The sequence below is a fragment of the Pseudomonas sp. Irchel s3a12 genome (assembly GCF_900187485.1).
Lineage (GTDB): Bacteria > Pseudomonadota > Gammaproteobacteria > Pseudomonadales > Pseudomonadaceae > Aquipseudomonas > Aquipseudomonas neuropathica.
This window is the reverse complement of record NZ_FYDN01000007.1, coordinates 56076-283694: the sequence shown is the minus strand read 5'-3', so window position 1 is coordinate 283694 and position 227619 is coordinate 56076. Positions and strand designations below refer to the sequence as shown.

At 59.8% G+C, this 227619-nt stretch carries 210 protein-coding genes (2 of these 210 running past the window's edge); 112 read left to right on the top strand and 98 right to left on the bottom strand.

The genetic code is table 11. From position 1 onward, the window contains the following. Positions 1 to 97 carry the beginning of a YjfI family protein gene (locus CKW14_RS14375; RefSeq protein WP_095048832.1) on the bottom strand. It extends 572 nt beyond the left edge of the window, so 97 of the gene's 669 nt are visible here — the first part of the coding sequence; the start codon lies at positions 95 to 97; the stop codon falls past the left edge of the window. Positions 98 to 242: 145 nt separating this feature from the next. Continuing rightward, positions 243 to 797, bottom strand: a complete 555-nt coding sequence (locus tag CKW14_RS14370) for a cysteine hydrolase family protein (protein ID WP_095125527.1) — start codon at positions 795 to 797, stop codon at positions 243 to 245. A 101-nt stretch (positions 798 to 898) separates the two neighbouring features. Here CKW14_RS14370 and CKW14_RS14365 point away from each other — a divergent pair, with 101 nt between their 5' ends. The 3 genes from CKW14_RS14365 to CKW14_RS14355 all read left to right on the top strand — a co-directional run bounded on the left by CKW14_RS14365 (position 899) and on the right by CKW14_RS14355 (position 4038). Then, positions 899 to 1900 carry a GlxA family transcriptional regulator gene (locus CKW14_RS14365; protein ID WP_095048830.1) on the top strand — a complete coding sequence of 334 codons (1002 nt, stop codon included), beginning with the start codon at positions 899 to 901 and terminating at the stop codon, positions 1898 to 1900. Positions 1901 to 2180: 280 nt separating this feature from the next. After that, on the top strand, positions 2181 to 3290 hold the full coding sequence (locus tag CKW14_RS14360) for a DUF3182 family protein (RefSeq protein WP_095048829.1): 1110 nt from the start codon (positions 2181 to 2183) through the stop codon (positions 3288 to 3290). Further along, entirely contained in the window at positions 3280 to 4038 is a 759-nt protein-coding gene (locus CKW14_RS14355) for a S9 family peptidase (protein WP_093434434.1), read from the top strand. Before CKW14_RS14360 ends, CKW14_RS14355 begins: the two co-directional genes overlap by 11 nt. 115 nt (positions 4039 to 4153) lie before the next feature. On the opposite strand, the gene CKW14_RS14350 is transcribed toward CKW14_RS14355, so the two are convergent. The 4 genes from CKW14_RS14350 to CKW14_RS14335 are packed head-to-tail and all read right to left on the bottom strand — an operon-like array spanning position 4154 to position 8128. Continuing rightward, positions 4154 to 5140 (bottom strand): lysylphosphatidylglycerol synthase domain-containing protein, encoded by a 987-nt coding sequence (locus CKW14_RS14350; RefSeq protein WP_095125526.1) that lies wholly within the window; start codon positions 5138 to 5140, stop codon positions 4154 to 4156. Beyond that, positions 5137 to 6411 carry a cardiolipin synthase ClsB gene (clsB, locus tag CKW14_RS14345; RefSeq protein WP_095125525.1) on the bottom strand — a complete coding sequence of 425 codons (1275 nt, stop codon included), beginning with the start codon at positions 6409 to 6411 and terminating at the stop codon, positions 5137 to 5139. Before clsB ends, CKW14_RS14350 begins: the two co-directional genes overlap by 4 nt. Continuing rightward, positions 6408 to 7205, bottom strand: coding sequence for an endonuclease/exonuclease/phosphatase family protein (locus CKW14_RS14340; protein WP_095125524.1), 798 nt, complete (start codon positions 7203 to 7205; stop codon positions 6408 to 6410). Before CKW14_RS14340 ends, clsB begins: the two co-directional genes overlap by 4 nt. Continuing rightward, positions 7202 to 8128 (bottom strand): DUF72 domain-containing protein, encoded by a 927-nt coding sequence (locus tag CKW14_RS14335; protein ID WP_095125523.1) that lies wholly within the window; start codon positions 8126 to 8128, stop codon positions 7202 to 7204. The genes CKW14_RS14340 and CKW14_RS14335 overlap by 4 nt, the downstream gene beginning before the upstream one ends. 462 nt (positions 8129 to 8590) lie before the next feature. On the opposite strand from CKW14_RS14335, the gene CKW14_RS14330 reads away from it, so the two are divergent. Then, positions 8591 to 10684, top strand: coding sequence for a mechanosensitive ion channel family protein (locus CKW14_RS14330; RefSeq protein WP_095125522.1), 2094 nt, complete (start codon positions 8591 to 8593; stop codon positions 10682 to 10684). A gap of 115 nt (positions 10685 to 10799) precedes the next feature. Here the strand turns inward: CKW14_RS14330 and CKW14_RS14325 are convergent, their stop codons facing one another. After that, entirely contained in the window at positions 10800 to 15086 is a 4287-nt protein-coding gene (locus tag CKW14_RS14325) for a DEAD/DEAH box helicase (RefSeq protein WP_095125521.1), read from the bottom strand. Positions 15087 to 15364: 278 nt separating this feature from the next. On the opposite strand from CKW14_RS14325, the gene CKW14_RS14320 reads away from it, so the two are divergent. Both CKW14_RS14320 and CKW14_RS14315 read left to right on the top strand, forming a co-directional pair. Continuing rightward, positions 15365 to 16249, top strand: coding sequence for a sugar nucleotide-binding protein (locus tag CKW14_RS14320; protein WP_095048822.1), 885 nt, complete (start codon positions 15365 to 15367; stop codon positions 16247 to 16249). Next, entirely contained in the window at positions 16242 to 17174 is a 933-nt protein-coding gene (locus CKW14_RS14315; RefSeq protein ID WP_095125520.1) for an NAD-dependent epimerase/dehydratase family protein, read from the top strand. The genes CKW14_RS14320 and CKW14_RS14315 overlap by 8 nt, the downstream gene beginning before the upstream one ends. Before the next feature lie 363 nt (positions 17175 to 17537). On the opposite strand, the gene CKW14_RS14310 is transcribed toward CKW14_RS14315, so the two are convergent. The 5 genes from CKW14_RS14310 to CKW14_RS14290 all read right to left on the bottom strand — a co-directional run bounded on the left by CKW14_RS14310 (position 17538) and on the right by CKW14_RS14290 (position 21729). Further along, positions 17538 to 18236, bottom strand: coding sequence for an OmpW family protein (locus CKW14_RS14310; RefSeq protein ID WP_007910962.1), 699 nt, complete (start codon positions 18234 to 18236; stop codon positions 17538 to 17540). Between the two features lie 249 nt (positions 18237 to 18485). Then, positions 18486 to 19004 (bottom strand): DUF3299 domain-containing protein, encoded by a 519-nt coding sequence (locus CKW14_RS14305; protein ID WP_095125531.1) that lies wholly within the window; start codon positions 19002 to 19004, stop codon positions 18486 to 18488. 11 nt (positions 19005 to 19015) lie between these two features. Beyond that, positions 19016 to 20281: an ABC transporter permease gene (locus tag CKW14_RS14300; protein ID WP_095125519.1), complete on the bottom strand. Its 1266-nt coding sequence runs from the start codon at positions 20279 to 20281 to the stop codon at positions 19016 to 19018. A gap of 1 nt (position 20282) precedes the next feature. After that, complete coding sequence (locus CKW14_RS14295; protein WP_095125518.1) at positions 20283 to 20993, bottom strand: ABC transporter ATP-binding protein; 711 nt, start codon at positions 20991 to 20993, stop codon at positions 20283 to 20285. A 136-nt stretch (positions 20994 to 21129) separates the two neighbouring features. Continuing rightward, positions 21130 to 21729, bottom strand: coding sequence for a DUF2796 domain-containing protein (locus CKW14_RS14290; RefSeq protein WP_095125517.1), 600 nt, complete (start codon positions 21727 to 21729; stop codon positions 21130 to 21132). A 135-nt stretch (positions 21730 to 21864) separates the two neighbouring features. Here CKW14_RS14290 and CKW14_RS14285 point away from each other — a divergent pair, with 135 nt between their 5' ends. Then, the gene (locus CKW14_RS14285; protein WP_095048817.1) at positions 21865 to 22224 is read left to right on the top strand and encodes a hypothetical protein; all 360 of its coding nucleotides are present in this window, start codon (positions 21865 to 21867) and stop codon (positions 22222 to 22224) included. An 88-nt stretch (positions 22225 to 22312) separates the two neighbouring features. Here the strand turns inward: CKW14_RS14285 and trxA are convergent, their stop codons facing one another. From trxA to CKW14_RS14270, 3 genes are all read right to left on the bottom strand, one after another. Further along, positions 22313 to 23185: a thioredoxin gene (gene trxA / locus CKW14_RS14280; protein WP_095125516.1), complete on the bottom strand. Its 873-nt coding sequence runs from the start codon at positions 23183 to 23185 to the stop codon at positions 22313 to 22315. Positions 23186 to 23332: 147 nt separating this feature from the next. Further along, the gene (locus CKW14_RS14275) at positions 23333 to 23998 is read right to left on the bottom strand and encodes a methyltransferase (protein ID WP_095125515.1); all 666 of its coding nucleotides are present in this window, start codon (positions 23996 to 23998) and stop codon (positions 23333 to 23335) included. Further along, a complete protein-coding gene (locus CKW14_RS14270; RefSeq protein WP_095048847.1) occupies positions 23995 to 24459 on the bottom strand; it encodes a YbaY family lipoprotein in 465 nt (154 codons plus the stop codon). Before CKW14_RS14270 ends, CKW14_RS14275 begins: the two co-directional genes overlap by 4 nt. A gap of 128 nt (positions 24460 to 24587) precedes the next feature. Between CKW14_RS14270 and nrdR the strand changes: the two genes are divergently transcribed. The 12 genes from nrdR (at position 24588) to CKW14_RS14210 (ending at position 33395) form a co-directional block, all read left to right on the top strand. Further along, positions 24588 to 25052, top strand: coding sequence for a transcriptional regulator NrdR (nrdR, locus tag CKW14_RS14265; protein ID WP_007910946.1), 465 nt, complete (start codon positions 24588 to 24590; stop codon positions 25050 to 25052). Then, positions 25049 to 26182 carry a bifunctional diaminohydroxyphosphoribosylaminopyrimidine deaminase/5-amino-6-(5-phosphoribosylamino)uracil reductase RibD gene (ribD, locus tag CKW14_RS14260; protein WP_095125514.1) on the top strand — a complete coding sequence of 378 codons (1134 nt, stop codon included), beginning with the start codon at positions 25049 to 25051 and terminating at the stop codon, positions 26180 to 26182. The genes nrdR and ribD overlap by 4 nt, the downstream gene beginning before the upstream one ends. A 47-nt stretch (positions 26183 to 26229) precedes the next feature. Next, on the top strand, positions 26230 to 26892 hold the full coding sequence (locus tag CKW14_RS14255) for a riboflavin synthase (RefSeq protein WP_095125513.1): 663 nt from the start codon (positions 26230 to 26232) through the stop codon (positions 26890 to 26892). A 16-nt stretch (positions 26893 to 26908) separates the two neighbouring features. Further along, positions 26909 to 28000: a bifunctional 3,4-dihydroxy-2-butanone-4-phosphate synthase/GTP cyclohydrolase II gene (gene ribBA, locus CKW14_RS14250; RefSeq protein ID WP_039761895.1), complete on the top strand. Its 1092-nt coding sequence runs from the start codon at positions 26909 to 26911 to the stop codon at positions 27998 to 28000. Between the two features lie 91 nt (positions 28001 to 28091). Continuing rightward, a complete protein-coding gene (ribE, locus tag CKW14_RS14245) occupies positions 28092 to 28568 on the top strand; it encodes a 6,7-dimethyl-8-ribityllumazine synthase (RefSeq protein WP_003228649.1) in 477 nt (158 codons plus the stop codon). Then, complete coding sequence (gene nusB / locus CKW14_RS14240) at positions 28565 to 29065, top strand: transcription antitermination factor NusB (RefSeq protein ID WP_034153728.1); 501 nt, start codon at positions 28565 to 28567, stop codon at positions 29063 to 29065. Before ribE ends, nusB begins: the two co-directional genes overlap by 4 nt. 18 nt (positions 29066 to 29083) lie before the next feature. After that, positions 29084 to 30049, top strand: a complete 966-nt coding sequence (gene thiL / locus CKW14_RS14235; protein WP_095048813.1) for a thiamine-phosphate kinase — start codon at positions 29084 to 29086, stop codon at positions 30047 to 30049. Beyond that, complete coding sequence (locus CKW14_RS14230; protein ID WP_007910933.1) at positions 30046 to 30549, top strand: phosphatidylglycerophosphatase A; 504 nt, start codon at positions 30046 to 30048, stop codon at positions 30547 to 30549. The genes thiL and CKW14_RS14230 overlap by 4 nt, the downstream gene beginning before the upstream one ends. A 37-nt stretch (positions 30550 to 30586) precedes the next feature. Then, a complete protein-coding gene (locus CKW14_RS14225) occupies positions 30587 to 31339 on the top strand; it encodes an ABC transporter substrate-binding protein (protein ID WP_095125512.1) in 753 nt (250 codons plus the stop codon). A gap of 222 nt (positions 31340 to 31561) precedes the next feature. Beyond that, on the top strand, positions 31562 to 32179 hold the full coding sequence (gene ribA, locus CKW14_RS14220; RefSeq protein ID WP_016984117.1) for a GTP cyclohydrolase II: 618 nt from the start codon (positions 31562 to 31564) through the stop codon (positions 32177 to 32179). Then, entirely contained in the window at positions 32176 to 32595 is a 420-nt protein-coding gene (locus tag CKW14_RS14215) for an MFS transporter (protein WP_095048811.1), read from the top strand. Before ribA ends, CKW14_RS14215 begins: the two co-directional genes overlap by 4 nt. Beyond that, positions 32595 to 33395, top strand: a complete 801-nt coding sequence (locus CKW14_RS14210; RefSeq protein WP_095125511.1) for a cobalamin-binding protein — start codon at positions 32595 to 32597, stop codon at positions 33393 to 33395. Before CKW14_RS14215 ends, CKW14_RS14210 begins: the two co-directional genes overlap by 1 nt. 110 nt (positions 33396 to 33505) lie before the next feature. Here the strand turns inward: CKW14_RS14210 and CKW14_RS14205 are convergent, their stop codons facing one another. The 5 genes from CKW14_RS14205 to CKW14_RS14185 all read right to left on the bottom strand — a co-directional run bounded on the left by CKW14_RS14205 (position 33506) and on the right by CKW14_RS14185 (position 39903). Next, positions 33506 to 35389 (bottom strand): TonB-dependent receptor domain-containing protein, encoded by a 1884-nt coding sequence (locus tag CKW14_RS14205; protein WP_095125510.1) that lies wholly within the window; start codon positions 35387 to 35389, stop codon positions 33506 to 33508. Positions 35390 to 35528: 139 nt separating this feature from the next. Further along, positions 35529 to 37427 (bottom strand): 1-deoxy-D-xylulose-5-phosphate synthase, encoded by a 1899-nt coding sequence (dxs, locus tag CKW14_RS14200; RefSeq protein ID WP_095048808.1) that lies wholly within the window; start codon positions 37425 to 37427, stop codon positions 35529 to 35531. A 91-nt stretch (positions 37428 to 37518) separates the two neighbouring features. Beyond that, positions 37519 to 38406, bottom strand: a complete 888-nt coding sequence (gene ispA / locus CKW14_RS14195) for a (2E,6E)-farnesyl diphosphate synthase (RefSeq protein WP_095125509.1) — start codon at positions 38404 to 38406, stop codon at positions 37519 to 37521. Further along, on the bottom strand, positions 38403 to 38645 hold the full coding sequence (locus CKW14_RS14190; RefSeq protein WP_003228627.1) for an exodeoxyribonuclease VII small subunit: 243 nt from the start codon (positions 38643 to 38645) through the stop codon (positions 38403 to 38405). Before CKW14_RS14190 ends, ispA begins: the two co-directional genes overlap by 4 nt. A 112-nt stretch (positions 38646 to 38757) precedes the next feature. Continuing rightward, positions 38758 to 39903 (bottom strand): Fic family protein, encoded by a 1146-nt coding sequence (locus CKW14_RS14185; protein ID WP_095125508.1) that lies wholly within the window; start codon positions 39901 to 39903, stop codon positions 38758 to 38760. Positions 39904 to 40181: 278 nt separating this feature from the next. Here CKW14_RS14185 and CKW14_RS14180 point away from each other — a divergent pair, with 278 nt between their 5' ends. Genes CKW14_RS14180 through CKW14_RS14155 form a run of 6 tightly spaced genes read left to right on the top strand, consistent with a single transcriptional unit; the run spans position 40182 to position 50369 of the window. After that, positions 40182 to 40973 (top strand): YfaP family protein, encoded by a 792-nt coding sequence (locus CKW14_RS14180; protein WP_095125507.1) that lies wholly within the window; start codon positions 40182 to 40184, stop codon positions 40971 to 40973. A 40-nt stretch (positions 40974 to 41013) separates the two neighbouring features. Next, positions 41014 to 42726 carry a DUF2138 domain-containing protein gene (locus tag CKW14_RS14175; RefSeq protein ID WP_095048846.1) on the top strand — a complete coding sequence of 571 codons (1713 nt, stop codon included), beginning with the start codon at positions 41014 to 41016 and terminating at the stop codon, positions 42724 to 42726. Further along, entirely contained in the window at positions 42711 to 43361 is a 651-nt protein-coding gene (locus CKW14_RS14170) for a DUF1175 domain-containing protein (RefSeq protein WP_095048804.1), read from the top strand. The genes CKW14_RS14175 and CKW14_RS14170 overlap by 16 nt, the downstream gene beginning before the upstream one ends. After that, complete coding sequence (locus CKW14_RS14165) at positions 43358 to 47932, top strand: alpha-2-macroglobulin (protein WP_095125506.1); 4575 nt, start codon at positions 43358 to 43360, stop codon at positions 47930 to 47932. Before CKW14_RS14170 ends, CKW14_RS14165 begins: the two co-directional genes overlap by 4 nt. A gap of 1 nt (position 47933) precedes the next feature. Then, entirely contained in the window at positions 47934 to 49553 is a 1620-nt protein-coding gene (locus CKW14_RS14160; protein ID WP_095125505.1) for a DUF2300 domain-containing protein, read from the top strand. A gap of 3 nt (positions 49554 to 49556) precedes the next feature. Beyond that, positions 49557 to 50369: a YfaP family protein gene (locus tag CKW14_RS14155; protein ID WP_095125504.1), complete on the top strand. Its 813-nt coding sequence runs from the start codon at positions 49557 to 49559 to the stop codon at positions 50367 to 50369. 54 nt (positions 50370 to 50423) lie between these two features. Here CKW14_RS14155 and CKW14_RS14150 read toward each other — a convergent pair whose 3' ends face one another. The 11 genes from CKW14_RS14150 to CKW14_RS14100 all read right to left on the bottom strand — a co-directional run bounded on the left by CKW14_RS14150 (position 50424) and on the right by CKW14_RS14100 (position 60704). Further along, positions 50424 to 50720 carry a type II toxin-antitoxin system RelE/ParE family toxin gene (locus tag CKW14_RS14150; protein WP_095125503.1) on the bottom strand — a complete coding sequence of 99 codons (297 nt, stop codon included), beginning with the start codon at positions 50718 to 50720 and terminating at the stop codon, positions 50424 to 50426. After that, positions 50710 to 50949, bottom strand: coding sequence for a type II toxin-antitoxin system RelB/DinJ family antitoxin (locus tag CKW14_RS14145; protein ID WP_016984130.1), 240 nt, complete (start codon positions 50947 to 50949; stop codon positions 50710 to 50712). The genes CKW14_RS14150 and CKW14_RS14145 overlap by 11 nt, the downstream gene beginning before the upstream one ends. Before the next feature lie 442 nt (positions 50950 to 51391). Continuing rightward, complete coding sequence (locus tag CKW14_RS14140; protein WP_095048800.1) at positions 51392 to 52138, bottom strand: helix-turn-helix transcriptional regulator; 747 nt, start codon at positions 52136 to 52138, stop codon at positions 51392 to 51394. A gap of 223 nt (positions 52139 to 52361) precedes the next feature. Next, positions 52362 to 52889, bottom strand: a complete 528-nt coding sequence (gene ppa / locus CKW14_RS14135) for an inorganic diphosphatase (protein WP_008052339.1) — start codon at positions 52887 to 52889, stop codon at positions 52362 to 52364. A gap of 112 nt (positions 52890 to 53001) precedes the next feature. Further along, a complete protein-coding gene (locus CKW14_RS14130) occupies positions 53002 to 53814 on the bottom strand; it encodes a zinc-dependent peptidase (RefSeq protein ID WP_095125502.1) in 813 nt (270 codons plus the stop codon). A gap of 4 nt (positions 53815 to 53818) precedes the next feature. Continuing rightward, the gene (locus CKW14_RS14125; protein WP_034153744.1) at positions 53819 to 54469 is read right to left on the bottom strand and encodes a DedA family protein; all 651 of its coding nucleotides are present in this window, start codon (positions 54467 to 54469) and stop codon (positions 53819 to 53821) included. Between the two features lie 229 nt (positions 54470 to 54698). Beyond that, positions 54699 to 55160, bottom strand: a complete 462-nt coding sequence (locus CKW14_RS14120; RefSeq protein ID WP_095048797.1) for an N-acetyltransferase — start codon at positions 55158 to 55160, stop codon at positions 54699 to 54701. Between the two features lie 115 nt (positions 55161 to 55275). Beyond that, positions 55276 to 56109, bottom strand: a complete 834-nt coding sequence (gene eutC / locus CKW14_RS14115; protein WP_371857748.1) for an ethanolamine ammonia-lyase subunit EutC — start codon at positions 56107 to 56109, stop codon at positions 55276 to 55278. Next, positions 56106 to 57500: an ethanolamine ammonia-lyase subunit EutB gene (locus CKW14_RS14110; protein WP_038361972.1), complete on the bottom strand. Its 1395-nt coding sequence runs from the start codon at positions 57498 to 57500 to the stop codon at positions 56106 to 56108. Before CKW14_RS14110 ends, eutC begins: the two co-directional genes overlap by 4 nt. A 52-nt stretch (positions 57501 to 57552) precedes the next feature. Next, positions 57553 to 59004 (bottom strand): ethanolamine permease, encoded by a 1452-nt coding sequence (gene eat, locus CKW14_RS14105; protein WP_095125501.1) that lies wholly within the window; start codon positions 59002 to 59004, stop codon positions 57553 to 57555. Positions 59005 to 59183: 179 nt separating this feature from the next. After that, positions 59184 to 60704 carry an aldehyde dehydrogenase family protein gene (locus tag CKW14_RS14100; RefSeq protein WP_095048794.1) on the bottom strand — a complete coding sequence of 507 codons (1521 nt, stop codon included), beginning with the start codon at positions 60702 to 60704 and terminating at the stop codon, positions 59184 to 59186. A gap of 391 nt (positions 60705 to 61095) precedes the next feature. Here CKW14_RS14100 and CKW14_RS14095 point away from each other — a divergent pair, with 391 nt between their 5' ends. The 4 genes from CKW14_RS14095 (at position 61096) to CKW14_RS14080 (ending at position 65958) form a co-directional block, all read left to right on the top strand. Further along, positions 61096 to 63009 carry a sigma-54-dependent Fis family transcriptional regulator gene (locus CKW14_RS14095; RefSeq protein WP_095125500.1) on the top strand — a complete coding sequence of 638 codons (1914 nt, stop codon included), beginning with the start codon at positions 61096 to 61098 and terminating at the stop codon, positions 63007 to 63009. A 678-nt stretch (positions 63010 to 63687) separates the two neighbouring features. Beyond that, positions 63688 to 65037 (top strand): UDP-N-acetylmuramate:L-alanyl-gamma-D-glutamyl-meso-diaminopimelate ligase, encoded by a 1350-nt coding sequence (gene mpl, locus CKW14_RS14090; protein ID WP_095125499.1) that lies wholly within the window; start codon positions 63688 to 63690, stop codon positions 65035 to 65037. Continuing rightward, a complete protein-coding gene (gene ubiX / locus CKW14_RS14085) occupies positions 65034 to 65681 on the top strand; it encodes a flavin prenyltransferase UbiX (protein ID WP_007909567.1) in 648 nt (215 codons plus the stop codon). Before mpl ends, ubiX begins: the two co-directional genes overlap by 4 nt. Next, complete coding sequence (locus tag CKW14_RS14080) at positions 65674 to 65958, top strand: YceK/YidQ family lipoprotein (RefSeq protein ID WP_095048791.1); 285 nt, start codon at positions 65674 to 65676, stop codon at positions 65956 to 65958. Before ubiX ends, CKW14_RS14080 begins: the two co-directional genes overlap by 8 nt. Positions 65959 to 66009: 51 nt before the next feature. Here CKW14_RS14080 and CKW14_RS14075 read toward each other — a convergent pair whose 3' ends face one another. The 3 genes from CKW14_RS14075 to CKW14_RS14065 all read right to left on the bottom strand — a co-directional run bounded on the left by CKW14_RS14075 (position 66010) and on the right by CKW14_RS14065 (position 68974). Then, complete coding sequence (locus CKW14_RS14075) at positions 66010 to 66651, bottom strand: oxidoreductase (protein ID WP_095048790.1); 642 nt, start codon at positions 66649 to 66651, stop codon at positions 66010 to 66012. 27 nt (positions 66652 to 66678) lie between these two features. Continuing rightward, complete coding sequence (locus CKW14_RS14070; protein ID WP_095125498.1) at positions 66679 to 68406, bottom strand: C13 family peptidase; 1728 nt, start codon at positions 68404 to 68406, stop codon at positions 66679 to 66681. A 112-nt stretch (positions 68407 to 68518) separates the two neighbouring features. Further along, entirely contained in the window at positions 68519 to 68974 is a 456-nt protein-coding gene (locus CKW14_RS14065) for a MaoC family dehydratase (protein WP_007909575.1), read from the bottom strand. Between the two features lie 193 nt (positions 68975 to 69167). On the opposite strand from CKW14_RS14065, the gene CKW14_RS14060 reads away from it, so the two are divergent. The 5 genes from CKW14_RS14060 (at position 69168) to CKW14_RS14040 (ending at position 71824) form a co-directional block, all read left to right on the top strand. Then, positions 69168 to 69530 (top strand): CidA/LrgA family protein, encoded by a 363-nt coding sequence (locus CKW14_RS14060; protein WP_095048788.1) that lies wholly within the window; start codon positions 69168 to 69170, stop codon positions 69528 to 69530. Beyond that, positions 69530 to 70246 carry an LrgB family protein gene (locus tag CKW14_RS14055; protein WP_095048787.1) on the top strand — a complete coding sequence of 239 codons (717 nt, stop codon included), beginning with the start codon at positions 69530 to 69532 and terminating at the stop codon, positions 70244 to 70246. The genes CKW14_RS14060 and CKW14_RS14055 overlap by 1 nt, the downstream gene beginning before the upstream one ends. 10 nt (positions 70247 to 70256) lie before the next feature. Beyond that, positions 70257 to 70847: an LON peptidase substrate-binding domain-containing protein gene (locus tag CKW14_RS14050; RefSeq protein ID WP_095048786.1), complete on the top strand. Its 591-nt coding sequence runs from the start codon at positions 70257 to 70259 to the stop codon at positions 70845 to 70847. A 114-nt stretch (positions 70848 to 70961) separates the two neighbouring features. Continuing rightward, entirely contained in the window at positions 70962 to 71192 is a 231-nt protein-coding gene (locus CKW14_RS14045) for a hypothetical protein (RefSeq protein WP_095048785.1), read from the top strand. A gap of 71 nt (positions 71193 to 71263) precedes the next feature. Continuing rightward, a complete protein-coding gene (locus CKW14_RS14040) occupies positions 71264 to 71824 on the top strand; it encodes a hypothetical protein (RefSeq protein ID WP_095048784.1) in 561 nt (186 codons plus the stop codon). 59 nt (positions 71825 to 71883) lie between these two features. Here the strand turns inward: CKW14_RS14040 and CKW14_RS14035 are convergent, their stop codons facing one another. The 5 genes from CKW14_RS14035 to CKW14_RS14015 all read right to left on the bottom strand — a co-directional run bounded on the left by CKW14_RS14035 (position 71884) and on the right by CKW14_RS14015 (position 82008). After that, entirely contained in the window at positions 71884 to 73611 is a 1728-nt protein-coding gene (locus CKW14_RS14035) for a hypothetical protein (protein WP_256587223.1), read from the bottom strand. A 353-nt stretch (positions 73612 to 73964) separates the two neighbouring features. After that, on the bottom strand, positions 73965 to 77438 hold the full coding sequence (locus CKW14_RS14030) for a hypothetical protein (protein ID WP_095125496.1): 3474 nt from the start codon (positions 77436 to 77438) through the stop codon (positions 73965 to 73967). Positions 77439 to 77487: 49 nt separating this feature from the next. Then, entirely contained in the window at positions 77488 to 79518 is a 2031-nt protein-coding gene (locus tag CKW14_RS14025; protein ID WP_095125495.1) for a hypothetical protein, read from the bottom strand. Between the two features lie 351 nt (positions 79519 to 79869). After that, positions 79870 to 81186: a bifunctional DedA family/phosphatase PAP2 family protein gene (locus CKW14_RS14020; RefSeq protein WP_095048781.1), complete on the bottom strand. Its 1317-nt coding sequence runs from the start codon at positions 81184 to 81186 to the stop codon at positions 79870 to 79872. Positions 81187 to 81312: 126 nt separating this feature from the next. Continuing rightward, on the bottom strand, positions 81313 to 82008 hold the full coding sequence (locus tag CKW14_RS14015; RefSeq protein ID WP_095048780.1) for a DNA-3-methyladenine glycosylase: 696 nt from the start codon (positions 82006 to 82008) through the stop codon (positions 81313 to 81315). Positions 82009 to 82185: 177 nt separating this feature from the next. Between CKW14_RS14015 and CKW14_RS14010 the strand changes: the two genes are divergently transcribed. The 13 genes from CKW14_RS14010 (at position 82186) to CKW14_RS13950 (ending at position 94771) form a co-directional block, all read left to right on the top strand. After that, on the top strand, positions 82186 to 83457 hold the full coding sequence (locus tag CKW14_RS14010) for a glutamate-5-semialdehyde dehydrogenase (RefSeq protein WP_095048845.1): 1272 nt from the start codon (positions 82186 to 82188) through the stop codon (positions 83455 to 83457). Continuing rightward, positions 83426 to 84148 carry a nicotinate-nucleotide adenylyltransferase gene (gene nadD / locus CKW14_RS14005; protein WP_095048779.1) on the top strand — a complete coding sequence of 241 codons (723 nt, stop codon included), beginning with the start codon at positions 83426 to 83428 and terminating at the stop codon, positions 84146 to 84148. Before CKW14_RS14010 ends, nadD begins: the two co-directional genes overlap by 32 nt. 72 nt (positions 84149 to 84220) lie before the next feature. After that, positions 84221 to 84715: a ribosome silencing factor gene (gene rsfS / locus CKW14_RS14000; RefSeq protein ID WP_016986117.1), complete on the top strand. Its 495-nt coding sequence runs from the start codon at positions 84221 to 84223 to the stop codon at positions 84713 to 84715. 9 nt (positions 84716 to 84724) lie between these two features. Further along, entirely contained in the window at positions 84725 to 85192 is a 468-nt protein-coding gene (rlmH, locus tag CKW14_RS13995) for a 23S rRNA (pseudouridine(1915)-N(3))-methyltransferase RlmH (protein ID WP_003185785.1), read from the top strand. Positions 85193 to 85202: 10 nt separating this feature from the next. Next, positions 85203 to 87098 (top strand): penicillin-binding protein 2, encoded by a 1896-nt coding sequence (gene mrdA, locus CKW14_RS13990; protein WP_095048778.1) that lies wholly within the window; start codon positions 85203 to 85205, stop codon positions 87096 to 87098. Between the two features lie 31 nt (positions 87099 to 87129). Further along, a complete protein-coding gene (gene rodA / locus CKW14_RS13985; protein ID WP_095048844.1) occupies positions 87130 to 88233 on the top strand; it encodes a rod shape-determining protein RodA in 1104 nt (367 codons plus the stop codon). 17 nt (positions 88234 to 88250) lie between these two features. Beyond that, positions 88251 to 89261, top strand: coding sequence for a lytic murein transglycosylase B (gene mltB, locus CKW14_RS13980; RefSeq protein WP_007909597.1), 1011 nt, complete (start codon positions 88251 to 88253; stop codon positions 89259 to 89261). Next, on the top strand, positions 89261 to 90271 hold the full coding sequence (locus tag CKW14_RS13975) for a septal ring lytic transglycosylase RlpA family protein (RefSeq protein WP_095048776.1): 1011 nt from the start codon (positions 89261 to 89263) through the stop codon (positions 90269 to 90271). The genes mltB and CKW14_RS13975 overlap by 1 nt, the downstream gene beginning before the upstream one ends. 187 nt (positions 90272 to 90458) lie before the next feature. Further along, complete coding sequence (locus CKW14_RS13970; RefSeq protein ID WP_038361911.1) at positions 90459 to 91616, top strand: D-alanyl-D-alanine carboxypeptidase family protein; 1158 nt, start codon at positions 90459 to 90461, stop codon at positions 91614 to 91616. Between the two features lie 85 nt (positions 91617 to 91701). Then, the gene (locus CKW14_RS13965; RefSeq protein ID WP_039761816.1) at positions 91702 to 91977 is read left to right on the top strand and encodes a DUF493 domain-containing protein; all 276 of its coding nucleotides are present in this window, start codon (positions 91702 to 91704) and stop codon (positions 91975 to 91977) included. Further along, positions 91977 to 92624 (top strand): lipoyl(octanoyl) transferase LipB, encoded by a 648-nt coding sequence (gene lipB / locus CKW14_RS13960; protein WP_095125494.1) that lies wholly within the window; start codon positions 91977 to 91979, stop codon positions 92622 to 92624. Before CKW14_RS13965 ends, lipB begins: the two co-directional genes overlap by 1 nt. Positions 92625 to 92649: 25 nt before the next feature. After that, complete coding sequence (gene lipA / locus CKW14_RS13955) at positions 92650 to 93648, top strand: lipoyl synthase (protein WP_167394918.1); 999 nt, start codon at positions 92650 to 92652, stop codon at positions 93646 to 93648. A gap of 172 nt (positions 93649 to 93820) precedes the next feature. Further along, entirely contained in the window at positions 93821 to 94771 is a 951-nt protein-coding gene (locus CKW14_RS13950) for an LD-carboxypeptidase (RefSeq protein WP_095125493.1), read from the top strand. Between the two features lie 112 nt (positions 94772 to 94883). On the opposite strand, the gene CKW14_RS13945 is transcribed toward CKW14_RS13950, so the two are convergent. The 5 genes from CKW14_RS13945 to leuS form a co-directional block, all read right to left on the bottom strand. Continuing rightward, the gene (locus CKW14_RS13945) at positions 94884 to 96206 is read right to left on the bottom strand and encodes a lytic murein transglycosylase (protein ID WP_095048772.1); all 1323 of its coding nucleotides are present in this window, start codon (positions 96204 to 96206) and stop codon (positions 94884 to 94886) included. Between the two features lie 60 nt (positions 96207 to 96266). Further along, positions 96267 to 96431: an alternative ribosome rescue factor ArfA gene (arfA, locus tag CKW14_RS13940; protein ID WP_095048771.1), complete on the bottom strand. Its 165-nt coding sequence runs from the start codon at positions 96429 to 96431 to the stop codon at positions 96267 to 96269. A gap of 183 nt (positions 96432 to 96614) precedes the next feature. Then, positions 96615 to 97652 carry a DNA polymerase III subunit delta gene (holA, locus tag CKW14_RS13935; protein WP_095048770.1) on the bottom strand — a complete coding sequence of 346 codons (1038 nt, stop codon included), beginning with the start codon at positions 97650 to 97652 and terminating at the stop codon, positions 96615 to 96617. 39 nt (positions 97653 to 97691) lie between these two features. Then, positions 97692 to 98297 (bottom strand): LPS assembly lipoprotein LptE, encoded by a 606-nt coding sequence (lptE, locus tag CKW14_RS13930; protein WP_095048769.1) that lies wholly within the window; start codon positions 98295 to 98297, stop codon positions 97692 to 97694. 87 nt (positions 98298 to 98384) lie between these two features. Continuing rightward, the gene (leuS, locus tag CKW14_RS13925) at positions 98385 to 100991 is read right to left on the bottom strand and encodes a leucine--tRNA ligase (protein ID WP_095048768.1); all 2607 of its coding nucleotides are present in this window, start codon (positions 100989 to 100991) and stop codon (positions 98385 to 98387) included. A 255-nt stretch (positions 100992 to 101246) separates the two neighbouring features. Here leuS and CKW14_RS13920 point away from each other — a divergent pair, with 255 nt between their 5' ends. Continuing rightward, positions 101247 to 101570: a hypothetical protein gene (locus tag CKW14_RS13920; RefSeq protein WP_095048767.1), complete on the top strand. Its 324-nt coding sequence runs from the start codon at positions 101247 to 101249 to the stop codon at positions 101568 to 101570. A gap of 104 nt (positions 101571 to 101674) precedes the next feature. Further along, positions 101675 to 102436, top strand: coding sequence for a YdcF family protein (locus CKW14_RS13915; protein ID WP_095125492.1), 762 nt, complete (start codon positions 101675 to 101677; stop codon positions 102434 to 102436). Between the two features lie 85 nt (positions 102437 to 102521). Here CKW14_RS13915 and lnt read toward each other — a convergent pair whose 3' ends face one another. The 5 genes from lnt to miaB all read right to left on the bottom strand — a co-directional run bounded on the left by lnt (position 102522) and on the right by miaB (position 107896). Next, positions 102522 to 104045 carry an apolipoprotein N-acyltransferase gene (gene lnt / locus CKW14_RS13910; RefSeq protein ID WP_095125491.1) on the bottom strand — a complete coding sequence of 508 codons (1524 nt, stop codon included), beginning with the start codon at positions 104043 to 104045 and terminating at the stop codon, positions 102522 to 102524. 14 nt (positions 104046 to 104059) lie between these two features. Beyond that, positions 104060 to 104899 carry an HlyC/CorC family transporter gene (locus CKW14_RS13905; RefSeq protein ID WP_007909641.1) on the bottom strand — a complete coding sequence of 280 codons (840 nt, stop codon included), beginning with the start codon at positions 104897 to 104899 and terminating at the stop codon, positions 104060 to 104062. Between the two features lie 5 nt (positions 104900 to 104904). Further along, entirely contained in the window at positions 104905 to 105399 is a 495-nt protein-coding gene (gene ybeY, locus CKW14_RS13900; protein ID WP_064390733.1) for an rRNA maturation RNase YbeY, read from the bottom strand. Then, on the bottom strand, positions 105392 to 106390 hold the full coding sequence (locus tag CKW14_RS13895) for a PhoH family protein (RefSeq protein ID WP_095048764.1): 999 nt from the start codon (positions 106388 to 106390) through the stop codon (positions 105392 to 105394). The genes ybeY and CKW14_RS13895 overlap by 8 nt, the downstream gene beginning before the upstream one ends. A gap of 177 nt (positions 106391 to 106567) precedes the next feature. Further along, positions 106568 to 107896 carry a tRNA (N6-isopentenyl adenosine(37)-C2)-methylthiotransferase MiaB gene (gene miaB, locus CKW14_RS13890; protein ID WP_095048763.1) on the bottom strand — a complete coding sequence of 443 codons (1329 nt, stop codon included), beginning with the start codon at positions 107894 to 107896 and terminating at the stop codon, positions 106568 to 106570. A gap of 133 nt (positions 107897 to 108029) precedes the next feature. Between miaB and CKW14_RS13885 the strand changes: the two genes are divergently transcribed. Next, positions 108030 to 108359, top strand: coding sequence for a DUF1820 family protein (locus tag CKW14_RS13885; RefSeq protein ID WP_003185742.1), 330 nt, complete (start codon positions 108030 to 108032; stop codon positions 108357 to 108359). A 152-nt stretch (positions 108360 to 108511) separates the two neighbouring features. Here the strand turns inward: CKW14_RS13885 and CKW14_RS13880 are convergent, their stop codons facing one another. The 4 genes from CKW14_RS13880 to CKW14_RS13865 form a co-directional block, all read right to left on the bottom strand. Then, positions 108512 to 109066, bottom strand: a complete 555-nt coding sequence (locus tag CKW14_RS13880; protein WP_003228518.1) for a tetratricopeptide repeat protein — start codon at positions 109064 to 109066, stop codon at positions 108512 to 108514. A gap of 225 nt (positions 109067 to 109291) precedes the next feature. Then, positions 109292 to 110575, bottom strand: a complete 1284-nt coding sequence (gene hemL / locus CKW14_RS13875) for a glutamate-1-semialdehyde 2,1-aminomutase (RefSeq protein WP_093434628.1) — start codon at positions 110573 to 110575, stop codon at positions 109292 to 109294. 15 nt (positions 110576 to 110590) lie between these two features. Then, complete coding sequence (gene thiE, locus CKW14_RS13870; protein ID WP_095125490.1) at positions 110591 to 111214, bottom strand: thiamine phosphate synthase; 624 nt, start codon at positions 111212 to 111214, stop codon at positions 110591 to 110593. An 18-nt stretch (positions 111215 to 111232) separates the two neighbouring features. Then, on the bottom strand, positions 111233 to 112030 hold the full coding sequence (locus tag CKW14_RS13865) for a hydroxymethylpyrimidine/phosphomethylpyrimidine kinase (protein WP_007909650.1): 798 nt from the start codon (positions 112028 to 112030) through the stop codon (positions 111233 to 111235). A 304-nt stretch (positions 112031 to 112334) separates the two neighbouring features. On the opposite strand from CKW14_RS13865, the gene CKW14_RS13860 reads away from it, so the two are divergent. The 4 genes from CKW14_RS13860 (at position 112335) to CKW14_RS13845 (ending at position 118825) form a co-directional block, all read left to right on the top strand. Then, positions 112335 to 114689, top strand: coding sequence for a hybrid sensor histidine kinase/response regulator (locus CKW14_RS13860; protein ID WP_095125489.1), 2355 nt, complete (start codon positions 112335 to 112337; stop codon positions 114687 to 114689). A 96-nt stretch (positions 114690 to 114785) separates the two neighbouring features. Continuing rightward, positions 114786 to 116435, top strand: a complete 1650-nt coding sequence (locus CKW14_RS13855) for an acyl-CoA dehydrogenase family protein (protein WP_095125488.1) — start codon at positions 114786 to 114788, stop codon at positions 116433 to 116435. Between the two features lie 182 nt (positions 116436 to 116617). After that, positions 116618 to 118117, top strand: coding sequence for an AMP nucleosidase (gene amn, locus CKW14_RS13850; protein WP_016986142.1), 1500 nt, complete (start codon positions 116618 to 116620; stop codon positions 118115 to 118117). 72 nt (positions 118118 to 118189) lie between these two features. Beyond that, a complete protein-coding gene (locus CKW14_RS13845) occupies positions 118190 to 118825 on the top strand; it encodes a pseudouridine synthase (RefSeq protein ID WP_095125487.1) in 636 nt (211 codons plus the stop codon). On the opposite strand, the gene CKW14_RS13840 is transcribed toward CKW14_RS13845, so the two are convergent. Together CKW14_RS13840 and CKW14_RS13835 are read right to left on the bottom strand one after the other, a co-directional pair. Further along, positions 118820 to 119029 (bottom strand): DUF2788 domain-containing protein, encoded by a 210-nt coding sequence (locus CKW14_RS13840; RefSeq protein WP_007909655.1) that lies wholly within the window; start codon positions 119027 to 119029, stop codon positions 118820 to 118822. The genes CKW14_RS13845 and CKW14_RS13840 overlap by 6 nt on opposite strands. Positions 119030 to 119324: 295 nt before the next feature. Beyond that, the gene (locus CKW14_RS13835; protein WP_008081091.1) at positions 119325 to 119804 is read right to left on the bottom strand and encodes an Lrp/AsnC family transcriptional regulator; all 480 of its coding nucleotides are present in this window, start codon (positions 119802 to 119804) and stop codon (positions 119325 to 119327) included. Between the two features lie 450 nt (positions 119805 to 120254). Here CKW14_RS13835 and CKW14_RS13830 point away from each other — a divergent pair, with 450 nt between their 5' ends. After that, positions 120255 to 121307 carry a DUF6515 family protein gene (locus tag CKW14_RS13830; RefSeq protein WP_095048758.1) on the top strand — a complete coding sequence of 351 codons (1053 nt, stop codon included), beginning with the start codon at positions 120255 to 120257 and terminating at the stop codon, positions 121305 to 121307. Here the strand turns inward: CKW14_RS13830 and CKW14_RS13825 are convergent. Both CKW14_RS13825 and CKW14_RS13820 read right to left on the bottom strand, forming a co-directional pair. Then, positions 121301 to 122209, bottom strand: coding sequence for a cation diffusion facilitator family transporter (locus CKW14_RS13825; protein ID WP_095125486.1), 909 nt, complete (start codon positions 122207 to 122209; stop codon positions 121301 to 121303). The two genes, CKW14_RS13830 and CKW14_RS13825, sit on opposite strands and share 7 nt — an antisense overlap. Before the next feature lie 12 nt (positions 122210 to 122221). Further along, positions 122222 to 122641, bottom strand: coding sequence for a hypothetical protein (locus CKW14_RS13820; protein ID WP_007909665.1), 420 nt, complete (start codon positions 122639 to 122641; stop codon positions 122222 to 122224). A 110-nt stretch (positions 122642 to 122751) separates the two neighbouring features. Here CKW14_RS13820 and hrpB point away from each other — a divergent pair, with 110 nt between their 5' ends. Continuing rightward, complete coding sequence (hrpB, locus tag CKW14_RS13815) at positions 122752 to 125271, top strand: ATP-dependent helicase HrpB (RefSeq protein WP_095125485.1); 2520 nt, start codon at positions 122752 to 122754, stop codon at positions 125269 to 125271. A 67-nt stretch (positions 125272 to 125338) separates the two neighbouring features. On the opposite strand, the gene CKW14_RS13810 is transcribed toward hrpB, so the two are convergent. The 3 genes from CKW14_RS13810 to CKW14_RS13800 form a co-directional block, all read right to left on the bottom strand. Continuing rightward, positions 125339 to 126259, bottom strand: a complete 921-nt coding sequence (locus CKW14_RS13810) for a hypothetical protein (RefSeq protein ID WP_095125484.1) — start codon at positions 126257 to 126259, stop codon at positions 125339 to 125341. 51 nt (positions 126260 to 126310) lie between these two features. Next, a complete protein-coding gene (locus tag CKW14_RS13805) occupies positions 126311 to 127390 on the bottom strand; it encodes an endonuclease/exonuclease/phosphatase family protein (RefSeq protein ID WP_095125483.1) in 1080 nt (359 codons plus the stop codon). A gap of 75 nt (positions 127391 to 127465) precedes the next feature. Beyond that, on the bottom strand, positions 127466 to 128140 hold the full coding sequence (locus CKW14_RS13800; RefSeq protein WP_095048753.1) for a YciC family protein: 675 nt from the start codon (positions 128138 to 128140) through the stop codon (positions 127466 to 127468). A gap of 178 nt (positions 128141 to 128318) precedes the next feature. On the opposite strand from CKW14_RS13800, the gene CKW14_RS13795 reads away from it, so the two are divergent. The 3 genes from CKW14_RS13795 to CKW14_RS13785 all read left to right on the top strand — a co-directional run bounded on the left by CKW14_RS13795 (position 128319) and on the right by CKW14_RS13785 (position 130342). Continuing rightward, positions 128319 to 129077: a DUF2076 domain-containing protein gene (locus CKW14_RS13795; protein WP_095125530.1), complete on the top strand. Its 759-nt coding sequence runs from the start codon at positions 128319 to 128321 to the stop codon at positions 129075 to 129077. Positions 129078 to 129215: 138 nt separating this feature from the next. After that, on the top strand, positions 129216 to 129695 hold the full coding sequence (locus CKW14_RS13790; protein ID WP_007949802.1) for an NYN domain-containing protein: 480 nt from the start codon (positions 129216 to 129218) through the stop codon (positions 129693 to 129695). A 41-nt stretch (positions 129696 to 129736) separates the two neighbouring features. Beyond that, positions 129737 to 130342 carry a PolC-type DNA polymerase III gene (locus tag CKW14_RS13785; protein ID WP_095125482.1) on the top strand — a complete coding sequence of 202 codons (606 nt, stop codon included), beginning with the start codon at positions 129737 to 129739 and terminating at the stop codon, positions 130340 to 130342. Between the two features lie 139 nt (positions 130343 to 130481). On the opposite strand, the gene CKW14_RS13780 is transcribed toward CKW14_RS13785, so the two are convergent. Beyond that, positions 130482 to 130934, bottom strand: coding sequence for an Lrp/AsnC family transcriptional regulator (locus tag CKW14_RS13780; protein WP_038361832.1), 453 nt, complete (start codon positions 130932 to 130934; stop codon positions 130482 to 130484). Positions 130935 to 131097: 163 nt separating this feature from the next. Here CKW14_RS13780 and yedA point away from each other — a divergent pair, with 163 nt between their 5' ends. Together yedA and CKW14_RS13770 are read left to right on the top strand one after the other, a co-directional pair. Then, a complete protein-coding gene (gene yedA / locus CKW14_RS13775; RefSeq protein ID WP_095048751.1) occupies positions 131098 to 132033 on the top strand; it encodes a drug/metabolite exporter YedA in 936 nt (311 codons plus the stop codon). 52 nt (positions 132034 to 132085) lie between these two features. Then, the gene (locus tag CKW14_RS13770; RefSeq protein WP_095125481.1) at positions 132086 to 133423 is read left to right on the top strand and encodes a DEAD/DEAH box helicase; all 1338 of its coding nucleotides are present in this window, start codon (positions 132086 to 132088) and stop codon (positions 133421 to 133423) included. A 235-nt stretch (positions 133424 to 133658) separates the two neighbouring features. Here CKW14_RS13770 and CKW14_RS13765 read toward each other — a convergent pair whose 3' ends face one another. Together CKW14_RS13765 and CKW14_RS13760 are read right to left on the bottom strand one after the other, a co-directional pair. Continuing rightward, on the bottom strand, positions 133659 to 134906 hold the full coding sequence (locus tag CKW14_RS13765) for a TIGR03862 family flavoprotein (protein ID WP_095125480.1): 1248 nt from the start codon (positions 134904 to 134906) through the stop codon (positions 133659 to 133661). Positions 134907 to 135187: 281 nt separating this feature from the next. Beyond that, entirely contained in the window at positions 135188 to 136108 is a 921-nt protein-coding gene (locus CKW14_RS13760; protein WP_095125479.1) for a histone deacetylase, read from the bottom strand. An 82-nt stretch (positions 136109 to 136190) separates the two neighbouring features. Here CKW14_RS13760 and CKW14_RS13755 point away from each other — a divergent pair, with 82 nt between their 5' ends. From CKW14_RS13755 to CKW14_RS13745, 3 genes are all read left to right on the top strand, one after another. Then, positions 136191 to 136760, top strand: a complete 570-nt coding sequence (locus CKW14_RS13755; protein WP_095048748.1) for a GNAT family N-acetyltransferase — start codon at positions 136191 to 136193, stop codon at positions 136758 to 136760. Between the two features lie 111 nt (positions 136761 to 136871). Further along, on the top strand, positions 136872 to 137741 hold the full coding sequence (tesB, locus tag CKW14_RS13750) for an acyl-CoA thioesterase II (protein WP_095125478.1): 870 nt from the start codon (positions 136872 to 136874) through the stop codon (positions 137739 to 137741). Further along, positions 137738 to 138331 carry an HAD family hydrolase gene (locus CKW14_RS13745; protein ID WP_095125477.1) on the top strand — a complete coding sequence of 198 codons (594 nt, stop codon included), beginning with the start codon at positions 137738 to 137740 and terminating at the stop codon, positions 138329 to 138331. Before tesB ends, CKW14_RS13745 begins: the two co-directional genes overlap by 4 nt. Before the next feature lie 115 nt (positions 138332 to 138446). Here the strand turns inward: CKW14_RS13745 and CKW14_RS13740 are convergent, their stop codons facing one another. The 4 genes from CKW14_RS13740 to CKW14_RS13725 form a co-directional block, all read right to left on the bottom strand. Beyond that, positions 138447 to 139397 carry an alpha/beta fold hydrolase gene (locus CKW14_RS13740; RefSeq protein ID WP_095048745.1) on the bottom strand — a complete coding sequence of 317 codons (951 nt, stop codon included), beginning with the start codon at positions 139395 to 139397 and terminating at the stop codon, positions 138447 to 138449. After that, entirely contained in the window at positions 139398 to 140285 is an 888-nt protein-coding gene (locus tag CKW14_RS13735; protein ID WP_095125476.1) for a neutral zinc metallopeptidase, read from the bottom strand. It abuts the gene before it with no gap. A gap of 192 nt (positions 140286 to 140477) precedes the next feature. Beyond that, on the bottom strand, positions 140478 to 141311 hold the full coding sequence (locus tag CKW14_RS13730) for an aldo/keto reductase (protein ID WP_095125475.1): 834 nt from the start codon (positions 141309 to 141311) through the stop codon (positions 140478 to 140480). Continuing rightward, on the bottom strand, positions 141295 to 143034 hold the full coding sequence (locus CKW14_RS13725; protein WP_095125474.1) for an FAD-dependent oxidoreductase: 1740 nt from the start codon (positions 143032 to 143034) through the stop codon (positions 141295 to 141297). The genes CKW14_RS13730 and CKW14_RS13725 overlap by 17 nt, the downstream gene beginning before the upstream one ends. A 175-nt stretch (positions 143035 to 143209) precedes the next feature. Here CKW14_RS13725 and CKW14_RS13720 point away from each other — a divergent pair, with 175 nt between their 5' ends. The 4 genes from CKW14_RS13720 (at position 143210) to CKW14_RS13705 (ending at position 147101) form a co-directional block, all read left to right on the top strand. Beyond that, positions 143210 to 143986 (top strand): IclR family transcriptional regulator, encoded by a 777-nt coding sequence (locus CKW14_RS13720; RefSeq protein ID WP_095048741.1) that lies wholly within the window; start codon positions 143210 to 143212, stop codon positions 143984 to 143986. Between the two features lie 243 nt (positions 143987 to 144229). After that, positions 144230 to 145291 carry a Gfo/Idh/MocA family protein gene (locus CKW14_RS13715; RefSeq protein WP_095048740.1) on the top strand — a complete coding sequence of 354 codons (1062 nt, stop codon included), beginning with the start codon at positions 144230 to 144232 and terminating at the stop codon, positions 145289 to 145291. Positions 145292 to 145293: 2 nt separating this feature from the next. Then, positions 145294 to 146109, top strand: coding sequence for a sugar phosphate isomerase/epimerase (locus tag CKW14_RS13710; protein WP_095125473.1), 816 nt, complete (start codon positions 145294 to 145296; stop codon positions 146107 to 146109). Between the two features lie 113 nt (positions 146110 to 146222). After that, positions 146223 to 147101, top strand: coding sequence for a DMT family transporter (locus CKW14_RS13705; protein ID WP_034153813.1), 879 nt, complete (start codon positions 146223 to 146225; stop codon positions 147099 to 147101). Positions 147102 to 147227: 126 nt separating this feature from the next. On the opposite strand, the gene CKW14_RS13700 is transcribed toward CKW14_RS13705, so the two are convergent. After that, complete coding sequence (locus CKW14_RS13700; RefSeq protein ID WP_095125472.1) at positions 147228 to 148565, bottom strand: MFS transporter; 1338 nt, start codon at positions 148563 to 148565, stop codon at positions 147228 to 147230. A 358-nt stretch (positions 148566 to 148923) separates the two neighbouring features. Here CKW14_RS13700 and quiC point away from each other — a divergent pair, with 358 nt between their 5' ends. Continuing rightward, the gene (gene quiC, locus CKW14_RS13695; protein WP_095048737.1) at positions 148924 to 150825 is read left to right on the top strand and encodes a 3-dehydroshikimate dehydratase QuiC; all 1902 of its coding nucleotides are present in this window, start codon (positions 148924 to 148926) and stop codon (positions 150823 to 150825) included. 101 nt (positions 150826 to 150926) lie between these two features. Then, entirely contained in the window at positions 150927 to 151604 is a 678-nt protein-coding gene (locus CKW14_RS13690) for a TetR family transcriptional regulator (RefSeq protein ID WP_095048736.1), read from the top strand. A 112-nt stretch (positions 151605 to 151716) separates the two neighbouring features. Here the strand turns inward: CKW14_RS13690 and CKW14_RS13685 are convergent, their stop codons facing one another. After that, the gene (locus CKW14_RS13685; protein WP_095048735.1) at positions 151717 to 152571 is read right to left on the bottom strand and encodes a shikimate dehydrogenase; all 855 of its coding nucleotides are present in this window, start codon (positions 152569 to 152571) and stop codon (positions 151717 to 151719) included. 5 nt (positions 152572 to 152576) lie between these two features. Then, positions 152577 to 153017, bottom strand: a complete 441-nt coding sequence (gene aroQ / locus CKW14_RS13680) for a type II 3-dehydroquinate dehydratase (protein ID WP_008084592.1) — start codon at positions 153015 to 153017, stop codon at positions 152577 to 152579. A gap of 315 nt (positions 153018 to 153332) precedes the next feature. Between aroQ and CKW14_RS13675 the strand changes: the two genes are divergently transcribed. Together CKW14_RS13675 and CKW14_RS13670 are read left to right on the top strand one after the other, a co-directional pair. Further along, complete coding sequence (locus tag CKW14_RS13675; protein WP_095125471.1) at positions 153333 to 153761, top strand: DUF4160 domain-containing protein; 429 nt, start codon at positions 153333 to 153335, stop codon at positions 153759 to 153761. Then, positions 153758 to 154201 (top strand): DUF2442 domain-containing protein, encoded by a 444-nt coding sequence (locus CKW14_RS13670; protein ID WP_095125470.1) that lies wholly within the window; start codon positions 153758 to 153760, stop codon positions 154199 to 154201. Before CKW14_RS13675 ends, CKW14_RS13670 begins: the two co-directional genes overlap by 4 nt. A 59-nt stretch (positions 154202 to 154260) precedes the next feature. Here the strand turns inward: CKW14_RS13670 and trmA are convergent, their stop codons facing one another. Together trmA and CKW14_RS13660 are read right to left on the bottom strand one after the other, a co-directional pair. Continuing rightward, positions 154261 to 155340: a tRNA (uridine(54)-C5)-methyltransferase TrmA gene (gene trmA, locus CKW14_RS13665; RefSeq protein ID WP_095125469.1), complete on the bottom strand. Its 1080-nt coding sequence runs from the start codon at positions 155338 to 155340 to the stop codon at positions 154261 to 154263. Then, positions 155337 to 156632, bottom strand: coding sequence for an NCS2 family permease (locus CKW14_RS13660; protein ID WP_095048731.1), 1296 nt, complete (start codon positions 156630 to 156632; stop codon positions 155337 to 155339). Before CKW14_RS13660 ends, trmA begins: the two co-directional genes overlap by 4 nt. A 222-nt stretch (positions 156633 to 156854) precedes the next feature. Here CKW14_RS13660 and CKW14_RS13655 point away from each other — a divergent pair, with 222 nt between their 5' ends. Both CKW14_RS13655 and CKW14_RS13650 read left to right on the top strand, forming a co-directional pair. Beyond that, complete coding sequence (locus CKW14_RS13655; RefSeq protein ID WP_095048730.1) at positions 156855 to 157304, top strand: DUF4879 domain-containing protein; 450 nt, start codon at positions 156855 to 156857, stop codon at positions 157302 to 157304. A gap of 66 nt (positions 157305 to 157370) precedes the next feature. Beyond that, complete coding sequence (locus tag CKW14_RS13650; RefSeq protein WP_095048729.1) at positions 157371 to 157916, top strand: DJ-1 family glyoxalase III; 546 nt, start codon at positions 157371 to 157373, stop codon at positions 157914 to 157916. Positions 157917 to 157928: 12 nt separating this feature from the next. Here the strand turns inward: CKW14_RS13650 and CKW14_RS13645 are convergent, their stop codons facing one another. The 3 genes from CKW14_RS13645 to CKW14_RS13635 form a co-directional block, all read right to left on the bottom strand. Continuing rightward, positions 157929 to 158216, bottom strand: a complete 288-nt coding sequence (locus tag CKW14_RS13645) for a HigA family addiction module antitoxin (RefSeq protein WP_095125468.1) — start codon at positions 158214 to 158216, stop codon at positions 157929 to 157931. Continuing rightward, entirely contained in the window at positions 158174 to 158503 is a 330-nt protein-coding gene (locus tag CKW14_RS13640) for a type II toxin-antitoxin system RelE/ParE family toxin (protein WP_095125467.1), read from the bottom strand. The genes CKW14_RS13645 and CKW14_RS13640 overlap by 43 nt, the downstream gene beginning before the upstream one ends. Positions 158504 to 158587: 84 nt before the next feature. Continuing rightward, positions 158588 to 159826, bottom strand: a complete 1239-nt coding sequence (locus CKW14_RS13635) for an MFS transporter (protein WP_095125466.1) — start codon at positions 159824 to 159826, stop codon at positions 158588 to 158590. Positions 159827 to 160221: 395 nt separating this feature from the next. Here CKW14_RS13635 and CKW14_RS13630 point away from each other — a divergent pair, with 395 nt between their 5' ends. The 3 genes from CKW14_RS13630 to CKW14_RS13620 all read left to right on the top strand — a co-directional run bounded on the left by CKW14_RS13630 (position 160222) and on the right by CKW14_RS13620 (position 162922). Then, positions 160222 to 161664: a cytochrome ubiquinol oxidase subunit I gene (locus tag CKW14_RS13630; RefSeq protein ID WP_095048726.1), complete on the top strand. Its 1443-nt coding sequence runs from the start codon at positions 160222 to 160224 to the stop codon at positions 161662 to 161664. 3 nt (positions 161665 to 161667) lie between these two features. Further along, positions 161668 to 162675, top strand: coding sequence for a cytochrome d ubiquinol oxidase subunit II (gene cydB, locus CKW14_RS13625; RefSeq protein WP_007909749.1), 1008 nt, complete (start codon positions 161668 to 161670; stop codon positions 162673 to 162675). Between the two features lie 79 nt (positions 162676 to 162754). Further along, positions 162755 to 162922, top strand: a complete 168-nt coding sequence (locus CKW14_RS13620; RefSeq protein WP_095048725.1) for a DUF2474 domain-containing protein — start codon at positions 162755 to 162757, stop codon at positions 162920 to 162922. Positions 162923 to 162995: 73 nt separating this feature from the next. Here CKW14_RS13620 and CKW14_RS13615 read toward each other — a convergent pair whose 3' ends face one another. Then, a complete protein-coding gene (locus tag CKW14_RS13615) occupies positions 162996 to 164120 on the bottom strand; it encodes a class I SAM-dependent methyltransferase (RefSeq protein ID WP_095125465.1) in 1125 nt (374 codons plus the stop codon). A gap of 177 nt (positions 164121 to 164297) precedes the next feature. Then, positions 164298 to 165011, bottom strand: a complete 714-nt coding sequence (locus CKW14_RS13610) for an autoinducer binding domain-containing protein (protein ID WP_095048723.1) — start codon at positions 165009 to 165011, stop codon at positions 164298 to 164300. A 325-nt stretch (positions 165012 to 165336) separates the two neighbouring features. Here CKW14_RS13610 and CKW14_RS13605 point away from each other — a divergent pair, with 325 nt between their 5' ends. Then, the gene (locus tag CKW14_RS13605) at positions 165337 to 166113 is read left to right on the top strand and encodes a ferredoxin--NADP reductase (protein ID WP_095125464.1); all 777 of its coding nucleotides are present in this window, start codon (positions 165337 to 165339) and stop codon (positions 166111 to 166113) included. 46 nt (positions 166114 to 166159) lie between these two features. On the opposite strand, the gene mscL is transcribed toward CKW14_RS13605, so the two are convergent. Beyond that, complete coding sequence (mscL, locus tag CKW14_RS13600; protein WP_095048721.1) at positions 166160 to 166573, bottom strand: large-conductance mechanosensitive channel protein MscL; 414 nt, start codon at positions 166571 to 166573, stop codon at positions 166160 to 166162. 285 nt (positions 166574 to 166858) lie between these two features. On the opposite strand from mscL, the gene katB reads away from it, so the two are divergent. From katB to radA, 3 genes are read left to right on the top strand one after another with little or no spacing between them, the layout of a single operon-like run. Then, complete coding sequence (gene katB / locus CKW14_RS13595) at positions 166859 to 168400, top strand: catalase KatB (RefSeq protein WP_095048720.1); 1542 nt, start codon at positions 166859 to 166861, stop codon at positions 168398 to 168400. Between the two features lie 60 nt (positions 168401 to 168460). Next, on the top strand, positions 168461 to 169006 hold the full coding sequence (locus tag CKW14_RS13590; RefSeq protein WP_095125463.1) for an ankyrin repeat domain-containing protein: 546 nt from the start codon (positions 168461 to 168463) through the stop codon (positions 169004 to 169006). 45 nt (positions 169007 to 169051) lie between these two features. Further along, a complete protein-coding gene (radA, locus tag CKW14_RS13585; protein WP_007909773.1) occupies positions 169052 to 170419 on the top strand; it encodes a DNA repair protein RadA in 1368 nt (455 codons plus the stop codon). Between the two features lie 127 nt (positions 170420 to 170546). Here the strand turns inward: radA and CKW14_RS13580 are convergent, their stop codons facing one another. Beyond that, positions 170547 to 170915, bottom strand: a complete 369-nt coding sequence (locus CKW14_RS13580) for a PilZ domain-containing protein (RefSeq protein ID WP_095048718.1) — start codon at positions 170913 to 170915, stop codon at positions 170547 to 170549. Between the two features lie 159 nt (positions 170916 to 171074). Between CKW14_RS13580 and CKW14_RS13575 the strand changes: the two genes are divergently transcribed. The 3 genes from CKW14_RS13575 (at position 171075) to yjiA (ending at position 174485) form a co-directional block, all read left to right on the top strand. After that, positions 171075 to 173141, top strand: a complete 2067-nt coding sequence (locus CKW14_RS13575; protein ID WP_038361749.1) for a carbon starvation CstA family protein — start codon at positions 171075 to 171077, stop codon at positions 173139 to 173141. Between the two features lie 15 nt (positions 173142 to 173156). After that, positions 173157 to 173354 (top strand): YbdD/YjiX family protein, encoded by a 198-nt coding sequence (locus CKW14_RS13570; RefSeq protein ID WP_003228401.1) that lies wholly within the window; start codon positions 173157 to 173159, stop codon positions 173352 to 173354. Between the two features lie 159 nt (positions 173355 to 173513). Then, positions 173514 to 174485, top strand: coding sequence for a GTPase (yjiA, locus tag CKW14_RS13565; protein ID WP_095048717.1), 972 nt, complete (start codon positions 173514 to 173516; stop codon positions 174483 to 174485). 98 nt (positions 174486 to 174583) lie between these two features. Here yjiA and CKW14_RS13560 read toward each other — a convergent pair whose 3' ends face one another. The 5 genes from CKW14_RS13560 to morA all read right to left on the bottom strand — a co-directional run bounded on the left by CKW14_RS13560 (position 174584) and on the right by morA (position 183109). Then, on the bottom strand, positions 174584 to 175294 hold the full coding sequence (locus CKW14_RS13560; RefSeq protein WP_095048716.1) for a GntR family transcriptional regulator: 711 nt from the start codon (positions 175292 to 175294) through the stop codon (positions 174584 to 174586). Positions 175295 to 175313: 19 nt separating this feature from the next. Beyond that, positions 175314 to 176018 carry a FadR/GntR family transcriptional regulator gene (locus CKW14_RS13555; RefSeq protein ID WP_034153832.1) on the bottom strand — a complete coding sequence of 235 codons (705 nt, stop codon included), beginning with the start codon at positions 176016 to 176018 and terminating at the stop codon, positions 175314 to 175316. Between the two features lie 87 nt (positions 176019 to 176105). Next, positions 176106 to 177419 (bottom strand): C4-dicarboxylate transporter DctA, encoded by a 1314-nt coding sequence (locus CKW14_RS13550; protein WP_007909782.1) that lies wholly within the window; start codon positions 177417 to 177419, stop codon positions 176106 to 176108. 334 nt (positions 177420 to 177753) lie between these two features. Beyond that, a complete protein-coding gene (gene glyA, locus CKW14_RS13545; RefSeq protein ID WP_095125462.1) occupies positions 177754 to 179007 on the bottom strand; it encodes a serine hydroxymethyltransferase in 1254 nt (417 codons plus the stop codon). Positions 179008 to 179260: 253 nt separating this feature from the next. After that, entirely contained in the window at positions 179261 to 183109 is a 3849-nt protein-coding gene (gene morA, locus CKW14_RS13540; RefSeq protein ID WP_095048714.1) for a cyclic di-GMP receptor MorA, read from the bottom strand. A gap of 285 nt (positions 183110 to 183394) precedes the next feature. Here morA and ettA point away from each other — a divergent pair, with 285 nt between their 5' ends. After that, positions 183395 to 185059 carry an energy-dependent translational throttle protein EttA gene (gene ettA, locus CKW14_RS13535; RefSeq protein ID WP_093434780.1) on the top strand — a complete coding sequence of 555 codons (1665 nt, stop codon included), beginning with the start codon at positions 183395 to 183397 and terminating at the stop codon, positions 185057 to 185059. A gap of 350 nt (positions 185060 to 185409) precedes the next feature. Next, complete coding sequence (gene gdhA / locus CKW14_RS13530) at positions 185410 to 186747, top strand: NADP-specific glutamate dehydrogenase (protein ID WP_095048713.1); 1338 nt, start codon at positions 185410 to 185412, stop codon at positions 186745 to 186747. Here gdhA and CKW14_RS13525 read toward each other — a convergent pair. From CKW14_RS13525 to CKW14_RS13505, 4 genes are all read right to left on the bottom strand, one after another. Further along, positions 186744 to 187238 (bottom strand): GreA/GreB family elongation factor, encoded by a 495-nt coding sequence (locus tag CKW14_RS13525; protein WP_095125461.1) that lies wholly within the window; start codon positions 187236 to 187238, stop codon positions 186744 to 186746. The two genes, gdhA and CKW14_RS13525, sit on opposite strands and share 4 nt — an antisense overlap. Positions 187239 to 187308: 70 nt before the next feature. Next, positions 187309 to 187665: a hypothetical protein gene (locus tag CKW14_RS13520; protein WP_093434789.1), complete on the bottom strand. Its 357-nt coding sequence runs from the start codon at positions 187663 to 187665 to the stop codon at positions 187309 to 187311. 211 nt (positions 187666 to 187876) lie between these two features. Then, entirely contained in the window at positions 187877 to 189730 is a 1854-nt protein-coding gene (locus CKW14_RS13510; protein ID WP_095125460.1) for a DUF4105 domain-containing protein, read from the bottom strand. Positions 189731 to 189824: 94 nt separating this feature from the next. Continuing rightward, complete coding sequence (locus tag CKW14_RS13505) at positions 189825 to 190313, bottom strand: DUF3015 domain-containing protein (RefSeq protein ID WP_007909797.1); 489 nt, start codon at positions 190311 to 190313, stop codon at positions 189825 to 189827. 416 nt (positions 190314 to 190729) lie between these two features. On the opposite strand from CKW14_RS13505, the gene CKW14_RS13500 reads away from it, so the two are divergent. Both CKW14_RS13500 and CKW14_RS13495 read left to right on the top strand, forming a co-directional pair. Further along, positions 190730 to 193168 (top strand): Lon protease family protein, encoded by a 2439-nt coding sequence (locus CKW14_RS13500; protein WP_095125459.1) that lies wholly within the window; start codon positions 190730 to 190732, stop codon positions 193166 to 193168. Positions 193169 to 193479: 311 nt separating this feature from the next. Beyond that, a complete protein-coding gene (locus tag CKW14_RS13495; protein ID WP_007909799.1) occupies positions 193480 to 193794 on the top strand; it encodes a hypothetical protein in 315 nt (104 codons plus the stop codon). A gap of 36 nt (positions 193795 to 193830) precedes the next feature. Here the strand turns inward: CKW14_RS13495 and CKW14_RS13490 are convergent, their stop codons facing one another. Further along, positions 193831 to 195660, bottom strand: a complete 1830-nt coding sequence (locus CKW14_RS13490) for a hypothetical protein (RefSeq protein ID WP_095125458.1) — start codon at positions 195658 to 195660, stop codon at positions 193831 to 193833. 159 nt (positions 195661 to 195819) lie between these two features. Here CKW14_RS13490 and CKW14_RS13485 point away from each other — a divergent pair, with 159 nt between their 5' ends. The 3 genes from CKW14_RS13485 to CKW14_RS13475 all read left to right on the top strand — a co-directional run bounded on the left by CKW14_RS13485 (position 195820) and on the right by CKW14_RS13475 (position 197488). Then, on the top strand, positions 195820 to 196308 hold the full coding sequence (locus CKW14_RS13485; protein ID WP_007909801.1) for a TIGR00645 family protein: 489 nt from the start codon (positions 195820 to 195822) through the stop codon (positions 196306 to 196308). A 135-nt stretch (positions 196309 to 196443) separates the two neighbouring features. Next, positions 196444 to 196749, top strand: coding sequence for a DUF6482 family protein (locus CKW14_RS13480; protein WP_095125457.1), 306 nt, complete (start codon positions 196444 to 196446; stop codon positions 196747 to 196749). Positions 196750 to 196870: 121 nt separating this feature from the next. Beyond that, the gene (locus CKW14_RS13475) at positions 196871 to 197488 is read left to right on the top strand and encodes an FKBP-type peptidyl-prolyl cis-trans isomerase (protein WP_008078561.1); all 618 of its coding nucleotides are present in this window, start codon (positions 196871 to 196873) and stop codon (positions 197486 to 197488) included. A 146-nt stretch (positions 197489 to 197634) separates the two neighbouring features. Here the strand turns inward: CKW14_RS13475 and CKW14_RS13470 are convergent, their stop codons facing one another. The 3 genes from CKW14_RS13470 to CKW14_RS13460 form a co-directional block, all read right to left on the bottom strand. Further along, a complete protein-coding gene (locus CKW14_RS13470; RefSeq protein WP_034153845.1) occupies positions 197635 to 197892 on the bottom strand; it encodes a hypothetical protein in 258 nt (85 codons plus the stop codon). A 205-nt stretch (positions 197893 to 198097) separates the two neighbouring features. Then, a complete protein-coding gene (locus tag CKW14_RS13465; RefSeq protein WP_016986200.1) occupies positions 198098 to 198439 on the bottom strand; it encodes a zinc ribbon domain-containing protein YjdM in 342 nt (113 codons plus the stop codon). A gap of 146 nt (positions 198440 to 198585) precedes the next feature. Next, the gene (locus tag CKW14_RS13460; RefSeq protein WP_007950962.1) at positions 198586 to 199554 is read right to left on the bottom strand and encodes a polyprenyl synthetase family protein; all 969 of its coding nucleotides are present in this window, start codon (positions 199552 to 199554) and stop codon (positions 198586 to 198588) included. A 239-nt stretch (positions 199555 to 199793) separates the two neighbouring features. Here CKW14_RS13460 and rplU point away from each other — a divergent pair, with 239 nt between their 5' ends. The 5 genes from rplU (at position 199794) to CKW14_RS13435 (ending at position 203634) form a co-directional block, all read left to right on the top strand. Beyond that, a complete protein-coding gene (rplU, locus tag CKW14_RS13455; RefSeq protein ID WP_003176051.1) occupies positions 199794 to 200108 on the top strand; it encodes a 50S ribosomal protein L21 in 315 nt (104 codons plus the stop codon). Between the two features lie 34 nt (positions 200109 to 200142). Further along, complete coding sequence (rpmA, locus tag CKW14_RS13450; RefSeq protein ID WP_003176049.1) at positions 200143 to 200400, top strand: 50S ribosomal protein L27; 258 nt, start codon at positions 200143 to 200145, stop codon at positions 200398 to 200400. Between the two features lie 193 nt (positions 200401 to 200593). Then, complete coding sequence (gene cgtA / locus CKW14_RS13445; RefSeq protein WP_016986202.1) at positions 200594 to 201817, top strand: Obg family GTPase CgtA; 1224 nt, start codon at positions 200594 to 200596, stop codon at positions 201815 to 201817. 220 nt (positions 201818 to 202037) lie between these two features. Beyond that, the gene (proB, locus tag CKW14_RS13440) at positions 202038 to 203156 is read left to right on the top strand and encodes a glutamate 5-kinase (protein WP_042561149.1); all 1119 of its coding nucleotides are present in this window, start codon (positions 202038 to 202040) and stop codon (positions 203154 to 203156) included. A 10-nt stretch (positions 203157 to 203166) separates the two neighbouring features. Next, a complete protein-coding gene (locus tag CKW14_RS13435; protein WP_095048706.1) occupies positions 203167 to 203634 on the top strand; it encodes a CreA family protein in 468 nt (155 codons plus the stop codon). Between the two features lie 183 nt (positions 203635 to 203817). Here CKW14_RS13435 and rpsT read toward each other — a convergent pair whose 3' ends face one another. Further along, complete coding sequence (rpsT, locus tag CKW14_RS13430) at positions 203818 to 204090, bottom strand: 30S ribosomal protein S20 (protein ID WP_003228351.1); 273 nt, start codon at positions 204088 to 204090, stop codon at positions 203818 to 203820. A 252-nt stretch (positions 204091 to 204342) separates the two neighbouring features. Here rpsT and murJ point away from each other — a divergent pair, with 252 nt between their 5' ends. The 6 genes from murJ (at position 204343) to ispH (ending at position 211842) form a co-directional block, all read left to right on the top strand. Then, positions 204343 to 205881, top strand: a complete 1539-nt coding sequence (murJ, locus tag CKW14_RS13420) for a murein biosynthesis integral membrane protein MurJ (RefSeq protein WP_095048705.1) — start codon at positions 204343 to 204345, stop codon at positions 205879 to 205881. A gap of 129 nt (positions 205882 to 206010) precedes the next feature. Continuing rightward, positions 206011 to 206949 carry a bifunctional riboflavin kinase/FAD synthetase gene (ribF, locus tag CKW14_RS13415; protein WP_174244482.1) on the top strand — a complete coding sequence of 313 codons (939 nt, stop codon included), beginning with the start codon at positions 206011 to 206013 and terminating at the stop codon, positions 206947 to 206949. A gap of 13 nt (positions 206950 to 206962) precedes the next feature. Next, complete coding sequence (gene ileS / locus CKW14_RS13410) at positions 206963 to 209794, top strand: isoleucine--tRNA ligase (RefSeq protein WP_095048704.1); 2832 nt, start codon at positions 206963 to 206965, stop codon at positions 209792 to 209794. After that, on the top strand, positions 209787 to 210299 hold the full coding sequence (gene lspA / locus CKW14_RS13405; RefSeq protein ID WP_095048703.1) for a signal peptidase II: 513 nt from the start codon (positions 209787 to 209789) through the stop codon (positions 210297 to 210299). Before ileS ends, lspA begins: the two co-directional genes overlap by 8 nt. 7 nt (positions 210300 to 210306) lie before the next feature. Continuing rightward, on the top strand, positions 210307 to 210744 hold the full coding sequence (gene fkpB / locus CKW14_RS13400; protein ID WP_169843368.1) for an FKBP-type peptidyl-prolyl cis-trans isomerase: 438 nt from the start codon (positions 210307 to 210309) through the stop codon (positions 210742 to 210744). Positions 210745 to 210897: 153 nt separating this feature from the next. Further along, positions 210898 to 211842 carry a 4-hydroxy-3-methylbut-2-enyl diphosphate reductase gene (gene ispH / locus CKW14_RS13395; RefSeq protein ID WP_095048702.1) on the top strand — a complete coding sequence of 315 codons (945 nt, stop codon included), beginning with the start codon at positions 210898 to 210900 and terminating at the stop codon, positions 211840 to 211842. Here ispH and CKW14_RS13390 read toward each other — a convergent pair. Next, positions 211814 to 212365 carry a GspH/FimT family pseudopilin gene (locus CKW14_RS13390; protein ID WP_095125456.1) on the bottom strand — a complete coding sequence of 184 codons (552 nt, stop codon included), beginning with the start codon at positions 212363 to 212365 and terminating at the stop codon, positions 211814 to 211816. The genes ispH and CKW14_RS13390 overlap by 29 nt on opposite strands. A 130-nt stretch (positions 212366 to 212495) precedes the next feature. On the opposite strand from CKW14_RS13390, the gene CKW14_RS13385 reads away from it, so the two are divergent. The 7 genes from CKW14_RS13385 to thiO are packed head-to-tail and all read left to right on the top strand — an operon-like array spanning position 212496 to position 219266. Beyond that, entirely contained in the window at positions 212496 to 212969 is a 474-nt protein-coding gene (locus CKW14_RS13385) for a GspH/FimT family pseudopilin (RefSeq protein ID WP_095048700.1), read from the top strand. Continuing rightward, positions 212966 to 213415, top strand: a complete 450-nt coding sequence (gene pilV, locus CKW14_RS13380; RefSeq protein ID WP_095048699.1) for a type IV pilus modification protein PilV — start codon at positions 212966 to 212968, stop codon at positions 213413 to 213415. The genes CKW14_RS13385 and pilV overlap by 4 nt, the downstream gene beginning before the upstream one ends. Next, complete coding sequence (locus CKW14_RS13375) at positions 213412 to 214125, top strand: PilW family protein (RefSeq protein ID WP_095048698.1); 714 nt, start codon at positions 213412 to 213414, stop codon at positions 214123 to 214125. The genes pilV and CKW14_RS13375 overlap by 4 nt, the downstream gene beginning before the upstream one ends. A gap of 10 nt (positions 214126 to 214135) precedes the next feature. Continuing rightward, on the top strand, positions 214136 to 214615 hold the full coding sequence (locus CKW14_RS13370; RefSeq protein ID WP_095048697.1) for a PilX N-terminal domain-containing pilus assembly protein: 480 nt from the start codon (positions 214136 to 214138) through the stop codon (positions 214613 to 214615). Next, complete coding sequence (locus tag CKW14_RS13365) at positions 214602 to 217691, top strand: pilus assembly protein (protein ID WP_095125455.1); 3090 nt, start codon at positions 214602 to 214604, stop codon at positions 217689 to 217691. Before CKW14_RS13370 ends, CKW14_RS13365 begins: the two co-directional genes overlap by 14 nt. Positions 217692 to 217706: 15 nt before the next feature. Next, positions 217707 to 218108, top strand: coding sequence for a type IV pilin protein (locus CKW14_RS13360; protein WP_095048695.1), 402 nt, complete (start codon positions 217707 to 217709; stop codon positions 218106 to 218108). A 57-nt stretch (positions 218109 to 218165) separates the two neighbouring features. Continuing rightward, on the top strand, positions 218166 to 219266 hold the full coding sequence (gene thiO, locus CKW14_RS13355) for a glycine oxidase ThiO (RefSeq protein WP_095125454.1): 1101 nt from the start codon (positions 218166 to 218168) through the stop codon (positions 219264 to 219266). Between the two features lie 115 nt (positions 219267 to 219381). Here the strand turns inward: thiO and CKW14_RS13350 are convergent, their stop codons facing one another. The 4 genes from CKW14_RS13350 to CKW14_RS13335 form a co-directional block, all read right to left on the bottom strand. Beyond that, complete coding sequence (locus CKW14_RS13350) at positions 219382 to 220728, bottom strand: sigma-54 dependent transcriptional regulator (RefSeq protein ID WP_095048693.1); 1347 nt, start codon at positions 220726 to 220728, stop codon at positions 219382 to 219384. Continuing rightward, on the bottom strand, positions 220725 to 222314 hold the full coding sequence (locus CKW14_RS13345; RefSeq protein WP_095125453.1) for a PAS domain-containing sensor histidine kinase: 1590 nt from the start codon (positions 222312 to 222314) through the stop codon (positions 220725 to 220727). Before CKW14_RS13345 ends, CKW14_RS13350 begins: the two co-directional genes overlap by 4 nt. Continuing rightward, positions 222304 to 222546 carry a PP0621 family protein gene (locus tag CKW14_RS13340; RefSeq protein ID WP_093434843.1) on the bottom strand — a complete coding sequence of 81 codons (243 nt, stop codon included), beginning with the start codon at positions 222544 to 222546 and terminating at the stop codon, positions 222304 to 222306. Before CKW14_RS13340 ends, CKW14_RS13345 begins: the two co-directional genes overlap by 11 nt. Before the next feature lie 126 nt (positions 222547 to 222672). Beyond that, a complete protein-coding gene (locus tag CKW14_RS13335; protein ID WP_093434846.1) occupies positions 222673 to 223689 on the bottom strand; it encodes an outer membrane protein assembly factor BamD in 1017 nt (338 codons plus the stop codon). Positions 223690 to 223840: 151 nt separating this feature from the next. Between CKW14_RS13335 and rluD the strand changes: the two genes are divergently transcribed. The 3 genes from rluD to clpB all read left to right on the top strand — a co-directional run. Next, the gene (gene rluD / locus CKW14_RS13330) at positions 223841 to 224803 is read left to right on the top strand and encodes a 23S rRNA pseudouridine(1911/1915/1917) synthase RluD (protein ID WP_016986220.1); all 963 of its coding nucleotides are present in this window, start codon (positions 223841 to 223843) and stop codon (positions 224801 to 224803) included. Next, positions 224800 to 225522, top strand: a complete 723-nt coding sequence (gene pgeF, locus CKW14_RS13325; protein WP_095048691.1) for a peptidoglycan editing factor PgeF — start codon at positions 224800 to 224802, stop codon at positions 225520 to 225522. Before rluD ends, pgeF begins: the two co-directional genes overlap by 4 nt. Positions 225523 to 225651: 129 nt before the next feature. Continuing rightward, positions 225652 to 227619 carry the 5' portion of an ATP-dependent chaperone ClpB gene (gene clpB / locus CKW14_RS13320; protein ID WP_095048690.1) on the top strand. The gene runs 597 nt beyond the window's last position, so only the first 1968 of its 2565 coding nucleotides appear in the window; the start codon lies at positions 225652 to 225654; the stop codon falls past the right edge of the window.

The following is a 227619-nucleotide window of genomic DNA, read 5'->3' as shown; positions in this document are numbered from 1 at the left end:
TCTGCTTCATGTAGAAGCTCGACGGTTTTTTCGCCGACGGTTTCGCGCGCTCCCCCTTGGGGCTCTCTGACTTCGCTAAAGGGGTACGGCTTTTCATGGCAATGGCTCGGTTATGAAAATCTCACGCGTGAGCCACACTACAACCAATTCAAAGTGCCATCAATGGCTCACGCGTGAGATTTTTATGACGGGTGTGAAAAGGCCCGCTGCAAGGCGGGCCTGGTGTTTTTGCAGAATATTGCTTAGGACTGGGCGGTGAGGAATTGGTCAGTGGACACCACACTGGCGTAGGCGAAACCCAGTGCCGACATGAAAGCGGCGTGGACGTGGGCCGCCGGCACTGTCAGACCATTGAACTCAAGATCGCGGCTGGCGCAGGCATTGTGAATCACGGTCACGCCATAACCCAGATCTGCCGCCGCACGGGTAATGCCGTCAATACACATGTGGCTCATGCTGCCGACCACCACCAGTTCCTTGATACCTTGTTCGTCGAGGATCGCTTGCAGTTCGGTTTCGCGGAACGAGTTGACGAAGTGCTTGAGTACCACCGGTTCATCGGCGCGGTTGAGCACCTTCGGGTGTAGCTTGGCGCCGTCCGATCCCGGGGTGAAAAACGGCGCGTCCGCTGAGGTGAACTCGTGGCGGATGTGGATGACCGGATTACCGGCCTCGCGGAAGGCGGCGATCAGCCGAGCGGCGTTGTCGGCGGCGGCATCAGCACCGGCCAGCGGCCACTTGCCTTGGGGGAAGTAGTCGTTCTGGATATCGACTACGATGAGCGCTTGCTTGGCCATGGGTGTGTCCTCGATGGATTGGCTGGAAGTGGCTGCAGTATTGGCGCTGGCCAGCGATTCGAGGATTGGCCACACCGACAATAGACAGGGGAAAACTGACAATGGGCGCAGAAAGTGCCGCCATCGCTGAATTGGGTGTGCTGATCTATCCAGGCGCGCAAATGGCGGCGGTGCATGGTCTGACCGATCTGTTTGCGGTGGCCAACCGGATTGCCGCCGAACATCAGGCCGCGCAGTTGCCTGTGCTGCGGGTCAGTCACTGGCAGGTCGAAGGTGAGCAGCCGCCAACGCGCACTTACGCCAGTCATGCGGGTGACGACAGGGCTTTGCTGGCGGTGCTGATTCCGCCATCGATCGCCGGGTTCTCGGCGGCGCAAGCGCCGGCCAGCCTGATGCAATGGTTACGGGATCAACATGCCCACGGTGCGACGCTGGGCGGGGTTTGCGTAGGCTCGCTGATGTTGGCTGAAAGCGGTCTGCTCGACGGCCGCAGCGCCACCACCCATTGGACCTCGGCCAAGGCCTTCGCCGAGCGTTACCCAAAGATCAAGCTCAAGGCTGATACCCCGATTGTCGACGACGGCGACTTGATCACCACGGCCGGATTGATGGCTTGGTCGGAACTCGGATTACGCCTGGTCGACAGGTTGCTTGGGCCGAGCATTGCCACCGGCACCGCGCGATTTCTGGTGATAGAGCACAGTGACAGCGCCAGTGAGTGCGGCAGTAATTTCGCGCCGATACTCGGGCATGGCGATGCGGCGATTCTCAAGGTTCAGCATTGGCTGCAAAGCACCGGCGCGACGGATGTTTCCTTGGCGGCGATGGCGGAGCGGGCGGGGTTGGAAGAACGTACCTTTCTGCGCCGGTTCCGCGCGGCAACCGGTTTGAAACCGACCGAGTACTGCCAGCATCTGCGGGTGGGCAAGGCACGGGAAATGCTCGAATTCAGTAATGGCACGATTGATCACATTGCGTGGACGGTGGGTTATCAGGATCCGGGTGCGTTTCGTGCGATCTTCAAGAAGATTACCGGGCTGGCGCCGAGTGATTATCGGGCGCGGTTTGGTGTGTCCCCAAACCCGAAGCCGACGAATATCTAATGTGGGAGCGAGCCTGCTCGCGATTGCGATTCGTCAATTAAGAACAGGTCGACTGACCCACTGCTATCGCGAGCAGGCTCACTCCTACAGGCGACCGTGTAAGGTTCGGGATCGTGCAATTTGCCGGGGTTTTGCGCGCGGTCGTGCAGATTGAAACAGGCGCGGTGCCAGTACGATTCCGGCAAGTTTCTGATTAGGCTAGGATTTTTGTGGAGCAGCCGTTGGCCTGATCTCTGCACCTCTCACCGCCACAGTCATCGAACCGATGGAAGGGGGACGCATGACCCCGACACCCAGCAGGAAAATCGTGGTTGCCCATTCGGTGCGCCCTGACGCGCCGCAGCACGAAGTGCAAACCAATAAAGCTCTGGCGCGTTGGCTGGCGCAGATTCTCGGATGCAAATTTGGCGGCAGTTACGATCCGGACAAACATCGCGGTCGTGACCTGTATCTGCTACCGACGCAAACCATCGTCGGTAATGCCAGCGCTCAGCAACTCGGCATCAAAGGTCCGGACGATTTGTGGGGTGGCTTTGTCGAGCACGATTTCATCTGCACCAAAGCCATTAGCCACGGCCTGCGCAGTCATCTGGCTCAGGCGCCGCAAGGCTGGTCGCCATTATTTTCCGAGCGAACGCGCAATGTGGTGCTCGACGGGCTCAGCGTGTTCTCGCTGGAGGATGCGCGGCCCGCTGCCGAGCATTTGCTGTACAACGGCCCGATTCGTTTGAAGCCGGTTCACGCCTGCGCCGGTCGGGGGCAGGAAGTGATCAAAAACCTCGACGCCTTCGACGAAATTCTTGCCCGGCCTGACATTGAAAAGCAGTTCAGCGAAGGCGTGGTGCTTGAGCAGGACCTGAGCGATGTCGTCACCCACAGCGTCGGCCAGTCATTCATCGGCGACAAAGTGTTGAGCTACTGCGGTGATCAATACTTGACCAACGATGCCCACGGTGAAGACGTGTACGGCGGCTCGAACCTGTTGGTCGTGCAGGGTGGGTATGACGAACTGCTGAAGCTCGACCTGCCCGACGATGTGCGTCTGGCCATTGAGCAGGCGCAGGTTTTCGACGCTGCCGCCAATGAAGCCTATCCGCGCTTCTATGCTTCGCGGCGCAACTACGACATCGCCCAAGGTCTGGACAGCAAGGGCAAAAACCGCAGCGGTGTGCTCGAACAATCGTGGCGCATGGGCGGTGCCAGCAGTGCTGAAGTCGCCGCGTTGCAAAGCTTCGTCAACGATCCGGGGATGCGCGCGATCCGTGTGTCTTCGGTAGAAACCTACATCGATCAGCCGTTGCCGGCGGATGCCATCGAGGTCTATCGCGGCCCGGCTGAGAACAGCGAATTTCTCCTCAAATACGTTACGGTCAAATCCTATGACGGCTAGAAGCGAAAGCATTCAAATCGACATTGATGATGAACAGATGAGCGGGACCTTTCTCAGTCCCAAATCGAAAGTGCCTGGCGTGTTGTTTGTCCACGGTTGGGGCGGTAGTCAGGAGCGTGATCTGGAGCGGGCCAAAGGCATCGCGGGTCTCGGGTGTGTGTGCCTGACTTTCGACTTGCGCGGACATACCGGCGGTACCGGGATTCCGCTGACCCGCGTTACCCGCGAAGACAATCTGCGTGATCTGCTCGCGGCGTATGACCGCTTGCTCGCGCATCCGGCGCTCGACACTTCGGCCATCGCCGTGGTCGGCACCAGTTATGGTGGGTATCTGGCGGCCATCCTTACCTCATTGCGTCCTGTACGCTGGCTGGCACTGCGCGTACCGGCGCTGTATCGCGATGAGCAATGGCACACACCCAAGCGCGATCTGGACAAGGCTGATCTGCGTGATTACCGCAGCACGCTGGTGCGGGCTGACACCAATCGGGCGCTGCATGCCTGTTCACAATTCACCGGGGATGTTTTGCTGGTGGAGTCGGAAACCGATGATTACGTGCCCCATGCGGCGATCATGAGTTACCGCGCGGCGTGTCAGCAGACCCATTCACTGACGCACCGGATTATCGATGGCGCCGATCATGCGTTGAGCGAACCGGTGTCGCAGCAGGCCTACACCTCGATTCTGGTGGACTGGATTACCGAGATGGTTGTGGGCGAGCGGTTGAGCATTATTCAATCAGCATGATTTTTTAGTGTTCTTTCTAACGCTATCGCGAGCAGGCTCACTCCTACATTTTGGAATGCGTTCACTTGTAGGAGTGAGCCTGCTCGCGATAGCGATTTCGAATTCAAAAACTAACTCAAGAGGGGTTTTTCTCGATCCGAAGCGCCTTGGCCTTGGCCTCAACCACCAGATACATCACCACCGTAATTAACAACGGCAACAGAAAATAAATCGCCCGATACGCCAGCAATCCCGCCACCAGACTGCCGCGTGAAGCCTCGTGTTGCAGCAGCGCCACAAACACTGCCTCCAACACCCCAAGCCCCGCCGGAATATGCGTGGTGACCCCGGCAATCGCACTGATCAACAGCACGCCCAGCACCAACGGATAATCGAGCTTGCTCGGCAGCAAAGTGAAAATCACCGCTGCCATCAGCGACCAGTTCAACGCGCCCAGCAGCAGTTGCAGGACCGCCATGCGCAACGACGGCAGATTGATTTCCACGCCGCGAATCGACCACTCACGGCGCTTGGAAAACTGGCACGCGGCGAGATAACCGGCACTGATCAGTAGCAACAGCACGCCGATGCCTTGCAGCGCACTGCTGCTGATTTTCCAGCCCGGCGGCATTGTCACCAGCCCACTGCTGAACACCACGCCGGCAATGGTCATGTAGCCGAACCAATTGGTCGCCAGGCTCAAACCGAGGATCTTCGCGATGTTGCTTTTGCTCACCCCAAGACGCGAATACAGCCGATAACGCATGGCGATGCCGCCAACCCAGGCGCTCAGGTTCAGGTTGAACGCATAGCTGATGATCCCCACCGGCAGGATCTGTTTCCAGGTCAGGTCCTGACGAATGTAAGTACGGCCGATCACATCAAAACTGGCGTACACGAGAAAACTCAGCAGTGTCAGGCTGGCGGCGATGATCAGTGTGCGCAGCTTGAAGTCGGCAAGGGTTTGCAGCACTTCGGCCCACTCGATGCGCGTGGCGAACAGCGTCAGCAAGACGATCAGTGCGAGGAAAAACAGCAGGCTCAACGGGCGTTTCCAGCGACTCCATTTCGAGTGCGTCGCTGGTGCCGAATGGCTGCTCGAATGCGCTTCGGAATGGCTCATGGCGTGTTTCCTCGAAATGGCTTGAGCCGTGGTTTGTGCGCCGGCAGCCAACCGGCCATCGCCGGAAAATGCCGCAAAAAGTGGAACACCAGAAAACCCACGGTCATGTGCCAGATTCGACCACGCGGGGACTTGCTCGGGTCCATGGCTTTGCAGTGGTTCTGGCTGAGGTCTTCGAGGCGCTCGAACAGATGCTGATTGAACGCGCGGTCGCGGATCAGCACGTTGGCTTCCAGGTTCAGGGAGAGGCTCAGCGGGTCGAGATTGCTTGAGCCGACGGTGCTCCATTCCTCGTCGACCAGCGCCACTTTGCCGTGCAGCGGGCGCTGGCAATATTCGTGGATCTGCACGCCGGCCTTGAGCAAGTAGTCGTAGGTCATGCGCGCCGCCAGTTTGGCCACCAGCATGTCCGGTTGCCCCTGCAGAATCAGGCGCACCTCGACGCCGCGCCGCGCCGCGTTACGGATCTCGCGCAGCAAACGATAGCCGGGAAAGAAGTAGGCGTTGGCAATCACCACGCGGCGTTTGGCGCGGCGCAGTACCTGTAAGTACACATCCTCGATATCGGTGTTGTGTTGATCGTTGTCACGGAACACCAGACGCACTTGGCCATCGAGATCGTTGAAGGCCATTTCCGCACGCCGCTGGCGCCGGCGTTGCCACCAGAACCGTGCACGTCCGGGACGACCGCTTTGCAGCAAGGCGAAATGATGGATGTCGGTGACCGCCGGGCCCTGAACTTCCACCGCATAATCCTGCTTGGCTTCGGGGCCGAAGTCGGCCAGGTGATCACCGGAAAAATTGATTCCGCCAACGAACGCAACCAGTCCGTCGACCACGACGATCTTGCGATGCAAACGGCGGAACCAGTTGGTGCGAATACCCAGGTGCTTCGGTGCTGGATCGAAAATCTGCAGGTGCACCCCGGCCTCGCTCAACGCCGTCAGATAACCGGTGGTCAATTCGCCACAGCCGAAACCGTCAAAGCTGACCGTGGTGCGAACGCCACGCTGTGCTGCGTCGATCAGAATCTCCTGCAGTTCGGCGCCGACCTTGTCTTCGAAAACGATAAAGGTCTCGAGGAGGATTTCACTCTTTGCCGCGCGCATCGCGGCGAACACCCGCGGGAAATATTCTTCGCCGTTTTCCAGCAACTCGACACGGTTGTTGCCCTGCCAGTGGTACTCGACATCGACCTGGCCGGGCTCGCGGGTCGGCGGGGTGATGGCGACCGGTTCCACGGCGGATTTCTCCAGCGGCGCGCTGTTCATAATTCGATCTCCACCGATAACGGGACGTGGTCGGAAAGGTGCGACCAAGGACGATTCGACAAAACTTTCGGTCGGCTCGCTTTAAGGTTGCGCACGTAGATGCGGTCGAGCCGCAGTGCTGGCAGGCGCGCGGGAAAGCTGCGCGCCGGTTTGCCCTGGTGCTCGGCGAATACTTCGCGCAGGCCGCAGGGTTTGAGCTGCGCATCGGCGCGCTGGCGCCAATCGTTGAAATCGCCCGCGACGATCACCGGTGCGTCGTCGGGCAACTCCGCCAGGCGTTGCATGAGCAAATCCAGTTGGGCGTTGCGATGACTTTCGCGCAGGCCCAGATGCACGCAGATCGCATGCACTTCGGTGCCGTCACCGGGCAGGCGCAGGACGCAATGGAGCAGGCCACGGTTCTCATGGCCGCTGATCGATACGTCGAGGTTGTCGTGGCGAATGATCTGGAATTTCGACAGCAGCGCGTTGCCGTGATCGCCCTCCGGGTACACCGCGTTGCGCCCATAGGCGAACTGCGGCCAGAGGCTGTCGGCGAGGAATTCGTATTGCGGCATCGTCGGCCAATTGTTGTAGCGCTTGGGGTGCTGTTCGTGGGTGCCATGGACTTCCTGCAGAAACACCACGTCGGCGGCGACGCTGCGCACCGCTTCGCGCAACTCCGGCAGGATGAAACGCCGGTTGAGGGCGGTGAAACCCTTGTGGGTATTGACCGTCAGCACGGTGAACGTGCGTACCGATGGCGCGACTACCGAACCTTCGTCTGTAAAACCGACCGGTTCTGGAATACTCATGCCAACACTCCTTCGCCAGCGGGTTCGCCGGGGGTGGTGACGAGGTCTTTATCCAGTTCGAAACGGTGCAGCAGATCACGGGCGTCGTACGGCGCGCGGACTTTGATGTCGTTGTCGAAATAGCAGAACACTTCGCGAGACTTGCGTGCGCGTGGCTTCAAGCGTGGTGCGATCAGATGAGCATCCTTTGGTTGCTCGCCGTGATGCCAAGCGTCAATGCGCTCGGCCCAGCGTTTGAGTGCCGGTGCTGTGTAGCCACTGGCGTACAGCTCTTCGGCACCGTGCAGGCGCAAGTAGACAAAGTCGCTGGTGAGGTCTTCGCGGTATGGCCATTTATCGGCAGTGTCGGCGATCACCAGTGCGGTGTTGTAGCGCTTCAATAGGCGCACAAAATCGGGATCAAGGAAGCTGTCGTTGCGGATTTCCACAGCGTGGCGCAGCGGTTTTCTACGCCAGGCTTTCATGCTCGCGTGACCGTGCAGATGAGCGTCGTGTTGCCGGGCGAGGGTGGCGGCGGCTTCGGTATCGTGGGGCAGTAGCGCGAGGAAATGTTCAAAGCGCTCAGGCTCGAATTTGAAGTTCGGCGGGAACTGCCAAAGGATCGGCCCGAGCTTTTCCTTGAGCTCCAGCACCCCCGAGGCGAAGAAATTGGCCAGAGGCTTTTCGATCTCGCGCAAGCGGCGGATGTGGGTGATGAAGCGCGGCGCCTTAACGCTGAAAACGAAGTCGTCCGGTGTTTCGGCGTACCACTGCGAATAGCGTTCGGGCCGTTGCAGGGCGTAGAACGATCCATTGATTTCGATGCTGTTGACCGCCCGCGAAGCGAACTGCAATTCGCGTTTCTGCGCCAGTCCCTTGGGGTAGAAGTCCCCGCGCCACGGTGCGTAGCGCCAGCCGGAAATACCGATGTGGATCGTTGCCATGCCGCCCTCCGTCGAAAGTCCTCGTGTTGCCGATATCTTTTGATGACTGCGGGCGGCTGGGGAAAGTTTCGATGGTGTTACGGACGGTCACGTCTAAAGCGAAGATCAAAAGCGCTCCCCCCTCACCCCAACCCTCTCCCCCAGAGGGGGCGAGGGGAAGGGAGCAGATCTTCAGGGTTTTCAGGGTTTGAGTTCGACTCCGGACTTGCAAGTCGGTGTACTTCTCGCAGGCAACTCGGTCAGCTCCCTCTCACGCTGGGAGAGGGCGAGGGGGAGGGGAGCTGATCTTCAGGGTTTTCAGGATTTGAGTTCGACTCAGGACTTTCAGGTCGATGTACTTTTCGCAGGCAACTCGGTCGGCTCCCTCTCCCTCTGGGAGAGGGCTGGGGTGAGGGTGCTCTTGAACTTGCTGTGCAATTACCGATCAGTTCCTTACAGGTTCAGCCAAGGGAGATCGGAGTTTTGATCAAGTTCAGGATCGCCATGCTGCTGGGAGCGCTGCTGTTTCTCGGCGCCAGTGAAATCGACGCCGCCGCGTTGCCGGGCATCCCGGCCGCCGCCGAAGAGGCGGAAAAACCTGAACCGATTGTGCAGGGCGGTCTGCTCGGTGCAATCAGTTCGAGCATCGACGACGTCCAGGACAAGCTCGATCTCAACGAACACCTGGTCGACGCCTGGCGCCTGCGCGCCGATCGCGCCGCTGATGAAGTCGATAAACTGGTCAACCAATCCTCGAACCGCTCGGGCTGGAGCGTCGCCGGGGACTTCCTCACGCTGTCGGGCGTCTGGCTAGGCAGTTTCGCGTTGTTGACCGTGCTCGGCAGTTTGATGGCCAAGCGTCTGCGTGAGGGCCGCTGGTTGCGCACCCGCCAGCGCAGTCAGGATCTGATTGGTTACTTGCTGCCGTACACCGTGCCGGCGCTGATCTGCCTGCCGCTGACGCTGTACGTCAGCCATTTTCTGCAAGCTTCGGTCGGCCGCGCGCTGGCGCTGTGTCTGGCCTACGCCACCAGCAGCGGCATCTTTTCCACCTCGATGTTGTTGTGCGTGGTGGTGATGTTCAACGTCGGTCATAAACGTCCGGCGGCGCTGATCATCCGCAACTACTGTCCACGACCGCTGTTCCTGATCGGCTTCCTCGCGGCCCTCAGCGATGCGCTGACCAGCCCGCAGATCGCCCGACAACTGGGCGGTAACATCACCAGCAGTATCGCGGTGTTCACCGGGCTGATCGCCTCGATAATTTTTGGTTTGCTGGTGATTCGCCTGCGTCGTCCGGTGGCGCATCTGATCCGCAATCGTTCACTGAGTCAGCGGCTGAAACAACCCTCGTTGCAGGAGTCGCTGCGGATTTTCTCGGGGCTGTGGTATTGGCCAATCGTGTTGATGGTGCTGGTCTCGGCGGTCAATCTGATCGGCATCGGCGAGGACAATCAGAAGGCCCTGCGTTGCGCGTTGTTCACCACGGTTTTGTTAATCGGCACGGTATTCCTCAGCACGATTCTGCAGCACTTGTTCAAGTCACGAAAAGCCGAAGCGATCCAGCGCAGCAGCGCCTACAAGGAACGTTTTCTCAGCCTGTTGCACGCCTTGCTGCGGATCGTCATCGCTATCGCATTCATCGATATCCTCGGGCGGATCTGGGGCGTGTCGCTGCTCGATTTTGCCCAGAGCAGCACGGTCGGCCGGGCCATCAGCAACGCGCTGAGCAGCATCGGTCTGATCTTCCTGGTGACGTGGTTACTGTGGGTGGTACTCGACACGGCGATTCAGGAAGCGCTGAAACCGCCGCTCAGCAAACGCGCGGCGCGCCAGCCAAGTACACGGGTGAAAACCATCCTGCCGCTGCTGCGCAACGCGATCAAAATCATCCTCGTGGTGATCTGCGCAATCACCACTATGGCCAATCTGGGGATCAACGTTGCGCCACTGCTGGCCGGTGCCGGGGTGGTCGGGCTGGCCATCGGGTTCGGTTCGCAGCAACTGGTGCAGGACGTGATTACCGGATTGTTCATCATCATCGAAGACACACTGTCGATTGGCGATTGGGTGGTGCTTGATTCCGGGCATGCCGGCACCGTCGAAGGGCTGACCATCCGCACTCTGCGTCTGCGCGACGGCAAGGGCTTTGTGCACTCGGTGCCGTTCGGCCAGATCAAAGCGGTGACCAATCAATCGCGGCAGTTTGCCTTTGCGTTTTTCTCGGTGCAGTTCACTTACGACACGGATGTGGATAAAGCCATCGAGCTGATTCGCGAGACCGGTGACTCGATCCGCGAAGACCCGTTCCTAAAGTACAACCTGCAAGGGCCGCTGGATGTGTTTGGTGTCGACAAGATGGATTTGAACGGCGTGGTGCTGACGGCGCAGTTCCGCACGGTATCCGGTGGGCAGTATGCGGTGAGCCGGGCGTTCAACCAGCGTTTGAAGAAGCTTGTGGATAACAGCCCGCTGGTGCATTTCGCGCAGACTTATCCACAGCAGGTTTTGTTGCCGAATCGGCAGCAGGAGGGTGAGGTCGTGGCGAGCGAGGTGCCACAGGAATCGCGGACTTAACGGGTAAATTTTTGGTGGGAATGCCAGCGCTATCGCGAGCAGGCTCACTCCTACAGGGGAACGCATTCCAAATGTAGGAGTGAGCCTGCTCGCGATGGCGCCAGACCCGCCAACCTCAATGCCGGATCAGCTTGCCGCGCACCTGCTCCATGCCGATCTGATCCAGCTCCAGCCAGAACTGCTGCTTGCCGGCAATCTCCGCCGCCGCCGGCAAACCATCGCGATAGACCAACCGATTACTCACCAGTGCTGGCACTTTCACCCCCGGCAACAACGTCCCGGCCAGATTCAGCGGGTCCACCCCGCACACCGCGACCAGACTACCGTCATGCGGCCGCCGCCGTACTTCGCGCAATAATGGAATCGCCTCAGGCAAGGCAAACTGCTCCCCCGCCAGACCACTGACAAACCGTCCACCGCGAATCTCGCCGCGCGCTTCCAGTCGATGAAACGTGCGCAGCAATTCGCGCCAACTCGGCAACCAGTCCGCCTCGCGCTCCAGCAAGCGCCAGAACACCACGCCATAGCGGCGCAACAACGTCATCGCGACATGTTCCAGCGTCTCGCTGTTATCCACAGCCGCCCCGCGCCGCAGCAAGGCCCAGCGCCCGGCATCATCCATCCCACCGATAAACGCCCCGCGCCCACGCCGACTGCTGCGCTGCTGGCGCTTGCTCGCCGGGGTGATCAGCGCGCGTAGGCCGGCGAAGCTGTCGGCGTTCACCAGGCCGGCGCCGACCAGTTCCTGCAAGGCGATTTCCAGCTCGGTGCGCAACAGGTGCGCTTCATGAATCAGCTCATCGAAAAATAGCGCGCCGTGCTGGCTCAAGGCTTCAAAAACCTTCTGGGTTTTCGGCGAAAGTTCGCTCACCGGCGTCTGTTCGGCCAGCGCACTCCACAGGCCGACCTGACTGCGCGGCAGCAGCACGATAGGCGTGCTGCGCAACGCCGTACCGCTGATTTTTTGCCGGGCACTGAGGCGCGTCCACACCAGTTTGCCGTTGCGGCACAGCTCATCCAGCCAACTTGGCGAATAGTCTTTTAATCGCGCCGGGAGGATATCGCTGTCCCACGCCGAAGCCGCCGCCGCGTAGCCTTCGAACTGGCCGATAATCGCCGGCAACACGGCTCTACCCTGACCGCGAGTAGAAGGCGAGAGATGCTGCCAGTCGAACAGAAACCGCATGAAATCCTGCAGAGCTACCGGTTCGATTTCCCGGCGCAGGCGCTTGACCGTGTAGCGATGAATGCGCGCGAGCAGATGCCGTTCGCACCATTCTTCTACTTCCAATCCCGGCGTGAATTGGCCGCGCAGCACGTAACCTTCGCGCTCCAGTTGGGCGAGGGCTTGATGGACTTCAGTGGCCTGCAACGCGAGCGGTTCGGCAATCGCGGATAATGGCAGCGGTCCGAAGGCACCGAGGCGCGCGCGGATCACTTCGACCAGCGCTTCATCGAACGTCCACGCCTCATCGAATCCCGGCAACGCCTCCAGTTCGGCTTGCAATTTGGCCTGTGGATAAAGCGCTTGCAGACACGTCAGGCGTTCGCGGGCCAGCCACAAGCCATGCTCGGCATCGATCTGTAGACGGCAGGCGCGACCACTGCTGGCCAGATTTTCCAGCCATGCACGCCAGCCTTCGTTCGTTTGCACTTCCTCATCGCTGATGCACGCCAGGCTCATCAGCGCCTCATGCATTTCATCCACAGCGTTCGGCGTCGGCCAGGCTTCTGCGCGCACAGCGTTTATGGCGTCCGCATCCAGCGCGCCGAGATCATCGGTCGATTGCGGATCGCTCCAGCGCCGGTTGATCACCGCTTGGGTGCGACGTTCTTCCAGCGGTGCATCGTCGAGAAAGGTGTACGGCCGCGCACTGAGAATTTCTGCGGCGAGCGGCGAGGGCGCCGGCAAGTCGCGGCTGATCAAGCGCACGTCGCCACGCTCCATGCGCCGCAGCAAATTCAACCAGCCTTCGCTGTCCATCGCTTCATGCAGGCAATCGTCGAGGGTTTGCTCGATCAGTGGATGCTCGGGAATTTCCCGTTCGCCGGCGAGGTTTTCCAGACAGGCGATTTGGTCGGGAAATATGCTGGCGATCAGGTCTTCGCTTTTCATCCGCTGCAACTGTGGCGCGACTTTGCGCCCGCCGGTAAAACGCGGCAATGCCAGTGCCACCCCGGCATTCCAGCGCCAGCGCACGCCGAACAGCGGCGCATCGAGTACGGCTTGAATAAGGATGTGCTCGGCGCTGTTGCTGTGCAGGTAACGCCAGACGTCATCGAGTTCAAAGCTGTGGCTGGTGGACAGCGACAGGACGATCGCGTCTTCGCTGGCTGCGGCCTGCAATTCGAAGTTGAAGGTGCGGCAGAAGCGCTTGCGCAGGGCCAGGCCCCAGGCGCGGTTGATGCGACTGCCGAACGGTGAGTGGATGATCAATTGCGTGCCGCCGGACTCGTCGAAAAAACGCTCCATCAGCAGCGTGTCTTGCGAGGGCAGGGCGCCGAGGGTTTGGCGGGCGCGGGCCAGGTATTCGACCAGTTGCTCGGCGCTGGCGAGGTTGAGGCCGAGGGTCTGAGTCAGCCAGTCGAGTGCCGGTTGCAGATTGCCGGGGCTGTCGCTGAGCAGTTCATCGAGCTGTGCTTGCAGACGTGCGACAGCCGATGACAATTCATCGCTGCGCCCCGGCGCTTCGCCGAGCCAGAACGGAATGGTCGGCGGCTGGCCGTGGGCATCCTCAACGCGGACCTTGCCGGTTTCCACGCGCAGGATGCGATAGGAGGTGTTGCCGAGCTGGAACACGTCGCCGGCAATACTTTCCACTGCGAAGTCTTCGTTGACGCTGCCGATGTTCAGGCCTTGCGGCTCGAGCATGACGCTGTAGTCGGCGTTATCGGGAATGGTGCCGCCGCTGGTCACGGCGGTCAGTTGTGAACCGCGACGGCCACGCAAGGTGCGGCTGACGGCGTCGCGGTGCAGGTAGGCGCTGCGGATGCCCTGGCGACCGTTGTAGCCTTCGGCGAGCATGCTCAGCAGGGCCTGATAGTGTCTTTCGTCGAGATCGCGGTAGGGCGAGGCGCGGCGGAACATCGCCAGCAAGGCGTCCTCCGGCCATTCCTGACAACTGACTTCGGCGATGATCTGCTGCGCTAAAACATCCAGCGGCGCGACCGGGATGTGCAGGGTGTCGAGTTCGCCTCGGCGCACGCAGTCGAGCAGGGCGGTGCATTCGATCAAGTCGTCGCGGGTGGTGGCGAACAATCGACCCTTGGGTGTGCCGCCCACCTGGTGCCCGGAGCGGCCAACACGTTGCAGAAAACCGGCGATAGAGCGCGGTGAGGCAATCTGGCAGACCAGATCGACTTCGCCGATATCGATGCCCAGTTCCAGCGAGGCGGTAGCGATCAATACCTGCAGTTCGCCGCGCTTGAGTCGTTGTTCGGCGTCCAGGCGAAACTCCTTCGCCAGACTGCCGTGATGCGCGGCTACGGCGTGTTTGCCCAGGCGTTCGCTGAGGTGCCGGCTCAGGCGTTCGGCCAGGCGCCGGGTGTTGACGAAAATCAGCGTGGTGCGGTGCACGCGCGCAAGTTCTGCGAGCCGGTCGTAGACCCGTTCCCAGACATCATTGGCCATGACGGCCGACAAGGGCACTGGCGGCACCTCAATACCCAGATCCCGTGGCCGGGCGTGGCCAATGTCAATAATTTCGCAGGGACGGTCGTGGCCGACGAGAAATTGCGCCACGGCTTCCACCGGTTTCTGCGTGGCGGACAGGCCTACGCGGGTCAGCGGTTCGCTGCATAACGCCTGCAGTCGCTCAAGGCTCAGGGCCAGATGACTGCCGCGTTTGCCGGCGGCCATCGCGTGGATTTCATCGATGATCACCGTGCGCGTGGTGCCGAGCATTTTTCGTCCCGATTCCGAACCGAGCAGCACGTAGAGCGATTCCGGGGTGGTCACCAGAATGTGCGGCGCGGTCTTGCGCATGGCCGCGCGTTCTTTTTGCGGGGTGTCGCCAGTGCGCACGGCGGTGGTGATTGCCAGCCCAGGCAGATTCATCTGCCGCAGGTGTTCGGTGATCCCCGCCAATGGGTTTTGCAGGTTGATGCGAATGTCGTTGGAAAGCGCCTTCAGTGGCGAGACGTAGACCACCAGGGTTTCGTCGGGCAGGCCGTCGGGATCTTCCAGGCCTCGGTGGACGAGGTCGTCGAGCACGGCCAGAAACGCAGTGAGGGTTTTGCCGGAGCCGGTGGGCGCGGCGATCAGCGTCGAACGGCGCTGGCGGATCAACGGCCATGCGCGGGCCTGGGCGGCGGTGACCGTCGCGAATGTGTTGCTGAACCAGGCACTGACGGCGGGGTGAAAGCCTGCCAGGGCCGCGTCCGTGGGGATGGGCAGATTCATGGCTTAAGTTATGCGGGCGCGGGTGTGAAGATGCAAGTACCGTTCGGGCCTCATCGCGAGCAGGCTCACTCCTACAGGGGAATGCATTTCAATTGTAGGAGTGAGCCTGCTCGCGATGGCGCCAGTCGAAGCGCTACAAATATCCGGGATGTACACTTTACGGATGACGGTTGCGCACTAAACCCGCAAAATGCAACGATTCCGGCAATTATCGACGACGGTTTCACAAGAACCGTCGCTAAAGCCATCGTTCCAATCAGACTGGGCCTGCTGACTCTATGCGAATGCGCCTTATGTTACTGGGCGGCGGAAATGCCCTTGGGCAGGCGCTGATTCGCCTCGGTGCAGAGGAAGACATCGGTTTCCTCGCCCCCCGCCCGCCCGAAAACGGCTGGGATGCCGCGAGCCTGACCCAATTGCTCGACGACACCCGTCCCGATGCATTGATCAACCTCGCCTACTATTTCGACTGGTTCCAGGCCGAAACCGTCAGCGAAAGCCGCATGGCCGGGCAGGAACGTGCGATCGAGCGTCTGGCCGAACTGTGCCAGCACCACAACATCGTCCTCGTGCAGCCCTCCAGTTATCGGGTGTTCGATGGTTCGCGGGCCACGGCGTACAGCGAAAAAGACGAACCGGTACCATTGGGCCTGCGCGGTCAGGCGTTGTGGCGAATTGAACAAAGTGTGCGCGCCACTTGCCCGCAACACGTTTTGCTACGATTTGGCTGGTTGCTCGACGACAGCCCGGAGGGCACCCTCGGGCGCTTCCTCGCTCGTGCCGAGCAGCCAGAAGAATTGCTCCTGGCCGATGATCGCCGGGGTAACCCGACGCCGGTCGATGACGCCGCACGGGTGATTATTTCCGTGCTCAAGCAACTCGATTGCGCCGCGCCACTGTGGGGCACTTACCACTACGCCGGCCACGAAGCGACCACACCGCTGGCGCTGGGTCAGGCGATTCTGACCGAAGCGCGCAGCCTGCACGCCCTAGCGATCGAAGCACCAACCGCCCAGGCTCACGCCGCGCGACCGGACGCTGCCGAAGAGCCGCAACACGCGGTGCTGGCCTGCAAGAAAATTCTGCACACTTTCGGGATTAAACCGCGCGCCTGGCGCGCCGCACTCCCGGGCTTACTGGATAGGTTCTACCGTCATGGCTGAAGGGACTGTTTTAATCACCGGCGGAGCCGGCTTCATTGGCTCGCACCTGACCGACGCCTTGCTTGCCAAGGGGCATTCGGTGCGCATTCTCGACGATCTGTCGACCGGCAAGCGCAGCAACCTGCCGCTGGATAATCCGCAGGTTGAGCTGATTGTCGGCGATGTCGCCGATGCGACGCTGGTGGCCAGAGCCATGCAAGGCTGCAGCGCAGTCGCTCACCTGGCGGCCGTGGCGTCGGTGCAGGCCTCGGTGGACGATCCGGTGAAAACTCACCAGAGCAACTTCATCGGCACGCTGAATGTCTGCGAAGCCATGCGTCTGGCCGGGGTCAAGCGCGTGTTGTACGCCTCCAGCGCGGCGGTGTACGGCAACAACGGTGAGGGTGAGTCGATAGATGAAGACACGCCCAAAGCGCCGCTGACGCCTTACGCCTCGGACAAACTGGCGGGCGAACATTATTTCGATTTCTATCGCCGCCAGCATGGCCTGGAGCCGGTGATTTTTCGCTTCTTCAACATCTTCGGCCCGCGCCAGGATCCGTCCTCGCCGTACTCCGGGGTGATCAGCATCTTCAGCGAACGCGCGCAGAAAGGTCTGCCGATTACTGTTTTCGGTGATGGTGAGCAGACGCGTGATTTCCTCTATGTCGAAGATTTGGTCGATCTGCTGGTGCAGGGGATCGAAAAGCCTGAGGTGGACGTCGGCCCGGTGAACGTCGGCTGGAATCAGGCGATGAGCCTTAAGCAGATGCTTGAGGCCCTGCAAGCGGTGGTCGGTGAATTGCCGCCCATCAGTTATGGGCCGGCGCGTTCCGGCGACATTCGGCATTCGCGGGCGAACAATGCTCGCTTGCTGGAGCGCTTCAAGCTGCCGCAGCAGACGCCGATGAGTGTGGGTTTGGCGCGGTTGCTCGGTCGCTCCTGAAAAGCCCCTCACCCTAGCCCTCTCCCAGAGGGAGAGGGGACTGACCGAGGTGTTTGGACGAGATACATCGACCTGAAATATCGAGTCGAACTCGGATTTGAAAAGCACACAAATCGGCTCCCTCTCCCCCTCTCCCTGAGGGAGAGGGCTGGGGTGAGGGGGGAGATCCAACTCACGCCACAGGTTTCCAGCGGACATGAAAAAGGCGCCCTTTGACAGGCGCCTTTTTCACGGCCGGAATATGTCGCTACTCCTGTGGCAAGGGGATGTTATCCCCCGATCAACTGCATACGGTCGCCGTCAGTTCTATGCCTGCTCGCCACCAAGCCTCATTCACCACCACGTGAACGTTCGAAACTCGACTTAGAACTTATAGCCCAAGCCAACCATGTAGATGAACGGATCGACATCGACGTTGACCCGTGCGCGAGTGCCCGGCGCAACGGCGTTGTTCTCGACGGTGGCGCGAGTATCGATGTCGATGTAACGCACTTGGGCGTTGAGCATGATGTTGTCGGTCAGCATGTAGTCTGCGCCGACCTGCCAGGCCAGACCCCAGGAGTTTTTCGCCTTGAAGTTGCTGAAACCGTTGGCGCTGGCTTCGCTGCCGACGTGTTCGTCATAGATCCAGGTGTAGTTGATACCGCCACCGACATACGGCTGGAACGGCGACTTCGAATCCAGCGGGTAGTAGACGACGCTGAGGGTCGGCGGCAGGTGTTTCAGGGTGCCGAGCTTGCCGTTGGCCGCTGGCAGGGCAGTACCCTTGAGTTTGACGTCATGCTCGAACGGCGTGGCCGCGAGCAACTCGAGGCCGACGTGATCGGTAAGCATGTAAGCGAAGTTCAGACCCAATTGAGTGTCGCTGCTCATGGTCGCCTTGCCGCCCAGATTGGTGCCGCTCAGCGGACCCTGATCAACCTTGACGCTGGAGCTGTCGGCTTTCGGGTTGACGGTGATCGCACCGGCGCGGATGAGGATGTCACCGGCTTCGTGGGCGTGGGCGAGCGGGGCTGCGAGCGCAAGGGCAAACAGCGAGGCGCTGAGCAAGGACTTGTTCATGGGGGCTCCGAAAGGACGTTAGAAATGTCTGATGTCCTATGGTACGAAGCCAACTGATACGGTCTTTTGACTCAGCTCAATGAAACAGTGAAGGGGCGGGTTTCTGTGGAACCTTTGAGGGCCCCATCGCTGGCAAGCCAGCTCCCACAGGTTTTGTTGTTGATCACAAAATTTGTGAGCGACTCAATCACTGTGGGAGCTGGCTTGCCAGCGATGGGGCCCTTGCAAACAGCACAAAACTACCGGGATTCACTCCGGCAGTTCATACACATAAATCTTGTCGGCATCCATCTGATACCCGGCATCCGCCAGTTCGCTGCTCGACGCCTTGACCTGCAACGGTCCCTCCACCCAATACGGCTGATACAGCTCATCAAGCTTCACGCCCAACTCGCTTTTCACATGCACAATCTGGTTCGACGGCGGGGGCGGCACGTGGATGCAGGCGCCGAAATACGGCACCAGCAAAAAGTCCGTGGTGCGTCCTTCTTCATTGACTTCCAGCGGCACGATATAACCCGGCAAACGAATGTTCTGACCGTCGAGGGACTTCACCACCGGCGCGTTCGGCAGGTCCTGCTTGGCCGCTGGCGCGGACTCGGCGGACAGCGCATCACTCATCTTCGACATGTCGTGCAGCGGGGTCATGTTCGGCACTTCCGGCGCGGCGTCCGGCGGAATCATTTCCGACCACGTCAGGTCTTTCGGCGCCGCTGCCCACACGGGCAGGGCGATCAGCAACAGCAGCGCGAGTACAGCGCGGGGCATGGTGAACATCCTCATAAACGGATCGACAGGCCATCGGCCAAGGATTGGCGATAAGCGCGCCAGGCCGGCACGCTGCCCATCAGCAGCGCGGCTGCCAGAATGCCACCGAGCAGCGTCCATTCATACTCGCTCGGCCACGCCAGCGGCAGGTACAGACCGTAATTGGCCTGCACGTAACCCTGGGCGGCGGCGATGCCGATGTACAACAATGCCACGCCGGCAATCACCCCGGTCAGCGCCAGAGCAAACGCTTCCAGCACCAGCAGACTCGCGATGTGCCACGGTCGCGCCCCGACCGAACGCAGAATCGCCATCTCGCGGCGCCGTTCGTTGAGGCTGGTGAGAATCGCCGTGAGCATGCCGATCAACCCGGTCAACACCACAAACAACGAGACCACGAACAGCGCTTTTTCAGCGGTGCTCATCAGGCTCCACAACTCCTGCAAGGCTACACCCGGCAGAATCGCCAGCATCGGTTCGCCACGGAATTCGTTGATCTCGCGTTGCAGGGCGAAGGTGGAAATCTTGCTGTTGAGGCCGAGCATGAATGCGGTGATCGCTTGCGGCGTCAGGTCCATGTTGCGTGCCTGATCGGCGGTTATTCGGCCATTACCTCGCGCCGGCACGCCGTTGTGCCAGTCGATATGAATCGCCTCCATGCCGCCGAGGCTGATGTGCAGCGTGCGATCGACCGGGGTGCCGGTGCGCTTGAGAATGCCGACCACAGTGAACGGTTTGTCGTCGTGCTTGACCAGACTGATCGCGGCCACGCCGTGGGCCAGCACCAGTTTGTCACCGAGCTTGTAATGCAGCGCATCGGCCACTTCCGCACCGAGCACCACTTCAAAAGGATCGCTGGCAAACGCACGACCGTCCGCCAGTTGCAGATGCTGCTGGCGACCGTACTGGTAATGCTCGAAGTAGGCTTCGGTAGTGCCCATCACTCGGTAGCCACGATGGGAGTCGCCGAGGGACATCGGGATCGCCCACTTCACTTTCGGGTTGCTGGCGAAGTGTTCGAAGCTGTCCCAGCGGATGTTGTTGGTGGCGTTGCCGATGCGGAACACCGAGTACAGCAACAGGTTCACCGAGCCGGAACGGGCACCAACGATGAGGTCGGTGCCGCTGATAGTACTGGCGAAACTGGCTTTGGCCTCGGTGCGCACCCGCTCAACGGCGAGCAACAGACACACCGAGAGGGCGATGGCAAAAGCCGTGAGCAAAGCGGTGAAGCGGCGGTTGGCCAGGCTGGCCATGGCCAGACGAAACAGATACATCTCAGACCTCGGCAGACGTGGCGGCGCGATTGAGTTCGGCCAGGGACAGGTGACGGTCGAACAGCGGCGCCAGGCTCTGGTCGTGGCTGACGAACAGCAGACTCGATCCGGCCTCGCGGCATTCGGCGAACAGCAGGCGGATGAAGTTTTCCCGGGCGTCGTAATCCAGCGCCGAGGTCGGTTCGTCGGCGATCACCAGCTCAGGCTGACCGATCAAGGCACGCGCGGCAGCGACCCGCTGCTGTTGGCCGATCGACAGCGAATCGGCGCGACGGCTGAGGATGCTTTCATCCTTTAAACCGAGGTGGGCGAGCAGGGTGGCGGCGGCTTGATCGACGCTGCCGTGGCGCTGTTTCGCCCGTTGCGCGCGCAGCTTGGAAAAGTGACACGGCAGCTCGACGTTTTCGCGTACCGAGAGAAACGGCAGCAGGTTGAATTGCTGGAAGATGTAGCCGGTGTGGTCGACACGGAAGGTATCGCGAGCGCCGGCGGAGAGTTCGGTGAGTTCCTGGCCGAGCAGGCGAATGCTGCCGCGACCGGGCTTCTGCACGCCACCGAGCAGGCCGAGCAGGGTGGTCTTGCCGCTGCCGCTGGGGCCTTTGAGGAACAGGGTTTCGCCGGCTTCCAGACGAAACCCCGGAATGTCCAGCAGCGGCGGATGACCGGGCCAGTTGAAGCCCAGGTCGGACAGTTCGATGAGTGCTTGGGTCATGGCACCAGTTTCATGGTTGTACACGGACCCCTGTATGAGCTGCCGGAGGCTGCGATCTTTTGATCTTGGTTTTTTACAATCAAAAGATCGCAGCCTCGTTTCACTCGACAGCTCCTACAGGGGATTTTCGGTGTTATCAGAATTTCAGCGAGGCAGCCTTGGCCGTCACTTCGGTACCTTGCTGGCCGCTGGCGCTGATCAGTTGTACCTGAATTTTCTGCGTCGCCGGGAAGGTATTGAAGACATTAGCCAGATCCAGCGTCTTCAACGCACCCGGTGTGGCGCAGTTGAATTGGTAATGCGCGTGGATTTCGCTGTGGTCGTGGTGATGCTCGTGACCATCCTTGTCCGCTTCATCGTCGTCATGGTCATCGGCATCCGGCTTGTCGCCGAACAACGGGCTTTCCAGTTCCTGACTGACCACTTTGCAACCGGCAGCAGTGGGCAGGCTGAACAGGGTCAGCGGCTTTTCCAGTTGCGCACGGGCTGCAGCGACTTTGGCCTTGTCGGCGTCCGTGGTCGCAACGTGTTCGAAACCAACGAGGTTCATCGCCGGGCTTTCCAGCTCAAGCTCCAGGGTCTGGCCATCGAGTGCAGCATTCAGGCGACCAACGCCATGTTCATGCGCGCCGAGGCTGCCGTGTTCATGGTCGTGATCGTGGTCATGCTCATCGGCAGCATGGGCGATGGCCAGCGGCAACAGGGCAAACGGCAAAGCGAGCAGCAGACGACGCATGGCGGTCTCCGGGAAGTAAAGTGAAGAGTTTGTTATGTAATCTTATAACGAAAGTGCGCAGAGTTTGCCCGTGCGCTTGGCGTTGCACAAGTCCCGTGGGAGCATGCACGTCAGAAAAGTGCGGGAGCGAACTCAATGTTGCGGATACGCGGAACCGTCGGCGATGTGCCGGTGGACTTGACGGTGGAACTGGATGACGGCGACTGGGCGAAGCTCGGTTCGGCACTGAATGGGCAGGCGCCGGTAGCTCAATCTGAGGCGGTCGCGTCCGCCCCGGCGGCGAAACCGCTGAATCAGGACGATGCCTTGTGGCAACTGGCCAAGGATCTGTTGCGCAAGGCCGGGCAGCTCAGCGGGCCGGATCTGCTTGATCAACTGGAAGGGCTGACCGGCAGCGCGGCGTTGGGCAAACGCTTGCTGGTGCGCCTGCGCCACAGTGCGGACGTGAAAGTGGTGAGCGGCGGGGATACGCCGCTCTACAGCTGGATCGAGTGAACCGCAAAAGATCGCAGCCAGCGGCATCTCCTACAAGGGTGTAGACGATCCCAATGTAGGAGCTGCCGCAGACTGCGATCTTTTGATCTTAATAAAGTGCAGCAAACATCTTGCGGCGGTACATCGTCACCAACGGATGATCATTGCCCAGCAGCTCGAACACTTGCAGTAAGGTCTTGTGCGGCAGACCTTCGCCATAGTTGCGGTTGCGGACGAACAGCTTGAGCAAAGCATCCAGCGCCGCTTCGTACTGCTGACGCGCCAGTTGCTGGATCGCCAGTTGATACGCCGCCTCATCGTCCTGCGGATCTTTCGCCAGGCGCGCTTTCAGATCGGCGGCATCCGGCAGATCACGCGCCAGGCCAAGGAATTTGATCTGTGCCTTGGCTCCGGCCAGTGCAGCCTTGTGCTCATCACTCTTGACCGCATCCAGCACGGTTTGCGCTTCATCCAGTTCGCCGCGCTCAGTCAGGCAACGCGCGTAGAGGATCAGTGCCTTGGCGTTTGTGTTGTCCTCAGTGAGCATCACCACCAGTGCCGCTTCGGCATCGGCGTAACGGCCGTCATCGAACAACGCTTGAGCCTGCTCGAACGGATCGGCTTCGGCCGGTGGCGGCATCTGCACATGCGGCTCAAGCAGGGCGCGCACGGCGGATTCCGGTTGTGCACCGGCAAAACCGTCGACCGGTTGGCCGTCCTTGAACAGCACCACGGTCGGCAGGCTGCGAATACCGAAGCGGGCGACGATGTCCTGCTCGATGTCGCAGTTGACCTTGGCCAGCAGCAATTCGCCCTGATAGCTCTCGGCAATGCCTTGCAGCATCGGCATCAGCGCCTTGCATGGCGCACACCATTCGGCCCAGAAATCCACCAGCACCGGTTTGTTGAAGGAAGCCTCGATCACCGACTGGTCGAAATCGGCCGTCGTGGCGTCGAAGATGTATGGCGTTTGCTGACTCATGGGGGATCTCGTCAAAGCGTTAATGAACGCACTATAAGCGGTGGCGCAAAAGATCGCAGCCTTCGGCAGCTCCTACAGGTTCAGCGTCCGCCCGCAATATAGACGACAAAGCCGATCACTGTAGGAGCTGCCGAAGGCTGCGATCTTTTAACGATTCCAATCACGCCGCGCGTGGTACAGGCTGACATGCCGAAATTCCTCAGGCTCCGCCAGATCCGGCAACGTCATCGCCTCAAGCATTTCAATCCGCTGATACAACGGATGGCGAAAATCCCGAACCCGCGAATCCGCCACCAGCGCCTCGCGGCCACGGCTCAAAAACGCATCGAGCAACGGCAGATTGGCCCGGTCATACAACACATCCGCCACCAGAATCAGATCAAACCGATCCGCCTCGGCAAAGAAATCCGTCGAGTAATTCATCCCTACGCCATTCAGCGTGGCATTCGCCCGACACGCGGAAATCGCCAGCGGATCCAGATCGCACGCCACGACTTCCAACGCGCCGGCCTTCACCGCCGCAATCCCGGCAATCCCGGAACCTGCGCCGAAATCCAGCACACGCTTGCCGCGCACCCACTCGGGAAATTCCGTCAGATAACGCGCCACCGCCAGACCGCTGGCCCAGCAGAAACCCCAATACGGTGGCTCATGCAAAATTCGCTGAATTTCTTCCTGGCTGAATTGGCGATCCATGTTGTCGCCATCGATCAGCCATAGCTGCAAATCAGTGTCCGGCAACGCACAGACCTTGAGTCTGGCGTCGCCGAGCAATTCACCTAACGCCTGTTGCAGGTCGAGCGGTGCATTCATGGTGCTTTGACAAATTGCAGTTGGCCCAGCGCCTGGGAGGTCGGCTGGCTGATGGTTTGCGACGGCAGATGCAGAATCAACTGACCGGACTGGCTGGCGCGGCCACGCAACTCAACCCGCGCACCGGCCGGGAACGCGTCCGGGTTGAAGCGCAGGCGGAACGGCAGGATCTGGTTGTTGCCGATCAGGCTGGAACTGGCGAGCAATTGTTGCGGGCGATCCTTTTCGTCGATCACCAGCAGCGCCAGTTCGACTTCGGCGCCGGCCGGCACGCCTTGCAGGGTGCCGCTCAATTCCCGTTGATAAGCCGGCAGCGGGCCAAGTTCGGCAGCCTCTTTGGCTTTTTTCTGCGCTTGCTGCGGGGCAGGTCCCGGTGTTGGCGGCTGGGGCTTGGGTGCATCGCTGCCACAGGCCACCAGCAGGCTGAAAAGACTGAGCAAAACGAGCGGACGTAACGGCATTGGATGCTCCAGCAAAATGAAATCCATGGATCAAACGATCATGTCGTTCTGTATACCGCAAAGCCTATGGCTTGTCTTGCCACCGGGATGCGCTACCATGGCCCTCCCTTTTTTTGTTGCCAGCCACCATGCACTGTCCCTTCTGCGGTGCCAACGACACCAAGGTCATCGACTCGCGTCTGGTCGCCGAGGGCGAACAGGTGCGCCGCCGGCGTGAATGCCTGGCCTGCGGCGAGCGTTTCACGACGTTCGAGACGGCCGAACTGGTGTTGCCGCGCCTGATCAAAACCGACGGCAGCCGCCAACCGTTCGACGAAGAAAAACTCCGCGCCGGGATGCAACGCGCCCTGGAGAAACGTCCGGTGAGCGTCGAGCGCCTCGAATCCTCCCTGGTTCACATCAAGCACAAGCTGCGCGCCACCGGCGAGCGCGAGGTCAAATCCCTCGTGGTCGGCGAACTGGTGATGGCTGAGTTGCAAAAGCTTGATGAAGTCGCCTACATCCGTTTCGCGTCGGTGTACAAACGCTTCCAGGACCTCAATGAATTCCGCGAAGAAATCGACCGCCTCGCCCGCGAACCGGTGAAAGAATGACCAGCGCCGGCGAGCAGGCCATCCTCGACGCTCACTTCATGGCGCGCGCGCTGGAACTGGCGCGCAAAGGTCACTACACCACGCACCCCAATCCTCGGGTCGGTTGCGTGGTGGTGCGTGACGGCCAGATCGTCGGCGAAGGCTGGCATGAACGTGCCGGCGAACCGCACGCCGAAGTCCATGCCCTGCGCGCCGCCGGTGAGCTGGCCCGGGGCGCGACTGCTTATGTAACTCTCGAACCGTGCAGCCACCATGGCCGCACGCCGCCGTGTGCCGATGCGCTGGTGAATGCTGGCGTAGGCCGCGTGGTCGCAGCGATGCGTGATCCGAATCCACAAGTGGCTGGGCGTGGTTTGCAGCGTCTGGCCGATGCCGGCATCGCCACTGAAAGCGGTGTGCTCGAAGCCGAAGCGCGCAAGCTCAACCAAGGTTTTCTGAAACGCATGGAACACGGCTTGCCGTTCGTGCGGGTCAAGTTGGCCATGAGCCTCGACGGTCGCACGGCGATGGAAAGCGGCGAGAGCCAATGGATCACCAGCCCGGCCGCGCGTTCAGCCGTCCAGCGTCTGCGTGCTCAGGCCGCCGTGGTCCTGACCGGCGCCGACACCGTGCTGGCCGATGGCGCGCGTTTGACCGTGCGCGCCGACGAGTTGGGTCTGGATGCCGAGCAAACCGCGCTGGCCATGAGCCGACCGCCGCTGCGCGTGCTGATCGACGGGCGCCTGCGGGTGCCGCTGGATGCACCGTTCTTCAAGGCTGGCCCGGCATTGGTCGCCACCTGTGTCGCGATCGAAGAGCAATACGCGCATGGCCCCGAGTGTCTGATCGTGCCGGGTGATGACGGTCAGGTCGATCTGCATCAATTGCTGATTGAACTGGCCAAGCGTGACGTCAACGAGGTGCTGGTCGAAGCCGGCCCGCGTCTGGCAGGAGCTTTTGCTCAACTCGGTCTGGTCGACGAATTCGTGATCTTCATCGCCGGCAAGTTCCTCGGCTCCACGGCGCGTCCGCTGCTGGACTGGCCGCTGGCTTATATGAAGGATGCGCCGGAGCTGAAAATCACTGAAATTCGCGCGGTGGGCGATGACTGGCGAGTCACTGCCATCCCTGTCCTTTCGGCGAGCGTATAATTCCCGGCCATCGCGTTAGCGCTGGCCCAGTTCTCAAGGAGAACCCCATGTTTACCGGCATCATCGAATCCATCGGCAGTATCCGCGCATTGACCCCAAAGGGCGGTGATGTGCGGGTCCACGTCGCCACCGGCAAGCTCGACCTGAGCGACGTCAAACTCGGCGACAGCATCGCGGTCAACGGCGTCTGCCTGACCGCCGTTGAGCTGCCGGGCGACGGCTTCGCCGCCGACGTCAGCCGTGAAACGCTGGACTGCACCGCCATGAACGACCTGAAAAGCGGCAGCCCGGTCAATCTGGAAAAAGCCCTGACCCCGACCACCCGTCTCGGCGGGCACCTGGTCAGCGGCCACGTCGACGGTGTCGGCGAAATCGTCTCGCGCAGCGACAATGCCCGCGCCGTGGAATTTCGCATTCGCGCGCCGAAGGAACTGGCCAAGTACATCGCCCATAAAGGCTCGATCACTGTCGACGGCACCAGCCTGACCGTGAACGCCGTCGATGGCGCCGAATTCATGCTGACGATCATTCCGCACACCCTGAGCGAAACCATCATGGCGTCGTACAAGCCAGGTCGCCGGGTGAATCTGGAAGTTGACTTGCTGGCGCGGTATCTGGAGCGTCTGCTCCTCGGCGACAAGGCCGCAGAGCCGAGCGCTGGTGGCATCACCGAAAGATTTCTGGCCGCCAACGGCTACCTCAAATCCTGACTGAAGGGGGTGCCTTGTGGCGCTCAATAGCATCGAAGAACTGGTTGAAGACATCCGCCAAGGCAAGATGGTCATCCTCATGGATGACGAAGACCGCGAGAACGAAGGCGACCTGATCATGGCTGCCGAATGCTGCCAGGCCGAGCACATCAACTTCATGGCCAAGCACGCCCGTGGTCTGATCTGCATGCCGATGAGCCGCGAGCGCTGCGAACTGTTGAAGCTGCCGCTGATGGCGCCGCGCAACGGTTCCGGTTTCGGCACCAAGTTCACCGTGTCGATCGAAGCCGCCGAAGGCGTAACCACTGGCATTTCCGCCGCCGACCGTGCGCGCACCGTGCAAGCGGCTGCCGCCAAAGACGCCAAGGCTGAAGACATCGTCAGCCCGGGTCATATTTTCCCGCTGATGGCCCAGGCTGGCGGCACCCTCGCTCGCGCCGGCCACACCGAAGCGGCTTGCGACCTCGCGCGCATGGCCGGTTTCGAGCCAAGTGGCGTGATCTGCGAAGTGATGAACGACGACGGCACCATGTCCCGTCGCGCTGAACTGGAAGCGTTCGCTGCTGAGCACAACATCAAGATCGGCACCATCGCCGACCTGATTCACTACCGGATGATCCATGAACGTACCGTTCAGCGGATTGCCGAGCAGCCACTGGACAGCGAACTGGGCCAATTCAACCTGGTGACCTATCGTGATTCGGTGGAAGGCGATGTGCACATGGCCCTTACGCTGGGCACTGTTTGCGCCGAAGAGCCGACCCTGGTTCGGGTGCACAACATGGATCCGCTGCGCGACCTGCTGATGGTCAAACAACCGGGCCGCTGGAGCCTGCGCGCCGCCATGGCTGCGGTCGCCGAGGCTGGCAGCGGTGTCGTGTTGTTGCTTGGTCACCCGCTCGATGGCGATGTGCTGCTGGCACATATCCGTGAAACGGGTGAGCAGGCAGCGCCGAAAAAACCGACCACTTACAGCATCGTCGGTGCCGGTTCGCAGATCCTGCGTGACCTCGGTGTGCGCAAAATGCGTTTGATGTCTGCGCCAATGAAATTTAATGCGATATCCGGTTTCGATCTGGAAGTTGTAGAATACGTGCCCTCCGAATAATGACCGGTTGTTTCCGATCTCCGATTCGCGGCAAATAAATCACTGAGGGACGCGTAGCAGACGCGTCCCGGCTCTTTAAGAGAACTGACGAATGACCCTGAAGACCATCGAAGGTACCTTCATCGCCCCTAAAGGCCGCTACGCTTTGGTAGTGGGCCGCTTCAACAGCTTCGTCGTTGAAAGCCTGGTCAGCGGTGCAGTTGATGCCCTGGTTCGCCACGGCGTGAGCGAAAGCGACATCACCATCATCCGCGCACCTGGCGCCTTCGAAATCCCGCTGGTTGCGCAGAAAGTCGCCCAGAAAGGTGAATTCGCAGCCATCATCGCCCTCGGCGCGGTCATTCGTGGCGGTACTCCGCACTTCGAATACGTGGCAGGCGAGTGCACCAAGGGTCTGGCCCAGGTGTCCATGGAGTTCGGCGTTCCGGTTGCCTTCGGCGTCCTGACCGTTGATTCCATCGAGCAAGCCATCGAACGTTCCGGCACCAAGGCCGGTAACAAAGGTGCCGAAGCTGCCCTGTCCGCTCTGGAAATGGTCAGCCTGCTGGCACAGTTGGAGGCCAAGTGATTAGCGACGAAAGCGATCGTTTCAACCCGCGCGAGCCGCGTCCAACCGACGCCGGCAAGCCTTCGAAAAGTGAAAAGCGCCGCGCTGCCCGTCAGTTGGCGACTCAAGCGTTGTACCAGCGCCACATGGCCAGTACTTCGCTGAACGAAATCGAAGCGCAGTTCCGCGTCGATAACGATTTCACCTTCGCCGATGCCAGCTACTTTCACGACATCCTGCACGGTGTTCCGGCCAGTCTGACCGAGATCGACACTGCGCTGGCGCCGTGCCTGGACCTGACCATCGAAGAGCTCGACCCGGTTGAACTGTGTGTACTGCGCCTGTCGACCTGGGAACTGCTCAAGCGCGTCGACGTGCCGTACCGCGTTGTGATCAACGAAGGGATCGAACTGGCGAAAGTCTACGGTTCGACCGACGGTCACAAGTTCGTCAACGGTGTGCTCGACAAGCTGGCTCCGCGCCTGCGTGAAGCTGAAGTGAAGGCGTTCAAGCGCTGAAACGCGCTTGATACTTCAATGGGCGAGTTTGAGCTGATCCGTAACTTCTTCGCCGCCGCGCCTTGTGCGCAGGGCGGCGAAGGCGTTGCGCTGGGGATCGGCGATGACTGCGCCTTGCTCGCTGTTCCCCTTGGGGAACAGTTGGCGATCTCTACCGATACGCTGGTGGCCGGTGTGCATTTCGCCGACCCCTGCGATCCGTTTCTGCTCGGTCAGCGCTCGCTGGCCGTTGCGGTCAGCGATCTGGCCGCCATGGGCGCCACACCCGTTGCCTTTACCCTTGCCCTGACTGTGCCGACGGTGACTGCTGATTGGCTGCAAGCCTATGCCGGCGGATTGAACCGCATGGCGCAGAGTTGCGGCGTCGCGCTGGTGGGCGGCGATACCACGCGCGGGCCGTTGAGCCTGACGGTGACGGTGTTCGGTCGCGTGCCTGCCGGTCAGGCGTTGACCCGCAGTGGCGCGCAACCGGGCGACTTGCTCTGTGTCGGTGGCGAACTTGGCAATGCGGCCGGCGCCTTGCCGCTGGTGCTCGGTCAGCGTGACGCCGAAGCGAACGTCGCCCAACCGCTGCTCGATCATTACTGGTCACCACAACCGCAACTCGCCCTCGGCCAGGCCCTGCGTGGCAAAGCCACCTCGGCGCTGGACATCTCCGATGGATTACTCGCCGACTGCGGCCATATCGCGCTGGCCTCAAAGGTCCGACTTGAGATTGAACGCGAGCGCGTACCGATGTCGGATGCATTAGTGGCGTTTCTCGGTCAGCGCGGCGCCGAGCGTGCTGCGCTGAGCGGTGGCGATGATTACGTGCTGGCGTTCACCTTGCCGTCTGTCGAGTTGCCGGCGCTGCTGGCCAATGGCTGGCCGATCCATGTGATCGGTCGAGTGTCCGAAGGTCAGGGCGTGGTCCTGCTGGATCGCGAAGGTCACGACATCACCCCGCAAATCCGGGGTTATCAACATTTTCAGGAGACACCGTGACAGATCACCCGAAACAGGTTCCGGCCGAATTCGTTCCGCCGTCGGTCTGGCGCAATCCCTGGCATTTCCTCGCGTTCGGCTTCGGTTCCGGCACCTTGCCCAAGGCGCCGGGAACGTGGGGCTCGCTGGTTGCGCTACCCTTTATCCCGTTATGGCAGATGTTGCCCGACTGGGGTTACTGGCTGATGCTCGGGATCACCATGCTGTTCGGCTTCTGGCTGTGCGGCAAAGTCGCTGACGATCTGCGGGTACACGACCACGAAGGCATCGTCTGGGACGAAATGGTCGGGATGTGGATCACCTTGTGGCTGGTGCCGGAAGGGTGGTACTGGTTGCTCGCGGGTTTCCTCGTATTCCGTTTCTTCGACATTCTCAAGCCATGGCCGATCCGCTGGATCGACCGGCACGTGCATGGCGGCGTCGGCATCATGCTCGACGACGTGTTGGCCGGCGTGTTCGCCTGGCTGGCCATGCAGGGACTGGTGTGGATTTTCGCCTGAGTCCAAGGGGTATCAGGGTCAAGTGAGGGGACTAGGGATGGCTCGACGTTGGTTGGCGCTAGTGGTTTTGGCTTTGCTGAGCACCGTGGCCGGTGCGCAGGAAGCAGCGCCGACGCCGACGGTCATCCATCTGGCCAGCGAAGACTGGGAAGACTACACCGCCGCTGATGGCCATGGCCTGGGCTGGGACGTGCTGCGCAAAGTGTTCGAACCGTCCGGGGTCAAGCTGGACATTCGCAGCGTGCCTTACACCCGCTCGGTCGGGCTGGTGCAGTTGAAGGAAGTCGATGCGCTGGTCGGCTCCTACCGCGACGAAGCCGAGCAGGTGTTGTACCCACACTGGAATTTCGATTCCGACCACATTTACGCATTGGGCCTGGCGAGTAATCCTGCACCTACCCAAGCGACGCTGGGCAGGTATCGCCTGGCCTGGGTGCGCGGTTATCGCTACGAAAACTTCTTGCCGAATATCAAGCGCTACAACCAGATTGAGCGGCGTACCGGGATCCTGTCGATGCTCAAGCAGGGGCGGGCGGATTACTACATCGATGCGTTGACCGAGATTGAGGCGGTGGTGAAAACCGCAGCCGATCCGGCGCAGTATCGCTATTCACACCTGGCCGAGCTGCCGCTGTTTCTCGGGTTTGCCGACACGCCACAGGCGCGAGCGCTGATGGCGCTGTATGACCAGCGTATGGAGCAGTTGGTGAAGAGCGGCGAGTTGAAGCCGATCTTCGAGAAGTGGCAGCAGCCGTATCCGTTCACTACCGGCGCGACGAATCCCCTGTAGGAGCTGCGGCACGCTGCGATCTTTTGATCTTGATCCTAAAAGCCGGATCAAAAGATCGCAGCCTCGTTTCACTCGACAGCTCCTACATGGATCCATGTCGACCGGGTTGTTATCAAACTTTTTGATCGTTATGCCCGATAATTCAGCCTAAGCGCCGGTAGGAACCTGCTGTTACAATGCCGGCCTGCGAATTTTCAGACTCTTTAGATCAGGAGCACACCGGTGCCTGTCGTCTTTGTCGCCGCTTCCAAGCTGCCAACGCCTTTTGCGCAATTCACCATGCACGGTTTTCTCGATGAAGCCACCGGCCGCGAGCACGTCGTGCTGAGCCTGGGTGAAATTGCCGACGGTGCCCCGGTACTCGGCCGGTTGCACTCCGAATGCCTGACCGGCGATGCCTTGTTCAGCCAGCGTTGCGACTGCGGTTCGCAACTGGAAGGCGCGCTTAAAGCCATCGCCCGTGAAGGCCGTGGTGTATTGCTGTACCTGCGTCAGGAAGGTCGTGGCATCGGTTTGTTGAACAAGATCCGTGCCTACGAACTGCAGGATGGCGGCGCCGACACCGTTGAAGCCAACGAGCGTCTGGGCTTTGCCGCTGACCAGCGTGACTACGCCATGTGCCTGCCGATGCTTGAGCATCTGGGCGTGAAATCCCTGCGCCTGATGACCAACAACCCGCGCAAGGTCAAAGCCTTGACCGATATGGGCATCACCGTCGCCGAGCGCGTGCCGTTGCACACCGGTCACAATCCGCACAACAAACTCTATCTGGCGACCAAGGCCAGCAAGCTCGACCACATGATGGGCAACGAGCATCAGGGCGAGGTCGATCGCGCGTGACGCGGGGTCAGGTGCGGCGCCGGTTATCGGTCGATTGGTGGAAATACCTCGCGCTGGCGCTGGTGCCGCTGTTCGTACTCAACGCGTTGTTCGGTCAGGGCAAAGGCATTCTGCCGGTGCTGGCGATGCCGTTCTTTATTGCCGGCGTGGCATCGATGTTTGTCAGCCTGAAGTTTTTTGGCCGTTATAAACATGCGCTGATCGCCACGCAAAAAGCTCTCGATACCCCCGATGAACCGGCCGCGTGGATTGCTCTCGCAGCCCGTCGTCGTGCGGCTTTTCTTGTGGCAGCCTTGCCGGCGTGGATTGGCGCACTGGCGGTGTTTGTCGGTCTTGAAGCCGTACCGTTGATGCTGCTGGCGTTGTCCACGGCAGTGCTGTTTTATCTCTACCGTATCCCGCGTCAACTCGGTTGATGCACCGCCTCTGGCTGGCGGTTCTGCTACTGGCCGTCAGTGGTTCTGCGCTGGCGCAACTGCGTGTGGTCAGCCTCGCGCCGTCCCTTTCTGAAATTGTCGTTGAGCTGGGTTCGGCAGATCTGTTGGTCGGTGTGCTGGATGCCGGTGAGCGGCCGGCTGAAATTGCCAGCGTCCCCTCTGTCGGCCGCTATGGCCAACTCGACATGGAACAGCTACTGAGCCTCAAACCTGATTTGTTGTTGCTGTGGCCCGGCAGTGTCGGCCCGGCGCAGCGTGATCAACTGAAGCGCCTGGGCATCCCGACCTTCGTCGCCGAACCGCATTCTTTAGAACAACTCACCACCCAGATTGAAGCCATTGCCGCGCAATTGGGGCGACCGGAGCGTGGAGTGAAACGGGCGGCGGCGTTGCGCCAACAACTCGCGGAGCTGCGCCAGCGCTATCGCCGGGAAGTGCCGTTGCGGGTGTTTTATCAGGTCTGGGACAAGCCGCTGTACACCGTCGGTGGCGGGCAAATCATCAGTGATGCGCTGGAGGTGTGCGGGGCGCGGAATGTGTTCAGCGATCTGAGTTTGCCGGCGCCGCAGGTGAGTATTGAGGCAGTGTTGCAGCGTGATCCTGAGGTGATTCTGGCGAGTGATCAGGCGCAACTGAATGCGTGGAAAACCTGGCCACAGGTGGCGGCGGTGAAGCAGGAAAAATTACTGTTGGTCACCGACAAAGGCCTCGAACGCCCAAGCGGCCAAATGATCAGCGCCACCGCCAAACTCTGCCAATTGATCGCGCCTGACCGCTGAAATCGCGGTGACCTCTTCGCGAGCAGGCTCGCTCCCACAGGAGGATTGCATTCCAAATGTGGGAGCGAGCCTGCTCGCGAAGGGGTCAGTCAAATCACCGAAAATTCAAATCAAAGCTGGGGAGTCCAAGTCACCCCAAACATCCACATCCGACCTTCCTCGCGATAACCATACTGGCTGCCGTCATAGCTGTAGTTCGCCCGGCTGTAACCTTTGTCGAAAACATTATCGACCTTCAGATCCAGCTTGATCTCGCGGTTCAACGCCCAACTGCTGCGCAAGCCGAACAACGCATAACCACCCAGTGGGTTTTCATTTGTCAGGTCGTCATAACTGCTGCTGACCGCCTGCCAACTGGCGCCGAAGCTGACTTGATCAAATTGCCGATCCAGATCCCAACTCAACGTGCGTCGCGCGCGCCGGGCCAGGGTGTGCCCAGTATTGCGATCACGCGGATCGATGATCGAAAGGCCAAGATTGCTCTGCCAGTCGAACAGTTCCTGCTTCAGCGCTGCTTCAAAACCGTTGATCCGCGCCGAAGCGACGTTTTCCGGGCGTGAGTTACTGCCGAAAATGATCGCGTCTTCCAGATCCGTACGATAGATCGACGCCTCCAGACGGCTGCTGTCAGTCAACTGACTGCGCCACTGCAACTCATAGCTTTTCGAGGTTTCCGGTTTCAAATCCGGGTTGCTGAAGTCGGGGTAGTACAGATCGTTGAAAGTCGGCGCACGAAAGCCTTCGCTGTAGCTCAGCAACAGATCATTGTCCGGATTCAGCGGCAGAGTGAACGTGCCACTCCAGGTGTTCTGGCTGCCGAATTGCTGGTTGTCGTCGTGACGCAGACCCAGTTCCGTGGAGAAGCTGTCGGCCTGATAGCGATGCTGGATGAATGCGGCGCGGTTCCAGCGGCTGTCTTCGTCGAATGCGGTGCTGCTGTTGACCCGGTCTTCGTACCAGTCGCCGCCGAGGATCAGGCTGTTGCGTGCGTCCAGTGTCAGGTCGTTCTGCCAGTTCACCGAGTCGCGGTAGGTGTTGAACACGGTGCGTTCGTCGCTGAGCTTGTCGAGGGTCTTCTCGCGATTCTCGGTATGGCCGACCTCGACGCGGGTTTTCCAGATCTCGTTGACCTGGGCATCGACGTAACTGCTGACGCTACTGACGTTGAAATCGCTGTACGGCTGCTGTTGGACCGATTCGAAGGTGTTCATGTCGAAGCGGCCGAACGGGTTGTCAAACTCGCTCTTGCCCCGGTTATCCAGCAGATTGGCGCCGACTTCGATGTCATCGGTCAGCGCATGACTCAGGCTCAGGCTGACGGATTTATTGCGGTAGGCGTCGTGATCGCCATCGCTTGGATACGACTCATGGGTACGATCAATCCCGGCAGTCTCATCGAGACTGGCGCCGAGATTGAAGCGGGTTTTCGCGTCGCCACCGGACAAGCCGAGGCTGCGTTCCCACGTTTGGTTGCTGCCGAAACCGACGTGCATCCGTGGCTGCAAACCTTGCTCAGTGCCGCGCCGGGTGAAGATCTGAATCACCCCGCCAATCGCATCGCTGCCGTAAATCACCGAACGCGAACCGCGCAGCACTTCCACCCGTTCGATTTGCTCGATGTTCAGATGCTGCAGGTTGCTGTCGCCGGAAGTGGAGCTGCCGATACGCTGGCCGTCAACCAACACCAGACTCTGCGCCGACTGCGTGCCGCGAATGTAGATCCCCGGCAGGCTGCCGCGCCCGCCGGCCTGCGCCACTTGCACACCAGGGACGCGCCTTAGCAGGTCCGGCACGTCACTCGGCTGCAGGCGGTCGATGTCTTCACGGGTGAACACGGTGTTGGCGGCGCTGCTGTCGTTGCGGGCTTCGACCTGGCGGTTGGCTGAGATCAGCATGTCCGGCAGCTTCAGGGCTTGGTCACGTTCGAAGGTATCGGCGAGGGCGTTGGCGGTCGGCAGCAGGAGGAAGGGCAGGGCGAGGCGCGAAAGTTTCATCGACAGTCCACTGGTGTTTCAGGTGTACACAAATCAAATGTGGGAGCGAGCCTGCTCGCGAATGCGGTGTATCAGTCAGCAATGTATTGACTGACAGTCCGCTTTCGCGAGCAGGCTCGCTCCCACAAGGGTAATGCGTTTATTTGTCGAGTAAGGCCAGACGCTCACGAATCGACGCTTCGATCCCCGCCTCATCCAGCCCGCACTCAGCCAGCATCTGCGCCGGTTTTGCGTGCTCGACGTAAACGTCAGGCAAACCCAGATGCAGCATCGACTTGAGGATGTTCTCCCGCGCGAGGAATTCACTGACCGCGCCACCGGCGCCGCCCATGATCGCGTTCTCCTCGATGGTCACCAGCAACTCATGACTGCCGGCAATCTCGCGCACCAACTCTTCATCCAGCGGTTTGACGAAACGCATGTCGACCACGGTGGCATCGAGTTTTTCAGCCACCTTCAGCGCCTCGGCCAGTTGCACACCGAACACCAGCAAAGCGACTTTGCTGCCCTGACGACGGACGATGCCTTTGCCGATTTCAATCGGCTCGAGGTCTTTGTCGATCGTCGCGTTCGGGCCGGTACCGCGTGGATAGCGCACAGCCGCCGGGCCGTTGTACAGGTGGCCGGTGGTGAGCATTTTGCGCAGTTCGTTTTCATCACTCGGGGTCATGATGACCATGCCCGGGATGCAACGCAGGTAGGACAGATCGAAGCTGCCAGCGTGGGTCGGGCCGTCTTCGCCCACCAGGCCAGCACGGTCGATGGCGAACAGCACGTCGAGGTTCTGCACCGCTACGTCATGCACCAGTTGGTCGTAACCGCGCTGGAGGAATGTCGAGTAGATCGCCACCACCGGTTTCGCGCCTTCGCAGGCCATGCCGGCAGCGAACGTCACCGCGTGCTGCTCGGCAATCGCCACGTCGAAGTAGCGCAGCGGGAAGCGTTCGCTGAACGCCACCAGATCCGAGCCTTCCTTCATCGCCGGGGTAATCCCGACCAGACGTGGATCCGCCGCCGCCATGTCGCACAGCCACTCGCCGAACACGGCCGAATACTTCGGTCCGCCAGTCTTTGTCGGCGCTGCGGCCGGGGCGTCCAGTGGTTCGAGTTTGGTGATCGCGTGGTAACCGATCGGGTCGACTTCCGCCGGGGCGAAGCCTTTGCCTTTCTTGGTGACGATGTGCAGGAACTGCGGGCCCTTCAGATCGCGCATGTTGCGCAGGGTGGCGATCAGGGTTGGCAAATCGTGGCCGTCGATCGGGCCGATGTAGTTCCAGCCCAGCTCTTCAAACAGCGTGCCGGGAACCAACATGCCTTTGGCGTATTCTTCGGTGCGGCGGGCGATTTCCCAGGCGCCGGGCAGGCGCGACAGGACTTTCTTGCTGCCCTCACGCATGCTCGCGTAGGTGCGGCTGGAAAGGATCTTCGCCAGATAATTCGACAGGCCACCGACATTGCGCGAGATCGACATGTCGTTGTCGTTGAGGATCACCAACATGTTGGCGTTGACTTCCGGCGCGTGGTTCAGCGCTTCGAAAGCCATGCCAGCGGTCAACGCGCCGTCGCCGATCACCGCAATCGCCTTGCGATCACTGTTTTGCAGGCGGGCGGCGATGGCCATGCCCAATGCTGCGCTGATCGAAGTGCTGGAGTGGCCGACGCCAAAGGTGTCGTACTCGCTCTCGGCGCGACGCGGGAACGCGGCGATGCCGTCCTTCTGGCGCAGCGATTCCATGCGCGTGCGGCGACCGGTGAGGATCTTGTGCGGATACGCCTGATGACCCACGTCCCACACCAGCCGGTCGTCCGGGGTGTCGAAGACGTAATGCAACGCGATGGTCAGCTCGATGACGCCCAGGCCGGCACCGAAATGCCCACCGGTCTGGCCGACCGTGTAGAGCAATTCCAGGCGCAACTCATCAGCCAGGGTTTCCAGCTCGGCTTCGCCTAACCGGCGCAGGCCGTCCGGCGTGTTCGCGCGGTCGAGCAGGGGCGTGGTCGGGCGCTTGCGGGGAATCTCATGAAACGTCGTGGGCATCAGGCGAATCGTTATAGGTATAAAAGATGCGGCAGTTTACCTGATGCATCGCCCCCTGCCCACGCGTTGGTCTTTTTTGGCTGATTCGCCGTCAGTTGCGGCGCTCGACGATATACCGGGCCAGCTCGCGCAAGGGTTCGGCGGCCGCGTCAAACGGTCGCAGGGCGTGCAGAGCCTGATCACGCAGTTCCAGCGCGTAAGCCTTGGCGGCGTCGAGGCCGAGCAGCGCCGGGTAGGTCGGCTTGTCGCGGGCGATGTCGGCGCCTTGGCGTTTGCCGAGGGTTTCGGTATCGCTTTCGACGTCGAGGATGTCGTCCTGCACCTGAAAGGCCAGACCGATGGCCTGTGCATAAGTCTGCAGGGCCTTGAGCTCATCCTTCTCGGCGCGGCCGCTGGCCAGGGCGCCGAGTTTGACGCTTACTTCGATCAGCGCGCCGGTCTTGTGCCGGTGCATCTGTTCGAGGGCTTTCTGGTCGAGTTTCAAGCCGACCGAACCAAGGTCGATGGCTTGACCGCCGACCATGCCTGCCGGGCCCGCAGCCTGGGCGAGGGCGGTGACCATTTGCAGGCGAATGTCGCTGCTGCAGTCGCTCAGGCGCGGGTCGAGCAGAGCGCTGAAGGCCAGGCTCTGCAAACCGTCACCGGCGAGGATCGCGCAGGCTTCATCGAATTTCTTGTGAGTGGTCGGCTGGCCGCGACGCAAGTCGTCGTCGTCCATCGCCGGCAAATCGTCGTGAACCAGCGAATAAGCGTGGATCAGCTCAACCGCGCAGGCTGCACCGTTGGCCTGTGCAGCGTTGCCACCGAGCGCTTCGCACGCGGCGTAGGCCAGCAGCGGACGCACGCGTTTGCCGCCGTTCATCACGCTGTAGCGCATGGCGTCATAAAGCCGCGCCAATTCCGGCAACGGCGCGTTGAACAGGGTTTCCAGAGCCGCGTTAACCCGGGTCTGGCTGGTCGCCGTGTACGCCGCAATCATTCTGGCTGTTCCGCGTCGAAGGGTTCCTCGGCGAGTTCGCCATCGCGCTCCAGCAGCACCTGCACCTTTTGCTCGGCTTGCGCCAGCGCTGCCTGGCAATCACGGGTCAGACCGATGCCCTGCTCGAAAGCGGTCAACGAGTCTTCCAGCGACAATTCACCGTTCTCCAGACGCTCGACCAATGTTTGCAGGTCGGCGAGGGACTGTTCGAAATCCAGTGCAGCTTTTTTGCGGGCCATGGCGGCGATTTCCGGTTGACGTTAAACCGGCGCGACACTAGCAGATAGGGGGGTTATGGGCAAATGAGCGGGCCGGCTCTCAAGGACAGAAATGGCTCTGTGCTGGGTGAGATTAATGTGTAGCTCTGTCGGGATAGTTGATCTGATAGCGGGTGCTACGACCCCCTCCCGGCAAGCGTTGAAGGCAACCTTTCTCCAGCAACTCCGCAAGGTGTCGGGTTGCTGTGGCCTTCGACACTTTCGCCACCGCTTGATATTGCCCGGCACTGATGCCGTGCTCAAAGCTCCGCTCGCCGCCGTCGAGCAGACGATTGAGCACTTTGACCTGCTCCGCCGAAAGTTCGGACTCGCGGTGTGCCTGCCAGAAACGCGTCTTGCCCAGCACGCTTTCAATGCGGGTGATGGCTTGTTGCAGACTGCGTAGCAAGGTTTGCAGGAACCATGTGAGCCATTCAGTGATGTCCAGTGTGGCTTTTTGACTCGATTCCAGAATCCGATAGTAGCCGGACCGATCATCCAGAATGCTCGCCGACATGGCGTAGAAACGGATGGCTTGCGCTTCGCCCTGTGCCAGCGCCAGATCAGTGATGGTGCGTGTCAGACGGCCGTTGCCATCGTCGAACGGATGCAAGGTGACGAACCAGAAATGGGCGATGCCCGCACGAAGCATCGGGTCCAGTGCTGTCTGATGCTGGCTGGCCTCGAACCATTGGAGAAATTGGTCGAGCTGCTGCTCAAGACCTTGGCGAGGTGGCGCCTCGAAATGAACTGTTGGACGATCAATGCGACCCGAAACCACCTGCATTGGCTCGTCAACGCGTAGCGCACCCACATGCATTGAGCGCGCAGTAAGGTCAGCCTCTTGATCGGGAAACAGCCATTGGTGCCATTCCAGCAAGCGCTCCAGTATCAACGGTTCGGCAAATCGACGGGTGGCATCAAGCATGAGTTGCGCCAGACCTTCACTGCGTTGGCTGACTTTATCGCCGTCGATCAACTCCAGGCCCAAACGTCGCGCCAAGGATGACCGCACGGAGCCGACATTCAGTTGCTCACCTTCGATGGCCGAAGACGTCACGATATTCTGCAAAAGGGCGTCCAGTTCGGTCTGAGCCCCCAAAGAGTCACCTACCGAACCGGCCATACCCATCAACTGACCTTGGGCCTGTACACACTCGCGCAACAACGGTGCCAGGCGTTCCGCCTGCCAGTTGAAGTCGGGCCAATCGGGCTGCTGCCAGATCCAGTAAGTTGCCATTCGTTGCCTGCCTTGAGTCCGTGAGCCGAATAGAAATGCTATTCGGCTCATTTTGTGAGCCGAATATGAGGCCTATTCGGCTCACCGTCCACCGGATTGGCTTGATTCCTACAGCAACAGCACATGTATCTGATTGTTAAAAAACCGCCGAATCGCTAATCTTCGCGCCTTCTACGACCCCATAGTCACGGGTCTTTCAGACGAAACGCAGTTTTCACCGCTGTGAAGTACCGAGGATCGGGTGCAAGGTTTCGTTCAGGCATGGCAGGAGGCATTACATGCGTTCATTTTTTTGGCTGCTGATCGGCCTGGCCTGCGCGCCCGCGCTGCTGGCGGCACCTACGGCCGAGTTGTCGGAGCCGGTCGGTGGCTGGCGTTACCACGGCCTGCTCGATCGCACGGAAAACCCGCAAGTCGCCTACCCGACGCCGCCGATCGATCGCGGCATCCAGCGCAATCGCACGATGATCCAGGGCCAGCTCAAAGCCATCGGCCACATGCGTCCGCCGCACAGTCTCGCGGTGAATGGCAATCCACTGAATCTGTACACCGACGACCAAGGCCGCTTTGCCCGGCCGTACGCGTTCGGCGCCGGCTCCAACAGCGTCGAGGTGATCAGTGCCGAGGGCCAGTCGCTCAAGCGCGTGCAATTTTATGAAGCAAATAACCTGCGCACGCCGGCGAGAATTCGTCTTGTCTTGGGCTGGGACGATCCGAAAGCCGAGCTCGATCTGCACATTGTCACGCCTGACGGTCAGCATGCGTTCTGGGCGCAGCCGGCGCTGAGCAATGGCGGCGGTCTCGACCCGGATGGCGTCGATGGTCCCGGCCCGGAAATGTTCACCATGACCGCGCCGCTGCATGGCACTTATCTGGTTTACGTCAACTATTGGGGCAACTTCGGCAACGGCGGCTATAACTTCGAGGAGACCAGCAACCAGAACGAGGTGATCACCTCGCAAATCACGCTGGTGCTCAACGAAAACACCGTCGATGAAAAACGCGAGACCTTCATCGTGCCCCTGCGGGCAATCGGTGATCTGCTGCTGGTAAAGACTTTCAACTATTAATAAGCATCCCGCTGCACGGATGAAATCGGGCTTTGAAAAGATGAGCGAAAACACTGTTACTTCGGCTGCCGACACGCCAGCGGCCAAACCTTCGCGGCGCTGGCCCTTGCTGCTGGCCGGGCTGTGCCTGGTGGCCGGCGTGGCGGGCGGTTTTGGCTGGCTGCTGCTCAAGCCCAAGGCGCCGCCGGCGGAATTGGCCAGTGACAAGCTCGGCCTCAGTCGTCCTGACGCGTTGCTGGAGACCCGCTCGCTGAGCCAGTTGCCCAAGGACTTGCTGACGGTGCCGTTCCTCAAGGCCACGCTGACCGAAGATTTCGTCTTCTATTACGAGACCCATGCTGATCGCCTCGGCTTGATCGGCAGTCTGCGCCGGATCATCTACGAGCATGATCTGAAGTTGCAGGACAGCCTGATCGAACAGCTTTTCGATCAACCGGCTGATGTCGCGCTGTGGCGTGGCGCGGATGGTCGCTTGAAGGATTTTCTGCTGGTGATGGATCGTGGTGGTCTGGCGAAACTGCTGGAGCCGCTGGCGAAAGTCGCGCTGGATGACACTCAGCTCAGTCAGATGGGCGAACTCAAGGTCGGCGGCGATAGCGTGCCGCTGTACCAACTGACCTATAACGCCAGCAAAGCGCTGCTGTTCGCTTCCCACGGCGACAAACTGGTAGTGCTGTCGAACCCGGCCAAGTATTACGACCCGGAAAGCGGCGTCTCCGAAGAATCGGGCCATGTCTCGCCACAAGCGCTGGCGGCGCTGCTCAATGGCGAAAAACTGTTCCCCGAAGCGTTCGGTCTGCCGGCGAAAGCCCCGGAAACCAAACAACGCTTGTCGGTCAACTCCAGCGTTCTGGCCATGGGCTATCAACGTTTCATCCCGAACTTCGCCGGGCTGCGCTTCGACATGGACGACAAGGGCTGGCACAGCTACCTCGCCATGGACGAGCTGGACAATCAGCCCGACTTCGATTTCAAACCGGTCTGGCAAGCAATGCCGCTGGGCGCCAGTGCCTGCGTAACCTTGCCGGTCGCGGCCGAACCGCAAAAACCATTGCTGGTAAAACTCGGCGCCGAAGAAGCGGTAGCGCAGACCCTCACCGAACATGTGGCCGGCGCGGCAGGCCTGTGCTGGTACGCCGACTCGCGGTTGTACACGCCATTGCTGGTGGCCAGTCTGAAAGACGAGGACAGCAGCAAGCTCGACGGTGATCTTGGCAAACTGTTCGGTTCGATGGTCGGTGCATTCGAAGCCAACGTCGAAGAAAACGTGTTCCCGGTAGTCGAGAAGCAAGAAGGCCAAAACCACGTCTGGCAGCGTCAGGTCAGCTCCAACTTTGGCCCTTATGCGGCGAAGACGGCGCAGAACCCGGACGCGATTTCCGGCAAGGCCTTCATGAAAGTCAGCCTCGCCCGTCACGGTTCGACGTTGCTGTTTTCCCTCGACGACAAACTGGTCGACAAGGCCCTCGGCACTCTCGACAAACGCTTCCCGCCGATGGCCGACGTTTTGCCCAAAGACGTGCTGATGCCGATCTACTTCGGCCCGGATTCGATGGCGCAACTGATGCAGCAGGAAACCCTCGACAGCCTGCCGCAGGACATGGAGCCGGTGTTCTACAACGCCGCGCAAACCTATCTGATTCCGAAACTGCGCACCCTCGGCGGCTACGGCAAATACGCGCTGACGCTGCCGGAAGGCAGCGAGCCTGACGGCCACTGGCAATGGTTGCCGCTGGAATGGAAAGCGCTGTGACGACACTGATCCGCAGCCTCGGCCTGCTCGCGCTGTTGCTCAGTGCGGGCGCCCGAGCCGTCGAAGCACCCGCACTCGATCCGGCGCAATCCCAGGTGTTTCGCGCCTGGTTCGTGCGCATCGCCCAAGAGCAACTGAGCCAAGGCCCAAGTCCGCGCTGGTATCAGCAGGACTGTGCCGGGCTGGTACGTTTCGCTGCCAACGAAGCGCTGAAAGTCCATGACGAAAAATGGCTGCGCAGCAATGGCCTGTCCAATCGCTACCTGCCGCCGGAGCTCTCGCTGAGCGACGATCAGCGCAAGCTCGCCCAGCAATGGCAGCAGGGCGGCGGCAAGGTCGGGCCGTACGTCAACGCGATCAAACTGATTCAGTTCAACAGCCATTTGGTCAGCCGTGACGTGTCGCAGGCGCGGCCCGGTGACCTGATGTTTTTCGATCAGGGCGACGACCAGCACCTGATGATCTGGATGGGCCGCTACATCGCCTATCACACCGGCACCACCACCCCGACTGACAACGGCATGCGTTCGGCAAGCCTGCAGCAACTCATGACATGGAAGGACACCCGATGGATACCCGACGCAGCCAACCCCAACTTCATCGGCGTCTATCGACTGAACTTTCTCTCCCAATGACCGGTGCCCGCATGTTGCGACTCTGCTCCCGAATTCCTTTGCTGCTGGCGCTGTTGCTGCCAGTGGCTACCGTCAGCGCCGAAGATTCGGTCGAGCCGAGCGGCTACACACCGGTCTCGGGCGAAAGCTTTTTCCTGCTGGCTGATAGCAGCTTTGCTGCTGATGAACAGGCAATGGTCCGTCTCGAAGCGCCGGGCCGTGACTATCGTCGTTTCCGCATGGAACCGTACGGCGGCGCCGACATTCGTGTGTACCGCATCGACAAGCCGCTGGATTTCCTCAAGCGCCAGAAGAACCTGCATCGCGTGGTCAGCGACGGCCAGTTCAAGGGTGAAGGCCTGTCCAACACCCTCGCGTACCTGTGGGACAACTGGTACCGCAAATCCCGTCGGGTGATGCAGCGCGCGTTCTCCTATGAGTCGCGCAAACAAGTCACCGAGGAAGTGCCGGAACTGAAGATGGGCAACGCCATGGTCGCGCCTACTCCGTATGACGCGCAGCCGCAATTCGCGTTGATTCCGGGTCTACCGGTGGTCAGCCAGTTCCGTTATCCGTTGTGGCAGGCCAAGCCGATTCAGCCGCCGGCCGGGGTCAATCTGGCCGGGTCTTCGAGCGATTTCGTCAGCGTCGCGCCGGGTAACGTTTATATCCCGTTGGGCAATCTGAAGCCGGGTCTGTATCTGGTCGAAGCGTTGATCGGCAAGTACCGCGCAACCACCATGGTGTTCGTCTCCAACACCGTCGCGGTGAGCAAGATTGCCGGCGATGAATTGCTGGTCTGGGCCGCGCGCAAACACGAAGGCAGTTCGGTACCGAAGGTCAATGTGCTGTGGACCGACGGCCTCGGCGTGATGAGCAGCGGTGCCACCGATACTGACGGTTTGCTGCGCCTGAAACATGTCAGCCCGGAGCGTTCGTTCGTCATCGGCGAGGACGAAGAGGGCGGGGTGTTCGTCTCCCAAAACTTCTATTACGACAGCGAAATCTACGACACCAAACTCTACGCGTTCACCGACCGGCCGCTGTATCGCCCGGGTGATTGGGTGTCGCTGAAGATCGTCGGTCGCGAGTTCAAGAATGCGCGGGACTCAGTGTTGCCAGGGGCTGCGGATGTCACGGTCAGCGTGCTTGACGCCACAGGCACTGAGTTGCAACACCTCGACCTGAAACTCGATTCGAAGGCCGGCACTCAGGGCCGCTTCCAGTTGCCGGACAACGCCGTGGCCGGGGGTTACGAGATCCGTTTCAACTATAAGGATCAGGCTTACAGCAGCGCCTTCCGTGTCGCCGAGTACATCAAGCCGCACTTCGAAATTTCGTTGAACCTGGCCAAGCAGGATTACCGCACTGGCGAACCGGTGAAGGGCAGCCTGGTGCTGCTGTACCCGGACGGCAAACCGGTGGCCAACGCTAAGTTGACCCTGAGCCTGCGCGCCCAGCAACTGTCGATGGTCGACAACGAGCTGCAATACCTCGGGCAATTCCCGGTGGAGCTGACCAGCACCGAACTGACCACCGACAGCAAGGGCAGCGCGACCCTCGACCTGCCGGCCGCCGACAAGCCGAGCCGCTACATGCTCACCGTGTTCGCCAGCGATGGCGCGGCGTATCGGGTCAAGACCACCAAGGAAATTCTAATCGACCGTGGCGCTGCGAGCTTCCGCCTGAGCGCGCCGCAACGCTTCAGTGCGGTCGGTGACAAGGTTGCGTTCAGCTACGCCAACGAGGGCGGCACCGAGCAAAGCAAAGCGGTGACGCCGAGCACCTATGGCTGGGTACGTCTGGAAGACCAGAGCACCGGTGAAGGCAAACTCGCAGCGACTGACAAGGGCTTCAGCATGGCCTTCGAACGCCCGGGTACCTACAACCTGACCTTGAAAGATCAACACGGTCGCGTGCTCGGTGCTACCGGGCATTCGGTCACTGGCGATGGCGTCAAAGCCGTGCCGGGCACCGTGGAAATCGTCCTCGACAAGCCTGAGTACAAGGCGGGCGATGAAGCGCTGGCGCTGATCACTTTCCCGGAGCCGGTCAGCGATGCATTGCTCTCGCTGGAACGCGACAAAGTCGAAGCCACCGCGCTGCTCGCCAAGGGCGGTGACTGGTTGAAACTGGAAAAACTCAGCGACACCCAATACCGCGCGCGCATCCCGGTGAAGGACAATTTTGCACCGAACCTGACCTTCTCCGTGCTCTACACCAAGGGTGGTCAGTACAGCTTCCAGAACGCCGGGATCAAAGTGGTCGCGCCGCAAATCGACGTGGCGATCAGCACCGACAAAGCGGTGTACCTGCCGGGCGACACGGTCACGGTTGACCTGGCCACCCAGTTCGCCGGCAAAGCAGTACCGGCGCATCTGACCGTTAGCGTCGTCGACGAAATGGTCTATGCGCTGCAACCGGAAGTCGCGCCGACCATTGACCAGTTCTTCTATCACCCGCGCCGTAACAACGTGCGCACCAGCGCCAGCCTGTCGTTCATCAGTTACGACGTCGCGTTGCCGGGCAGCCCCGGTGCACCGGGCAAAGCCAACCGCAGCGAGCGTGGTGTAAAAGTGCTGGAGCGGCCGCGTCGTGAGGACGTCGATACCGCTGCGTGGCAGCCGGAGTTGTTGTCCGGTGCCGACGGCAAAACCCGTTTCACCTTCAAGATGCCGGACTCGCTGACCCGCTGGCGCATCACTGCCCGCGCCATTGCCGATGACGGTCAGGTCGGGCAGAAGAAGCAGTTCGTGCGCTCGGAAAAACCGCTGTACCTGAAGTGGAGCGGGCCGAGCAAATTCCGTAAGGGCGATCAGCCGCAACTCGGCGTGTTCGCCTTCAGCCAAGCCGAGAAACCGGTCAAGGCTGAACTGGTCACTCACTATGCGGGCGCCGAACAGCGTCTGCCGGTGACCCTGAACAACGGCATCAATTATCTGCCGCTGCCGGCGTTCACATTGGCTTCCGGCGAATGGACGGCGGAGTTGGTGCAGGACGGCAAGACCGCCGACTCCCTCGCCGTGCGCCTGAGTGCGACCGGTGACGGCTGGCAAGTCACTCAGACTCAAAGCCTCGACGTGGCCAGCGGTGACACACCGTTGAGTCTGCCGGCCGACGCCACCGATATTCGCCTGCGTCTGGATGACAGCCCTCAAGCGTTGTTCCGCTCGGCACTCGATGATCTGCTCAGCTATCCGTATGGCGGCGTCGAGCAGACTGCCAGCCGGTTGCTGCCGTTGAGCATTGCCTATCCATCGCTGGCATCGAATCCACAGATTCGTGATCGCTTGCGCCTGATCATGCAGAACAGCCGTCTGCGTCTGGTGCAAATGGCCGGGCCGTCGGCGAGCTTCACCTGGTGGGGCTACGACGGTGAACCGGATGCGTTCCTCACGGCTTACGCTTACTACGCCGACTGGAACGCTAGCCAGGTGCTGGAATTGACCTTGCCGCCGGAGCATTGGCAGCGAGTGCTGGAGGTCTACGCCAAGCAAGCGCCGAACACGCCATTGCTGCAACGGGCGCTGATTCTGTCGTTTGCCAAGCAGATGCATTTGCCGGTGAACACCTTGCTCAGCGGCTTGATGGAGGATCTGGCCAAGGCCGGTGAAGGCAGCGCCGAAACCCTGATGGACGACGGCGAAGACAGTCTGGTGATGAGCGACCCGGATTCGGCCCTCGGTCTGGCGGCGGCGCGGGTATTGACCGCATCGTTGGCCACGCAGTCGAAGGTTACCTTGCCGGAAGCGTTCAATCGTCAGGTAGGGGCTGCGCAACAGCGTCTGGCGGTCAGTTCGCAGCCGTTCGCCGAGGCGCTGAACCTGTCGCTGCAAGCGTTCGATCAGGCGCGTGCTACGGCGTTGTTGCAACGTTTGCTGCCGCAGCAATCGACCCTCGAACGTGCGCTGGCGCTGACTTGGCTGCAACGCAGCATCGCCCAGGCGTCGCCGACCATTGCACTAACGCCGGGTGAAGGCTGGAAGAAGAACTACGGAGCCAGCGGCGAGATGTACTGGACGTGGCTGGGCGCGACGCCAGTGCCGAGCGTGTTGTCGGTGTCCGGTACGCAGGAGCGTCCGCTGCGCGCGGCGTTGAGTTTCCAGACCCAGCAACCTGCGGTCGATCCGATGGCCGTGACCATCACCCGTCGCCTGTCGCGACTGGTACCGGGCGACGAAGCGTTCACTTTCAAACTGGAGCCAATCGGCACCAAGCCGTTGTCCAGTGACAGTCTGTATCTGGACGAAGTGATCCTCACCAGCAAAGCGCCGAAACCGCTGCGTTACGGCATGCTCGAAGTGCCGCTGCCACCGGGCGCCGATGTTGAGCGCACGACGTGGGGCATCAAGTTGCAGGGCAAGGACGGCACCGAACCAACGGCGCTGGAGAAGGCGCGCTTCGAACCGGGGCAACTGGCCTACGCGGTGCCGGTGGATGCGCTGAGCGGCGAATTGCGCCTGCGTCATCTGGTGCGTTTCTCGCAGAAGGGCCAGTTCAACCTGCCGCCGGTGCGTTTCAAACAAGTCTACGCGCCGCAGCATCAGGCCCAGGAAGCAAAAGCCGCTCTCGGTCAGGTCACGGTCAACTGACATGAACCGGCCGCTGCTGTGGCTGCTGATGTGTGTGATACCTGCGCTGGCGACGGCGCAGGATGAGCCGTTGCGCGTGGCCTATAAGGGTGAGTTGTTATCGCTGAATCAGACGCAACTGATCGCTCGTGAACCGTTGCCGCAGACGCTCGATACCCCGTTGGGCAGTCTGTGGAAATTGTTCGTATACGCGTGGCTGGTCGATACCGGTGCGCGTGAGCCGGCCTATGAATGTCGCGGACAGTCGAAGGAAGAGGTTTATTGCTGCTCGGCGGGCGGCAGGATCGAGCGTGATCAGGCACTGGTGAAATCCTGCGGGTTGTATTTTGAACCTGCACGGTTGGGAATTGCGGCGGCGGAGTGGCGGACGTATTGGCAGGCGCGACAGGCGCCGTCGTGGTTGCTGGATTTGCCGTTGGTGCAACCGGCTCAACGGGTTTCCGTGGTTGAGTTGCTGAAGGTTCTCGTCTCGTTGCCGGCGCAGGATCAGGCGCGCCGAGTGCTGCTCGATGTGGTGCTGAATGCGGCGGACGGCAATGTCGTCGGTGAACTGGGCGGGCGCTTGCGGGTGAAAACCTGGAGCTGGCTCGGCGATCAGGATCCGCAGTCGCGCCAGGGTGGTTTCGCCGGTTGGACCGCGGACGGATCTCCGCTCTGGGCGGGTGGGCGTGGCACCAGCCAGATGGTTTTGCGCCATTACGGGCAGGCACTGGCGACTGTGTTGCCAGCGGCATGGCCGGCGGAAGCGGGGCGTTGTGTTGAAGTCGGGTTGTTCTCGCGTTATCCGGTTACGCGGGTTTTGACTGGCGAGCGGGTGGTGACTTCCGGCCCGTTACAAGGCGATTACCGCGTCGAATTCGCCAATGGCAACGCACTGGATATCCACAGCGATGGCGAACTGTTTCTGCTCAACGACAAACTCATCGCAAGGCTTGATCGCGAAGAATACGTCGCCCGCGTCCTTGAGCGTGAAGCCAAACCCGAACCCACCGAAGCGGCCAAAGCGCTGGCCGTGGCGATCCGCACCTATCTGCTGCAAAACGCCACGCGCAACGGCGATTGCCTGAGCATCGACGACAGCAGCAATCGCCAACGCGTCGCACCGCGACCGGCTTCGGCCGAATCCCGCAACATCGCTGCATGGACGGCAGACCTCGTGCTGGCCGGCAGCACCGTCACCTATCACTCCGATCAACCCGGCCCGGACAAACTCGCCTGGCAACAAGCCGTCGAGCAAGCTAATGCCGGTCAGCGTTACGACGCGATTCTGCTGCACGCCTACCCGCGCGCCAGCATCAGCCGCTGGGATAACCCGGTCGCCTCCTGCGAACCACTGCCCGCCGCGCAAGACTGGCTGCAGAAACAACGACGCGGCTGGCGCCCGAAACTGGAAAGCGAAACCGGCTACAACGAAGTCAGCACTTTCGCCGTGTGCAAACTGGCGTTCGGCAGACCCTTCGTCGACCGCGAACGCCAACGTATCTACGTGCGCGGCGTACTGACCCTGCAGGATCGCCTCGACCTGACCCACGAATATCTGCACCTGGCCTTTGAAGCTCACCCCAACGGCCAGGATGAAACCTACATCGAAGGGCTCGCCCGTCATCTTTTGCTGGAATAGACCATGACACTCCGTTATCCACAGGTCTTGCTGCTGCTCTGCACCTTGACTGCGCTCTCGCCAGCCATCGCTGCCGACGGCGTCAAACTCGACACCCCGATCGGCGGCTGGCGCAGCGGCGCACCCGAAGGCGAGGGCGAAAGCTTCCGCCAGACCGTCAATTACCCGGCCTCATCGGTCAACACCCCGGTCGGCCAGGCCAACACTGCCCGCATCAGCGGCGAGATCAAAGCTGCGCGGAAGGACAACGAACCCGGCCGCCTGATCGTCAATGGCCTGAGCATGCCGCTGAAAATCGATGACAGTGGCCGCTTCGACCGCCCGTTTTCCTTCCCCAACGGCAGCAACAGCGTCGAAGTGCGCAGCCCCGATGGTCAGCAACGTCATCGCACGCAGTTCCTCAACACCAGCGGCGGCGCCACCCCGGCGAAACTGCGCGTGTTGCTAGCGTGGGACAGCGACGGCACCGACCTCGACCTGCACCTCGTCACCCCCGACGGCGCGCACATCTGGTACGGCAACCGCGTCGCCGCCAACGGCGCCGGTCTGGACGTAGACGTGACCACCGGTTACGGCCCGGAAATCTTCGCCATGCCGGCGCCGATCAAGGGGCAGTATCTGGTGTATGTGAATTATTACGGCGGTGGGTATCGCGGGGATGATGAGGGTGGAGATGAGGCGGTACAGGCACTGACCACGGCGCAGGTGACGGTGATTACTGAAGAAGGGACGCCTAGCGAGAAGATGGAGACGTTTTTGATCCCGATGCGGGCGGTGGGGGAACTGACGTTGGTTAAGGCGTTTAGTTATCCGTGAGGGAATTGGGCTACGGGTTGCTGCCCAATTTCAGGTCGCAGACATTGGACCGACTCAGGGCAGGAGCGAAAGACGGTCCTGCGCAACCTCGTAAGCAGCTTCTCTCTCTCGCTTCCCGATTGCGATTACAAACACCACAATCTCTTGATCAAGGACCTGATAGATCAGGCGATAGCCAGCGCTTTTCAGCTTCACTTTGTAGCAATCCGGGAGCTCGCGAAGTCGATTGGCTTCTATTCGAGGATTCTCCAATACCTGTGTGAGCTTCTTCTTGAACTGGTGGCGAACCGTATCGCCGAGTTTGTTCCACTCCTTTAAAGCACGACGATCAAATTCAAGGTTATAGGTCATCCAGACTTACCTTGACTCGTTGAGGTGCCGCGAGGCGTTCGGTGACTACGGCTATGAGTACTTCATCTTCCTCGCTGAGCAATGCTGCTTTGAAGGGTAGCTTGCCTCGCTCGGCGACGTATTGGAGTGTCTGACGCAAAAGCTCTGAGGGGGTTACTCCCAGCTTTTCCAGTTCGGCGAAGGAGCGCTGCTTCAGATCATCGTCGATGCGAATGTTGATGGAGGCCATGATGAAATACCTGTAATGACGTTTGTCGTTACGGTACCAAGAGGCTCTTCTGTTCGACAAGCGCGAATTTATGTTTCAGACGGTAGGCCGGGTTTATTTCAGGCATTAAAAAGCCGGCTTGTGGCCGGCTTCTCGGGGACTGGCTTGGCCTATTTTTGGTAAGCCTTGCCAGCCTTCAAAACGTACGTCCGGATCTGCGTCCGGCTGTGGGACTTGGTCAGACGTTGGTCTGCCGCGTCGTGCGCTGTCTGAGCCGCGGGGCGGGTCGATGCGCAAATGTGGGGCGCAGGATACTGAGTTTTGCTGTGGATTCCCAGCCTGAAGTGCGGTTTAGAGCGACTTCTACGCCAGAAATCCGAGATTTGTACCGATTGTCCGGGCCTCTTCGCGAGCAGGCTCGCTCCCACAGGGATCGATGTTTGCCGACAGACCTCACCGTTTTCTAGAGAAACGGCACCACCGGCCGCCGCTTGCTCACGGTCGACCACCAGAACACCCAGCCCAATATATGAATCCTTTGCTCCTCGATCTGTGCCGGGCGGAAGACTTCGTCCGGGTATTCGGCGTTGTTGTGGCTGCGCAGGCGCAGGCCGTTGCCGGGCATGCGGTGCAGGTATTTGATGCGCAGCATGCCGTCGTGTTCGATGGCGTAGATCTCACCGTCGACGACCTGGGTCAGGCTGCGGTCGATGGCGACGATGGAGCCGTCTTCGATGCGTTCGGCCATGCTGTTGCCGATCATGTGCGCGCAGATGGCGTCGGCATGGCGGATTTCCAGTTGATCCAGTGGGGCGCGCAGCAGGCGAATGGACAGGTCCGGGTCCTGGATGACGTGGGTTTTGTCTGAGCCGTTGGTCAGGGGTGTTTCTTTGAAGAAGGCCAGTTCGATGTCGTTGGGATGGATGAATCGGTAGGCGCCCTGTGGATCGTGGGCGTCAAAGCTGTCGCCGTTGCTGGCCGGCGGAGTCAGGCTTGGCAGCTCTTTTGTGCCTTGGCCGGTTTTCAGCCATTCGCTGTTGACGGACAGCAGGCGTGAGACTTCTTCCATGCGATACGCCGGGACGCCCCGGGTGTACCAGTTGTGGACATTTTGGGCTTCCGTGCCCCAGAACTTTGCGAAACCCGTCGTCGAGATGTTCGCAGCTTCCAGGAGTGCCTTGAATCTTGGACCGCTAGTGTTCTTTCTCATAAACACGGAGTCTACGGCCGTGCCAGAGCGGTTTGAATAAACCAGACGTTCAAAAACGGGCTGAATTTTGCGACGGAATGTAAGACGATCTTGTGGGAAATTACACAGGCTAAAACTTTTCTGTAGTCCGTTATAAACGCTCTGTTTAAGGCGGCTATTACCAGGCACAAAAAACCCCGGATCAACCGGGGTTTTCTTCAAGCCTCACGCGTAGCGCAGGTGCTTAGCCCTTGTAGGCGGCAACCGACTTGGTGATCGCGTCGCGGGCGGCGTCTGCACCGGCCCAGCCTTCGATCTTGACCCATTTGCCTTTCTCGAGATCTTTGTAGTTCGCGAAGAAGTGCTCGATCTGCTGGATCAGCAGTGGCGGCAGGTCGGTGTATTCCTTCACATCGACGTACAGCTGGGACAGCTTGTCGTGTGGCACTGCGATGACTTTGGCATCGCCGCCGCCGTCGTCGGTCATGTTCAGGATGCCGACTGGACGGGCGCGGATTACCGAGCCTGGCGCAACCGGGTAAGGGGTCACAACCAGCACGTCGAGGGGATCACCGTCGTCAGCCAAGGTGTTCGGGATGTAACCGTAGTTGGCCGGATAGAACATTGGGGTGGCCATGAAACGGTCAACGAACAGGCAATCGCTGTCTTTGTCGATTTCGTATTTGATCGGCGCGTGGTTGGCCGGGATCTCGATCGCGACGTAGATGTCGTTCGGCAGGTCTTTGCCAGCCGGAATCTTGCTGTAGCTCATTGGGCGTTGCCCCCGTAGTTGACCAAAAACACTTGGCCGGATTGACCAAAAAGTGGCGGCGATTATAGGCATATTCTGCCGTCGACGCTATGTACCGAAAGTCGTGCAGAGCTTAGTCGTGCGCCTGATAGACCGGGTCTGTGGCCTGAAGTTGCCGCAACCGGCTCAACGGGTCCTGCCGGTAGAAAAGCTGCAACTGCGCATAGACCTGTGGATAAGCCTCGTGCAGCAGATCCGGGGCGCTGAAGAAGTACTCGCTGGTGACCGCAAAGAACTCGGCGGGGTTTTCGGCGGCGTAGGGATCAATGGCGGTTTCGGCGTCCGGGTCATGGTCGAGCTGACGGTTGAGGTCGTCGTAAGCCTTTTGCATGACGTCGGCCCAGTCGCTGACACGCATGTCGGCATGCAGCGGCGGCAGACCATTGGCGTCGCCGTTGAGCATGTCGAGTTTGTGCGCCAGTTCGTGGATCACCAGGTTGTAGCCTTCCCAGCCACCACTGGCCATCACACCCGGCCAGGCAAGGATGATCGGCCCTTGCTGCCAGGCTTCGCCGCTGTGCTCGCCGTCCCACTCATGCTCGACACCGCTGGCGTCACGATGACGTTGCGGGCTGAGAAAATCGTCCGGGTAGAGGACGATTTCATGAAAACCCTGATACCAGTTCAGATCGCCGAGATTGAGCAGCGGCAGCTGCGCCTGGGCGGCGAGCAACAGGCGTTGTTCCTGATGCAGTTCGACGCCGGGCAGGGCGCTCAGGTGTTTGTCTTCGAGGAATAGCACGCAGGCTTCGCGCAGCCACTGGTCTTCGGCTGCGCTGATGCCGTCAAGGAAGCTCAGGTGATGGCGCACCCGTTGCCACATGTCGTCGGCAATCGGGTGCTTTGCCAGAGTGCGCCGGCGACGCCAGGCGCTCAGCGACCACATCGGCTTAGTGCGATTGGGCTTTGGTGCCGCCGAAACGGCTGCGAACCACGCCGAGAATCATCGGCACCAGCGACAGCAGAATGATCGCCACCACCAGCAACGACAGGTTTTTCTTGATGAACGGTACGTTGCCGAAGAAATAGCCCAGCGTGACCAGACCGCCGACCCAGAGGATGGTGCCCAGTACGCTGAAACCGAAGAAACGTGCGTACGGCATCTTCGCCACACCGGCGACGAACGGGGCAAAGGTACGGATGATCGGCAGGAAGCGCGCCAGGGTTACGGTCTTGCCACCGTGCTTGTCGTAGAAGTCGTGGGTTTTCTGCAGGTAATCGCGACGGAAGATTTTCGAGTTCGGGTTGCTGAACAGCTTCTCGCCGGCCGTTCGTCCGATCACATAATTGGTGCTGTCACCGAGTATGGCCGCGAGCATCAGCAGACCGCCCAGCAGCACCGGATCCATACCACCGCCAGCGGCAACGGCGCCGGCAATGAACAGCAACGAGTCACCCGGCAGGAAAGGCATCACCACTAGGCCGGTTTCACAGAAAATCACCAGAAACAGGATGGCGTAGATCCATGGCCCATAGTTGTTCACCAGCAAATCGAGATAGACGTCGAGATGCAGGATAAGGTCGAGCGGGTTGAAATCCATGGGGGCACCTGTATGGCGGCCCGACTCGGCAGGCCTGTGCGGATGACTTCGTGTAAGCCTACAGCGGGGTGTAGTTTTTCTTACAAGCCGGAAAGATCGGGATTATACGGTCTGAAGGATGAAAAGCGCGTTGGTTTTGTAGCGGGGGATGTCGGGGTGTGAACAATTGTCAGGCTGCATTCGGCGTGGCTGAGGGAGCAGGCTCCCTCATCACACGTTGCATGCGCGATCAGAGTTCTTCGCTGATCGGCAACACATAGTTTTTGAACTCGGTGTCTTCCTTGAACCCGATGGATTCGTAGGTTTTCTGCGCGACGTCATTGTTGCTGCTGGTGGAAACGCGCATGCGCACTGCCTGGGTTTCCTTGGCCATTTTCTTCGCAGTGCGGATCAGGTTGTCAGCGACCAGTTGCCGGCGCGCGTCTTCAGCGACATATATGTCGTTGAGGATCCACACGCGTTTGAGCGACAGCGAGGAGAAGCTTGGATAGAGCTGACAGAAACCCATCAGTTTCTTGTCGTCATCGTCGGCCAGTGCCAGGTAGATCACCGATTCCTTGCGGCGCAGACGCTTTTCAAGGAACGCACGGGAGGAATCCGGGTAAGGCAGGGAACCGTAGAACTCGCGATATTTGACGAACAATGGGGTCAACAAATCCAGATGTTCGAGGGTCGCTTGAATAATCCGCATGATAGGTCTCGTCTTCAAGTGGCTGTCTTCAACTGCTCTGACGGCGATGGGAAACCCGTGCGGCCGTGCATCGATCCTGCCTTAAACCGGCGCAGAAACGCAATGCGGAAACGGTTCAGGTTGTGGGCGGATCCAGTAGGAAATTACCTTTCATGTCTACACCGGCATCCGATTCCAGCGTCTGAACCTGTGCTTCGTCCTTCAGGTTGACCCCCGACAACTGCCGCCGACAGGCTTCGCGCATCAGATAGAGCAAGCGGTGCGCCGCCATGCCGTAGCTCAAACCTTCGAGCCGCACATTGGAGATGCAGTTGCGGTAGGCGTCGGTCAGGCCGATTTTTGGATTGTAGGTGAAATATAAACCGAGACTGTCCGGTGAGCTGAGGCCCGGGCGTTCGCCAATCAGCATCACCAGCATTTTTGCACCGAGCAATTGGCCTATTTCATCACCGACGGCAACGCGACCCTGTTCCATCAGGATAACGGGCGCCATCGACCAGCCGTCAGCGCTCATTTGCTCCTCCAGTCGGGTCAGAAACGGCAAGGTATGCCGATGAACTGCCAGTGCCGACAGGCCGTCGGCCACGACAATCGCCAGATCGACACCACCCGGATGCGCCGCAGCGTATTCACGCAAGGCCTGCGCCGATTCATCGCTGAGCTTGCGCCCCAGATCCGGGCGTTGCAGATAACTGTTTCGATCCGTAGCGGCGCTGTGCAGCAGCAGGCTTTCGCGTCCGCGTTCAGTCAATTGCGCACTGAGTCCGGCATGATCAAATGGCAGATGCACGGCGTCACGTGCCTGGGCATGGGCAAACTGAAAATCCAGTTGCGCGTTGGTCGGCAGACTGGTGCCAGTGCGGCCAAGGGCGATCCGTGCCGGGGTCAGGCGGCGCAGTTCCAGCCAAGGGTTTTGCGGGTCCACGGGCGGTTTTTCCATACGACTCATCCCAGTTGCGCGAGCGCCTGGCGGAAGGCCGGCGGCAAGTTGTTACCGAAGCGAACCTTGCCGTCCGCTTGAGTGAAGATGCCCATGTTCGCCAGCCACTGTTCGAACTCGGGCGCCGGTTTCAGGCCCAGAGTCTGCCGGGCGTAGAGCGCGTCATGGAACGAAGTGGTCTGGTAGTTGAGCATGATGTCGTCGGAGCCGGGGATGCCCATGATGAAGTTGATCCCGGCGACACCGAGCAAAGTCAGCAAGGTGTCCATGTCGTCCTGATCGGCTTCAGCGTGGTTGGTGTAGCAGATATCGCAACCCATCGGCACGCCGAGCAGCTTGCCGCAGAAGTGATCTTCGAGGCCGGCGCGGATGATCTGTTTGCCGTTGTACAAGTACTCCGGGCCGATAAATCCTACGACCGTGTTTACCAGGAACGGCTTGAAATGTCGCGCCACCGCGTAGGCTCGGGTCTCGCAGGTCTGTTGGTCGACGCCGTGGTGAGCGTTGGCCGACAGCGCGCTGCCCTGACCCGTCTCGAAATACATCAGGTTCTGCCCGAGAGTGCCGCGATTCAGGCTCAGGCCGGCGTCGTAGCCTTCCTGCAACACGTTCAGGTTGATGCCGAAACTGGCGTTGGCCGCTTCGGTGCCGGCGATTGACTGGAATACCAGATCCAGCGGCACGCCGCGATTGATCGCTTCGATCGAGGTGGTGACGTGGGTCAGCACGCAGGCCTGGGTCGGGATGTCGTAGCGCTGGATGATCGCGTCGAGCATTTCCAGCATGGCGCAGATCGAGGCGATGCTGTCGGTGGCCGGGTTGATGCCGATCATCGCGTCGCCGTTGCCGTAGAGCAGACCGTCGAGAATGCTCGCGGCGATGCCGGACGGTTCGTCGGTCGGATGATTGGGTTGCAGGCGCGTCGACAAACGTCCGCGCAGGCCGAGGGTGCCGCGAAACTTCGTCACCACGCGAATCTTTTGCGCCACCAGCACCAGATCCTGCACGCGCATGATCTTCGACACGGCAGCGACCATTTCCGGGGTCAGGCCGGGGGCGAGGTTGCGCAGACTGGTTTCGTCGGCGGCGTCGCTGAGCAGCCAGTCGCGGAAACCACCGACGGTAAGGTGGCTGACCACCGCGAAGGCCTGCTTGTCGTGGGTGTCGATGATCAGGCGGGTGACCTCATCGGACTCGTATGGAATCAGCGCCTCTTGCAGGAAGTGCGTGAGCGGGATGTCGGCCAGGGCCATTTGCGCGGCCACGCGCTCGCCGTCGTTGAGCGCGGCGACGCCGGCAAGAAAGTCCCCGGAACGCGCCGGGCTGGCCTTGGCCATGACGTCCTTGAGGCTGTCGAAGCGGTAGGTCTGGGCGCCGACCGTGTGAGCGAAACTGGCCATACACAATTCTCCGTGACGGCGCAGACCGAGCCTGCGCCGGGATTGTCGGCACTCAGTGCAAGGCTTGCTCAGCCTTCTGGATCGCCGCGAATTCTTCTTCCGGCGTGCCTGCTACCAAGTGATGTCGACTGTAGAACGCAAAGTAAGCAATTAACACTCCATAGATGACGGCGGCACCGATTACCACCCGTGGATCGACCAGGAAACCCGCGACCACGGCGATGCACGCCAGCACCAAGGCCACGCCGGAGGTGAAGATGCCGCCCGGTGTGCGGTACGGCCGATCCATTTTGGGGCGGCGAATCCGCAAGGTGATGTGCGCGGCCATCATCAGCACATAGGAAATGGTTGCGCCGAACACCGCCACCAGAATCAGCAGATCGCCCTGGCCGGTCAGCGACAGGCCGAAACCGATGATGCCGGGAATCACCAGCGCCAGGACCGGTGCCTTGCTTTTATTGGTTTCGGAAAGTTTGCGTGGCAGGTAGCCGGCCCGGGACAGCGCGAAAATTTGCCGCGAGTACGCGTAGATGATCGAGAAGAAACTCGCGATCAGTCCGGCCAGCCCCACGAGGTTGACGAAACTGCCCATCCAGGTCGAGCCGCCATAGGCTTTGCTCAACGCTTCGACCAACGGGTTACCGGAGGTCAGCAGCGAGTTGGCGCCTGCACCGCCGGGGCCAACGATCAGAATCAACAGGGCAAACATGAGCAGCACCAACATGGCGCCGATCAAGCCGCGCGGCAGATCACGTTTGGGGTTCTTGGTTTCCTCGGCAGCCAGCGGCACGCCTTCAACGGCAAGGAAGAACCAGATCGCATAGGGAATCGCCGCCCAGACGCCGACATAGCCGAATGGCAGAAACGGACTGGCACCCGCGGCGGCAGTCACAGGAATGTCGAGCAGGTTGGCGACGTCGAAGTGCGGCACCATGGCCACCAGAAACACCCCCAGTGCCAACGCGGCGACGGCGGTGATGACAAACATCAGCTTGAGCGCTTCGCCGACCCCGAATATGTGGATGGCAATGAAAATGATGTAGAAGGCCAGATAGATCATCCAGCCGCCGATGCCGAACAGCGATTCGCAGTAGGCTCCGATGAACACCGCGATAGCCGCAGGGGCAATGGCGTATTCGATGAGAATTGCGGTGCCGGTGAGAAACCCGCCCCACGGCCCGAATGCACTGCGGGCAAAACCGTAGCCACCGCCGGCGGTGGGGATCATCGAAGACAACTCGGCCAGAGAAAAGCACATGCACAGGTACATGGTGGCCATCAGCAGCGTCGCCAGGAACATGCCGCCCCAGCCACCCTGAGCGAGGCCGAAGTTCCAGCCGGCATAGTCACCGGAAATCACGTAGGCAACGCCCAGACCCACTAGCAGTACCCAGCCGGCGGCACCTTTTTTCAGTTCGCGTTGTTGAAAGTAATCCGATCCGACTTTTTCATAGTCGACAGAGGTGCCGGTCGCCGGAGCGCCAGCCGGGGATTCGCTAGGCATAGGTTTCACCGTTCTTATTGTTTTATTGGCCCGGCTTTTTTTGCCGGTGGGTAGCATGATCGTCCCCACGCTCTGCGTGGGGATGCCTCAACGGACGCTCTGCGTTCGGCTTTGGTGGGACGCGGAGCGTCCCGGGCGGCATTCCCACGCAGAGCGTGGGAACGATCAGTGCTGCAGGTTTAGAAGAAGCCCAACGGATTGATGTCGTAGCTCACCAGCAGGTTTTTGGTCTGCTGATAGTGATCGAGCATCATCTTGTGGGTTTCACGGCCGACGCCGGACTTCTTGTACCCGCCGAACGCGGCATGCGCCGGGTACAGGTGGTAGCAGTTGGTCCATACGCGACCGGCCTTGATCGCGCGGCCCATACGGTAGGCGCGGTTGATGTCGCGGGTCCACAGCCCGGCGCCGAGGCCGAACTCGGTGTCATTGGCGATGGCCAGGGCTTCGGCTTCGTCCTTGAAGGTGGTGATGCTCACCACCGGGCCGAAGATTTCTTCCTGGAACACGCGCATTTTGTTGGTGCCCTTGAGCAGGGTCGGTTGGATGTAATAGCCGGTCGCGAGACTGCCCTCGAGTTTTTCCACCTTGCCGCCGGTCAGCAACTCGGCACCTTCGCCCTTGGCGATTTCCAGGTACGAGAGGATCTTGTCGAATTGCTGCTCGGACGCCTGCGCGCCGACCATGGTGTCGGTGTCCAGCGGATCGCCACGTTTGATCTGGCTGACTTTCTTCATCACCGCTTGCATGAATTCGTCGTAGATCGACTCTTGCACGAGTGCGCGCGACGGGCAGGTGCACACTTCGCCTTGGTTGAAGAACGCCAGCACCAGACCTTCAGCGGCTTTTTCGATGAAGCTCGGTTCGGCCTGCATGATGTCTTCGAAGAAGATGTTCGGCGATTTGCCGCCCAGTTCCACGGTGGACGGAATGATGTTCTCGGCAGCGCACTTCATGATGTGCGAACCGACCGGGGTCGAGCCGGTGAACGCGATCTTGGCGATGCGTTTGCTGGTGGCCAGGGCTTCGCCGGCCTCTTTGCCGAACCCTTGCACCACGTTGAGCACGCCCGGCGGTAACAGATCGCCGATCAACTCCATTAGTACACAGATGCCCAGCGGGGTTTGCTCGGCCGGTTTCAGGACGACGCAGTTACCAGCGGCCAGCGCCGGGGCGAGTTTCCACGCGGCCATCAGCAGCGGGAAGTTCCACGGGATGATCTGGCCGACCACGCCCAGCGGTTCATGAATGTGATAAGCCACAGTGTTGCCGTCAATTTCGGCAGCGCTGCCTTCCTGGGCCCGCAGGCAACCGGCGAAGTAGCGGAAATGATCGGCGGCCAGCGGGATGTCGGCGTTGAGGGTTTCGCGGATGGCTTTGCCGTTGTCCCAGGTTTCGGTGATCGCCAGCAGTTCGAGGTTCTGTTCGATGCGGTCGGCGATTTTCAGCAGGATCAGCGAGCGCGCCTGCACGGAGGTCGCGCCCCACGCGTCGGCAGCGGCGTGGGCGGCGTCCAGTGCCTTGTCGATGTCTTCGGCAGTGGAGCGCGGGAATTCGGCAATCGGTTGGCCATTCACTGGCGAAGTGTTGGTGAAGTACTGACCTTTGACAGGCGCGACGAACTCGCCGCCGATGTAGTTACCGTACTTGCTCTTGAACGAGACTTTGGCGCCTTCAGTACCGGGGTGAGCGTAACGCATGATGATGTTCTCCTTGGCTTTGTACTTATTAGAGAAACGCGCAAGTGCGCTTGCTATAAGCGTAGAGCAAAGGTCGGGCCACCGCCGTGCAGGGCCGGTAAATCAAGGGCTTGGCCGGTTTTTGTCGGACGGGTGGATGGCGCCTGTGACGGTTTCGGTACAGATGGGGTGACAGTTTGTATCGCTTTTGGCACAGCCAGTGACTGGGCAGTCTTGCCAGCATTGCAATACACATTTACCTGGAGGATCCTCAGCCAACAGCAACCCTGTAGGAGCTGCCGGAGGCTGCGATCTTTTGATCTTGATCTTCAAAAGGCAAGATCAAAAGATCGCAGCCTCCGGCAGCTCCTACACGAGGTTTGCGTCGACCTTTCGGGGAGAACAATAAGAAATGCACGACAATCATTTGAGTCGCCATGCCCAACAGGTTCTCACCGTTACCCAGGGCAAACCGCACCTGCACGGGCCCGGTGCCGATCCGTCGATTGCCCGTTCATGGCTGCGCTGTCTTGAGGACTATCACCTCGACCCGGCGCTGAGCATGGCGCCGACCGTGCTTGAACACGGGCGCGTACTGGAAAGCCGCGAACGCCTGCAACAAGTGCTGCAGATCGCCGGCAATGAAATGAGCAGCCTGCATCAACAACTCTCCGGCGCTGGCCATGCGGTGCTGCTGACCGACGCGCGCGGGGTGATCCTCAACTGCGTCACCGCGCCGGCCGAACGTAAAATTTTCGAGCGTGCCGGCCTCTGGCTGGGCGCCGACTGGAGTGAAGCCTGCGAAGGCACCAACGGCATCGGCACCTGCCTGGTCGAGCGTCAGGCCCTGACCATCCATCAGGACGAACACTTTCGCGGCCGTCACACCGGCCTGACCTGTTCGGCGAGCCCGGTGTTCGACCCGCATGGAGAGCTGCTCGCGGTGCTCGACGTGTCTTCGGCGCGCCACGATGTCTCGCGGCAAAGCCAGTTCCACACCATGGCGCTGGTCAATCTGTCGGCGAAGATGATCGAGAGTTGCTACTTCCTGCGCTGTTTCGATAACCAATGGTTGTTGCGTTTTCATTTGCAGGCCGAATCGGTCGGGCTGTTCAGCGAAGGCTTGTTGGCGTTTGACGGCGAAGGGCGGATCAGTGCAGTCAACCAGAGCGCGTTGAACTTGCTCGGGCATATTCGCGGCGGCTTGCTGGGTAAACCGGTCGAGGCGTTTTTCGATTGTTCACTGAATGAGTTGCTTGGCCGCGCGAGTGCCCATGCCAGCGCCAGTTGGCCTCTGCGCACTCGTGACGGCCGACATCTGTTTGCCGTACTGCGCGGCGAATCGCGCAAGCCCTTGCCGATCGTGCCGTCCACGGTTGTGGCCGAGGCCCCGCGTCTGTCGGGTATCTGTCTCGGTGATGAAGCGTTGCAGGCTGACTTCCGAAAAGCCTTGCGCGTCTTCGAGCGCGACGTACCTCTTTTGATCAACGGCGAAACCGGCTCCGGCAAAGAAGCCTTCGCCAAGGCCGTGCATCAGGCCAGTCAACGCTCGAGCAAAGCTTTCGTTGCCCTTAATTGTGCGGCCATCCCCGAGAGCCTGATCGAGAGCGAACTGTTCGGCTATCGCGGCGGCAGCTTCACCGGTGCGCGCAAGGACGGTATGCGTGGCAAGTTGCAGCAGGCCGATGGCGGCACGTTATTCCTCGATGAAATCGGCGATATGCCACTGGCCTTGCAGACTCGGTTGTTGCGGGTGCTGGAGGATCGGCAGGTGGTGCCGATTGGCGGCGAGCCGGAAGCGGTCAACGTGCGTATCATCAGCGCTACCCACCGCAATCTGCTGGATCGGGTTGCGGACGGCAGCTTCCGCGAGGATTTGTATTATCGACTCAACGGCCTGGAAGTGGCGTTGCCGGCTTTGCGCGAGCGCAGTGATAAATCGCAGTTGCTGGATTTTCTGCTGGCCGAGGAGGCGGGCGGTGAAACGATAGTCATCGAGGAACCGGCGCGTCAGGCTTTGCTTGCATTTAATTGGCCGGGCAATGTGCGGCAGTTGCGCAATGTGCTGCGCACGTTGGCGGCGTTGTGTGATGAAGGGCGGGTCGGGGTTGAGGATTTGCCGGTGATGATTCGGCAGGGGAGTCCGGCAGTATTAGCGGTTAAGGAGTCCGATCATCCGCTGGAAGACGCCGAACGGTTGGCTCTGCTCAATACGCTGGAGCAAACCCGCTGGCACATGACCCAAACGGCGCAGCAACTGGGTGTCAGCCGCAACACTCTTTACAGGAAGCTGCGTAAGCATGGGATTGAGCGGCGAGTCAGTTAGAAGGCCCTCACCCTAGCCCTCTCCCGGAGGGAGAGGGGACTGACCGAGTCGGTCTACTGATCTACGCCGACCTGAAATATTGAGCCGAACTCAGGATTTGAAAGCAACCGAGGTCGGCTCCCTGTCCCAGAGGGAGAGGGGACTGACTGAGTCGTTCTGGCGATTTAAGCCGACCTGAAATATCGAGCCGGACTCAGGATTTGAAAGCAACCGAGGTCGGCTCCCTGTCCCAGAGGGAGAGGGGACTGACTGAGTCGTTCTGGCGATTTAAGCCGACCTGAAATATCGAGCCGGACTCAGGATTTGAAAGCAACCGAGGTCGGCTCCCTGTCCCAGAGGGAGAGGGGACTGACTGAGTCGTTCTGGCGATTTACGCCGACCTGAAATATTGAGCCGAACTCAGGATTTGCAGGCAACCAAGATCGGCTCCCTCTCCTTAGGGGAAAGGGGACTGATCGAGGTGTTCTGGCGATTTACACCGACCTGAAATATTGAGCCGAACTCAGGATTTGAAAGCGACCGAGATCGGCTCCCTCTCCCTCGGGAGAGGGCTGGGGTGAGGGGCGACAATTAGCAGCCGAACCGAGATGCTGAGGTCAACCAGTCCTGCCCCTCACCTAAAGAGTGCGATTTCCCCCTCTCTACGCTAACCTGCGGCCATGTTTTACGAGGTCGACTATGCACATTCATATTCTGGGTATCTGCGGGACTTTCATGGGCTCAATGGCAGTCTTGGCCAAAGAGCTGGGCCACCACGTGACCGGTTCCGACGCCAACGTCTATCCACCGATGAGCACACAGCTGGAAGCCCAGGGCATTCAACTGACGCAGGGCTACGACCCGGCGCAACTTGATCCGGCACCGGATCTGGTGGTGATCGGCAACGCCATGTCCCGCGGCAACCCGGCGGTGGAATATGTGCTGAATAAAGGCCTGCCTTACGTGTCCGGCCCGCAATGGCTGGCTGACCATGTGCTGCAAGGTCGCTGGGTATTGGCGGTTGCCGGTACGCATGGCAAGACCACCACCAGCAGCATGCTCGCCTGGGTCCTGGAACACGCCGGCATGAGCCCGGGCTTCCTGATCGGTGGCGTGCCGCAGAACTTCTCGGTGTCGGCGCGTCTAGGCGGTACGCCGTTCTTTGTGATCGAGGCCGACGAGTACGACAGCGCCTTCTTCGACAAGCGCTCGAAATTCGTCCACTACCGTCCGCGCACAGCGATCCTCAATAACCTTGAGTTCGATCACGCTGACATCTTCCCGGATCTGCCGGCGATCGAGCGGCAATTCCACCACTTGGTGCGGACCATCCCAAGCGAAGGTCTGGTCATCCATCCGACCACCGAGCCGGCCTTGCAACGTGTGATCGAAATGGGCTGCTGGACCCCGGTGCAGACCACCGGTGCCGGCGGCCAATGGCAGGTCAAACTGCTGAGCGAAGACGGCTCGGCGTTCGAAGTGATGTTCGAAGGCGTGTCGCAAGGCACCGTCGAATGGGAGCTGACCGGTCAGCACAACGTCGCCAACGCCTTGGCTGCTTTGGCGGCTGCGCGTCATGTGGGCGTGGTGCCGTCGATGGGCATCGCTGGCCTGAGTGCGTTCAAGAACGTCAAACGCCGCATGGAGAAAGTCGCTGAAATACGCGGCATTACCATCTATGACGACTTCGCCCACCACCCGACTGCCATTGCCACCACCCTCGATGGCTTGCGCAAGCGCATCGGCGACGCGCCTCTTATCGCGATCATCGAACCGCGCTCCAACTCGATGAAACTCGGCGCGCACCGTGACGGTTTGCCGGACAGCGTGGTCGATGCCGATCAGGTGATCTGGTACGCCCCGGCTAACCTCGGCTGGGACCTGGCCGGCACTGCCGCGTTGTGCACGGTGCCATCGATTGTCAGCGATTCGCTGGAAGGCATCATCGAGCGCGTGAAGAGCCAGGCGCAGCCGGGCACGCATGTGGTGATCATGAGTAACGGCGGCTTCGGCGGCCTGCACGGCAAACTCGCCGAGGCGCTGCAATGAACACTCGTTTTGAGAGCAATGGCCCCGAACGCATCACGCTGGCGATGACCGGCGCGTCTGGCGCGCAATACGGCTTGCGCCTGCTCGATTGCCTGGTGCGGGAAGATCGTGAGGTGCACTTCCTGATCTCCAAGGCTGCGCAACTGGTGATGGCCACCGAGACCGATGTGACGTTGCCGCCCAAGCCGCAGATGATGCAGGCCTTCCTGACCGAATACACCGGGGCTGCCGCCGGGCAGATCCGCGTGTACGGCAAGGAAGACTGGATGTCGCCGGTAGCTTCGGGCTCCGGCGCACCGGCAGCGATGGTTGTGGTGCCATGTTCCACCGGGACGTTGTCGGCGATTGCCACCGGCGCCTGCAACAACCTGATCGAACGCGCCGCCGACGTCACTTTGAAAGAGCGTCGCCAATTGATTCTGGTGCCGCGCGAAGCGCCCTATTCGAGTATTCATCTGGAGCACATGCTCAAGCTGTCGAACATGGGTGTGACAATTCTGCCGGCCTCACCGGGTTTCTATCATCAGCCGCAGACCATTGATGACCTGATCGATTTCGTTGTGGCGCGGATTCTCAATCTGCTCGGCATTCCCCAGGACATGCTGCCACGTTGGGGTGAGCATCATCTGAGCAGCGATGAATAAGCTGCTCGCGATCGGCCTGGTGTTGTTGCTGACCGGGTGTGCGACGGCGCGCACGCTGGATGCAGCGAAACCGGGGGCGCCGGTGGTGTACTCCGGGACGCGGCTGGATTTGTATGCGCTGAATGGCGGGTGCTGCGCGATGGACCGGTTCGGGGCTGAGGCGCCGAGTTATCCGGGGGTGGATCTGCCGGCGAGTGCGCTGCTTGATACGCTGTTGTTGCCGCTGTCACTGCTCACGGTGATAGGCGTGAGTTTTCAGGCAACGGGCGGATTGTAGTTAGACAGATCGTTCCCACGCAGAGCGTGGGAACGATCATGCGGCGGAAGATTATTTGCCCAGCTTGCGCAGCTCATCCGACTCGATCACCCGCACCCCATCTTGCTCTTCCAGCGCCAACCGCCACATCGCTCGCGCCAATTGGCACGCTTCGATGCCCCGGTATTTACCCGGAATCAGCTTTGACAACGGCGCGGCCAGTTGCTCGGCCAGACGTGGTTCGGTCCGTTCACCCAACAACAGTGAAGGCCGGCAAATGGTCAATTGCGGCCAGTCCTGCGCACGCAAGGCCTGCTCCATTTCGCCTTTGACCCGATTGTAGAAAACCGACGACTTCGGATCGGCGCCTATCGCACTGATCACGATCAGATGCCGCGCGCCCATCTCCCGCGCGCGTTTGGCGAACGCCACCACCATGTCCAGATCCACCGCGCGAAACGCCGCTTCAGAGCCGGCCTGTTTGATGGTGGTGCCGAGGCAGCAATAGGCGATGTCGACGCGGCCACTGAGTTGCGGCAGAAACGCCTGCGGATCGCCCACCGGGTTTTCAAGATGCGGATGTTCGGCCAAGGGGCGACGGGAAGGGGCGAGCACGCGAGAAATCGTCGGCTCGTTGAGCAAACGGTCGAGTAGATGTTCACCGGTCAAACCGGTGGCTCCGGCAAGCAATACGTGCTGAGGCGTCAAGTACATAGTGTCTCTCCCTTGATACTGTTCAGCTTAGTTGCTCTTTATCGCTCCGTCGTTCAATGCAGCACTTTGCAAAGCTTTTCTGGCTTGCTGTTTGCGCAACAGTTGCCAGTGCGACAACACGGTTTTCGGCGCCCAGATCTGCGGCTCCGAGGCTTCGAAATTGTCCGCCAGTTCCCGTTCGGCGACGGTGGCCTTGGCCAGTTTGAAGGCTTGCTCCAGATCATCGGTCTGGTTCAGCGCCTGGGCGAACAGGGCGTCGCCGAAATAGGTGAAGTTGGCTTCTTCCGAACAGCCGAAGGACACCCGATCGGCGCGCGAGGCGGTCATGATCAGCGTGCGTTCGTCTTTCAGCGCCGGGATAAAGCCGCCGGAGTAGCACGACGAAATCACGATGATTTTGTCGCGGTTTTTCAGCGGTGCCAGTACAGCGGCGAGTTCATCGGCGGGCAGGTCGGCCAGTTCCATACGCGGCTGGTCGAGCACCAGCTCATGTTCGGCGGTGCCGTGACTGGTCAGGTAGATGAACAGCAGGTCTTCCGGGCCGCTGCGTTCGGCCAGCGTTTGCGCGGCACGACGCAGGTTCTCGCGGGTGGCCATCGGCCGGTCGCCGAGGTGGTCACGGTGGTTGACCAGGCGGACCTGGCCATAAGCGCCAAAGCGCGTGTTGAGCATGTTAGCGACGTAGTCGGATTCGCGCAGGAACACGCTTTGTTTGCCGTCGCCGCCGAGGGTCAACGTGTATAACTCGACCGCCGGGGTCGACGCGGGAATGGCGGCCAACGCGTCATCAAGCAGGCGGCCCTGAGCGAGCAAGCCGAGTTCGAGCGTATCGGGCAATAACTTGCCGTCGGCGTCGCGCACGCGCTGCCCATTGACCCAGGTGCCGCTCATCACGCTGCCATCGGTGAGCACCAGGGTGCCGCGTCCGGAGTAGCTGTCGTTGTCGAAGCCGCCGATGTAAAAGCTGCCATCGGACAGGTTCAAACGGCCCTGACCGCTGAAGCGCCAGTCGCTGAACGTGCCGATGTAATGGCTACCGTCGGCGCCGATCAGTTCGCCCTTGCCGGTCAGCGCGCCTTCCTTGAACTGGCCGAGCCAGACATCGCCGTCGGCGTTTTCGTAGCGACCTTTGCCGTGCAGTTGATTGTTCTTGAAGCCGCCGACGTAGATATCGCCGTCCGCGCTGTTGAAGGTGCCTTTGCCTTCCAGCTGACCGTTGACGAAATGCCCGCTGAACGAGTTACCGCTGGCATCGCCGCGTTGGCCTTCGCCGTTGGGCTTGCCGTGGGCGAACTGGCCTTGATAGGAGCTGCCGTCGTCCATTTCCAGACGGCCGAGCCCGGAGTATTGGTCAGCCTTGAACTCGCCACGGTAGGTCATGGCGTTTTCTTTCAGGGTGCCTTCGCCTTCGCGGCGTCCCTGTTTGAAGCCGCCGGTGTAACTACTGGCGTTGGTGGTCAGGCTGCCTTGGCCGTCGAACAGGCCTTGCTGAAACTGTCCGCGATAGACCTCGCCGTTGCTGCCATGCCATTCGCCCTGACCATGCCACTGACCCTTATCGAACTGCCCGGCATACCAGCTGCCGTTGGGGTAGTCGACGCGGCCCTGACCTTGCAGCAAGCCATCGACCAGTTCACCACGATAGCGTCCACCGTCGGGCAGGCGCGCATCCGGGGGCAGCAGCGATTCGCCGTCGCCGCACGCGGTGAGCATCAGGGTCAAGGCAAGGGGTGCAAGACGAGCGAGTGAGCGCATAGCGGGATCCGGGCAATTAGGCGACCGAGTATGCCGCAGCTATGTGACCTAATGCAGCCGGTAAAAACAGTGTTGACGCGAAACAGCGTGCGCTGCTTCGCATCCAGAACCATCAGACGAAGCAGAGCGACAGTGGCTCGGCGATATAAGCCGGTTTGTCCGAGCCTTCTATCTCCAGTGTCGCGGTGGCTTTGAGCAGCCACTGGCCCGGTTTTTTCTCGGTCACTTCGCCCAGATCGACCTTGAGGCGGACCTTGGAATTGACCTTCACTGGCTGGATGAAACGCACGCTGTCCAGGCCGTAATTGACCACCATCTTCACGCCTTGCGGCAGGATCAGGATGTCTTCCATCAATTTCGGGATCAGCGACAACGACAGGAAACCGTGGGCAATGGTGCTGCCAAATGGCGTTTGCGCGGCTTTGACCGGGTCGACGTGAATGAACTGATAATCACCGGTGGCTTCGGCGAACAGGTTGATGCGTTCCTGATCGATGGTGAGCCATTCGGAACGTCCGAGTTCCTTGCCGACATAATCTTTGAGCTCTGCAACGGGAACATAGGGCATTGAGACTCTCCTTGGGTTCATCGGTTTTATAGTTTTTCAGGTGGGGGATTTGACCGCCCTGCGAACCACTGTAGATCATCATGGCGATTTGCTCCGGTCAACCGACCATGCTTTTGGCGAATGCCGATCCATAGCGCAGGCGTGCTTATAATGCCGAGCCCCTGCTGGGTGAAAAGTAAGACGGAGATGTCGGATGTTGCTACGTGGCCTGACCCTGCTGGTGCTGTTCCAATTGCTCGGCACGGCGCTCAATCATTTGCTCTTGCCAGTGCTGCCGGGGCCGATCATCGGTCTGCTGCTGTTGCTGGTCTTCCTGATCGTTCGCGGTGAAGTGGGTGAGCCGCTGAACCTCGCGGCTGGCAGCCTGCTGCGCTATCTGCCATTGCTGCTGGTGCCCCCGGCCGTGGGCGTGATGGTTTATGCGAGCGACATTGCTGCGGATTTCTGGGCGATTGTCGGTGCGTTGGTGCTGTCGTTGATCCTGTCGATGGCCTTCACCGGGGTGCTGATGCAACGCCTGGTCAAACGGCATGCCCGCACATCGGAGGAGTCCTGATGCTCTTTGACTGGCAGGGCGCCTGGGCCTCCGTTATCCATCATCCGCTGTTCGGCATCGGCATCACCCTCGGCGCCTATCAACTGGTGCTGGCGGCGTTCGAGAAAACCCGCTGGATCTTTCTGCAACCGGTGCTGGTCTCCATGCTGTTGGTGATCGGTGTGCTGGTCGGCTGTGGCCTGACCTATGCCGAATATCGCAAGAGCACCGAGATCCTCAGCATTCTGCTCGGCCCTGCGACCGTGGCACTGGCGGTGCCGCTGTATCTCAACCTGCGGCGTATTCGCCAATTGTTCTGGCCGATTTTTACTACGCTGGTGATAGGCGGCGTAGTCGCCACCGGCATGGGGGTGGCGCTGGGCTGGTGGTTCGGTGCCGAGCACATGATTCTGATGACCATGGCGCCGAAGTCGGTGACCTCGCCGATCGCAATGCTGGTGGCTGAGCAGATTGGTGGCGTTGCGGCGCTGGCGGCGGTATTCGTGTTGATCACCGGGGTGATCGGTGCGATCTTCGGCCCGGCGCTACTGACTCGCCTCGGCGTGCACAGTCCCGAGGCGCGTGGCATGGCGCTGGGCATGACCGCGCATGCGGTCGGCACGTCGGTGGCGTTGCAGGAAAGTGATGAGTGCGGCGCGTTTGCGGCGCTGGCGATGAGTCTGATGGGCGTGGCCACGGCAGTCTTCCTGCCGCTGGCGGTGTCGATGGTGGTGTAAGGAAATATCTATGAGTCTGCCGCTTTTCCCGCTGAACACCGTGTTGTTTCCCGGCTGCAACCTCGATTTGCAGATCTTCGAGGCGCGCTATCTCGACATGATCGGCCGCTGCATGAAGCAGGGTGGCGGTTTCGGTGTGGTGTGCATCCTTGATGGCCACGAAGTCGGCGTCGCGCCAGAAGGTTTTGCTCGGGTCGGCTGCGAAGCGCGCATCACCGACTTTCAGCAGCAGGACAACGGCTTGCTCGGCATTCGTGTGCAGGGCGGGCGGCGGTTCACGGTGTTGAGTACCGAGGTGCAGCGCGATCAGTTGATCCTCGCCGATGTCGACTGGCTGGATGACGAACCCGAGCAACCGTTACAGGACGAGGATGCTGATCTGGTGGCGCTGCTCAAGGCACTGGCCGAGCACCCGATGGTGGAAGCGCTGGACATGGGCACTGAAGCGCTGGGTCAGCAATCGCTGGCCAATCAGTTGGCCTATCTGCTGCCCTTCGCCGAAGAAGACAAGATCGATCTGTTACAACTCGATGATCCCCAGCAGCGGCTGGATGCAATCCAGGCGCTGCTCGACGAACTACAAGGTGAATTGTTCGCCTAGTTGCACTTTGAATTAACTGATGGCGCCTGCCAGCATTGTTTTGCTTTTGTCTTTGTCTTAATTTCAAGTTGTCCGCAGGAAGCGGATAACTTGAATAAAAATAAGGATGAGAGCATGACTGTCTATGAAGATGAATGGGCGTTTTGGGATGATATTGCTGGCAAGTATATTTTGAAACATGCCGGGGCGGATCATAACGTTAGCCACGTAATTGAGGCGGCATCCACTTATGCGGACCGGATGGTAATAGCCCGGCGTAAACGAAAATCTGAAAAAGTCCCTGGCGGCGAAGTGCCACGGATGTCGGCGTCCGCCACCGCCGTAGTGACTGCGACTGCGGTTTGATTATTTACTTTTTCAGCATTGCCTGTCGTCGTGGCTAATTGACGGCGGGGTGTTTACAGGTGGGCAATCCCATGGCTTTAGCAAAAACAAACAACCAGACATTCACTGCGCATCTTTATCTTGATGGCAGGCCAGTGGTACTTAATCAACTACGTTTGCAACAGGCTTTGCGTGACCTTCGCATAACCAAGGCAGAAAAACTGGATGCCGAAGTGGGGTTGGCGGATTCGCGCGTGTCCAGCTTCATAACGCTGGCTGACCATGATGACGACACACCACTGTTGTTGAAGTTCGTCCCAAAGGGTGACGAATATGCCATCAGCCTTGTGCTCGCGGGAACATTCGATGGTGCGCGGTTATTCATAGAGGACAAGACTCATAATCTGTTGGCCAGTATCCGTGCGCCAGAGCAATACTTTTCAATCAGCAAGTCTGGTGCTTCAAAGGCCTCCTTCAGTCATATCGAGTCCGGCCCTGCCTATCTAGAGTTGATCCACGAACCTGATGACAAGCCCTTGTATCGCCATATAAGCAGCGGAATGAGCACATTCCTCGACGTCGATCCTAACAGGACGGGGCATAACGCCTTCAATCACAAACCGGCAATATTTGTGATCAAGGTTATCAAATAGAGCCCAGCCGCTACTCCATAAAAAGGCGCCATTCATGTCTGGGTGAATGGCGCCTTTTTTCAGGTTCGGTAATGCTCGGGCACAGGCCAGACGATGTCGTCGGCGAACGTCTTGTCGCCTTTGGGCAGATCCAGTATCACGCCGCCAGAACCGGCGATTTCATCGATAAGGCTGTCATAGGCGTTGGCGCCAAAATACCCGGCAGCTCGACTGTCGGTTCCCGCCCAGGTGGCCTGCTCGATGGCCACGACCCGGTCACCCGCCTGTGTCAGCACATCCTTGACCCGGGCGGCTTGCGTCAGGTCGGAACGCACCAGCCAGATCCGCTCGGCACTGATGCCGCGTGTGGGCGTGGAGATATGCCCTTCCAGGTCGTCGAAGAGGAATGTGCCGTTAGCGGGGTTGAATGCCTTGTTTTCTGCCCCCGGCACCACTTCCAGGCCTCGGGTATCAATGGCGTAGACGAATGACGTGGTTTGCTGGCGGCGCGTGGATACATAATCTTTCGAATCATCGAAAACGAACGAGCTGTCAGAGTCGGTCTCGTCGCCGGTTCGTTTACCCTCCGACACCGAACTGCTGCCCGAGTCGGAGGATTCGCCGGTTCGTGTTTTCGAGCTTTGAGGATTCACCCCGGGAAAACGATTGGCCTGCGAGTTGTAATGCAACTCGTGATAGAAGCCGCCCTTGGTCGCCGCGTAAGCGGTGGCGTCATGCAGTCCGAACGTTGCACTCAATGCGCGCTTGTTCGTGGTGCCCTTGGGATTGCCTTTACGGTGCATCATTCGATCATCCCGCGCCAACTCGAAGGGTAATCGGGTTTCGCCGCGGAACATCGCCGGAATGTCGGTGCGATACAACATGCCGTGGCGGGTTCGCTGGTAGCCGAGGTGGGTCGCGTAGTCGGCCAAAAAGGCGTCGCTGTAGCGGGTGGCGGGCCAATGGTGGGCGAGGGCCAGCCCTTGACTCCGTAATTCCTCAACGTAGTTTTCCAGCTCTTCGCCGATCAGCTTGAAGCGCTGCTCATTGGTCGCATCGAGCGTTAGGCGTTTGTGCTGTTCAGCCCATTGCGGTATCTGGCCGTCGCCCGACTCTGTGCGCAGCCGACACAGTTGCTCCTGGGTCAGGTTATAGCTGCGCTGCAATTGCAGGCGCTGGGCAAGGGTCATGTTTGGATGCAGCCACTTCAGAGAATCAGCGACAAACAGATGGTCTTCGGTGTTCTGCGCGCGAAGTGCCCAGCCCGGCGCCTTGCCGGTCGCTTGTGCTTCTGCGCGGAAGGCGGCAATCCGGGTGTCATCCAGAATGTACATGCGCTGGATGTCCTGATCCGACCATTGCGCAAGTGGCGCATCGGCCATCCTGTTGCGTTTTGCCTGCGCAGGATCGATGGCAATCCAGTGATGCTCCGGATCCTTGATGGCATAGCCGAGGATGGCGTCATCGCCGCTCGTACCGAGAGCGCGAAAGGTGTAGTAACCGTCAGCATTCGGTGTTGCGGAAAACGCGTAGTCATCAACGTTGAGGAGGGTGAGGTGCCGATCCAGGCTCCACAGATAGCCTTGCGTGGTCCGGTAAATGGGTGGGCCTGGTGCCAGGCGCCAGGAGGACATTGCCCGATAGGCCCTGAGGTCGGCATCGTATTGAACACAAACGTGGTGTCGGCCTTCTGAGCCTGGCAGTCGCACGTCCACCCAGTCCTTGGCGAGATAACGCCGGATGCCGGATTCATTCGGCCCTGGCAGATCGCCGAAATACGGATGGGCGAAATCTTCCAGCGACGTCATCGAAAAGTCTGGCCTGTCTGTGGCGGATCTCGATGTGACGCTCACTTGGATGGGGGAGGTTTTTGCTTGGGAGGTCCCGGGTTCCTCCAGACGAGGTCGTTTGGGTGAGGAGGGCGCCTCGACGGGTATAGGCCCCGGAATGTTTTCAGGGTTTGCAAATATCGCTCTGCTCGGCGAATGATCTGCGGAGGCCAGTGTAGAGGTGACGGGCGTTTCGACTAAAGGTGATTTAGGCCGTAGCCCGGGTTTTTGGCGCATGAATAAACTCCGTTTTTGGCGAGTCAGCCTGTCCGTAGGCTGAGGTGAACGGGTGCCCGTGTGGACGTCTGATCCAGACGGGCACGTGGTGAGGGTCAGGTCTTGTCGTTGGAAAAGACCAGGTCTTGCTGGTTGATTCGCACCTGTGGATCGCTGGCCAGCGCCCAGTGTTTCCTTACTGCGTTGTAAACCACCGTACCGATCGTTCCTGCGTCGATTCCGACGTGGGTTACATGAACCCTTGCTGCCAGTTCGTTTCGCTGTTGATGGGCATTGACCTCGGCCAACAGAGCTTCGACATCGGCGTAGCCACGTGCATCAATGACGTAAAGCTGCAGCACTTCAAACAACAGCGACACTTCATAAATATGGCCGGCCGAAGTGGCCACGCTGATGGATTCCACCGGGATGTCGTCTTCGATATCGGGCAATTCGACGGTGACGCTGGCGATGTGCAGACGATTGCCGTCCAGCTGGATGTCGTCGCGGGTGACCGTTTCTTCCATTTTGTCGGTGTACAGCGTCCAGGTCGATGCATCGGCGGTTTTCGCTGCAGCGCCTGGCGTCGAAAGGCGAATGATGGTGTTGCTGGCCAGATGGACATCGTACGTCGAACTCTGGCCATCGAGTACATAGATGCCGGTGTGCGAACCGGTGTCGATGGTGATGCGACTGGGTTCTGCCGTTATCAGCGGTTTCACGCTGGCCAATGGTCTGACAAAGCGATAGTTGCCATTGCGTTGCTTGAGGCAACTTCGGGTGCTGCGTACGCGGGTGCCGGGGTTTTTTACATCGTCTTCATAATCCAGTGCGGGAACTTGCAGGCGGTAGGAAACCTGGTCCTGCAGAACCAGCACAACGTTCTGCTGCAGGCGTGGGGTGGTGACTTTCAGGCTGTTTCTGCCGCTGTAACCGGTGGCCGCCGCGATGGGCTGGACCACACCTTTGAACATAACCAATTTCGACGGCAGGGAGACCGTCAGGGTGAAGTCTGTGTAGTACAAGTGGGTCGTGCCAGAGACGCCTTTGCGCACCTGCACTTCATAACTGACCTGCACATCGATGATTTCAGCGTTGTCGAATTCCAGATAAACAGTGCGGGACGTTTCGGCGGTATTGCGCTGGGCAACGAATTCCACCGGACGCTCGGTGCGAGCAACAAAGTGCTGCTTCAAGCCCTGTTCGGCGATCTCGATCATGCCGCCGTTAACGATTTGCGGTGCAGCGGCGGGTTGGCCGATGACGACAACGACGGGGGTTATATCCTGCTGCAGCGCCTCATCTGGCTGCTGGGGTAGCTGGACCAGCAGCTCATAGCCATCCTCGGTCTTGAAACGGAATCGGTCATTGTTCAACAGGCGTTTGCCATCGACCCACTGGTAGACATTTTCGAGTGTCAGTACATGTTCCGGGTCGTTACCATCCTTGCCGCGCAATGAGCTGATCACCAGCGCAGTGCCGACGATCTGCCAACGCTGGATGACCTCCGCCGGCCAGCCGAACTCGATCAGACTCGACGCTTCAGCGTCCTCGTTAAGGGTCGTGCGGGCGTTGCTGCTGGCGATGTAAAAACGATCTGCGCCGCTGCCGCCGTCCACCCGACAGTCCGCTCCGTAGACGGCAATCGTGTCATCGCCTGCGCCGGCGCTGACGCGGTCGTAGCCATTGGCGGAAATCCGGTTGGCCGCGTCGTTTCCGCTGACTCGGCTGGTGCCTCTGCGCAGGGTCGAGACGTTTTCGATCGACGTGAGCTGCGCGACGTCAACGGCATTTTCCTCAGGATCAAGACCGCGCAGCGCCACTCTGCCATTGTGCAGGTTGATGTCGTGACCGATATGGCGGGTGTCGCTGAGCGGGCGGCTGCCTTCGAAGGCCAGGGTGTCGGCACCTGCGCCACCGTCCAGCACATTGAGGTGGGCCGGTTTGCTGATGAGGTTCAATTGCTGCTCGGTAATCTCCTGATAGAACGCATCGTCCCTGTCGCCTCCGGTCAGAGCCTTGTGATCCGCGCGATAAGTGAACAGATTGGGCTTGTCCCGGACCCCGATAACCCGGTCATTGCCGTCACCCAAGCGCCAGAAAATGCCTTTGTCGTCACCGGCACTGCCCGACACTTTGCCTTTGAGGTTGGCGGGCAGGCCTTTGTCGGCATCAATCACATCATCGCCGTCGACAACCACGGCCTGGTTGTCGAGCTTGAACGGTTGTTGGCCAGCGCTTTCGTCCCACTGGTAGCGCCAGATTTCAACGGGCTTCAATTCAACCTGAAAGGCACCGTTGATCACGTGTTTGATGGCGTGTTTGTAGGCGTTCTCCAGCATGTCCTTGGCCGACATCTCCAGTTTTCGCTGGTGGTCCCGATAGCCCTTGGCGAGCTTGAAGCGATCCAGTACGTCCTGGTCCAGTTCCTTGTTGGTGAAGGCGAACCAGCCGGAGCGCATGCGTTCTTCAAGCGTCAGTTCGATGTAGTCATCGATGTCGTCCACCACTCGGGCGGCCTGGTAGATCATCGAGGCGGCGATAAGCAGTCCGGCGGCGACCAGCCCGACCGGCCCGGCGACGCTGCCAAACCCGGCCAGTGCGGCGACGCCCAGCACCAGGCTGATACTCGCCCCGGCGACGCTAAGACCGCCGCTGACGTAATGATCCTGGGCCTCTTTGCCCTGCGCTGCGGCGGCGGCATTGAACGACTTGATGGCATCGAGAATGTCGAAGGGCAAGGTGATGGCGCTGGCGAACATCCCGGCACCGCGGCTCATGTATTTGCCCACCGAGGTCAGCGGGAAATACTTCAGCGCGTTGCCGCCGTTTCTGAGCATGGCCTCACCGGTCTTGGTCAGCCCGCGTTCGATGATCAGCGAGCCGAACTCGGCGGCGATCGAGCCACCCTGGAAAACCGCTTCCAGCGTGTCTCCGTGCTTGATCGCATCAATCATCGCCTTGTAGCCGCTGTAGATGCCGAACGCCTGCATGCCGACCCCGGCGCCGCTCATCAAATAGCTTTTGTTTTTGCTGATCCAGCCCGGGGCATTTTCCAGTGCGTCGGCGCGATGAATATCCAGTTTTTGCGCAGCCTTGCCCAACTGGTTCAGGCGGTCCACCGCGCTGCCGGTAGCAATGGTTATATCGGCGACGAACAGCGCCCCGGCATCGACTGAGCGCTTGCAGGCGATTTCATAAAACAGCATCGCCGCTACATTGCTGTCCGGATTGTCGACGGACAGCAGACGCGCCTGCACCCGGTCTGCATCGAAATTGAGTCCGTCGAGAAAGTGTTGATCCACGCGCTGCATGCCGGCATTCCCCGGGCTGATGGGTTGGCCGTGCACGGTCGCGCCCAAGGCCAGGAGTTCTACGCGGCTGGTGAGTATTTCGCCGATGCGCAAGGGGCCGAAATGTTTGTCGAGGGATTTGAGTGTGCGTCGATAAGGGGCGTCAGCGTCGTCTGGCAACACTGCGTTGAGCGTGCCCGCCGGCGGCGCATGGGGGTTGGCCGAGGCGCTGACGGGATTGACCTGAACGGCGCTGATATTGGCGATTTGAAGTGGCGGAGCGATAAGTTTTGACATGTCATTAATCCTTTAATGAAAACGCATGACCGGTGTCCCTACCGGTGTGTCATTGATGTCGAGCCGCCGGCGTTGTCGACTCGGGCCAGTGGATGGCGTAGGCGAATTCGTCGCCGTTGCCCGACAGACTGAGCACAGGTTTGCCGGCGGCTTCGGCGTTGTCGATCAACTGGTCGTAGGCGAATTTGTTCTCGTGTCCGGCATGGGTGGCGGCTTCGATGCGCTCAGCGTTCGCGCCTGCCTGTTCCTTGAGGTCATCGACCCTCACGGCTTTGCTCAGGTCCGAATTCAGCAGCCAGATACGCTCGGCATCCAGTCCTCTGCGGCTGACTGATATCAGCCCTTCGAAGTCATCGGAGGGAAACCAGGTGGGGGGTGTGTCGCGGGCCGCTGAATTGAAACTCATGTTTTCTTCATGAGGCACCACTTCCAGGTCGCGGGTGTCGAGCACATACAGAAACATTTCCCGCTGACGTGTGCGTGTTGATTCATAGCGGCGATCGCGATCCCACGGCACCGGGCTTGTGGCGTCGGACCATTCGGACGATGAGCTGCTCTCGGTATCACTGACATCGCTGCCCGAGGCGCTATCGTCAGCATCCCGCCCCGGGTATTTGCTCGTCTGGCTGTTGAACCGCAAGTACTCGGGGTCAGGCTCCCTTGCGTACATCAGGCCTTCTTTGAGGCTGAAGGTTGCGCTCATCGGCTTATGCGTGGTGGCGCCCGGTTTGTGCTGGTATCGCGGTAGCATGAAGCCGTCATTGGCGAGCTCGAACGGTGTGCGTTCATCGCCACGGAACAGCGCCGGCACGTCGGTGCGGTACAAGCAATTGTTCTTGTTGCGCAGATAGCCGAGTTTGCCCAGCAGCGCTTCGCGCACCGGCGCGGTCATGCTGGTTTCCGGGCTGTACCAGTCATGCCGGGCATCACGCTTGAGGTTAAGTTCCTCGACAGCCTCGCGGCTCAGTTGCTCGAGACGCTGCGGATGGTCGAGGTCGTCGATCAGGTGTTTGTGTGCCTGCGCCCATTGCGGCATTTGCAGTTCGGTCTTCAGGTCCTGTTGCAAGCGGGCCAGTTGGCTGGGCAGCAGGTTATAGGACTGCAGAAATGCTTCGCGCTGTGCAGGATTCATGCTTGCGTGCAGCCAGCGCAGGGTGTCGCGCAGCAAGTCGCGGTGCGGGTTCGTGACTTCAGGAGTCGCCCATTGCGGACTCTTGCCGCTGGCTTGGGCTTCGGTGCGAAAACGCACGAGATCCTGGCCATGGATGTCGTACACCTGCCAGATCTCATGGTCTGTCCAATGCTTCAAGAGCGTGGGCTCGGCACCGAATCCGCCTGCGGGCGGATCGACCGGGATCCAGTGACCAAAAGCGTCCATAAAGGCAAATTGCGTGATCACGTTGTTCGCCCCGAATGCAGGGGCCAGTTCGTAATAGCCTTGGGCATCCGGTGAACGCAGCGATGCCTTGTACAGATTCGAATCGAGGTGGGCGGGTCGAGGCCGTTTCGCGACGGGGTCGATCCCCGGTTGATCGCCCGGTAGCGGCGCAGGTCGTTTTGTCGAGGCCATGGCGGGTGCCGGATGCTCCGTCAGGCGCCAGGTCAACCGGCCTTCATTCCGGTACAGCGCCGGTCCGGACGCGGACCGCTCGGTGACCATCTTGCAGCGATAAACCCCATCGGCATCCTGGCCAACATGGGTGGTGCGCAAGTCGCCTTCATATTCGACGTCGACAAACTGTCGTCCGACGATCCAGCGAAAACCGTCATCCTCCGCCGGTTTCATTCCACGCAGGAAGTCGTCACGCAGCCAGTAGGTGTCGGGGGAATTATCGCTTGCGAGGCGGGCAGGGTTCGTCGCCTGCATCGGTTGGATGACCACGGCAGGCGGGGTTGCATCCGCGACCGGCCAGCCGCCAGCGGTGTGAACGGGATACTGGCCACTCGGCAAACCCGGTAACCGGAAAATCGAAGGGCCACCTGGAGTGAACGGTGTGTCGGTACGCAGGGGCGGGAATGTGCTCGCTTCAGGTTGTTGCGTTGAGCTCTGGGGTGGTTTGCGCGGTGTCTTTGGACTCATGGCGTACTCGAAATCAGTTGATGTATTGAAACCCTCGCTTCGTCAGTTGAATTGATTGTTGGGCAGGCAAGTGCAGGCGGTCTCACTTTAATGGGTGAGAATGTGCCGAAGGGTTTCAAATATGTGGATTTAATCTAACTGGTTTTTCAAGTTATGGAAGGCGCTGGCGTGAGGGTTCGTAATTGATATGTAACTTCGGTTGTTTTTAGTTTGAAGTGTGCGAAGTTGCGGTTTGGTAAATAAGGATTTTTACCGTGGGCGAGTAAGTTTGAATAAGAGAACAGCGCTGCTCTTGTCGGAGAATTCCTAAAAGAGCAGCGCAGAAGGATTAAGGCTTGTGTATCGCCAGATTCAATAGGCGTAACGCAACAAGGTATGAGGCAAGTGCCGCAGGACGAAAAACCCGAACAGCGCCAACATTGCCGGCAGGATCAACCACCAGATCTTGAACGGCATAGGATTGAGTGGGGTTTTACGCTGGCTCAGCCACAGGGCGGCAGCGCAGACACAGGCGGCGAGCATGGCGCCGGCCAGCACGTCGGTTGGCCAATGAGCGCCCAGATAGACCCGCGACAGGGCGATGGAAAGGGCCGGAATACAGGCGATCAGCAACCAGGTCAGGCGCATGCGTGGCGGCTGGCCACGGCCGGCGAGTACCGCCAGGGTCAGAAACAGTGCAAACGAACCTGAGGCATGGCCACTGGGCATGCTGTAAGTGGTCAGTGGGTCGGTCAGCACTTCCGGACGCACCCGGGCGAAGAAGTATTTGGTCCCGGTGTTGGCCAATGCGGTCACCAGCAGCGTACCGCCAACGAAGATCGCATGGCGCCATTGCCGGCACAGCAGCAACAGGCCGGTCAGCAGGACGCTGAACAGCAGCATGTTGCGGAACTCACCGATAAGGGTCAGTGTGACCGCAATTTCATCCAGCATTGGCTGGCGATGTTCCTGCACCAGCGTCATCACCCCTTGATCGAGTGCTGTCAGGTACGGATAGCCGATGAACAGGCCAATCAGAATCAACAGGCTCATGCTGCTGATCCAGATGGTCGCGCGACGGTGGCGACGCAGGCTGCTGTTCACGCTGAGGCCGACCATTGCGGCGATGCTGCCAGCGACAATGCCGGCCTCCAGCCAGAACCCTTCAGGCAATGGCAGACGGAAGGCCGCGCCGGTGGCCCAGCCCGGCAGCAGATAGGCGAGACTCCAGCCGGCGGCCGCCAGCAGGCTGACAGCGGCAAAACGCGGGAAGGGCATGTCGCACATGCCGGCGACCATGGGCAGCATCGGTCGCAATGGCCCGATGAAGCGGCCGACCAGCAGACTGGCAATGCCGTAGCGCTGGAAATACGACTCGGCGCCGGCCATCCATTCCGGATGATGCCGTAGCCCCGGCAGGCGCCGAATGTTCTGGTGGAAATGGCGACCGAGGAAGTACGAAACGGCATCGCCGAGAATCCCGCCAAGGAAGCCCAGCAACAAGGTCTCGCTCAGTGACAGGGCGCCGCTGCCGGCCAGCACGGCGACGGCAAACAGCAGCACGGTGCCCGGCACGATCAAACCGGCAATCGCCAGGCATTCCACAAAGGCCACAATGAAAACTGCAGCCGCCAGCCATTGTGGATTGGCGGCCAGCCACCCGGTCACGCTATCGAGCCATGGGCCCATACAGAAAAACTCCAAATCATTAATGGCCTTCTGTAGGAGCTGCCGAAGGCTGCGATCTTTTGATCTTGATCCTGAAAGCAAGATCAAAAGATCGCAGCCTTCGGCAGCTCCTACATGAGTGTGTGTTTACAGCAGAAAATAATCTCGGCCTTCGACCTGACCGCGTCGCAGCGGGTTCCGCGTGCACCATTGCGCGTAAGTCGCATCGACGAAGCGGTACATCAATTGTTCGTCCCGGCCGAGGGGGATGCCCAGGCGTGTTGTCTGGATAATGTGCGAAGGTGCCGGCCCGGTGTCTTCTACCAGAAGGACTTCATGATCAAAACGCTTGGCGTCCCACACCGGCACTTTCAGTCCCAGCGCTTTGCACAGCAGGGTTTGCCCGGCGCAGAGCTTTTGCGAAGGCCGCGCACGTCCCTGCGCGTCGGGATTGTTCAGCAGCATCTGCGCCAGACTCGCCGGACCGCTGATTTCATCGACCCACGGATAGGCGGATTTGATCAGTACCGCATTGCCCGGCCCCTGCGCGCTGAAGTTCAGCGAATCACCGCCACGGGCGTAATACATATAGATGTGGCCGCCATCCAGAAACAAAGCCTTACGCTTTTCTGTGTAGCCCAACGAGGCGTGGCTGCCTTTTTCTGCGCAGTAATAGGCTTCGGTTTCGATGATTCGCGCGCTCAGCCACAGATCGCCGACCCGGTGACGAATGACTTTGCCGAGCAGATCCTGCGCCAGCACTTGCGCATCACGGTCGAAAAAGGCGTCCGGCAGCCCTAGCGGCAGGCGTTCGACGCGGTTGCGAACGGTCAGGTTGGACATGGCAGGCAATGTTTATCCAGGCTCAGGAGGTCGTGATGATAACAACGCGCGGCTTAATTGGGCCTGAACGCCGGCGAATCCGCGTTCATTTCGACCATCCGCCCGTCACCGCTGTTAGTCCCGGGACGCGGCAGCTATAATCTGCCGCTTTCCTCTTTGCCAAGACCCCAGCAGACCATGACTGAGTCCGTTCTTGACTACATGACCCGATTGGGTCGCGCCGCCCGCGAAGCCTCCCGGGTCATCGGCCGTGCCAGCACCGCGCAGAAAAACCGCGCCTTGCAGGCTGCTGCCAATGCCTTGGACGCCGCGCGCGCCGAGCTTGCCGCCGCCAATGAGCAGGATCTGGCCGCCGGTCGCGCCAATGGTCTGGAACCGGCACTGCTGGAGCGTCTGGAACTGACCCCGGCGCGCATCGACGGCATGATCGTCGGTTTGCGTCAGGTCGCTGCACTGCCGGATCCGGTCGGTGCGATCCGCGACATGAGCTTCCGTCCGTCGGGCATTCAGGTCGGCAAGATGCGCGTGCCGTTGGGCGTGATCGGGATCATCTACGAGTCACGTCCCAACGTGACCATCGATGCTGCCAGCCTGTGCCTGAAGTCCGGCAATGCGACCATTCTGCGCGGTGGCTCTGAAGCGATTCATTCCAACCGTGCGATTGCCGCATGCATTCAGCGCGGTCTGGCCGAGGCCGAATTGCCTGCCGCTGTGGTGCAAGTGGTCGAAACCACTGACCGTGCCGCTGTTGGCGCGATGATCACCATGCCCGAGTACGTCGACGTGATCGTGCCGCGCGGTGGCCGTGGCCTGATCGAACGTATCAGCCGTGATGCCCGCGTACCAGTGATCAAGCATCTGGACGGTATCTGCCACGTTTACGTCAGTGCCCACGCCGATCTGCCCAAGGCCCAGCGCATCGCGTTCAATGCCAAGACTTATCGCTACGGTATTTGCGGTGCGATGGAGACCTTGCTGGTCGATCAAACTGTTGCTAAGGATTTCCTGCCGTCGATGGCCGCCCAGTTCCGCGAAAAAGGCGTCGAACTGCGTGGTTGCGAACGTACGCGGGCGATCATCGAAGCCGTTGCTGCCAGCGAAGAGGACTGGAGCACCGAGTATCTGGCGCCGATCCTGTCGATTCGCGTGGTCGACGGTCTGGATCAGGCGATCGAACACATCAACCATTACGGCTCCCATCACACCGACTCGATCGTCAGCGAAAACCTCGCTGACACCCGTCGTTTTGTGGCGGAAGTCGACTCGGCGTCGGTGATGATCAACACGCCGACGTGCTTTGCCGATGGATTTGAATACGGATTGGGTGCCGAGATCGGTATTTCTACTGATAAGCTGCACGCCCGCGGCCCGGTGGGTCTCGAAGGACTGACCTGCGAGAAGTACGTCGTGGTCGGTGATGGCCAGTTGCGCGGCCAGGCGACGGTCTGACTTGACCGACCTCGACCTGACAGCGCCGCAAGCCGGCAACGAGTACCGCCCCCGGCGCATTGGCGTCCTGGGCGGCACGTTCGACCCGGTGCACATCGGCCATTTGCGCGGTGGGCTGGAAGTCGCCGAAGCGCTGGCGCTCGATGAGTTGCGCCTGATGCCGAACGCGCGGCCGCCTCATCGCGGTACGCCGCAGGTGTCGGCGCAGGATCGGCTGGCGATGGTCGAATGTGCGGTGGCCGGATTGCCGCCGCTGGTGGTGGACGCCCGCGAATTGCAGCGGGACAAACCGTCTTGGACCATTGATACCCTAGAGTCGATGCGCGCGGAAATGCCCGCCGAGACCCAGGTTTTTCTGCTTTTGGGCTGGGACGCATTTTGCGGCCTGCCCACTTGGCACCGCTGGGAAGAGTTGCTCCAGCATTGCCATATCCTGGTGCTACAGCGCCCGGACGCCGACAGCGAACCGCCGGATGCCTTGCGCAACCTGCTGGCAGCGCGTTCGGTGAGCGACCCGCTGGCCCTGAAAGGGCCGAGCGGACAGATTGCATTCGTCTGGCAGACACCGCTCGCGGTTTCCGCCACCCAGATCCGTCAACTGCTGGCCAGCGGTAAGTCGGTACGTTTCCTGGTGCCCGACGCGGTCCTGGCCTACATCGATGCGCACGGTCTGTACCGTGCGTCGAACTGAACAAGGCGTGCTTCACTGATACGAATCCACGTGTCGCCAAGCCGCCGAATATACGAGCAAAACGAGTTTTATATGACTGACAAAGACCAAACCAAAGTAAAGCGCAAAGGCACATTCAAGAGCGCCCCGCTGCCAGAGCCGGTCAACACCAATGAGCCGCTGAAAGGCGACGAGCTGGTCAAGCTGGCCGTGGCTGCCCTGGAAGACGTCAAGGCACAAGACATCCAGATCATCGATGTTCGCGACAAGCAGAGCATCACTGACTACATGATCATCGCCACCGGTACTTCCAACCGCCAGATCAACGCGATGCTCGACAAGGTTCGCGAAGAAGTCAAAAAGCAGGGCGCCAAGCCGCTGGGCGAAGAAGGCAAGGGCGACAGTGACTGGGTGCTGCTCGACCTGGACCTGGTGATCGTGCACATGATGACCGCCTCGGCACGTCAGTTCTACGACCTGGAACGCCTGTGGGCCGGTGCCGAGCAGAGCCGTGCGGCCGATGCCAAGCACCACAGCCCGGAAAACACCCACGAGCATTTCACCAAGCTCAACAAAGACCAGCTGTAAGGGATTGCTGTGCGACTGCGCCTGATCGCCGTCGGTTCACGCATGCCCAAGTGGGTGGAAGAAGGCTGGCATGAATATGCCAAGCGTCTTCCGTCCGAGCTGGCGCTGGAACTGGTGGAAATACCGCTCAATACCCGTGGCAAGAATGCCGACGTGGCCCGATTCATCCGCCAGGAAGGCGAAGCCATGCTGGCCAAGGTCGGGCCGAACGAGCGGATCGTCACGCTGGAAGTCCACGGCAAACCCTGGAGTACCGAGCAGCTGGCGGTCGAACTCGACCGTTGGCGGCTGGATTCGCGCACGGTCAATTTCATGGTCGGTGGCCCGGAAGGGCTGGCGCCTGAAGTCTGCGCCCGTGCCGATCAGCGCTGGTCGTTGTCGCCGCTGACGTTGCCGCACCCGTTGGTGCGGATCCTGATCGGCGAACAGTTGTATCGTGCCTGGACCGTGCTGTCCGGTCACCCTTACCACAAGTAATCCAGCCCTCATGTCTCAGCCGATCCGCATCAAGGACCACGAAAAGGACGCACGCCTGGTGCGTAGCCGCGTCGTGTTCGGGGCCATTGCGATCATGCTGCTGATCGGCGTGTTGATCGCGCGGCTGTATTACTTGCAGGTGATCCAGTACGAGTACCACTCGACGCTCTCGGAAAACAACCGTGTCCATGTGCAGCCAATTCCACCAACCCGTGGGTTGATTTTCGACCGCAACGGCGTGGTGGTGGCGGACAACCGTCCAAGCTTCAGCCTGAGCATGACCCGCGAGCGCTCCGGCGACTGGCAGCAGGTGCTCGACGTCATCGTCGAAGTGCTGGAGCTGACGCCTGAAGACCGGGTGATCTTCGAGAAGCGCATGCGTCAGGGGCGCCGACCGTTCGAGCCGGTGCCGATCCTGTTCGAGCTGACCGAGGAGCAGATCGCCCGGATTGCGGTGAACCAGTTCCGGCTGCCCGGCGTAGAAGTGGTGGCGCAGCTGGTTCGTCACTATCCGCAGGGCGCGCACTTTGCGCACTCGGTCGGCTACATGGGGCGGATCAACGAGAAAGAGCTGAAGACCCTCGATCCGGTCAATTACAGCGGCACCCACCACATTGGCAAGACCGGCATCGAGCGTTTCTACGAGCCGGAATTGCACGGTCAGGTCGGTTACGAAGAAGTCGAAACCAACGCCCGCGGCCGCGTCTTGCGCGTGCTCAAGCGCACCGATCCGATTCCCGGCAAGGACATTGTTCTGAGCCTGGACATCAAGTTGCAGGAAGCCGCGGAGGCTGCACTCGGCGGACGTCGTGGTGCGGTAGTTGCGCTCGATCCGAAGACCGGCGAAGTGCTGGCGATGGTCAGTCAGCCGAGCTTCGACCCGAACCTGTTCGTCACCGGGATCAGCTTCAAGGCCTATGCCGAGTTGCGTGATTCCATTGACCGGCCGCTGTTCAATCGCGTGTTGCGCGGTCTGTATCCGCCAGGCTCGACGATCAAACCGGCGGTGGCGATTGCCGGCCTCGATTCCGGTGTAGTGACTGCGTCGAGCAGGGTATTCGACCCGGGCTACTACATGCTGCCCAACTACGATCACAAATACCGTAACTGGAACCGCACCGGTGACGGCTTCGTCGACCTCGACACGGCGATCATGCGTTCCAACGACACCTACTTCTATGACCTGGCGCACAAGCTCGGTATCGATCGGTTGTCGGCCTACATGAACAAGTTCGGCATCGGCCAGAAGGTCTCGCTGGACATGTTCGAAGAATCCCCCGGTCTGATGCCGTCCCGCGAGTGGAAGCGGGCGACGCGTAAGCAGGCGTGGTTCCCCGGCGAAACCCTGATCCTCGGGATCGGCCAGGGCTATATGCAATCGACCCCGCTGCAACTGGCCCAGGCCACCGCGCTGGTGGCCAACAAAGGCGTTTGGAACCGTCCGCACCTGGCCAAATCCCTCGAAGGGGTGAAACCGGTGGACGAGAATCCGATGCCGGACATCATCCTGCGTGATCCGTCGGACTGGACCAAGGTCAACCACGGCATGCAGCAGGTAATGCACGGTGCCCGCGGTACCGCGCGCAAAGCGGCGATCGGCGCGCAATACCGCATCGCCGGCAAGTCGGGTACCGCGCAGGTCGTGGCGATCAAACAGGGCGAGAAGTACGACCGCTCCAAGGTTCAGGAGCGCCACCGCGACCACGCCCTGTTCGTCGGTTTTGCTCCGGCCGATGACCCGAAAATCGTCGTTTCGGTGATGGTCGAGAACGGTGAGTCCGGTTCCGGCGTTGCCGCGCCTGTGGTGCGCCAGGTCATGGATGCCTGGCTGCTCGATCAGGACGGACGTTTGAAGGCCGAATACGCCAGCCCAATCAGTGCGGAGGCTACGGCCCGTGATGAATAACTTTGATCGCATGCTCTCCAGTGAGGATGTGATGCGTCGCCGCGCGACGTTGCTGCAAAGACTGCATATCGATGGCCCGTTGTTGATCCTGCTGCTGATACTCGCCGCCGGCAGCCTGTTCGTGCTGTATTCGGCCAGTGGCAAAAGCTGGGATCTGCTGGCCAAGCAGGCCACTTCATTCGGTATCGGTCTGGTGTCGATGATCATCATCGCCCAGTTCGAGCCGCGTTTCATGGCGCGTTGGGTGCCGCTCGGCTATGTGATCGGCGTGGTGCTGCTGTTGGTGGTGGACATCATGGGGCACAACGCCATGGGCGCGACACGCTGGATCAATATCCCCGGGGTGATCCGCTTCCAGCCTTCGGAGTTCATGAAGATCCTGATGCCGGCGACCATCGCCTGGTATCTGTCCAAGCGCACGCTGCCGCCGCAACTCAAGCATGTCGGCATCAGTCTGATGCTGATCGGCGTGCCGTTCGTGTTGATCGTGCGCCAGCCTGACCTGGGAACTTCGCTGCTGATCCTTGCCGGTGGCGCGTTCGTACTGTTCATGGGCGGGCTGCGCTGGCGCTGGATTCTCAGCGTGCTGGCGGCGGCGATCCCGGTGTCGGTGGCTATGTGGTTTTTCATCATGCACGACTACCAGAAGCAGCGAATCCTGACCTTCCTCGACCCGGAAAGCGATCCGCTCGGCACCGGCTGGAACATCATTCAGTCGAAAGCGGCGATTGGTTCCGGCGGCGTGTTCGGCAAGGGCTGGCTGCTCGGCACCCAGTCGCACTTGGACTTCCTCCCGGAAAGCCACACCGACTTCATCATTGCCGTACTCGGCGAAGAGTTCGGTCTGGTCGGTATCTGCGCGCTGTTGCTGATCTATCTGTTGCTGATTGGACGGGGGCTGGTGATTACCGCTCAAGCCCAGACGCTGTTCGGCAAATTGCTCGCCGGCGCGTTGACTATGACGTTTTTTGTTTACGTTTTCGTCAACATCGGTATGGTCAGTGGCCTGTTGCCGGTTGTAGGGGTGCCGTTGCCGTTCATTAGCTACGGAGGAACTTCGCTGGTGACGCTGCTGTCAGCGTTTGGGGTTTTGATGTCGATCCATACCCATCGCAAGTGGATCGCACAGGTTTGAATAAGGTGAAGAGTTCAATGCAAGTTATGCGTGGCTGGGCGACTCGATGCGCGCCATTGGTAGGCCTGATGGGCCTGCTGGGTAGCGTGCAGGAAGCGCTGGCCGGCGAATACGAAGGGTCGCCGCAGGTGGCCGAGTTCGTCGGTGAAATGACCCGCGACTACGGTTTTGCTGGTGAGCAGCTGATGGCGGTGTTCCGCGAAGCTCAGCGCAAGCAGGCGATTCTCGACGCCATTTCCAGGCCTGCCGAGCGGGTCAAGCAGTGGAAAGAATACCGTCCGATGTTCATCACCGATGCGCGCATTGCACGCGGTGTGGACTTCTGGCGTCAGCACGAGGCGACGCTGGCCCGTGCCGAGCAGGAATACGGCGTGCCGGCACAAGTCATCGTGTCGATCATTGGCGTTGAAACCTTTTTCGGACGTAATACCGGTAATTACCGGGTGATCGATGCCTTGTCCACGCTCGGTTTCGACTATCCTCCCCGTGCCGAATTTTTCCGCAAGGAACTGCGTGAGTTCCTGCTGCTGGCGCGTGAAGAACAGGTCGATCCATTGACCCTCAAAGGCTCGTACGCCGGGGCCATGGGCCTGCCGCAGTTCATGCCGAGCAGCTTTCGCGCTTACGCGGTGGATTTCGACGGTGACGGCCACATCAATATCTGGAACAACCCGGATGATGCGATCGGCAGCGTCGCCAGTTATTTCAAACGTCACGGCTGGGTCGCGGGTGAGCCGGTGGTCAGCCGTGCCGATGTCCGTGGCGAACAGGTCGATGAAGGCCTGACCACCGGCATCGAACCGACGAAAACGGTTGGAGAGTTGCGAGTGCTGGGCTGGTCAAGTCATGATGCGCTGCGCGATGATATGCCGGTTACTGCATTTCGCCTCGAAGGCGACAACGGCCCTGAATACTGGATGGGCCTGAAGAATTTCTACGCGATCACGCGTTATAACCGCAGCGTGATGTACGCCATGGCCGTACATCAACTGTCTGAACAGCTGGTACAAGCACGGGGCGTCAAGTAATGCGGGCATTGCCTAACAATAAACCCCTGAAGCTGGTGGCATTCGCTGCGTTGGCGGTGCTGGTCGCCAGTTGCTCGACCAGCCGTTCGCCGACTCAGAAAACCACCACGACCGCTGTGCGTGCCCAGCCGGGCCTGGACATCAACCGTGCGCATAAAGATGGCGCGCCGTGGTGGGACGTCGACGTATCGCGCATCCCGGACGCCACGCCGACCCTGCACACCGGTCCGTACAAGGCCAACCCGTACACGGTGCTGGGCAAGACCTACTTCCCGCTGCAGGAATCGAAGACCTACGTGGCTTCGGGTACGGCGTCCTGGTACGGCACCAAGTTTCACGGTCAGAACACCGCCAACGGCGAGGTCTACGACCTGTACGGCATGAGTGCCGCCCACAAGACATTGCCACTGCCAAGTTACGTTCGGGTGACCAACCTGGACAATAACAAGAGCGTGATCCTGCGGGTCAACGACCGTGGGCCGTTCTATTCTGACCGTATCATCGACCTGTCCTATGCTGCGGCGAAGAAGCTCGGTTATGCCGAAATCGGCACCGCGCGGGTCAAGGTCGAAGGCATCGATCCTCAGCAGTGGTGGGCCGCCAAGGGCCGTCCGGCGCCTTTGATGCTCAACGAGCCGCAAGTCGCGCAGAGTAGCGCCCCGGTGATCACGGCCTCGGCCGGCACCGTCGAGCAATGGACGCCACCGCCGCAGCAACATGCCTCCGACACCGTCCCCGTGCCGATGAGTGCAAAAAAAAACGCTTCTGCACCAGCGTCTGGCCAGTATCTGCAGGTGGGCGCGTTCGCCAACCCGGACGCTGCAGAACTGCTGAGGTCGAAGCTCAGCGGGATGGTGAGCGCTCCGGTGTTCATCAGCTCGATCGTGCGCAATCAACAGACCCTGCACCGGGTTCGCCTGGGGCCGATCGGCTCGCCGGGTGAAATTGCCCAGGTGCAGAACAGCGTGCGCCTGGCCAACCTTGGTTCGCCAAGTGTGGTCACCGAGTAATACGTAGAACTTGATTGACGGTTCACTTGCGGTATCGGGGGGTGAACCAGGTTGTTGGCTCGTCGAAGAACAAAAGCCCGGCAAGGGTGACTGGAGTGAGCAACTCAACACGCGATGACTCGTTAGAAAGTCATCTGATTAAATTTTGTCCGCAAGGACAGTTTCCATTAGCGATTTCGAGAGACGGATGAACATCACCACCTTTGCCAAACGCCTGTGTCTGCTAGTCCCGCTGCTCCTCTCGCCAGCCGCCTTCGCGGCCGAGATGATGCCGTCGCCACCGCAACTGGCTGCCAAAGCCTACGTTCTGATGGATGCCAGCAGCGGCAACGTGCTGGTCGAGAACAATGGCGACCAGCGTCTGCCACCGGCCAGCCTGACCAAGCTGATGACCGCTTACATCGCGACCCTGGAAATCCGTCGCGGCCAGATCGGTGAAAACGATCCGGTGACCGTCAGCGAAAACGCCTGGCGCACCGGCGGTTCGCGGATGTTCATCAAAGTCGGCTCGCAGGTGACTGTCAGCGACCTGCTGCACGGCATCATCATCCAGTCCGGCAACGACGCCAGCGTGGCGCTGTCCGAGCACATCGCCGGTAGCGAAGACGCGTTCGCCGACCTGATGAACAAGACTGTGACTGATCTGGGCATGACCAATTCCCACTTCATGAACCCGACCGGTCTGCCAAACCCTGAGCATTACTCGTCGGCTCACGACATGGCGATCCTGGCCCGTGCGATCATCCACGAAGACCCGGCTCACTACGCGATCTACTCGCAGAAAGAGTTCTTCTGGAATGGCATCAAGCAGCCTAACCGCAACCTGCTGCTGTGGCGCGACAAGACCGTTGACGGTCTGAAAACCGGTCACACCGACGAAGCCGGCTACTGCATGGTGTCCTCGGCTGTACGTGACGGCCAGCGTCTGATCGCCGTGGTGTTCGGCACCAACAGCGAAGTGGCTCGCGCCGCTGAGACCCAGAAGCTGCTGACTTACGGCTTCCGCTTCTTCGAAACCCAGACCTTCTATCAGAAGGGCACCGAATTGGCTCAGGCCCCGGTGTGGAAAGGCACCACCAATCAAGTCAAGGCCGGCCTGGCTGAAGACCTGACCATGACCCTGCCAAAAGGCCAGCTGAAGAAGCTTGCTGCGAGCATGACCATGAACCCGCAACTGACCGCGCCAATCGCCAAGGGCGACGTGATCGGTAAAGTCGAAGTCAAACTGGAAGACAAGGTCGTGCACAGCGCTGACCTGATCGCTCTGGATGGCGTCGAGGAGGGTGGTATCTTCCGCCGCATGTGGGATAGCATCCGTCTATTCTTCTACGGCTTGTTCAACTGATTTGTGTTGACCTGCATGGCCCCGCCCCGATCTGGTGCGGGGCCATGCGCGTTATCACGGCTTGCGCTCAAGAGGCCGTTACGCCATGACCGATACCGAAGTAAAGGCGCCAAAGATCGAATTCCCTGTCACGGATTATCCCGTTAAGGTGATCAGCGATACCGGTGTGGGCAACAAAGACAAGATCATCGACATCGTCAAGAAACACGCGACCATCAATGATGAGCGCATCGACGAGCGTCAAAGCACCAACGGCAAATACACCACCATTCAGTTGCACATCGTCGCGACCGATCAGGATCAGCTGTACAACATCAACAGCGAACTGCGGGCGACCGGCTTCGTGCACATGGTGTTGTGATGCCGGGCACGCTGGGCTTTCGTGAGCTCGGCCAGATGGCTTACGAGCCGGTCTGGCATGCCATGCAACGCTTTACCAACGAACGCGGCAGCGATGCCGCCGACGAAATCTGGCTCGTCGAACACCCGCCGGTGTTCACTCAGGGCCAGGCCGGCAAGGCCGAACATCTGTTGCTGCCGGGTGATATCCCGGTAGTGCAGGTCGATCGCGGCGGGCAGGTGACATATCATGGCCCCGGCCAGTTGGTGGCCTATCTGCTGCTGGATGTACGCAAGCTGGGTTTCGGCGTGCGTGATCTGGTCAGCCGCATGGAGCTTTGCCTGATCGAACTGCTGGCCAGCTACGGCGTGACCGCGGCGGCCAAGCCAGACGCTCCCGGCGTGTACGTCAATGGAGCGAAAATCGCTTCTCTGGGTTTGCGGATTCGCCACGGTTGTTCCTTTCATGGCCTGGCCCTGAACGTGGATATGAACCTGGAACCGTTTCGACGGATTAATCCCTGCGGCTATGCCGGGCTGGCGATGACCCAGCTGAGCGACCACGCAGGATCGATTGAATTTGCCGAGGTAAGTGCCCGGCTGCGCGCGCAGCTCGTCAAACACCTCGACTATGCTGAGCAGACGACCCTGACGGGCGGAATCGACTGATATGACTACTGATGCAGTGCAAACCATGATCCCGACGCTCGACGTGACCGAGCGCCCGGCCCCGCGTCCCAAGGTAGAAGCCGGCGTCAAGCTGCGCGGCGCCGAGAAGGTTGCACGCATTCCGGTAAAGATCATTCCGACTACCGAACTGCCGAAGAAACCTGACTGGATTCGTGTACGCATCCCGGTTTCGCCGGAAGTCGACCGTATCAAGAGCCTGCTGCGCAAGCACAAGCTGCACAGCGTCTGCGAAGAAGCGTCCTGCCCGAACCTCGGCGAGTGCTTCTCCGGTGGCACCGCGACGTTCATGATCATGGGCGACATCTGCACCCGTCGCTGCCCGTTCTGCGACGTCGGTCACGGTCGTCCGAAGCCACTGGACGTCAATGAGCCGCAAAGCCTGGCCATCGCCATCGCCGACCTCAAGCTCAAGTACGTGGTGATCACCTCGGTTGACCGCGACGACCTGCGTGACGGCGGTGCCCAGCACTTTGCCGACTGCATCCGCGAAATCCGCAAACTGTCGCCGAACGTGCAGCTGGAAACCCTGGTTCCGGACTACCGTGGCCGCATGGACGTCGCGCTGGAAATCACCGCGGCCGAGCCGCCGGATGTGTTCAACCACAACCTGGAAACCGTGCCGCGCCTCTACAAGGCAGCGCGCCCGGGTTCGGATTACCAGTGGTCGCTGACCTTGCTGCAACGCTTCAAGCAGATGATGCCGCATATTCCGACCAAATCCGGCTTGATGCTGGGTCTGGGTGAGACCGACGAGGAAGTCATCGAAGTCATGAAGCGCATGCGCGAACATGACATCGACATGCTGACCCTCGGCCAGTACCTGCAACCGTCCCGTAGTCACTTGCCGGTGCAGCGCTTTGTGCACCCGGACACCTTCGCCTGGTTCGCCGAGGAAGGTTACAAGATGGGCTTCAAAAACGTTGCCTCGGGGCCGCTGGTGCGTTCTTCATACCACGCCGACGAGCAAGCGAAGTTGGTCAAGGCTGAGCTGCTGGGTTCCTGATCCGGCGCTGAATGAAAAAATGCCCGCCGAGGTTTTAACGCCCGGCGGGCATTTTTTTGCCCGTCTTACATTCGATGCTGATTTTTCCTGCAACCTGCGGCGTGGCCGACCCTCTTCTGTTTGCCCCCGTTCCTGACTACTGTGTGTGCATGACTCACAGGGAGATCCAAGGATGACCGTTCGACCGACCCATACTCTTTGCCCACACAGAGCCGTGCCTGCACTGCCCTCGGAAGGGTTGATCGGCGTCATTGCGCCTGCCGGTCCTGGTGCTCTGGACACCGATGAGGCGGTGCGATGGATGCGAGCCCGCGGTTATGGGCTGAAGGTGTTTCCCGGTGTTTATGAAAAAGACGGCTATCTGGCTGGCAGTGACGACGTGCGTTTGCGTGATCTGCATGCGGCATTCGCTGATCCCGAGGTCGATGCCATCATTTGCCTGCGCGGCGGCTACGGCACGCCGCGCTTGCTCGACCGGATCGATTACGACCTGCTGAGCCGCCATGCCAAGCCATTCGTTGGCTACAGCGATATCACCGCGCTGCACCTGGCCATCAGTCGTTACGCAGGATTCGTGACCTTCCACGGGCCGCTGCTCAACGCTGACTTGTTGGGCGACAAGGAGCCGCCGACGGTCACTTCATTCTTCGCCATGCTGCGCGGGCAATTGAAGGCGGGGAGTGTGCTGAGCCATCCGGTGGCTTATCCGTTGACTACCGTCGAACCTGGCATTGCGCACGGACGCTTGCTCGGCGGTAATCTGGCGATGATCGCCGCAACCTTGGGCACGCCTTACGAGATTGATGTCGAAGGGGTGATTCTGCTCATCGAGGACATCAACGAGCCGCTGTATCGCATTGATCGCTTGCTGACACAGATGCGCCTGGCCGGCAAACTGGCAAAATTGCGAGGTGTGCTGGTCGGGGATGTGGCGGGGGTGGAAGTCGCGGCACTGAACCGATTGCTCAAGCAGACTTTCGAGCCGTTGCGGATTCCGGTGTTATCGGGGTGGCGTAGCGGGCATTGCGATCCGAACCTGACGCTGCCGATGGGGGCGCTGGTGCGGCTGGATGCCGGGAAGCAGGAATTGATGCTGGAGCAGGATGTGGTGATCAAGGCCTGAAGGTTTATTGCCTGATAGTCAGTCTCCGCGAGCAGGCTCCCACATTTGGAATGTATTTCAATGTGGGAGCGAGCCTGCTCGCGAAAGCGATATCAGCCATACGGCATTCGTTCTATTGGCTACGCAGGCTTTCCAGCAACTTGTGCGTCGGATACCCGTCCGCCGGCCAGCCAAATGACTGCTGGGCACTGCGAATCGCCTTGCGCGTGTTGGCGCCGATGATCCCGTCCGCCGTGCCGGCATCGTAATTGCGCGCACTCAGCAGGGTCTGCAATTCCATACGCTCGGTGCGGCTCAGCGGCAGGTCATCTTTTGGCCAACTGCCGTTGATCAAGCCGCCACCGCTGAAACGCTCGGACAACAGGCTCACTGCCAGCGCGTACGACGAGGAGTTGTTGTACTTGAGGATCGCGCGGAAGTTGTCGAGGATCAGGAATGCCGGCCCACGATAACCAGCCGGCAGCAGCAGGGCGGCAGACAGTTGTTCAGAGCCTGCTGGCACCTGACCGCCATTCGGCAGGGTCACGCCCAACTGACGCCATTCGGCGACACTCTTGCGAATCGCGCCATCAGCCAGGGTGTAGTTGAAGCTGCTCGGCAGCTGCACTTCAAACCCCCACGGCTGGCCACGCTGCCAGCCGGAGCTTTGCAGGTAATGCGCAGTTGAGGCCAGCGCATCGGCAGGACTGCCCCAGATATCGCGGCGACCGTCACCGTCGAAGTCCACTGCGTGAGTGTTGTAAGTGGTCGGAATGAACTGGGTCTGCCCCATGGCGCCAGCCCACGAGCCGAGCATCTTCTCTGGCGTGATGTCACCCTGTTGCAGGATCTGCAGCGCAGCGATCAATTGCGCATGAGCAAAGCCCGGCCGACGGCCTTCGTAAGCGAGGGTGGCCAGCGAGTTGATCACCGACTTACTGCCCTGAAACTGACCGAAATTGCTTTCCATGCCCCACACCGACACCAGCGCCTGACGGTCAACGCCATAACGCTGTTCGATGCTTTGCAGAATATCGGCGTACTGGCTGATCAGTGCCTGACCTTTACGCACTCGTAGTGGCGAGAGCGCGCCATCAAGGTATTCCCACACCGGACGGGAAAATTCCGGCTGACTGCGGTCGGCGCGAATCACGCTAGCGTCGAAGCTGATATTGGCAAAGGCGCGATCGAACAGGTCAGGGCGGATCCCGGCGGCGAGGGCGTCCTTGCGGAAACCGGCCTGCCATTCGGCAAAGGTCTGGGTCGGCTGAAGATCAAGAGGGTCGGCGGACGGCACTACCGGCGGGATGATCGCTGGGGCCGTGGCGACGGGCGCGGCTTGAAGGGGTTGCGCATCGGCGGCGGTCGGTTTTTCCGCGCAGGCGACAAGCAGAATGAAGCTGGAGGCAGCGATCAATTGGCGAACAGGCCAGCGACGGGAAAGACTTAGGGGCATGCACAGTTCCAGGAAAACGAATCAGGTGCAGACCTTAACATGAGCGGGGGGTACTGCGCTTTAAGCGGCCAGAAAGTAAGAAGCCTCCCAGCTGTCAGACTGGAAGGCTTCGCGGCGGTAGCTGCCTTTACCCTTGGCTGGTCGTTCCTGGCGGCTGCGGAACAGGGGTTGGGCGACGATGGATTTGGCCTTGTTGGGGCCATGCTTTGCTGGCTTTTTGCTCATGAGGGGTCTCTCGAGTGAGTGGGTTTTGCGGGGGAAATAATCTGCCGATGTCGGGCGTCTGTCCAGTGCCTGTTGTGTAGGAATGTTCTGGCGCTTTCGCGAGCAGGCTCGCTCCCACATTGAAATGCATTGCAAATGTGGGAGCGAGCCTGCTCGCGAATAGCCGTTATGCGGTAGGACAGGTTATTCAGCAGGCAGTGAAAGTCGCTGGCCAGCCATCAACAACGCCAAGCGGCTCAGGCTCATCCACGGCGAACCGGCAGCCTGGCCCTTGATCTGCGCATCGATGCGCTGGGCTTCGAGCAACAACTGCGCCCAGCGTTGCGCCGAGTAGCGTTGCAGGGCTTTGCTCATCAAAGGTTTGCGCTTGTCCCAGACGGGCGGCTTCGCCTGGCTGAAACACTTGTCCAGCGGCGTACCCTGGCTGTATTGCAACGAAATATTAGCCAGCAAGCGCAGCTCCCGCGCCAGCGCCCAGAGAATCACCGGCGGTTCGACACCTTCACCGCGCAAGCCTTCAAGCATGCGCAAGGCGTGAGCCGGTTCGCCGTTGAGCACGGCATCGGTCAGGCCGAACACGTCGAACCGCGCACTGTCGGCCACGGCGGCCTGCACGGTTTCAACGGTGATTTGCCCACCTTCGGCCATCAATTTGAGCTTTTCGATTTCCTGCGCGGCAGCGAGCAAGTTGCCTTCGACGCGTGCTGCAATCAGTTCGACCGCGTCCTGGCTGGCCGACAAACCAGCCTGAGACAAGCGCTGACGAATCCAGCTCGGCAACTGATTGGCGTCCACCGGCCAGATCTGGATGAACTGGGTCTGCTGGCCTTCCACCAGTGCCTTGCCCCACTTGGTTTTCTGCGCGCTGCCATCCATCTTCGGCAGGCTGATCAGCAGCACCGTGTCTTCAGCGGGACGCGAGCAGTATTCGATGAATGCAGCGGCGCCTTTGTCACCGGGTTTGCCCGAGGGCAGGCGCAGTTCCAGCAGGCGCTTTTCGGCGAACAACGACATGCTGGCGCCGGCCTGCAACAACGTGCCCCAATCGAAATTGGCGTCGGCGGCGAAGACCTGGCGTTCATCAAAACCTTGCTGACGCGCAGCGCTGCGGATGGCGTCGGCGGCTTCCTGGCACAGTAGCGGGTCATCGCCGCTGATGATGTAGACAGGCGCCAAAGCACCTTGCAGGTGTTTACCGAGTTGGGCGGGAGCGAGCTTCATAAGAAATGCCGAACGGGGCGCCTGAGCGCCCCGAACGTCTTACTGCTGCGGTACTTCGAGCGGCGACTGGCGCGGGGTTTCCGCTTCAGCCTTTTGTGCCGCTTGCAGCGCATCGGCTTCTGCCTTGGCGCGGTCATTGGCGGCTTGCTGCAGCTGCTGCAGTTGACCCGGAGTCAGTTGCTGCAGACGCAACATCATGCGTTGGACCAGTTCGCGAGTGGTTTCGCGACGGGCGTCGTTGGCTTCCTGATCGGAGCCCACGAGGTTGTTACCGTCGTGGATAAACACTTTCTGAACTTCAAGTTTGTCGCTGAGCAGTTGCAGGTTCTTGTCGCCACGGATCTCGTAGTTCAGAACAGTACTGACTTGATACTCGCCCGTACGACCGGCACCGGCGTAGCTGAGGATGCGCTGGCTCTCCTGCTGGTCAGCCAGGAAAAGTTTGTACGGAGCACCGCTGTAAACCTTGACGCCGCTCGACTCCAGCACCTGACGCAGTTGCGTGACCGTCTCGCCGTAGGCATTACGGGCGCTCAGGTCGAGTTCCTTGATCGACAGTTCGTTAGTGCCGGTACCGCGCAGCTGGAAACCGCAGGCGCTCAACAGAACGGCGAGGCCCATCACCAGCAGATTGCGTTTGATCATTGTGTTGCTCCCCTTGAAACCACGTGGGCCGATTGTACGGCCCGAAAGGTTTTACTTGGCGCCAGGCGAGCCTGGCGCCCGATCCAATTAGCTGGCGACGATGTTGACCAGTTTCCCCGGCACAACGATCACTTTACGAATAGTCAGGCCGTCGACGAAACGCAGTACGTTTTCGTTGGCGCGGGCTGCTGCTTCAACTTCTTCGCGGGTCGCGCTGGCCGGCATTTCGATCTGGCCGCGCAGTTTGCCGTTGACCTGGATGACCAGGGTCAGGCTGTCCTGCACCAAAGCGCTTTCATCCACTGCCGGCCACCCGGCGTCGATGACTGCATCGGCGTGACCCAGCTGGTTCCACAGTTCGTGGCTGATGTGCGGCGTGATTGGTGCCAGCAACAGCGTCACGGCTTCCAGACCTTCGTGAATCAGCGCGCGATCCTGCTCGGTGCTTTGCGCGGCTTTTTCCAGCACGTTCATCAGCGTCATTACCTGGGCGATGGCGGTGTTGAATTTGTGGTTCTGGCCGACGTCGTGGCTGGCCTGCTTGATGGCCACGTGAATGGCGCGGCGCACGGCCTTCTGCTCGTCGTTCAGGCTGGCGATGTCCAGCTTGCCCGGCAAGCCCTGAGTGACGTGGGCTTGCGCCAGACGCCAGACGCGCTTGAGGAAACGGTGCGAACCTTCGACGCCGGAGTCGGACCACTCAGCGCTCATGTCAGGTGGCGAAGCGAACATCATGAACAGGCGGCAGGTGTCGGCGCCGAACTGATCGATCATCGACTGTGGGTCAACGCCGTTGTTCTTCGACTTGGCCATCTTCTCGGTGCCGCCGATTTCTACCGGCAGACCGTCGGATTTCAGCTTGGCACTGATGACCTTGGCTTTGCTGTCGCGCTCGAGTTCTACGTCCGCCGGGTTGAACCAGGTGTAAGCACCATTGGCTTCGCGACGGTAGTAGGTTTCGGCGATCACCATGCCTTGGGTCAGCAGGTTCTTGAACGGCTCGTTGGAGCTGACCAGGCCTTCGTCACGCATCAGCTTGTGGAAGAAGCGCGCGTAGAGCAGGTGAAGAATGGCGTGTTCGATACCACCGATGTACTGATCGACTGGCAACCAGTGGTCGGCTGCGGATTTTTCCACCAGACCGCCTTCAAAGTGCGGCGAGGCGTAACGGGCGTAGTACCACGACGACTCGACGAACGTATCCATGGTGTCGGTTTCACGCTTGGCAGGCTGACCGCATTTCGGGCAGCTGCACTCGTAGAATTCCGGCATGCGCGCCAGCGGCGAACCAGCACCGTCCGGCACCACGTCTTCCGGCAGGACCACAGGCAGTTGATCTTCCGGTACCGGCACGTCACCGCATGCATCGCAGTGGATGATCGGGATCGGGCAGCCCCAGTAGCGCTGACGGCTGATGCCCCAGTCGCGCAGGCGGAACTGAGTGCGCGAGGCGCCCAGTTCTTTCTTGATCAGGGCCACTTCGATGGCGTCGAACGCACCCGCGAAGTCGAGACCGTCGAATTCGCCGGAGTTGATCAGTGTGCCGTGCTCGCCGTAGGCGTCTTGCCACGGGGCCGGGTTGCTGTCGCCGGAACTGGTACGCACCACCGATTTCACTGGCAGGTTGTACTTGTGAGCGAATTCGAAATCGCGCTCGTCGTGCGCCGGTACGGCCATTACAGCGCCGTCGCCGTAGTGCATCAGCACGTAGTTGGCGACCCAAACAGGCAGTTTCTCACCGGTCAGCGGGTGCTCGACGAACAGGCCGGTCGGCAGGCCTTTTTTCTCTTGTGTGGCGACGTCGGCTTCAGCAACGCTGCCGCCCTTGCATTCAGCGATGAACGCTTGCAGCTCAGGGTTGTTCTGCGCTGCCTGGGTCGCCAGCGGATGCTCGGCAGCCACGGCGACATAGGTCGCGCCCATCAGGGTGTCCGGACGGGTAGTGAAGACTTTCAGGGTGCCGGCTACGCCAATCGAGTCGACGTTGTACGGGAACTGCACTTCCATGCCGCGGGATTTGCCGATCCAGTTGCGCTGCATGGTCTTGACCTGTTCAGGCCAGCCAGTCAGCTCGTCGAGGCTCTCCAGCAGCTCATCCGCGTAGGCGGTGATCTTGAAGTAGTACATCGGGATTTCGCGCTTTTCGATCAGCGCCCCGGAACGCCAGCCGCGACCGTCGATCACCTGTTCGTTAGCGAGAACGGTCTGGTCGATCGGGTCCCAGTTCACGGTGCCGTTTTTACGGTAGATCACGCCTTTTTCGAACAGGCGAGTGAACAGCCATTGTTCCCAGCGGTAGTAATCCGGCTTGCAGGTGGTGACTTCGCGCGACCAGTCGACCGCCAGACCCAGGCTGCGCAGCTGGGTTTTCATGTAGGCGATGTTTTCGTAGGTCCACTTGGCCGGCGCGACGTTGTTCTTCATCGCGGCGTTTTCTGCCGGCATGCCGAACGCGTCCCAACCCATAGGTTGCAGAACGTTCTTGCCGAGCATGCGCTGGTAGCGGGAGATCACGTCGCCGATGGTGTAGTTGCGCACGTGCCCCATGTGTAGCTTGCCGCTGGGGTAAGGGAACATCGACAGGCAGTAGTAGGTTTCCTTGCCTGGCTGTTCACTGACTTCAAAGGACTTTTGCTCGTCCCAGAACGACTGGGCGGCGGCTTCGATTTCACGGGGCTGATATTGTTCGTGCATGGCTACTTTTGTACTGGATAGGGGTGGCCTAATCCTCTTCAACGCAGGTGCCGGGGTTGGCCCGGACGAGCTGGAAGTGGAATTACAGGAAGCGCCGTAGCATACATGACCGCGCTCGGCCTAGGGAAACCCTGATTACAGCTGTTTGTCCCGGCAAATCCGTGGCGAGGGCCGTTGGTCGCGGCGTGCAGCCGGTTTGTGCAGCGAAGCTAAGCTCTAACTGGGGAGTGAGTCTTATCTTCAATGAGGTGAGGGATGGTGGAGCAACGGCAAAAAAACGTGACGAAACCCGAGTTGTACGAAAGATTGATCGATCGTCTTGGTATGGCCCTGGACGCATTAAAAACCGCTGACCGGCTGCGCGACGAGCGCCCCCTGGAACTGGAATTGCGTGGCTTGAGTCCCGCCGAGTTCAAACTGGTCAAGGCCTATCTGGATCGCAGTGAACGTGAAACGCATGGATGCTTGTCACAGGCAGTGAAGCAGCTCGATGCAGCACATTCGGCCAAGGTCATCTGGCTCAAGGACAAGGCGCCCGGCAGAGACACCGTCAAGGTTCGCTCTGTACAGGCCAAGTAAGCGCATGGCAGGTCAAGAACCGGATCTTTTTCAACGGGATCCCACCTATTGGTTGTAACGCTTTATTAACACTCTTAGGCTTCGGGCATCTGTGGAGATGCTCGATGCCTTTTCGTTATTTCATCAAACAACTTTTGTTACCACCCGGCATTCTTTTGCTGCTGTTGCTGGCCGCTTGGTGGCTGCGCCGCTCACGGCCGCGCCTGGCTGGATTGTGTTTTGCCATTGGCTTTGGCGGAATGTGGCTGATGAGCCTGCCGGTGGTCGTGCAGTGGGGCGCGAAAGCTCTGGAACGCGAGCCACCGTTGGCCCGTGAAGAGTGGGCGACGCTGGCGCAGCGGGCCGACGCGATTGTGGTGTTGGGCTCAGGTCGTGAGCGCGGCGATCTGGCCTGGGGTGAGGATCAGCCGACCGGTGTGGGCCTTGAGCGTCAGCGGTATGCGGCTCGACTGGCGAAGGCATCCGGTTTGCCGATTTTGACCACTGGTGGCCTGCATTACGGTACGCCGCCGACCGAGGCGAAGTTGATGGCGGATTCGTTGCGCGACGATTTTGGCGTGACCGTGCGCTGGCAGGAAGGCGAGAGCCGCACTACGTGGGAAAATGCGAAGTTCACGGCCGATATCTTGTTGCCGCAGGGGATCAAGCGCGTGGTCGTGGTGACGCAGGCCTGGCACATGCCGCGATCGGTATGGAGTTTTCAACAGGCGGGTTTTGAAGTGGTGCCGGCCCCGGTCGGATTTCTCGGAACTGATAACGCGAGACCGTTTGGTGGCTGGCTGCCGGAGTTCAAGTCGATCTGGCAGAGCGGGCAGTTGTTGAATGAAGCGGTGGGGCAGGTGGGGTATTCGCTGTTTTACCGCTGAAGATCAAAAGATCGCAGCCTGCGGCAGCTCCTACACGGGATTTGTATTTTCCCTGTAGGAGCTGCCGCAGGCTGCGATCTTTGCTTTAAAGTGTTTTCGACATCCGGCTGGCCATCAGTGCCCAGCCAAACAACAGAACGCACAGGATGATCAATGGCCACGAGCGCCATTGCAGGTACGGCGTCAGGTTGTGCATCGGTACCACTTCACCGTACAAAATCCCTTGTTCAAACTGCGGAATCTGCTCGGTGATCTGCCCGAACGGGTTGATCAGTCCGGTCACACCGTTGTTGGTTGCACGAATCATCCAGCGCCCAGCCTCAAGCGCGCGCATCTGCGCCATCTGCAAATGTTGCAGCGGACCGATCGAGGTACCGAACCAGGTGTCATTGCTGATCGTCAGCAGCAAATCACTGCGCGCCGACAGGCTGGCGGCAAATTCCGGATACACCACTTCGTAGCAGATAAACGGTGCGATCTGATAACCCTTGGCCTGCAACAACGCCTGATCGGCCGGGCCACGGGCAAAGTCGGACATTGGCAGGTCGAAGAAGGCGATCAGCCCGCGCAATACATCCTGCAGTGGCACGTATTCGCCGAAGGGCACCAGTTTCTGTTTCAGATAAGTACCGTCGCCTTCGCCGACCACGGTGATGCCATTGAAGAAGCGTTTTTCGTGACGAACGGTTTCGCGGATCGGTACACCAGTGATCAGCGCCGATTTACGCTCGGCGGCGAAGGTGCCCATCATGGTCAGGTAGCCCTCGGCGGACTCCTTCAATACCGGCACGGCGGTTTCCGGCCAGATCAGCAGGTCCACCGGTTTCGAGCGGAAGCTCAAATCGCGATACAAAGCCAACTGCGCGTTGAGCTCAGCCGGATCCCATTTCATGCTTTGCGCGACGTTACCCTGAATCGCGGCAACACTCAGCGGCGCGCCGGAGGGGCTGGTCCAGGCATGGCCCTTGAGCGCAGTGCCGGCCACCCAAGGGCCAACCAGCAGCACCAAACCTGCGGCAACAAAACCTTTGCGGCCGGTTTGCAGCAGGCGTGGGGCGTTGTAGATCAGTGCAGCGGTCAGTGCCAGAACGAACGACACCAGCCACATGCCACCCACTGGAGCGAGTCCGGCCAATGGGCCATCGAGCTGGCTGTAACCCGAGTACAGCCATGGGAAGCCGGTGAGGAACCAGCCACGAAACGCTTCCTGGCCGACCCACAAGGCAGCGAACGCCAAGGCATCAGCCACAGGTGCTTCGTTACGGCGCAACCAGCGCGCCCATAACCAGGCCGGCAAGGCGAAGAACCAGGCAATCGCCGCCGTAAACAGCAGCATCAGGAACCCGGCCAACAGCACCGAAGCGCCGCCGAAATGGTGGATGCTGTAATAGATCCAGCTGGTGCCGGCACCAAACAGGCCGAAACCGAAGCACCAGCCACGGCCCAGTGCCTGACGCGGACTCAGCTCGCGCAAACCGGCATAGAACAAGCCGACCGCCAGCAAAGCCAGCGGCCAGATGTTGAAAGGTGCTAGAGCGAAGGTGGTGATTGCACCGGCCGCCACGGCCAGCAGGTTACCGGGCCAGCCGGGGCGGGTTGTCCAGCGCATTTCAGTCCTTAGAATTAACGAGCAATTGGCGTCAGTCGCAGCAAATGAATCCGACGGCTGTCGGCGTTCAGGATGCGGAAACGATAGGCGCCGATTTCAGTGATTTCGTTGCGTTTTGGCAAGTGCCCGAACGCGCTCATCACCAGACCGCCGACGGTGTCGAATTCATCGTCGGAGAACTCGCTGTCGAAAAACTCGTTGAAGTTCTCGATCGGCGTCAGCGCCTTGATCAGGAAGTCACCGCTGGGCAGTGGCTTGATGTAGCTGTCTTCTTCGACGTCGTGCTCGTCTTCGATGTCGCCAACGATCTGTTCCAGCACGTCTTCAATCGTTACCAGACCGGCCACGCCGCCGTATTCGTCGATGACGATGGCCATGTGGTTGTGGTTGGCGCGGAATTCACGCAACAACACGTTCAGGCGCTTGGACTCCGGCACGAAGGTGGCCGGGCGCAGCAGATCCTTGATGTTGAAGCTGTCGCCGTTTTCCTTGAGGATCAGCGGCAGCAGATCCTTGGCCAGCAGTACGCCCATCACGTCGTCATGGCTTTCGCCGATCACCGGATAGCGCGAGTGGGCCGAGTCGACCACGGCCGGGAGGAATTCACGGGGTGTCTGGGTCGCCTTGATGCTGATCATCTGCGAACGCGGCACCATGATGTCGCGTACTTGCAGGTCAGCCACCTGAATGGCGCCTTCGACGATGGCCAGCGCTTCGCTGTCCAGCAGTTTGTTCTGATGTGCATCACGCAGCAGCTCGAGAAGCTCCTGACGGTTCTTCGGCTCGTGGGCAAAAGCCTGGGTCAGTTTACCCAGCCATGACTTCTGCCCGTTGCTCGATCGATCTTCGCTCATAGCGATTACTCTGAATCCTTTGTTGTAACGATAGGGGATGTTTCGGGTTCGTCGTCCGCATACGGATCGGGGTAGCCCAGTTCGGCAAGCAACTCGCGTTCCAGTGCTTCCATTTCTTCAGCTTCTTCGTCATCTATATGGTCGTAACCCAGCAGATGCAAGCAGCCGTGAATGACCAGATGTGCCCAGTGGGCCTTTAGTTCCTTGCCTTGTTCGGCGGCTTCACGCTCGACCACCGCCACGCAGATCACCAGATCGCCTAGCAATGGAATGTCGAGAAACTCGTCGGGTACTTCGGCCGGGAACGACAGGACGTTGGTCGCGTAATCCTTGTGGCGCCAGGTGTGATTGAGCTCGCGGCCTTCTTCCTCATCGACCAGACGAATGGTCATTTCCGAGTCGGCGGTGCGCTGGCGCAGGGCAAGTTCGCACCACAGGCGGAAGTCGGCTTCACTCGGCGCGTTCGCTTCAGTCGCGATTTGCAGGTCTAGCTCAAGCATTTCGCGAGGTGTCCTTGGGTGCTTCGTCACGGTTTTCGAAGCGCTCGTAGGCTTCGACGATCCGCTGGACCAAAGGATGGCGCACGACGTCTTTTGGCTGGAAGTGTGTGAAGCTGATGCCCGGCACGTCTTTGAGCACTTCGATCACATGATGCAGGCCGGACTTGGTGCCACGCGGCAGGTCGACCTGGGTGATGTCACCGGTGATGACTGCGGTGGAGCCGAAGCCGATCCGGGTCAGGAACATCTTCATCTGTTCGACGGTGGTGTTCTGGCTTTCGTCGAGAATGATGAAGCTGTTATTCAGCGTGCGACCGCGCATGTAGGCCAGCGGCGCAACTTCAATCACCTGGCGTTCGATCAGCTTGGCCACGTATTCAAAGCCGAGCATCTCGTAGAGTGCGTCGTAGAGCGGGCGCAGGTACGGGTCGATCTTCTGCGACAGGTCGCCGGGCAGGAAGCCGAGTTTTTCACCCGCTTCAACCGCCGGACGCACCAGCAGGATGCGGCGGATCTGCTCGCGTTCCAGAGCATCGACAGCGCAGGCCACGGCCAGATAGGTCTTGCCGGTACCGGCCGGACCGATGCCGAAGTTGATGTCGTTACCGAGGATTTCCTTCACATAGCGCAGTTGATTCAAGCCGCGTGGGCGAATCATGCCTTTCTTGGTGCGCAGGGCGACAGAGGCTTCGGCGGGGGCGTGATTGTCCAGCTCGACCACGGCCGATTCCTGGAGGAACAGGTGCACGAGGTCCGGCGACAGCTCAGTACCTTTGGTTTCCCGATACAGGCGGCGCAGCAGGTTTTCCGCAGACGTGGTGTGCTTGGGGTCGCCGATCAACTCGAACTGGTTTCCGCGGTTGCGGATCTCGATGGTCAGGCGCTGTTCGATCAAGCGCAAATGCTCGTCGAATTGCCCGCACAGATTGGCGAAGCGGCGAGCCTCAAAAGGCTCGAGGATAAAACGATGTGGTTCTATGGGTGCGTTCAAGGTCGTATTTAGCCGCCCTGGGGCAATTAAGATGAAATCAAGGATAACGCCAGAGGCCTGGGTGCGAAAGCTCTTAAATATTCTTGGCGTCGAGACCGCCAAGATCGCAGCCTCCGGCAGCTCCTACAGGGGAATGTAATCCATGTAGGAGCTGCCGAAGGCTGCGATCTTTTGCATTTATTGGATCAGCGAGCCACGCAGCGAGTGCGGTTGCGCCGCGTCGATGTGCACATCGGCGAACTGGCCGATCAGGGTCGGATTGTCGCAGCGGAAGTTGACGATTCGATTATTCTCGGTGCGCCCTTGCAGCTCGCCCGGGTCTTTCTTCGAATAGTCGGTGACCAGAATGCGCTGGATCGAGCCGACCATTTGTCGGCTGATCTCAAAGCCTTGCTGATTCAGGCGATGTTGCAGGGCGTTCAGGCGTTCCTTTTTCAACTCTTCCGGGGTCTCGTCGGCCAGATCGGCCGCCGGGGTACCCGGGCGCTGGCTGTAAACGAACGAGTAGGAGAAGTCGAAACCGACATCGGCAATCAGCTTCATCGTCTGTTCGAAGTCTTTCTCGGTCTCGCCGGGGAAGCCGACGATGAAGTCCGAACTGATGCAGATGCCCGGTACCGCCGCACGCAGTTTGCGCAGCTTGGATTTGTACTCCAGCGCCGTGTGGTTGCGCTTCATCGCCGCGAGAATCCGGTCGGAACCCGATTGCACCGGCAAGTGCAGATGCTTGACCAGTTCCGGGACGTCGGCGTGGGCCTGGATCAGGCTGTCGGAGAATTCCAACGGGTGCGAAGTGGTGTAGCGAATGCGGTCGATGCCGTCGATGGCGGCGACAACACGGATCAATTCGGCGAGATCAGCCAGACGTCCGTCATGGGTCGTACCGCGATAGCCATTGACGTTCTGCCCCAGCAGCGTCACTTCACGCACGCCGTTTTCGGCGAGGTGAATGACTTCGGCGACCACGTCATCGAATGGCCGGCTGACTTCTTCGCCACGGGTGTAAGGCACCACGCAGAACGTGCAGTACTTGCTGCAACCTTCCATCACCGACACATAAGCGCTCGGGCCATCAATGCGCGGCTCGGGCAAATGGTCGAATTTTTCGATTTCCGGGAACGAAACGTCGACTTGCGGCAGCTTGGTGATACGCGCGGCGTCGATCATTTCCGGCAGGCGGTGCAGGGTCTGCGGGCCGAAGACCACGTCGACGTACGGCGCGCGATCACGAATCGCCGCGCCTTCCTGGCTGGCCACACAACCGCCAACGGCGATCACCATCTCTGGGTTGGCCAGTTTCAGTTCGCGCCAGCGGCCGAGCTGCGAATACACGCGATCCTGGGCGCGCTCGCGGATCGAGCAGGTGTTGAGCAGAATCACGTCGGCGTCTTCAGCACGCGCGGTGACTTCCAGGGCCTGATGTTCACCCAGCAGATCGACCATGCGCGAGCTGTCGTACTCGTTCATCTGGCAACCGTGGGTTTCGATGTAAAGCTTCTTGGCCATGGATTAGGGTCATCACGTGATTCAAAGAACCGCGCATTATAGGGAACAAGCCTTCAGGTTCCTACCGCTGCGCGTCCGGTGGCTATGCTATAGTTTGCGCCCTCATTTTTATCCCCGATGTTATCCCCCCGCCATGACCAAACGCGAAGCTCCAATCTATAAGGTGATTTTCCTCAACCAGGGCCAGGTGTTCGAAATGTACGCCAAGCAGATCTATCAAAGTGATCTGTGGGGCTTTCTGGAAGTGGAAGAGTTCGTCTTTGGCGAGCGCACGCAAGTGGTCGTCGATCCGAGCGAAGAAAAGCTCAAGGCGCAGTTCGAAGGCGTGGTGCGCAGCTTTGTGCCGATGCATTCGATTGTGCGCATCGATGAAGTGGAACGTCTGGGCACGCCGAAAATCAGCGAAGCCCGCGGCGCGGTCGGCAATGTGATGCCGTTTCCGATGCCGATGCCTGAGAAGTAAGCTTCAAGACCGCGTCGCTCCATTCGCGAGCAGGTCGAATCGTCGCACCGTCGCTCCCACAGTAGATCTCCAGTGTTCAGAAGATCCCTGTGGGAGCGACGGTGCGACGATTCGACCTGCTCGCGAAGAGGCCAGAAAAATCTATAGAGAAATCAGGGAAGAGGCGAAAACGGCGTACGCCCATCGGCGCTCTGCAGTTCCATCAGGTATTTACGGAAAATTTGCCCGAGCACCTGGGTCGCGGTTTCAAGGTCTTCGCGGGACATTTTTTCGGAGACTTCGTCGGCCGTGTCCAGCGCGTCTTCAGCGCCGTTGACCGCGGCCATCTTCAGCACGATGTACGCCTGAATATTGTTGGCCTGCACGCCTTCACCGTGGAAGAACATGGTGCCAAGTTTGAATTGCGCCTGAGCGTGGCCTTGCAACGAGGCTTTTTCGAAATAGCTCAAGGCTTGATTGAGGTCGCGCGGGGCATTCTTGCCGTCGTAGTAGAACTCACCCAACTCGTATTGCGCTTGCGCATCCCCTTCGTCCGCGGCTTTCTGGCAAGCAGCCAGTGCCTGCGTGACGTCTTGCGGCTGAGTATTGAGGGTGCAACGACCCATCGCCGGGATCAACAACGAGTTGCCGCCTGCTTGTGCATGCGCGAGCAGGGGCTGAAGGAGCAACAGGCAGCCCAAGGCAAGGGTGCGGCCGGTGCGGTTCATGGGAATCGACTTACCTCTGAAGGGCACGCGGACCCATCGAGGGATCCAATAAGCGCGCATTATGAAATAAGCAGGGCCAACCTTACAAAGTCTTTACTCGTTTTTCTGCTGCGCGGGGAATATATCGACCACTTTAGGGGAGATTTTTAGCAGGGGCATCGGAAAAACAGCGTCGATGTAGGTGAATGCTGACGCTGGTGATAGCCAACGTCAGCGGTAGTGCGGTTATTTTAGTGCGGCGAAGGCGCGCTCGGCAGCGTCCAGTGTCAGTTTCAACTCGGCTTCGCCGTGGGCGATCGAGGTAAACCCGGCTTCGAAGGCGCTCGGCGCCAGGTACACGCCACCTTCCAGCATCAGGTGGAAGAAGCGACCGAACAGGGCAGCGTCGCTGGCCATCACATCTTCAAAGGTTACGATGTCGTCGGCGCCGCTGAAGTACAGACCGAACATGCCGCCAGCCTGCGTGGTCACGAACGGAATGCCAGCAGCATCGGCGCGTTGTTGCAGGCCATCGAGCAGGCGCGTGGTGTAGTCGGTCAGCTCGGCGTGGAAACCCGGACGGCTGATCAAACGCAGCGTGGTCAAACCGGCGGCCATCGCTAGTGGGTTACCCGACAGCGTGCCGGCCTGATACACCGGGCCCAGCGGCGCAATACGCTGCATGATTTCACGCTTGCCGCCGAAGCAGCCGACCGGCATGCCGCCACCGATGATCTTGCCGAAGGTGGTCAGGTCTGGATTGACGCCGTAATACGCCTGAGCACCGCCGAGGGCAACGCGGAAACCGGTCATCACTTCGTCGAAAATCAGCACCACGCCATGCTTGTCGCACAGCGTGCGCAGGCCTTCTAGGAAGCCCGGCGCTGGTGGTACGCAGTTCATGTTGCCGGCCACTGGCTCAACGATGATGCAGGCCACTTCCTGGCCGACTTCAGTGAGCATCTTCTCAACCGCGTCGATGTCGTTGAACGGCAGGGTCAGGGTGTGTTTGGCGAACGCCGCCGGCACACCGGCCGAGCTCGGTACGCCCTGGGTCAGTGCGCCGGAACCGGCCTTGACCAGCAGGCTGTCGGAGTGGCCGTGATAGCAGCCCTCGAACTTGATGATGCTGTCACGGCCGGTGTAACCACGGGCCAGACGGATCGCGCTCATGGTCGCTTCGGTGCCGGAGCTGACCATGCGCACCATGTCCATCGATGGCACCAGCGAGCAGACCAGATCGGCCATCTCGGTTTCCATCGCGGTCGGCGCACCGTACGACAAGCCGTGTTGCAGCTGATTGCGCACTGCGTCCAGCACGTCCGGGTGGCTGTGGCCGAGGATCATCGGACCCCACGAACCAACGTAATCGACATAACGCTTGTCGTCTTCGTCGGTAACGTAAGCACCTTCAGCGTGCTTGAAGAACAGCGGCGTGCCGCCAACGCTCTTGAACGCACGAACGGGCGAGTTCACGCCACCGGGGATGTGTTTCTGGGCATTGGCAAACAGCGTTTCGGAACGAGACATGATCGGGCTCTCAAATCAGACTTTCAGTAATTCATTGAACGCGCGGGCGCGGCGGGTCACTTCGGCGGTGCTCTCGGCACCAAACAGACCGTGGACTACGGCGAGCAGGTCGACCCCATGGGCCACCAGCGGCGCGGCGTTGTCGAGGGTGATGCCGCCAATCGCGCAGATTGGCAGGTGCAGCGTGCGCTTGGCTTCGTCGAGCAGATCGAGGCTGCAGGTCGGCGCGCCGGGCTTGGTGTTGGAGTTGAAGAAGCGACCGAAGGCGACATAACTCGCACCTTCTTTGGCCGCTTGTTCGGCCAGCGCGATTTGCGCGTGGCAGGTCGAACCGATGATCGCTTTCGAGCCGAGCAGGGCGCGGGTCGGCGACAGCGGGCCGTCGGTCTGGCCGAGGTGCACGCCAACGTTGAGGCGCGCCGCCAGTTCAGCATCATCATTGATGATCAACTGCGTCTTGTAGCGCTCGCACAGATCGCGCAGCGCTTCGGCCTCGCGCAGACGGCGGGCCTCATCGTTGCTCTTGTCGCGGTATTGCAGCAGGGTGACGCCGCCTTCCAGCGCCGCCTCCACGTAAGACAGAAACTTGCCGGCCAGCAACTGGCTGTCGGTAATGGCATACAGGCCACGTAGTTTCATCAGGCAGACCTCACGACGTTACGAGCAGAAATCCAGCGGCAGGCGACGCGGGACGAACTGGCCTTTGCCCAGTTGTTCGGCATCGCGCAGGGTGCGCCAGGTGTAATCCAAAGCACTGCGCACAGCGCTGGCCAGGTGTTCGCCCTGGGCCAGACGACCGGCGAGGGCGCTGGCCAGTGTGCAACCGGAACCGTGATAGCTGCCCGGCAGACGCTGGCAGATAAAGGTTTCACGCAGGCCGTCGCGGCTGTAAACGCGGTTGTGGATTTCAGTTTCGTCGCCATGGCCGCCGGTGATCAGCAGGTTTTTGACGAACGGCAGGAGTTTTTCAGCGCACTCGTCCGCAGTGCCTTCGGGCAGTTCGGCGAGGATTCGCGCTTCAGGAAGGTTAGGGGTGGCAATGATCGACAGCGGCAGCAGACGCTCACGCATCGCGTAACCCACCTCGTCCTTGCCCAGGCGTCCGCCGCCGCCGGCGCGCAGCACCGGGTCGCAGACCACCGGCAAGTGCGGGTGCGCGGAAAGCAGTTCGACAACGGTGTCGACCATTTCCAGCGAACCGAGCATGCCCAGTTTGACTGCCGCGACTTCGGAGTCGTTGAGTACGGCATTGGCTTGAGCCAACACCCACTCACGGTCGAGGACGCGGAAGTCAGTGACGTTGACGGTGTCTTGCACGGTCAGGGCGGTGACGGCCGGAGCCGCATGGCAACCCTGCGCGAGCAGGGCTTCGATATCTGCCTGCAAGCCGGCGCCACCACTTGGGTCGTGGCCGGAGAGACAGAGGACAACGGGGCGGGAGCTGTAGATATTCATGGTGCGCGAGCTTACCACCAAAGCTGATTTTCGGGTTCAGTGCTGTTGTGGCGGGTCGATAACCCGGCAAGAGATTGCGACCATGCTGTCACAAGTTGACCAACTCAACAGCTCTAGCCCGCTGCTTTGCTCTGGAACGCCCGTTCTAGAGCCTTTGTAGGAAAAATTTCAATGGTGCTCAATGGCCATCAACGGCTATGCTAGTCTGGATCCAAACCAATAACAGGTAATACCGGTTTTACGTCTACTCAAAGGGAATGGGGGGGCTTCCTGACACAACCGGACGAGCCACGCTGGGGCTTCAATGCGCTATTTGCTGATGTTGTTGTTCTGCTTGCCCCTCATGGCGAGCGCCGTCGAATTCGACGAATTTACCCAGAGCCTCCCTCTGGGCCGGTCGCTGCAAGTGTTCGAAGACCCGAGCGGTCAGGCGAGCATTGCCGATGTTCGCGCGCAGGCTGCCGCTGGCAATTTCAAACCCCACGATAAAGCCACGCTTAATGCCGGTTACTCGCGTTCGGCGTTCTGGCTGAAAATTGACCTGCATTACCGTCCGAGCAATCCCGCCGCCCAGCGCACCTGGCTGCTGGAGCTGGCTTATCCACCGCTTGACCATCTCGACCTCTATACGGCCGACGCCAATGGCGACTACCGCCTCGTCCGACAAACCGGCGACGCCTTGCCGTTCGCCAGTCGCGAGATCCGCCAGAACAACTATTTGTTCGACCTCGCTTTCGCACCGGGTCAACAACAAACCGTGTACCTGCGACTGGCCAGTGAAGGCTCGATTCAGGCGCCGGTGACGTTGTGGTCGAGCACGGCGTACCTCGAAGATCAGCCGGTGCGCCTGTATGTGCTGGGGATCATTTATGGCGTGCTGTTGGGGATGCTGGTCTACAACCTGTTCATCTACCTGAGTGTGCGCGACACCAGTTACCTCTATTACATCTTCTATATCGCCTCGTTTGGCCTTTATCAGCTGTCGGTGAACGGTGCGGCGGTGGAGTATTTCTGGCCGGACAATCCCTGGTGGGCCAACGCGGCCACGCCATTTTTCATCGGCTGTGCGGGGCTGTTCGGCAGTCAGTTCGCCCGCAGTTTCCTGCAGACCAAAAACCATAGTCGCTGGCTTGATCGCTTGCTGATTGCACTGATCGCGTTCGGTGCGCTGGTGGTCGGTTTGTCGCTGATGACCAGTTACGCACTGTCGCTGCGTCTGGCGACGATATTGGCACTGACCTTCACTGTGGTGATTTTTGCCGCCGGGATTCTGGCCTGGTGGCGTGGTTTGCGCGTGGCGCGCTATTTCATCATCGCGTGGTCGGCGTTTCTGCTCGGCGGCATCGTCAACACGCTGATGGTGCTCGGCCTGCTGCCGAACGTATTCCTGACCATGTATGCCAGCCAGATCGGCTCAGCTATCGAAGTGGCGCTGCTGTCGCTGGCACTGGCCGACCGGATCAATGCGATGCGCGAGCAACAGGCGAAGACCCTGTATGACGCCGGGCAGAAACTCGAAGTGCTCAACCAGCAACTGGCCCACAGCAACAAACTCAAGGACGAATTCCTCGCGACCCTGACCCACGAATTGCGCACACCGATGAACGGCGTGATCGGTTCGCTGGAGCTGATGCAGACCGTCGAGCTGGATCCGGAGCTTGAGCAATACCAGCAGACCGCCGCCGGTTCCGCGCGGGACATGATGCGCATGGTCAACGGCATCCTCACCCTCACGGAATTGCAGGCCGGCAAGCTCAAGGCTGCGCCGGGCAGTTTCAGCCTGCGCGCGGTGGTCGAAGCGTTGCGCGTGCAGTTCGACAGCAACGCGGCGAGCAAGTCGCTGGACTTCAAGGTCGAGGTGCTGCCGACCCTGCCAGATCGCCTGTACGGCGACAGCGCCAAACTCGCGCAATGCCTGGAATGCCTGCTGGACAACGCGATCAAGTTCACCCGCGTCGGCGGGCTGGCGCTGCGGGTGACCGGCAAACCGTCGACGGACAATCGCCTGGCGTTGTCGTTTGCGGTGATCGACACCGGCATCGGTTTTACCGATCTGGGCGAGGCGACGATGTACCAGCGCTTCTTCCAGCTCGACGGTTCGATGACCCGCGAATACGGCGGACTGGGCGTGGGGCTGGCGATCTGCCGACAGTTGGTTGAGCTGCTCGGCGGCAAGCTCACTCATCGCTCGGAGCCCGGGCGTGGCAGCCGTTTTCAACTGGACGTTGAGTTTGAACTGCCGGCGGTTGAAGCTGCGCCGATCGTCGCGCCTTCGCACGATTGTGTGCGTGCGCCGCAGGACTGCACGGTGCTGCTGGTGGATGACAACAGTGTCAACCAACTGGTGATGCGTGGCATGTTGCTCAAGCTCGGCTTTCGCGTGCGTACCGCCGACAACGGCGCGGCGGCATTTGATTGCTTGCAACGAGAGACTTTCGACGCAGTGCTGATCGATTGCCAGTTGCCGGCTTACGACGGCGCGTCATTGTGCTGCCAGATTCATGCGTTGCCGGGCTGCGCGAACTTGCCGGTATTCATGCTGGCGCTAACTGCCGACCGAGAGCTTTGCGCAACGGGGGCGCCGGTCGATTACTTGAACAAACCCGTAAAATTCGAAGATCTGCAATCTGCGCTGGAGCGGCGGGTGTTGTGCTGCTAACAGGGTAAAAGCGCCGCAAATTCGGCGGATATGACACTTTGACCGGTTGCGGAGCGGTGCTTAACTGGGTTCCTTGGTTGCCCGAAGGAGCCCGTCATGAACCTGCATCAGTTCGCCGAAACTCACGAAGTCACCAACCAGCCACCGTCGCTGGACGGCACTAACCTGTACCGCATCGACCTGCCGTTGCAGGAGTGGTCGCGGCGCTTTGGTGCCGGGTGGGCGGAGTCGCGGATCGATGCCTACGGTGCACTCGCTGGTGGGCCGTTGATGGAAGCCGGGTTCCTCGCCAACCAGAACAAACCAACGTTCGCCAGCCATGACCGCTACGGTCATCGCATCGATCTGGTGGAGTTTCATCCGGCCTATCACGAACTGATGGGCACGGCGATCGAGCATGGCCTGACGTCGCTGCCATGGACCCATCCACAGGACGGCGCGCATGTCGCGCGCGCCTCGATGACCTATCTGCACAGCCAGGCAGAAGCCGGCAGCGGTTGCCCGTTGACCATGACCTTCGCCAGTGTGCCGGCCCTGCGTTTGCAGGCGAACATCGCTGAGCAGTGGCTACCGAAAGTCCTCGCCACCGAATACGACCCACGCAACGTCGGCATGGCGCACAAGGCCGGCGTGACCATCGGCATGGCCATGACCGAGAAACAGGGTGGCACCGACGTGCGCGCCAATACCACAAAGGCTTACCCGGTCGGCGCCAGTGGCCCGGGTCAGGCTTATGAACTGGTCGGGCACAAGTGGTTCTGCTCGGCGCCGATGTGCGATGCGTTTCTGACCTTGGCGCAGACCGACAAGGGTTTGAGTTGTTTCCTGCTGCCACGGCATCGCCCGGACGACACGCGTAATCAGTTCTACATCCAGCGCCTGAAAAACAAACTCGGTAACCAGTCCAACGCCTCCAGCGAAGTGGAGTTCCGTGGCGCGCTGGCGTGGATGGTTGGTGAGGAGGGGCGCGGCGTGCCGACTATTATCGAGATGGTCGCTATGACTCGGTTCGACTGCATGGTCGGTTCCAGCGCGTTGATGCGTCAGGCGCTGACCCAGGCCAGCCACCACTGCGCACACCGCAAGGTCGGCGGCAAACTGCTCAGCGAACAGCCGTTGATGCAAAACGTCCTGGCTGATCTGGCCTTGGAAAGCGAAGCCGCGCTGGCCCTGAGTTTGCGCATGGGCAAGGCGCTGGATCATCTGGATGATCGCCACGAAGCGCAATTTGCGCGGCTGGTGACGGCGGTGGGCAAGTATTGGATCTGCAAGCGCGCGCCGGGGATGATCAACGAAGCGGCGGAATGCATGGGCGGCGCCGGGTATGTCGAGGACAGCATCCTGCCGCGTCTGTACCGCGAGGCGCCGGTGAACTCGACGTGGGAAGGTTCGGGGAATGTGCAATGTCTGGACGTACTGCGGGCGTTGTCGAAAGAGCCGGGTGTGCTTGATGTGTTGTTCAGCGAATTGGGCGACGGGCACGGTGACAAGCGCCTGGCCGCGCATATTCAGCAGTTGCAGGCGCAGTTCAAGGACACCAGTGATATTCAGTATCGCGCGCGGCAACTGACCGAAGACATCGCGCTCGGTTTACAGGCCAGGCTTTTATTGGAGGCCGGAAATTCAACGGTCAGCGATGCCTTCATCGCCAGCCGCCTGAGCGGTGGCGGCCGGGTTTACGGCGCCTTGCCGCGTGGGCTAGACGTCGAAGCCATCGTCGCCCGCTCAACCCCACAAGGTTTCTAATCAAGCAAAAATCCCCTTGTGGGAGCGAGCCTGCTCGCGAAAGCGGTGTATCAGTCGACATCTTTATTGAATGACCCACCGCATTCGCGAGCAGGCTCGCTCCCACAGGGGATCTTCATTGATTTAAAGATTTGGGTACACCCACAACGCCACTGTTCCCGTGACGCCACGATGCAGGCAAGATGAAGCTCTGCAAGTCAGAACACAGGAAGCTGATCGTGACCGAAGCGTTTATTGTCGTTCAAACCGCCGAACAAGCCGTGGACCGTCTGGCCGAGCTGCATGAGCGGGCCACCACTGCGCTGAACTCGGCGCTCAAGCGTTACCTCAAGGATCGCGTCGAACCCGACGCTGCGCAGCGTGCTCTGTTTCGTTATCCCGAACTGCGTCTGACCTATCACTGCCAGGGCGAAGTGCCGCAGACCACCCGCGCTTATGCCAAGGTGCAACTGCCGGGCACCTATAGCGTCACCGTCACCCACCCGGCGGCGTTCCGCAAGTACTTGCTCGAACAGTTGGTGCCGTTGATGCACGACTTCACCGTGACTGTGGAAGTCGGCGTCAGCCAGCAAAACATTCCGTATCCGTACGTGGTCGAGCAGGGCGATGAACTCGCCGGCTCTGGCGTCACCGCTGCCGTGCTGGCGCGGGTGTTCCCGAGCACCGACTTGTCTGCCGCTACCGATGGCATCGCCGACGGTCTTTACGACTGGGAAAACACCGATCCGCTGCCGCTGGCCTTGTTCGACGCCGCGCGCGTGGATTTCTCCCTGCGCCGTCTGGTGCACTACACCGGCAGCGACTGGCGGCATGTGCAGCCGTGGATTCTACTGACCAACTATCACCGCTACGTCGACCAGTTCATCGTCCATGGTCTGGAACAGTTGCGCCGCGACCCGCGTTTCGTGCGCATGGTGTTGCCGGGCAACGTGATCATCGAGAAGGGCATGGATCACGGCGAAGCATCGGCGATTGCGGCCGGTGTGGTCTGGCACCGATACCAGATGCCGGCCTATCACCTGATCGCCAGCGATGGCCACGGCGTGACGCTGGTCAACATCGGCGTCGGCCCGTCCAACGCCAAGAACATCACCGACCACTTGGCGGTGCTGCGTCCGCATTGCTGGCTGATGATCGGCCACTGCGGCGGCCTGCGTCAGTCGCAGACCATCGGCGACTATGTGCTGGCCCACGCTTACATGCGTCGCGACGGCATTCTCGACCGTGTGGTGCCGCCGAACATCCCGATCCCGGCCCTGGCGGAAGTGCAAATGGCGTTGCAACAGGCTGCCGCCAATGTCACTGGCGAGAAGGGCGATGATCTGAAAAAACGCCTGCGCACCGGCACCGTGCTGACCTATGACGATCGTAACTGGGAATTGCGCTGGGCGCAGGAACGACCGTTGATCAACCTGTCCCGCGCCGTGGCCGTGGACATGGAAAGCGGCACGATTGCAGCGCAGGGTTATCGCCTGCGGGTCCCATACGGCACGTTGCTCTGCGTTTCAGATAAACCGCTGCACAGTGAAATCAAACTGCCGGGTTCGGCCAATGCCTTCTATGAACGCGCGGTCAGCCAGCACTTGAAGATCGGCATTGAAGCGGTGGACCTGCTGCGCACTGAACTCAACTCGTTGCACTCGCGCAAATTGCGCAGCTTCGACGAGCCGCCGTTCCGTTAACGCTTAGTCGTGGTCATTTGGCGGTCGGGGCACTAGCATTGTCAGCCCTGATCGCTAAATGTCTGTTCTCTTATGTCTCGTCCCCCGCGTCCACCTTCCCGCCGCTCCGGCGCGAAGCCTCAGTCGTCCGCGCCGCGCCGTGTTGCCAAGGCACCCCCGGCCGAGCCGAAACTGATCCTGTTCAACAAACCGTTCGATGTGCTGACGCAATTCAGCGACGGTGAAGGGCGGGCGACGCTCAAGGATTTCATCGATGTGCCCGGCATTTATCCGGCCGGACGCCTGGATCGCGACAGCGAAGGCTTGTTGCTGCTGACCAACGACGGGCAGTTGCAGGCGCGTATCGCCGATCCGAAACACAAACTGGCGAAGACCTATTGGGTGCAGGTCGAAGGCGTGCCGACGGCTGAGCAATTGCAGCGCTTGCGCGATGGCGTTGAACTGAATGACGGCATGACCTTGCCCGCCGAAGCGCGGCAGCTGGATGAGCCTGAGTTGTGGCCGCGCAATCCGCCGGTGCGTTTTCGCGCGACCATACCGACGTCATGGCTGGAACTGGTGATTCGCGAAGGGCGCAACCGTCAGGTACGGCGCATGACGGCGGCGGTAGGCCTGCCGACATTGCGGTTGGTGCGGGTGAAGATTGGTGACTGGACGATCGACGGACTCGATCAGGGCCAGTGGAAGGAAGTGCCGCCGCGCTTATAAAGCGCCGGATTCGATCAGGCCGATCACCACACTCTTGATGATGAACGCGGCCACGCCCAGGCCTAGTACGAAGAACAGAATGAACGAGCCAAAGCGCCCGGCTTTGGACTTCTTCGCCAGATCCCAGACGATGAAACCCATGAAAATGATCAGGATGCTGACCAGACCGGTCATCATCCACTCTTCTAATAAGGCTGGATCCATTGGGTTTCTCCGACGCGCATGGGGCTAAAAGGGCGCGGCGAGTATACGCCAAGGTGTGTGGGGTGACATTGATCTGGGTCTGATCCGGAACTGTTGCCCTCACCCTAACCCTCCCGAAACGTCGGACCGCCCGGAGGGAGAGGGGACTGACCGGGGGATGCTCGCAAAATACGCCGACCTGAACGTTCTGTTGTGAATCCATAATCGACTCAATCTTTCAGGTCGATGTATGACGCCAGACTCCTCGGTCGGCCCCCTCTCCCTTTGGGAGAGGGCTGGGGTGAGGGGCTTTTGATCAGTTGCGCAGGTGGGTCAAGGGCAGTTCTGTGCTGTTGAGCACCTGATTCAGTACGAAGCTTGAACGAACGCTGGTCACCCCTTCAATCCGGGTCAGGTGTCCCAGCAATAGCTTCTGATAGTGATCCATATCCGGCACCACCACCTTCAACTGGTAATCTGCATCCACCCCCGTCACCAGACTGCACTCCAACACCTGCGGCAACGTGCGAATCGCCGCTTCGAAGTTCTCGAATCGCTCTGGCGTGTGTCGGTCCATGCCGATCAGCACATACGCCGTCAGGCTCAACCCAAGCATTTTGCGATCGAGCAATGCCACCTGACGCGAAATATACCCGTCGTCTTCCAGTTGCTTGACCCGGCGCGAGCAAGGGGAGGGCGACAGACCGATGCGCTCGGCCAGCTCCTGGTTGGAGATGCGGGCGTCGCGCTGCAATTCCGCCAAAATACTCAGGTCGTAACGGTCGAGTTTGCTCATCAATCTGTCCTTGGTTGTAACTATTGCGGCAGATTATCTATCCAGGGTTAAAAATTGCGCAAGTGGTGTTTATTTCAGCAATCTTCGCAATCCTCTGTCGCCGTCTCAGGCCTATTCTTATCACCAGAATCACTGCTCGGTAACACAGTCCACGCGGCCCGCCCTATCCGGCCTGCCGCGGCCGCCACCCCCACCGGGGTTGTGCCGGCCCCCGAGCTGCACACTGTCCAGAAGACGGCGTGAGGTGAGCCGACGTCAAAAGCGTCGAGCCAGGACGAAGTTCTCTAAAGGGAGGCCGACGGGTCTCCCTTTTTTCTTGCCTGAGATTTCATGCTGGACGCTCAATAAATAAGTTGCGTGACTGATAACCTGTTGCAGAACCCGGTGTGTGTATTCCCGGTCTTAGTGACAAGCCCTCTTACATTTACAGGCCCCGCAGTGAGAAAAAGCATGAATTCGCGCATCTGGCGTCTGGCCGGTGTTGGTTTGCTGTGTGTGAGTGTCAGTGCGCAAGCGCTTGCCGATGAACCGCAGAATCGCGGGCCGGAGGGCGGTGGCCATGGCCAGGACCATCAGGGCAATAATCAGGGCCATGGCGGCAACAATCAGCCGCGTCCGCAGAATAATCAGCCACAGCAGAATCAGCCGCGCCCGCAGAACAACGAGATCATTCGTGGCGACAACAGCCGCCAGTTCGAGCACAACGGCAACAACAATGGTCAGTGGCAAAACCACGACCAGAATCGTCCGGCGTATAACCCCAACCCGGTGCGCCAGCCGCCACCACCGCCACAACTGCCGGCCAATAGCCTGCCGATCCAGCCACGGCCCGATACCGTGCGCCAGACCCAGGAACCGCGTCAGGGTTACTACCGCGACGAGCGCCCGCAAAACGGTTATCACAATCAGCAATGGCAGACCGGTAACCGGCCCAATGACAATCGCTGGCCGGGCCGTCCGGATGGTCATGGCAATGGCTGGGGGCCTGGTCCGCAATATCGACCGGGGCATGTGATCGACCGTTTCCCGGATCGTGACTACCGCGTGCCGTATCGCGGTCAGGATTACTTCTACTCCGCAGGCTACTGGTATCGCCCACAAGGCCCGCGCTACATCGTCGTGCAGCCGCCACGCGGGATTCGCATTCAGTATTTGCCCGATTACGCCCGTGAAGTGTGGATCGGTGGTTCGCTATTGTTCCTCGCCGCCGGTGCCTACTACGCGTATCAGGAGGCGACCCAGGATTATATAGTCGTCGAGCCGCCGGTTCAGCCACAACCGCAGCCGCAATCCCAAGGTTATGACGTCGAAGCCTATCCGGCCAACGGCCAGTCGCCGGAGCAGGTGCAGCAGGACGGATACCAGTGCTATCAGTACGCCGTGCAGCAAAGCGGTTTCGACCCGCGCACCGCGACGTATCAACCGGCACCCGAAGTGGTGCAGGCGTACCGTCAGGCGCAGGGTAATTGCCTGAGCGGTCGCGGTTATCAGGTCAGTTACTGAAGCCGGGTTTGCGCCCGTTCTGACTTCACCACTTCCTGCGGGTCGGCGTGCACCAGCACTTCGGCTCGCGGGTAGGCCTTGTGAATGGCATCGGCGGCTTGGTCGCTGATGCCGTGGGCCACTGACAGGGTCAATTCCCCCGGCAATTCCAGGTGCAACTGCACAAACCAGTGGTTGCCGGAGATCCGCGTGCGCAAGTCATGCGCGCCCAACACCCCCGGCACGCTGCAGGCCAATTCGAGCATGTGCTGACTGACGTCGGTTGGCAGTTCTTCATCCATTAGCACCGAAAAACTTTCCCGGGCGATCTGGATCGCACTCCACAGGATATAGGCGGCAATGCCGAGTCCGAACCAGGCATCCAGTTGATGCCAGCCGAACCCGGCCAACACCAGCGCCACCAGAATACTGCCGTTGAGTAACAGGTCGGATCGGTAATGCAGTGAGTCGGCACGCACGGCGTTGGAACCGGTCTGCTTGATCACTCGATGCTGCAGCACCAGCAAGGCCACCGTCAGTAGCAATGAGAAAATGATCACGCCAATGCTGATCCACGGTGCGCCAAGCGGTTCCGGATGCTGGATGCGTTCATAGGCTTGAAACGCGATCAATACCGCGCTGCCGCCAATGAACAGCGCCTGCGCCATCCCCGCCAGCGACTCCGCCTTGCCGTGACCATAACGATGATCGTTATCGGCCGGGCGCAGCGCGTAATGCACGGCCAGCAGATTGAGCAGCGAAGCGATGCCATCCAGCGCCGAGTCGGTAAGGCCGGCGAGCATGCTCACCGAGCCGCTGAGCCACCAGGCGATGGCTTTGGCGATGATCAGCGTGCACGCCACCGCTACCGAGGCGCGGGTTGCCAGCCTGAGCAGGCGGGCGTGTTCGGGGCTGGATGTCATTGAACGTCCTTTTTAAGCGGCGGGTTGCAGGCCGAACATCGCCAGTTGTTGAGTGCTGCCCTTGTGTTGAATCAGGCGCGGATCATCCAGTGGGAAATCTCGGCCCAACTCGCTTTCGAGAATAGCCTGCAACTTGTGATTATCGACCTGGCCGTCCGGGCCGATGGCTTGCTTGAGTTTGGCCGGATCGATCTGCGCAGTGTGGCCCGGTTCGAAATAGATCGCACCGGTGGCGAAGTCGACGGCAAACGCGATCAGCCCGGGAATGACGTAGAACAGCAGGCCCACGGCGTCGAGCACGGCAATCGCCGGGTCGATCTTGCCGTCGATCTGCCCGCGCCGGTCCGGGTAGAAAATCGAACCGCACGCGGTAATTTGCGTGAGCAGGGTAGCGACCAGTACACCGCCGATCAGGCGAAAAGGTAAGCGCATGGGGAAATCTCCTGATTCATCTAAGAACGAAGCGTAGTCGTGTGAAGTTAAGACCCTGACGAACGCCTAGCAGTTCGCCGTTATACTCGCGCCTCTGTTTTGGAGCCAGCATGATTTCTTTGCCAATCGATGACGTTTTACCCGCCCTGCGTGAAGCCCTCGCGACACGCCACGAAGCCGTGCTCGAAGCACCGCCGGGCGCCGGTAAAACCACCCGCGTGCCCTTGGCCCTGCTCAATGAAGCGTGGCTGGCAGGGCAAACCATTCTGATGCTTGAACCACGGCGTCTCGCTGCGCGTGCAGCAGCGGAGCGTTTGGCCAGCGAGTTGGGCGAGAAGGTCGGGGAAACCGTCGGATATCGCATCCGTCTCGACAGCAAAGTCGGCCCCAATACGCGTATCGAAGTGGTCACCGAAGGCATTCTCACCCGCCGTTTGCAGGATGATCCGGCGCTGGAAGGCGTGGGCCTGCTGATCTTTGACGAGTTTCACGAACGCAGCCTCGACGCCGATCTGGCGCTGGCCTTAAGTCTGAACGGTCGCGAGCTGTTCCGGGCTGAACAGCCGCTGAAGATTTTGCTGATGTCGGCCACGCTGGAAGGCGAGCGTCTGGCCGGGTTGCTGGATGACGCGCCGATACTGCGCAGCGAAGGCCGCATGTACCCGGTGACGATGCGCTGGGGCCGGCCGTATCAGCCCGGCGAATACATCGATCAACGCGTTACGCAAACCGTGCTCGAAGCACTGCACGATGAAACCGGCAGCCTGTTGGTATTCCTGCCGGGACAGGCGGAAATCCGTCGCGTCCATCAACAACTGGCCGACGCGATCGGTGAGCGCAGCGATGTTTTGCTGTGCCCATTGCACGGCGAACTGGACCTCAACGCCCAGCGTGCCGCCATCGACCCGGCGCCGACCGGCCAGCGCAAAGTGGTGCTGGCGACCAACATTGCCGAGACCAGTTTGACCATCGACGGCGTGCGCGTGGTGATTGATGCCGGGCTGGCGCGGGTGCCGCGTTTCGATCCCGGCAGCGGCATGACCCGCCTCGATACCCAGCGCATTTCCAAGGCCAGTGCTACGCAGCGCGCCGGCCGGGCGGGGCGTCTGGAACCGGGCGTGTGTTATCGCTTGTGGTCGCAGGATCAACACGAGCAAATGGCCGCGTATGGCAGTGCGGAAATTCTTTCGGCGGATCTCGCCGGTCTTGCGTTGCAACTGGGGCGCTGGGGTGTGACGCCGGGCGAACTGGTCTGGCTGGATGTTCCGCCGGCGGCCGCTTATGCCCAGGCGCAGGAGTTGTTGCAGCGGCTCGGCGCGCTGGAAGGTGAGGCGCTGACTTCTCACGGTCAGGCCATGGCTGAGTTGCCGGCGCATCCGCGCATCGGGCATTTGCTCCTGCGCGGTCAGGCGCTGGGGCTGGCGAACATGGCCTGCGATGTCGCCGCGCTGCTGGGCGAGCGCGATATCTTGCGCGGTGCCGGGGCAGATTTGCACAGTCGCTTGGTTCTGCTATCCGGCGAAGAACGCGCCGCTCGCGGTGCGCACGGTGGTGTGCAGCGCGCCCGGCAACTGGTGCGGCAATATCGCGGTTATCTGCGCGGCAAGGCGAGCGAGCCGGTCAGCGATCCCGATCATCCGCGCTGGCTCGGTGCCTTGCTGGCGCTGGCCTACCCGGATCGCGTCGCGCAACAGCGGCGTGCCGGTGGCGCCGAATATCGTCTGGCCAACGGTCGCGCGGCGCTGTTCGCCGAAGCCGATAGCCTGATGAAAGAGCCGTGGATCGTCATTGCCGACCTCGGCAGCCGTCAGGGCCAGCGCGAGGAGCGGATTTATCTGGCGGCGGATTTCGATCCGGCGCTGTTCGATTCGGTGCTCGCCGAACAGGTGCGCAACGTTGATCAACTCGACTGGGACGAACGCGAAGGCGTATTGCGCGCCGAGCGCCAGCGCAAGGTCGGCGAGCTGATTCTCAGCCGTGAGCCGTTGACCGGTCTTGATGAAAATGCGCGCAGTCAGGCGCTGGTCAATCTGGTGCGACGCAAAGGTCTGGAACTGCTGCCGTGGACGCCGGAACTGCGCCAGTGGCAGGCACGTGTGGCGTTGTTGCGGCAGTTGGAATTGCACAATCAGGACGACAGTCAGTGGCCGGATGTCAGTGATGCGACGTTGCTCGATACCCTTGAAGACTGGCTGATGCCGTATCTGGGCAAGGTCTCGCGGCTCAGCCATTTTGCTAATCTGGATCTGTCGAGCATTGTGCGTAACTTGCTGCCGTGGCCGCTACCGCAGAAGCTTGATGAGCTGGCGCCACATCATCTGAGTGTGCCGTCGGGGTCGTCGATTCGTCTGGACTACAGCGAGTTTCCGCCGATTCTCGCGGTGCGTTTGCAGGAGTTGTTCGGACTGGCGGATACGCCGCGGATTGCCGGCGGGCGGCAGGTGGTCAAGTTGCATCTTTTGTCACCAGCAAGGCGACCGGTGCAGGTGACGCAGGATCTGGCCAACTTCTGGCGCAGCACCTATGCCGAGGTGAAGAAGGATTTGAAGGGCCGCTACCCGAAGCATTATTGGCCGGATGATCCGCTGGTGGCCGAGGCGACTGCACGTGCCAAACCGCGCGGCACCTGAAGAGTAAAAAATCGCAGCCCGCGCAGCTCCCACAGGGTTTCGTGGAGGGGCTGCCTGCGATGTCATTTCATGAACGCGAAAAGACCGTTTTGACCCACCCCTGCAAGGTGTACTTCTGGTAAATGTGCTCAGGCACATCGATATACGGATCAGTAATGAACCGTTCCGGAATCACCGGGTTGGCCTCATCGATCACCAGAATGTTCGCCGGGTTGTAAAAGTCATAGTCGACCACGCTCTTGTTGGTGGTGATGACTTTTTTCCGTGAGGCCATGGCTTCGAAGAAACGGAAGCTCAAACCGGCCTGACCGGGTTTGGCAATGTCCAGAATAATCCGTGAGCGCTTGACCAACTCACCCACGGATTCCAGCGACATTCTCTGTTCGAAAAAAGTGATGCCCGGATGCGCGCCCGGGATCGGTTTGCTCTGAACCAGAAACTTGTAATCGGTCACCCCGAGGCAATCGAACGCCCGCGCGAGACCGGTAAGTGCCGGCACCCGATCCTTACCCGCCATCACCACAAACGCCGAGTATTCACCGGGCTCGCCGTCGGCGACGTAGTCGTCGTAAATGAAGTTGTGGAGTTTCTTCAGGCCGTAGCTTTCGGCATTCTGCGGATCGAAGGAAAACACCTCGTTATAACCGGCCAGTTCTTCGCGGGTCATCGGCCAGCGACTGAAACTGTCGTAGAGGTAGGCGATCTTGTGGTCCGAGACGTTGAGTCCGGCGGCCAACTGTTTCGTATCGATCTGGGCCGGGTTGATGATGAGCGCGACATCAAATCTCCCGCACGCAGCGATGGCTTTATTGAACTGGCGTAACTGCGCCCAGCGTTTCAGCGGGCGGCGCAAGATCTTCGGCGCTTGATCAAAGCTGTTCTGCATCGATGACGTATCGATGAAACACACGTCATTGTCGATCATCAGGTAGTCCGCCAGTTTGCGCGCGTAACCACCAATGTCCTTGCACACCAATAAGATTTTCATGGGATTCCATATCGTCAATTCGGGCGACGGGGCGATGATCCTCGGCCCTGCCTATGGCGCCGCCGGCAGCAGGAAGCGCGCAATCACCGGCAGGTGATCGGAGATGCGCAACGTGTCGTCCTGGCGCACCCTTGCTTCGACCCGCTTGATCTTCGGGCTGTAAAACAGATAGTCGACCGTGCGATCCGGGCCATTCAGGCCGGGATCGTTGGGGTAGTGGGTCAGCCAGCGCGCACGGTCGATGCCGCTGGCTTCGTTGTTGGTCGGGATCATCGGGTACTTGTCCCACAGCAGATGCAATTCGCTGTCGGCGGAGTAGGGCGTGCGCTGTTCGGCAGGCAGGCGGCGGTACTGGCCCAGCGGCAAGAGATTGAAATCGCCGCCGATCAGCCACGGCAGGCCTTGGCTCTCATACTTGTCGAGCACTTTGGCTACGGCGGTCAATTGTGCTTGCGCGGTGTCACCCGGTTGGCTGGAGCGTTCAAGGTGGGTGTTGAATACGGTCAGTTGCCCGCCGTCACTCAGGGGCAGTTTGGTCGCGAGCAGGGCGTCTTTCGGCTGGAACTGGCGGTTGATGAAGTTGGCGGCAGCGACCGGCAATTGCAGGCGTTCGGCGTGTTCGATGCGGTAGCGACTCAGGGTCGCCAGTTGCCGGCCGACGCTGCCGTAAATGTGCGGGTCGGGAACGAATTCGGCCTTCCAGTCGAACGCACTGGCACTGCACGGATACAGGTCGGCGACCCGTTCCTGCAACAGCTTGAGCTGGTTCTGATAGTCGCTGGCCTTGGCGCCGTCATCGAGCTCCTGCAACAGCACCAGATCGGGCTGCTCGTCGCGGATCACCCGCGCCACTTCGTCGAGGCTGAAGGCCATGTCTTCCAGCGTCGGCGCTTCATCATCGCCCTGAGCCAGATCATTCCAGAACACGTAGCGTTTGCCGGCCAGGTATTGCACGTTCCAGGTCATGACTTTCAGCGCCTGCCCGGGCACCAGCGTCGGCGTTGTGGCGGTGCAACTGACCGGCACGGTTTCGCGGGCGTCGGGGCGCCAGGTCAGGCTGAACAGCAGCCCGCCGATCAGGGCGATGGCGAGCACGACAAACAACAGGGTGTAGCGCAGTAGACGGGTCATGGCTCGGCTTATAGCGTTACAGAAAGTGGCCCCGAGCATACCTGACGGTCGTCTCGAAGCCCAAGCGCAGTGCTGTCAGATGGCTCTGTCACGTTTGTCAGGTAATTCGCTGATCAGCATGAACAGGCGGAACAACACCACACTGGTGAACAGTTGCAGGAAGCTGTGAGCGCTGTCGATCAGAATGGCGATCACAGGATTCTGCGGCTCGGGGTACACCGCCAGTGTCGCGCCTTTGAGCAACCACAGCGGCGTCATCACGCAGAGAATGCACAGCAGGATCCGCCAGAAATGCCCGCGGGTCAGGCGCAGGCTTTCCTTCATCGCCTGCAATGGTCCCATACCGCGCAGTACCAGCAGGTATTCGCCGAACGCGAGCATCACCATCAGCATCAGGCCCGGCAGGAAGTACAGCGACAGGCCCAGCAGAATCAGCAAGGTATTGAGCGCCGTGAGCAACGCGAAACGCGGCCACAGAGTGGCGGCCATCGCCAGCAGATCGCGGTTGCGCGGCGCCTCGCCACGGCTGCGCGCATCGAGAAAGAGGATCAGTGCGGCGGTGTACAGCGGATACACCAACAGACCAACGATGATGCTGATCGCCGAGATGTTATCCGGCCCGCTGGCGTGATCGACCACTTGTTGCAGGAATGCTTCGAAAATCACCAGCGGCAGGCACAACCGCACGATGCTGCCCAAATGGCGTTTGAAAAAATACAGAGAGTCGCGCAGCACTTCGAGGGCATTCATCAGTCGGTATCGCAGGTCGAAAACAGTGGCTCACTTTAACCGATGATGGCTGGCGCGACACAAACGTAAACATTCGGTAAAGGTCATTGAAACGTTTTGTCACCGTCTCCATTACAGGAGAGCACCTCGGCCAACGTGGACGAGGGCAATGTTATCCCCGGCAATCTACGAGGTCGCCATGAACAGCGAAGAGCAAACCCTGATCGATGGACTGTTTTCGCGGCTGCAACAGGCCGAAACGGAGGCAGCCCCGCGCGACGCCCAGGCTGAAACGCGGATCAAGGAACACCTGACCCGCCAGCCGGCGGCAGGTTATTTCATGACCCAGGCGATTCTGGTGCAAGAGGCTGCGCTCAAGAGCCTCGACGAGCAGAACAAACAACTGACTCAGCAAGTCCAGCGTTTGCAGGCGGAGTTGCAGTCGGCCAAGGCGCAGAGTGCCGCACCGGCGCCGAGCGGCGGCGGTGGTTTCCTGTCGAGCATTTTTGGTGGCAGCCCGCGTCCGGCGCCGACTCAGAGTGCCGCGCCGGCCTCGACTGGCGGCTGGCGCGAACCGGCACCGCAGCAGAATTACGGCGCGTCTGCACCCCAACAGAACTTCGGCGCGCCACCGCCTAACTATGCGCAACAAGCCGCTCCGGCAGCCGGCAGCAGCTTCCTCGGCGGCGCCTTGAAAACCGCCGCCGGTGTGGCCGGTGGCGTGATGCTGGCGCAGGGCATCAGCAGCCTGTTCCATCATAACCAGCAGCCGGAAGAAATCGTTGAAGTGATCAAGGAAGAACCGGCGCAGGTTGCCGACCAGAGCAACAACGGTTGGGGCGATGACCAGCGTGTGGCCGATAACGGCTTCTCTGGCAACGACCAGGGCGGCTTCACCGACACCGACTACGGCAACGACAATTCTTCCTTCTTTGATGACGACGATTCCTTCGTCTGATTCACCATTCGTCCGGAGCCCCTGAGGGCTCCGGGCCGATTATTCGCGGAACCCTCCTGATGGCTGGCATACTGAGCGCCTTTTTCGGGCCTGGCGCCTGATCCCGCTTCGTGCGCTTGCGCGCCCACAGGAACTCCGGTGAAAAAAATCGCAGTGTTCGCCGACGTGCAGAACCTCTACTACACCGTGCGTCAGGCTTATGGTTGTCACTTCAACTATGCCGCATTGTGGGCCGACATCAGCAAGGACGGGCAGATCGTCGAGGCCTACGCCTATGCGATCGACCGTGGCGACAGCAAGCAGCAACAGTTCCAGCAGATCCTGCGCAACCTCGGTTTCACCGTGAAGCTCAAACCCTACATCCAGCGCAGCGACGGCTCGGCCAAGGGCGACTGGGACGTGGGCATCACCCTCGACATCATGGACGCCGCCGACCACGTCGACGAAATCGTCCTGGCTTCCGGTGACGGCGATTTCGACATGCTGCTCGAACGCATCATCAGCAAACACGGCGTGCAAGCGGTCGCCTACGGCGTGCCGGGTCTGACCGCCAACTCGCTGATCCGCGCCGCCAGCCGTTATGTGCCGATCGAAGGCGCACTGTTGTTGAAGAATTGAGCTGTTACTGAAGAATTGATTTGTACGGAGTTGAACTCGGTTTGGAACGCATTGCAGTCATCGACTTTGAAACCACTGGCCTGTCGCCGAACAGCAACTGCCGCGCCACGGAAATCGCTGTGGTCATGCTGGAAAACGGCCGCATCGTCGAGCGTTACCAGAGCCTGATGAACGCCGGCGTGCGGGTCCCTGCGTTCATCGAACAACTGACCGGCATCAGCAACGCCATGTTGCGCACCGCGCCCTCGGCCGAGCAGGTGATGAACGAGGTCAATGAGTTTGTCGGTTGCACGCCGCTGGTCGCGCACAACGCCTCGTTCGACCAGAAGTTCTGGGACTTTGAACTGGGGCGGATCAAACGCACGCGATTGCAGAACTTTGCCTGCTCGCTGCTGCTGGCACGGCGCTTGATGCCTGCGGCACCAAATCACAAGCTCGGCACGCTCACCACGTTCGCGCGCCTGCCGCATACCGGCCAGGCTCACCGGGCCATGGCCGATGCCGAGATGGCGGCGAATCTGATGGCGCATCTGGCGGATCAGTTGCGGCACAAGCACGGCGTCAGCGAGCTATCGCACGACCTGCTGTGCAAGTTGCAGAAAGTCCCGGCTGCGAAAGTCAGCGAACACCTCCAACGCTACCGCTGATCCCCACAGACCGATCGTTCCTACGCTCTGCGTGGGAATGCCTCAACGGACGCTCTGCGTTCGGCTTTAAACGGGACGCGGAGCGTCCCGGGCTGCATTACCACGCAGAGCGTGGGAACGATCATTCGGGGGAGCCGAACTATTTGCCGTTGCTTTCGATGTGACCGAGCGGCACGCGCTTTTCAATCGCGCTCGACAACACAATCGAGGTCTTGCTGAAGCCAAACTTCGCCACCCGATTGATCAACTCCTCCAGCTCCGTCATCGACCCCACCGCAGCCTTCATCATCACGCACGGATCGCCCGTGACTCGAAAGCATTCGGTCAGTTGCGGGATCTTCACCAGTTCGTCGTAGACCTTCTGGCTGCCGTTCTGGTGCAGACGTAATTCGATCATGCATTGGATCGGCAGGCCGATTTTCGACAGGTCGATTTTCGCCTCATACCCGGTGATCACCCCGGATGCCTCAAGTTTAGCAACGCGCTCGGCCACCGCCGGGGCGGAGAGGTTAACTTTGCGTGCCAGATCGGCGTAGGACGCACGGCCATTTTCCAGCAGGGCGCTGAGCAGCATGCGGTCGTATTTGTCCAAGGCCGGACTCCTGAAAATGCCAGACTTTCGAAATCGTGGTTTATTCCACCGATCTCCGTGATTTCCAAAGTGTACCGGCGCTATAAACAGGTTTTGTAACTTATTTTTGCTCGTCAGCCTTTCTAGAATAATCCATCCCCTGACTCAGACTTTCGAGCTGCCCATGTCTGCCTTGCGCCGTTTTTCCTTGCCGCTGATCGCCGCGTTTTTTGCGTTGTATGTGATTTGGGGATCGACCTATCTGGTGATCCGCATCGGCGTCGAATACTGGCCGCCGCTGATGCTCGGCGGGGTGCGCTTCGTGATCGCCGGCAGCCTGATGTACGCCTTCCTGCGCTGGCGCGGGGCTCCGGCGCCGACCTGGGCGCAGTGGAAAGCGGCGGGGATCATCGGGATTTTGCTGCTCAGTTTCGGTAACGGAGCGGTGAGCGTGGCCGAGCACACGGGCGTGGCTTCGGGTGTGGCGGCATTGGCGGTGGCGACGGTGCCGTTGTTTACTTTGCTCTGTGGATATTTCTGGGGCGCGCGTAACACTCGGCTGGAATGGGCCGGGGTGGCGTTGGGGATTGTTGGTATTGCCATGCTCAACATGGGCTCCAACCTGCAATCGAGTCCGCTGGGCGCAGCATTGCTGATTTTCGCGGCGGCAACCTGGGCGTTCGGTTCGGTGTGGAGCAGACATTTGCCGTTGCCACAGGGCGCGATGGCCAGCGCGGTGGAAATGCTCGTTGGCGGTGTGGTGCTGCTGATCGGCAGCGTTGTCAGCGGCGAGCACCTGCAAGCCGTGCCGCCGGTTGAAGGCTGGCTGGCGCTGGCGTACCTGATCTTCTTCGGCTCGATCATCGCCTTCAATTCCTACATGTACCTGCTCAAGCACGTACGTCCGGCGGCGGCGACCAGTTATGCCTACGTCAACCCGGCGGTCGCGGTGTTGCTGGGGATTGTGTTTGTCGGCGAGACCATCGGCATCGAAGAAGCGCTGGCGATGCTGGTGATCATCAGCGCGGTGGTGTTGATCGGCTTGCCGCAGTGGCGTCGGCCGGCACAGCCGCCAGTCGTGGCGCCGACAGCCGTTCCCACAGAAACGCGTACGAATTAGGGTAAACTGCGCGGCATTGCATGCCTGCGTTATTTTTTCCTACGGTACTCCCATGACTTTCGCCACCCTTGGCCTGATCGAACCCTTGCTGCGCTCCCTCGAGACGCTCGGCTACCAGACCCCGACGCCGGTTCAGGCGCAAGCCATTCCGGCCGTGCTGGCCGGTCGTGACTTGATGGCAGCCGCTCAGACCGGCACTGGCAAAACCGCCGGTTTCGCCTTGCCACTGCTGCAGTTGTTGGCCATGGAAGGGCCGAAAGTCGCTGCCAACTCGGCGCGTGCACTGATTCTGGTGCCGACCCGTGAGCTGGCCGAGCAGGTTCATGAGTCTGTGCGTCAGTACGCCGAAAACCTGCCGCTGCGTACTTATGCGGTTTACGGCGGCGTCAGCATCAATCCGCAGATGATGAAGCTGCGTGGCGGCGTCGATGTGCTGGTCGCCACGCCCGGTCGCCTGATCGACCTGTTCCGCCAGAACGCGCTGAAACTCGATCAGTTGCAGACTCTGGTGCTGGATGAAGCCGATCGTATGCTCGACCTGGGCTTCTCTGAAGAACTGGCGAACATTTACCGCATGCTGCCAAAAAAGCGCCAGACCCTGTTGTTTTCCGCAACCTTCTCCGATGACATTCGCCTGCTCGCCGGGCAGATGCTCAACGATCCGCTGAGTATCGAAGTCAGCCCGCGCAACGTCGCCGCCAACACCGTCAAGCAGTGGATCGTCACGGTGGACAAGAAGCGCAAGGCCGAACTGTTCGTGCACCTGATGCGCAAGAACAAGTGGAAGCAGGTGCTGGTGTTCGCCAAGACCCGTAACGGTGTGGATGCGCTGGTGGAAAAACTCCAGGGCCTGGGCGTGAATGCCGACGGTATCCATGGTGATAAACCTCAGGCGACCCGTCAGCGTGCGCTGGACCGTTTTAAACTCAGTGAAGTGCAGATTCTCGTGGCGACTGACGTTGCGGCGCGGGGCCTGGATATCGAAGATCTGCCGTTGGTGATCAACTTCGATCTGCCGATCGTGGCTGAAGACTACATCCACCGTATCGGCCGCACGGGTCGTGCTGGCGCGACCGGTGAGGCGATCTCGCTGGTATGCGCGGATGAAGTGAACATGTTGTCGGCGATTGAAATGCTGACGCGCCAGACCTTGAAACGTCAGAACGAGCCGGATTTCGAACCGGAGCACCGCGTGCCGGACACCGATGCCAGCGGTCAGGTGATCAAGAAACCGAAAAAACCGAAGAAGCCGAAGGCTTCCGGTGGTGGCGGCAAGCGTAATCTGGGCAAATGGGTCGACAGCGGCGAGACGCAGGCGCCGGAGCCTTCGGTCAAGCCTGTGCGTAAAGTGCCGGTTTTCAATACCGGGCCGCGCAAGCGCAAAACTTAAAGTCAAAAGCCCCTCACCCTAGCCCTCTCCCAGGGGTAGAGGGGACTGATTGGGGGATATTCGGGAATTACGCCGACCTGGTCCGACTGTTGTGAATCCACAATCGACAGGGCTTTCGCCAGACACCTCGGTCGGCTGACCAAATCCATAATCGACTCGGTCTTTCAGGTCGACGGATGACGTCAGACACCTCGGTCAGCTCCCTCTCCCTCTGGGAGAGGGCTGGGGTGAGGGTTCAGGCAGACGCCTCGGACTTGAGCCATTGCACAATACCCAAGCCCGCCGCCCGACCACTGGCAAAACACCCCGTCAGCAAATAGCCGCCCGTCGGCGCTTCCCAATCAAGCATCTCCCCCGCGCAGAACACCCCCGGCAACGCCTTGAGCATCAAGCGCTCGTCCATCGCCTCGAACGTCACGCCCCCGGCACTGCTGATCGCCTCGTCCAATGGCCGCGTTTTGACCAGAGTCAGCGGCAACGCTTTGATTGCCCGCGCCAGCAGCGCCGGATCAGCAAACGTCGCCGCATCAGTCAACTCACGCAACAACGCCGCTTTCACCCCATCAATCCCGACCTGACTGTGCAGATGCTTGGCCATCGACCGCGAACCGCGTGGCTTGCTCAAAGCTGCCTGCAATTTATCCACAGGTCGGCCGGGCAACAAATCGATGTGAACAACCGCCGCGCCATATTGGTTGATTGCCTCACGAATCGGCGCCGACAGCGCATAAATCAGACTGCCCTCAATCCCGGTCGCGGTGATCACGCATTCGCCCAAACGCGGAATATCGTCATTCAAACCGATGGCGATATTTTTCAGCGGTGCGCCGGCGAATTTGCTCACCATCAAATCGCTCCAGGCCTGCACTTCGAAGCCGCAATTGCTCGGTTGCAACGGCGCCAGTCCTACACCGCGCTGCTCCAGAGCCAGCATCCACGCACCGTCGGAACCGAGGCGCGACCAACTGCCGCCGCCGAGGGCAAGCAGCGTGGCATCGGGTTTGACGGTGATTTCACCTTCCGGGCTGTCGATGCGCAGCGCGCCATGTGCATCCCAACCGAGCCAGCGATGGCGTGTGTGGATAACGACGCCGCTGTCGCGCAGGCGTTTGAGCCAGGCGCGCAGTAGCGGGGCCGCTTTCATATCAGTGGGGAACACCCGGCCGGAGCTGCCGACAAAGGTTTCGATGCCCAGATCATGAATCCATTTACACAGCGCATCGGCATCGAAACCGCGCAGCAGCGGGGCGATTTGCGGCGCGCGCTCGGCGTACCGAGAAAGGAATGCCGGGTAGGCTTCGGAGTGGGTGATGTTCATGCCGCCGACGCCGGCGAGCAGGAACTTGCGGCCCACCGAGGGCATTCCGTCGTAGAGATCGACGCGGATTCCGGCCTGGCTCAGCACTTCGGCGGCCATCAGGCCGGCGGGGCCACCGCCGATGATGGCGACGTGAGCGGGGGAGGAGGCGGAATTCTGGGTCATGGCATGCGCTGCGGTATGGCGGGATAAGGCGCGCATTCTAACAGCCGAGATCTTTTGTAGGAGTGAGCCTGCTCGCGATAGCGGTGTATTAGCCAAGTTAATGTTGAAGGTGCTGACGCTATCGCGAGCAGGCTCACTCCTACAAGGGGTTCGGGTGGGCTTGAAATGTTGGTTGAAAAATGATCAGTGCGCTGCAGGCCATAACCGGTATGGCCTGTAGTCCCTTTCACTCAGGTTATCCACAGGCAGTTCCACAGCCATTGTGGGTAACGCAGCACAACTCAATGACAACCGTGTGACTGCCAGACCCGTTGCGCGCTGTGATGGAGGATGCCGTGGCGGCGGGCGAGGGCGTGGCGATCCTTGCTGTAGCCGCCGCCAATTACGCCCATCACCGGAATGTCGCGGCCCAGGCAATGGCGCATCACGCTTTCGTCGCGGGCGGCGACGCCTTCGTCGGTCAGTTGCAGATAACCGAGGGCATCGTCCTTGTGTACATCGACGCCGGCGTCATACAGCACCAGGTCCGGTTGATACAGCGGCAGCAGATAATTGAGTGTGTCGTCGACCACTTTCAAATAATCAGCGTCGCCCATGCCCTTGGGCAGCGGGATGTCCCAGTCACTTTCCGCCTTGCGTGCAGGAAAATTCTTCTCGCAGTGCAGGGAAACCGTAATCGCCTCCGGCGTGTCATGCAGAATCCGCGCGGTGCCGTCACCCTGATGCACATCGCAATCGAAGATCAGCACGCGATTGACCCGGCCGCTTTGCAGCAGGTAATGGCTGATGGTCGCCAGGTCATTGAAGATGCAGAAGCCCGCCGGATAGTCGTAGTGCGCATGGTGGGTGCCGCCGGCCAAGTGGCAGGCCAAGCCATGTTCCAAGGCTTTTTCCGCCGCCAGAATCGAACCGCCGACCGCCCGTACCGTGCGCCGCGCCAAGGCTTCGTTCCACGGCAGACCCAGACGCCGTTGGTCTTCGCGGGACAACTCGCCGCTCATATAGCGTTCGATATACGCACGGTCATGGGCGAGGGCGAGGATGTCGTTGGGGCAGATCTCGGGCCGCAGCAGGTCGGCGTCGCGGGTCAGACCGCTGTCGACCAGGTGATCGCGCAGCAGACGAAACTTGTCCATCGGGAAGCGGTGATCCGCCGGAAACTCGGGGCTGTAGTCTTCGTGGTAGATCAGCGGCAGTGGCATGGCGGTTTCATGTAGGAACGTAGGAAAGAGTGAAGGATCCTACCAGCGATGTAGACTTGCGGCATGGAAATGGAGGGGCATGATGGAGCCGATACTGGAACTTGAAAGCGCGCGCTTGCTGATGCGTCAGTGGCAGGACGAGGATTTGCCGGCATTTGCCGCGATGTGCGCCGATCCTCAAGTGATGCGCTACTTCCCGACACCGTTGAGCCGACTGGAAAGTGCGTCGATGATCGGCCGCGTGCGCGGGCATTTCGCCGAGCACGGTTTTGGCCTGTGGGCGCTGGAGCGCAAGGACAGCGGCGAATTTATCGGTTTCACCGGACTCGGCGTGGTCGGCTTTGATGCGCCGTTCACTCCAGCAGTGGAAATCGGCTGGCGCCTGGCCAAGGAACATTGGGGCCTGGGTTACGCCAGCGAAGCAGCGTGGACCGCTCTGCGTTGCGGCTTTGATCGGTTGGCCTTGAAGGAAATCGTTTCCTTCACCGCGCAATCCAATTTGCCCTCAGAGAAAGTCATGCAGGCGATCGGCATGCATCACGCCCCGGAAGATGATTTTGATCACCCCAAGCTTGCCGTCGATCATCCGCTAAGACGGCATGTGCTGTACCGCATTACTCGGGAACAATGGCTGCAAACCTTGCATGGATAAGCCGACACGGACGTTTACAATGGCCGCCATATCATTGGCCCGCGCCAGAATCTGAATCGGCCGCCGCAGCCAAGACTGCGCGGCATAGTGCTTTGTGTGAGGAGAGTCTGAATGAGCCAAGTGTTGGAAGATCTGGTCGACTTGCTGACCCTGGAACCGATCGAAGAAAACCTGTTCCGTGGCCGTAGCCAGGATCTGGGTTTCCGTCAGTTGTTCGGTGGCCAGGTGCTCGGCCAGTCGCTGTCGGCGGCCAGTCAGACCGTTGAAGAGGCGCGCCATGTGCATTCGATGCACGGCTATTTCCTGCGTCCGGGCGATGCCAAGTTGCCGGTGGTCTATTCGGTTGATCGCGTGCGCGATGGTGGCAGTTTCAGCACTCGCCGCGTCACGGCGATCCAGAAGGGCCATCCGATCTTCACCTGCAGCGCTTCGTTTCAATACGACGAGGCAGGCTTCGAGCACCAGAGCGAGATGCCGGTGGTGGTCGGCCCGGAAAACCTGCCGTCGGAGCTGGAGTTGACCCAGCAACGCGCGCACCTGATCCCGGAACACATGCGTGAAAAACTGCTGTGCCCGAAACCGATCGAAGTACGCCCGGTCACCGAAAAGGACCCATACAACCCGCAGCCGGCCGATCCGATCAAATACGTGTGGTTCCGCGCCGACGGCGCATTGGCCGACATCCCGGCGCTGCACAAATACTTGTTGGCCTACGCCTCGGACTTCGGTTTGTTGACCACCTCAATGCTGCCCCACGGCAAATCGGTGTGGCAGAAAGACATGCAGGTCGCCAGCCTTGATCACGCGCTGTGGTTCCACAACGATCTGCGCGCCGATGACTGGTTGCTCTACGCGATGGACAGTCCGTGGGCCGGCAATTCCCGTGGATTCTCCCGTGGCAGCGTGTACAACCGCGCGGGGCAACTGGTCGCTTCGGTGACGCAGGAAGGCCTGATCCGCCATCGCAAGGACTGGGCATGAGTCTGAAAGAGGTCAAGCACTGGGTGTTCGATATGGACGGCACGCTGACCGTCGCCGTGCATGATTTTGCGGCGATTCGCGTGGCGCTGGCGATTCCGCCGGAGGACGACATCCTCACTCATCTTGCGGCATTGCCGGCGGATGAGGCGGCGGCGAAACATGCCTGGTTGCTGGAGCACGAGCGCGATCTGGCGCTTGGTTCGACCCCGGCGACCGGAGCGGTGGAGCTGGTGCGCGATCTGCATGCGCGCGGTTATCGCCTCGGCATTCTGACCCGCAATGCGCGGGAGCTGGCGCATGTGACGCTGGAAGCGATTGGTTTGGCTGACTGTTTTGCGGTGGAAGATGTGTTGGGCCGTGATGAAGCACCGCCGAAGCCGCATCCGGGTGGGTTGCTGAAGCTGGCAGACGCTTGGGAAGTACCGGCCAGTGAGATGGTGATGGTCGGTGATTACCGCTTTGATCTGGATTGCGGGCGAGCGGCGGGCGCGCGCACGGTGTTGGTGAATTTGCCGGAAAACCCGTGGCCGGAGCTGACCGATTGGCATGCGAAGGATTGTGTCGAGTTGCGGCGGATGCTTTTGGCCTGAAATCTTTGCTGCCTGAGCTGGCCTCTTCGCGAGCAGGCTCACTCCTACAATTGGAATGCGTTCCCCTGTAGGAGTGAGCCTGCTCGCGATGGCGTCAGATCAATCAGCACAAAACTTATTCGAACAACGCCTTCTGCCCCTCCGGCGAGGTCAACATCCCATCGCCGTTATGCCCAACCCCGGGCACTTCAACTAGCCGCTGATTCACCCCTTCCGGATGCCGACGCAGCAAATAGCCGAAGTACAATTTCCCACGCTCCAAGCGATACGCACCTTGCGCCTCGGCTTCACAGCGCTTGTCCAGCGCCGGATGCTTGGGATCGACGTCCTGCTGTCCAAGCAGATAAATCACCTCGCGCTTGATGTAACTGCTCTCAAGCTGCAACGGCGTTTGCCCACCGGCGTACACCGGCATGTCTGACAGACCGTACTTCCAGCGATTGAAACCCGCGCATTTGGCGTGATCGAACGCCACCGGCCGTTGTTCATTGAAGTAGGCATACGATGACGGGTTGGCGACCACGTAGCGCAAGCGAATGCCGTTGGCCTTCAGCGCAGGCTGATCCTTGGCCAGCAGGGCATAGCGCTGCACCACTTGGCCACCGCCAGAATGACCGAAGATCACGATCTGCTTCACGTCGGGAAACTGTTTGCGGTCGCTGATCCGTCCGACGATCTCATCAAGTGCGGCGTAGGAACTCAACGGGTTCGGCCCTGTGGATAAGCCGCCGCCCATCCACTCGTTGCCTTGCCAGCGCAGCAACGTGGCGGGGAGCGAGTACAGCGCGACATCGCTTTCATTGAGGAACTGCGGCGCGATTACCAGCGTGTGGGCACTTTGTCCCGCTAGCTCGGCGGCGCTCTCGGCGCTTTTGCGATAGGTTTCCGAGTTGCGCAACCGGCCATGAATGACGATCAGCACCCGTTCGATCTTCTCCGGCGCAGGACCAATGCCGACTGCCATTTCCCCGGCCTTGAGTTGCAAACGACCGGGGCTGATCGCATCGACACCGGCGGCTTGCGCAGTGCTGCCAACGATCAGTAACGCCAAAAGCCATTTATGCATTTACAGGTTTTTCGCCGCGAAGGTATCGCACTGGCCGACCTGGCCCTGCGCGAATCCGGTTTTGAACCAGCGCACCCTTTGCGCCGACGTACCGTGTGTGAACGAGTCTGGCACCACACGGCCCTGACCCTGTTGTTGCAGGCGATCATCACCGATGGCGTTGGCCGCATTCAAGGCCTCTTCGATATCGCCCGGTTCCAGCCAGTTCAAACGCTTCTGCGCACTGTAGGCCCAGACGCCGGCGAGGCAGTCGGCCTGCAATTCCTGACGCACCAGCAAACCGCCGTCGCCTTCCATCTGGCGACCTTGCTGGCGAGCTGTCTGAATTTTCGCCGAGACGCCGAGAAGCGTCTGCACATGATGTCCGACTTCATGCGCGATCACGTAGGCCTGGGCGAAGTCACCGGCCGCTTTGAAGCGTTGCGACATTTCCTGGAAGAACGCCATGTCCAGGTAGACCTTCTGATCCGCCGGGCAATAGAACGGGCCAGTGGCCGAGGTTGCCAGACCGCAGGCGGAGTTGACCCGGTTGCTGAACAGCACCAGGGTCGGGTCCTTATATTGGCGCCCGGCCTGTTGGAAAATCGCGCCCCAGGTGTCTTCGGTATCGCCAAGGATCGAGCGAACGAATTCGGCCTGTTCATCATTGGCCGGCGGTGCCTGGCGGGTTTGCGAGGTAGGCGCCGATTGCTGCGTGGATTGCCCGGCGAGCTGGCCGAGAATCTGCAGCGGATCCTGCCCGGTGATCCAGCCGATACCGACGATCAGCAGAATTGCCCCCAGGCTCAGGCCTTTACCGCCGCCGAAACGCATGCCGCCGCCACCGCCGGCATCATCACCACGGGCATCGACGACGTTGTCACTGCGTCGGCCTTTTTTCCATAGCATGTGGGAATCCTCTCTGTGTATCGGGTGGTGATGAGTGTTGCTGTAGTGTGAGTGTGGCGCCAGTCCGGTCGTCCGTCTATTGGCCACACGCAAACAGGCCCGGCCTCGTGTTGACGAGGTCGGGCCTGTTATTGACGGTCTGGCACGCGGCAAATTCAATCCCGCGCAGGATTTCTATCGCAGGATTATCAATCAGCGATCAAAAGCATCCCACTCAGGGGCGAAATCCGGGCTGACCTGGCGTTGGTTTTTCGGCAGTGCTGCAATCAATGCGCGGTCTTCATCATCCAGTTCAACTTTCAGCGAGGCGAGGTTGGCCAGTTGATTGGTGCGGCTGCTGGCCTTGGGAATCGCTGCGACGTTGGGTTGATCAAGCAACCATTTCAACGCTACTTGGGTCGGCAACACGCCATGTTTGTTGGCGATCTGTTGAATCTGTGGGATGTCTGAGACCTTGTTGCGCGCCAGCGGGGTGTAGGCCGTTAGTGCCATGTCGTGTTGACGGGCGTAGTCGAGCAGGGCGTTTTGGCCGAGCAGGACGTGGTATTCGACCTGAATCGCTGACAGACCGATGCCGTATTCCTCGACGACTTTGCGCAGCAACGGCAGCGGACAATTCGCCACGCCGATGTTGCGTGCCAGCCCCTGTTTCTTGAACGAAGCCAATGTCTCGAGGGTACGTGGCAGGTCCCAGTCGGTGGTGGGCCAGTGGATCATGAACAAGTCGACGTAGTCGCTGCGCAACGCGGTAAGGCTGCGATCCATGGAATGGCGCATCGCGTCGGGTTGCAGCTGATCCCACCAGACTTTGGTGGTGACGTGAATCTGCTCGCGCGGTGTCGGGGTATTCGCCAGTGCTTGTCCGACGGCGTCCTCGTTGTTGTAGGCCGCTGCCGTGTCGATGTGTCGATAACCCAGTTCCAGTGCTTGCTCCACGGCGCGAGTGCATTCGTCGCCGAGCATCGGCCAGGTGCCGAGGCCGAGTTTCGGCATGTTCAAACCTTGGGCATTAACGATGTGCTGCATGGTCGATCTCCTGTTCGAAAGCAGTCATGCCGGCGATATGCCGGGCGGCGATGTAACCGAAAGTCAGCGCCGGGCCGATGTTGATACCGCCCGCCGGGTAGTGGCCGCCCATGATGCTGGCCATGTCGCCCCCCGCTGCGTAGAGGCCGGTGATGGGCTGTTCGTGGGCGTCCAGCACTTGCGCGTGCGGGTTGACCTTGAGCCCGGCGAAGGTGCCGAAGCAGCCCGGCTGGACTTTCACGGCGTAGAACGGGCCGGTGTCTATTGGGGCAACGCAGGGGTTGGGCAGGTTCGCCGGATCACCCTGTTTGCGGTTGTAGGGTGTTGCGCCGCGACCGAACAACGGGTCTTCGCCGTGGCGGGCATGGCGGTTGTAGTTATCCACAGTCTGGCGCAACCCGCTCGGGTCGATGCCGCAGGCGAGGGCCAATTCTTCAATACTGTTGCCGCTTTTCAGATAGCCGCTGCGGATAAAATCTGACACTGGCAGCGGAAATGGCCGCGATATGCCCAGTCCATAACGCCGTTGAAAGGCGCGCGTGCAGATCAGCCATGAGGCGACTTCTTCACCTTCCGGCGCAGCAGCGACCATGGCGCTGACGTAGTCGTAATAACCGTTGGCTTCGTTGACGAACCGTTGGCCGTTACTCAGTACACCGATGATCCCGGGTTTGCCGCGCTCAATGATGTGTGGGAAATGGCCGATGCTACCGTCGGAATGTGGCACTTGCGATACTGGCGCCCACGCCACGGGCGAAGCTACATCGGCATTGACCCGTGCGCCGACACTTTCGCCCAGGCGCAAACCATCGCCGTTGACGGCCAGCGGCGGCAGCGCCCAATGCTCGTGACCGGTCGGCGTGCGCGGGAACAGGGCTTTGCGTCGCTCGATGTCATTGGCAAAACCACCGGCGGCGAGCAATACGGCTTTGCGTGCATGAATGCGGATCGGGCCTTTGTCTGTTTTGACCACAGCGCCCGAGACGCGCGAGCCTTCACGCAGCAACGCTGTCACGGGTGCCGATTCCCAGAGCAACACGCCGAGGTCTTCGGCGGATTTTGCCAATCGTGCAATCAACGCCACGCCGTTGACCAATTGCATGGCCCGGCCATGGATCGCGAGATCTAGCAAATGTCGGGTAAAGCGCCGGGTGACATGCCATGCGGCTTTCAGTGAACGGGTCAGATTGAGGAACGCCGACAGATCGGCGCCGGCCATTATCGGCATGCCCATGAAGGACGTTTCGCGCATCGTTGTACGAAGGCGCTTGAGCAAGCGTCCGACCTTGCGTCCATCGTAAGGCGCGGCGATGACCGAGCGGCCACCGGTGCCAGCACCCGGCGTGTCACCATGAATGTCGGCAATGGCATTGCCATCGGCAAATTGCAGCGCAGTGTGTTGCTCGAAAAACCCGACCATGCGCGGTCCCGCTTCAAGGAACGCGTCGATCATCGCCGGGTCGAAGTGCTCGCCCAGTTCATGGCGCAAATAGGTGCGCGGTTGTTCGATGTCTTCGATGATCCCGGCCCGACGCGCGAGTGGATTGCACGGCACCCACGCCCAGCCACCGGACCAGGCAGTGGCGCCACCGAATACCGGATCTTTCTCGACAACGATGACTTTCAAACCATGCCACGCGGCAGTCACGGCGGCCGATAAACCGGCGGCACCGGAACCGACGATTAATACGTCGCAGTCGATATCAGGATGTTCGGCAGACATCAAACAACGCTCCGGCAGTAAGTTATTTTGGAATTTTATTCCAGAAAATAACCAGTGTCGTGACGGCTCGACAAGCCTTTAACCCATAAAATGGGCGGTTATCGAACGGCCGGTTCCAGATTTCGCTTTGCCGTCAATGTCTTCTAGAATCAGCAAAATTTCTTTGGACGTCCCCATGGCCGGCAGTCAAATCGAACGGGTTTTCAGCGTGCTGGAAAGCCTCACCAGTGATCCGCGCGGGCTGCCGATGCAGACGCTCGCCGAGCAGCTGGATATCCCCAAGAGTGCAACACACCGCTTGCTCGCCGAGCTGATTCGGTTGGGCTACGTACGGCAGAATGCGGAAACGTTGCGCTATCACTTGTCGACCAAACTGGTCGCTATGGGCTTTCAATACCTGTCGAGCTGCGGTGCCGATATCGTCCAGCCAGTACTCGACCGACTGGCGCAGGAAACCGGCGAACTGGTGCGTTTGGGCGTGATCGATGGCGAGCGCCAGACCTGGATTGCCAAGGCACAAGGCGCGCGCACCGGTCTGCGTTATGACCCGGACATGGGCCGCGATGCGCCGCTGTTCTACACCGCCTCCGGGCATGCGTGGCTGGCGTGCATGAGCGACGCCGAGGCGCTGTCACTGGTCGAGCGGCAGGCGGCGGAGGTGCCGGTGGGGATCGGGCCGAATGCGCCGCGTTCAAATATCGAGTTGCTGGAACGGCTGCGTCTGGCTCGTGAGCAGGGTTATGCCTGGGTTGAGGAGAGTTCGGCCGTGGGGACTTCGGCGATTGCGGCGGTGGTGAGGCATCCAACGGATGGTCGGGTGATCGGTGTACTGAGTATTGCCGGGCCAAGTGCGCGGATGCCGGGGGCGCGGTTGCATGAGCTGGCGCCGCTGTTGCTGACCTTCACCGAAGAATTATCAGCAGCCAGCCTGGCCTCAGAACTGTTTATCTAATCCGAGTTCACACAGACCCCCTGTAGGAGTGAGCCTGCTCGCGATAGCGGTATGTCAGCCAACGTTAACGGCGACTGACACTCCGCTATCGCGAGCAGGCTCACTCCTACAGGGGATTTTTGTTGTTCACGAAGTTGTGCGGTGTTCGCACGGTTTCAGGATGGATGGGTGTTTGATTGTGGAACTCGGTTCTAAATTGTTGCTGGAGTGATATTCCAACAACAATTACAAAAGGACCGCACCTTGAATTCGCCCCTTCGAATTGCCCTGATCGGCGCCGGCAACATGGGCCAGCAACATTATCGGCATCTACAAACCCTCAACGAAGCAACGCTGTGCGCGGTGGCGGATCCTGGGCCGCAAGCAGCAGGGCTTGCGGCCGAATGGGGCGTAAGGCATTTCGCTGATCATCGTCAGATGCTGGAGCAAATCCGGCCAGACGCGGTGATCGTCGCCAATCCGAATAATCAACACGTCAGCACGGCGCTCGATTGTCTGGCGGCGGGTGTGCCGGTGTTGCTGGAAAAACCGGTCGGCGTGCACCTGGATGAAGTGCGCGAACTGGTTGCGGCGGTCAAAAGCAGCGGCGTGCCGGTACTGGTCGGCCATCATCGGCGCCACAACCCGCTGATCGTGCGGGCCCATGAATTGGTGCAGAGCGGGGCACTCGGGCGTCTGACCACGGTCACTGCGTTGTTCCAGTTGCGCAAACCCGACAGCTATTTCGAGATCCCGTGGCGCCGCGAACCGGGCGCCGGAATGTTGCTGACCAACCTGATCCACGACCTCGACCTGCTACGGCATCTGTGCGGTGAAGTGCGTTCGGTGCAAGCGATCACCGACAACGCCGTGCGCGGTTTCGCCAACGAAGACAGTGCGGCGGTGTTGCTGCAATTCGAAGGCGGCACATTGGGCACATTGAGCGGTTCCGACGCGGTCGCCGCGCCGTGGAGTTGGGAGCTGGATTCCGGCGAGAACCCAGTGTATCCGCGTCAGGCCGATCAGCCCTGTTATCTGCTGGCCGGGACTACCGGAGCGTTGAGCATTCCGCAGCTCAAGCGTTGGCACTATGGCGCTGAGCAGGTCGACGCCGGTTGGCATGAGCCCTTGTTGATGGTCGAAGAATCCTCCGGCGGTGACGACGCTTTACGCTTGCAGTTACAGCATTTCGTCCGCGTGGCGCGGCGTGAAGTCGAGCCGCTGGTGAGTGCGGCCGACGCTGCGCGCACTTTGGCGCTGATCGAAGCCATACGCGAGGCCGCGGCCACCGGCCGTGCCTGCCCCCCTGCACTGATTGAGGCTTGAACATGAACGAACGAATCCTGTCTCTGGCCAGCCTCACCGTGCTGGAGTTGTCGCCACCGCAAATGGTCGAAGTGGCGGCACGTGCTGGTTACAGCCATGTCGGTCTGCGCCTGGAACCGGCGACGCCCGAGGAGCATCATTTCCCTTTGGTCGCCGATGCTGAATTGCGCCGTCAGACTTTGCAGCGGCTGCGCGACACCCGCATCCGCGTGCTCGACGTGGAAATCCTGCGATTGAAGCCGCAAACCGTCGTCGCCGATTTCGAGAAACTTCTTACGGTCGGTGCGGAATTTGGCGCTACCGAATTGCTGGTCGCCGGTAACGATCCTGACGAGCAGCGGCTCACCGATAACTTTGCGGCGCTTTGCGATCTGGCCGCGCCTTACGGGCTGCACCCGCATCTGGAGTTCATGCCCTGGACTGATGCGCGCAACCTCGAACAAGCGCTACGAATTGTCGAAAACGCTGATCGGGAAAACGCTGCGGTGCTGGTCGATGCGTTCCACTTTGATCGTTCGGCGTCACGCTTGGAGGATCTGGCTGAAGTGTCAGTGTCGCGTCTGCGTTATGCGCAATTATGTGATGTAGCGGGGCCGAGGCCGTCAGACATGGCCGAGATCTTGCGTCAGGCGCGCAACGAGCGGCGGTTTCCCGGCGAGGGTGATTGCGATCTGCTCGGGTTGCTGCGAGCGCTGCCGACTAATATTCCACTGAGTCTGGAAATTCCCACGGTAAAACTGCTGGAGCAGGGCGTGAGCGGATTGGAGCGAGCGCAGATGGCGATCGACAGGACGCGGGAATTGTTGGCGCGACTGTGAGTCTTTTTTGTGGCGAGGGAGCTTGCTCCCAGTGGACTGCGTAGCCGTCCCCAATCGGCGACCGCCGCGCGATCTCCTTCGCCACCGTATTGTTGTTCAAACAGGGATAACCAATGACTGTCAGCACCCCGCTCTCCGGTGTCAACCAACCCTTCAAGGGGATCTTGCTGATTGTCGTGGCAACCTTCCTGTTCTCCAGTCACGACGCATTGTCGAAATACCTGTCCGGTTTTTATCCGATCGTGATGGTGGTCTGGGCGCGCTATCTGGTGCACACACTGCTGATGGCAGGGATTTTTCTGCCGCAATCCGGGTTGCGTGTGCTGCGCACCAAGAAGCCGCTATGGCAATTGGTTCGGGCACTGTGCCTGCTCGGCACCAGCCTGTTCTTCACCACCGCGTTGTTGTACATCCCATTGGCGGAAGCCACGGCGGTCAACTTTCTTGCGCCAGTATTGGTGACCGCATTGTCGGTGCCGCTGCTCAAGGAGCGAGTGACCCGAGGTCAATGGATCGCGGTGATCTGCGGCTTTATCGGCGTGCTGATCATCGTCCACCCCGGCGGTGAGTTGTTTACTCCGGCGGTGTTGCTGCCGTTCTGCTCGGCGCTGTTTTTCTGCTTTTATCAACTGCTGACCCGCAAGCTCGCCGAGGTGGACAGCCCGACCACCAGCAACTTCTTTGCCGGGTTATGCAACACGCTGGTGATGAGTGCACTAGTGCCGTTCTTCTGGCAGGTGCCGACGTTGACCCATGCCGGGTTGATGCTGGCGCTGGGCAGTTGCGGGATGACCGCGCATTTGTTTCTGACCCAGGCGTTCCGCCATGCCGCTCCAGCACTGCTGGCGCCGTTCGGTTATTGCCAGATTGTGTTTGCCGGGTTGTTGGGCTGGCTGCTGTTCAATCACACGCCGAGTCTGCTGACGATCATTGGCATCGCGGTGATCTGTTGCAGCGGACTGGCGGCAGCGTGGCAGCAGAGCCGCCGTTGAGGGATACGCAAACCCCTGTGTAGGAGCTGACGAGTGAAACGAGGCTGCGATCTTTTGATCTTCAACATCAAGATCAAAAGATCGCAGCGTGCCGCAGCTCCTACAAGGAAGCCGGGTGTTGGCAGATTACTCGGTGACGGTAGGAATCTTGCGCGGTGCCATGAAGTACATCCACGTCAGCGCAATGAAGTACATCGCCGGAATCAGGGTGAACAACACGGTGTAGTTGTTGTTGGTCACGGTGAGGATGTGGCCGACGATCTGGGTCATGAACATCCCGCCGATCGCTGCGCACATACCACCGAAACCGAACACGGTGCTCATCATGTGCTTGGGCGTGTAGTCCATTACCAGGCTCCAGATGTTTGCTGTCCACGCCTGGTGCGCACCGATTGCCAGAGAAATCGCGGCCACCGCCACCCACAGGTTGGCTGAGCCGGCGGCCATGATCACGCCGATGATGCAGCAAGCAAACAGGAACATCGACAGCAGCCGCGCTTTGATCGAGTTCATCCCGCGACCGATCAGGAACGAAGACAGAATGCCGCCACCGACGCTACCGAAGTCGGCCGTGACGTAGATGATGATCAGCGGAATACCCATTTGGGTCACGTTGATGCCCAGATTGTATTGCTGATTGAGGAACGGTGGCAGCCAGTACAGATAGAACCAGAACACCGGTGCGGTCAGCGAGTAGGCGAGGGCGAAGGCCCAGGTGCCGCGCATCCGCAGGATTTTCGAGAACGGCACGCGGGCCTGTTCCGGTTCGACTTCCTGCTGGATGTAGTCCAGCTCGGACTGTTTCACGCTCGGGTGATCTTCCGGGTTGAAGTATTTCAAGCCCCAGAACAACAGCCAGATCCCGCCCAGCGCCGCCATGCACAGGAACGCCGCTTGCCAGCCCCAGACGTGCAGGACCAGTGGCAGCAGCATCGGCGTGAACATCGCACCGACGTTGGTGCCGGCGTTGAAGATGCCGGTGGCGACCGCACGTTCGCCGGCCGGGAACCACAGGCGCGTGGTTTTCACACAGGCCGGGTAGTTCGCCGCTTCAGTCAGGCCGAGAATAAACCGGCAGACCATAAAGCCAACGGCTGACGTTGCCAGACCGTGGGCACCGGTGGCCAGGCTCCACAGCAGCACGGCGCAGAAGAACACGCGCTTGACGCCGACCCGGTCGATCAAGCGTCCTTGCAGGACGAAACCGATCGCGTAGCCGACCTGAAACCAGAAGTTGATGTTGGCGTAATCCATCGCCGTCCAGCTCATTTCCTTGGCGAGGATGGGCTGCATGACGCCGAGGGCGGCGCGGTCGATGTAGTTCAGGGTCGTGGCGAAAAACACCAGCGCCAGCATGCCCCAACGGGTCTTGCCGACAGCCATGGCGCCGCGGATCTTGTCGCCGATGCCACCCGTGGCAGTGCTCATGGCCGGAGCCATGCGGGAAGTCTGTGAAGGAATCATGTGTTCCACCCGTTTTTGGATTTGTTATTTGGTGTGCTTGTTACTTGCACGCTGCGACCGGTGGTTCAGATCCGGACTCAATGTGCAGTCGATGTTGGGCAGTGGACGAAAAATCGTCAATTCGCCAAACCGCCATTGTGTTCGATAATCGCACGCAAAACTAACCGGGTAGTACACTTTAAATTGCTGCCACGTTCGATGCAGCCAATAATTTCCCCCACTATAAAAATCATCCTGTGTAGGAGCTGCCGAAGGCTGAGATCTTTTGATTTTGCTTTTCAGCAATAAAGATCAAACGATCGCAGCCTTCGGCAGCTCCTACAGTAAAGATAAAGCGGCGCAGTCCGGGAGTTGAAACATGCAGCGTTCCATTGCCACCGTTTCCTTGAGCGGCACCCTGCCGGAAAAACTCGAAGCCATCGCCGCCGCCGGGTTCGACGGGGTGGAGATTTTCGAAAACGACCTCCTGTACTACGACGGCAGCCCGCGGGAAATTAAACAGATGTGCGCCGATCTCGGCATCGCCATCACTCTGTTTCAGCCGTTCCGCGATTTCGAAGGCTGCCGCCGTGATCGCCTGGCGCGCAACCTTGAGCGCGCCGAACGCAAGTTCGACCTCATGCAGGAACTGGGCACCGATCTGGTGTTGGTCTGCAGTAACGCCTCGGCCGACAGCGTCGGCGATCAGCAAATTCTAGTCGATGATCTGCGCCTGCTGGCCGAGCATGCCGGCGCGCGCGGCTTGCGCATTGGTTACGAAGCGCTGGCGTGGGGCCGTCACGTGAATACTTATCAACAGGTCTGGGACATCGTGCGTCAGGCCGATCACCCGAGCCTCGGCGTGTTGCTCGACAGCTTCCATACGCTGTCGTTGAAGGGCGATCCCCGCGCCATTGCCGACATTCCCGGCGACAAGATTTTCTTTGTGCAAATGGCCGACGCGCCGATCCTGGCCATGGATGTGCTGGAGTGGAGCCGGCATTTCCGTTGCTTCCCGGGACAGGGCGAATTCGATCTGCCGGGTTTCCTCGCGCCGATCATCCAGAGCGGTTACGCCGGGCCGCTGTCGCTGGAAATTTTCAACGATGGCTTCCGCGCCGCGCCGCCACGGGCCAATGCCGCCGATGGTTTACGTTCACTGCTGTATCTGGAAGAGAAGACCCGCCAGCGTCTCGAGCAGGAAGCGACGCCTGTCGCCAATCGCGAAATCCTTTTCGAAACACCGAAGGCCAGCGAGTACAACGGCATCGAATTTCTTGAGTTCGCCGTTGATGAAAGCCTCGGCGCCAAGCTGTCGAACTGGCTGGAACGCTTGGGGTTCGTCAAGGCCGGGCAGCATCGTTCCAAGAGTGTGAGCCTGCTGCGTCAGGGCGACATCAATCTGATCCTCAACTCCGAACCGTATTCCTTTGCCCACAGCTTCTTCGAGGCTCACGGCCCGTCGCTGTGTGCCACGGCTGTGCGGGTCAAGGACAGCGCCAGTGCATTGGCACGCGCCGTCGCTTACAAAGGTCAGCCCTATCGTGGACTGGTCGGCCCCAACGAACTGGAACTGGCGGCGGTGCGCGCGCCGGACGGCAGCCTGATTTATCTGGTGGATGAGCAGGCCGACGTTTATGGCACCGACTTCAATCTGCTGGCAGATGCTCCCGCCCGTGGCGGTCTCAAACGCATCGACCACATGGCCATGGCGTTGCCGGCCGACAGCCTCGACAGTTGGGTGCTGTTCTACAAGAGCCTGCTGGATTTCGAGGCGGACGATGAAGTGGTGCTGCCTGATCCGTATGGTCTGGTGAAGAGCCGCGCCTTGCGTAGCCGCGACAGTTCGATCCGCTTGCCGCTGAACATCTCCGAGAACCGCAACACCGCCATCTCCCACGCGCTGTCGAGTTATCGCGGCTCCGGTGTGCACCACATCGCCTTCGATTGTGACGACATCTTCGCCGAAGTCAGTCGCGCCAAAGAAGCCGGCGTGCCGCTGCTGGATATTCCGCTCAACTATTACGACGACCTTGCCGCGCGCTTCGATTTTGACGACGAGTTTCTCAGTGAACTGGCGTATTACAACGTTCTGTACGACCGTGATGCGCAGGGCGGTGAGCTGTTCCACGTCTACACCGAACCGTTTGAAGGGCGCTTCTTCTTCGAGATCATCCAGCGTAAGAACGGCTATGCCGGGTATGGCGCGGCGAACGTCGCGGTGCGTCTGGCGGCAATGGCCAAATCACGCAGTGGCGCCGTGCGCCAGGCGAAGTTGTAGGAAATTCGTAAACGCGGGATTAAACACGGGCCGCGCGGCTTCCTTCACTGTGCTGCGCAGCCCATAATCGCCGCCTGTGCAGTGATGGCCGTGAGCCCGCAATGACGATGAATACAGAACTTTCCGCAGCTCCTGAAGTTTCCACTGTAGAGCCGCGCAAGAGTCGCAAGAACAACCCGGAAAAGACCCGCGAGAACATCTTGCAGGAGGCGATCGTCGAGTTCGTCCAGCAAGGCTTGTCCGGTGCTCGCGTCGATGCGATCGCCGAGCGAATCCACACCTCCAAACGCATGATCTATTACTACTTCGGCAGTAAGGAGCAGTTGTACGTCGAGGTGCTGGAAAAGCTTTACGGTGACATCCGCAGCACCGAAAACCGTCTGCACCTGGCCGAGCTGGCGCCGGTAGAGGCGATTCGGCGTCTGGTGGAATTCACCTTCGATCACCACGACCGCAACGTCGATTTCGTGCGCATCGTCAGCATCGAAAACATCCATAACGCCGAATACGTGAAGCGTTCCGATGCGATCAAGGCGATGAACAACACCATCCTCGATTCACTCGGCGAGATTCTGCGTCGTGGTGCTGCTGAAGGTGTTTTCCGTGTGGGGCTGGATGCGCTGGATGTGCATTTGCTGATCAGTTCTTTCTGCTTCTATCGCGTGTCGAACCGGCACACGTTTGGCGAGATCTTTCAGATCGATCTGCCGGATGAAAGCATCAAGCAGCGGCATCGCGAGATGATTTGCGAATCGGTGTTGCGTTACCTGCAGGCCTGACACATTCCCCTGTGGGAGCGAGCCTGCTCGCGAAAGCGGTGTGTCAGTCAACAGATGTATTGGCTGGCCGTACGCCTTCGCGAGCGGGCTCGCTCCCACAGGGGGAAAGAATTCAGCCATTCATGCTTTGAAAATGCGCGAGCATCCGCTGCGCATCCGGCACCACGCCGCTAAACAATTCAAACGCCTTCACCGCCTGAAACACCGCCATGTTGCCCCCATCCAGCGTCCGACAACCCAGCGCGCGGGCGTTGCGCAGCAGTTCGGTTTCCAGCGGGAAATACACAATCTCCGCCACCCACAATTCCTTGCGCAGCAACTCGACCGGCACCGGCATGCCCGGTAGTTTGGCCATGCCCATTGGCGTGGTATTCACCAGCCCGTCGGCCTGATTCAGCGTACTCGGTAGATCTTGCCCGGCCACGGCGCGACCCGAGCCGAAATGCTGATTGAGATTGTTCGCCAGACTCTCGGCGCGCTCACGGTCGACATCGAAAATGCTCAGTTGCCGTACGCCTTCGCTCAACAATGCGTGGGCCACTGCTGCGCCTGCGCCACCGGCGCCCATCTGGACTACGCGCTCGCGGGCAGCGTCCTTCAGCCCCCGGCGAAAGCCCTCAGCGAAACCGAGACAGTCGGTGTTATGGCCAACACGCTTGCCGTCCTTCAGTACCACCGTGTTCACCGCGCCGATGCCTTCGGCTTCCGGCGACAACTCATCGAGCAGCGGGATGATCGCCTGCTTGCACGGGAAGGTGATGTTCAATCCGGTGTAGTTCATCCGCTCGGCCGCCAGCAGCAGGTCGGGCAGGGCGGTGCTGTCCATTTTCAGTTGATCGAGATCGATCAGTCGGTACAGATAACGCAGGCCTTGGGCATCACCCTCGTGCTCATGCAGCGCGGGTGTGCGCGAGGCCTGAATGCCGGCGCCGATCAGCCCGGCGAGTATCACGTTAGAGCGAGACATGCGAGTTACCCCTTCAGCCGCTGGCTGAAATGTTCCAGTGCCAGTCGATAGCCGTGACTGCCAAAACCGGCCATTACCGCTGTGGCAATCGCCGAGACAAACGAGTGATGACGGAACGGCTCGCGGGCGTGGACGTTGGACAGGTGCACTTCGATCACCGGTAATTCACTGGCCACCAGCGCATCGCGAATCGCCACCGAAGTGTGCGTCCACGCGGCCGGATTGATCACGATCCCGGCGCAACGGCCACGGGCAGCGTGAATCCAGTCGAGCAGTTCGCCTTCGTGATTGGTCTGGCGAAACTCCACGGCCAGGCCGAATTCTTCGGCAGCGCGACCGCACAGAGCCGAGATGTCCGCAAGGGTTTCGTGACCGTAAGTCGCCGGCTCACGAGTGCCGAGCAGGTTCAGGTTCGGGCCATTGAGCACCAGAACGATAGGGGGCATGAGGGGTAACTCCACTTATTGTTTTTGGCTTTGGCCGAGGATTTCAGCCTGTGGAGATAAAATGTACTAGATGGTTACCATGGTCAATTGAACAAAAATGGACGTGGCGTTTTATGTTCGGTGATCGCACAGAAGCAATATTGATCGAGATATGACGACAGCTTTGCTTACGTTTTTTACCGGAGATTGACCGACTCATGACCCGTTCCGACGCTAGCCTCAAAAGCGGTGAAACGTCATGTGCTTGATCACCAGTCGTCGGATTTGAAAGGAATCTCAAATCCTGAAACTTTTTAACCTAACGGATGGGTTAGCATGAAGGTGTGCAGCTACAAAGGATTGTCGATTGTCATCATGCTGCGAGATGAACATTGCCCACCACACGTTCACGTGAATGCGGGCAGTTGGAGTGCCCGATTACAGTTCAGTTTCTGGCACAACGATATTGAGCTTTGGGACGTCGTGCCGCTTTCTCGTCGACCACCCTTGGCCGTGGTGGAAGGCTTGTGTCGATCCCTTGAGCAGCCTGCTCATCTGCGACGAGCACGCGGGATCTGGTGGTCGAAATTGCAAACTGTCTGTCTCGACAATCAATTGTGGGACAGCCATTCAAACGAAGTGTTGGGGATGAAACTCGTCACTGACACGACATACAGAGTGGGATCGGCGCGTTATCTGCCAGACGAGGGCAAAACTCTTCTGACATTGATAGACGCATTGGAAGGAGTGGAAATCGATTTATGAAGGTCATCAAAGCCAAGCCATCCGCACGTCGTCCCCTCACGGAGGAGATGATCGACGTCGCCATCGAGCAAGGGCAAGCACGCCGGACGAATAGCTTGCAGGCTGTCTCCGTAACCTTTGAGAAACCATCCCTGATCATCCGTTTTGAAGACGGCAGCGGTGTGTTGCTACCGGTGGATCGTTATCCAGAGTTCGACGGATTCAACGCAGCGGACTATGAAAGCCTGACAGTCGGCTTCGCGGGCACTGCGCTTTGTCACGAGGGTAAAGACCTCGACGTTTCCATTTCTGGGATGATTTCGGCGAGCCCATCACTATTGGCCATGGCCGCTTCTGCCGTTGCTTCGCGCAACGGCCGTCAGAGCAGCGCGGCAAAGTCTGCAGCCGCGCGGGCGAATGGCAAAAAGGGCGGGCGTCCGCGTAAGGTCGATCCCGCTTAGTGAGCGCCCACAAAAAAGCCGTCAATCACGACGGCTTTTTCGTATCTGCTGTCCCGTAATCAACGCCGGGTCAGCAACACACCCGATTCCATGTGATGCGTCCACGGGAACTGGTCAAACAACGCGCACTGGGTAATACGGTGCGTGTCGTGCAACTGGGCGATGTTGGCCGCCAGGGTTTCCGGGTTGCAGGAGATGTACAGGATGTTGTCGAAACGTCGGGTCAGCTCGCAGGTGTCCGGGTCCATGCCGGCGCGCGGCGGGTCGACGAAGACGCTGCCGAACTCGTAGCTCTTCAGGTTGATGCCTTGCAGGCGACGGAACGGGCGCACTTCGTTGAGCGCTTCGGTCAGTTCTTCGGCAGACAAACGCACCAGAGTGACGTTATCCACAGCGTTTTCGCTGAGGTTGCTCAATGCCGCGTTGACCGAGGTTTTGCTGATTTCGGTAGCCAGCACTTTGCGCACGCGAGTCGCGAGCGGCAGGGTGAAGTTGCCGTTACCGCAATACAGCTCCAGCAAGTCGTCAGTGCGGTCACCGAGTGCTTCGTACGCCCAGTTGAGCATCTTCTGGTTCACCGTGCCGTTCGGCTGGGTGAACGCGCCTTCCGGCTGGCGATAGCTGAAGGTGCGACCGCCGACGTCGAGTTTCTCGACCACGTAATCGAGGCCAAGCACTTCGCGTTTACCCTTCGAGCGACCAATAATGCTGACGCCGAGATCCGCCGCCAACTTCGTCGCCGCTGTATGCCAGTGTTCGTCCAGCGGGCGGTGATAGCACAGGGTGATCATCGCATCGCCAGACAGTGTGGTCAGAAACTCCACTTGAAACAGCTTGTGGCTCAGCGCCGAACTGACCTGCCAGGCAGCCTTTAATTGCGGCATCAACTGGTTGATGCGCAGGCTGGCAATCGGGAACGCTTCGATCAGGATCGGCGTGCGTTTGTCGTCCTGCGAGAACATCGCGTAATGCCGCTCGCCGCCCTCGCGCCACAGGCGGAATTCGGCGCGCAGACGGAAGTTCTGCAGCGGCGAGTCGAACACGGTCGGCTCGGGGGCATCGAACGGCGCCAGCAGATCACGCAAACGCGTGACCTTGGCTTCAAGTTGCTCGGCGTAAGCCTGGGAATCGAATGTCATGCGTTGAACCAACCCAACTTGATCACAAACAGAATCGACAGAATCACCAGCGCCGGGTTCAGCTCACGAGCGCGGCCCGACAGCAACTTGATCACGGTCCAGGCGATGAAGCCGAACGCGATGCCGTTGGCGATCGAGTAAGTGAACGGCATGGCTAGCGCTGTCACCACGACCGGCGCGGCGACGGTGATGTCGTCCCAGTCTATTTCCGCCAGACCGGAAGTCATCAATACGGCGACGAACAGCAGTGCCGGCGCGGTGGCGAAGGCCGGAACGCTGGCCGCCAGTGGCGAGAAGAACAGTGCCAGCAGGAACAGAATCGCCACGACGATGGCGGTGAGACCGGTACGCCCGCCCGCACTCACGCCGGCAGCAGATTCGATGTAACTGGTGGTGGTCGACGTACCCAGCAACGAACCGGCCATGGCCGCGGTGCTGTCGGCGATCAGTGCGCGGCCCATTTTCGGCATGTGGCCGTCCTTGCCCATCAGGCCGGCGCGCTTGGCGACGCCGATCAGGGTGCCGGAGTTGTCGAAGAGGTCGACGAACAGGAACGCGAAAATCACGCTGACCAGACCGATGTCCAGTGCGCCTTTGATGTCCAGTTGCATGAAGGTCGGCGCCAGCGAAGGTGGCATCGAGGTCACGCCGTTGAACGGGGTGACGCCCATGGCGATGGAAATGATGGTCACTGCCAGAATGCCGATCAGTACTGCACCGCGCACTTTCAGCGCTTCGAGGGCAACGATCAGGGCAAAGCCGAGGGTGGCGAGGATCGGTGCCGGGGCTTTCAAGTCACCGAGGCCGACCATGGTCGCCGGGTTGCTGACCACGATGCCAGCGTTGTGCAGGGCGATCAGTGCCAGGAACAGGCCGATACCGGCAGCAATCGCCGAGCGCAGTGGCAGCGGGATGCTGTTGATGATCCATTCACGGATACGGAAGATCGACAACAGGAAGAAGCACACGGCCGAGATGAACACCGCACCCAGCGCCACTTGCCAGGTGTGGCCCATGTGCAGGACGACGGTGTAGGTGAAGAAGGCGTTCAGACCCATGCCCGGCGCAAGGGCGATCGGGTAGTTGGCGATCAGGCCCATGATCGTCGAACCGATCGCAGCCGCCAGACAGGTGGCGACAAACACCGCACCCTTGTCCATGCCGGTCTCGCCGAGAATGCTCGGATTGACGAACAGAATGTAGGCCATGGCCAAGAAAGTCGTGATGCCCGCCAGAATCTCGGTGCGCACGTTGGTGTTGTGTGCCTTGAGTTGAAACAGCCTTTCCAGCATGTCTGCTCCCCGTGGCGCGCGTGGCGCCGTGAATGTATCGACCTCAACAGCAAAGCACAGACCATCGCAAGCGCCTGGAAAATTGTGGTGGGCCGGAAAAAGCCGCGCATCATACCAGCAGCGTGAGGAATATGGCGGTTGTTGGTGTCGATCGTCGGCGAAGTTTTGCCTTGAAGCCAACTGCGCCATACTGCGCGCTGATTTTTTCGGGACGGGAAGCGCATGAGCAGGTGCTGGATGAAGGGTTCGGGTTTGATTGCAGCACTGATGGCCGTGACGCCGTTAGCGTTGGCGGCCTCGGCGGAGCCGTTGACCCAAGTGAAAGTGATCAAGGTGCAATCGCCGGCCTGTGGCCTGGAAGACATTGGTGATGGGCAGACACAGACCCAATGCAATCACAACGGGCCGAGCATCAAAGTCTATGTACTGGAAGTCGGATACGGCCAGAGCCAGCCGCATGCCACGCTGGATGGTTTCGAAGTGAACGGCACCCGAGCGCCGGTATGTGCCTTTGATAATGGCAACCTGACCGAGTGCAGTCCGGGCCGTAGCACCGTCGGTTCTCTTTATACCTTCGATCTGGCGGGCAAACAGGAAGGTACCTTCACCTTCAGCAACACCTCGATCAACGCGCCACGCAATACGATGTCGACCCAGCTTTACATCAAGTAACGGCTGTTGCAGCGCGATCCGGGTGAAGCTGACTACGCTTAAAGTATCACCCAGCGGATAGCGCCCATGACCTTTAGAGCCCTGATTACCCTCGCCGAGGGCATCGATGATCTGCAAAGCGTGACCCTGATCGACGTGCTGCGCCGCGCCGGCATCGAAGTGGTCGCCGCCAGTATTGAAGGACGACGCATGCTGACCTGCGCGCGTGGTACACGCCTGACCGCCGATGGCATGCTGGTCGATGTGCTGGCGCAAACCTTCGACCTGATCGTACTGCCCGGCGGTGTTGTCGGTTCACAACATCTGGCCGCACATCAACCGCTGCAACAACTGCTCAAGGATCAAGCCAGCGCCGGACGCCTGTTCGCCGCCATCGCCGAATCCCCGGCCGTCGCCCTGCAAACCTTTGGAGTGCTGCGTCAACGACGCATGACCTGTTTGCCCAGCGCCAGCCATCAACTCTCGGGCTGTACGTTTGTTGATCAACCGGTGGTGGTCGACGGCAATTGCATCACCGCGCAAGGTTCCAGCGCTGCGCTGGAGTTTGCCTTGACGCTGGTCGAGCAACTCGGCGGCAAGGCCTTGCGGGTGAAAGTGGCGGGGGAGTTGTAGTGGCTGGAGGTGTCAGGCGTGGGCAGCGATCAGTTCGATAACCGGTTGCTCCCGATGCTCCGCTTGCCACAGATCGTAGTCGGTTTGTACGCCTAGCCACACACGCGCCTTGCCAATGCCGGCACGCTCAAGACGCACAGCCAGATCCGGACTGATTGGCGCATGTCCGTGTAATACACGGGAAAGATGTGGGCGCGCGAAGCCTAAGTGTCGGGCCAATTCGGTCACGCTGATGCCAAGCTCGGGCAAAACATCCATCAGCAGTGTTTCGCCGGGGTGTGGCGGTTTGTGCATGGGCATGAATCTGCCTCTTGGTAGTCCAGATAATCGACCAGTTCGATATCCGAACCGACAAAACGAAAGATCACTCGCCAGTTGCCTGAAACGCTCAGCGACCAGTACTCCGTCAGTTCACCTTTCAATCGATGCAGGCGCCAACCCGCAAGGTCCAGATCTGCGGGAAGCGTAGCGCGATCCATGAACTGCAGCATGCGCGACAGCCGTTTTGCGTGGTCGGCACGAATCCCGCGAGTCGAACCTGTTTCATAGAAGCCTCGAAGGCCTTTGTGCTGAAAGGATTTGATCATGGGCTCGAGTGTAAGGCGATACATTACACTCGGTGCGGTAACTATGTACCGCACCTTTTCAGTTATTTTGTGTTTTGGAGGTTGTCAGACCTTCACCTCTTCCACCGGCACATGCATCCGGTCCCGGTTCGCCAGCGTCGGAAACAACTTGATCCATGTCCCCGTCACCACCAGCGTACCGATCCCGCCCATCACCACCGCCGGCACGGTGCCGAACCAGTGGGCGGTGACGCCGGATTCGAATTCGCCCAACTGATTGGAAGCGCCGATAAACAGCCCGTTCACCGCGCTGACCCGGCCGCGCATTTCGTCGGGGGTTTCCAATTGTACGAAAGAGGCGCGGATGACCATGCTGATCATGTCCGCCGCGCCGAGTACCACCAGCACCGCCAGCGAGAACCAGAACGAGGTCGACAGGCCGAAGGCGATGGTGGCAACGCCGAATACGCCGACCGCCGTGAACATTATCCGGCCAACGTTGCGTTCTACGGCAAATCGGGCGAGGAACAGCGACATCCCCAGTGCGCCGACCGCCGGTGCCGAACGTAGCAGGCCGAGGCCCCATGGCCCGGTCAGCAGGATGTCCTTGGCGAATACCGGCAACAACGCCGTGGCGCCGCCGAGGAGTACCGCAAACAAATCCAGCGAAATCGCCCCGAGAATGTCCGGGCGGCTGCGAATGAAGCGAATCCCCGCCAGCAACGAATCCAGCGTGGCTTTGCCTTTGTTCAGTGGTGTTTGCCGCGCGGGCAGGTTGAGCATCAAGGTGCAGGCAATGACATACAGCAGCACGGTCGGGCCATACACCCAGACGCTGCCGAACGCGTAGAGCAAGCCGCCCAGCGCCGGGGCGACGATGGTTGCCGACTGTTGCGCCGATTGTGCCGCTGCCACCGCCCGTGGGAACAGTGCGCTGGGCACAATACTCGGCAGCAGTGCCTGGGTGGTCGGCATCTCGAACGAACGCGCCGCGCCGAGCAGGAAGGCGAGGATGAAGATCATCTCGCGGGTGACGTGATCGGTGGCGCTGCCGATGGCCAGCGCCAGGGCGATCAATGCCTGCAACGACTGACAGATCGCCGCGACTTTGCGTCGGTCATAGCGGTCGGCGACATGCCCGGTGTGCAACATGAACAGCACACGCGGGGCGAATTCGACCAGGCCGACCAGACCCAGATCGAGGACGTTGCCGGTCAATTGGTAGAGGTTCCAGCCAATTGCCACAGTGAGCATCTGAAAGCCGCTGGCGGTGAAGATCCGCGCGAACCAGAAAGCGAGAAACGGACGATGGTGACGTAACAGCAGGGGCGCTTGGCTGGGCATCTGAAGGCAGGTCTGGCTCGAGGGGAATCGCGAGGTTATCACCAGTCTGTAACAGGAAGTTGCTATGACAAAAAATTTAGTTAGGCAGACATCGATTTCCTCAAGCTCGCCGCAAGAAATCCATTGCAGAGCATCGCCGCGCCGATGAGGCAACTTGTCACGCGGCAAACGACCACGCAGTTCTTCGTCGGAAATGGGACTACTCTTTCAACGTTGCTTGATCCAGATCAAGACCCTCCTGGGCGATGCTCTGGTGGCGCGTTGACCAGACTCCCTGCGTTGCGATGGTTGTTTAAAAAGAACGAATCAGAATTCGCCGCACTCCATATCCGTGGGGGCAGTAGGCGCAGGGGCCACAAGCCCGGACGCCGGTATTACCTGACAGAGGAAGACTTATGTTCGGTTTAGAGGCACTCGATCTCGCCCGAATTCAGTTCGCGTTCACCATCTCGTTCCACATCCTGTTCCCGGCCATCACCATCGGCCTGGCGAGTTACCTCGCGGTGCTCGAAGGCTTGTGGCTAAAAACCCGTAATGACACCTACCGTGATCTCTACCATTTCTGGTCGAAGATCTTTGCCGTCAACTTCGGCATGGGCGTGGTCTCGGGGCTCGTCATGGCCTACCAGTTCGGCACCAACTGGAGTCGCTTCTCGGACTTCGCCGGCGCCGTCACCGGGCCGTTGCTGACCTATGAAGTGCTCACGGCATTCTTCCTTGAGGCCGGTTTCCTCGGGGTGATGCTGTTTGGCTGGAATAAGGTCGGACGTGGGCTGCACTTCTTTTCCACGGTCATGGTGGCCATCGGCACGCTGATTTCGACGTTCTGGATTCTCGCGTCCAATAGCTGGATGCAAACTCCGCAGGGCTTCGAGATCGTCAACGGTCAGGTAATCCCCACCGATTGGCTGGCGATCATCTTCAACCCATCGTTCCCGTATCGCCTGATGCACATGGCCACGGCTGCGTTTGTCGCCACGGCGTTCTTCGTCGGCTCTTCGGCGGCCTGGCACTTGCTGCGCGGCAAGGACAACCCGGCGATCCGCACGATGCTGTCGATGGCGATGTGGATGGCGCTGATCGTCGCGCCGATCCAGGCAGTCATCGGCGACTTCCATGGCCTCAACACCCTCGAACATCAGCCGGCGAAAATCGCCGCGATCGAAGGTCACTGGGAAAACAAAGGCGACGAAGCGACGCCGCTGATCCTGTTCGGCTGGCCGGACATGAAAGAAGAGAAAACCAAATTCGCCGTGGAGATCCCGTACCTCGGCAGTCTGATCCTCACTCACTCGCTGGACAAACAGGTCCCGGCGCTCAAGGAATTCCCGCCGGAAGACCGGCCGAATTCGACCATCGTGTTCTGGTCGTTCCGGATCATGGTCGGCCTTGGTTTCCTGATGATCTTCACCGGTCTGTGGAGCCTGTGGCTGCGTAAGCGCGACACGCTCTACACCTCACGGCCGTTCCTCTATCTGGCCTTGTGGATGGGGCCTTCCGGCCTGATCGCGATTCTCGCTGGCTGGTTCACCACCGAAATCGGCCGTCAGCCGTGGGTGGTCTACGGGCTGATGCGCACGGCGGATGCGTCTTCAAACCACAGCTTCATGCAGATGAGCATCACCCTGATCATGTTTGTGGTGGTGTATTTCGCCCTGTTCGGCGCAGGTCTCGGCTACATGATGCGCCTGGTGCGCAAGGGGCCGAAGATCAGCGAAGGCGCCGAGACGCCGGACGGTGGTCCAGGCAAGCAGCGTACGCCGGCGCGTCCTTTGTCCGCCGCCGACGATTCGGCCGATGCCGATCACGACACCCCCAGCCTGACCAAGGAGATTTGAGCCATGGGTATTGATCTTCCGCTGATCTGGGCCGTGATCATCATCTTCGGCATCATGATGTACGTGGTCATGGACGGCTTCGATCTGGGTATCGGGATTCTTTTCCCGTTCATCCCGGGCAAAGTCGACCGTGACGTGATGATGAACACCGTCGCCCCGGTCTGGGACGGCAACGAAACCTGGCTGGTACTGGGCGGCGCGGCGTTGTTCGGCGCGTTCCCGCTGGCCTATTCGGTAGTGTTGTCGGCGCTGTACCTGCCGCTGATCTTTATGTTGATCGGTTTGATCTTCCGTGGTGTGGCGTTCGAGTTCCGTTTCAAGGCCAAGGACGACAAGCGCCATCTGTGGGACAAGGCGTTTATCGGTGGCTCGGTGGCGGCGACGTTCTTCCAGGGCGTGGCGCTGGGCGCGTTCATCGACGGCTTGCCGGTGGTCAATCGGCAGTTCGCCGGCGGTTCACTGGACTGGCTGACGCCGTTCACAATGTTCTGCGGCGCCGCGCTGGTGGTGGCCTATGCCTTGCTCGGCTGTACCTGGCTGATCATGAAAACCGAAGGCAAGCTCCAGGAACAGATGCATGACTTGGCACGGCCATTGGCTTTCGTACTGCTGGCCGTGATCGGTATTGTCAGTATCTGGACGCCGCTGGCTCATCCGGATATTGCCACCCGCTGGTTCAGCATGCCGAACCTGTTCTGGTTCATGCCGGTGCCGATTCTGGTGTTGGTGACAATGTACGGCCTGATCCGCGCCGTGGCGCGCAATGCCAACTACATGCCGTTCCTGCTGACCCTGGTACTGATCTTCCTCGGCTACAGCGGTCTGGGCATCAGCCTGTGGCCGAATATCGTGCCGCCGTCGATCTCGATCTGGGACGCCGCCGCACCGCCGCAAAGTCAGGGCTTCATGCTGGTGGGTACGCTGTTCATCATTCCGTTCATCCTGGGTTACACCTTCTGGAGCTACTACGTGTTCCGCGGCAAGGTCACCCATGAGGACGGTTATCACTAAGCGAAACCCTTTGGCAGCGAGCCTGCTCGCGATGGCGTCGGCAACGGCGCCATCGATCTGACTGATGAGGATCGAAACAATGACCGGCAAACATTCCCTGCACGACATTGAAGAAGCCGAAAAAAAACCGCTGTGGCAGCGGCTCGGCTGGTTGGCCTTGATCTGGGTCGGTAGCGTCGGCGTGCTGTTTATCGCCGCCAGCCTGATGCGCCTGTTCATGAACGCGGCTGGCCTGACCACGCACTGAATCATCCCCGTCCCGGCGCCTTCGGGTACGGCTTTGCAACCCTCCTCACGGAGGGTTTTTTTTGCCTTGAGGTTTACTTGCGCGCTTTAAGAATGACGAATTTCGGTGTGGCGGCCACTTGCTCGACGCCGCGGAACAGCCGCGCCAGTTTGCTGTGGTAACCCAGATGACGGTTGCCGACGATGTACAGCGCGCCACCCACCACCAACGCTTCACGCGCCTGCTGGAACATGCGCCAGGCGAGGAAATCGCCCACCACCTGCTGCTGATGAAACGGCGGATTGCACAGCACCACATCCAGCGACTGCGCTTCCTGTCCGGCCAGACCGTCGCCGGCTCGCACGATCACTTCGCGATCGCCCAGCGCTGCACGCCAGTTTTCCGTAGCCGATTGCACCGCCATGAACGACTCGTCGACCAGCGTGTAGTGCGCATCAGGGTTTTGCAGGGCACTCGCGATTGCCAGTACACCGTTGCCACAGCCCAGATCGGCGACTCGGGCGCTGCCCAGGTTTTTCGGTAGGTGCGGCAGGAACGCACGCGTGCCGATGTCCAGGCCTTCGCGACAGAACACGTTGGCGTGGTTGAGCAACTCGATCGGTGGCTCGTCGAGGCGATAGCGTGACGGGTAGGGCGAGACGGCCGGGGGTTTTGCTTCAGGCGTGGCGATCAACAAGCGAGCCTTTTTCACCGCCAGTGAGGCTTGCACCGGACCAATGTAGCGTTCAAGCAGATCACCGGCGGCGCGTGGCAGGTGTTTGACCATGGCCGCTGCGACGACTTCAGCGCCGGGCGCGAGTTGCCCCTGCAAGCGGATCAGTTGTTCTTCCAGCAGTGCAAGGGTTTTCGGCACGCGGATCAGCACCCGATCAAACGGTCCGACCAATGGCTCGCTCGCGGGGATCCCGCGAACAGTGTCGAATGCCTGACCATTGCGCAGCAGGTTTTTTTCCAGCCCCTGGAAACCGAGGAATGAGTCACCGCTGCTACTGACCCTGACCTTGCCTGACAAACTGGCAGCCAACGCACCGAAGCTGTCGTTGAGCACCAACACGTGCGTGTCCGCCGCCGGTTGCTGCGCCGCCAAATGGTTAAGCAGGTACTCGTCAGCGGCATCGAAGGCTTGCAGCGGTTCGTTCTGCTGTTCGGGCTGGCGGATCAGGTCGAGTTGGGCAAAGGGCGTATCAAGCAAAGGCATGGGGCGGGAACTCAGGGTAATCAACGGGGTGTTCCACAGCCCTGACATTGTGCTGCGGCACCGACCGAGTGTACTGCAACGCCGAACGTTCACGTCATCACTCAGGAGGGTCGAGAATGGTACGTTTTTTTCTTGGTTATTACCTGCACGTTTTATAGGGGACGCAAGACTGCTTGATTAGATGATGCCGGCTCTGGCGGCCGCGATGACAGCGGAAATCTTGTTGCAGACGTTGAGTTTCTCGATGACGTTCTGCACGTGGTAGTTCACGGTGCGTTCGCTCAGGCTGAGGATTTTCGAAATCTCATAAGCGGTCTTGCCGCCGGCTGATAATTGCAGAACCTCCAGTTCGCGGGGCGACAGGTGCGGTTGGCGGGGCTTGAGAGATTGGGGCGGCAGCGTCCGGGCGAACAGTTCACTCAGGTGACTGGTGGCGAAGAACATATAACCAAAATGTTCATACAACTCCAGAGGACTGATGGGGCAATGCTTGCGCGCCAGGCTGATAATGCTGCACAAACCGCTTTGCTCATGGTGGAACGACTGTGACCAGCCATATTGCAGTCCATATTGCTGCAAACCCTGCCAAAGCTGAGGCTTTTCTGCGAATACCGATTCGCTCCAGACGATGGGCATCATTGAGTGATTACAGTGTGCTATCAGTGGGTCGATTTTACTGTAATGTTTCTGATCATATTGTGCGTTCCATTCTTTGGGGTAGTTGTTGATTTGCAAGGGATCAAGACGTAGTTCCCGATTGGGTGAAGTAACCGAAATGGCACAAAAGTTAAAGCCCAGGTTTTCGGCGAATCTCAACAGAATCGTATAAGCAGCGTCTATATCCCTGGCGAAAGTCAGTTGCTTTAACTGCGACTCCTTCCACGTTTCCATTACAGAATCTCCATTGGTATTACGGGGGGGGGGTGCAAATGGATCCAAAAGATCCGGCACGCAACGGAGTGTAGGACGTTTCATACAAGGGGCATTAAATTTTTTCGATATTGATGGTGGGAATGTTTTTATAAAAGGTTCTTAGCGAATGACGGGTTTAGTATTCAGGTCGTCATCCTAAATTTCAGTTTTACATTTAATTTTATTTGATGAGTTCAGTTGCTATTCATTTAGGTGAAGAGTGGCTGAATGCCATTACTCATCGTCGGTGTTTAAGGCGACCAATATGCGCGACACTGGCAGCAATCGTTCAATGGAGTGCCCCATGACCGCCAGTGCCGAGAAATACACCACGCAGACGTTGCTTGATGTTCAACCCTTGACCCCAAGCCTGTTTACCTTGCGTACCAGCCGGGATGCAGGGTTCCGTTTCCGCGCCGGGCAGTTCGCCAGGCTCGGTGTGACCAAAGCCGATGGCAGCATCGTGTGGCGTGCCTATTCGATGGTGTCGTCGCCTTTTGACGAGTTTCTCGAGTTCTTTTCCATCGTCGTGCCGGGCGGGGAGTTCACCAGTGAGCTGAGTCGGCTGCAGGTCGGCGACACCTTGCTGGTAGATCGCCAGGCTTTCGGCTACCTGACACTGGACCGTTTCGTCGATGGGCGCGATCTATGGCTGTTATCCACAGGCACCGGGGTGGCGCCGTTTCTGTCGATTTTGCAGGACTTCGAAGTCTGGGAAAAATTCGAGCGAATCATTCTGGTGTACAGCGTGCGCGAGGCGCGGGAGTTGGCCTATCAGGCGTTGATTGCCGGACTCACGCAGCGTGAATACCTCAGCGAACATGCGCACAAATTGCAGTTCATCACGACGGTGACGCGTGAAGCGCATCCTGACGCATTGCACGGGCGCATCACTACCCTGATTGAAAATGGTGAACTGGAGCGCGCCGCGGGTGTGGAGCTGTCGGCGGAGCACTCGCGTGTCATGCTGTGCGGCAATCCACAGATGATCGATGACACGCGCGCGCTGCTGAAAAAACGCCACATGAGCCTCAGCCTGACCCGCCGGCCCGGTCAGGTGGCTGTGGAGAATTACTGGTAAACAAACGGCGCCTCGAAGGCGCCGTTGTTTCTATCGTGCACTGCATTCAGGGCCGGGTGTTCTGGGCCTTGAGCAAGTCGCGGATCTCGCCCAGCAACTCTTCTTCCTTGGTCGGAACCGGTGGCAGGGTAGGGGCCACGGCCTCTTCGCGCTTGAGGCGGTTGATCGCTTTGACACCCATGAAAATGGCGAACGCGACGATCACGAAGTCCAGAACGGTCTGCAGGAATTTGCCGTAGGCCAGCACCACTGCAGGCGCATTGCCTTCGGCGGCCTTGAGCGTGACGGCCAGATCACTGAAGTCGACCCCACCGATCAACAGGCCGATTGGCGGCATGATGACGTCACCGACAAACGACGAAACAATCTTGCCGAAGGCAGCACCGATGATGATACCGACGGCCATGTCGACCACATTGCCTTTGACCGCGAAGGCCTTGAACTCGCTTAGCACGCCCATAGTTATTTCCTTGTTACAGATGAGTTTGGTGTACGCAGTGTAAATCAGCAAAACGCGTCCTGCGCGAAACACCTTCTTACAATGCCCGTTTTTATCGACACATCAATCGACGATTAGTTTGCAAAGTGCCAGCAATCGCGCGCGAAATATACTGTAACTCGCTGATCGAAAAGCCAATTTTCTCAATCGTGGCGTTATGTTCTTTCTATTTATGTTCGACGCCGCAGGCCTCTAGCCTTGGGTTGGCGCACCTGGATGCGCCCAAAAAAACCAGAGGATCCTGATATGAACTCCGCACTTGGACTGGGGGCTTTTCCCCGTCGTCGCACCCTCGGCGTACTCACCGCCAGCCTTTTGACCTTCTCCGTAAACGCCGCGCCCCTGACCCGCGATAACGGTGCAGCGGTCGGCGACAATCAGAACTCGCAGACCGCCGGTGCCAATGGCCCGGTGCTGCTGCAGGATGTGCAGTTGATTCAGAAACTGCAGCGCTTTGACCGTGAACGCATTCCCGAGCGTGTGGTTCACGCCCGTGGTACCGGCGCCCATGGCACCTTCACCGTGACCAACGATCTCAGTGACCTGAGCAAGGCCAAGGTGTTCGCCACTGGCCAGAGCACGCCGGTATTCGTGCGCTTCTCCGCGGTGGTGCACGGCAATCACTCGCCGGAAACCCTGCGTGATCCACGAGGTTTCGCCACCAAGTTTTACACGGCTGACGGCAACTGGGACCTGGTCGGCAATAACTTTCCGACCTTTTTCATCCGCGACGCGATCAAGTTTCCCGACATGGTGCACGCGTTCAAACCGGATCCGCGGACTAACCTAGATGACGATTCTCGCCGATTCGACTTCTTCTCTCATGTACCGGAAGCCACCCGTACCCTGACCGAGTTGTATTCGAACTCGGGAACGCCGGCCAGTTATCGAGAAATGGACGGTAATGGTGTTCATGCTTACAAGTTGATTAACGCCAAGGGTGAAGTCCACTACGTCAAGTTTCACTGGAAGAGCTTGCAGGGACTTAATAACCTCACGCCAAAACAAGTCGCGAACGTCCAGGGTCAAGACTACAGTCATATGACCAATGATCTGGTGAGCAACATTAATAAAGGTAACTTCCCAAAATGGGACTTGTACATTCAAGTGCTGAAACCACAAGACTTGTCCAAGTTTGATTTTGATCCATTAGACGCCACCAAGATCTGGCCAGGTATTCCTGAGCGAAAAGTTGGACAAATGGTGTTGAACCGTAATCCGGCGAATGTCTTCCAGGAAACCGAACAAGTGGCCATGGCGCCAGCCAATGTAGTTCCAGGTATCGAACCTTCCGAAGACCGTTTGTTACAAGGCCGAGTGTTCTCTTATGCCGATACGCAAATGTATCGCCTGGGTGCCAATGCCCTGCAATTGCCGATCAATGCGCCGAAAGTTGCCGTGAACAATGGCAACCAGGATGGCGCGATGAACTTCGGCGCCAGCAACAGTGGTGTGAACTATCAGCCAAGCCGACTGCAGCCCCGTGACGAGACGCCAGGCGCGCGTTACAGCCAATCGGCGCTATCGGGCAGCACCCAGCAGGCGAAAATTCAGCGTGAGCAGAACTTCAAGCAGGCCGGCGATCTGTATCGCTCGTTCAGCAAGCAAGAACGCCGGGACCTGATCGACAGCTTCGGCGGCTCGCTGGCAACCACCGATGATGAGAGCAAGCACATCATCCTGTCCTTCCTTTATAAGGCCGATCCGGAATACGGCACTGGCGTCACTGAAGTGGCCAAAGGCGACCTGAGCCGGGTCAAGGCGCTGGCAGCGAAACTGGTCGACTGATACCGATGTAGCGCACGCGGGGCCTGAGTCAGGCCCCGTTTCGTTTAAAGGAGAATGCTGATGCGAAGCTGTCTTTTACTCTTGGCCGGTTGCCTGTCGTTCGCGGCATGGGCGGCACCGGTCGAGCAGAGTCCCGAGGCAATCCAGGCCCAACTGCGCGACTATTACTTCGATGCGGCCCGACGCGGTGATGTGCCGATGATCGACACGTTCATCGAGTCCGGGTATTCCCTCGACACCCGCGACAGCAAGGGTTACACCGCGCTGATTCTGGCGGCCTATCACGGTCAGGCTCCGGCCGTGGAGCGTTTACTTGCAGCCGGCGCCGATGCCTGTGCCCAGGATCAACGTGGCAACACCGCGCTGATGGGGGCGATTTTCAAAGGTGAAGTACAGATCGCCCGACGCTTGATGGCCACCGATTGCAGCCCCGATCAGCGCAATGGCGCCGGGCAGACGGCAGCCATGTACGCCGGATTGTTCAAGCGTCTGGAATTGCTCGATGCGCTGAAGGCCAAGGGCGCGGACCTGAATGCCGAAGATCCGTTGGGTAATAGCGCCGCGCGTCTGGCCAGTGGCGAAATCCGTAGTGCGGCGCCGCGCTGATCGGCGGTACGTGCGTTATCATCGCGGTTTTTGTCGGGGGTTCTGATGGCCAAGGCCAAGCGCATGTACGGTTGCACCGAGTGCGGCGCAACCTTTCCCAAGTGGGCCGGGCAGTGCGGTGAATGCGGTGCTTGGAACACCCTGACCGAGACCATGATCGAAAGCGGCGGCGCCACGGCACCGACCGGCCGCACCGGCTGGGCCGGGCAGCAGGCGCAGATCAAGACCTTGGCCGAAGTCAGCATCGAAGAAATTCCGCGCTTTTCCACCGCCTCCGGTGAGCTGGACCGGGTCCTCGGTGGCGGTCTGGTCGACGGCTCGGTGGTGCTGATCGGCGGTGATCCGGGTATCGGTAAATCGACCATCCTGTTGCAGACCCTGTGCAACCTGGCCAAAAGCATGCCGGCTCTCTACGTCACCGGCGAAGAATCCCAACAGCAAGTGGCCATGCGTGCCCGGCGCCTCGGCTTACCGCAGGATCAACTGCGGGTAATGACCGAAACCTGCATCGAAACCATCATCGCCACCGCCCGACAGGAAAAGCCCAAGGTGATGGTGATCGACTCGATCCAGACAATCTTCACCGAACAGCTGCAATCTGCCCCCGGCGGTGTTTCCCAGGTACGTGAGAGCGCGGCGCTGCTGGTGCGTTATGCAAAACAGAGCGGCACGGCGATTTTCCTCGTCGGCCACGTCACCAAGGAAGGCGCGCTCGCGGGTCCCCGAGTTCTCGAACACATGGTTGATACCGTGCTGTATTTCGAAGGCGAGTCCGATGGCCGTTTGCGTTTGCTGCGTGCGGTGAAAAACCGTTTCGGTGCGGTCAACGAACTCGGTGTGTTCGGCATGACCGACAAGGGGTTGAAAGAAGTCTCCAACCCTTCGGCGATTTTTCTCACCCGTGCGCAGGAAGAAGTCCCCGGCAGTGTGGTCATGGCGACGTGGGAGGGCACTCGACCGATGCTGGTGGAAGTGCAGGCGCTGGTTGATGACAGCCATCTGGCCAATCCGCGTCGGGTGACGTTGGGGCTGGATCAGAACCGTTTGGCGATGTTGCTCGCAGTTTTGCATCGCCATGGCGGGATTCCGACCCATGATCAGGACGTGTTCCTTAACGTGGTCGGTGGGGTAAAGGTGTTGGAGACAGCATCGGATCTGGCGTTGATGGCGGCGGTCATGTCGAGCTTGCGCAACCGGCCGTTGCCGCATGATCTGCTGGTGTTCGGCGAGGTCGGGCTGTCTGGTGAAGTGCGTCCGGTGCCGAGCGGTCAGGAGCGGTTGAAGGAAGCGGCCAAGCATGGCTTCAAGCGCGCGATCGTGCCCAAGGGCAATGCGCCGAAGGAATCGCCTCCGGGTTTGCAGATCATCGCCGTGACCCGCCTCGAACAGGCCCTTGACGCGCTCTTCGAATAACTTGAACCCACTGCATAACCTGTGGGAGCTGGCTTGCCAGCGATTGCGTTCTGTCCGTCGACATATTCGTCGAGTCTGAAATCGCTATCGCTGGCAAGCCAGCTCCCACAGGGTTCAATTGTGGATTCTAGATTTCGATCAGGGCACCCAGCTCGCGCTCCAGTTCAGCCTCATCCGCCAGATTCAACTCGATCAGGCGCCGCAAGCGCTGGATCGATTCCAGGCTTATATGTCGGCAGACAAAGCCCAACTGGTTATTTTCTTCGTGTGCCAGATGCACATCCATCTCGATATCGACGTCATCGCTCAGGTGAATGTCGACGAAAAAATCCTTCTCCGCATCCCCCAACCACGGCTCCGGCCTTTCGATCAGCAATCCTTTGAGCGACAGGTCGATCAGCTTGACCGGCCAGATGTAATCGCCCTGACTCAGCTCGGTTCTGGCATCGAACGCAATACGTTTGAAGCGACGACGGTTGGCTGGGTGTTCGCTCATGGCGCAATCCTCACGAAGGTTTGCTGACTATAGACCGCGAATGCGGGCGCCAGCCAATTGCTAAAGCGTCTAGACCAATGTCGGGGTATGGCCTTTGTCGCCGTAAGCGCTAAACTCGGGGTGGCTGTCTTTCTTGTCCACCCTGGCTGGAATAATAAAATGAAAAATAATAATAGCCTGCTACGCCACTTACCCTGGCTAGTGCTGGCAATCGTAGGAGCGTGCGCCCTGGGCGTAGTGGCGTTGCGCCGCGGCGAGGCGATCAACGCCTTGTGGATCGTGGTCGCCGCTGTGGCCATTTATCTGGTTGCGTACCGTTACTACAGTCTGTTCATCGCCAACAACGTGATGCAACTGGACCCGCGTCGGGCCACCCCCGCCGTGCTCAACAATGATGGTCTGGACTATGTGCCGACCAACAAACACATTCTTTTCGGTCACCACTTCGCCGCGATCGCGGGCGCCGGACCTCTGGTCGGCCCGGTGCTGGCCGCGCAGATGGGCTACTTGCCCGGCACGCTCTGGCTGATTGCCGGCGTGGTGCTGGCGGGCGCGGTGCAGGACTTCATGGTGCTGTTCATGTCGACCCGGCGCAACGGCCGTTCCCTGGGCGACATGGTGCGTGAAGAAATGGGCCGCGTGCCCGGCACCATCGCCTTGTTCGGCTGCTTCCTGATCATGATCATCATCCTCGCGGTGCTGGCGCTGATCGTGGTTAAAGCGTTGGCCGAGAGCCCGTGGGGCATCTTCACCGTAATGGCGACCATCCCGATCGCGATGTTCATGGGCATTTACATGCGCTACATCCGCCCGGGCCGCATCGGCGAAATCTCCGTGGTCGGCGTGTTGCTGCTGCTCGGGTCGATCTGGCTCGGTGGGCAGATTGCTGCTGATCCGGTGTGGGCCAAGGCGTTCACCTTCACCGGCGTGCAGATTACCTGGATGCTGGTCGGTTACGGTTTCGTCGCTGCATCGCTGCCGGTTTGGCTGATTCTGGCACCGCGCGACTACCTGTCGACGTTCCTGAAAATCGGCACCATCGTCGCCCTGGCGATCGGTATTCTGGTGACCATGCCCGAGCTGAAAATGCCGGCGCTGACCCAGTTCGTCGATGGCACTGGCCCGGTGTGGAAGGGCGGTCTGTTCCCGTTCCTGTTCATCACCATCGCTTGCGGTGCGGTATCGGGCTTCCACGCATTGATCTCTTCGGGCACCACGCCGAAGCTGCTGGATAACGAAACCAACGCTCGCTACATCGGCTACGGCGGCATGTTGATGGAGTCGTTCGTGGCGATCATGGCCATGGTTGCCGCGTCGGTGATCGAGCCTGGCGTGTACTTCGCTATGAACAGCCCGGCTGCTGTGGTCGGCAGTGACGTCGCTTCGGTTGCGCAAGTGGTTTCCAGCTGGGGCTTCGCGATCACGCCGGAAGCGCTGCAAGCCGTGGCGCATGACATTGGTGAAACCACCATCCTGGCCCGTGCCGGTGGTGCGCCGACCCTGGCGGTCGGTATCGCGCAGATCCTGCACAGTGTCCTGCCGGGTGAAAACACCATGGCGTTCTGGTACCACTTCGCGATCCTGTTTGAAGCGCTGTTCATCCTGACGGCTGTGGACGCCGGCACCCGTGCCGGGCGCTTCATGCTGCAGGACCTGCTCGGTTCCTTCGTTCCGGCGCTGAAGCGCACCGAATCGTGGACCGCCAACCTGATCGCCACCGCCGGTTGTGTGGCGATGTGGGGCTGGTTGCTCTACCAAGGCGTGATCGATCCACTGGGCGGCATCAACACCTTGTGGCCGCTGTTCGGTATCTCCAACCAGATGCTGGCCGGTATTGCGCTGATGCTCGGCACCGTGGTCCTGATCAAAATGAAGCGCCAGCGCTACATCTGGGTCACTCTGCTGCCGGCTACCTGGCTGCTGATCTGCACCACGACCGCGGGCTTCATCAAGCTGTTCGACGCCAACCCGGCGATCGGCTTCCTGTCGCTGGCCAAGAAATACAGCGATGCGCTGGCCAACGGTCAGGTGCTGGCACCGGCAAAAAGCGTCGAGCAGATGCAGCACGTGATCTTCAACGCTTACACCAACGCAACGCTCACCGCGCTGTTCCTGTTCGTGGTCTTCAGCATCCTGTTCTATGCGCTCAAGGTCGGCATCGCCGCTTGGGGCAAAAAAGAGCGTACGGATAAAGAATCGCCATTCCAGGCCCTGCCGGATGCGTAACCAGAGGATTGCAGCATGTTCAATGACCTGAGTCGCCTCGGTAAATACCTCGGTCAGGCCGCGCGCCTGATGGTCGGCATGCCCGACTACGACACCTACGTCGAGCATATGCAAACCAAGCACCCGGACAAGCCGGTGATGAGCTACGAGATGTTCTTTCGCGAACGTCAGGAAGCCCGTTACGGTGGCAAGGGTGGGCCGAAGTGCTGTTGAGCTGACAGCGCAAGGTTGAGGTAATCCCTGTGGGAGCGAGCCTGCTCGCGAATACGGAGTGTCAGTTGATGAATAATTTGACTGGCACACCGCTTTCGCGAGCAAGCTCGCTCCCACATTTGTTTTTGTATTGTTCATTCATTTGAAGGAGATCGAGTTTTGTCCTCTCCCATCCCGGTCACGGTACTCAGCGGTTTCCTCGGCGCCGGTAAGACCACCTTGCTGCGCCATATCCTCAAAGCCGAGCACGGCCTGAAAATCGCCGTGATCGAAAACGAATTCAGCGACGCCGGTATCGACACTCAGTTGCTGGGTGATGAGCCGGTGCAAGTCATGACCCTGGCCAACGGCTGTGTGTGCTGCACCATTCACACTGACCTGACCAAAGCGCTGTACCTGCTGCTTGAACGGCTGGACAGCGGTGAGATCGCGTTCGATCGTCTGGTCATCGAGTGCACCGGTCTGGCCGATCCGGCGCCGGTGGCGCAAACCTTTTTCATCGATGAAGAACTGCGCGAGCGCTATCTGCTCGACGGCATCATCACCCTGGTCGATGCCGCCCACGCCGACGTACACCTGAGCCAGACGATCGCCCAGGCGCAGATCGGTTTTGCCGACCGCTTGCTGGTGAGCAAAACCGATCTGGTCGATGAAGCCACGTTCAATGCACTGAGCGAGCGCCTGACACGGATCAACCGCCGGGCGCCGATTCGTGTGGTCGAGCACGGCACCATTGATCTGGCAGAACTTCTTGATGTGCGCGGCTTCAACCTCAACGCCGATCTCGGCGGCGGATTGAGCCTGCGTCCGGTGAGCAAGGCGCCGTCGATTGATCGCATTTCCAGTCTGGTATTGCGCACCGATCAGCCGCTGGATATCGATCAGCTCAGCGAGTTCATGAATGAATTGCTGGAAGAACACGGCAAGCAATTGCTGCGTTACAAAGGCGTGCTGAACATCGCGGGTGAGGATCGGCGCCTAGTGTTTCAGGGGGTGTTGAAGCTTTATGGTTTTGACTGGGATACCGAATGGGCCGAGGGTGAGGCGCGGGAAAGTGTGATTGTGTTTATTGCCGATGATTTGCCGGAAGAGAAGATTCGGGCGGGGTTTGCCAGAGTGGCTTCTGCCTGATGGGCTTTCGGTGCCCGTAATCACGCCATCGCGAGCAGGCTCACTCCTACAGGGGAACGCATTTCAAATGTAGGAGTGAGCCTGCTCGCGATAGCTATCTAACCGACAGCACAATGCTCAAGGTCTGAACCCAGCAGCGTCTGCTCAAGATTGTCCAGATGTTGATTCATCAGCATGGCTGCTTTGGAAACATCCCGATGGTCCACTGCTTCCACCAACGCCAAATGCTCCTTCCAAGCGCAACAGCTATGCGTCTGGCCCACACTTCGCGCAATCGCCAATGATGTAAGCGGCACAAGACTGCCAAGAAAATGCGCTAACGGTGCATTCCCCGCCATTTGCGCCAATTGAAGATGAAACTCCCCGGACAAGCGAATCGCCGCACCCCGCCGATCCTGCTCGACCGCTTGACGTTCGCGCTCGATCAGCGTGCGAAGGTGCTTCAAATCGTCTGCCTGCGGACGCTGACAGGCCAGACGCACCAGCGTGCTCTCGGTCAGTCGCCGCGCATGCAGGGCCTGCCGCGTTTGTTCCCGATCAGGTGCCGCCACCCGCGGCCGGTGATTGGCGCGCAAGACAATGACGTGCTCATGGGACAGTTGGGTCAGCACCCGGCGCACGTCGGCGCGACTGGCGCCGAACATCTCTTTCAAACTGTCCTCGGTAAAACGGCTGGCCGAATCGATGCGCTGTTCCAGAATCGCATCGAACAGTCGCGGATACAGATCCTCCGCCGGTGTGCGCAGGCACGAGAAGGGCAGGGGCGACGTGGTCTGGCGAGTGTGCGACGCTGCAGCGAAACTGTTCATGGCCTGTCTCCAGTTGGGGTCAGCGACTCAAGTTGTCTTCGGGAATATTCAGCTCAATCCCCATCCGCTGGCCTTCGCGCAAAATGTGCCGACGCATTTCGGCGCTGGCCTGGGCGCTATTCTTGCTGCGGATCGCGCGGACCACCGCTTCGTTTTCTTCCAGTCGCTCGGCCAGATGTTCCGGAGAATTACGCAGCACCTCGGCGCTTTGCTTGAGGGCGTTGCTGGTTTGCTGCACCACACTCTGGAAGATCGGATTCGAGGTCAGGGTGAACAGCTCTTCGTGAAAGGCGATGTAGGCGCTGACCCCGGCCTCGCTGTCGCCGGCCTCGAGGGCTTCGCGCATGTCCATCAGGGTCAGGCGCAACTGGCCGACTTCCTTGCTGCTGATCGATTGTGCGACCAGACCGACAATGAACGGCTCAAGGGTGTAGCGCAGTTGCAGCACGTCTTCGAGGCTGGCACCGGCGACTGCACTGTCATGGCTTTGGCTGTCGCTGAGTTGCGCGTCGAGTACGACTACGCCTTTGCCTGGCATCGAGCGTACGAGGCCAAGGGTTTCCAGAACGATCACCGCTTCGCGCAGGCTCGGGCGGCTGATGCCCAGTTGTTCGGCCAGTTCGCGCTGACCCGGCAGCATGTCGCCGGAGCGCCACTGGCCACGGGCCAATGCGGCGCGGAGTTTTTCTACGACTGAGTTGACGACGGTTGATGTGGTTATCAAGGGTCTTGCTCCATTTGCCTGGGGGGAGATAGCCGCAAACTCAAGATCAAAAGATCGCAGCCTGCGGCAGCTCCTACAGGGGTTAAATCAGAACTCCTGCTGGTGCGCCGGAGTCGCTGTTTTACGCGGCTGAAAGGTGTAGCCCTGCTGGCCGCTCAGTACTTTGTTGGCTCGCTGTACATCAATGTCTTTTTCCCAACGGGCGATCGCCACCGTGGCGACACAATTGCCGATCAGGTTGGTCAACGCGCGGCCGATGCCCATGAACCAGTCCACGGCCAGCACCAACACCAGGCCGACCACCGGAATAGCCGGGATCGCGGTCAGCGTCGCTGCGAGAATCACCAGTGCCGAACCGGGAATCCCGTGGGCGCCTTTGGAGGTGATCAGCGATACCAGCAGAATCGTCAGCAAATCGGTCATGGCCAGCGGCGTGCCGGTAGCGTTGGCAATGAACACAATGGCCAAAGTCAGGTAGATCGAGAAACCGTCGAGGTTGAACGAGTAGCCGGTCGGAATCACCAGACCCACGGTCGAGCTGCCAATGCCGAGGTGTTCGAGTTTGCGCATGATCTGTGGCAGCACGGCGTCGGACGATGCCGTGCCCATGACGATCAGCAGTTCTTCACGCAGATACTTCAACAGCGGCCACATGCGCAGGCCGGAAGCACGCATCACCAGACCGAGAATCACGCTGACGAATGCGATGCAGGTCAGGTAGAACAAACCGACCAGACTGCCCAGGTGTTGCAGGGAATCAAGGCCATATTTGCTGGTAGTAAAGGCGATGGCGCCGAACACGCCGATCGGTGCCAGACGCACGATCATGCCCATGATCCGGAAGATCACATGGCTGAGTTCGTTGATCAGTCGGGAGATCCCGGAGGCCGCTTCACCGACCAGATTCAACGCGCTGCCGAACAGCACCGAAAACAGCAGAACTTGCAGGATGTTGTTGTCGGCGAAGGCGCCGATCACCGAGGTTGGGATCAGGTCCATCAGGAACTGCGTGGTGGTGTGCATATGCTGGCTGCGTTCGGCGAGATCGCCCATGTCGGCCGCAGACAGTTGCTCGAGATGGATATTCGCGCCGCTGCCGATGCCGGTGCTGAAGGCGAAGACCAGGCCGATCACCAAAGCGATGGTGGTCAGCACTTCAAAGTAGATCACTGACTTGAGGCCGATGCGCCCGACCTTCTTCAGATCGCCGGCACCGCTGATGCCGCTGACTACCACGCAGAACACGATCAGGCCGATGAGCATCTTGATCAGTTTGATGAAACCGTCGCCGAGCGGTTTGAGCTGGGCCGAGTATTCAGGAAGGGTCAGCCCGCAGACGATGCCGAGCATCAGTCCGAGAACCACTTGGAGGAAGATTGAGCGCGAGCACCATCTGAGCATGGGAGGAATCCTGGTCGGTGTCCTGGCTGCCGTGCGCGTGGCGCATCAGATTCAGGACTTAATTATTGTGGTCTTACCGGTATGTCCAGTGCGGGTGCAGTCTACGCTCGGTTTTTTCGCGATGACAAGTGAAAATATCAAAATTGGCATGACCGGTCTGACCAGTGGCCATAGCCGCGTAGGAGCTGCCGAAGGCTGCGATCTTTTAATCTTGTTTTTAAGATCCAGATCAAAGGATCGCAGCCTTCGGCAGCTCCTACACGGGAAATCAGGGGCGAAAAAAAACCGGCCAATCGCTTGGCCGGTTTTTCATGCTGCGGGTTTAACGTCGCAATTAAGCGCCGTATACCGGCAGTTTCTTGCAGATGGCTTTGACTTTCTCACGAACGGCGTCGATCACCGCTTCGTTGTTCAGGTCAGCCAGGATGTCGCAGATCCAGCCGGCCAGCTCTTTGCACTCGGTTTGCTTGAAACCGCGAGTGGTCACAGCCGGAGTACCGAAGCGCAGGCCGGAAGTAACGAACGGCGATCGTGGATCGTTTGGCACGGAGTTCTTGTTCACGGTGATGAACGCTTTGCCCAGAGCGGCGTCGGCGTCTTTACCGGAGATGTCCTGCTTGATCAGCGACAGCAGGAACAGGTGGTTCTTGGTACCGCCCGAAACTACGTCGAAACCGCGCTCGATGAACACTTCGGCCATGGCCTGGGCGTTCAGCACCACTTGTTCCTGGTAGGCCTTGAACTCAGGCTGCAGCGCTTCCTTGAAGCAGATCGCTTTAGCGGCGATCACGTGCTCCAGCGGGCCACCCTGGGCGCCCGGGAATACCGCGGAGTTCAGCTTCTTCTCGATCTCGGCGTTGGCGCGAGCCAGGATCAGGCCACCACGTGGACCGCGCAGGGTCTTGTGGGTGGTGGTGGTCACGACGTCAGCGAAAGGCACCGGGTTCGGGTAGACGCCAGCGGCGACCAGACCGGCCACGTGAGCCATGTCGACGAACAGGTAAGCGCCGACTTTGTCAGCGATGGCGCGGAAACGCGGGAAGTCGAGAATCTGCGAGTAGGCAGAGAAACCGGCCACGATCATTTTCGGCTTGTGCTCAACCGCCAGACGCTCGACTTCGTCGTAGTCGATCAGGCCGTTGGCGTCGATGCCGTACTGTACGGCGTTGTACAGCTTGCCGGAGGAGGAAACGCTGGCGCCATGGGTCAGGTGACCACCGTGTGCCAGGCTCATGCCCAGAATGGTGTCGCCACCTTGCAGCAGGGCCAGGTAAACAGCGGCGTTGGCTTGCGAACCGGCGTGCGGCTGAACGTTGGCGTAATCGGCGCCGAACAGTTCCTTGGCGCGGTCGATGGCCAGTTGCTCAACAACGTCAACGTACTCGCAACCACCGTAGTAACGCTTGCCTGGGTAGCCTTCAGCGTACTTGTTGGTCAGGACCGAGCCTTGAGCTTCCATCACCGCTGGGCTGGTGTAGTTTTCCGAAGCGATCAGCTCAATGTGTTCTTCCTGGCGCTGAGCTTCTTGCTCCATGGCGGCAAAAAGGTCGGCGTCGTACTTGGCAATAGTCAAATCACGGCTGAACATGGCGGTCCTCAAGGATCGGGGGCAGAAAAGGGGGGCATTCTAACCCAATGGGTTTTGGATGGCATATGAAACGACATCATGTCGCAGACAAGTGGCGTTCATGCGCGGATAGATGGTGATTGTGCCGGCCTGAAAAGATCGCAGCCTGCGGCAGTTCCTACAGTAATCCGAGCTGATCCCGAATACTGTGACCGACATCAATCCTTGTAGGAGCTGCCGAAGGCTGCGATCTTTTCGGTCGCGCCGCAGGACTTCAGTCGAACATAAAGAGCGCGTCATTACTGAACTGCGCCTCAAACCGTCCCGCCGGCATCGGTCGGCCGAACAGATAGCCCTGAACCTCATCGCAACCATGCTCACGCAAGAAGTCCAGCTGTTCATGGGTTTCCACGCCCTCGGCGATCACCGCCAGATTCAGGCTATGCGCCATGGCGATGATCGCCCGGGCGATCTGCGCGTCTTGCTCACCGGACGGCAAACCATCGACAAAGGTGCGGTCAATCTTCAACACGTCGATCGGGAATTGTTTGAGGTAGTTCAGCGATGAGTAACCGGTGCCGAAGTCGTCGACCGCAATGCTCAGGCCAAGGTTCTTCAGCCCGGCGAGAATCTGCATCGCTTCGCTGACTTCGCGCATCAGAATACTTTCGGTCAGCTCCAGTTCCAGACACGCCGGTGGCAGGCCGGTTTCACGCAGGATTGTGGCGATCCGCGTGCCGAGTTGGCCATCGGAGAATTGCCGCGCCGAGATGTTCACCGACACCTTCGGCACACGGACACGATTCTGGTGCCAGGTCTTCAACTGACGGCACGCCTCGCTGATCACCCAGTCGCCGACGTCCACCACCAGACCCAGCTCTTCCAACACCGGAATGAAATCCCCCGGCGGCACCAGGCCACGGCGTGGATGACGCCAGCGCAACAGCGCTTCGGCGCCAGTCAGGCGTTTGCCGTCACCGCTGAATTGCGGTTGGTAATACAGGACGAATTCGTTCTGTTCCAGGGCGTGGCGCAAATCGCTTTCCAGTTCCAGACGCTCCAGCGCACTGGCGTTCATGTCGGCCTGATAGAACTGGAAGTTGTTCTTGCCGCGCTCCTTGGCGTGGTACATCGCGGTGTCGGCGTTCTTCATCAACTGGCTGAGTTCGTTGCCGTCCTGAGGACTCAGGGCAATGCCGATACTGGCCGTGACAAAGAACTCGCGACCTTCGAGCACGAATGGCCGCACCAGGCTGCCGAGGATCTGCTCGGCGACATGAATCGCCCGGTTCAGCGCCATTTCGCGGCTGGAGCGATGTTGCAGCAGCAGCGTGAATTCGTCGCCGCCCATGCGCGCCACGGTGTCGTCATCGTCGACGCAGGCCAACAGGCGCGTGGCCATGTCTTTCAACATGCGGTCGCCGGCGGCGTGACCGAGGGAGTCGTTGATCGGTTTGAAACGGTCGAGGTCGAGGAACATCAGCACCACCCACGACTTCTGCCGCTCGGCCGATTGCAGCGCGGTGTGCAGACGATCCTGGAACAGCGTGCGGTTCGGCAAGTGGGTCAGGGCGTCGTAGTAGGCGAGGCGGTGAATCCGCTGCTCGCTGGCCTTGCGCTCGCTGATGTCGCTGAAGAAGCACACGTAACTGGCCAGATCGCCTTCGTCGTCGAGCACGGCGGTGATGCCGACCCACGCCGGGTAATGCTCGCCGTTACGGCGCTTGAGCCAGACTTCGCCTTCCCAGGTGCTGTGCTGATGCAGTTGTTTGAGTACGTAGCGCAGGTGTGCGTCCTGCTGCTCATCAACGGTGAGCATGTTCGGCAATTGGTCGAGCACTTCGCTCACGGCGTAACCGCTGACGCGACTGAAGGCTTCGTTGGCTTGCACGATGTAACCGGCCGGGTCGGTGATCAGGATCGCCGAGGTCGAGTGTTCGAAAACCGTGGCGGCCATGCGCAGGTCTTTCTCTGCGCGGCGCTGCTGACTGATGTCGCGACCGACACCGAGTACGCCTTCAAACGCACCATGTTCGTCCCACACCAGCACCAGACGCAGCTCGATCGGGATCTTGCGGCCATCGGCGCGCAGGCAGTCGAACAGGAACAATTGCGTCTGTACCTGGTTGCGCAACACCGCCAGTTGCTCGGGTTTGTCCAGCGCCTTGCTGACGCGATCCATCAGCGTGTAGATGCCGCTCAGTTGTTGCGGGTTGGCGATGGTCGATTGCCAGCCGTTCTGGAAAATCCACTCAGCGTCATAACCCAGCACGGCCTGCACCGACGGGCTGACGTAGTTCAGCGAGAGCTTGCTGTCGGTGGAGAAAATCACGTCGCTGATGCTTTCGGCAAGCATGCGGTAGCGCTGCTCGCTGTCGCGCAGGGATTCGCTGGCTTCGATCTGTTCGGTGATGTCCTTGGCCACGCCGATGATCCGCGTGACCTGATCGTGTTTGTCCCGGGCCAGCGCTTGTTCGCGAATATCGAAACGCCGCCATTTGCCGTCGCGATGGCGGAAACGCAACTGGCACTGGAGCAACTGACTGTAACCGGCGTGGCGCTGCATCTGCCGCGAGCGATGGTAGTAGTCGGCATCTTCCGGGTGCAGGAGAATTTCCCAGAAATACTCACCCATCTGGTGCAGTTCGGTGCGGTTGTAGCCGAGGGTCTGACCGAGGTGGTGGTTGCTGAAAATCATCCGCTGGCTGATCACGTCCTGCACATACAGGTGATCCGGCACCGTGCGCACCACGTCCGACCAGAAGCCTTCGCGTTCGAGCAGCGACAGTTCGATCAGCTTGCGGCTAGTGATGTCGTTGATGCTGAGAATCACCGCTTTATAGTCGTGTTGCTCGGTCGGCAGACGCAACACCATCCACAGGTGCTGGTCGCGGCCGTTGATGTCCGGCAATTTGATTTCCAGTTCCAGCTGCTTTTGCTGCTGCAGGACGGCGTCGAGCACTTGATTGCCGATGGCGCACTGGCGGTGTGGATGGCCGTCGATCAACAGTTGCCAGGCGTGCTCGCAGGAATTGACATTGAGCAATTGCAGCGCAACCTGGTTGACCTCGGTGACGCGCAATTCCTGCAACAGTTGCTGGCGTTGCGCCGGTTGGTCGAGCCAGGCCTTGAGCTGGTCGCTGGTCTGGATCTGCGCCTTGTCGAAGACCTGCTTCAGGCCGGACAGGTCCAGCACACAGAGGGCCACGCCAGTGCCCTCGAAAATGTCCTGATAACGGCGGCGACCCTCATGCAACTGGCGCTGGCGCCGGCGCATGTTGAGCAGGGCAATCACCGGCAACATCGAGAACGCCAGGCCCAGCAGGCATTTGCCGATGAACGCCGGCAGCAGTTCCTCGAGCACACGCTGGCGGTCGAACAGGCCACGCAACTGCCAGTCGCTGCTGCTCAGCGGCACGGTCAACACCGTGTTGGCCATGTCGTCCGGACTCAAGACGCCGGCCCTGGCCGAGGGCTGCGCTTCGTCGCGGCTGATGATCTGATGGTTGAGGCGGTTTTCCACCAGCCACAACGGGCGGATGCCGGTTTCGCCCTGTTTGGTCAGAGAGTCGAAGAACGTCGGAGTCAGGCGCAATGCCCAATAACCGCGCGTGCTGCCGCTGGCCTGATGCAATAACAGATGCACTACAGAACCGTCGTCGGCGTTGCTGAAGTAATGCGCCTGTGCACGGCTGCGGCGCACCAGTTCAGTGAGGTAGCTGGCGTCGTGGCTGTTGTCGTCACTGTCGCTGATGATTTTGCCGGAAGGGGTGAGCAGGGCCAGGCTGCGCAGGTCAGGCAAGGATTGCTGGAGCTTGCGCAATAGCACCTGCTGTTCGTCGGCTGATTGCGGTTGTTCGACGATCGGTAGCAGATTGAGGGCGATTTGCGCGTTCAGCGCCATGTTCAGGCTGACCTGCGAGGCGAGGTCTGCGGTGTAATCGATGGTGTACTGGCGCTGGTTTTTCTGGGTTTCGCGCAGTTGATCGAGCAGTTGCCAGAACAGCAACGCGAGCAATAAAAGCACGAGCGTCGCCAGCGCACCCTTTAATGTACCGCGCAGGGACGAGCCGGGCGCCGGTGGGGTGCTGCTCACAGAAGCTGGCGGAGTGACATTGGACAAGCTGTGATCCTGCGATTTGGCTGGACTGGCGCGACGTGCACTATAAGCCGGACGCCCAAAGGGCGGCTAGCATGCCTTGAGTCGTGGCGAAGTGCCAGCCCCGCGCGGCTGGACTGCCACTGGTCAATCAGGTAGCTTTGCCGGTTACGCGGGAGCGTTCCAGCTCCTAGACTCAGACTTTTTCAGCGCGCACGCATTGATAACCATCAAGTGAACGACGCGCATGGTCTGGCCGGGCTTCGCCTGCGCTGCAATCATTCATCTGTCACTGACCCAAGGTTCTCCATGGCTCAATACGTCTTCACCATGCATCGGCTGGGCAAAGTTGTTCCGCCGAAGCGGGAAATTCTCAAAAACATTTCGCTGTCGTTCTTCCCCGGCGCCAAGATCGGTGTACTCGGCCTCAACGGTTCGGGTAAGTCCACGCTGCTGAAAATCATGGCTGGCGTCGACACCGAGTTCGAGGGCGAAGCCCGTCCGATGCCGGACCTGAACATCGGCTATCTGCCGCAAGAGCCACAACTTGATCCAACCAAGACCGTGCGTGAAGTGGTCGAGGAAGCGGTCAGCGTGATCAAGGATGCGCAAGCGCGTCTGGACGAGGTCTACGCCGCTTACGCCGATCCGGATGCCGACTTCGACAAGCTGGCTGCCGAGCAAGCCAAACTCGAAGCGATCCTGCAGGCCAGCGATGGTCACAACCTTGAGCGTCAACTGGAAGTCGCCGCCGATGCGCTGCGTCTGCCGGCCTGGGACGCCAAAGTAGAACACCTGTCCGGTGGTGAAAAGCGTCGTGTGGCCCTGTGCCGTCTGCTGCTGTCCGCGCCGGACATGCTGCTGCTCGACGAACCGACCAACCACTTGGACGCCGACTCGGTGGCGTGGCTGGAGCACTTCCTCCACGACTTCCCGGGCACTGTGGTAGCGATCACGCACGACCGTTACTTCCTCGATAACGTCGCTGGCTGGATTCTCGAACTCGACCGCGGCGCGGGCATTCCGTACGAAGGCAACTATTCGGGTTGGCTCGAAGCCAAGTCCGATCGTCTGGCCGCCGAATCCAAGCAGCAGTCGGCTCACGAAAAAGCCATGAAAGAAGAACTGGAGTGGGTGCGCAAAGGCGCGAAAGCCCGCCAGTCGAAATCCAAGGCACGTCTGCAACGCTTCGAAGAAATGCAATCGCAGGAATTCCAGAAGCGCAGCGAAACCAACGAGATCTACATCCCGGCCGGTCCGCGCCTGGGCGACAAGGTCATCGAATTCAAGAACGTCACCAAGGGCTACGGCGATCGCGTGCTGATCGACAACCTGTCGTTCTCGATGCCGAAAGGCGCCATTGTCGGCGTGATCGGCGGTAACGGTGCCGGTAAGTCGACCCTGTTCCGCATGCTGATGGGCAAGGAACAACCGGATTCGGGCAGCATCGAAGTCGGTGAAACCGTGCAACTGGCCTGCGTTGACCAGAGCCGTGATGACCTGGATGGCAGCAAGACTGTATTCCAGCAAATCTCCGACGGTTCCGACCAGATCCGCATCGGCAACTACGAGATCCCGTCGCGTACCTACGTCGGTCGTTTCAACTTCAAGGGCGGCGATCAGCAGAAGTTCGTCAAGGATCTGTCCGGTGGTGAGCGCGGTCGTCTGCACCTGGCGCTGACCCTGAAGGAGGGCGGCAACGTCCTGCTGCTCGACGAACCGTCCAACGACCTCGACGTGGAAACCCTGCGTTCGCTGGAAGAAGCCCTGCTGGACTTCCCGGGCGCTGCCATTGTGATCTCTCACGATCGCTGGTTCCTGGACCGTGTGGCGACGCACATCCTGGCGTACGAAGACGACTCGCAAGCGATCTTCTTCGAAGGTAACTACACCGAGTACGAAGCCGATCGCAAAAAGCGTCTCGGCGAAGCGGCTGCCCAGCCACACCGCGTGCGTCACAAGAAACTGGCCTGATATCGGGTTGGTTGCATAAAAGAACGGAGCCTTCGGGCTCCGTTTTTTTTGCCTGGTTTTTTTCAGCGGGATCGAGGTGTGGCCATCGCGAGCAGGCTCACTCCTACATTTGAAATGCGTTCCCCTGTAGGAGTGAGCCTGCTCGCGATAGCTGTATAACTGGTGGTGCATTTCTTGAACCCAGACTCCCCATTCAGGTGCAAAACAAGCTCAAAAAACCGCCTTATTTATATCCTGTGCACCATTTAATTTCATAACTGCGACATTTTGCTCTGTTCCTGTGCGTATTTCGTTTGTTACAGTCCGGCCCAATCTCCTCCAACGACAATAAATTTGCCGAGACTTTTCCCATGATCGAATCCGTCGAATCCTTCCTCGCTCGCCTGAAAAAACGCGACCCGGATCAACCCGAATTCCACCAGGCCGTCGAAGAAGTCCTGCGCAGTTTGTGGCCGTTTCTCGAAGCCAATCCGCATTACCTGACCTCGGGGATTCTGGAGCGCATCTGCGAGCCGGAGCGCGCGGTGATTTTTCGCGTGTCGTGGGTCGACGATCAGGGCAAGGTCCAGGTCAATCGCGGTTTCCGCATCCAGATGAACAGTGCGATCGGCCCGTACAAGGGTGGCCTGCGTTTCCATCCGTCGGTGAACATGGGCGTGCTGAAATTCCTCGCCTTCGAACAGACCTTCAAAAACTCCCTGACCTCGCTGCCCATGGGCGGCGGCAAGGGCGGCTCGGACTTCGATCCGAAGGGTAAGAGCGACGGCGAAGTCATGCGTTTCTGCCAAGCGTTCATGAGCGAGTTGTACCGCCACATCGGCGCCGACGTTGACGTGCCGGCCGGTGACATCGGTGTCGGTGCGCGCGAGATCGGTTTCCTGTTTGGCCAGTACAAGCGCCTGAGCAACCAGTTCACCAGTGTGCTGACCGGCAAAGGCATGACCTACGGCGGCAGCCTGATTCGTCCGGAAGCCACCGGTTTCGGCTGCGTCTACTTTGCCGAAGAAATGCTCAAACGCCGCGAGCAGACCGTCGAAGGCAAACGTGTGGCGATTTCCGGTTCCGGCAACGTCGCGCAATACGCGGCGCGCAAGGTGATGGATCTGGGCGGCAAAGTGATTTCCCTGTCCGACTCAGAAGGCACGCTGTATTGCGAGGCTGGGCTGAGCGAAGAGCAGTGGCTGGCGCTGCTGGAGCTGAAAAACGTCAAGCGCGGACGCATCAGTGAACTGGCGGCAGCGTTCGGTCTGGAATTCCGCGCGGGTCAGCTGCCGTGGTCGTTGCCGTGCGACATCGCGCTGCCGTGCGCTACGCAGAACGAACTCGACGCCGAAGCCGCGCGCACACTGCTGCGCAATGGCTGCGTGTGCGTAGCTGAGGGCGCGAACATGCCGACCACGCTGGAGGCTGTGGATATCTTTATCGAGGCCGGCATTCTCTTCGCTCCGGGCAAGGCATCCAACGCCGGCGGTGTGGCGGTGAGTGGCCTGGAGATGTCACAGAACGCCATGCGCTTGCTGTGGACGGCAGGTGAGGTGGACAGCAAGCTGCACGCGATCATGCAGTCGATCCACCACGCTTGTGTGCACTACGGCGAAGAGAACGGACGGATCAACTACGTCAAAGGCGCGAACATCGCCGGCTTCGTCAAAGTCGCCGACGCAATGCTCGCACAGGGTGTGGTTTAAGCCGGTTCGATGCGGATCACTTCAATCACTTGATCGCCGGCGGGGCGCTGCCACAGCACCTCGTCATTGAGCCGCGCACCCAGCAGCGCGCGGCCCAGCGGTGAGCCCCAATTGATCAGGCCTTTGCTCGCATCGGCCTGATCTTCGCCGACCAGTTGCACCCGCCGTTCGGTGTCGTGTTCGTCGGCGTAGGTCACCCAACTGCCGATCTGCACTTTGTCGGTGGAGGTCGCGGCAACCGCGACTTGTGCGCTGCTCAGGCGCTGATTGAAATAACGCAAATCACGTTGCAGATCCGCCAGCCGTTGCTTGTCGGCCTGCTCACCTCTGGCTGATTGTTCGGCATGCAGGGTTTGCAGTTCGGCGACTTTTTCCTGCAACTGCGCCAGCCCTTGCGCGGTGACGTAATTGGGCTGCTCGCTGACCTGCCGTTCGACCGGCTGATCGGCTTGCGCGGCGGCGTTGTCTTCGTTGACGAATGCGCGACTCATGGTGTTCTCCTCGTATGAGGTTTGGGCCATGCTCGCAGGCATTTGGTTTCACTGGATGTCTGGAAACGACCTATTGCGAGCGATAGGCCCGCCCGGCGTCCTGATCTTTCTGTTGCTGCCAGGCGCGCTCGCGTTCGTCCCAATGTTCATTGCGATACTGTTCGCGGTCCTTGTTTTCCAACATTGCCTGACACTGGCGGAAGCCGTCGGTCCAGCCTTCGGCGTATTGCTTGTCCTTGAGATAGCGCGGCACATTCTTGCGAAACTCGCCGCTGATCGAACCCGCCGCCTGACGACCGCTGACACAACCGTCATCGAAGCCGTCGGCGAAGGCCGGTGGATAACCCTTGGCGATCAAATCTTCATGGGTGGTCTGGCAACCGCCCAGTAACAGCACAACACCCAGCAAACCCGCACACCGCCACATCGCACTCTCCCGCGCCGGTTCTCGGCTTATGGGAAAGTCTAGAAGCTGATTCGTCGAGCGTTGGTGAAAGGCATGTGAGTAATTCGTTGAGCACCACAAATCCCCTGTAGGAGTGAGCCTGCTCGCGATAGCGGTGTATCAGTCACCGCACCAGTGACTGATGAATTGCTATCGCGAGCAGGCTCACTCCTACAGGGGGATGTGTTCGGGATCAGTAGTGATACCACTTCACTTCAAGCATGACCTCGGTTTCCGGGGTGGCGAGATGGCTGAACTCACGCTGCGCACTCAGGCGCAAACCAAGGTTGCGCGACAACTCCCACTGCTGATTCAGGCTGAGGCTGCGGCGTACTTCGCCATTGAAGAAGTAATCGCCTTTAGCCTCCAGACTGAGATTGCCCAACGGGTTTTTCCACAACACGCCGGTATTGAAACCGCCGGCTGGCGAGACGAACTCGGCGAAATCATTGTTGTGTTCAACGCGCACGGTGCCGAGGGCAAAACCCAGCACATCATCCCCCAGCGCCCACGTCCCGCCGCCGCCACCATTGACGTGGCTGACCAGCGTCTCGTCATCGTGCTTGCCCGGTACGCGCTCAAGACCGCCAGTGACTTGCCACGACAGCGGCTGCAATAGCTCATTACGCGGTGTCAGCGAACGAATGGTCGCCAGATCCAGTTGCTGAAACTGCCATTGATTGCCCTCGTACTGACGCAGTTTCATCTGCAGGATCTCGATCTGCGCGCCGAGCGGGAAGCTCTCGGCGTTGTCGTTGAGATCGTGATAGGCCATGCGCAAGCCGTACTCACCGAATGCGCGATCACCACGGGTGCCGAGACCGGCCTGCCAGGTGCGCGATTCGTGGCCGTCTTCGGGCAAGCCTGGTTGTGGTATTTCCAGTTCGGGTGCGGGGTTTTTGTTGATCGCTCGCAGCAGTTCAAAGCTGCGCTGTGCCCGTTGTGGATCGCGTTCCTGACCGTTGGCGCGGTAGCGCTCCAGACGATACGCCGCGTCGATGATCAACGCTTGACGATCGCGGGGTAGGGCTTTGAACGCCGGATTCTGCAACTGCTGTTGATCGGCGCTGACGTTCAGCACCCATTGCTGTTCGTCACTGTTCAAAGGCTCGGCACGGCTGAGCAATTCGCGCTCGCGTGACGGGCGGTATTCGATACTTTCCACCAGCCCGGCTTCCTTCACCGCTTTGACGGTGTCGGTGGGAATCGCGGTCAACGGGAATTGTTCAGTCAGGCGCAGGCTCGGGCGTGCCACCTGCAGCAACTCAAGCAGACGATACGAGCAGTTTTCGTCGAAGAAGAAGTAGTCGAACTGGATCTGCTTCAACTCCCACACATGCTCGACCATGCGCGCGGTTTCTTCTTGCGTCAGGTTGAGCCGGTATTCCCACAGGTCGCGGTTTTCCAGGCTGCGGTATTCGGAGAGCTTTTCCTGGTACGGCACCAGCGCGAACAGTCCCGGATAACCGCCCATCAAACCTTTCCAGGCGTACAGGATGCTGTTGTCCGAGCCTTCGATGTAGGCGCCGAAGTTGATCGCGTAACTGAGCAGCGAGGTCTTGTCGGCCTGCACATCGGCCTGATCGATGCGCAGCAGGGTGTGGCCGAACATCGATGACGGACTGTTCAAATAAGCCGCCGGGAAGATCATCACCGGGCTGTGCGGCGAGACGTCCTTGAACCACTTCTTGTATTCGGCGCATGCCGGCGCTGGCAGATCGCTGAGATTGAGCTGCGCTTTCAGCCAGCGAGTGCGCGCCGGATAAACGCATTGCGCATGTTGCTCGCCAAGGCTCGCCGGGGCGTACAGCGCTTGCACGGTGGCTTCCAGCTCATGATCGGGATGTTCGTTGCCATCGGGCGCGAGAAAGAATTTCTTGTCACTGACATAGCTGCGCCAGCCGCCAAGCTTGGCGGTTTCGTAGTGACCGAGGGAAATCCAGAAGCGGTCGTTGGCCAGTTGCTGCAAACGTTGAGGGTCGATGTGGGGCGCGGCGGACAGCGGGGCGCAGACACAGAGCGCCAGCCAGGCAAGGCGTTTGAGCATAGTCGGCAACTTGAACAGGAAAGAAATAAAGACCCAAGGAGGGCGGGCCGAAAAAACAAAACCCGCTTCCCGAAGGAAGCGGGTAGGGTCGAGCTTAAGCTTGAGTCGCGTACTTGGCCAGACGAGGATCCGATTTCAGTACGGCCAGGGTGTTGGTATGCACGTCTTCAGCGGTCACGTCAGCCTTGCTGAAGATCTGCTGGAAGTGCTCGTGAGTCACAGCAGCGAAGTGCGCACGGTCTTCCGGTGCCACGCCCAGTACCACGGCATAAGTCGTCAGCGCTTCGCCGTTGCCTTTGGCCATGTCTTCGGACAGCTCGTTCATCATGCCATTCATGGCAAACCAGGATTTGCCGCCGTAGGTCAGCGATGCGTTGGTCGAGCAACCGTTGGTGCCGGACGTCATCCCGAAGGTGGCGTTACCGGAAGTACCGTTGGTGGTGGAAGCGAGGAAGTGCGCCGGGGTGCCACGCTGACCTTCGAACAGCATGTTGCCCCAACCGCAATCCGGGCCGCCTGGAGCTTGCGCCATTGCGTTGATGGATACAGCGGTGAAGAGAGTACCGAGAAGAATCCGTTTCATAGCTTTTTTCTCTTTATGTGCATACCAATGGACAGGGTTCTGGCCGGCTCTAAACGTAAGCTGCCTGCGCGACGATCATGCTGCGTTGAAAACAGGCTCGGAATGCTCATGTAGGTCCCTACACTCCGCTTCCTCGCCTGTTTTCGCCTTGCCTGATCGCCGCTCGGCGAGCTTACGTTCAGAGCCAAACGAAGCCAGTGGGCCGGTATTAGTTCCAGCCGCGCAGTTTGGAGTTTAGGCATGTTCCTGCGGTTCCGTGATTTTTTACAAAAGATTCGCTAATGACCCCGGTTTCAGGGGGGCTGCTGTGCAGAGGTGCGGTTGTCTATGCTTTGTCGTATGGCGCGCCTTGCCAGTGGGGCACGGGCGGCGCCAGAATGCCGCTATCTGCCCCGCCTGATTGTTAAGGAAGCCCGATGCCTGATCCTGTTGCTGCCAGCTTGCGTCTCGCGCCCGAAGCGCTGACCCGTCCGTTTTCCGCTGAACAGTTCAGCTTCACTACCACCAATGATCTGGAGCCCTTTCGCGGTGTGCTCGGCCAGGAACGCGCGGTCGAAGCCTTGCAGTTCGGTGTGGCCATGCCACGCCCCGGTTACAACGTTTTCGTCATGGGCGAGCCCGGCACTGGCCGTTTCTCGTTCGTCAAACGCTACCTGAAGGCCGAAGGCAAACGCCTGCAGACCCCGGCGGACTGGGTCTACGTCAATAACTTCGATGAACCGCGCGAACCGCGCGCCCTGGAACTGCCTTCGGGCACTGCCGGTGCATTCATCGGTGATATCAACGGTTTGATCGACAACCTGCTGGCGACATTTCCAGCGGTGTTCGAGCATCCGTCCTATCAGCAAAAGAAAAGCGCCATCGACCGTGCATTCAACCAGCGCTACGACAAAGCCCTCGACATCATCGAGCGCCTGGCCTTGGAAAAAGACGTTGCCCTGTATCGCGACAGCAGCAACATCGCCTTCACGCCGATGCTCGATGGCAAAGCGCTGGACGAAGCCGAATTCGCCCAGTTGCCGGAAGCCGATCGCGAGCGTTTTCACGATGACATTTCCGGCCTCGAAGAGCGCCTGAACGAAGAACTCGCCAGCCTGCCGCAGTGGAAGCGTGAGTCGAACAATCAACTGCGCTCGCTCAACGAAGAAACCATCACCCTGGCCTTGCAGCCGCTACTGTCGCCGTTGTCGGAGAAGTACGCCGAGAACGCTGCGGTCTGCGGTTACCTGCAAGCGATGCAGGTGTACCTGCTGAAAACCGTGGTCGAGCAACTGGTCGACGACAGCAAGACTGACGCCGTCGCACGCAAACTGCTGGAGGAGCAATACGCGCCAAGCCTGGTAGTCGGTCACCCAGTGAGCGGCGGTGCACCCGTAGTGTTCGAACCGCACCCGACTTACGAAAACCTCTTCGGTCGCATCGAATACACCACCGATCAGGGCGCGCTTTACACCACCTATCGTCAGCTGCGTCCGGGTGCCTTGCACCGCGCCAATGGCGGTTTCCTGATTCTTGAAGCAGAAAAAATGCTCAGCGAGCCGTTCGTATGGGACGCGCTGAAACGCGCCCTGCAATCGCGCAAACTGAAAATGGAATCACCGCTGGGCGAGATGGGCCGTTTCGCCACCGTGACGCTCAACCCGCAGCACATTCCGTTGCAGGTCAAAGTCATCATCATCGGTGCGCGGTCGCTGTACTACACGCTGCAAGATCTCGATCCGGACTTCCAGGAGATGTTCCGTGTTCTGGTCGACTTCGACGAAGACATTCCGATGGTCGACGAGAGCCTGGAGCAATTCGCCCAGTTGTTGAAAACCCGTACTTCGGAAGAAGGCATGGCGCCGCTGACCGCTGATGCGGTAGCGCGTCTGGCAACCTACAGCGCACGTTTGGCCGAGCACCAAGGGCGTTTGTCGGCGCGCATTGGTGATCTGTTCCAACTGGTCAGCGAAGCGGATTTCATCCGTCACCTGGCCGGCGATGAAATGACCGATGCCGGGCATATCGAACGTGCCTTGAAAGCCAAGGCCACGCGCACCGGTCGTGTGTCGGCGCGGATTCTCGACGACATGCTTGCCGGGATCATCCTGATCGACACCGATGGCGCCGCTGTCGGCAAGTGCAACGGTCTGACCGTGCTAGAAGTCGGCGACTCGGCGTTTGGTGTGCCGGCGCGGATTTCCGCCACGGTGTATCCGGGCGGCAGCGGCATTGTCGACATTGAGCGTGAGGTCAACCTCGGCCAGCCGATTCACTCCAAAGGTGTGATGATCCTTACCGGGTATCTGGGCAGCCGTTATGCCCAGGAATTCCCGCTGGCGATTTCCGCGAGCATCGCGCTGGAGCAGTCGTACGGTTACGTCGACGGCGACAGTGCGTCGCTGGGTGAGGCCTGTACGCTGATTTCGGCGCTGTCGAAAACGCCATTGAAACAGTGCTTTGCGATCACCGGCTCGATCAACCAGTTCGGTGAAGTACAGGCAGTGGGCGGGGTTAACGAGAAAATCGAAGGCTTCTTCCGTCTCTGCGAAGCACGCGGGCTGACCGGCGAGCAGGGCGCGATCATTCCGCAGGCCAACGTCGCCACGCTGATGCTCGATGAGAAAGTCCTGGCGGCGGTGCGTGCCGGGCAGTTCCACGTGTACGCGGTGCGTCAGGCCGACGAGGCGTTGAGTCTGTTGGTGGGCGAACCGGCCGGTGAACCGAATGCCGACGGCGAATTCCCCGAAGGCAGCATCAATGCACGGGTGGTGGAGCGCTTGCGTGATATCGCCGAGATGATCAGCGAAGAAGACCTCAAGGAAGCCGAGAAAGAGTTGGCCCAAGAAGCGCTGGCCGAAGCCAAACCGGCCTGAACCTAAACGCGGTCAAACTGTAGGAGTGAGCCTGCTCGCGATAGCGGAGTGTCAGTCGGCGAATAAGTTGCCTGGCACACCGTTATCGCGAGCAGGCTCACTCCTACATTGGTCTTTGTGGTGATCTTCGGGAAAATCGCCACAACTCTGACGCCAATATTCACACAATGACCATTCGGCGCCTTCTGGTCTCATTCGGCTTGCGCAGCGGACTTTTCTTCTATTCTCAGCTCAAGGATATCGACAGTATCACTGGATCGAGCCAGTCCTCCCGTGAGGGCTGAATACCGGCTTCACCGAGGGTCGCCGCCATGTCGCGCAACCTCTGCCTTACCCGTCAATGCCTGGGTCTTGTGACCCGTATCGAATGCGCCATCAAGCCGTTGGCCGGCGATAACGGCATGTGGACGCTGCTCTTCGCCGCCGGCATGGCCGGTGAACAACCTTCCGCCATCAAGGCCCAAGGCCCGTTTCATGGACCGGTCGCCGCCGAATCGATACTCGACACCATTGTCGAAAGCCTGACCCTGCATGGCTACGAACTGGCCGACGATCCGCAGATCTGGAGTTTGCACCTGCAAGCTCAACTGCGGCAGATCAACGGTGGCCGTGGCCGCGCCCTGTAGGCGCTGCCGCAGGATGCGATCTTTTGATCTTGCTCTTCAATGGGCAGTCTCAGGCACCTGCGCCTTGTCGAGCTTGACCTCAAAGCCGTATTGCACAGTGGCGAGGTCGGTGCGCTGGTAGGTTTCTACGTGAGTCGGGCGGCCATAAAAATAGTGCACGCCGAACAGCGCCGGGCCTTCTGCGCTCGCATCGTGGCTGACAGCAAGAATCTGCTTGAGGTAGTTGCCGCTGTCGTCTTTGACGAAGAAACGCCATTCGTTGGGCGGAAACAATTTCAGGTCCACCACCAGCAGGTTGTTCTTGATCTCCAGACCTTTGGGCAAGGACTTGGCGTCGTATGCCTGCTTGGCCACAGTCGCGAGAAACAGCGGCATTGAGCCGACGGCGATCGCCGGGGTTTCCGGGAACAGGTTCAGGTCGTAAGTGATCGTCGCGCGCAGCGGATCGACCTGGTAAGCCTCGGGCGGCAGTTCGATCGGCTCATCAAGCTTGCCACTGCGCTTTTCAGTGAAGAACGTGACAGGACTGACCCCCGGGCTGAAGTCATCGCCGAGCAATTCATCGTTGAACGTACGGCGATGGGAAAACTCGATGCGCGCAGCGCTCGGTTCTTCCACGGATTGATGGACGCGGATGCCAGCCTTCAATTGGTCCTCGGTCAGGCTCGCGCCTTTGAGCCAGTTGGCTGCCAGATCGTCGTAGACCGTCACTGGCAGGTCCAGCGGCTGGATAGCCTTCTGCGTCGTGTGTTGACTGAACGTGCGAATCGGCAGATCCAGCGATTTGCGCGTCACCGTCGCCGAGGAGAAGTCGAGCACGCTGACTTCCAGAGTGTCGATCGGGCCATTGAAATAGACCTTGTTATAGCGACGCGGGTGCTTGTCCTCGAATGCCTGCTGCTCTTCGGTGAGTTGCTTTTCCAGCGCATCGCTCCAGCCCTTCTGCTGTTGCAGGTAGGCCAGTTGTTTTTCATAGAAGGCCACTTGCTCCGGACTCTCGTTGATCGAGCCGGCGCGTATCAGGTATTGCCCGGTCTTGTCGCGGGCTTGGACGATCAGCGGATTGAGCTGCGTCTCTGCGACTTCCGCAGCCAATGGCAGGCTGTTGCTGAATTCGACTTCGGCGTAGTTGTTTTCGAGCTTCAGCAGTTTGACGCTGAGGTTGTCATTGCTGCGGGTCTGGCCGACGTCTTTTGGCGTCAGGTCGAAGCTGTACAAGCGGCGCGGTGCGATGACTTCGATCTGGCCTTGCAGGCTGACCGGTTGCGGCAGGGACTTCTTGTCCACGTCCAGTCCGTCAATGAACGGGTAGGTCACGGTCAGGTCATCGGGGTTGGTGACGTTGGAGCTGGAGGGGCTGAGCTGAATGCCCGGATCGGTTTCTGACCATTCCGGCTGATAGGCGATCACGCGTTTGTTGCTCAACGTCACCGACTGCCATTCCACACCGTGTGGAAACAAGAAACCGCCGGGAATGTTCAGGTTGAACGGGAACACCGGTTGCAGATCGGTGAGGTAATCGGAGCTGGCATCCTTGTGCAGCACGAACAGGCCGTTGATAAACGTATCGACCAGCGTCTGCGGGGCAGGGTAGTGCTTGAGCACGGCGAGCGCGTCTTCACCGTATTCGGTGCGCGGCGGATTGTCGTTGAGCTTGAGTTGCGCGCGTTCGAGCAGCAGCAGTGAGCCGCCGAGTTCGGTGATGGCGTCCTTGAGTTTGGTGTCGGTGATGGCGTCCAGTGACTGTTCGAACTTTGCCGTTTTTTCTTCAAGGCTGGTGGTGTGTTTTTCGTCGCCGGGCGAGCAACCGCTGATCAACAGAGCAAGGCAAATTCCGGCCGTCGTTATCGGTAATCGCACATCCATTTCCACACGTCCTGTCTGCAGTCACTGGGCTGTCAATGGTTTCGACACTAGCAGAAAAAAATCATCCGCACGCGCAGGTGGCGGATTTTCGGGCAGTTTCTGGCTGTCACAGGGGGCTGGTATACTCGCCGCCATTTCCACCCCCTTGTGTGAGATTCAATGGAACGCTTTATCGAAAATGCAATGTACGCCTCGCGCTGGCTGCTGGCGCCAATCTATATCGGGCTTTCGCTCGGGTTGCTGGCGCTGGCACTGAAATTTTTCCAGGAAGTGTTCCACATCCTGCCCAACGTTTTTTCGATGGCCGAGTCGGAACTGATTCTGGTGCTGCTGTCGTTGATCGACATGGCACTGGTCGGCGGTCTGCTGGTGATGGTGATGATTTCCGGCTACGAGAACTTCGTCTCTGAACTGAACATCGACGAAGGCAAGGAAAAGCTCAGCTGGCTCGGCACCATGGACTCTTCGTCGTTGAAGATGAAAGTGGCGGCTTCGATCGTGGCGATTTCCTCGATTCACTTGCTGCGCATCTTCATGGACGCCAAGAACGTCGATCCCGAGCACTTGATGTGGTACGTGATCATCCACATGACCTTCGTCGTTTCGGCGTTCGCCATGGGTTACCTGGACAAAGTCACCAAGCACTGATCAACCGTTGATCGCTGCAAAAACACCGCCCGTCTGTTGCGAAACAGACGGGCGGTGTCGTTTGTGGCTTGTGCTTTGTTGCGCGCGAGCATATCCCTGTAGAGATCCTGATTCGCCACTGTGTGAGGTGCTTTCATGAACCTGCAAGAGCTGAACGCGTTTGCCATCGCCAGGAAGGTCGATGAGTTGAACCTGATCTCCATGGAAGGCGGGATTTATCTGCTCGAAGCACGCATGCATGGCGCGGCGTATCCGTTGAGTGATCTCAAAGGCAACATGCTGACACTGCGTTCGGTGGAGCATGCGCGGGATCTGCTGCATGCGTTTCCGGTGCTGCCCTTCAATCTTGTACACACCTCGGTGCATGACGAAATGTGCGGCCTGGCCGGTAGTATCGATGAAAGCCTGAAGGTGCCGCTCGCCTGGCGTTCAGCCCTGTAGGCCTTGCGCCCCATCGCCGGGCATCTGTGCTAGTCTGCTCGCCCTTTTGGTTCCGGGCGCGCCGGGACGCGCTGTGCTCGCACGGCAAGTCTTGTGGCCGTCCGCACAGCGGAGCAGTGTCATGTCCGAAGTAAATCTGTCCACCGACGAAACCCGCGTCAGCTACGGCATCGGCCGTCAGCTGGGTGACCAGCTGCGCGACAACCCGCCACCGGGCGTTAGCCTGGACGCCATCCTGGCCGGTCTGACCGACGCTTTCGCCGGCAAGGAAAGCCGTGTTGGCCAGGAAGAAATGTCCGCCAGCTTCAAGGTTATCCGCGAAATCATGCAAGCCGAAGCCGCTGCCAAAGCTGAAGCCGCTGCTGGCGAAGGCCTGGCCTTCCTGGCTGAAAACGCCAAGCGTGACGGCATCACTACCCTGGCTTCCGGCCTGCAATTCGAAGTGCTGACTCAGGGCGAAGGCGCCAAGCCGACCCGTGAAGATCAAGTACGTACTCACTACCACGGCACCCTGATCGACGGCACTGTGTTCGACAGCTCCTACGAGCGCGGCCAGCCTGCAGAATTCCCGGTTGGCGGCGTGATCGCTGGCTGGACCGAAGCCCTGCAACTGATGAATGCCGGCAGCAAATGGCGTCTGTACGTGCCGAGCGAACTGGCTTACGGCGCTCAAGGCGTTGGCAGCATCCCGCCGCACAGCGTTCTGGTATTCGACGTCGAGCTGCTGGACGTTCTGTAAGACCGGGCCTGCCTTGATGGCGGGCTAATGTAGGAGTGAGCCTGCTCCGGGCGGCGATCCGACGATGGCGTCCGTTCAGTCAGCAAATCTGTTGCCTGATACAACGATTTCGCGAGCAGGCTCACTCCTACAGTTTTTACCGCGTTTCATAGTTCTATCTTGTGATGCAGTTCACTGGTCGGGCGCAAGGCCCGGGCATAGCAGAACAGGAACAGATTGCGCACCAGCTCCTTGAGCACCAACGGCTCGCTGGAATTGAGACTGCTGACGTCCAGATCCCCTTGATCCTGCAGTTCATGCAAGGCTTCTTCTTCAAGCACCGCACAGACTTCACCGGTCTCCCGATGGAGGATTCTGAGGTAAGGGTGTGGGCGATCCAGCCACGCGTCGATCAAATAAGTCATGGTTCTCATCTCCTTGAAGGGTTTCAATGAGAATAATTCTTATTCGTCAAATAGCAAGCGTCTATTGGCGGATTCTGAAATTTTCCGGGTAAAGATTGCGTAAGGTCAAAACGGCTGGCGTTTGGCTATTGCGCGGTTTTGCTGGGGGGGAGCGGGGAGGGCGAAGCTCCATCCCACGCTTGGCGCGGGATGGATGACAACGGAATCAGACCTTTCTGACGAACTCGGATTTGAGTTTCATCGGGCCGATACCGTCGATCTTGCAGTCGATGTCGTGGTCGCCATCGCACAGACGGATGTTCTTGACCTTGGTGCCGACCTTGACCACCAGCGAAGTGCCCTTGACCTTCAGATCCTTGATCACGGTGATGGTGTCGCCGTCCTGCAGGACGTTGCCGACCGAGTCTTTCTTCACGGCATCATCAGACGCCACTTCGGCTTCGCCGCTGGCGGACCACTCGTGGGCGCACTCCGGGCACACCAGCTGGGTACCGTCTTCGTAGGTGTATTCGGAATTGCATTTCGGGCAGGGTGGCAACGTGCTCACTAAGGCTCCTTGGGTGTGGATCGCTAAAAGTCGCACATTGTATAGGGTTTTAGTTTTTCAGGCAGTCAAATGCAAAAGATCGCAGCATCGACAACCCCTGTAGGAGCTGCCGAAGGCTGCGATCTCTTGATTTTGCTTCAGCGGTATCAGTGCGTACGGGCGACCGCAAACTCGCTCAGTTCAACCAGCGCATCGCGGTATTCGCTGGCTGGCAGTGCATCGAGGCACTTGATCGCGCGGGCCACGTAATCACGGGCCAGTTGCGCGGTGTATTCCAGCGAACCAGAAGCTTCCACAGCAATGCGGATGCTTTCCAGATCTTCGATCCCGCCTTTCTGGATCGCCTGACGCACCAGTGCAGCCTGTTCCGGCGTGCCTTCGCGCATGGTGTAGATCAGCGGCAGCGTCGGTTTGCCTTCGGCCAGATCGTCACCGACGTTCTTGCCCAGGGTCTCGGCGTCGCCCTTGTAGTCGAGCAGGTCGTCGACCAGTTGGAACGCCACACCGAGGTGGTCGCCGAAGGTGCGCAAGGCTTCGCTCTGCTCAGCGGTAGCACCGGCCAATGCAGCGGCGCTGTGGGTCGAAGCTTCGAAGAGCATCGCGGTCTTGCCGCGGATGACTTCCATATAGGTTTCTTCGGTGGTGCTGGCGTCGCGCACCTTGGACAGTTGCAGTACTTCGCCTTCAGCGATGATGCGCGTGGCCTGGGACAGGATCTTCATCACCGGCATCGAGCCCAGTTCGACCATCATTTCAAACGAGCGCGAGTACAGGAAATCGCCGACCAGCACGCTCGGGGCGTTGCCCCACATGGCGTTGGCGGTCGAACGGCCACGGCGCATGCCGGACATGTCGACCACGTCGTCATGCAGCAGGGTGGCGGTGTGCAGGAATTCGATGGTGGCGGCCAGCAGGCGCATGTCGTCGCCTTCGCGACCCAGGGCCTTGCCACACAGCAACACTAATAAAGGACGCAGACGTTTGCCGCCGGCCGAGGTAATGTAATCGCCGATTTTCGATACCAGCGGTACTCGGGAAGTCAGCTGCTTCTTGATGATGCCGTCGACGGCGCTAAAATCGTCCGCCACCGCGCGGTAGAAAGCTTGGGGTTGCATCAGCGAGAGTCGCTCCAGAAGGGTTGCGCGGCATGCTAGGACCCCCATCCAGACCTGTCAAGGCGCGATAGACGGCTACTTGCAAGCCTGCGGCACCTTGCGTACAATCGCGCACCCTGAACTTCCTGGGCAGCACCTGCCTTACGCAATTGCAACGGGCCTTCCAGCCTTATGCAGCCATGCCAGCCAATACCTCTTCTTATAAAGAGCTGGGTGAGCAGGATTATCGGAGAAATACCATGTCTTATGCAGTAATCGTTACTGGCGGCAAGCAGTACAAAGTCGCCCCGGGTGAATACCTGAAGATCGAAAAACTGGAAATCGCTACCGGCGAATCCGTTACCTTTGATCGCGTTCTGTTGGTTGCCAATGGCGACGACGTGAATATCGGCGCTCCAGTTGTTGCTGGCGCTACCGTTGTGGCTGAAGTGATCTCCCAAGGTCGTCACGATAAAGTCCGCATCATCAAGTTCCGTCGCCGTAAGCACCACATGAAGCGTATGGGCCACCGCCAGTGGTACACCGAGATCAAAATCACCGGTATTCAGGCTTAATTTCAGCCTAATTCCTCACTAGGAGAATTGACTCATGGCACACAAAAAAGCTGGTGGTAGTACCCGTAACGGTCGCGACTCAGAAGCCAAACGCCTTGGCGTTAAGATGTATGGCGGCCAGAAAATCATTCCGGGCAACATCATCGTGCGTCAGCGCGGCACCCAATTCCACGCTGGCTACGGCGTTGGCATGGGTAAGGATCACACCCTCTTCGCGAAAATCGAAGGCGTGATCAAGTTTGAAGTAAAAGGCGCGTTCAACCGCCGTTACGTGAGCGTTGTCGCAGCTTAATTGCGCGATCGCTGGAAAAGCCCTGTCTCGCGACGGGGCTTTTTCGTTTGTGGGGTGAGTCTCTTGCAAAACTGTTTGTATGGGCTGTCGGCGTGCGATGCAGGTCGTGTTTTGGGGTCGCTGCGCTCATTTTTGCAAGAGTCTTATGTCTTGATTGTTTTTCGGCTCGTCCGTACGGCGAGAGGCGTTGGTTATGAAGTTTGTTGATGAAGTATCGATTCGCGTAAAGGCTGGTGACGGCGGCAATGGCGCCATGAGTTTCCGTCGGGAAAAATTCATCGAAAACGGTGGCCCGAACGGCGGTGATGGTGGTGACGGCGGTTCCATCTACATGATGGCTGACGAAAACCTCAACACTCTGGTCGACTACCGTTACACCCGGCACTTCGATGCCGAGCGTGGCTCTAACGGCGGCAGCACCGACTGCACCGGTAAAAAAGGTGAAGACCTGATCCTGCGCGTGCCGGTCGGCACTACGGTGATCGACTCTGCTACTCAGGAAGTGATTGGTGACCTGACCAAGGCTGGCCAGAAACTGATGGTAGTGCAGGGTGGTTGGCACGGTCTGGGTAACACCCGTTTCAAATCCAGTACCAACCGTGCGCCGCGTCAGACCACGCCGGGTAAGCCGGGTGAGCAGCGCGACCTGAAACTGGAAATGAAAGTACTGGCTGACGTCGGTCTGCTGGGCTTGCCGAACGCCGGTAAAAGTACCTTTATCCGTTCCGTTTCTGCGGCCAAGCCGAAAGTCGCCGACTACCCGTTCACCACGCTGGTGCCAAACCTCGGTGTGGTCAGCGTCGATCGCTGGAAGAGCTTTGTCATTGCCGACATTCCGGGTCTGATCGAAGGCGCTTCCGACGGTGCTGGCCTGGGCATTCGCTTCCTCAAGCACTTGGCGCGTACGCGTCTGTTGCTGCACCTCGTCGATATGGCGCCGCTTGATGATTCCAGCGCGCCGGATGCCGCTGAAGTGATCGTCAACGAACTGATCAAGTTCAGTCCGTCCCTGGCCGAGCGTGATCGCTGGCTGGTGCTGAACAAGTGCGACCAGATCCTTGAAGAAGAGCACGATGAGCGCGTCAAGGAAATCGTTGATCGCCTGGAGTGGACTGGCCCGGTCTACGTGATCTCGGCGATCGCCAAGATCGGTACCGAGCGTCTGTGCCACGACATCATGCGTTACATGGAAGATCGCGCCGATCGCTTGGCCAATGACCCGGCTTACAAGGAAGAGCTGGCCGACCTCGATCAGCGCATCGAAGACGAAGCCCGTGCGCAGCTGCAGGCGCTGGATGACAAGCGTGCCCTGCGTCGCAGCGGCGTGAAGTCGGTCCATGACATCGGCGACGATGATTGGGACGAAGAAGATGTGGATGACGAAGACGGTCCGGAAATCATTTACGTGCGTGACTGATTCGTTGGGTAGGCGCTGCCGCAGGCTGCGATCTTTTGACCTTTAGAAGATCGCTGGTGTGTGCTGAGTCTTCATCTCAGGGCGGTGTTATCATCGCTGCAAGCCGTTTTTCTAAGGCGCCGCTCAATCGAGCGGCGTTTTAGTATCTGGAAATCGCAAGTCACAAATAACGTCATGGGCGGCGCTGGGTCGCGTTGCCCTCAAGCTAAGGTTGAAGATGATGCGGAGCAAGGTGACAGGTGCGCAGCGTTGGGTCGTGAAGATCGGCAGCGCTTTGCTGACAGCTGATGGCAAAGGGCTGGATCGCGCGGCAATGAGTGTCTGGGTGGAGCAGATGGTGGCCTTGCATGAGGCTGGCGTCGAGTTGGTGCTGGTGTCCTCCGGGGCGGTAGCGGCCGGCATGAGCCGTTTGGGCTGGACCGCACGACCCAGTGCGATGCATGAGCTCCAGGCGGCTGCGGCAATTGGTCAGATGGGCTTGGTGCAGGCGTGGGAATCGAGCTTCGCCGAGCATGGCCGGCACACTGCGCAGATTCTGCTGACGCATGACGATTTGTCCGACCGCAAGCGCTACCTCAACGCCCGCAGCACTTTGCGCGCATTGGTCGAGCTGAAAGTCATCCCGGTGATCAACGAAAACGACACCGTGGTCACCGACGAAATCCGTTTCGGCGACAACGACACGCTCGCGGCGCTGGTGGCCAACCTGGTCGAGGCGGATCTGCTGGTGATCCTGACCGACCGCGATGGCATGTTTGACGCCGATCCGCGCAACAATCCCGAGGCGCAGCTGATTTACGAAGCGCGCGCTGATGATCCGAGTCTCGATGCGGTAGCGGGCGGCACGGGTGGTGCGCTGGGGCGTGGCGGTATGCAGACCAAGTTGCGAGCGGCGCGACTGGCTGCGCGTTCCGGTGCGCACACCATCATTGTTGGTGGGCGTCTTGAGCGTGTGCTTGATCGCCTGAAGGCGGGTGAGCGTATCGGTACGTTGCTGTCGCCTGAGCGCGGCATGCTCGCGGCACGCAAGCAATGGCTGGCCGGGCATCTGCAGACTCGCGGCACGTTGGTGCTGGATGATGGTGCGGTGTCGGCGCTGTCACAGGGCAATAAAAGTTTGCTGCCGGTAGGTGTGAAGTTGGTGCAGGGCAGTTTCCGTCGCGGTGAAATGGTCGTCTGCGTGGCGCCCGATGGTCGTGAGATTGCCCGAGGCCTGGCTAACTACAGCGCGCTGGAAGCACAAAAAATTATCGGTCAGTCGTCGGATGCGATTGTCGGTTTGCTCGGTTACATGGCGGAGCCTGAACTGGTTCACCGTGACAACCTGATTCTGGTCTAAGGAAAATTCGATGCGTTTAGCGAAAGGATTGTTGGGCTTGCTGATGGCGATGCCATTGCTGGCCTCGGCCGAGGAAATCGGTCAGGTGTCGACGGTGTTCAAGTTTGTCGGTCCGAACGACCGCATTGTGGTCGAGGCTTTCGATGATCCGAAAGTTGAGGGGGTGACCTGCTACCTGTCGCGCGCCAAGACGGGCGGTGTGAAAGGTGGCCTGGGTCTGGCTGAAGATCGCGCAGAAGCGTCGATCGCTTGCCGTCAGGTCGGCCCGATCAAGTTCAAGGGTGATCTGAAGGATGGCGATGAGGTGTTCAAGGAGCGCACTTCGCTGGTATTCAAGACCATGCAGGTGGTGCGATTCCTGGACAAGAAGCGCAATACGCTGGTGTATCTGGTCTACAGCGATCGCTTGATCGAAGGCAGTCCGCAGAATGCCGTGACCGCGATCCCGATCCTGCCGTGGGTACCGATCCAGCAATAACGCCGCAAACCAACTGTAGGAGTGAGCCTGCTCGCGATAGCGGTGTGTCAGTCGATGCAATTATTGACTGTGACACTGCTATCGCGATCAGGCTCACTCCTACATTTTTTTGCGCTGGGATTTGTTAAATCACAGGCAATAAAAAACCGACCCTAAGGTCGGTTTTTTAATGACTACGTCGGATTAAGCAGCTTCTTTCAGCGCTTTGACGTGGCCATTCAGGCGGCTCTTATGGCGAGCAGCCTTGTTCTTGTGGATGATGCCTTTATCGGCCATACGGTCGATAACTGGCACAGCCAGAACGTATGCAGCTTGAGCTTTTTCAGCGTCTTTTGCGTCGATGGCTTTAACTACATTCTTGATGTAGGTGCGAACCATGGAACGCAGGCTGGCGTTGTGGCTGCGACGCTTCTCAGCCTGTTTTGCACGTTTTTTGGCGGAAGGTGAGTTGGCCACCGTCGAGCTCCTCGAAAGACTTTTTAGGAAATAGCAAACAAAATAGGCCGCGAATCATGCCGATGAGTTGAAGTCTTGTCAAGGGCACTTGAAACGTTCCGCTAAGTGGTAGGTATAAAGAGGCGGGATATTTATTTCCGGCGCTTGACCTGTAAACTCGCGAGCTTTGGCTCTGTGCTGCTGCGGCGCGGAGTATCGCACAAGTAGGCGCTTTGTTCGCCTGCTGTTTATCGACAGGCACAAATTCCCTCAATGAATCTGCTCAAATCGTTGGCCGCCGTCAGCTCTATCACGATGCTTTCCCGGATTCTGGGCTTTGTTCGTGACACGCTGATTGCTCGTACTTTCGGCGCCGGGATGGCGACGGATGCCTTCTTTATTGCCTTCAAACTGCCCAATCTGCTGCGGCGTATCTTCGCTGAAGGCGCGTTCTCTCAGGCATTCGTGCCGATTCTCGCTGAATACAAGAGCCAGAAGGGTGAAGAGGCGACCCGAACCTTTATTGCCTATGTGTCGGGTCTGCTGACGCTGGTATTGGCGGTAGTGACGGCGCTGGGCATGATCGCTGCGCCTTGGGTGATCTGGGCGACGGCCCCGGGTTTTACCGATACGCCGGAAAAATTCCAGCTCACCTCCGATCTGTTGCGGGTGACGTTCCCCTATATATTGCTGATCTCCCTGTCCTCACTGGCGGGCGCGATTCTCAATACCTGGAACCGTTTCTCGGTGCCGGCCTTTGTGCCGACGTTGCTCAACGTCAGCATGATCGTGTTTTCGCTGTTCCTCACGCCGTACTTCGATCCGCCGGTGATGGCGCTGGGCTGGGCGGTACTGGTCGGTGGACTGGCGCAGTTGCTCTATCAGCTGCCGCACCTGAAAAAGATCGGCATGCTGGTGCTGCCGCGCCTGAACCTGCGCGATACCGGCGTCTGGCGCGTAATGAAGCAGATGCTGCCGGCGATTCTCGGCGTGTCGGTCAGCCAGATCTCGCTGATCATCAACACCATCTTCGCCTCGTTTCTGGTCGCAGGCTCGGTGTCGTGGATGTATTACGCCGATCGCTTGATGGAGCTGCCTTCGGGTGTGCTTGGCGTGGCATTGGGCACGATTCTGCTGCCGACGCTGGCGAAAACTTACGCGAGCAAAGATCGCCATGAGTACTCGCGAATCCTCGATTGGGGCCTGCGCCTGTGCTTTGTGCTGGTGCTGCCCTGTGCGCTGGCGTTGGGGATTCTCGCCGAGCCGCTGACTGTTTCGCTATTCCAGTACGGGCAGTTCAGTGGCTTCGACGCCGAAATGACTCAGCGCGCATTGATTGCTTACTCTGTCGGTCTGCTCGGGATTATTGTGATCAAAGTGTTGGCTCCGGGCTTTTATGCGCAACAGAACATCCGTACACCGGTAAAAATCGCAATCTTTACCCTGGTGGTCACTCAGCTGTTCAACCTGGTGCTGATTGGCCCGTTAGCGCACGCGGGGCTGGCACTGGCGATCAGTGCCGGTGCCTGTCTCAACGCCGGACTGCTGTTCTATCAACTGCGTAAACAGCAGATGTATCAGCCGCAGCCGGGTTGGGCCAAGTTTGGTTTCAAACTGGTGATCGCGGTGGCGGTAATGTCGGCAGTGTTGCTGCTTGGCATGCATTTCATGCCGGCGTGGGATCAAGGGCACATGCTTGAGCGCTTCCTGCGTCTGGGCGCATTGGTTGCGGCGGGCGTGGTGTCCTATTTCGGTATGTTGCTGTTGCTCGGTTTCCGCTTGCGTGATTTCAATCGCAAGGCCTTGAGCTGAGGTTTTACCCTTTATAAACAGGCGCGGGCCGGCAGTTTTGTCGGCTCGTTCACTTTGCGTTACGGTGTTGCCTGTCGTCGACCGTCGGGTGTGGTTATAATCGACCACTTTATGAGCAAGAAGCGCGTTATGCAGCTGGTTCGAGGCCTCCACAACTTGCGCCCCCAGCATCGGGGCTGCGTCGCCACTATTGGCAACTTTGACGGTGTTCACCGTGGTCACCAGGCTATCCTGGCCCGACTGCGTGAGCGTGCGCTCGAGTTGGGCGTACCCAGCTGCGTGGTGATTTTCGAGCCGCAGCCACGGGAGTTCTTTGCCCCCGAGACCGCGCCGGCGCGTCTGGCCCGCTTGCGCGACAAGCTGCAATTGCTGGCTGCCGAAGGCGTCGACCGGGTGTTGTGCCTGGCGTTCAACCAGCGCTTGAGCAAGCTCAGCGCCAGTGAGTTCGTCGACACCATCCTCGTCGATGGTCTTGGCGTGCAGCATCTGGAAGTCGGTGACGATTTCCGTTTCGGTTGCGACCGCCTCGGCGATTTCGACTTCCTGCTGCAGGCCGGGCAGATGCACGGTTTTACCGTTGAAGCGGCACAAACCGTCGAGCTGGACGGCATTCGCGTCAGCAGTACGCAGGTGCGTAATGCATTGGCTGCCGCCGATTTTGCCTTGGCCGAACGCTTGCTCGGTCGCCCGTACCGCATTGCCGGTCGCGTGCTGCACGGCCAGAAACTGGCCCGGCAACTGGGTACGCCCACTGCCAACATTCAACTCAAACGTCGTCGCGTGCCGTTCACAGGTGTGTATCTGGTGAATGTCGATATCGACGGCAAGACCTGGCCCGGTGTCGCTAATATCGGCGTACGGCCCACGGTACAAGGTGATGGCAAGGCCCACCTTGAAGTCCATCTTCTAGATTTTGCCGGCGATCTGTATGACCGGCGTTTGACGGTGGTTTTCCACCAAAAGCTGCGTGAAGAGCAGCGCTTCGCCTCCCTGGAGGCATTGAAAACGGCGATCAATGCGGATGTCGCCACCGCCCGTGCACTAGCCGCACCTAGCGCCCATCGCTAATGAAGAGCCTTAAATGACCGACTATAAAGCCACGCTTAACCTTCCGGACACCGCCTTCCCAATGAAGGCCGGCCTGCCACAGCGCGAACCGCAGATCCTGCAGCGCTGGGACAGTATTGGCCTGTACGGAAAGTTGCGCGAGATTGGCAAGGATCGTCCGAAGTTCGTTCTGCACGACGGTCCTCCGTATGCCAACGGCACGATCCACATCGGTCACGCACTGAACAAGATTCTCAAGGACATGATCATCCGCTCGAAGACCCTGTCGGGCTTCGACGCGCCGTACGTTCCGGGTTGGGACTGCCACGGCCTGCCGATCGAGCACAAGGTTGAAGTGACCCACGGCAAAAATCTGGGCGCGGACAAGACCCGCGAGCTGTGCCGTGCCTACGCCACCGAGCAAATCGAAGGGCAGAAGTCCGAATTCATCCGTCTCGGCGTGCTGGGCGATTGGGCCAACCCGTACAAGACCATGGATTTCAAGAACGAGGCCGGTGAAATCCGCGCCCTCGCCGAAATCGTCAAGGGCGGTTTCGTGTTCAAGGGCCTCAAGCCTGTGAACTGGTGCTTCGACTGCGGCTCGGCCCTGGCTGAAGCGGAAGTCGAGTACGAGAACAAAAAGTCATCGACCATCGACGTAGCATTCCCGATCGCCGACGAAGCCCAACTGGCTGCTGCGTTCGGTCTGCCGTCGTTGAGCAAACCTGCCTCGATCGTGATCTGGACCACCACCCCGTGGACCATCCCGGCCAACCAGGCGCTGAACGTTCACCCGGAATTCAACTACGCCCTGGTCGACATCGGCGACAAGCTGCTGGTACTGGCTGAAGAGCTGGTCGAAGCCTGCCTGACGCGCTATGGCGTCGAAGGCTCGGTCATCGCGACCACCACCGGTAAACAGCTGGAACTGATCAACTTCCGTCATCCGTTCTATGACCGTCTGTCGCCGGTGTATCTGGCTGACTACGTCGAACTGGGTGCTGGCACCGGCGTGGTTCACTCCGCTCCGGCCTACGGCGTGGATGACTTCGTGACCTGCAAGAAGTACGGCATGGTTAACGACGACATCCTTAATCCAGTGCAGAGCAACGGCGTGTACGTGCCGTCGCTGGAATTCTTCGGCGGCCAGTTCATCTGGAAGGCCAACCCGGCGATCGTCGACAAACTGACCGAAGTCGGTGCGCTGCTGCACACCACCGTCATCGAACACAGCTACATGCACTGCTGGCGCCACAAGACCCCGCTGATCTACCGCGCCACCGCGCAGTGGTTCATCGGCATGGACAAAGAGCCAACCAGCGGTGACACCCTGCGTGTGCGTTCGCTCAAAGCCATCGAAGACACCAAATTCGTTCCGGCCTGGGGCCAGGCGCGTCTGCACTCGATGATCGCCAACCGTCCGGACTGGTGCATCTCGCGTCAGCGCAACTGGGGCGTGCCGATCCCGTTCTTCCTCAACAAGGAAAGCGGCGAACTGCACCCACGCACTGTCGAGCTGATGGAAGAAGTGGCCAAGCGCGTTGAAGTCGAAGGTATCGAAGCCTGGTTCAAGATGGACGCTGCCGAGTTGCTCGGCGACGAAGCGCCGCTGTACGACAAGATCAGCGACACCCTCGACGTCTGGTTCGACTCGGGCACCACGCACTGGCACGTCCTGCGCGGTTCGCACCCGATGGGTCACGAAACCGGCCCGCGTGCCGATCTGTACCTGGAAGGTTCCGACCAACACCGTGGCTGGTTCCACTCGTCGCTGCTGACCGGCTGCGCCATCGACAATCACGCGCCGTACCGCGAACTGCTGACCCACGGTTTCACCGTCGACGAAGCCGGTCGCAAGATGTCCAAGTCGCTGGGCAACGTGATCGCGCCGCAGAAAGTCAACGATACTCTGGGCGCCGACATCATGCGTCTGTGGGTTGCTTCGACTGACTACTCCGGTGAAATGGCGGTTTCCGATCAGATCCTGCAACGCAGTGCGGACGCTTATCGTCGTATCCGAAACACCGCGCGCTTCCTGCTTTCGAACCTGAGCGGTTTCAACCCGGCTACCGACATTCTGCCGGCCGAAGAAATGCTCGCGCTGGATCGTTGGGCAGTCGACCGTACCTTGCTGCTGCAACGCGAGTTGCAAGAGCACTACGGCGAATACCGTTTCTGGAACGTTTACTCGAAGATCCACAACTTCTGCGTGCAGGAGCTGGGTGGTTTTTACCTCGACATCATCAAGGACCGTCAGTACACCACTGGCGCCAACAGCAAGGCCCGCCGTTCGGCGCAAACCGCGCTGTTCCACATCTCCGAAGCGCTGGTGCGCTGGATCGCGCCGATCCTCGCCTTCACCGCCGACGAACTGTGGGAATACCTGCCGGGCGAGCGTAACGAATCGGTCATGCTTAACACCTGGTACGAAGGTTTGACCGAACTGCCGGCCGACGTTGAGCTGGGCCGCGACTACTGGGAGCGCGTGATGGCGGTCAAGGTAGCGGTCAACAAAGAAATGGAAATCCAGCGCGCAGCGAAAGCTGTCGGTGGCAACCTGCAAGCCGAAGTGACGCTGTACGCCGAAGACGCGCTGAGCGCCGACCTGGCCAAGCTGAGCAACGAACTGCGCTTTGTCTTGATCACCTCGACGGCCAGCGTTGCACCGTTTGTACAGGCTCCGGCCGACGCGGTAGTGACTGAAGTCAGCGGCCTGAAGCTGAAGATCGTCAAATCGGCCTTCCCGAAATGCGCCCGTTGCTGGCACTGCCGTGAAGACGTCGGTGTGAACCCGGAGCATCCGGAAATCTGCGGTCGTTGCGTCGACAACATCAGCGGCGCTGGCGAGGTTCGTCACTATGCCTAATGCCGTTGGCCGTTTTGGACGGTTGAGCTGGCTGTGGTTGAGTTTGCTGGTTCTGGTCATCGACCAGGCCAGCAAGTTCTACTTCGAAGGCAGGCTCGAAATGTTCCAGCAGATCGTGATCATTCCCGATTACTTCAGCTGGACCCTGGCTTACAACACCGGCGCGGCGTTCAGCTTCCTGGCGGACAGCTCCGGCTGGCAGCGCTGGCTGTTCGCCCTGATCGCGATTGTGGTCAGTGCGGTGCTGGTGGTCTGGCTCAAGCGCCTGGGCCGCAACGAAACCTGGCTGGCCGTCGCTTTGGCGCTGGTGCTAGGTGGTGCGCTGGGCAATCTGTATGACCGCATTGCCTTGGGCCATGTGATCGATTTCATTCTGGTGCACTGGCAGAACCGCTGGTACTTCCCGGCGTTCAACTTCGCTGACAGCGCGATTACCGTTGGCGCGGTGATGTTGGCACTGGATATGTTCAAAAGTAAAAAGACCGGAGAAGCCGTTCATGACTGAACAGGTATTGGCTGAGCAACGCATCGGCCAGAACACGGAAGTCACTTTGCACTTTGCATTGCGCCTGGAGAACGGCGACACCGTCGACAGTACGTTCGACAAAGCCCCGGCGACCTTCAAGGTCGGCGACGGCAACCTGCTGCCGGGTTTCGAAGCGGCGCTGTTCGGCTTCAAGGCTGGCGACAAGCGTACGCTGACCGTCGAGCCGGAAAACGCCTTCGGCCAGCCGAACCCGCAGAACGTACAGATCATCCCGCGTTCGCAGTTCGTCGACATGGAGTTGTCACCGGGTTTGCTGGTGATCTTCAACGATGCGGCCAATACTGAGTTGCCGGGTGTGGTGAAAGAGTTCGATGACGCGCAAGTGACCATCGACTTCAACCACCCGCTGGCGGGCAAGACGCTGACCTTTGACGTGGAAATCATCAACGTTAAAGCGCTGTAAAAATGTGGGAGCGAGCCTGCTCGCGAAAGCGGTGTGTCAGGCGACATTGATGTTGAATGTCAGTCAGCTTTCGCGAGCAGGTCGAATCGTCGCACCGTCGCTCCCACCCAGTTGGTAATTCATTGTTTTCGCGCGCAAGACACGAGGCACAGCATGCAAATCAAACTCGCCAACCCCCGTGGCTTCTGCGCCGGTGTGGACCGGGCGATCGAAATCGTCAACCGCGCCCTGGAAGTCTTCGGGCCGCCGATCTACGTGCGTCACGAGGTGGTGCACAACAAGTTCGTCGTTGAAGACCTGCGCAGCCGCGGGGCGATCTTCGTCGAAGAGCTGGATCAGGTGCCGGACGACGTTATCGTGATCTTCAGTGCTCACGGCGTATCCCAGGCCGTACGCACCGAAGCCGCCGGCCGTGGCCTGAAAGTGTTCGACGCCACCTGCCCGCTGGTGACCAAGGTGCACATTGAGGTGGCTAAATACAGCCGCGATGGCCGTGAGTGCATTTTGATCGGCCACGCCGGACACCCGGAAGTCGAAGGCACCATGGGCCAGTATGACGGCAGCAATGGCGGCGCGATTTACCTCGTCGAAGACGAGAAAGACGTCGCCGAGCTGCAGGTGCAGAACCCGGATAAACTGGCTTTCGTGACCCAGACCACGCTGTCGATGGACGACACCAGTCGCGTCATCGATGCATTGCGCACGCGCTTCCCGGCCATCGGCGGTCCGCGCAAGGACGACATCTGCTACGCCACGCAAAACCGTCAGGACGCGGTCAAGCAACTGGCCGACGAGTGCGACGTGGTGCTGGTAGTTGGCAGCCCGAACAGCTCCAACTCCAACCGTCTGCGTGAGCTTGCCGAGCGCATGGCCACACCGGCCTACCTGATTGACGGCGCGGAAGACCTGCAAAAGAGCTGGTTCGATGGCGTTGAGCGTATCGGCATCACCGCCGGTGCCTCCGCGCCGGAAGTACTGGTGCGTGGCGTGATTCAGCAACTGCAGGCTTGGGGCGCCACCGGTGCCGATGAGCTGGCCGGTCGCGAAGAGAACATCACGTTCTCGATGCCTAAAGAGCTGCGCGTGCGTTCGATCTGACGTTTTCGGTTTTTTGACACAGCGCCTGCTCAGTCTCTTGGCTGTTCAGGCGCACGCGTCCGGTCGCCGCCAGCACTATCTGGCGCTGGCTGACCGGCTCGCGAGCCGAGCAGACATGTAATGTCCCTGCCTGAAATGCCCGCCCGGGCATCAGCGGTTGCCCCAGACTGCTGAAACGTACGTAACGACTCACCGACCAATTGCCGACAATTGGCACCGGCGTGTCGCTCACACTTTCTTGTAGCAGCGGATTGTTGCTGTCTTTCTGCCCCTTGCCGCTGATATCCAGAATGATCCGCCAGCCCTGACTCCAGTCGCCGTTGATGCCATGAATCACCACGCTCTGATTGCGCGTGATGGCCAGTGTGCGGGCGTTGCGAAGGCCATCGAGCAGCGATTGCGCCGCTTGATCCCGATGGTTCGATTCTTTGAGCGTGGCAAACGCCGGACTGACCAGCAGAACAATTGCGCCAATCGCCAGTCCCATAAGCAGTTCTATCAGGCTGAAACCCTGTTGCGGCATGAAAACTCCCTCCGTGGAATGTGATGAACGGCGCGCTCCGTGCGCCGGGCAGGGCAAATCAACCGACGCGGGCCGGTTGAATGTTCTAGCGTGTAGAAGCAGGTATAGCCGACGGCAACGGAGGGCATCGATGGATCTTCGTACAAAAGGTTTCACGCTGATCGAGTTGTTGGTTGCGATCGCGATCTTCGTGATTCTGATCACCCTGGCGGTGCCGGCATTCACCCGTTCGGTTCAGGGCAGCAAGGCTGATACCGAGATGGGCGACCTGCAACGGGCGATCAACTTCGCCAGGCTCGAAGCCATCGACCGAGGCACTACCCTGCGTCTGCGCCCGACCGCCGGTGGCAGCGTCTGGGCCAGTGAGTTGTCGGTTTACGACAGTACTGGCACTTCGGCCAATGTGTTGCGGGTTGTTCCCGCGATGAGCAGTGGCGCAACTCTGACGCTACCCTCAGGAGTGACCGCACTGGATTTCAATAACCTCGGTGGTCTGGCAGCGCCGTCGACGGCGGTGACCATCAGTTACACGTTGGGAACGCAAAGCAGGACGCTGAATGTGTGTTTGAACGGACGAATTCAATTGGGTGGAAGTTGCGGATGAGGGCAGGGAGTCAACACGTACAGCAGGGCATGACGCTGATCGAGGTGCTGGTCGCGTTGCTGATTCTGACGGTCGGGCTGCTGGGCGCGGCAGCGGTGCAACTGAATGCGCTGAAATACACCGACAGCTCACGGATGACCAGTCAGGCCAGTTTCATTGCCTACGACATGATGGACCGCATCCGCGCCAATTCCGGCGCCGACTACACCGTCACGCCGCCGACTTCGGGCAACTTGAGCGTTGCGCGTGATCAGGATCTCTACGACTTCTCGACCAACATCATCAATTTCGGCGGGCCGACCGCCACCGGCAGCATCACCCTCAATCAGCGCGTCTACACCATCACCATCAACTGGAGCGACGCACGGGCAGCCAACACCGCCAGTGCTCAACGCAGTTTTATCCTGACCAGCCGCGCTGCGGTTGATCCGGTGGCCACGCCATGAAGCAGCAAAACCGTGGATTCGGTCTGATCGAATTACTTATCGCTTTGGCATTGGGGCTGATTGTGGTGCTTGGCGTGGTGCAGATTTTCATCGCGGCGAAAAATACCTATGTCAGCCAGAACACCGCCGCCGCGATGCAGGAAGACGCGCGGTTCGTATTGAGCAAGATGATTCAGGAAATTCGCATGGTCGGGATGTTCGGCTGTCTGGGCACGATCCTCGATTCGAGCTCCGCGGGCGACTTCAACGCTGCGCAGGTCATGCCGATCAACTGGGACAATGCCAACCTGAAACTGACACTGGTGACCGCCGATATCGGCAGCGGCGGGGGCACGCCAACCTGGACGGTGCTCTCCGACTGCCGCAATAGCGCAACGGCCTATACCGGCTTGCGCTCCCCGGCGAGCGGGCAAATCGCGTTCCCGATCCGGCGTCTGATCTACAGCTTCAGCAACAATCAGATTCTCATGGGCACCGGCAGCGGCACACCGACCCAGCAGGTGTTGGTGAACAATGTCAGTGCATTCAACGTGACGTTTGGTCTGGCCAGTTCGGCGACGGATGTGGCGGCCTCGACCTACAGCGCCAACCCCGCCGATCCGGCGCGCATTCGCAGTGTGCGGCTGAGCCTGACCCTCAACGATCCGAACAATCGGGTGCGCAATCAAACCTTCAACGTGGTTGCCGCTTTGCGCAACCGCTTGCAGTGAGGGCGCGCTGATGAGGATTTCTCTTCACTCCCGTCAGACTCAGCAAGGCATGGTGTTGCTGGTCAGTCTGGTATTCCTGCTGTTGTTGACCCTGATTGGTTTGTCGTCGATGCAAAGCGCCAACCTGCAGGAAAAAATGGCCGGCAGTGTGAGCCTGCGCAATCAGTCGTTCCAGACGGCCGAGGCGGCTCTGCGTGTTGGGGAGAGCGCTGTGCAACTGGACAGTTATTCGCTCGCCGTGTGCAGCGGCACCACCCAATGCGCACCGCCGGCGGAGTCGTCGGTGGTCAGTGCGGCGGGGTTCAACTCGACCTCCGGGGTGACCTGGATCGCCGCCGGCAATGGTTTCTATGGTGTGCAGAACATCGGCACCACACTGACCGCCGTCAACGTGCCGAGCAACACCTCTGCGACGTTGTATCGCGTCACCGCTGTCGGCATTGCCGGCAGCTCGCGCAGTGTGGTGGAGAGTGTCTATGCGAAGTATTGAACGCTGCACATCGCTGCTGCTCGGCCTGCTGCTGAGCTTGTATCTGGCGACGCCCGTCTATGCATTCACGCCCTCTGATTCGCCGCTGTTGAGTGCTGCAGCGGTGCCACCGAATGTGATGCTGCTGATCGATGATTCGGGGAGTATGAACAGCATCATTTACGCCGCCGGATTTGATCCGAACATCAACCGTGCACCCGCCCGGCAGTGCAATGCCTTCCTGGGATTGTGCTCTGCGCTCAATGCTCCGCAGATCACCGGCGACACGGTGTTTCTATCGAGCCTGCCGACCTCCGGGTGCTCGGGCGGCGCCTATGCGTTCTACAACAACAGCGTGGCGCCGTTATGCCTGAAGCTGCCCGACCCCGTAGGCAATGAGAACACCCGATATTCCGCCGATTACATTTCCTATATCGTCGGCCTGGCCACGAGCAACGGCACCCGTGACTTCACCACAGGGGCGATTCCCAACGATTACCGAATGAACGTTGCGCGTAACGTGTCGACGGCGCTGGTCACCAGCAGTCGCACTTTGCGTATTGGTCTGTCGACTTTCAACCCGGTCACCAACAACGACTCTGGTAATGGCGGTTATATCGCCCGCTCGATCAGCGACTTGGCGCCGGTGTCCGGGAGCGTCACGCAGGCGCAGGCAGACACCAACTACAACGCGCTGATCTCATCGATCAATGGTTTGAGTGCCGTGGCCAACACGCCGTTGGCAGAAACCTACTATGAAATCACCCGCTACATGCGCGGTATGGCGCCTTACTACAACAGCACGCCCGCGACCTACACCAGTCCGATCCAGTACCGCTGCCAGAAAAATTATGGCGTGGTGATAACCGATGGCTTGCCGACCTTCGACCGTACCTTTCCGAGCAACGACCCATTGGGCGGCAGCCGGTTACCGAACTGGGACGGTGTCAGCAATGACGGCAACAACCTCTATGGCGACAAAGAAGGGGATACGCTGTATCTGGATGACATCGCCAAGTTCGCCTTCGATATCGACATGCGCTCGACCGGTACCGACGCGGCGGGCAAGAGTTGGAACGCGGTGGATTTTCCCAAGCAGAACATGAACACCTATACCGTGGGCTTCACCGCCGACAACGACATGCTCTCTGACGCGGCAAGTTACGGGCAAGGCCGGTACTATCAGGCCACCGACAGCACGGGTCTCAACAACGCGCTGTCCTCGGCATTGAGCGATATCACTTCCAAGGCCGGCTCCGGCGGGGCGGGCACCGTCAGTGGGACAACGATCAGCAGTGGCAGCAGCTTTTATCAGACCACTTACGATCCCAAGGACTGGCGCGGCACGATCAAGTCATTCGGCTTTACCTCGACCGGAACCGTTAATACATCGACAGCACTCTGGAACACTGACACGACAATCGTGCCAGGTGCGACCGCACCGACCTATCAGTCCTGGAACACCGCAAGCAACGCCGCTGTGACGCTGACCTACGGAAATTTTTCCGCCGCACAGCAGGCCACGCTGAATCAGGGCCTGCCCACCGGCATTACCGGGATTGACCTGGTGGAGTGGAGCAAGGGCACCAACAAAACCGGGCTCAAGTCACGCAGCGTGTTATTGGGCGACATCATCAATTCGCCATTGGTGCTGGCTTCACCTACCGATAAAACCGCCTCAGACCTGTCGGGCGATACCTCTTACACCTCCTACCTGACCACTAAAGCGGCGAACATGAATGCAAGCCTGGTGGTAAATGCCAACGACGGTTTCGTCAACGTGATCAACTCGGCCAACGGCACCCGGCGTTACGGTTATATGCCGTCGAGTGTATTGCCGTCGCTGCGGCTGATTGCCGATCCGAGCTACATCAACGGTGTCAGCCACAAGTTTCTGGTCGATGGCCCGGTCGGGGTTTATGACGCGCAATTCAACAGCGCTTGGAAAACCTTGGCCATCGGCGGCACCGGCGCCGGCGGTAAGACGTTCTATGCGCTGCAACTGTTCGACGCTTCGGCTGGCAACGTAATGCGTGCGCTCTGGGAAGTGAGTGGGCCAACGACTGCGAACACCGCCAATGTTTTCAATGATCTGGGTTATGCCTACGCCCGGCCGGAAGTGGCACGCTTGGCCGATGGTCGCTGGGCGGCGTTCATTTCCAACGGTTACGGCAGCAACTCCGGCGTGGCGGCGTTGTATGTGCTGGACGTACGCGATGGTTCGCTGATCAAGAAAATCGTAATCGACAGTTCGGAAACCACTAACGGTCTGTCGTCGGTGAAGCTCAAGGTCAATTCGCAAAATGTGGTGCAGGCTGCCTATGGCGGTGACTTGCGAGGGCGCTTGTGGAAGTTCGACCTCAGTGCTACTGCGCCTGAAAGCTGGGGCGTGGCGTTTTCCGGCAAGCCGCTGTTCACCACGGCAGGCGGCGCGAGTCAGCCGATCACCGCGCAACCATTGCTGGCGGACAATTCATTGGGTGGCAAACAGATTTTCGTCGGTACCGGTAAATTCAACGAAACTGCAGACAAGGCCAACAAGGATTTGCAGGCGTTTTACTCGGTGTGGGATGCCGATGGGGGCTCGGGACAGCTCACGGTCAGCAGTTTGCAGGCGCAGGCGATAACCGGTTCATTCTCCGGCAGCTCCGGGCAATTCCTGACCACAACTCAAAATGAGACGACTTATCCGGGGGAGAAGGGCTGGTATCTTCCGCTGGTGTACAACAACGTGCTGACTGGCGAGCGGGTGATCAATCAGGCGAGTATCGTGCTGGGCCGTATTGTCTTTACCACGGCGAGTGTTGATACCACTGATCCCTGTGCGAGTTTTGGTACCGGCAAACTGGTCGAACTGGATGCGTTCAGCGGTAAGATGCTCAATTACGCCGTGCTGGACACCAGCTCTGACGGTTTGGTCGACAGCAATGACTCGATCTCCAGCGGAGTGATATTCACCGGTGGCATTCCGACCCTGAACTTCGTCTCCAGCGATGGCAAGCGCAAGGGGACGACCGACACCAGTGGCACCATCACGATCATTGTGGAGAAGGGCGGCGGCGGCAGTCGTCGTATCATGTGGCGGCAAATACAGTAAGTGAGAGTTTGAGGCATGCGCAGATCCAACCGTGGTTTCACCCTGATCGAAATCATGATCGTGATTGCGATCATCGGTATCGTCATCACCATCGCCGCACCGAGCTATACCGAATACGTAAAAAAAGGCCGCCGCGCTGAAGTGGTGGGATTGCTCTCGGAGCAGGCGCAAACCCTCGAGCGTTTCTACACCAAGAACAATGTCTATACCGGCATCACTGGTCTGAGTACGGGTAATGATTTCTACACGATTATCCCGACCATCGCTGACCAGACCTTCCTGCTGACCGCTACCCGTAAAACGGGTACCTCCATGGCCACCGACAAGTGCGGGGATTTCACCCTGACCAACACCGGTGTCCGCAGCATGAACAACGCGACCACCGGGCTGACCACCAAGGATTGCTGGGGCCGCTGAGGCGCTTTCTTTCGGGTGCCATTTGCGCCCACTGTCTTATTTACGGTTGGATCAAACATGACCAGGCAACAGCAAGTGGTGATTGTCGGTGGCGGAGTGATTGGCCTGCTGACCGCCTACAATCTCGCCTCCGAAGTGCGCAGTGTGGTGCTGCTCGATCGTTCGAACCTCGGCCAGGAATCGTCTTGGGCCGGCGGCGGTATCGTTTCGCCGTTGTATCCGTGGCGTTATAGCCCGGCGGTCACGGCGCTAGCGCACTGGTCGCAGGACTTTTATCCACAGCTCGGCGAGCGATTGTTCGCTGACACTGGAGTGGATCCTGAAGTGCACACCACCGGCCTGTACTGGCTGGATCTGGACGATGAAGCCGAAGCACTGGCCTGGGCCGAACGGGAGAACCGTCCGCTGAGGGCTGTGGATATCTCGGCTGCGCATGATGCGGTGCCGGTGCTTGGTGGCGGTTTCTCGCGGGCGATCTACATGGCCGATGTCGCCAACGTGCGCAATCCGCGCCTAGTCAAATCACTGAAAGCTGCACTGCAGGCATTACCGAACGTGACCATTCACGAACAGTGCGAAGTCAGCGGCTTTGTCCAAGAGGGCGAGCAGGTAATTGGAGTCGAGACATCTATGGGTGTAATCAAGGGCGATCAGGTCGTGCTGACGGCAGGGGCGTGGAGCGGTGATCTGCTCAAGATGCTGGACCTGTCGCTGCCGGTCGAACCGGTCAAAGGCCAGATGATTCTCTACAAGTGCGCGGCGGACTTTTTGCCGAGCATGGTATTGGCTAAGGGCCGTTATGCGATTCCGCGTCGTGACGGGCATATCCTGATCGGCAGCACGCTGGAGCACGAAGGTTTCGACAAGACGCCGACCGATGTGGCTCTGGAAAGCCTGAAGGCTTCAGCGGTTGAGTTGTTGCCGGCGCTGGCGGATGCCGAAGTGGTCGGTCACTGGGCGGGGTTGCGTCCGGGTTCGCCGGAGGGGATTCCCTACATTGGCCGGGTGCCGGGGTTTGACGGGTTGTGGTTAAACTGCGGGCATTACCGCAATGGACTGGTGCTGGCGCCGGCGTCGTGTCAGTTGTTTGCCGATGTGATGCTGGGAAGGACGCCGATTATTGATCCGGCGCCGTATGCGCCCGAGGGCCGGATCTAGTCAGATATATCTGTTGAGCCTGGCAGATCGCTTTCGCGAGCAGGCTCGCTCCCACACTGGATTTTGTGACCGACAAAGATCAACTGTGGGAGTGAGCCTGCTCGCGAAGGGGCCCTCAATCCAGGCCCAGTTTCTTCAGCCGATAGCGCATCGAACGAAACGAAAGACTCAACCGCTGCGCCGCCGCCGTGCGATTCCAGCGCGTTTCTTCCAGCGCCTGCAAGATCAGCTTCCGCTCGACGTTCTCCAGATAATCTTCCAGATTATCGATCTGGGTCAGATCGGCAATACCGCCATCTGCCGCGCAGTTGCCTTCGCTCAGACGTAAGTCTTCAGCCTCGATCGTGCGGTTTTCACACAAGGTGTGCGCCCGTTCGAGAACGTTCTCCAACTCCCGCACATTCCCCGGAAACCGGTAATTCTTCAGCGCTTCCAACGCCTGCGGATGCAAGCGTGCTGCCGGCTGGCCGGTGTCCTTGGCCAAACGCTTGAGCATACTGGCCGCCAGCACTTCAATATCATCACGCCTTTCGCGCAGGGACGGCACGCGCAGTTCGATCACGTTCAAGCGGTAATACAGATCCTGACGGAAGCGTTCGGCCGCCACCTCCGCGTCGAGATCCTTGTGCGTGGCGCAGAGAATCCGCACATCGACCACGCTTTCCTGCTGGCCGCCGACACTGCGCACGGCTTTTTCCTGAATCGCCCGCAGCAGTTTGACTTGCATCGACAACGGCAAGTCCGCCACTTCATCGAGAAACAACGTACCGCCATGGGCTGCCTGAAACAACCCGGGCTTGTCCTCGACCGCGCCGGTGAAACTGCCTTTGCGATGTCCGAAGAATTCGCTTTCCATCAGCTCGGAAGGAATTGCCCCACAGTTCACCGGCACGAACGGATGGCCGGCGCGCGGCCCTTGTTCATGGATCAGCCGCGCGACCAGTTCCTTGCCGCTGCCCGACTCGCCACTGATGTACACCGGCGCCTGGCTGCGAGCGAGTTTGTCGATTTGCTTGCGCAGAATGCGCATCGGTGGCGAATCGCCGAGCAAGCGCCGATCAATGGAGGTAAAGCTGCCTCCCGCCGCCGGCATGCGCAGGGCTGTGCCGACCAGTTCGCGCAGGCGCGTAAGGTCGACCGGTTTGGTCAGGAAGTCGAAAGCACCTGCTTTCAAAGCGTTGATGGCCGTTTCCAGGCTGCCATAAGCGGTGATCATCGCCACCGGCAGTTGTGGATAACGTTGCTGAATGTGCTGCACCAGCTCCAGCCCCGTACCGTCGGGCAGGCGCATGTCGGTCAGGCACAGATCGAAACTCTCGCGGTTCAGCAGCGCCTGGGCTTCAGCCAGATTGCGTGCGCTGTAGGTGTCGAGCTTCATCCGTCCCAGGGTGATTTCCAGGAGTTCGCGGATATCCGGTTCGTCGTCGACGATGAGAATTTTTTGCCGTGGGCTCGTATTCAACTTTGTTTCCGTCCGTGAGCAAAGGTGATGCGAAAGCAACCGCCGCCTTGGCGTGACTGAAAGTCTAGGCGCGCTTGGTTGCTTTCGCACAGCTCACGGGACAGATAAAGCCCAAGGCCGGTGCCCTGGCTGCTGGTGGTGAAGAAGGGTTCGAACAGATGTGTCTGTTCATCGGCAGGCACGCCGGGGCCGTTGTCCTGCACTTCGAGGACCGCCAACTGGCTGTCGGGATCACTGAACAACGAGAGCCAGACTTCGGCCTGATCATGCAGCAGGGCGCTGTGGCGCCAGCCATTGCGTAGCAGATTGTCGAGAATTTGCGTGAGCTGGTTCGGGTCCATCAGCGTGGTGAAATCTCCCGAATTGATCCGCAGGTGAATCTGCTGGCGTTCGCTGGCCTGTTCACGACTTTCGACAACGAAGTTTTCCAGCCATGGCTTGAGATCCAGGCGTTGCGGCGCGCTTTGCTGGCGGCGAGACAGTTGCAGGACGTTTTCGATGACTCGGTTCATGCGCTGGGAGTGGTCTTGAATGATCTGCGTCAGACGCCGATCCGCGCTATCGAGTTCCTCGGACTCAGCCAATAGCTGCGCGGCGTGACTGATGGCGCCCAACGGATTGCGGATCTCGTGGGCGATGCCGGCGGTCAAGCGCCCGAGTGCGGCGAGCTTAAGTTGCTGGGCTTGCTGGGCGATTTGCGCGAGGTCTTCGAGAAATACCAGGGTTTGCTGGTGGGGGCTTTGTTCGAGGGCAATGAAGCTCGGTTGCAGTTCCAGGCCGTTGCCGGGGATTTTCAGACTCTGCGGGCGCAAGGTCGGGTTGTTCAGCCACAGTTGCAGGCGATCGACCAGCGCCGTGGAATAGTCATCGATCAAATGCCCCTGAAGGTGCGACTGCGCGAGCAGGGTTTGCGCGCTGTGATTGGCCAGTTGCACTCGCCGCGCCTCGTCGAGCACCAGAATGCCGGTGCGCATGCGTTGCAGGATCAGCGCGTTGAGGGCTTCGAGGCTGACCACTTCACTGGCACGTTGCTCGGCAAGGGTTTCGCTGACTTCGAGGCGGCGGATCAGTCCCTGCACCAGCAACGACGCGGCAAAGCACAGCGCACCGAGGGTGCCGGCCTGCAAGTATTCATTGGCGCTAAGGGGATGGTTGAAGCCGAGCAGGAAGCTCGAGCCGACGATGCCCAGCGCACCGATGGCGGCGATCAATAGCCCGATGCGCCGCCGTAGCAGGGTGTTGCTGATCGCCACCGAGACAATCAGCAAATTGCCCAGCGCACTACCGACGCCGCCCGCAGCAAAGAACAAACCGCATAAAAGCAGGACATCGACGAGGGCCAGACTGAACAGCTGCGCTGGCCGTCGGGTGTTCTCAAGGAACACCACCAACAGAATGTTGAGGATCAGATACAGCCAACTGCCAGCGCGCAGCAATTCGTCGTTGGCCGACGTCAGCAGGCGGTTGTCCATGTTGCTGGAGATCAGCAGCACCAGCGTGATGCCGATACTCAAGCGGTAGAGATGATAAAGGCGCAGCAGGCGCTGCGCCTGTTTGCTGTCGGCGTGGGTGGCCTCAGCGATCACGGGTACCCGGGCCTTGCTCAAGGTGAGCCTGGCTGCAATACCACTGTTGTTGCACGCTCAGCGCGCGGTCGCGCGGCAGATGCACGCCGCAATGGGCGCAACGCACCATCGGTGGGGCGTCCTGTTCGCGAGGGGCACGGTTGGATTGGTTGGACGCGGCAGGCGCCTTGAATTTACGCCACAACCATATCGCGGCAAAAATCACGACGATCCAGAACAATAAACGAAGCATGATGAGCGGCTTTCCGACTGATGATCCGGCAGTTTAGCCAAGCTCCCGACAAGCGCACAGCCTATTAACGCGCGGCAATAAAAAAGGGAGATCCGCAGATCTCCCTTTTCGGTGCAAACGGTGTGATCAGTCGAACACGCCGAAAGTCATGTAGCTGAACCACGAGCGGTCGGTGTTGCTCGACTCAGGCTCTGGCTCTTCGATCACGTCGCCGTTTTCGTCTTTAGGCTTGAGCTCGTTCGGAATCGCGTCTTTCGCGTCCTGGAACTGCTTCTGCACGTCCTGGTTGGCGCGGGTTTCTCCCGGCGGCAGCGGTGGACGCGACTCGATCAGACCCAAAGTCGCCTTGCTCAGGAACGAACGGTTGTCGGCTTCGGCAACCCGTGGCACGAACTGGCCGTCTTGCAGGCTCGGGTGGTTCGGGTAGTTGAGCTTCAGGGTTTCCAGGCTGGTGGCTGCCAGGTCGTCCAGGTGCAGACGCTGGTAAGCTTCAGTCATCACCGCCAGGCCGTCGCCGACCGATGGGGTTTCCTGGAAGTTTTCCACTACATAGCGACCACGGTTGGCAGCGGCTACGTAAGCCTGACGGGTCAGGTAGTAGTCGGCCACGTGGATTTCGTAGGCGGCCAGCAGGTTGCGCAGATAAATCATGCGCTGCTTGGCGTCCGGCGCGTAGCGGCTGTTCGGGTAGCGGCTGGTCAGCTGGGCGAACTCGTTGTACGAGTCGCGCGCGGCGCCCGGGTCACGCTTGGTCATGTCCAGCGGCAGGAAGCGCGCCAGCAGGCCGACGTCCTGGTCGAACGAGGTCAGACCTTTCAAGTAGTACGCGTAATCCACGTTCGGATGCTGCGGGTGCAAACGAATGAAACGCTCGGCAGCGGATTTTGCTGCTTCCGGCTCGGCGTTCTTATAGTTGGCGTAGATGAGCTCCAGCTGTGCCTGATCGGCGTAGCGACCGAACGGATAACGCGACTCCAGAGCCTTCAGCTTGGCTGTGGCGCTGGTGTAGCTGTTGTTGTCCAGGTCAGTCTGAGCCTGCTGATACAGCTCGGCTTCGCTGAGGTTTTCGTCTACGACTTCCTTCGATGAGCAAGCAGCGGTCAATGCGAGGATGGCGATCAGCAGCAGGTGTTTCACTTGCATGGCGGCTTGCGTCCCTATGACGGCCGCTGTCTTGGGCGGGGCCGTCCTGTTATGATGAGCGCCCCGTTGAAAAGCCTCGGGGCAAAAGACGCCGTATTTAACCACAAGCGCGCAGCCGAAACCAAAAGCTGTGCCGACGCACAGTCAGAGCATGTCCGATAAAATTGAACTTCGCGCAGAGGTGCCGTCCGAATTGGGCGGCCAACGCCTCGATCAAGTCGCTGCCCAACTCTTCGCTGAGCACTCTCGCTCGCGCCTTTCCGCCTGGATCAAAGAAGGTCGCCTGACTGTGGACGGGGCGGTCATCCGCCCTCGCGACATCGTGCACGGCGGTGCCATCCTTGAGCTGACTGCCGAGCAGGAAGCCCAGGGCGAATGGATCGCCCAGGACATCGAACTCGACATCGTCTATGAAGACGACGACATCCTGGTGATCAACAAGCCTGCGGGCCTGGTGGTACACCCGGCTGCCGGTCACGCCGATGGCACGCTGCTCAACGCGTTGCTGCACCATGTGCCGGACATCATCAATGTCCCGCGTGCCGGTATCGTGCATCGTCTGGACAAGGACACCACCGGTCTGATGGTGGTGGCCAAGACCATTCAGGCGCAGACCAAGCTGGTGACGCAACTGCAGAGTCGCAGCGTCAGCCGCATCTATGAGTGCATCGTGATCGGTGTGGTCACCGCTGGGGGCAAGATCAACGCCCCGATCGGTCGTCACGGCCAGCAGCGCCAGCGCATGGCGGTGATGGAGGGCGGCAAGCCTGCCGTCAGTCACTACCGTGTGCTGGAGCGCTTCCGCTCGCACACCCACGTACGGGTGAAGCTGGAAACCGGTCGTACTCACCAGATTCGCGTACACATGTCGCACATCAACTTTCCGTTGGTCGGCGATCCGGCGTATGGCGGCCGTTTCCGCATTCCGCCAGCGGCTAACCCGACGATGGTTGAATCCCTCAAGCATTTCCCGCGTCAGGCCCTGCACGCGCGCTTCCTTGAGCTGGATCATCCGACGACCGGTGAGCGCATGAGCTGGGAGTCACCGCTGCCGGAAGATTTCGTCTGGCTGCTGACCCTGCTCAAACAGGATCGCGAGGCCTTCGTCGGATGAACTGGCTGACGCCGGACTGGCCTGCGCCGGCCAGCGTCAAAGCCTGCGTCAGCACCCGCGAGGGTGGCGTCAGCGAGGCGCCGTTCGACAGCCTCAATCTGGGCGATCATGTCGATGATCGTCCTGAGGCTGTGGCCGAGAACCGTCGGCGCCTCACCGATCACTTCTCTATACAGCCTGCCTGGTTGCAGCAAGTGCACGGAATTGCCGTGGCGCATGCGGATCCGGGCATTGTTGCGACCGCAGACGCCAGCTGGACAGCAACGCCGGGTATCGCCTGCGCGGCGATGACGGCGGATTGCCTGCCAGCATTGTTCTGCGATCGTGCCGGCACTCGTGTAGCGGCGGCTCATGCCGGTTGGCGGGGTCTGGCGGCGGGTGTGCTGGAAGCTACCCTCGACAGTCTCGATGTTCCGGCCGCAGAAGTGCTGGTCTGGCTCGGCCCTGCCATTGGCCCCAAAGCCTTTGAAGTCGGCCCGGAAGTACGGGAAGTCTTCATCAATCAACTGCCTGAAGCAGCAGAAGCCTTCGTACCGAGCGACAATGCCGGCAAGTTCATGGCTGACATCTATAAGCTGGCGCGCCTGCGTCTGGCTGAACGTGGTGTCACAGCGGTTTACGGCGGTGGTTTCTGCACCGTGACCGATCCACGCTTCTTCTCCTATCGCCGTGCGTCACGCACCGGTCGCTTTGCCTCCCTCGTTTGGCTCACCCGCTAAACTGTCTGATCTGCATCAACCCTCTGACGCTTGAATCTTGCAGAATCGACCGCATCTATAGCGGTATCTGGCAGGTTTCTTTATTCAGGATGGTTTTTAGGTCCGGCCTGCTCAAAAGGAAGGTGACTTATGCGAATAGACCGTTTAACCAGCAAATTACAGTTGGCCTTGTCCGACGCCCAGTCGTTGGCTGTCGGCCACGATCATCCGGCGATTGAGCCGGCGCACTTGATGCAAGCCATGCTTGAACAGCAGGGTGGTTCGATCAAGCCTCTGCTGATGCAGGTGGGCTTCGACGTCAACAGCTTGCGTAAAGAGCTGACCAAAGAGCTCGACCAATTACCGAAAATCCAGAACCCGACCGGCGACGTCAACATGTCGCAGGATCTGGCGCGCCTGCTCAATCAGGCTGACCGTCTGGCCCAGCAGAAGGGCGACCAGTTCATCTCCAGCGAACTGGTGCTGCTCGCCGCAATGGACGAGAACAGCAAGCTCGGCAAGTTGCTGCTCGGCCAAGGCGTGAGCAAGAAGGCCCTGGAAAACGCGATCAACAACCTGCGTGGCGGCGAAGCGGTAAACGACGCCAACCACGAAGAGTCGCGGCAGGCGCTGGATAAATACACCGTCGACCTGACCAAGCGCGCCGAAGACGGCAAGCTTGACCCGGTGATTGGCCGTGACGACGAAATTCGTCGCACCATTCAGGTTCTGCAACGCCGCACCAAGAACAACCCGGTGCTGATCGGTGAGCCTGGTGTGGGTAAAACCGCGATTGCCGAAGGTCTGGCCCAGCGCATCATCAACGGCGAAGTCCCGGACGGCCTTAAAGGCAAGCGTCTGCTCTCGCTGGACATGGGCGCGCTGATTGCCGGTGCCAAGTATCGCGGTGAGTTCGAAGAGCGCCTGAAATCGTTGCTCAACGAACTGTCGAAGCAGGAAGGGCAGATCATTCTGTTCATCGACGAACTGCATACCATGGTCGGCGCCGGTAAAGGCGAAGGCTCGATGGATGCCGGCAACATGCTCAAGCCTGCGCTGGCTCGCGGTGAGTTGCACTGCGTTGGCGCGACCACGCTCAACGAGTACCGCCAATATATAGAGAAGGATGCGGCCCTCGAGCGACGCTTCCAGAAAGTTCTGGTGGATGAGCCGAGCGAAGAAGACACCATTGCCATCCTGCGTGGCCTTAAAGAGCGTTACGAGGTTCACCACAAGGTGGCAATCACCGACGGTGCGATCATTGCTGCTGCCAAGCTCAGCCATCGCTACATCACTGACCGGCAGTTACCGGACAAGGCCATCGATCTGATCGACGAGGCCGCCAGCCGCATCCGCATGGAAATCGACTCCAAGCCGGAAGTGCTCGATCGTCTGGAACGTCGCCTGATTCAGTTGAAGGTGGAATCCCAGGCGCTGAAGAAAGAAAGCGACGAAGCGGCGATGAAACGTCTGGAGAAACTCCAGGAAGAAATCGTCCGCCTCGAACGCGAGTATTCCGATCTGGAAGAAATCTGGAACTCGGAAAAAGCCGAGGTGCAGGGTTCTGCGCAGATTCAGCAGAAGATCGAGCAGTCGCGGCAGGAACTGGAAGCCGCGCGCCGTAAAGGTGACCTCAACCGTATGGCTGAATTGCAGTACGGGGTGATCCCGGATCTGGAGCGCAGCCTGCAAATGGTCGACCAGCACGGCAAGAGCGAGAACCAGTTGCTGCGCAGCAAGGTGACTGAAGAAGAAATCGCTGAAGTTGTGTCGAAGTGGACCGGCATCCCGGTGTCGAAAATGCTCGAAGGCGAGCGCGACAAGCTGATGAAGATGGAAAGCCTGTTGCACAAACGGGTGATCGGTCAGGAAGAGGCCGTGGTCGCCGTCGCCAACGCGGTACGCCGTTCGCGTGCCGGGTTGTCCGACCCGAATCGTCCGAGCGGCTCGTTCATGTTCCTCGGCCCGACCGGTGTCGGTAAAACCGAGCTGTGCAAGGCGCTGGCCGAATTCCTCTTTGATACGGAAGAGGCGATGGTGCGGATCGACATGTCCGAGTTCATGGAGAAACATTCCGTGGCTCGCCTGATCGGTGCACCACCGGGATACGTCGGCTAC

What these genes read in the sequence shown, in the direction of transcription:
- CKW14_RS14370 (WP_095125527.1), bottom strand. Translation starts at nt 797, where the DNA reads ATGGCCAAGCAAGCGCTCATCGTAGTCGATATCCAGAACGACTACTTC.
- CKW14_RS14365 (WP_095048830.1), top strand. Translation starts at nt 899, where the DNA reads ATGGGCGCAGAAAGTGCCGCCATCGCTGAATTGGGTGTGCTGATCTAT.
- CKW14_RS14360 (WP_095048829.1), top strand. Translation starts at nt 2,181, where the DNA reads ATGACCCCGACACCCAGCAGGAAAATCGTGGTTGCCCATTCGGTGCGC.
- CKW14_RS14355 (WP_093434434.1), top strand. Translation starts at nt 3,280, where the DNA reads ATGACGGCTAGAAGCGAAAGCATTCAAATCGACATTGATGATGAACAG.
- CKW14_RS14350 (WP_095125526.1), bottom strand. Translation starts at nt 5,140, where the DNA reads ATGAGCCATTCCGAAGCGCATTCGAGCAGCCATTCGGCACCAGCGACG.
- clsB (WP_095125525.1), bottom strand. Translation starts at nt 6,411, where the DNA reads ATGAACAGCGCGCCGCTGGAGAAATCCGCCGTGGAACCGGTCGCCATC.
- CKW14_RS14340 (WP_095125524.1), bottom strand. Translation starts at nt 7,205, where the DNA reads ATGAGTATTCCAGAACCGGTCGGTTTTACAGACGAAGGTTCGGTAGTC.
- CKW14_RS14335 (WP_095125523.1), bottom strand. Translation starts at nt 8,128, where the DNA reads ATGGCAACGATCCACATCGGTATTTCCGGCTGGCGCTACGCACCGTGG.
- CKW14_RS14325 (WP_095125521.1), bottom strand. Translation starts at nt 15,086, where the DNA reads ATGAATCTGCCCATCCCCACGGACGCGGCCCTGGCAGGCTTTCACCCC.
- CKW14_RS14320 (WP_095048822.1), top strand. Translation starts at nt 15,365, where the DNA reads ATGCGAATGCGCCTTATGTTACTGGGCGGCGGAAATGCCCTTGGGCAG.
- CKW14_RS14315 (WP_095125520.1), top strand. Translation starts at nt 16,242, where the DNA reads ATGGCTGAAGGGACTGTTTTAATCACCGGCGGAGCCGGCTTCATTGGC.
- CKW14_RS14310 (WP_007910962.1), bottom strand. Translation starts at nt 18,236, where the DNA reads ATGAACAAGTCCTTGCTCAGCGCCTCGCTGTTTGCCCTTGCGCTCGCA.
- CKW14_RS14305 (WP_095125531.1), bottom strand. Translation starts at nt 19,004, where the DNA reads ATGCCCCGCGCTGTACTCGCGCTGCTGTTGCTGATCGCCCTGCCCGTG.
- CKW14_RS14300 (WP_095125519.1), bottom strand. Translation starts at nt 20,281, where the DNA reads ATGTATCTGTTTCGTCTGGCCATGGCCAGCCTGGCCAACCGCCGCTTC.
- CKW14_RS14295 (WP_095125518.1), bottom strand. Translation starts at nt 20,993, where the DNA reads ATGACCCAAGCACTCATCGAACTGTCCGACCTGGGCTTCAACTGGCCC.
- CKW14_RS14290 (WP_095125517.1), bottom strand. Translation starts at nt 21,729, where the DNA reads ATGCGTCGTCTGCTGCTCGCTTTGCCGTTTGCCCTGTTGCCGCTGGCC.
- CKW14_RS14285 (WP_095048817.1), top strand. Translation starts at nt 21,865, where the DNA reads ATGTTGCGGATACGCGGAACCGTCGGCGATGTGCCGGTGGACTTGACG.
- trxA (WP_095125516.1), bottom strand. Translation starts at nt 23,185, where the DNA reads ATGAGTCAGCAAACGCCATACATCTTCGACGCCACGACGGCCGATTTC.
- CKW14_RS14275 (WP_095125515.1), bottom strand. Translation starts at nt 23,998, where the DNA reads ATGAATGCACCGCTCGACCTGCAACAGGCGTTAGGTGAATTGCTCGGC.
- CKW14_RS14270 (WP_095048847.1), bottom strand. Translation starts at nt 24,459, where the DNA reads ATGCCGTTACGTCCGCTCGTTTTGCTCAGTCTTTTCAGCCTGCTGGTG.
- nrdR (WP_007910946.1), top strand. Translation starts at nt 24,588, where the DNA reads ATGCACTGTCCCTTCTGCGGTGCCAACGACACCAAGGTCATCGACTCG.
- ribD (WP_095125514.1), top strand. Translation starts at nt 25,049, where the DNA reads ATGACCAGCGCCGGCGAGCAGGCCATCCTCGACGCTCACTTCATGGCG.
- CKW14_RS14255 (WP_095125513.1), top strand. Translation starts at nt 26,230, where the DNA reads ATGTTTACCGGCATCATCGAATCCATCGGCAGTATCCGCGCATTGACC.
- ribE (WP_003228649.1), top strand. Translation starts at nt 28,092, where the DNA reads ATGACCCTGAAGACCATCGAAGGTACCTTCATCGCCCCTAAAGGCCGC.
- thiL (WP_095048813.1), top strand. Translation starts at nt 29,084, where the DNA reads ATGGGCGAGTTTGAGCTGATCCGTAACTTCTTCGCCGCCGCGCCTTGT.
- CKW14_RS14225 (WP_095125512.1), top strand. Translation starts at nt 30,587, where the DNA reads ATGGCTCGACGTTGGTTGGCGCTAGTGGTTTTGGCTTTGCTGAGCACC.
- CKW14_RS14210 (WP_095125511.1), top strand. Translation starts at nt 32,595, where the DNA reads ATGCACCGCCTCTGGCTGGCGGTTCTGCTACTGGCCGTCAGTGGTTCT.
- CKW14_RS14205 (WP_095125510.1), bottom strand. Translation starts at nt 35,389, where the DNA reads ATGAAACTTTCGCGCCTCGCCCTGCCCTTCCTCCTGCTGCCGACCGCC.
- dxs (WP_095048808.1), bottom strand. Translation starts at nt 37,427, where the DNA reads ATGCCCACGACGTTTCATGAGATTCCCCGCAAGCGCCCGACCACGCCC.
- ispA (WP_095125509.1), bottom strand. Translation starts at nt 38,406, where the DNA reads ATGATTGCGGCGTACACGGCGACCAGCCAGACCCGGGTTAACGCGGCT.
- CKW14_RS14190 (WP_003228627.1), bottom strand. Translation starts at nt 38,645, where the DNA reads ATGGCCCGCAAAAAAGCTGCACTGGATTTCGAACAGTCCCTCGCCGAC.
- CKW14_RS14185 (WP_095125508.1), bottom strand. Translation starts at nt 39,903, where the DNA reads ATGGCAACTTACTGGATCTGGCAGCAGCCCGATTGGCCCGACTTCAAC.
- CKW14_RS14180 (WP_095125507.1), top strand. Translation starts at nt 40,182, where the DNA reads ATGCGTTCATTTTTTTGGCTGCTGATCGGCCTGGCCTGCGCGCCCGCG.
- CKW14_RS14175 (WP_095048846.1), top strand. Translation starts at nt 41,014, where the DNA reads ATGAGCGAAAACACTGTTACTTCGGCTGCCGACACGCCAGCGGCCAAA.
- CKW14_RS14170 (WP_095048804.1), top strand. Translation starts at nt 42,711, where the DNA reads ATGGAAAGCGCTGTGACGACACTGATCCGCAGCCTCGGCCTGCTCGCG.
- CKW14_RS14165 (WP_095125506.1), top strand. Translation starts at nt 43,358, where the DNA reads ATGACCGGTGCCCGCATGTTGCGACTCTGCTCCCGAATTCCTTTGCTG.
- CKW14_RS14160 (WP_095125505.1), top strand. Translation starts at nt 47,934, where the DNA reads ATGAACCGGCCGCTGCTGTGGCTGCTGATGTGTGTGATACCTGCGCTG.
- CKW14_RS14155 (WP_095125504.1), top strand. Translation starts at nt 49,557, where the DNA reads ATGACACTCCGTTATCCACAGGTCTTGCTGCTGCTCTGCACCTTGACT.
- CKW14_RS14150 (WP_095125503.1), bottom strand. Translation starts at nt 50,720, where the DNA reads ATGACCTATAACCTTGAATTTGATCGTCGTGCTTTAAAGGAGTGGAAC.
- CKW14_RS14145 (WP_016984130.1), bottom strand. Translation starts at nt 50,949, where the DNA reads ATGGCCTCCATCAACATTCGCATCGACGATGATCTGAAGCAGCGCTCC.
- CKW14_RS14140 (WP_095048800.1), bottom strand. Translation starts at nt 52,138, where the DNA reads ATGAGAAAGAACACTAGCGGTCCAAGATTCAAGGCACTCCTGGAAGCT.
- ppa (WP_008052339.1), bottom strand. Translation starts at nt 52,889, where the DNA reads ATGAGCTACAGCAAGATTCCGGCTGGCAAAGACCTGCCGAACGACATC.
- CKW14_RS14130 (WP_095125502.1), bottom strand. Translation starts at nt 53,814, where the DNA reads ATGTGGTCGCTGAGCGCCTGGCGTCGCCGGCGCACTCTGGCAAAGCAC.
- CKW14_RS14125 (WP_034153744.1), bottom strand. Translation starts at nt 54,469, where the DNA reads ATGGATTTCAACCCGCTCGACCTTATCCTGCATCTCGACGTCTATCTC.
- CKW14_RS14120 (WP_095048797.1), bottom strand. Translation starts at nt 55,160, where the DNA reads ATGCGGATTATTCAAGCGACCCTCGAACATCTGGATTTGTTGACCCCA.
- eutC (WP_371857748.1), bottom strand. Translation starts at nt 56,109, where the DNA reads ATGAGTCGTATGGAAAAACCGCCCGTGGACCCGCAAAACCCTTGGCTG.
- CKW14_RS14110 (WP_038361972.1), bottom strand. Translation starts at nt 57,500, where the DNA reads ATGGCCAGTTTCGCTCACACGGTCGGCGCCCAGACCTACCGCTTCGAC.
- eat (WP_095125501.1), bottom strand. Translation starts at nt 59,004, where the DNA reads ATGCCTAGCGAATCCCCGGCTGGCGCTCCGGCGACCGGCACCTCTGTC.
- CKW14_RS14100 (WP_095048794.1), bottom strand. Translation starts at nt 60,704, where the DNA reads ATGCGTTACGCTCACCCCGGTACTGAAGGCGCCAAAGTCTCGTTCAAG.
- CKW14_RS14095 (WP_095125500.1), top strand. Translation starts at nt 61,096, where the DNA reads ATGCACGACAATCATTTGAGTCGCCATGCCCAACAGGTTCTCACCGTT.
- mpl (WP_095125499.1), top strand. Translation starts at nt 63,688, where the DNA reads ATGCACATTCATATTCTGGGTATCTGCGGGACTTTCATGGGCTCAATG.
- ubiX (WP_007909567.1), top strand. Translation starts at nt 65,034, where the DNA reads ATGAACACTCGTTTTGAGAGCAATGGCCCCGAACGCATCACGCTGGCG.
- CKW14_RS14080 (WP_095048791.1), top strand. Translation starts at nt 65,674, where the DNA reads ATGAATAAGCTGCTCGCGATCGGCCTGGTGTTGTTGCTGACCGGGTGT.
- CKW14_RS14075 (WP_095048790.1), bottom strand. Translation starts at nt 66,651, where the DNA reads ATGTACTTGACGCCTCAGCACGTATTGCTTGCCGGAGCCACCGGTTTG.
- CKW14_RS14070 (WP_095125498.1), bottom strand. Translation starts at nt 68,406, where the DNA reads ATGCGCTCACTCGCTCGTCTTGCACCCCTTGCCTTGACCCTGATGCTC.
- CKW14_RS14065 (WP_007909575.1), bottom strand. Translation starts at nt 68,974, where the DNA reads ATGCCCTATGTTCCCGTTGCAGAGCTCAAAGATTATGTCGGCAAGGAA.
- CKW14_RS14060 (WP_095048788.1), top strand. Translation starts at nt 69,168, where the DNA reads ATGTTGCTACGTGGCCTGACCCTGCTGGTGCTGTTCCAATTGCTCGGC.
- CKW14_RS14055 (WP_095048787.1), top strand. Translation starts at nt 69,530, where the DNA reads ATGCTCTTTGACTGGCAGGGCGCCTGGGCCTCCGTTATCCATCATCCG.
- CKW14_RS14050 (WP_095048786.1), top strand. Translation starts at nt 70,257, where the DNA reads ATGAGTCTGCCGCTTTTCCCGCTGAACACCGTGTTGTTTCCCGGCTGC.
- CKW14_RS14045 (WP_095048785.1), top strand. Translation starts at nt 70,962, where the DNA reads ATGACTGTCTATGAAGATGAATGGGCGTTTTGGGATGATATTGCTGGC.
- CKW14_RS14040 (WP_095048784.1), top strand. Translation starts at nt 71,264, where the DNA reads ATGGCTTTAGCAAAAACAAACAACCAGACATTCACTGCGCATCTTTAT.
- CKW14_RS14035 (WP_256587223.1), bottom strand. Translation starts at nt 73,611, where the DNA reads ATGACGTCGCTGGAAGATTTCGCCCATCCGTATTTCGGCGATCTGCCA.
- CKW14_RS14030 (WP_095125496.1), bottom strand. Translation starts at nt 77,438, where the DNA reads ATGTCAAAACTTATCGCTCCGCCACTTCAAATCGCCAATATCAGCGCC.
- CKW14_RS14025 (WP_095125495.1), bottom strand. Translation starts at nt 79,518, where the DNA reads ATGAGTCCAAAGACACCGCGCAAACCACCCCAGAGCTCAACGCAACAA.
- CKW14_RS14020 (WP_095048781.1), bottom strand. Translation starts at nt 81,186, where the DNA reads ATGGGCCCATGGCTCGATAGCGTGACCGGGTGGCTGGCCGCCAATCCA.
- CKW14_RS14015 (WP_095048780.1), bottom strand. Translation starts at nt 82,008, where the DNA reads ATGTCCAACCTGACCGTTCGCAACCGCGTCGAACGCCTGCCGCTAGGG.
- CKW14_RS14010 (WP_095048845.1), top strand. Translation starts at nt 82,186, where the DNA reads ATGACTGAGTCCGTTCTTGACTACATGACCCGATTGGGTCGCGCCGCC.
- nadD (WP_095048779.1), top strand. Translation starts at nt 83,426, where the DNA reads ATGGCCAGTTGCGCGGCCAGGCGACGGTCTGACTTGACCGACCTCGAC.
- rsfS (WP_016986117.1), top strand. Translation starts at nt 84,221, where the DNA reads ATGACTGACAAAGACCAAACCAAAGTAAAGCGCAAAGGCACATTCAAG.
- mrdA (WP_095048778.1), top strand. Translation starts at nt 85,203, where the DNA reads ATGTCTCAGCCGATCCGCATCAAGGACCACGAAAAGGACGCACGCCTG.
- rodA (WP_095048844.1), top strand. Translation starts at nt 87,130, where the DNA reads ATGCGTCGCCGCGCGACGTTGCTGCAAAGACTGCATATCGATGGCCCG.
- mltB (WP_007909597.1), top strand. Translation starts at nt 88,251, where the DNA reads ATGCAAGTTATGCGTGGCTGGGCGACTCGATGCGCGCCATTGGTAGGC.
- CKW14_RS13975 (WP_095048776.1), top strand. Translation starts at nt 89,261, where the DNA reads ATGCGGGCATTGCCTAACAATAAACCCCTGAAGCTGGTGGCATTCGCT.
- CKW14_RS13970 (WP_038361911.1), top strand. Translation starts at nt 90,459, where the DNA reads ATGAACATCACCACCTTTGCCAAACGCCTGTGTCTGCTAGTCCCGCTG.
- CKW14_RS13965 (WP_039761816.1), top strand. Translation starts at nt 91,702, where the DNA reads ATGACCGATACCGAAGTAAAGGCGCCAAAGATCGAATTCCCTGTCACG.
- lipB (WP_095125494.1), top strand. Translation starts at nt 91,977, where the DNA reads ATGCCGGGCACGCTGGGCTTTCGTGAGCTCGGCCAGATGGCTTACGAG.
- lipA (WP_167394918.1), top strand. Translation starts at nt 92,650, where the DNA reads ATGATCCCGACGCTCGACGTGACCGAGCGCCCGGCCCCGCGTCCCAAG.
- CKW14_RS13950 (WP_095125493.1), top strand. Translation starts at nt 93,821, where the DNA reads ATGACCGTTCGACCGACCCATACTCTTTGCCCACACAGAGCCGTGCCT.
- CKW14_RS13945 (WP_095048772.1), bottom strand. Translation starts at nt 96,206, where the DNA reads ATGCCCCTAAGTCTTTCCCGTCGCTGGCCTGTTCGCCAATTGATCGCT.
- arfA (WP_095048771.1), bottom strand. Translation starts at nt 96,431, where the DNA reads ATGAGCAAAAAGCCAGCAAAGCATGGCCCCAACAAGGCCAAATCCATC.
- holA (WP_095048770.1), bottom strand. Translation starts at nt 97,652, where the DNA reads ATGAAGCTCGCTCCCGCCCAACTCGGTAAACACCTGCAAGGTGCTTTG.
- lptE (WP_095048769.1), bottom strand. Translation starts at nt 98,297, where the DNA reads ATGATCAAACGCAATCTGCTGGTGATGGGCCTCGCCGTTCTGTTGAGC.
- leuS (WP_095048768.1), bottom strand. Translation starts at nt 100,991, where the DNA reads ATGCACGAACAATATCAGCCCCGTGAAATCGAAGCCGCCGCCCAGTCG.
- CKW14_RS13920 (WP_095048767.1), top strand. Translation starts at nt 101,247, where the DNA reads ATGGTGGAGCAACGGCAAAAAAACGTGACGAAACCCGAGTTGTACGAA.
- CKW14_RS13915 (WP_095125492.1), top strand. Translation starts at nt 101,675, where the DNA reads ATGCCTTTTCGTTATTTCATCAAACAACTTTTGTTACCACCCGGCATT.
- lnt (WP_095125491.1), bottom strand. Translation starts at nt 104,045, where the DNA reads ATGCGCTGGACAACCCGCCCCGGCTGGCCCGGTAACCTGCTGGCCGTG.
- CKW14_RS13905 (WP_007909641.1), bottom strand. Translation starts at nt 104,899, where the DNA reads ATGAGCGAAGATCGATCGAGCAACGGGCAGAAGTCATGGCTGGGTAAA.
- ybeY (WP_064390733.1), bottom strand. Translation starts at nt 105,399, where the DNA reads ATGCTTGAGCTAGACCTGCAAATCGCGACTGAAGCGAACGCGCCGAGT.
- miaB (WP_095048763.1), bottom strand. Translation starts at nt 107,896, where the DNA reads ATGGCCAAGAAGCTTTACATCGAAACCCACGGTTGCCAGATGAACGAG.
- CKW14_RS13885 (WP_003185742.1), top strand. Translation starts at nt 108,030, where the DNA reads ATGACCAAACGCGAAGCTCCAATCTATAAGGTGATTTTCCTCAACCAG.
- CKW14_RS13880 (WP_003228518.1), bottom strand. Translation starts at nt 109,066, where the DNA reads ATGAACCGCACCGGCCGCACCCTTGCCTTGGGCTGCCTGTTGCTCCTT.
- hemL (WP_093434628.1), bottom strand. Translation starts at nt 110,575, where the DNA reads ATGTCTCGTTCCGAAACGCTGTTTGCCAATGCCCAGAAACACATCCCC.
- thiE (WP_095125490.1), bottom strand. Translation starts at nt 111,214, where the DNA reads ATGAAACTACGTGGCCTGTATGCCATTACCGACAGCCAGTTGCTGGCC.
- CKW14_RS13865 (WP_007909650.1), bottom strand. Translation starts at nt 112,030, where the DNA reads ATGAATATCTACAGCTCCCGCCCCGTTGTCCTCTGTCTCTCCGGCCAC.
- CKW14_RS13860 (WP_095125489.1), top strand. Translation starts at nt 112,335, where the DNA reads ATGCGCTATTTGCTGATGTTGTTGTTCTGCTTGCCCCTCATGGCGAGC.
- CKW14_RS13855 (WP_095125488.1), top strand. Translation starts at nt 114,786, where the DNA reads ATGAACCTGCATCAGTTCGCCGAAACTCACGAAGTCACCAACCAGCCA.
- amn (WP_016986142.1), top strand. Translation starts at nt 116,618, where the DNA reads ATGAAGCTCTGCAAGTCAGAACACAGGAAGCTGATCGTGACCGAAGCG.
- CKW14_RS13845 (WP_095125487.1), top strand. Translation starts at nt 118,190, where the DNA reads ATGTCTCGTCCCCCGCGTCCACCTTCCCGCCGCTCCGGCGCGAAGCCT.
- CKW14_RS13840 (WP_007909655.1), bottom strand. Translation starts at nt 119,029, where the DNA reads ATGGATCCAGCCTTATTAGAAGAGTGGATGATGACCGGTCTGGTCAGC.
- CKW14_RS13835 (WP_008081091.1), bottom strand. Translation starts at nt 119,804, where the DNA reads ATGAGCAAACTCGACCGTTACGACCTGAGTATTTTGGCGGAATTGCAG.
- CKW14_RS13830 (WP_095048758.1), top strand. Translation starts at nt 120,255, where the DNA reads ATGAATTCGCGCATCTGGCGTCTGGCCGGTGTTGGTTTGCTGTGTGTG.
- CKW14_RS13825 (WP_095125486.1), bottom strand. Translation starts at nt 122,209, where the DNA reads ATGACATCCAGCCCCGAACACGCCCGCCTGCTCAGGCTGGCAACCCGC.
- CKW14_RS13820 (WP_007909665.1), bottom strand. Translation starts at nt 122,641, where the DNA reads ATGCGCTTACCTTTTCGCCTGATCGGCGGTGTACTGGTCGCTACCCTG.
- hrpB (WP_095125485.1), top strand. Translation starts at nt 122,752, where the DNA reads ATGATTTCTTTGCCAATCGATGACGTTTTACCCGCCCTGCGTGAAGCC.
- CKW14_RS13810 (WP_095125484.1), bottom strand. Translation starts at nt 126,259, where the DNA reads ATGAAAATCTTATTGGTGTGCAAGGACATTGGTGGTTACGCGCGCAAA.
- CKW14_RS13805 (WP_095125483.1), bottom strand. Translation starts at nt 127,390, where the DNA reads ATGACCCGTCTACTGCGCTACACCCTGTTGTTTGTCGTGCTCGCCATC.
- CKW14_RS13800 (WP_095048753.1), bottom strand. Translation starts at nt 128,140, where the DNA reads ATGAATGCCCTCGAAGTGCTGCGCGACTCTCTGTATTTTTTCAAACGC.
- CKW14_RS13795 (WP_095125530.1), top strand. Translation starts at nt 128,319, where the DNA reads ATGAACAGCGAAGAGCAAACCCTGATCGATGGACTGTTTTCGCGGCTG.
- yedA (WP_095048751.1), top strand. Translation starts at nt 131,098, where the DNA reads ATGTCTGCCTTGCGCCGTTTTTCCTTGCCGCTGATCGCCGCGTTTTTT.
- CKW14_RS13770 (WP_095125481.1), top strand. Translation starts at nt 132,086, where the DNA reads ATGACTTTCGCCACCCTTGGCCTGATCGAACCCTTGCTGCGCTCCCTC.
- CKW14_RS13765 (WP_095125480.1), bottom strand. Translation starts at nt 134,906, where the DNA reads ATGACCCAGAATTCCGCCTCCTCCCCCGCTCACGTCGCCATCATCGGC.
- CKW14_RS13760 (WP_095125479.1), bottom strand. Translation starts at nt 136,108, where the DNA reads ATGCCACTGCCGCTGATCTACCACGAAGACTACAGCCCCGAGTTTCCG.
- CKW14_RS13755 (WP_095048748.1), top strand. Translation starts at nt 136,191, where the DNA reads ATGGAGCCGATACTGGAACTTGAAAGCGCGCGCTTGCTGATGCGTCAG.
- tesB (WP_095125478.1), top strand. Translation starts at nt 136,872, where the DNA reads ATGAGCCAAGTGTTGGAAGATCTGGTCGACTTGCTGACCCTGGAACCG.
- CKW14_RS13745 (WP_095125477.1), top strand. Translation starts at nt 137,738, where the DNA reads ATGAGTCTGAAAGAGGTCAAGCACTGGGTGTTCGATATGGACGGCACG.
- CKW14_RS13740 (WP_095048745.1), bottom strand. Translation starts at nt 139,397, where the DNA reads ATGCATAAATGGCTTTTGGCGTTACTGATCGTTGGCAGCACTGCGCAA.
- CKW14_RS13735 (WP_095125476.1), bottom strand. Translation starts at nt 140,285, where the DNA reads ATGCTATGGAAAAAAGGCCGACGCAGTGACAACGTCGTCGATGCCCGT.
- CKW14_RS13730 (WP_095125475.1), bottom strand. Translation starts at nt 141,311, where the DNA reads ATGCAGCACATCGTTAATGCCCAAGGTTTGAACATGCCGAAACTCGGC.
- CKW14_RS13725 (WP_095125474.1), bottom strand. Translation starts at nt 143,034, where the DNA reads ATGTCTGCCGAACATCCTGATATCGACTGCGACGTATTAATCGTCGGT.
- CKW14_RS13720 (WP_095048741.1), top strand. Translation starts at nt 143,210, where the DNA reads ATGGCCGGCAGTCAAATCGAACGGGTTTTCAGCGTGCTGGAAAGCCTC.
- CKW14_RS13710 (WP_095125473.1), top strand. Translation starts at nt 145,294, where the DNA reads ATGAACGAACGAATCCTGTCTCTGGCCAGCCTCACCGTGCTGGAGTTG.
- CKW14_RS13705 (WP_034153813.1), top strand. Translation starts at nt 146,223, where the DNA reads ATGACTGTCAGCACCCCGCTCTCCGGTGTCAACCAACCCTTCAAGGGG.
- CKW14_RS13700 (WP_095125472.1), bottom strand. Translation starts at nt 148,565, where the DNA reads ATGATTCCTTCACAGACTTCCCGCATGGCTCCGGCCATGAGCACTGCC.
- quiC (WP_095048737.1), top strand. Translation starts at nt 148,924, where the DNA reads ATGCAGCGTTCCATTGCCACCGTTTCCTTGAGCGGCACCCTGCCGGAA.
- CKW14_RS13690 (WP_095048736.1), top strand. Translation starts at nt 150,927, where the DNA reads ATGACGATGAATACAGAACTTTCCGCAGCTCCTGAAGTTTCCACTGTA.
- CKW14_RS13685 (WP_095048735.1), bottom strand. Translation starts at nt 152,571, where the DNA reads ATGTCTCGCTCTAACGTGATACTCGCCGGGCTGATCGGCGCCGGCATT.
- aroQ (WP_008084592.1), bottom strand. Translation starts at nt 153,017, where the DNA reads ATGCCCCCTATCGTTCTGGTGCTCAATGGCCCGAACCTGAACCTGCTC.
- CKW14_RS13675 (WP_095125471.1), top strand. Translation starts at nt 153,333, where the DNA reads ATGAAGGTGTGCAGCTACAAAGGATTGTCGATTGTCATCATGCTGCGA.
- CKW14_RS13670 (WP_095125470.1), top strand. Translation starts at nt 153,758, where the DNA reads ATGAAGGTCATCAAAGCCAAGCCATCCGCACGTCGTCCCCTCACGGAG.
- trmA (WP_095125469.1), bottom strand. Translation starts at nt 155,340, where the DNA reads ATGACATTCGATTCCCAGGCTTACGCCGAGCAACTTGAAGCCAAGGTC.
- CKW14_RS13660 (WP_095048731.1), bottom strand. Translation starts at nt 156,632, where the DNA reads ATGCTGGAAAGGCTGTTTCAACTCAAGGCACACAACACCAACGTGCGC.
- CKW14_RS13655 (WP_095048730.1), top strand. Translation starts at nt 156,855, where the DNA reads ATGAGCAGGTGCTGGATGAAGGGTTCGGGTTTGATTGCAGCACTGATG.
- CKW14_RS13650 (WP_095048729.1), top strand. Translation starts at nt 157,371, where the DNA reads ATGACCTTTAGAGCCCTGATTACCCTCGCCGAGGGCATCGATGATCTG.
- CKW14_RS13645 (WP_095125468.1), bottom strand. Translation starts at nt 158,216, where the DNA reads ATGCCCATGCACAAACCGCCACACCCCGGCGAAACACTGCTGATGGAT.
- CKW14_RS13640 (WP_095125467.1), bottom strand. Translation starts at nt 158,503, where the DNA reads ATGATCAAATCCTTTCAGCACAAAGGCCTTCGAGGCTTCTATGAAACA.
- CKW14_RS13635 (WP_095125466.1), bottom strand. Translation starts at nt 159,826, where the DNA reads ATGCCCAGCCAAGCGCCCCTGCTGTTACGTCACCATCGTCCGTTTCTC.
- CKW14_RS13630 (WP_095048726.1), top strand. Translation starts at nt 160,222, where the DNA reads ATGTTCGGTTTAGAGGCACTCGATCTCGCCCGAATTCAGTTCGCGTTC.
- cydB (WP_007909749.1), top strand. Translation starts at nt 161,668, where the DNA reads ATGGGTATTGATCTTCCGCTGATCTGGGCCGTGATCATCATCTTCGGC.
- CKW14_RS13620 (WP_095048725.1), top strand. Translation starts at nt 162,755, where the DNA reads ATGACCGGCAAACATTCCCTGCACGACATTGAAGAAGCCGAAAAAAAA.
- CKW14_RS13615 (WP_095125465.1), bottom strand. Translation starts at nt 164,120, where the DNA reads ATGCCTTTGCTTGATACGCCCTTTGCCCAACTCGACCTGATCCGCCAG.
- CKW14_RS13610 (WP_095048723.1), bottom strand. Translation starts at nt 165,011, where the DNA reads ATGGAAACGTGGAAGGAGTCGCAGTTAAAGCAACTGACTTTCGCCAGG.
- CKW14_RS13605 (WP_095125464.1), top strand. Translation starts at nt 165,337, where the DNA reads ATGACCGCCAGTGCCGAGAAATACACCACGCAGACGTTGCTTGATGTT.
- mscL (WP_095048721.1), bottom strand. Translation starts at nt 166,573, where the DNA reads ATGGGCGTGCTAAGCGAGTTCAAGGCCTTCGCGGTCAAAGGCAATGTG.
- katB (WP_095048720.1), top strand. Translation starts at nt 166,859, where the DNA reads ATGAACTCCGCACTTGGACTGGGGGCTTTTCCCCGTCGTCGCACCCTC.
- CKW14_RS13590 (WP_095125463.1), top strand. Translation starts at nt 168,461, where the DNA reads ATGCGAAGCTGTCTTTTACTCTTGGCCGGTTGCCTGTCGTTCGCGGCA.
- radA (WP_007909773.1), top strand. Translation starts at nt 169,052, where the DNA reads ATGGCCAAGGCCAAGCGCATGTACGGTTGCACCGAGTGCGGCGCAACC.
- CKW14_RS13580 (WP_095048718.1), bottom strand. Translation starts at nt 170,915, where the DNA reads ATGAGCGAACACCCAGCCAACCGTCGTCGCTTCAAACGTATTGCGTTC.
- CKW14_RS13575 (WP_038361749.1), top strand. Translation starts at nt 171,075, where the DNA reads ATGAAAAATAATAATAGCCTGCTACGCCACTTACCCTGGCTAGTGCTG.
- CKW14_RS13570 (WP_003228401.1), top strand. Translation starts at nt 173,157, where the DNA reads ATGTTCAATGACCTGAGTCGCCTCGGTAAATACCTCGGTCAGGCCGCG.
- CKW14_RS13560 (WP_095048716.1), bottom strand. Translation starts at nt 175,294, where the DNA reads ATGAACAGTTTCGCTGCAGCGTCGCACACTCGCCAGACCACGTCGCCC.
- CKW14_RS13550 (WP_007909782.1), bottom strand. Translation starts at nt 177,419, where the DNA reads ATGCTCAGATGGTGCTCGCGCTCAATCTTCCTCCAAGTGGTTCTCGGA.
- glyA (WP_095125462.1), bottom strand. Translation starts at nt 179,007, where the DNA reads ATGTTCAGCCGTGATTTGACTATTGCCAAGTACGACGCCGACCTTTTT.
- ettA (WP_093434780.1), top strand. Translation starts at nt 183,395, where the DNA reads ATGGCTCAATACGTCTTCACCATGCATCGGCTGGGCAAAGTTGTTCCG.
- gdhA (WP_095048713.1), top strand. Translation starts at nt 185,410, where the DNA reads ATGATCGAATCCGTCGAATCCTTCCTCGCTCGCCTGAAAAAACGCGAC.
- CKW14_RS13525 (WP_095125461.1), bottom strand. Translation starts at nt 187,238, where the DNA reads ATGAGTCGCGCATTCGTCAACGAAGACAACGCCGCCGCGCAAGCCGAT.
- CKW14_RS13520 (WP_093434789.1), bottom strand. Translation starts at nt 187,665, where the DNA reads ATGTGGCGGTGTGCGGGTTTGCTGGGTGTTGTGCTGTTACTGGGCGGT.
- CKW14_RS13510 (WP_095125460.1), bottom strand. Translation starts at nt 189,730, where the DNA reads ATGCTCAAACGCCTTGCCTGGCTGGCGCTCTGTGTCTGCGCCCCGCTG.
- CKW14_RS13505 (WP_007909797.1), bottom strand. Translation starts at nt 190,313, where the DNA reads ATGAAACGGATTCTTCTCGGTACTCTCTTCACCGCTGTATCCATCAAC.
- CKW14_RS13500 (WP_095125459.1), top strand. Translation starts at nt 190,730, where the DNA reads ATGCCTGATCCTGTTGCTGCCAGCTTGCGTCTCGCGCCCGAAGCGCTG.
- CKW14_RS13495 (WP_007909799.1), top strand. Translation starts at nt 193,480, where the DNA reads ATGTCGCGCAACCTCTGCCTTACCCGTCAATGCCTGGGTCTTGTGACC.
- CKW14_RS13490 (WP_095125458.1), bottom strand. Translation starts at nt 195,660, where the DNA reads ATGGATGTGCGATTACCGATAACGACGGCCGGAATTTGCCTTGCTCTG.
- CKW14_RS13485 (WP_007909801.1), top strand. Translation starts at nt 195,820, where the DNA reads ATGGAACGCTTTATCGAAAATGCAATGTACGCCTCGCGCTGGCTGCTG.
- CKW14_RS13480 (WP_095125457.1), top strand. Translation starts at nt 196,444, where the DNA reads ATGAACCTGCAAGAGCTGAACGCGTTTGCCATCGCCAGGAAGGTCGAT.
- CKW14_RS13475 (WP_008078561.1), top strand. Translation starts at nt 196,871, where the DNA reads ATGTCCGAAGTAAATCTGTCCACCGACGAAACCCGCGTCAGCTACGGC.
- CKW14_RS13470 (WP_034153845.1), bottom strand. Translation starts at nt 197,892, where the DNA reads ATGACTTATTTGATCGACGCGTGGCTGGATCGCCCACACCCTTACCTC.
- CKW14_RS13460 (WP_007950962.1), bottom strand. Translation starts at nt 199,554, where the DNA reads ATGCAACCCCAAGCTTTCTACCGCGCGGTGGCGGACGATTTTAGCGCC.
- rplU (WP_003176051.1), top strand. Translation starts at nt 199,794, where the DNA reads ATGTCTTATGCAGTAATCGTTACTGGCGGCAAGCAGTACAAAGTCGCC.
- rpmA (WP_003176049.1), top strand. Translation starts at nt 200,143, where the DNA reads ATGGCACACAAAAAAGCTGGTGGTAGTACCCGTAACGGTCGCGACTCA.
- cgtA (WP_016986202.1), top strand. Translation starts at nt 200,594, where the DNA reads ATGAAGTTTGTTGATGAAGTATCGATTCGCGTAAAGGCTGGTGACGGC.
- proB (WP_042561149.1), top strand. Translation starts at nt 202,038, where the DNA reads ATGCGGAGCAAGGTGACAGGTGCGCAGCGTTGGGTCGTGAAGATCGGC.
- CKW14_RS13435 (WP_095048706.1), top strand. Translation starts at nt 203,167, where the DNA reads ATGCGTTTAGCGAAAGGATTGTTGGGCTTGCTGATGGCGATGCCATTG.
- murJ (WP_095048705.1), top strand. Translation starts at nt 204,343, where the DNA reads ATGAATCTGCTCAAATCGTTGGCCGCCGTCAGCTCTATCACGATGCTT.
- ribF (WP_174244482.1), top strand. Translation starts at nt 206,011, where the DNA reads ATGCAGCTGGTTCGAGGCCTCCACAACTTGCGCCCCCAGCATCGGGGC.
- ileS (WP_095048704.1), top strand. Translation starts at nt 206,963, where the DNA reads ATGACCGACTATAAAGCCACGCTTAACCTTCCGGACACCGCCTTCCCA.
- lspA (WP_095048703.1), top strand. Translation starts at nt 209,787, where the DNA reads ATGCCTAATGCCGTTGGCCGTTTTGGACGGTTGAGCTGGCTGTGGTTG.
- ispH (WP_095048702.1), top strand. Translation starts at nt 210,898, where the DNA reads ATGCAAATCAAACTCGCCAACCCCCGTGGCTTCTGCGCCGGTGTGGAC.
- CKW14_RS13390 (WP_095125456.1), bottom strand. Translation starts at nt 212,365, where the DNA reads ATGCCGCAACAGGGTTTCAGCCTGATAGAACTGCTTATGGGACTGGCG.
- CKW14_RS13385 (WP_095048700.1), top strand. Translation starts at nt 212,496, where the DNA reads ATGGATCTTCGTACAAAAGGTTTCACGCTGATCGAGTTGTTGGTTGCG.
- pilV (WP_095048699.1), top strand. Translation starts at nt 212,966, where the DNA reads ATGAGGGCAGGGAGTCAACACGTACAGCAGGGCATGACGCTGATCGAG.
- CKW14_RS13375 (WP_095048698.1), top strand. Translation starts at nt 213,412, where the DNA reads ATGAAGCAGCAAAACCGTGGATTCGGTCTGATCGAATTACTTATCGCT.
- CKW14_RS13370 (WP_095048697.1), top strand. Translation starts at nt 214,136, where the DNA reads ATGAGGATTTCTCTTCACTCCCGTCAGACTCAGCAAGGCATGGTGTTG.
- CKW14_RS13365 (WP_095125455.1), top strand. Translation starts at nt 214,602, where the DNA reads ATGCGAAGTATTGAACGCTGCACATCGCTGCTGCTCGGCCTGCTGCTG.
- CKW14_RS13360 (WP_095048695.1), top strand. Translation starts at nt 217,707, where the DNA reads ATGCGCAGATCCAACCGTGGTTTCACCCTGATCGAAATCATGATCGTG.
- thiO (WP_095125454.1), top strand. Translation starts at nt 218,166, where the DNA reads ATGACCAGGCAACAGCAAGTGGTGATTGTCGGTGGCGGAGTGATTGGC.
- CKW14_RS13340 (WP_093434843.1), bottom strand. Translation starts at nt 222,546, where the DNA reads ATGCTTCGTTTATTGTTCTGGATCGTCGTGATTTTTGCCGCGATATGG.
- CKW14_RS13335 (WP_093434846.1), bottom strand. Translation starts at nt 223,689, where the DNA reads ATGCAAGTGAAACACCTGCTGCTGATCGCCATCCTCGCATTGACCGCT.
- rluD (WP_016986220.1), top strand. Translation starts at nt 223,841, where the DNA reads ATGTCCGATAAAATTGAACTTCGCGCAGAGGTGCCGTCCGAATTGGGC.
- pgeF (WP_095048691.1), top strand. Translation starts at nt 224,800, where the DNA reads ATGAACTGGCTGACGCCGGACTGGCCTGCGCCGGCCAGCGTCAAAGCC.